We start from the raw sequence: 215,538 nt of genomic DNA on the forward strand, positions 1-215,538 counted from the left end.
ATGGAGGCCTCGCTGGTACCCCTAATCAATTCCTACAGTTTTGCCTGAGACAGAATTTCAAGATATAACATTTGGTTATGTCTCATAAAGAAAGATCGTTTTAATCCCTGTGCACAGGCAGGTAGATTTGTACAAACGAATTAGAGGCATGGAATACAAAAAACTAACAAATTATCTAAAAGCGCTCAGTTGGATCATTGTCGCATTGGTTATCACCTGTACAACGCTGTGTGTATTTCCCCTTAAGCATACAAATAATAACAGCGTCACGGATTCACTTGCTCTCGCTACTGATTCATTGATCACACATGTGTCACAGTTCAAAGCGGTACCATTCAAAAACAATCCCGAAGGGGAAATGGCAAGTTATGGCGAAAAGCTGATCAAAAATACCTACGATTATTTTTACGATGGTGACATAAAAATCGGGAATAAATTGGCCTGTAGCAGTTGCCATCTCAACGGCGGAACAAAAGCTTTTGCAGCTCCATACGTTGGGCTCACGCACGTATTCCCCACATACATCGGCCGGGAAAACAAAGTTGAATCTTTAGAGGAACGTATTAATGGTTGCTTCGAAAGAAGTATGAACGGCCGAGCGATCCCTGAAAACAGCAAAGAAATGCGGGCGATAGTCACCTATATAAAAAATATCAGTATCAATACGGTCAGCAAAGGGCGACTAAGCGGCCAAGGCTTTGTCAAAATGGACATTCCAAATCGTGCTGCAGATCTGAAACATGGTCAATTGGTATTCGAAGGCAAATGTACAAGCTGTCATGGAAAAGATGGACAAGGGATGGCACAGCCTACTGGCAAGGGCTATTTATATCCGCCACTTTGGGGAAAAGACAGCTATAACGATGGAGCCGGCATGGCGCGGCTGCTTACCGCAGCGCGTTTTATAAAAGCAAACATGCCTTTAGGCGCAAGTTATGATGCTCCGCAGCTCAGCGATGAGGAAGCCTATGACGTCGCCGCCTATATTAATTCTTTCGATCGCCCCAAAAAAGCAAATAAAGAACTTGATTACCCGAATTTAGCAAAGAAACCAAAAGATAGCCCTTATCCGCCATATGCAGATAACATTAGTTTGGCACAACATAAACACGGACCTTATAATTTTTAAAATGATGAAAAAACAATTGACGATTGCTTGCATCCTCTTCGCGATGACAACAGTACAAGCTAAAGCACAAAACAATAAGTTATTACAGGACAACCATCAATATACAGGGGCCGTTGCCAAGAAAAAGCTGTATAAGGCCATCTATCAATTGGATAGTAATGATCCAAAAACAATTGAGAAAGCCATTCGGAATATCAATAACGTTTTAAAAGACCCAAGGCTCAAAGGACACCTACAAATTGAACTGGTTGCTTTTTCAGGCGGCACAGAAGCATATTTAAAAAAGAACAACCAATATGAAAAACCCTTGCAGGACCTTGTTGAAAAAGGTGTTATTGTCGCCCAATGTTTGAATACATTGGAAGAAAAACATATTGCAAAAGAAGAGCTGTTTGATTTCATTGGTTATGTCCCTAGCGGGAACGGTGAATTGATCTTAAGAGCAAATGAAGGCTGGGTCATTGTTAAACCATAGTATAAATGAAAAAGCTAGTCCCATTCACCCTCGCTATGGCCTTGTTCGTATCGATAAAAACTAAGGCCCAAGAGCATCGTTTTGATCCACCATGGAACAACCCGCCCGAATCAGCTCTGAATTTTACAGTTCCGGGAATAGACAATATCCCAGATCTATACGGCGATATTGAAAATCCACAGTTAACCGTTTTCTTTGCGGGCAATCAGTTTATGGTCGTTGACGATCTATTAACATCTTTCAAACAGGAATATCCCCAATACAAACGGATTTTTGTAGAGACATTGCCTCCGGGAATTCTGGCCAAACAGATCAAAGGCGGTTCTATTACCATCGGTAATCTACGCATCACGCATAAACCCGATATCTATACGGCAAGCAAACGTGCAATTAACGAGATGGCAGATTATTTCAGTCATACCCAAACCTATTGTTACAACAATATTTGCCTGATGGTCCCCCAGGGCAACCCTGCAAATATCAAAACATTGAACGATCTGGGCAATTCGAATGTGCGCATTAGCATGCCCAACCCGCAATGGGAAGGTATAGGTGAACAAATCAAAGCATCGTATAAAAAAGCTGGTGGCGAACAACTGGTCAGGAAGATTATGGAAGAAAAAGTAAAGGACGGAAGCACGTATTTGACAAAAATACATCATCGTGAAAGCCCGATGCGTATCCTTTATGCCCAAGCTGATGTGGCTCCGGTCTGGACATCTGAAGTTGTCTATCAAAAATTGATCGGTCATCCAGTAGAAGGCATTACAATTCCTGACAGTCAAAATACCACAGCAACTTATGTAGCCGCAAAGCTAAAAAATGCACCGCATGCTCAGGCAGCGGATGATTTCCTGAAATTTATGGATTCTCCTACAGCCAAGCAGATCTACAAGAAGTATGGCTTTACAATAGACTAAAAAAAGAAAATGGATAATTAATTATCCATTTTCTTTTTTTACTTTAGGTCAAAATTAGCTGAATTGTATGGTTCTATTCCTTAAAAAACTTCATCGCTATTGGTATTTTATCAGTGTTCTACTTGTTTTCCTCGTTTTATTCCCCTATATCTATTTTTTAGCTCAGCAGCCAGAAAGGAATTATGCTCGGATTGCACGGATGAGACGCTGGGTTTCGATCGGTGGATCGGCCTTAGCGGGTGTATTTTTTAAAGTAAGTTACGAATCAAAAATGGACTGGAACAGGCCAATGGTGCTATGTCCCAATCATACCTCAGTGCTCGACATCACAGCACTTACGTACTTATGTCCGATCCCGTTTTCGTTTATCGGCAAAGCTTCTCTTCTTAAAAATCCCGTTACCCGTATATTCTTCAAAACCATAGATATTCCTGTCACAAGGAGGAGCAAAGTTTCTTCTTTTAAAGCATTTCAACGGGCCAACGAACTTGTCCAAAGTGGCCGAAGTGTCGTTATTTTTCCGGAAGGAAAGATAGATGATGGATTTCCACCTCAAATACATGCTTTTAAGTCGGGGGCTTTTCGTATTGCGGTACAAAATGATGTGCCTGTAGTACCAATCATCATTGAGAATGCATGGGATATTTTCTTTGATGACGGCGCTAAACGAGGATCGCATCCGGGAATTGTTAAAGTGCATGTTTTCTCGCCTATCGAAACAAAAGATTTTGACGACAACAATGCAACTGAGCTGGAGAAAATTGTTTATGACAAAATGCATTCCTATTGGATTATGAAGAATAAATCGTATTTTCATCAACCAGAGAACGTCCAAAAAATATGTCAGGAAAGATACTAATCGAAATCAAAGATATTGCGCGTGAATACCAAATTGGCTCGGAAACAATTCATGCGCTCAGTTCGGTTACACTCAATATCCATAAAGGAGAATTTGTAGCACTTATGGGTCCCTCGGGGTCTGGAAAATCTACGTTAATGAATATTCTAGGTTGCTTAGATACGCCAAGTAGAGGTGAATATATCCTCAATGGAATTAATGTAAGTGACATGTCAGAGGATGAACTCGCTGAAGTAAGAAACAAGGAAATAGGTTTCGTTTTTCAAACATTCAATCTACTCCCTAAGAGTACCGCACTGGAAAATGTGGCACTCCCATTGATCTATGCGGGATACAATAAGACCAAGCGTGAAGAAAAAGCCAGCAGCGCTTTGGAAAGTGTTGGATTGGGACATCGTATGGATCACAGGCCCAATGAGCTCTCGGGCGGACAACGTCAGCGGGTGGCAGTAGCCAGAGCCCTGATCAATGACCCCTCCATCATATTAGCTGACGAACCTACAGGGAATCTTGACACAAAGACATCTATTGAAATCATGGGTCTACTCGAAGAGATCCATTCCAAAGGGAACACCATTATCCTCGTCACACACGAAGAGGATATTGCTTTGCATGCACACCGTATTGTACGCATGCGTGATGGCTTAATAGAAAACGATTATCCCAATCCCGATATCAAATCCGTATCGCCACGATTAAATGCGCTCAATGAAAAAGGGAGCGACTTTGAGAACATCTAGAAAATATTATTTCATTATAAATCAAACACTTATATTATTTACACAAAAATAACAGTTGATTTACTTGTTTAAGTTAAATTAAATGATAGTTTTGCGAAAATAGAGAACTTAAATTGTTTTTATATGTATTGGACATTAGAATTAGCTTCGCATCTAGAAGATGCACCATGGCCAGCAACAAAAGATGAATTAATCGATTACGCTATTCGTTCGGGTGCACCAGTTGAGGTGATTGAAAACTTACAATCTCTTGAGGATGACGGTGAGCCATATGAAAATATTGAAGAAATTTGGCCCGACTATCCAACAAAAGATGATTTCTTCTTCAATGAAGATGAATACTAGAAAATAAAAAACGCCTTTGATGAAAGGCGTTTTTTATTTCAGGGAATTAATCCATTGCCGTACAATTCAGTCTTAAACGTATGAAAATAAAAGTAAAGGTATTGTTGTTAACGTTTGTAAGCTGTATACTTTGTATATCCCTAAGTGCACAGGAAAAACCACTTAATTCCGAAAATATTGCCGTATTAAAGAAGTTTGTATATCGTCTAAACGATACTAACCTTGCAACGGATATCATTTTAAGCCAGGATTTATTAACGACAAAAAATCTAGATGAAGATCAACAGGAATATCTGCTAGCTAGCATAGACGAAATACGAATCAACGTGCAGAGCAAGGATATCAGTAAATTAGAATTCATCAATTTTTTACAGGCTGGCCGGAAAGAAACATACGATATAGACCTTGAAGGAATAGATCCAAAGCAAGTCTATTTTGTTAGATATCTCAATCGTTTTGTTTTTGCTGCTGTTATTCGTGACAAAAAAATAGCCTCTTTTACCCTGGTTTCCAAAGGAAACAATAAAGCACATTTTGTATTCTATTAATCCATAATTGCCCTTATTAATCGGTTACTTAGCAGATTGAACCGCTCTGATTATCTCAATATGTATGACAGAACAGTCTTCTGTTTCCCGGCATTAAGTAAGCCCAAGGCATTCAGCTTATTTCCGGTCTTCAAAACAGCTCGTTTGAAAGCAATTTTAACCGCAGGGATCTTTCTTAAAAATTTTTCAATAAAAACACTTGCATTTTAAAATTCTATCAACCATATTTGTATTAACAAAAAAAGAAATGATAATAACTGTATTAAATAAAGCTTGGTGGTGGCACGACGAATAACGTTGTGGCAAACACCTATTGCATTATTTGATATATACATCAAGATATGATGGGCTTGCCTGAATAAGGTAAGCCCTTTTTATTTAAAAATATTATGAAAGAAATTTTAGCCCATTTATTCGAATACAAGACTTTCTCGCGACAAGAAGCTTATGAGATCTTGACCAATATTGCCAAAGGTAAATACGACAGTCATCAAATCGCCGCGTTTATGACAGCTTATGGCATGCGCAGCATTCGGGTGGAGGAACTTGGTGGATTTCGGGATGCCATGTATGACCTCTGTCTCAAACTGGATTTTGAAGGATACAATTTGATCGACCTATGCGGTACGGGTGGTGATGGCAAAAATACATTCAATATTTCTACGATTGCTTCTTTCGTGACAGCCGGAGCGGGCTATCAGGTAGCAAAACATGGTAATATAGGTGTATCATCGAGCTGTGGTTCTTCGAATGTAATGGAGTATTTAGGTTATCAATTTACGAATGACAAAGCTGAGCTGCGGCGTCAGCTCGATGAAGCCAATATCTGTTTCTTGCATGCGCCTTTGTTTCACCCAGCAATGAAAACAGTTGCTCCGATACGTCGCGCCCTAGGAGTAAAAACGTTCTTCAACATGTTGGGACCATTGACAAATCCGGCCAACCCGAAATTTCAATCGGTTGGTGTATTCAGCTTGGAGCTTGCTCGTTTATATGGTTATTTATACCAAAATACAAACAAACAATATTCCATTATCCACGCGTTGGATGGCTATGATGAAATATCGATGACCGGAGATTTTAAGGTCATCAACAATCAGGGTGAAAATTATTATAATATGGAGGATCTGGGCTTTAGCCCTGTTCTTCCACAGGAACTTGCAGGTGGGGACAGCATCGCAGAGGCCGCACAGACATTTTTAGCTATCTTGAATAATGCAGGCACGGATGTACAGAATAATGTAGTTTTGACAAATGCGGCATTTGCCATAAAAACATTTCATCCGGAAAAATCTTTTGGTGACTGTTTCTATGAAGCTGAAGAGTCACTCATGACAGGAAAAGCACTCAAAAGTTTCAAAAAAATAACAAAACAATAAAATGGCAGTAAAGATAAAAGTTTGTGGCATGAAGCATCCTGACAATATCGCCGCTGTAACTGCCCTTGATATCCATTACATCGGGTTTATATTTTATGAAAAATCCAAACGATTTGTTGGCAATACCAGTCGGGAATATATAAAAGGGGTTAAAGGAGTCACCAAAGTTGGTGTCTTTGTAAACGCAAGCTTACCGGAAATTTGTCATAAAATAGACGAATTCAATTTAAATGCGGTTCAATTACATGGAGATGAAAGCCCTCAATTTTGTGAGGAACTTAAACAACATACTGCTGTAACCGTGATCAAAGCTTTCGGTATAGACCAAAATTTTGATTGGTCAGTATTGGACGCTTACGTGGGAGCTGTAGACTTTTTTTTATTCGACACCAAAAGCAGTTCTTACGGCGGCACCGGTATGCGATTTGACTGGTCCTTATTGCATCAATACAAACTCGAGCGCCCTTATTTCCTTAGTGGTGGATTAGATGTGGACAGTGTCGAAGATGCTTTACAAGCAAATGATCCCAGGTTATATGCCTTGGATCTTAATTCAAAATTTGAAGTAGAACCAGGATTAAAAGATATCGATCTTTTGGCCCGTAGCATAAATAGTATTAAAAAATGAGTATATATCAAGTCAATGAAAAAGGATATTATGGTCCATTTGGTGGTGCCTATATCCCCGAGATGCTCTATCCCAATGTGAAAGAGCTCCGTGAGGAATATCTCAAGATAATCGAAGAGAAAAGTTTTCAGGAGGAATTCAATCAGCTACTCCGTGATTACGTAGGACGCCCCTCCCCTTTGTACCATGCGAAGCGACTGTCTGAAAAGTATGGTACGACGATCTATCTTAAACGTGAAGATCTCAATCATACTGGAGCCCATAAAATCAACAATACCATCGGGCAGATCCTCTTGGCCGAGCGTCTTGGAAAAAAAAGGATCATTGCGGAAACAGGTGCCGGACAGCATGGTGTTGCTACGGCTACAGTCTGTGCATTAAAAGGAATACAATGTGCTGTCTATATGGGAGAAATTGATATCCAAAGACAGGCTCCCAATGTGGCACGAATGAAAATGATGGGCGCAGAAGTCATTGCTGCTACCTCAGGTTCAAAGACACTTAAAGATGCCACAAATGAAGCGCTGCGTGACTGGATCAATAATCCTGTGGATACACATTACATCATTGGTTCTGTCGTGGGCCCACATCCTTACCCTGATATGGTTGCCCGGTTCCAATCCATTATCTCCGAAGAGACGAAAAAGCAGTTGTTAACAAAAACCGGAAAAGAGAATCCAGACATCGTATTAGCCTGTGTCGGTGGCGGCTCCAATGCTGCGGGGATGTTCTATCATTTTTTGGATGATGAATCTGTACAGCTATACGCTGTGGAAGCTGCTGGACATGGTGTAGACTCGGGTGAATCAGCTGCTACGACAGCTTTGGGGAAAGAAGGTGTATTGCACGGGAGCCGATCCATATTGATGCAAACGGAAGACGGTCAGGTCATCGAGCCTTACTCCATCTCTGCAGGACTTGATTACCCCGGTATCGGACCGCAACATGCTTGGCTATTTAAATCCGGAAGAGGAAAATATGTTAGTATTACAGATGATGAAGCGATGCGTGCTGGACTGGAGCTCACTCGGCTGGAAGGTATTATCCCCGCAATAGAAAGTTCACATGCACTAGCCTATTTATCGAAAATTCCTTTTAAGGGTGATGAAACCGTTGTGGTTTGTTTATCAGGGCGCGGCGATAAGGATCTTGATAACTATATGAAATACTTTGATTTTTAAAGCATGAATACGATTGAAAAAAAAGAAGGAAATCCCCTTCTCTCGATATATTTTACAGCAGGATATCCTGCACTGGACAGTACAATTCAGATCGCCAAGAAACTGGAAGAAGCAGGTGCAGACTTTTTAGAAATAGGTTTTCCCTATTCTGATCCTGTTGCGGACGGACCTGTTATCCAACACAGTTCAGAAGTTGCTCTGGCCAATGGAATGACTGTCAAAAAATTATTCGAACAGTTACGTGAACTACGCCAACATGTAAATATCCCGGTCTTCCTCATGGGTTACGTCAATCCAGTGATCCAATTCGGCGTAGAGAAATTCTGTGAAGAGTGCAAAAATGTAGGTGTAGACGGGGTTATTATTCCTGATCTTCCAATGTATGAATACGAGGATCTCTACAAAGAAACTTTTGAAAAAAACGGTATCGCGAACATCTTTATCGTAACGCCACAGACTTCAACGGAGCGCATCCGAAAAATAGACAGCCTATCCAATAGTTTTATCTACTTATTGTCCTCCAATGCCACAACGGGAAAAACACTGGATGTGGGCGAAGATACTAATGCTTATTTCAAGCGGATACATGATCTTCAGCTGAAAAACCCTTTGATCGTGGGATTTGGGATTTCAAACAAAGAAGCCTTCAAAAAAGCAAGTCAATATACCGCAGGAGCAATTATCGGCAGTGCATTTGTAAAAAAACTTGGAGAAAAGGACTATATGGATCAAATCCCTGATTTTATAAAATCGATAAAGGAGTAAAATCTATTTGATTTTGATGATTTAAAAGAGCGTTCAGTCGAAGGTAACAATTCCTTCACTGAACGCTTTGTATTTTATAATTACCTCATAAAAACCAATATTTGAAAAAGCATCCGTTTTTGATGTATGACGAACCGAATAAACTAACATATGGACACACGAAGAGATTTTTTAAAAAAGGCGGCCATGCTTGCCGGAGGAGCCTCACTTTCACAGGTTATTCCTTCCGCTATTGCAAAAGCAATGGCCATCAACCCAGCTTTGGGGAGCACCTTTTATGATGCCGAACATGTGGTTCTACTGATGCAGGAAAATAGATCTTTTGATCACGCTTTTGGCACATTACGAGGCGTGAGGGGCTTCAATGATCCGAGGGCAATCCGTCAGCCAAACAGACACAAAGTATGGTTACAGACGCAAAAAACAGGCGAAACATATGCCCCTTTCAGATTGGACATTAAGGATTCAAAGATTACCTGGATGGGCTGTCTGCCCCATAACTGGACCGATCAAACCGATGCCCGAAACAATGGAAAGATGAACAAATGGCTAGACGTCAAGCATTCGGGATTTAAAGAATTCGCAGAACTTCCATTAACGATGGGACATTATATCCGGGAGGATATTCCATTCTATTATTCACTGGCGGATTCTTTTACAATCTGTGATCAACATTTCTGTTCGAGTATTACAGGTACAAACCCCAATAGACTCTATTTTTGGACAGCTAATATTCGCGAAAATCTAAACGGAAAGGCATTGGTATGGAACGGTGATTCAGAATTCAGTGGTAAAGCAAACTGGAAAACCTTCCCGGAACGTCTTTCGGAACTTGGCGTAGACTGGAAAATATACCAAAATGAGATTTCTTCAAGCAGTGCCGGATACAGTGGCGAAGCCAATGGTTGGTTAGCGAATTTTGGATGCAATCCCATGGAATACTTCCCACAATATCAGGTCAAATATAGCCCTCGTTATAGAGAACTACTTGCACGGAAAAAAGAAGAACTGGAACAGCAAATAGCCGCAACGACAAGCAAAGATAAGCTTGATAAGCTGCATAAGGAACATCAACATGTGCTAGAAGAGCAGCAACAATACAGCGCAGAAAACTTCGAAAAACTTGATGAACGAACAAAAGATATCCATCGTCGTGCATTTGTGAATAATAGTGCGCAACCTGATTACATGGAGCTCGAGACGATGCAATATCAGGAGGGTGACCAGCAACGGGAGCTACAAATCCCGAAAGGCGATGTCTTATATCAATTTAGAAAAGATGTTGAGGAGGGGAAACTCCCTACTGTCTCCTGGCTTGCACCGCCGCAGCTTTTCTCAGACCATCCTGATTCGCCTTGGTTTGGGGCTTGGTATGTGAGTGAAATCATGGATATCCTCACACAAAATCCAGAAGTCTGGAAAAAGACAATCTTTATTCTTACCTATGATGAGAATGACGGTTATTTTGATCACTTCGCTCCATTTACGGCCCCTAATCCCTACGAAGCCGATAGCGGTAAGGTATCTACCGACATAGACCCCAAATTGGAATTTGTCCGCCGTGATGAACAGTATTATCCAGAAAGTGGCAGAGAAAGTAATATAGGTCTCGGATATCGCGTCCCGCTGATCATTGCTTCCCCATGGACAAGAGGTGGCTGGGTAAACTCACAGGTTTTTGACCATACCTCAAGTTTACAGTTTTTAGAGAAATTCATCAGCCACAAAGTCAATAAAGAAGTCAAAGAAACCAATGTCAGCAGCTGGCGACGTACCGTTTGTGGAGATCTCACCTCTGTTTTTAGACCTTATCATGGAGAGGTAATCAAAAAGCCATTGGTACTGCAACGTCAACCGTTTATCAAAGAAATCCATCAGGCAAAATTTAAAGGTCTTCCGATGGGATTCAAGGCATTAACTGCCGATGAGATCGAACAGATCGAGAAAGATCCCATCGGCTCGCCCTATTTTCCAAAACAGGAAGAAGGGCTTCGCGACTCCTGTGCATTACCCTATGAGCTTTATACGCATGGGGAATATCTATCCGATGGAAAGTATCAATTGACATTTGAAGCATCTAATAAAATGTTTGGTAAACGCACTGCAGGTGCTCCTTTTACGGTATATCATAGCATGCCCTATAAGGGAGAGATTGGAACTTCCCGTAACTACGCTGTATCAGCAGGCGACAGCCTATCAGACAATTGGTCTATCAATGCATTTGATAACGGATTATTCCAGCTCGATATACACGGACCAAATGGGTTTTACCGTATGTTTAAAGGCGAGGCCAAACATCCAAATATTAAAATCCGTTGTACTTATGAAAAAAGCAAAGACGAAAACTCCTTTACGGGCCGTCTTTTGTTTACCTGCATTAATCAAGACAGTAGAACTCATCGTCTCCTAATCGAAGATCTCAGCTATGGGAAGGACAAAAAAGAAGTCCAACTCAAAAGTGGTGAGTCAACAACAATTTCGTTCGATCTTTCCAAACAGAGTTTTTGGTATGATTTCCGCATTAGCTGCAAAGATTACAGTGCATTCCAAGAGCAATATGCTGGTCGTATAGAAGCTGGGAAAATCGGAAAAAGTGATCCTTTATTAAGCAGATAGCAACAATATAAAGTCGAGGTTATTCATAAAAAGAATAGCCTCGATTATCTGTGATTCTCAAATCAAAAATCATTAAGGCTGAAATTTTTTATTTTCATAAATTATCCACGACAATAGCGTGAATTTTCGATATTATTCTTGTATACGACGAATAAGGTGGTAAAATCCTTTGTACAGTAAAACTGCACCAACAATCAAAAAAACAGCTAATAAATATAAACTGATAGAGTTAATAAATAATAGACACATCATAACGGTAATTTTTGGTTTTTCATTTCTTATGTACAAGTTATAACATTTATCCAAAATATTACAAAAAAAAAATACAAATTTTCTCTACTTTTGTCAGGATGAGGAAAATCGCATTGTTTATCGGCTTATTTTTTTATTTGCTTACAGCAAGCGGTGCAACCCTACATTTGCATTTCTGTCAAGGAGAAGCACAAAGTGTATCATTAAGCCAAGATCAAACGGTCCATTGTCCGCTGTGTGCCAAGTCAGAAAAAAAACAGCAGAACCACTGTCATCAGGAAGGTAGTTGCAAGGACGTAACCATCGCTGCCCAAAAGGTAGATGATTTCAACAGATTATCTCAGACACTCAATTTCAATCATTTTTCTCCGGCGATTATTACACTTCACTGGATATATGATTATTACCAATTTTCTGCAGATGAGGATAGTTCATCCAAATTAAGCACAAATCAGAACACCTTCCTACGTAGATACAGTCCTGCTGTATTTATTCTCAACCAGAGTTTCAGAATTTGATTTCCTAATTTTTTGATTTTTAATCAAAATACACGTCGAAGAAATTACCTTCGACCTTACATGCTATGCACGTTTTTTTTAGCCCGTACATTATCAAAAAACTATGAATCAATTTTTTAAAAAAATATATACAACAACCCTCTTATTGTTATTCTCCTTCGCAATTGTGCAAGCACAAAGCGATAGCACCCGAACGCTTACTGTAGCGGGAAATTGTGCGATGTGTAAAAAAAGGATAGAAACCGCTGCAAAATTACAAGGTGTTGAAAGCGCAGTCTGGAATGCGAGCGATAATTTGCTACATCTGAAATACAATGCACAAAAAATTGAACTGGAAACAATCAAAAAGAATATTGCCCAAGTCGGACACGATGTAGACAATCTGGTTGCAAGTGACGAATCCTATGCAAAGCTTCATGAATGTTGTATGTACCCCAGATTGGAAAACGGACAAGTTCCCGAAAAAAAGGCAGTACCTACCGAAGCTGGACATCATGATCATCCACATACCGTGACAGGTGTTGTTGTCGAAGAGAATGAAAAAGGGGATCTAAAACCTATCGTTGGCGCAAATTTACATTGGGCGAATCTGCCGAGCAGAAACACCCAAAGTAATGAAAATGGCGTATTTAAATTAGAACACAAAGAAGGTTTTGACAAACTGGTCGTTAGTTACGTCGGTATGAAATCTGATACAATTACGATTAAGGACCTACATGAGGTTGTTATGATTACAGCCAAAGGGAATGTCTTGATGGAAGTTGAAGTCAAAGGAACACGTCGGTCCAATTATATTGATCGTATGACACCTGCAAGGCTGGAAGTTCTGACAGGAAAAGAGCTATTTAAAGCCGCATGCTGCGATTTAAGTGAAAGCTTTGAGACCAACGCCTCTGTGGATGTGATCAGTGCCGATGCGGTCACTGGTAGTAAACAAATTCAGATGCTGGGCCTAAGCGGTATATACACCCAATTGACGGTGGAGAACTTACCGGGACCACGCGGTCTTGCGTCGCCACTCGGATTGAATTCTATCGCTGGTACCTGGATTGAGTCTATTCAAATTGCCAAAGGAGTAGGTTCTGTAGCCAATGGTTACGAAAGTATGGCCGGTCAGATCAATGTTGAACTGAAAAAACCACAAAATTCCGAGAGGCTGTTTTTTAACGCTTATGCCAATAACATGGGACGTACTGATGTGAATTTAAACCTTTCACAAAAAATAGGTGCACATTGGTCGACTTCAGTGTTATTGCATGACAACTTTATGTACAATAAATCCATGAACTTTAGCCACAATGGGTTTAGGGATGTGCCCGTTGGTAATCTTTTCTCGGGCGTGAACCGTTGGCTGTATGAGAATGGTAAAGGTCTGATGGTTCAGTTTGGTGTCAAGTATTTAAACGATGATCGTACCGGAGGGCAAATAGACTTTGACAAAAAAACGGATAAGGGAACAACAAATCGTTATGGTCTTGGTTTTGACATCGAACGTATTGAAGGTTTTGCTAAAATCGGTTATGTCTTCCCGGAAAACAAACACCGCAGCATCGGCCTACAATTGGCAGGTTCCAACTACAATCAAAAAAGTTATTTTGGACTAAAAAACTACAATTCTGAGCAACAGAATGGTTATGCAAACCTATTGTTCCAGGATATTATAGGAACTGTAGCCCATAAATATCGTATTGGAGCCTCCATCAACTACGATAACTACGATGAATGGTATTTGACAGATCAAAATTTCAAACGTAAAGAGGTTGTTTCAGGTGCATTTGCAGAATATACCTTCAGTCCATCCGAAAAATTTGATGCAGTAGTAGGCCTACGTCAGGATTACAATTCATTGTATGGATGGTTTACCACTCCACGGTTGAACTTACGCTACGCCCCTATTGCCGGAACCACATTCCGTGCAAGCTCCGGTAGAGGCCAGCGTACAGCAAATATCTTTGCGGAAAACACTGCCGTTTTGGCCAGTAGCAGAAAACTGATCATTCAGTCCCAGGATATATATAATAAAGCTTACGGTCTGCAGCCGGAAGTATCCTGGAACACAGGAATAGCGGTAGATCAAAACATGCGCATCTTTGGAAGAGAAGCTTCCGCCTCTGTCGAATTTTTTCACAACAGCTTTTCCAATCAGGTTGTGGTCGATTATGAAAATCCAAGAGAAATCAGTTTTTACAACTTAACGGGAAAATCATTTTCAAACAGCTTGCAGACCGAATTCCGGTTTATGCCTGCCCCACATTTCGAAACCAGATGGGCCTACCGCTTACTGGATGTTCAGACCGACTTTCAGAGTGGAAGGAAAACCAAACCTTTGTTAGCTAAACACCGTGGTTTTGTTAATTTAGCGTATAATCATCACTCGGGATGGAGCTTGGATTATACTTTAAATGTTGTTGGGTCAAAACGTATACCGTCGACAATGGATAACCCTGTTGAGTATCAGATGCCAAGCGAATCTAAAACCTATGCTACGATGAACGCGCAGATCAGCAAAACATTTGGAAAGGATAAAAACTTCACTGTTTATTTAGGTGGCGAAAATCTTTCAAACTATTTCCAGAAAACCCCTATCCTTGCGGCAGATCAGCCTTTTGGAAATTACTTCGATACCTCGATGTTATGGGGACCTTTAACAGGTCGGATGTTTTATACCGGGGTACGTTATTTCATAAAATAGTACTGATTTAACATAAAAAAAGCGGCTAAGCCGCTTTTTTTATGTTAACTTCTTCAACTCCTGATAGAGCCGCGCTGTTGGTAATCCCACAACATTATTATACTCACCTTCAATCTTCTCAATACCGATTAAACCGATCCATTCCTGGATACCATAAGATCCAGCTTTATCAAGTGGTGAAAAATGCGTGACATAATAATCTATCTCATCCTGATCTAAGTGATGAAAATAGACTGATGTCGTTTCAACAAAGGAATGTACCACGGCTCGCCACTGTAAAGCAACTGCAGTGATGACCAAATGTTTCTGTCCGGATAAGTTCCTTAAGGTCTGCTTAGCTTCGGCCTCGGTCCTGGGTTTTCCCAAAATTTCTCCTGCTGCCGATACGACCACGGTATCTGCACAAATAACCAGACAATCTGATTTGTCTGTAAAAGCTTTCACTTTCTGCAATGCAATCTGACGGACAGCTTCAGGAGCAGAGAGACTAGGATCAACATATTCATCTGTTTCCCGTACCTCCACTTCAAACTCAATGCCTAATCCTGATAATAATTGTTTCCGCCTGGGCGACTGGGAACCAAGGATAATCGTTTTATTTTTCAAATTTTCTAACATCATTAAATGCTTTTTATCGTTTCATCCTCATACCAATTCCCTTGCACTTTAAGTACTTTTTCGATCAGTTCCCTTACAACCCCTTTTCCGCCTTTAACCCCAGAAACGTAATGTGATATCTTCTTAATTTCTTCCGTAGCATCAGCTGGGGAAACAGCCAGCCCCACAGATCGCATGCAGCTAAAATCAGGGATATCATCCCCAATATACATCAACTCACTGAGCATTAAACTATAATTCTCTGCTACTTGTTTCAATTTTGAAAGTTTGTCCACCACACCGGAGTGAATCTCTTTAAGCCCCAAGCCCTGTAGACGTCGTTCAACTCCTCTCGAAGCTCCACCGGTAATGACAAAGATGGGGTAACCTTTTTTGATCGCCAATTGCATTGCATATCCGTCTTTGATATTAAACGTCCGCAGTTGTTCTCCCGCTTCGTTCACTTGTACCGTTCCATCCGTCAACACCCCATCCACATCCAGTACAAATCCTTTTATCGTTCTAAATTCAGTCAGTACCATTAAAATATATTTTTGTAAAAATAAGGCATTTCCATTAAATATACGATTACACTTTTATATGCTTATCAGTGAAATTTCAGTCAGCAATTTATTCAAATAAGACAAAGTATCATTTATTTGTCACAACATAGTTGTATTAGCAACTTATTATAAAAAACATTTGGATGGAACCTGATATTTACCGTATCTTTGTAGAAGATAATTAAAGGTTATCTCGCTATGAAAACACTAACAGCACTATTGAAACAGATAAATCTGTTAGTAGTTGCAGAAGATTAAAAAAACAATCAACTTAGTTTTTCAGAGCAAAAAACACGGCAACTAATTTAGTTTGGCCGCCCTTAAAAAGTCTTTTCATAATTTAGGTTTATAATTGGTTAGTAACAAACCCTGGTGCCCATCATCAGGGTTTTGTTTTTTTATTAAGATATTTGCTTCGTTTCGCCACATAATTTTAATTATCGATAGTTGGGGGCTATTTTAAGAATAGCAAGTTTTTTTGTTATTTTACATATATCTTTTTTCCCAGGTAATGTCAGGAAAACTACCTATAGAAAAATGAACAATAGTTGGGCGACCAAAATTCATTAAACTCATTCTCGCATGGATCAAAAGAACTATAGACTGCAAATTACCATAGGAGTGATAATTTCTTTTTTGCTTATTTTTATTTCCGCCCTATACTTTTTTATCTCTTTGCATCATATCTTGGATAACGAGCGTAATATTGTTCGAATAGCCGAAAATAGGTTTAATATAATCAATGAGGTTAGAGCCAATATTGATGAAGTCAACGATGTTAAACTTCACTTTTTCACAAAACAAGATCCTGCATTATTTATTCCCTACCACCTCGAACGAAAACAGACGGATGGATTATTGAGAGCCATTAATAAGTCTGATGAATTCTACGTAGTTTCGCCACATGCAATCGAGACGCTCCGCAAGGAAATTGCACTATTCTATGATTTTGAAAAAGATATCGCATACGCCAAAACGAACAATGCCACTTTAGCTCCCTACATCCACGAGCAGAAAACAGCTATTTTAAACCAAATTGATTTATTGTCCAGAGACCTTCTTGATCAAAGAGCGGATCGACTGGAGAAGTCCGGAAACGATTTACAGCTAGCGCAAAATATTACTTACTTATTTATTGCGATCGGTTTAAGCGGCTTTTTTTATATCCTAGCCAAAATTTTTTCAATTTCGAAAGTATTAAGCGCAACGGTTAAAAGTCAACAAGAATCAAATAGTCAACTGCAACGCTTACAAGATCAGACCAATAATGATAACTGGATTTTAAATGCCATAAATCATATTGACGAACAGCTGCGAGGCGATTACAGTGATAAAAAAATAGCAGAAATCAGCCTAAATGCCATTACCGAAATGACAAAAGCATTGGGTGGTACGATGTATATATTTGATGATACTTATCTGGAATATCAATTATGTCATAAAATAGGCATTCCTGCTACGCAACAGTTAAAAAAGAGCTTTAAGGAAAACGAGGGTATCCTAGGTGATGTCGCAAACAAGAATGCAGTCATAAAAATCAAAGATATTGATCACGCTCATCTGGTCTTAGAAACTTCATTATCCAATAGGATCGAAACTGACATCTACATTATCCCATTTACATATGAAAATCATTGTGTTGCATTGATGGAAATCTGCTGCCCACTTGTAAATGAAAGGGAGGAACAGTTGCGGGTCAATTTCCTAAATAAAGTAAAAGGCAATATCGCTGTCATTCTTAAAGTCGCGCAAACGCATGGTAAGCTCGCCGATCTTTATGAAGAACTTCAACAGCAAACCGAGGAACTAGAGGCACAACAGGAAGAATTAAGGACGACTAACGAAGAATTAATCCATAAAACCCATTTGCTGGAAGCTTCAGAAGAAGAGTTACGCGTACAACAGGAAGAACTTATTCAGACAAACAATGAATTGGATGAAAAGGCAAAACTGCTCTTCGCTCAAAATGAAGATCTGGAGAAAGCAAGAAAAGCCATCGCTCAGAAAATAGAAGAAGTTGAATTATCAAGCAAGTACAAATCTGAGTTCATGGCCAATATGAGCCACGAACTAAGAACGCCACTGAACAGCATTCTCATACTTGCTAAATTGTTGCAGGACAACAAAAAGAAAAATCTGAATGACGACCAGATTAAATATGCTTCGGTCATCCATAGCGCAGGTTCGGACCTCCTGCACTTGATCAACGAGTTGTTAGATTTGGCGAAAATAGAATCTGGAAAAGTCGAAGTTCAAAAAGAGCGTATCAACACGAATTATCTAGCTAAGTATATCAAAGATTTTTTCCATGATACCGCTGAATCAAAGGCTATCCAATTCAATGTTGAAATTGATGGGGATACGCCGCAAGAATTTATCGGTGACGAGCATCGTATACAGCAGGTGCTAAAAAATTTGTTGTCGAATGCTTTTAAATTTACAAACGAACATGGTACCGTATCGCTCAAGATCAATGTCGAGGGAGAGCAGATTCATTTTAGAGTCCAGGATAATGGAATAGGAATTGCTCCAGAGAAACAAGAACTTATCTTTGATGCATTTAAACAGGAAGACGGTTCAACAAGCCGCAAATATGGGGGCACAGGACTCGGCCTATCTATATGCCGTGAGATCGCTAACCTATTAAAGGGAAAAATCACACTAAACAGTAAAGTCAGCGAAGGAAGTACATTTATTTTCAGTTTGCCATTGGAAGCAGAATCTCAGGAAGATAAAATCACAGCACTACCTATCACTGAAAAAAATACACCAAATTCATATTTTCCAGTAGAAGATCTAAAAATTGGAAAGGATCAGGCGGTTGACAATGGCAGTGGCAACAATAAACTCTTAATTATCGAAGATGATTTCATCTTTGCAGACATCCTAAAAGATTATGCAATCCAAAATGGCTACGATGTTTACATCAGTTACGATGGACAGGACGGGCTCAACAAAGCACGAAACCTAAAACCGGCAGCAATCATATTAGATATAATGTTACCCAAAATGGATGGTTGGGAAGTACTGCGTAACCTCAAAAAAGCGAGCCTAACCAAAGATATACCTGTGCATATGATGTCTGCAGGAACATTTCTCCATGACGAACCTATATCTGCAGGGGCTATTGGATTTATGTCCAAGCCTGTCTCTGAAGAATCTCTGGCAGAGACTTTTCTGAAAATTAAAGCCTCAACAAGTTACCCTATTCAGAAAATCTTACTGGTGGAAGATCAGGAAATTCAAAGTGATTTTATCAAGCAATCTCTTGAAGAACAAAATATTCAAATATTTCAGGCATTCAATGCACAGCAGGCACTCGATCTATTGCAGCAGGAAAAAATCTTCGACTGTATTATTATGGATCTAAACCTACCGGATAAATCAGGCATCGAACTGCTCAATGAGATCAAGGCCAACAGTGAATTTAAAGATCTGCCGATTATTATTAATACCGCCATGGAGTTAAGTCCTGAACAAACATCCGAAATTTTACACCACAGTCAGGCGATGGTATTAAAATCAGCCAAATCCAATAATAGGCTGATTGACGAAGTCAATTTGTTCTTAAATAAAATCCGAACCAGTAAAACGGAATACCATTCATTTAACAACAATTCATCCATACTTGCGCAGAACAATCTGGCAACGAAGACCGTATTGTTGGCCGATGATGATATGCGGAATATATTCGCTTTAAGTACTGCGTTTGAGAGTTATGATATGAAAATAGAGATTGCAAATAATGGGCAGGAGGCCCTGGATATATTGGCGCGTAATGAGCATATTGATCTTGTTTTAATGGATATTATGATGCCTGTTATGGACGGCTATGAAGCTATTGAGAAAATAAGGGCAAACAAAAAGTTTTCGAACCTCCCAATTATCGCTGTTACGGCGAAAGCGATGAAAGGTGACCGCGAGAAGACGATTGCTGTGGGAGCAAACGATTATATTAGTAAACCGGTTGATGTGGATAAATTGATATCCCTAATGCGCGTATGGTTGAGTTAGGCAATAAAATAGCAGCAATGATTACTTTTGAAGAGTTAGAGGAAGTTATTGACCTTGTCAAAAATCTCCACGGTTATGATGTGTCCGGATATACGAGGTCATCCTTAAAGCGGCGTGTCACCCGAGTTATGGAACTCAATAAGCTAGATCTGGTCGAATTAAAATCCAAATTAATTAATCAGCCAGGTTTCAGTACCTATCTCCTACAGGAAATTACAGTGAATGTGACTGAAATGTTTAGAGATCCGGAGTTTTACAAAGCGCTAAAAAATGAGGTCTTTCCTTACCTGGCTACCTATCCTCATATTAAATTTTGGAGTGCGGGTTGTTCTACAGGGGAAGAAGTGTACTCCCTGGCCATATTGTTAAAAGAAGCTGGCCTTTATCACCGCTCGTTTATCTACGGAACAGATATCAACACAAAAGTATTGGAAAAAGCCAAAAGGGGCATTTATTCCTTGGCAAAAGTGAAAGAGTATTCTGAGAATTTCATAAAAACAGAGCCCAAAAGTTCTTTATCCGAATATTATACAGCAATGTACAATGCTGCCACCATAAATAATAGCCTTAAGAAGAATGTTCTCTTTTCCCATCATAGCTTGGTTTCCGATCGCGTATTCAATGAGTTTCAATTGATCACATGCCGTAATGTATTGATTTATTTTGATACAAATCTTCAGGAAAAAGTCCTCGACCTGTTTTACCATTCACTCTGTCATCTCGGTTTTTTATGTTTGGGTGCAAAGGAGTCTCTGATTAACTACAAGAATGCTGCAAAATTTAAGGTTATAAACAAAAAGCACAATATTTATCAAAAAATAGGCTAGATCGAAATGGAACGGAAAATTCTTTTATTAGCGGGATCTGCAGGCGGGTTTAGTGTTATTCTAAATATCCTAAAGGCATTAGAACGCCCGATCCAAATACCGGTCATCGTGATCGTGCACAGAAATCCTAAATATGCATCGAGTATTGAAGATACATTATCGAAAGCATTATTGCAGAAGATAAAAACTGCAGATGATAAGGAAACTATTATGGATGGAACGATTTATTTTGCTCCCGCAGGTTATCATTTACTCATTGAGCCCGATTATAGCTTTTCCTTAGATATCTCCGAACCGGTTCAATATTCGAGACCTTCTATTGATGTAACCTTCGAATCTGCAGCCGAAGTCTACAAACAAAACTGTACTGCCATCTTGTTTTCTGGAGCCAACCAAGATGGAGCGCAAGGATTGTTAATGATAAAAAAATACGGCGGAAAAACCTATGTGCAGGATCCTCTTGATGCTGAAGTGCCGATTATGCCTCAGGCAGCAATAGAATTAAATGCGCAAGATAGGATTTTAACAATAAGCGAAATAAAAGATTACATCATGCAATTGACCTAAGGTTGTATTTAGATTTGATATAATGAAGAAGATTAATATATTGATCGTCGATGATAAAATTGAAAATGTTATCAGCCTCACAGCATTGCTGGAGGATATCGAATTTGTAAATATAATTAGTAGCACGGATCCGAACGAAGCCTTAAAAATCTGCTGGAAAGAAGATATCGATCTTGCTCTGGTCGATGTACAGATGCCCGAAATCAATGGATTTGAATTTGTTACTTTTTTGAAGAAAAATCCAAAAACGAATCACATTATTCCAATCATGGTAACGGCGATCTCGAAAGAGGATAAATACCTTATTCAAGGACTTAACAGTGGGGCTGTGGATTACCTGTATAAACCTCTTAATCCGGAAGCTACCATAGCGAAAGTCAAATCTTTTGTCCAGCAACTGTTGATACAACAGGAAATTAAAGAGAAAAACATTGCTTTGGAAGAATCCAAACAAGCAATTCTTAAAGCAAAAGAGGAAGCTGAATTAGCGCGCAAATCCAAGGAGACTTTCCTGGCCAACATGAGTCATGAAATCCGTACCCCGATCAATGGCATCATGGGAATTACCCAAATGCTAAAAAATTCACAGCTTACCGTTGAACAGGAAAATTGGATCAATAAACTGGATTCGGCGTCTCAAAACCTATTAACCATCATCAATGATATATTAGACTTATCCAAGGTGGACTCCGGCATGATGAAGCTTAATATGGAATCAACTTCAGTACATGATATTACGGATGACCTGAATAATCTATTCATCGATAAGGCAAACTATAAGGGTTTAGATTTCAATATAGATGTGGACGATCGAATAAACAGTTATTTTTTGACTGATCCGCTTCGTTTAAAACAAATTCTGACCAATTTTATTTCCAATAGTTTTAAATTTACGGCGCTGGGATCGGTAATATTAAAAATCCGGCTTCTAACAGAAACCGATCATCAGATTTGTCTGCAGTTTCAAGTCATCGATACAGGTATCGGTATAGCCGAAGAAGCATTGGAAAAAATATTCATTGCTTTTGAGCAGGGAGAAGACAGCATCACCAAAAAATTTGGTGGCACGGGCCTGGGGTTGGCAATTGTAAAACGCATCGCTGCCCTTCTCAATGGAAAAGTATTCGCATCAAGTGAATATGGTAAAGGAAGCATATTTTCTTTTGAATGCAACTTTGATAAAATACAAGATAAACCTCAAGAAAAAGAAACACCAGTGCTTTATACCGAGTTACCGAAGTTCAATTCGCCAATGATCCTTATTGCCGAAGACAATGAGTTAAATAGTTTTATGTTGGCCAATATCCTCAAGAGTTGGAATTGTGAGATTGCGCTGGCAACAAATGGACAGCTTGCATTGGAAGAAATCAATAAAAAAAAGATAGATCTGGTATTTATGGATGCACATATGCCCCTAATGAGTGGTTTTGAAGCAATTAAAGAAATACGTCGTCATACTAACCCAAGAATCTCCAATATGCCTATCATTTCCATCTCTGCCTCGGTATTAAAAGCGGAACAACAGGAAGCGATGGATGCTGGCGCAAATGAAGTTGTTGGAAAACCATTTGATCCTATCAAATTATATAAAACAATTGATGCTTTATTGTCAAAATTGAAATGATTGTTTCGATTTATCAATGAAATCATTAATTTTAAAGAATTAACAAAACATAATAATGAAAAAACTTTTTATGATACCAGCAGTTGCAGTTGCTTTATCAATTGCATCTTGTGGCGGAAACAGTGAGAAGTCGGGCAAATCAGCTAGCACAGAAACGACAACTTCAACAGAAAACCAAGCGACAGAAACAGTCCCTGGCATTGAAAACGTAGCTATTTCCAACAGCTTATCTTTGGAAGGTAATGATCAGATGAAATTTGACAAGGATCTATTCCGTGTCAAAGCTGGTGAGCCTGTTGAATTATCGTTCAAAAATGCGGGTACCATGCCAAAAGAGTCTATGGGGCATAACGTTGTTATCCTTAAACCGGGTGTTGATCTTCCAACTTTCGGAGCAGAAGCAGCGGCAGCGGTAGCCGATGAGTATATTCCAAAGTCAGCATTATCTTCCATCGTGTCCCATACGAAATTGTTAGGTCCTGGTGAAACAGATAAAATTACATTTACGCTTGAAAAAGGAGTTTATCCTTTCATCTGTAGTTTCCCTGGCCATTACGGTGTAATGCAAGGAAAAATTGTTGCAGAATAATAACATTAAGCAAAAAGGATATTCAGTTATGGGTATCCTTTTTTGTTCTATTTTACCATAGAACAAAAAAGAAAACGCAGAGCCCATTTAATATCCATTGAGGATGGGTGTCCATGTGCTTTAAGACCTCATCCATTCGATATTGAATCAAACAATAGCTATTCGCTTTTGAACTTTATATCCTGATCTATATTTTGCTCCCGCAAATGATTGAAATTAGATTATTTTACCCAGGGTAAGCAGTCTCCCTTTTATCAAAAAAATGTAAAGTAAGTCTATTCGGTTACAAATCGCAAGTTTTGATTTCCTATCCCATTAATAATCATTAAATTTGTACTACTAAAAATTAAAACGTAATCAATGCAATACGACGTAATTGTAATCGGAAGTGGTCCAGGCGGATATGTAGGAGCTATCCGTTGTGCCCAATTAGGATTAAAAACAGCTGTTATTGAAAAATATAGCACATTTGGTGGTACTTGTCTTAACGTTGGATGTATTCCTTCAAAAGCGCTTTTAGATTCATCGGAGCATTACCACAATGCTGCCCATAATTTTGATGCATTTGGCATCAGTTTAAAGGACCTAAAAGTAGATATGGCAAAGATGATTGCCCGTAAGGACGATGTTATTGCTCAAAATACTGCTGGTATCACTTTCTTATTTAAGAAAAACAAAATTGACAGTTTCCAAGGGGTAGGTTCATTTGTGGACAAAAACACCATTAAAATAACAAAAGCAGATGGTTCTACAGAGCAGATTACTGCCAAAAATGTCATTATTGCTACGGGTTCAAAACCAACTTCTTTACCATTCTTGCCTGTTGACAAAAAAAGAATCATCACTTCTACGGAAGCCCTTAATCTAAAGGAGGTTCCAAAACATCTTATCGTTATCGGTGGTGGTGTCATTGGCTTGGAATTAGGTTCAGTATATGCTCGTTTAGGTTCAAAAGTTTCAGTTGTTGAATTTGCAAAATCGATCATCGGTACAATGGATGGTGGCTTAGGAAAAGAACTACAACGGGTTTTGAAAAAATCTTTGGGCATGGAGTTCTATTTAGGTCACAAAGTAACTGGAGCTTCGGCAAAAGGTAAAGTTGTAAAAGTAACCGCAGAGGATCCAAAAGGACAAGAGGTAACCCTAGAAGGTGATTATTGTATCGTAGCTGTTGGACGTACAGCATACTCTGAAGGCTTAGGCTTAGAAAATATTGGCATCACTGTCGAAGAAAGAGGCAAGAAAATCCCGGTAAATGCTCACTTAGAAACCGCTGTACAAGGTGTATTTGCGATCGGTGATGTGATCACTGGAGCAATGCTGGCGCACAAAGCAGAAGATGAAGGTGTATATGTTGCCGAATATATTGCTGGACAAAAACCACATATAGACTACAATCTAATCCCGGGCGTTGTGTACACATGGCCTGAAGTGGCATCAGTTGGAAAAACAGAAGAACAATTGAAGGAAGCCGGCGTGAAATATAAAGCTGGATCTTTCTCTTTCAAAGCTTCTGGTCGTGCAAAAGCTTCTGGCGATACAGATGGTTTTGTCAAGGTATTAGCCGATGCTACCACAGACGAGGTATTAGGCGTACATATGATCGGGCCACGTGCAGCGGACATGATCGGTGAGGCTACAGTAGCCATGGAATACCGCGCGTCTGCAGAAGACATTGCACGTATTTGCCATGCTCACCCAACCTATACAGAAGCCCTCAAAGAGGCTGCATTAGCTGCAACAGCAAATAGAGCAATACACGCTTAAGCGTTAAATAGCATAAATTTAAGGGGAAAAGGAAACTTTTCCCCTTTCTTATAAATACCTATATCAGATGAATTTTTATACAAGAAAATGGGTCAAACCCGAAGATCTCAACCCCAACGGAACATTATTCGGTGGAACACTATTACGTTGGATCGATGAAGAAGCTGTCATTTACGCCATTGTGCAATTGGGAAATCCAAAAGTAGTGACAAAGTTTATTTCTGAAATCAATTTTGTGAATTCTGCAAAACAGGGAGATATTTTAGAGTTAGGTATCGAGGCCACCAACTTTGGAACGACATCATTGACGATGCGTTGTGAGGTCAGAAACAAAATCTCAAAGAAAACAATCCTATCCATTGATAAACTAGTGTTCGTAAACCTCGATGAAGATGGAAACCCTGTTCCCCATGGAAAAAATAGCATCACTTATGCCTATATGGGTATCGAGAAAACAGGACGAGATGATTAAACATCTCTCCTGTTCTATTAGTTTATTGATGCATCATAATAAGGACGCATACTCTTTAATAAATTTTTACGTGAAAATTGCACGATCATAAATTATTTAAAGTGCCATAGTATGTGCTGGGTCTCGGAAACTCATGGCTTATGTACTAGGACCGGGAGGAGATTAGCATAGTATTGCTAATATTTCTGTCTTTTGCCTTCGATTTCTTTCTTTAAATCCAATTCGACCCAAAAACCGAAAATCGGCACCAAAGAAGCTAAAAAGTACTTTACTGCTTTTAAAATAGGCCATTTATATTCAACAGTAGACATAATAAGCATCACAACGAATATAACGACAAAAAAGCCATGGATGGATCCTGCGATCTTAACTGCCTCTGGTATCCCAGCAAAATATTTCAGTGGCATAGCAATAAAAAACAAGCAAATCGTGGAAATAGCCTCCCACAATGCGATCTGTCTAAATATTCTTAACATAATGATAAACTGTGTATTGTGAATTCCAAAAATAAGACTATAAATACGGTTACCCCATTATTTTTTGTCCTTTTACCAAGTGGTGACATTATCGCTCATAGGATGACATTGTTTTATCAAAAACCGCCAATTTTACAATAAATAGTTCATATTCATCAGAAAAAATACGTACTTTTGAATGAATATATGGTTCAATACCTTGGTATTTGAAGCTATAACACTCAACTACAGAATATTTATTTATATGAATTACGACATCATTGTAATCGGTAGTGGTCCAGGCGGGTATGTTGCTGCCATTAGAGCCGCTCAGTTAGGGTTCAAAACAGCGATTATTGAACGCGAATCATTAGGCGGAATCTGTCTAAACTGGGGCTGTATCCCTACAAAAGCATTATTGAAAAGTGCTCAAGTATTTGAATATTTAAACCATGCCGCAGATTACGGCATCAATGTTCAAGGTGGTGAGGCTGATTTCGAAGCTATCGTCAAAAGAAGCCGCGGCGTAGCTGAAGGAATGAGTAAAGGTATTCAGTTCTTGATGAAGAAAAATAAAATTGATGTCATCAATGGAACTGCAAAAATTAAAAAAGGTGGTAAGATCGATGTGAAAGGTGCAGACGGTTCTACCAAAGAATATGCGGCAAAACACACTATCCTAGCTACAGGCGCACGTTCACGTGAATTGCCTAACTTACCGCAGGACGGTAAAAAAATCATTGGATATCGTCAGGCAATGACATTACCTAAGCAACCAAAATCTTTAGTTGTTGTTGGCTCCGGTGCTATCGGTGTTGAATTTGCCTACTTCTATAATGCAATTGGAACAAAAGTGACTATCGTTGAGTTTATGGATAGAATCGTTCCGGTTGAAGATGAAGAAATCTCAAAACAACTAGAAAAAAGCTTAAAAAAACAAGGTATCAATATCCTGACTAAATCAGAAGTCCAATCCGTTGATACATCTGGCGAATTGAGCAAAGTGTCCATCAAAACTGAAAAAGGTATTGAAGTAATCGAGGCAGAGGTTGTATTATCTGCAGTAGGGATTGCTCCTAACATCGAAAACATCGGTTTGGAAGAGGTTGGTGTTAAAACTGACCGTGGCCGCGTTGTCGTAGATGATTTCTACAAAACAAATATTGAAGGTGTATACGCTATTGGTGACATCGTTAAAGGTCAAGCCTTAGCTCACGTTGCATCTGCCGAAGGCATTACTTGCGTTGAAAAAATCAAAGGTCTTCATGTGGAACCTATCGATTATAACAATATCCCTGGATGTACTTACTGTTCTCCTGAGATTGCTTCTGTCGGTTATACCGAAAAAGCAGCGAAAGAAGCTGGATATGAAATTAAAGTTGGTAAATTCCCATTCTCTGCTTCTGGAAAAGCTTCTGCAGCTGGAGCAAAAGATGGTTTTGTTAAGGTTATCTTTGATGCAAAATACGGTGAATTCCTAGGTGCCCACTTAATCGGAGCGAATGTTACCGAAATGATTGCTGAAGTTGTTGTTGCCCGTAAATTGGAAACAACAGGACATGAGATGATCAAAACAATCCACCCACACCCAACCATGAGTGAAGCAATCATGGAAGCATGTGCTGATGCATACGGTGAAGTGATCCACTTATAGTCGCGCATAACATAAAAAAGAGGGGAAAATCGAATGATTTTCCCCTCTTTTTTATGTTATCCGTTGTGCAGAAACAACTACATCACCAATCTAGATTTAAAAACAATTTGTTGGTCTGCTATATCTGAATTCTCGATCCGCTCAAATAAAATCTCAGCTGCCTTACGCGCCTGCATGCCCGGAAACTGTTCGATACGCCCCATTGGTGGGTTTTCCATATATTGCCAAAGTGGGTAATTCGCATAACTGATGAAGAAAATATCCTGGTTTAAGACCAGTCCTTTATGACGTGCCGCCTTCATCAGATCCAATGTAACGAAGTCATTAAAAGAAATAATTGCTGAAGGTCTTTCGGACATCGCAAAGATGCTATCCATTGCTTTTTCATTTCCTTCTGTACTCAGATCAGTTTCAATAATATTTTTTTCCAGGATATCCATTCCATTACGTTTCATGGCGGATAAGTAGGCTACTTTTCTATCCTCACTCGCCGGCAATGTACTAGGTCCATTGACCAACGCAATCACTTTATGACCACGGGCAACAAAAGCATCAACAGCTTCATTCATGCCAGTAGATAGATCACTTTGAACTTTATTGATATTCGGTAGACTAGGAACACAATCAAAAAAGACAACCGGAATTCCAGAAGACTCCAGTTTTTCAATAAACTCCAAATTCGTTGTCTTCTTACCGATAGACATCAATATGCCATCTACGCGGTGATTTTTAAATGTCTTTAGAATCTGTTCTTCCCGATCCGGATCATCCAATGACTGTCCCATTAAAACAGTATACCGATGTGCCGATGCAACGTTTTCTATTTCACTGATCGCAAAAGAAAAAAATGGTTCTGATAGGCTCGGCAAAATCACTGCAATGGTAAATGTTTTGCGCTGTTTAAAAAAAATAGCAGTCTGATTGGGCTCGTAGTTCAATTCTTCGGCCATTTTTTTAACACGCATTGTTGTTACCAATCCAATACTTGGATGATCATTCAACGCTCTTGAAACCGTGGAAGGACTGATTTTCAGCTTCTTGGCAATTTCCTTAATCGTGGCAGGCTTGTTCACTTTATTCATAAATCCAAGGGCTTTATATAAAAATAGGGCTTTTATGTCCCTAATCATAATCTTTTTTCAACAATGCTTACTTTTTATATTTTTAATAGTCAAGACATCGTTGGTAGACGATACAAAGATAATCAATGCAACCTTAGTCCACAAATTGAATCGCAGCGGTATCCACAGCAAATTCCTCTGCTAAAAATTGAGTAGGATTTATTTGTCGGAAGGCAAGTTCATCGCGGAAATAAATTTTTACCCGATTGCTAAACTCACCCCAATCCACAAATTTCACTTTGTTCAATTGTTCCAAAGGATTTCCCTTTGTCAACACACATATCCCCTTGCCTTCTGCGCTCAACTGCGAAAAGAGTGTAACAATATGATCAAAAAGATTCAGCTTAAGCGGCAATACAGCATTTACATGCAACCTTTCAAAATGCTCTTTATATTTCATATCAAACCCAAATGTACTTTGAGCATGTTCAAATAGCGATTCCTCACCTTGGTTTTCCAAATGGTTTTTCATAAAATTAACCAGATCAGCCTGCGGTGGGAATGTCTCCGTGAATTCGATAAAATTTGCAAAGAGGTAGTAAACTTGGAGTAAATAGTCTTTTTTTGGAAAAAGAACATCGTCTAACTCAAAGACATACACTTTCTTTTCTTCTGGAAATATCATCACAAATAGACTTTAAATTAAAAACGTTGGACATATAAGACCCAACAAACAATAAGCAGCGCATTGATTATATTACTTCGACACACAGACCAAAGCGAATTCTTCAGCAGAATCTGACCTAACCAAAAGTCCATCCAAGGAATTTTCATAATGCCCTTCACCCAATAGATCAGTGCCTTTTGAGAGCAAAACATAGGGGAGATCTGCTGGAGGGTTTTCAATTATAGGAAATGTCCCAAGGATATCCTTATCCGGTACAAGAACCGAAATCTGATATTCGTCAAATAAAACTTTCGCCTCAGCCAGTGGCTCCAGTTCAAAACCGCCCAAAGGTAACACGTAGTCCACCTGTTGATCCAAACTCAATTTTAGCACTTCATGTGCAAAAGTTGGCAGCAAACCTTTTGGTATAACTGCGTAATTCCCAGATTTCAAGAGCAATGCGGGGATCTCTTCCGAACTCGCATATAAAACTTCAAAACTACCTGAAAGCTTTTTAGCGATACGCATTGCCAACGGCCTAGTTCCGAAAGTTATCAATATTTTCTTCATCAAAATAATTTGTTTTTCATCGGCAATGAAGCTATCAAAGCTATGGCCAATCAATTTAGTTCTAGTCTCTAGGAGTTTATTCCTGATCTAAAAGCATAATGGTTCCTCTAAAAGAATTAGGCTAAACAACCAATCCGTCACGCATATGGATAGTTCGGTCCGATATACGGGCTAGCTCTTCATTATGGGTTACGATGATAAATGTTTGTTGAAATTTGTTTCTAAGATCAAAAAACAACTGATGTAGTGCCGCCGCATTTTCAGAGTCCAAATTTCCGGAGGGTTCATCCGCCAAAATAACAGAAGGATCATTTATCAAGGCCCGTGCAACAGACACCCGCTGCTGTTCCCCCCCCGACATCTCGGCAGGTTTATGATCAATACGATGCGAAACCCCAAGTAGCTCTAATAGTTCTTTTGCTTTCTTCTCAGCTTCAGCACGTCCCTGTCCATGGATAAATGCCGGAATACACACATTTTCCAAGGCCGTAAATTCGGGCAACAAGTGATGGAATTGAAAAACGAAACCAATGTGTTCATTGCGAAATGCACTCAACTTTTTAGCATTCAGCTTATGGATATCAACACCATTAATAAATATCGACCCCTGATCTGGTTTGTCCAATGTACCGATAATATGTAAAAGTGTACTTTTACCTGCTCCTGAGGCCCCGACAATACTCACGATTTCACCTTTTTCCACGGTTATGTCAACGCCTTTTAAGATGGGCAATGCCCCATAAGCTTTGTGAATTCCTTTGGCTTGTAACATCATAGGGCAAAGATAAATAAATTTACGATATCACACCTTTGAATAAATAAGCTGTTATTTCTCTATTTCAGCCATTTTATTTATCACAAATGTCAAAAAATAGATAAAAGAGCAATTTATCCCTTGTCTTATCCCTCAAAAAAACATATTTTTACGCCAAATATTTTTGCAAATGAACATTCACGAATATCAAGGAAAACAAATACTAAAGAGCTTTGGTGTGCGCGTACAGGAAGGTATCGTAGCAGATACTCCAGAGCAAGCTGTGGAAGCGGCTAAAAAAATGAAAGAAGACTACAATTCCGACTGGGTTGTTGTCAAAGCTCAAATTCACGCTGGTGGCCGTGGTAAAGGTGGTGGTGTCAAGTTAGCTAAGAACTTAGATGAAGTCAAACAAAGAGCTACTGACATCATTGGTATGCAATTAGTAACGCCTCAAACTGGACCTGAAGGTAAAAAAGTAAACAAAGTTTTGATCGCTCAAGACGTTTACTATCCAGGGGAAAGCGAAACAAAAGAATTCTATATGTCTGTCCTATTGGACCGTGCTAAAGGTCGTAACATCGTTATGTACTCAACAGAAGGTGGTATGGACATTGAAGAAGTTGCAGAAAAAACACCGCACTTGATCTTCAAAGAAGAAATCGATCCAAAAGTAGGCTTACAAGGATTCCAAGCACGTAAAATTGCCTTCAATCTAGGTCTTTCTGGTGCTGCTCACAAAGAAATGGTAAAATTTGTTGCTGCGCTTTACAAAGCATACGATTCTACTGATTCTTCGATGTTCGAGATCAATCCGGTATTAAAAACTTCTGACGACAAGATCCTAGCGGTCGATGCTAAAGTAAATCTTGACGAGAACGCATTATACCGTCATCCTGATTACGCAGCTATGCGCGACGTAACAGAAGAAGATCCAACGGAAGTTGAAGCTGGTGAATCAAACTTGAACTATGTTAAACTAGATGGTAACGTAGGTTGTATGGTGAACGGAGCTGGTCTTGCAATGGCAACAATGGACATCATCAAATTGGCTGGTGGAGAACCTGCAAACTTCTTAGATGTTGGCGGTACTGCAAATGCTGAAACTGTAAAAGCTGGATTCAATATCATTTTGAAAGACCCTAATGTAAAAGCAATCTTGATCAACATCTTCGGTGGTATCGTTCGTTGTGACCGTGTAGCACAAGGTGTAATAGATGCTTACAGCGAAATTGGCAATATTCCTGTTCCTATCATCGTACGTCTTCAAGGTACAAATGCCGAAGAAGCTAAAAAATTAATTGATGAGTCAGGTCTACAAGTTTATTCTGCAATCTTATTGAAAGAAGCTGCTGAATTAGTAACCAAAGTATTGAAAGGATAATTCCTTCAATCATCATAAAGCTTAAAAGCGGATCGACTCAGTTGATCCGCTTTTTTTTTGCGTGAAACACCCTTGCCCTTGTTTGGCATTAATCCAAATATCGGTGCTCAAAAAATAAGTTTAATGGTGTGTTGATCCTTCATTCAGCGAATTAAATCAACATTTATACCCAATAAACCAACAGAATAGCTTATTTTTGTATTGCTTTTTTAACAAAGCATCTTTTACAAGTCATTCTCCAAAAATTAAGATGGAACACACAAGAATAAAGGAACTATTGAATGCCACAGAATTCGGCAAAGAGGTCGTTGTTAAAGGTTGGGTAAGAACTTTCCGTAACAATCAATTTATAGCAATTAATGACGGTTCGTCAATCAATAATATTCAAGCAGTAGTCGATTTTGAAAATACACCTGAAGATATCCTAAAGCGTATTACTACCGGAGCTGCAGTTCGTGTAAAAGGTCAATTGATAGAATCGCTAGGTAAAGGACAAAAAGTAGAAGTTAAAGCAACAGAGGTAAGTATTATAGGTGATTCAGATCCTGAAAAATATCCTTTACAACCGAAGAAGCACAGTTTGGAATTTTTACGTGAAATTGCACATTTACGTTTCCGTACAGGTACATTCAATGCGGTATTTAAAGTACGTAACGCACTAGCGTTTGCCGTACATAAATTTTTCCAGGAAAATGATTTTGTGTACATGCACACACCGATTATCACAGGTTCTGATGCCGAAGGTGCGGGTGAAATGTTTCAGGTAACGACATTGGATCTAAACAACCCACCACGTAAAGAAAATGGAGAAATTGATTTCAAAGAGGATTTCTTTGGAAAATCTACTAATCTTACGGTCTCCGGCCAATTAGAAGGCGAGCTTGGCGCAATGGCATTTGGAAACATCTATACTTTCGGTCCGACCTTTAGGGCAGAAAACTCAAATACGACACGTCACTTGGCTGAATTCTGGATGATCGAACCAGAAATGGCTTTCTATGAATTAGAAGACAACATGGATTTGGCCGAAGCCTTACTAAAATACGTGATCAAATACGCTTTGGAAACTTGTCCTGAGGAAATTGAGTTTTTGAAAAACCGCCTGTTGGAAGAAGAGAAATCGAAGCCTGCAGCGGAACGTTCTGAATTAAATTTGGTAGAAAAGTTAAACTTTGTCTTAACAAACGATTTCGAGCGTGTAACATATACTGATGCTATTGAAATATTAAAACGTAGCAAGCCAAATCAAAAGAAACAATTCAAGTATTTAATTGACGATTGGGGAGCAGATCTACAATCTGAGCACGAACGTTACTTGGTAGAGAAGCACTTTAAGAAACCTGTTATCCTGACGGATTACCCAAGGGAGATTAAATCGTTTTACATGAAACAAAACGAACCTGATGCTCAGGGACGCAATACTGTCCGCGCCATGGATATTCTTTTCCCAGGCATTGGCGAAATGGTCGGCGGTTCGCAACGTGAGGAAAATCTTGACCGTCTATTAGCACGTATGGCAGAAGTAGGCATACCAGCAGAAGAGATGGAATGGTTCTTGGATACACGCCGCTTTGGTTCAGTACCACATTCAGGATTTGGTGTAGGCTTTGAGCGATTGGTATTATTCACAACCGGAATGACAAACATCCGGGACGTGATACCATTCCCACGCACCCCAAAAAACGCAGAATTTTAAGATAAAGAACAGCAGCCAAAACAAAATATTTTGGCTGTTGTTCTTTTAGATAGATACGCATTTGGATAATTGTTCGAAAACTCAGGTATGACATCTGTCTCGTTCGACGGATCCCTGATAAAAAATACGATTTCCATATTACTTGATAAATAAGACGACAGTAGACATGCTCATTAAAATATACAACGACAATCCCAATCCAAAAGCCATAGCACAGGCTGTAGATATTCTCAAACGTGGCGGCGTGATCATTTATCCTACAGATACCGTATATGGTATCGGCTGTGATATTACCCAACAAAAGGCTATTGAACGCGTATGTGAGATCAGAGGGTTAAAACCGGATAAAGCTAACCTCTCCTTTATCTGCTATGACCTGACCGATATTTCACAATACACCAAATCTTTTGACACCGCAGTCTTTCGTGTTCTCAAAAAGGCATTACCGGGACCTTTTACATTTATCTTTAACGCAACAACCAAAGTACCCAAACTATTAAGTTCAAAGAAGAAAACTGTGGGTATACGTGTACCTGACAATAATATTGTTCGGGAAATCGTAAAGCAATTGGGGAATCCAATTGTAACTACTTCCATTCACGATGAAGATGAGATTATTGAATATTCCACTGATCCGGAACTCATCTACGAGAAATATCAAGACCTTGTGGATGCCGTAATTGATGGAGGGTACGGAGACAATGTCGCTTCGACCGTAGTAGACCTAACAGAGGGAACCTTTGAAATTGTTCGTGAGGGAAAAGGTGATCTAGAACAATACCTATAGTACTTGTCATTCCCAAAATATCACCCCACTATTTAATATCCCAACAAGCAGCTTACAAACTAATGGAGATCCGCCCAGATTGGGCTGTTAGTATTTTGTGTATAAGAACTCCTTATTGCATCTCAATTTTAACTTATCAACAAAAACAACCACTTATTAACATGCAAAATGTTAATAAGTGGAATATACTGAGCATTACACGGACCAAAAATGTGAATAACCCTACTTTTACTAACATACAATTGTGAATAACATAGAAAGTGTAATCATCAAAATAGCCTAAAATGTGCATAACTACAGGGTTATACACACAAAAATGTTTATAACAACCCACACTGCGTTTATATACGAAAATTCGATGTGCAAAAATACACCGTATCCACATCCCAATGTTGAAAGTCAATCCTTTTGTTCCACATATTGCTTTATCGCCTTATTGAAGAGTTCAAAACCATGATTCGTTGTTAACAGCAACTTTTTGCAGAATGGGATCAATAAACCTGAAAACAACTCCCCTTGAATAAGTCTAACTTCCCCCTCCCCGACTTGCTCTAATATAAAATAATGTTCGCCGTCAAAGATTCCTGGAATAAGCAATTCTCCTTTCCAGCGTAGCTCGCGATTGGGATCAATGCACAAGAAGCGGGGGTTCATCTTTATTTTAAAGCCATCAGGATTTTCCAATATGACCGCACAACGCTTTCCCTCGACCGGTTGCCGTTCAAAACGCTTAATGGTCGGACTCCATAATGGATAAGCCTTGAAATCCGTCAATACTTGCCATACTTGCTCGGCGCTTGCCTCAATCGTAATACTTGTCTCAATTTTTTTCATTCTTTTAATAATTTATACCTCTGTATAATGGAACCAGCACGCTTCCCCAAATTTCTGGCGTCGGTTGCTTACACCATAATGGATTCATTGGGTGGGCGATTACTCCAGAAAACAATCGTGTACAAAATGTTTCAGATTGGACGGATTGTTACTCAAGTTCTAGCCCAATACAAAGCATATGCCCCACTCGTTAATGGAGATAAAACAAAACTAGGATACTAAATGGAGACAGTTCTTGACTTTTATCAAGAACTCATTTTTGCACGGATACGACTGAGAGTTTCGGGACTCATACCCAAGACGGAGGCAATGTATTGAAGTGGTATTTGATAAAACAGAGACTTATATTGTTCAAAATATTGTTGATAACGTTCTTCTGCAGTCAAACAAATAAAATCAGAAATTCGTTGTTCCATCGCTCCGAAACATTTTGCCAAAAATGCCTTCTCAAATTTATTCCATTCGACAACCTCGGATTCCATCTTTTGGTAATCTGATTTTGACAAACAATACATACGACAGTCACTGATACATTGAAAATTCCATTTGGAAGGAACATCAAAAATAAAAGATGCGAGATCGGTTACGAAATGATTGGCGGTACCAATCCACTGCGTAAATTCACCTTTTTTACTCCAGCCATATTGACGGATCAAACCAGATTCAATAACAAATAAATTGGAAGAGTAATCTCCTTCTTTGATGACATAGTCACCCCGCTTGAATTCAACTTGTTCAAAATGAGCAAACAACTTTGACCGCGCAGCTTCAGGAAGAGGAAATAGGTTTTCAAACAATTGATTAAACATATCTACATGAGCAGATTATAAAATCACGACTTCTTCGATGATGACATGCCCGACATACTCGTTTACCCTTCCGAGGATTTGCCGGCGCATTAATGCCAGTTCGTTTTTAATGACAGCCGACTCCACACGCACAAATAACTTTTTGTCACGTACATAAAGCTGCTGGGTACGATTGGCAATTGCTTTTCCGATCAATTGAGGCCATACCGAAGCAATGGAGGTCTCATCAAATTTTCGACGCAGCTTGTAAGCTTCGAGCAGACGCTCTACCCCCTGCTTAATGGTCATATCATCGCTTGAGCGAATAAATTCTAGGCTCTTTTTCGTTGGTTGCTTCTTATACATTCACTTGTCCTCCTTCGATACCAAATATACGAACAGGGCGATTGATTTCGTCAAAGATTCGTTGAATTCTTTTTGAGTCCGTATCTGTTAGAAAAATTTGTCCAAAATCATCATCAGAAACCATCTGCATCAATTTATGCGTGCGACGATCGTCCAGTTTATCAAAAATATCATCGAGGAGAAGTAAGGGTTTAAATCCTTTTTTCTGTTGCAAATAGGAATATTGGGCAAGTTTCAAAGCAATGAGAAATGATTTTTGTTGGCCTTGGGAACCAAACTTTTTCAGTGGCATTCCACCATGAATGGTAAATATCAGATCATCTTTATGAATTCCCTGACTGGTACGTTCCAGAATACGATCACGCTCGAGGTTCTTTTCCAGAATATTCAAGAAAGAATCTAACATTAGCGGGGATTCATAGTGTAGCTGTACAGATTCGGCATCTTCGGTCAGAAATTGATAATGGCGATCAAATTCGGGCTGAAACTCCGCCATAAATGATCTTCTCTTCTCAAAGATCATATTGCCAACTTCCTCCAGTTGAAAGTTAAGAATTTCAATTACTCCCAAATCCAGGACATTCGTCTGGCGGGCCTGCTTCAACAGCGTATTTCGTTGTGTCAGGAACTTGTTATAGATAATTAAGGTATCAAGGTATTTATTGTCCGTTTGTGAAATCACATTGTCCACAAATTTCCGGCGTTCCTCACTACCATCTGTAACGATAACACTATCATTTGGCGATATCATGACCAAAGGGAAAAGGCCAATATGGTCAGCCAATCTAGGGTAATCTTTTTTATTCTTTTTAAACTGCTTTTTTTGGTTCTTTTTTAAACTGCAGGAAATAACATCACTATTGGAGTCTTTATCAAATTCTCCCTGCACCATAAACCAATCATAACCAGATTTGATATGTTGTGAATCAATGGGGTTAAAATAGCTTTTACAAAGCGACAAGTAGTGGATCGCATCCAATAAATTGGTTTTCCCAACACCATTATTTCCTGTAAAAGCATTTACTTCAGGTAGGAATTCCAAAGAAGATTCCGAGTAATTCTTGAAATTTAGAACAGAAAGTTGCTTCAGCCACATAGCTACAAAGATACGCTATTTGGACGGCTAAAAATTATTTTATTTCCTCAAAATCGACAAACTCACCCGCTGTTTCTGTTCCCTTACGCTCAGGTGTTTCCTTCGGTGGAATATAATCAACTTTGATTTTACCTTCAGGTTGTGATCTTTTACTCTCTTGCTGCCCTTGACCGGTAAATTCGTAATAAAAAGTACCACCCTGTCCTTGGCTACTATATGCTCCGCCCTGTTCCTGCGCTTTCTTCATCAGCTTTTCAGCTGCTTTACGCATTGCAAACGGTAAAAATAATTTGAATAAGAATCTTACTACAAAGTAAACAGCGAATGTAATAAGTATAAATTTTAAAAATGCCATAGTTAATTCGTTGTTATTTTCTCAAATTTAACCAATAAGTCGATAAACTGTTGTCTGTAAATTGTCAGATAAGAAATATTAACAAATTTTAAGACTTTCCCAATTTCCCTTTTGCCTCCATGATCGTGCGGTACAACTCTTCTTGTCTTTGGGTGCCCAGCACATAAGTCAATCCATCTTTATCGGTTAGGTATACCGCGTTTTTTCCTCCCGCAAAAAACTTAATCTTTCCTTTTGTATGTAGGTTATAAACAGGGTTGTTAAAAAAGAATGTACTATAAGGAGCCTTTTCAACATTGGAAATGGAACCTAGATCTATTTTCACAACACGTGTAGACCAAAGACCACTGATCAGGACATGATCCTGAAATACCTCAATACGAAACAGGACCATATACATCATGATAATAGATGTAATAATAATCCCAACTCCGACGATAAAAAACAATTGACTTGAGATCAAGTGATCAAGGTTGAGATAAAATGCCGTAAAGCAGAATAATACAAGTACCAAACGCACACTTATCCAAACACGGTCACGTCCTAAATATTGATTTTCCGAATAGAGTACACCTTCTTTCATTTTTTTTAGTATTGAGATAGTAGACTTACGCCTTAATCGCTTTTACAGACTAAAGTAAGGACTTTTTTTGTATTGGCGGTAATCTTATACCGATTATCCATACGATAATTGGCTAACCATAATATATCGCCATTTCCATTGACTACAATAGGAATATTTTCCTTTTCGAATAAACTGATTTTTTTATTGATGAAAAAATCACTTAACTTTTTTCTACCTTCCATGCCTAATGGATAAAAGCTATCCCCGATTTTCCAGGAGCGAATCGTTAATGGAAACACAAGAAGGTCGTAATCTAGCCTCGCTATCTCTTTGTTGTTCGTAATAACAAGCTCAGTAGATGCACCGATATGGAAACAATACTGCTTCCATTCCACAGTTGATGTTTCTGAAGTGATAATCGCTTCATCCGAAGATATAAATTCCTTTTCTTTGATAAAAAGTTCATCTCTATCCAAAAGCATATGATAACAATCCGATTGAAAAATACGACCAGATTCCCTGCTCCAGGCCTGTTGTAAATCACTTAACACTGCTTTTGAAAAATTAAAACTGGAGAACAATTCGTATAACAAGGGTAAATTATTCAGATATTCCTCCAGATCCTCCTTACGCACAACCCAACCATCACCGGTTGTCTGAAAAAGCCTGTTCCGAATTGGCTCGACAAATTGTTGTAACAAGTGATAGGATTCCTTAAAGTGTGTAATATTCTGTTCAAAAATTTGTTCAAAATCAGGTTGTAGTTTTTTGAAATGAGGAATAATATCTATCCTGATCTTATTACGGGCATACTTTGTTGAAAAGTTGGATTGATCATCCCGATAGGCAATAGCATATTCCCTGACGTAATATTCTATTTCACTAGCTTTGAGAAATAAAAGCGGTCGAATAATACGATCGCGTATAGGCAAGATGCCCTGGAGCCCCTGTAAACCAGTTCCACGTGAAAGATTAAGCAAAACCGTTTCAATATGATCATTGAGGTGTTGGGCTACCGCTATTCGGTCAAACTGAAGTTCCGCCCGGAGTTCTTCAAACCAAGTATAACGGAGTTCGCGTGCTGCCATCTGAATGGACATTTGGTTTTCCTTGGCATAAGTTAGCGTATCGAACTGATTGACAAAAATTGGAATTCCATTATCTGTTGCAAACTTTCTTACCAAAGCCTCATCCAGTTCCGAATCCTTGCCACGCAATTGAAAATTACTGTGTGCAATAGCGATATGATACCCCGCTTTTGCAAATAAATGTGCCATCAACATCGAATCTTTCCCACCACTTACTGTAAGCAATATTTTATCATGAGGCATCATTAAATGCTCCTTTTCAATATATCCCTTTAATCTTTCCAGCACATTCATATAACAAAGTTACGGTATATTTTTGCTGAATGATAAATTCACATCTTAAAATTTGTGAAATCCAATAAAGTAGCAATTAAAATCCATATTTTTGCCTTTGTGAGACAATACATTTTTACCCTGATTGTATTAATTTTAACTGGCTTGACGGTCCAAGCGCAGAAACAGGACGAATTAAAGTTACTTTCTTCGTCGCATATTATTACCGGAAAGAATGGTAACGTGGTTTTTTATCGTCCAGTTTATGAACACGTTGGTTCGACACTATCGTCTGACAGTGGGTATCTACATAATGACAAATTGGGCAGACAATTCTTCGAAGCCTATGGAAATGTGATCATCACCCAACCCGATGGTACACAGATATTTTCCAATAAACTACATTATGAAGCGGCGATGCAGTTGGCCACATTGACTGGAGCTGTTCGTATGGTCAGTACTAGCGGATCAATATTGACTACCGATCACCTGGTTTATAACATGCGCAGTAAAATTGGAAATTACTACAGTGGCGGACGTATTCTCTCTGGAAGTGACACGATTACCAGCCAACGGGCTACCTATTTCGAAAACACCGGCGAATCTTATTTTAACCAAAAGGTAGTTGTCCGCTCAACCAACGTAAAGGTCTACACCGACTCCATGAAATACAATGCCAACACCCGTATAACAGACTTCTATGGTCCTACAAATATGAAGGGGAACAAAGGCGAAAATCTATATACCGAGAAAGGCCGGTATCATATGGCGACTGGTCAGGCCTACTTTTCGAAAAAAAATCTATACACAGAAGGCACTAAATTCCTCAAGGGGGATAGTCTTTTCTATGATAGACAAGTTGGAATCGGTAAAGCCGTGAAAAATGTTGTCTTTGTAGACACACTGGACAAATTCTACGCTTATGGTGGATATGGACTCTATAACGGAAGAAATGAATCCATCACCATGACCGATAAACCTCTGGTTGTCTCTGTCGTTAAGAAAGATTCGACAAAAAAAGATTCTGTCTCCTCATTCTCCCCTGTGCAGAAAAAATCTGAAAAGGAGCTAAAAAAAGAAGCGAAGGAATTAAAGAAAGCTGAGAAAGAGGAACAGAAAGACAACGGGAAAAGCAGCAAAACAGAGGTTGTTACTGATAATAAACAGAAAAAAGACATAACAGAAAATAAAAATATCCTCAGCAAGGATGAGAAATTGAAGGAAAATTCCGAAATGGATTCTGTGTTTATGACAGCTGATACCCTATTCTCACAGATGATCTTCCGACGCGATTATATTGCACGAGATTTTAAATTAAACCGTGAAGGAGGAGCCATCGAAGAAGACAATGAGGTTGATTATGGCGATAAAGATTCCATATCTTCAGATCTTGACTCAACCAATACCCTACAACAAGCAGCAGATAGTCTACAAAAAGGCATAGATAGCCTGCATAAAAATGAAATCAAGAAACCGATCGTTGGCAAAGAGGTCAAAAAAATAACCGATTCAGTTACGAGCAACAAGCAAAATACGCCGAAAAAACAACCGGTAATCGTTGGCGATCAAAATCGCATAGAAATTGAGAAAAACCTGAAAGCGGATAGCGTATTACGTAAAAAAGCGATTATCCCGAAGGGCGGGGAATCGGATAAGATTATGGGGGCTGCATTGAAAAATGCACAAGAAGGGAAGCGAGATTCCCTGTCTCAAGACACGGCTAAAACGAGGATCCTAAAAGCCTACTATAATGCACGATTATTTAAGTCTGATTTACAGGCTGTTGCCGATTCGATGTATTATGGCATGCAGGATTCGATGTTTAGGTTGATGGGAAAACCTATGATGTGGGCCGAGAATTCGCAGATATCAGGCGACACCATATTCTTACAAGTGAAAAATCAGAAACTGGATAACTCCTTGTTGGTCGGAAATGCATTTATGGTCAATGCCACAAGCGACTCATTAAAGTTCAATCAGATTAAGGGACGAAAGATCACCAGTTTCTTTAGCAATAACCGCATGGAACGCCTCTTTGTCGATGGAAATGCTGAAAACATTTTCTATAATATAGATGAGAAAACAAATATAGCAACGGAGCTCGTTCATGACCGGAGTAGCCGGTTTAAAATTCTGATGGAAGACAATAAGCTCAAAGAATACGTTTCCATCAGAAAAGTCGATGGAAAGGTCTATCCTATTGCAGAGGTTACGGCAGACAAAGAATTTTTACCCAACTTTACCTGGCGCCCTGAAGACCGTCCTAAATCAAAAGCGGATTTATTAAATAGAAAACGTGATCTTTCAAAGTCATCTTTCACCGCTCCGGCTGAGAAGGAGACCGAAGAAAATGGAAAAATGAAATCCAAACCTAAAAATGAAAAACAGGTTCAGGAAAAGAAAGTAGAAGACACAAAAACTATTAAACAGGATTCAACGAATATAAAAACCTCGACAGCATCATCAAAAGATAGTACCCAAACGTCCAAAAAGAAATAAAATAATCTTTATACAGGATAAAGCCTTCATGTTCTTATGAGCACCAACAGCTATGATAATCACGTGAAGGTTCTTTCTGACCATTAGAAAACAGACATTTCTAGAAAAAAACAAGCGGGGCAAAATGAATTTTTGCCCCGCTTGTTTCTATTGCCAACAAAAAGTTTATTGATTAAAATACATCTTAATATTATTTTGTTTTTAAATAAGCAGCCAGTTTGCCAACGGCAATCGCCCGATGGCTGATTGCATTTTTTTCTTCGGCACTCATCTCCGCGAAAGTTTTGTCATGACCATCCGGAATAAAGATGGGATCGTAACCAAATCCATCTATTCCTCTACGTTCTGTAATGATCCGCCCTTCAATACTCCCCTCAAAAAAGTGTTGCTGTTCATTCAGGTATAACGAAATGACTGTTTTAAATCGCGCGGTTCGGTTAGAGCTGTCTCTCATTCTTTCCAAGACAAGATCAATATTTTTTTCCATATCCCTTGAACCCGAGTAACGCGCCGAATAAACTCCTGGTTCGCCATTTAGTGCGTCTATTTCCAGCCCCGAATCATCACCAAAACAATAAAGACCATATTTGTTTACCAAATAGTCTGTTTTTTGCTTGGCATTTTCTTCAAAGGTCACCCCGGTTTCTGGAATATCATCCTGACAATCGATATCGTTCAAACTTTTAATAACAAAAGCCTCTCCCACTATTGCCTGGACTTCCTCCAATTTATGGGCATTATTCGTTGCGAATACAAGTTCTAGCATCTTCTTTAATTTAAAATTTCATCTGTTGTTTCTTACCAGTTATCAAAAGGACCTGATCAATTGGATAAAGGTTTTAGCCAATTGGGGCCATCAAGCATTAATCTATTTATTATTATGGTGGCGTCACCTTATTGCTCGTTTGCCGAATCGCAGTCTCTTAAATTCCGAATGTATAACATGAGATCCCAGGAATTTAGGAAACAATAAACGTTTTAAACTCGTTCCAGAACAGCTTCTTTTTATTGACATCGGCAAACATTTCTTCAAAGCTGAAAGTGTTGAACACTGTAGCTATACGCCCCTTCATATAAGAATTATGTTCGATCGGCGGGAGTTTTAACGATGCAGGTTCCACACCTAATAAAATAATCTTTGTTGGTTGGAAAAACTGCATAATCCGCTTAAAATCATTTGGATTGTGCGCATTTGCTAAATTAACCACAGCAACAGTTTCCTTCCTCAATTTTAAAGCTCCAATTGTTTTTTCGAATGCATCAAGTGCGGCGGGAGAAAAATAAGGATATTTTTCATAGCGCAAGATAAAGAGTATACCCTGATCTTTATTGCCTTGATAGATAAATTCTCCTCCTAATACTTCCAGCTCATTTTTACCTTGTTCATGACCAATATAACCTGATCTTATGGTCCCATCTGGAACAGATTGAGTAAGATAATCAGTAGAAGGGATTCCAACAGCGATATATTCTGTATCCTTTGCTTTAGATACAGCTCCCTGAGTTGTTTGAAAATCAAAACCATTGGTAAAAATGGTTTCATCCATCAAGGCTTGAAGTGCGACCGGATTATCTGTTGTTAAATTGCTCATCATTTGAAAAGAAAATAGTAGAAAGTAAAGATAAACAAGAAAAGAGTAAAAGAAAAAGGAGTAAAGAATAAAGAACCTGCCAAGGCAAAATTCTTTGCTCCCTACTCCTTTTTTATCAATCGAAAAGATTAATGTCCTAAGATATAAGAGAAAATCAAAGGTGCTACGATTGTAGCATCAGATTCTACGATAAATTTAGGTGTATCGATATCCAATTTACCCCAAGTGATTTTTTCATTTGGAACTGCTCCAGAGTAAGAACCATAAGAAGTAGTCGAATCAGAAATTTGACAGAAATAAGCCCAGAAAGGTACTTCTTCCCATTCTAAATCCTGGTACATCATCGGAACCACACAGATCGGGAAATCACCGGAAATACCACCAGCAATCTGGAAGAAACCGACACCTTTACCAGCAGAATTGTTACGGTACCATTCCGTCAGGTAAATCATATATTCAATACCCGATTTCACGGTACTCGCCTTCAATTTACCTTTGATCACATTTGACGCGAAGATATTACCTGTAGTTGAGTCTTCCCATCCCGGACATACAATCGGCAAATTTTTCTCAGCAGCAGCAACAATCCAAGAGTCTTTTGGATCAATTTCATAATATTGCTCCAATACACCAGAATTAACAACTTGATACAGGAATTCATGTGGTAAGTAACGCTCACCTTTCGCCTCTGCAGCATGCCATACGTCTTCAAGATGTTTCTGCAGACGGCGGAAAGCTTCTTCTTCCGGAATACAAGTATCTGTTACACGGTTGTAGTGATTATCCAATAATTCTCTTTCCTGTTCCGCTGTCAAATCCCTATAATTCGGGATTCTCTTGTAATGTGAGTGCGCAACGAGGTTCATCACATCTTCTTCCAAATTAGCACCAGTACAAGAAATAAAGTGCACTTTATCTTGACGGATCATTTCTGCCAAAGAAACACCCAATTCAGCAGTAGACATTGCACCTCCAAGGGAGATCAACATTTTTCCACCATCCAAAAGATGCTCCTCGTAACCTTTTGCAGCATCTACTAATGCTGCTGCGTTAAAGTGACGGTAATTATGCTCAATAAATTGAGAAATAGGTCCTTTTTGAGTACTCATGATATTTTCTAACTTTTATAAAAAAACAAGTTCCGCAAAGGTACTGAATATTATCTATTTTAATTTCTATGTCCTGTCAAAACAGCTATTAACGGCTTATTTTTTAACAAATGTAAAAAAACAGACAATTTCTACTTCTTGAGCAGTCTTGAAAAGAAGAAATATGCAGCCACTAAGAAAATGACAATAACAATAAGGACGGCAATCTCTTGGCCACCTATCCCCCAGTTCATGCTATTCATACGCTGTGTATAAAAGTTAAATTACCCATTTCTCGCAGCGATCTAAAAATGCTTGGTCTATATCCGCACCGATACCCGGTTCATCCGAAATATGGATTTTGTAACCTTCATATTGGATCCCTCCGATAACCGGATCCTCTAGGTGACCAACCATACAGGTATCTAAATCAAAAAATTTGACATTTGGTGCAGCATAGGCAAAATGCACTTTGGCGGCTAGGGCCAAGCGTGATTCGAGCATCCCCCCTATCATACAGTTGATACCATACTCCGCGGCGACATGATTGATTTTCAAGGCTTCCTGAATTCCTCCTGACTTCGAAAATTTGATATTGATATAGTCGCAGGCATCCGCTTTGCAGAGCCGCTCGGCATCATGGTGAGAATAAACCGACTCATCCGCCATAATGGGAACAATCGTTTCGGTACGCAGCTGAGGTAATAACTCATCGTTCCATGTGCGCATGGGCTGTTCGCAAAATTGAATTTTAAAGGGTTCCAGTCCCTGCAGAGCAACGACAGCCCCTTCATACGACCAACCTTGGTTGGCATCGATGCGAATAGGCATCTCAAACCCAACAGCTTTTCGTATTTCACGGATGCGGGCTACATCTGTTTTAGGATCTTTGCCCAATTTCACCTTCAATACCACGGCTCCCCCGTCCTGTAGACCTTTAGCTTTCAATGCCATCTCCTCAGGAGAGGCTATCCCCAGCGTCATATCGGTCGTTATCTCTCTTTTTGTTCCATTTAAAAACTGATAGAGTGGAATACCGGCATGTTTAGCCGCCAAATCATGTAATGCGATATCAAAAGCAGATTTGATGGTTCTATTACCGGCAATGTACAAATCTAGTTCGGCCAAACGTTCGGCAATAATCAATGGATCTTTTCCTTTCCAGATTTTAGCAAAATCACGTGCCAAAACTAGACAGGTATCCTGTGTTTCGCCCACGATCATGGGGAATGCAGAACATTCACCTACCCCGTAAATCCCCGTATCAGTGTGTATGCGGATAAACGTGTTTTGCGCATAATCCATGGTTCCGGTCGCGATAACAAATGGTTCCATCGGAATACTTAATCTGTAGATCTCTATTTCAGTTATTTTCATATTTTCTGTCTATAAAATAAGGCCTATCATTACGGCACAAACAATGTGCAATACTTTGCCTAATTTATACATATTCTTGCAATCACATGCTATTTTTTCCATTTCCAGTAAAAATTATCGCCAAATGATGCATTATTAGGGATTGAAAAATTCAATTAACCCAAAAAAACATTAAATACAATATCCATAATAAAAACAATAAAATGAAACAATAAAATCAAAACAAACACATTTTTATTAGAATATTTATAATATTATCCATTTTTATTCCTATATTAGCAATGTATAATATTTGAAAAGGAAAGATGATTCAACAAAGACCGAAAACGGAGGGCCTTTACGACCCTAATTTTGAGCATGACGCCTGTGGAGTAGGCTTTGTCGCCCATATTAAAGGGAATAAATCACACGCACAAGTGAAAGACGCGCTGACCATGTTGGAGAACATGGAGCATCGTGGCGCCTGTGGTTGTGACCCCGAAAGTGGTGACGGAGCCGGTATCATGATTCAGCTGCCACACGAATTTTTATGGGAAGAATGTATCAGCTTAGGGATACAGCTAGAGGAACCGGGTTATTATGGGACAGGAATGGTTTTTCTGCCTAAAGAAGAAACCATGAACAAAATATGTAGGGATTTGATTGAGGAAGCGACAGCAGAAAGGGGCATGAAATTCCTTGGCTATCGTCCAGTACCAGTCAATCGTGAAGGTATTGGACCAACAGCCCTCAGTGCCGAACCTGAAATCGTTCAGTTTTTTGTTAGCAGACCGGACGGAGTTTCAAACACTGAAGAATTTGAACGCAAACTTTTTGTTCTACGTCGCCTGATCATCCAAAAAGTTAAACAACAACAAGAATACCCTCTCCCACTTTACTTTGCATCGCTTTCTTGCAAAACTATCATTTACAAAGGTCAATTAACAACATACCAAGTCGGCACTTATTATCTTGATTTGCGTGATCCTCGTGTGGTATCCGCCTTTGGATTGGTACACTCTCGCTTCTCGACCAACACTTTTCCTTCTTGGTCGTTAGCGCAACCATTCCGTATGCTGGCACACAACGGTGAGATCAACACCTTGACGGGTAACCTCAATTGGTTTTATGCAGGCATGCGCGCCCTTTCGTCTCCATATTTCACTGAGGAAGAAATGGAAATCCTGCTTCCTGTTGTTGATCGGGGTCAATCAGACTCCGCCTGTCTAGACAATGTTGCCGAGCTCCTTTTACATAGTGGTCGTAGCCTGACGCACGTTATGCTGATGTTGGTGCCGGAAGCTTGGGATGATAATGCACAAATGGATCCGCTGAAACGCGCATTCTATGAATATCATGCTACGCTGATGGAACCCTGGGATGGTCCTGCAGCCTTATGTTTTACAGATGGTAAACATATCGGAGCAACACTGGACCGTAACGGTTTACGTCCATTACGTTATGCCGTAACCTCTGATGATCGTGTCGTAGTTGCTTCCGAAGCTGGCGCACTGCCGATCGAGGAATCAACCATTATTAAAAAAGGCCGCCAACAGGCAGGCAAGATATTTCTTGTCGATATGGAACAAGGCCGTATCCTGACCGACGAGGAGGTAAAAGACCAATTGATCAATCAGCAACCCTATAGTGAGTGGCTGGACAATTATAAAATCAAGTTGGAAGAACTGGAAGAACCCCGTGTCACCTATACCTATCTTTCCAAAGAATCCGTTTTCAAATATCAAAAAACATTTGGTTTCTCAAGAGAAGACCTTGAAACAATTCTGACACCGATGGCATTGACCGGATATGAACCAACTGGTTCAATGGGCTCCGATGTTCCTTTGGCTATTCTCTCCGATCAACCACAGCATATCTCAAGTTACTTTAAACAATTCTTTGCACAGGTAACCAATCCACCGATCGATCCAATCCGTGAACGCCTGGTGATGAGTCTGGCCACTTTTATCGGTAATGCCGGAAATATCCTAATCGAGGACAAAAAGTTCTGTCACTGTGTGACTTTGCCACATCCGATTCTTACCTCCAAAGAACTCGAAAAATTGCGTTCTATTGATACCGGATTATTCCAGGCAAAAACCATCCAGTCATATTTCCGTTCCGACGGGAAACCTGGCTCACTGGAAGCAGGTTTAGAGCGTCTATGCCGATATGCCGATGATGCAGTACGTGATGGTTTCCAAGTATTGATCCTTTCTGACCGTGCTATAGATTCCAAACACGCTGCCATCCCTTCGCTACTTGCGGTGTCAGCGGTCCATCACCACCTGATCAAAACCGGCAACCGTGGCGCCGTAGGCCTAGTCGTCGAAGCTGGTGATGCCTGGGAAGTACACCACTTTGCCTGCCTATTGGCTTTTGGCGCTACTGCGATCAACCCATATATGGCACTGGCAAGTATTCGTACCATGAAAGAACAAAACACCTTGGATACCGAACTTACCTGGCCAGAGCTATCTAAAAACTACGTGAAAGCAGTCAATAATGGTTTGTTGAAAATATTCTCCAAAATGGGGATTTCAACCTTGCAGTCCTATCATGGTGCACAGATCTTTGAGGTACTTGGTATTGATAAATCTGTTGTTGACAAATTCTTCTGCGGCGCAGTATCCCGTATCGGTGGTATGACATTGGATGATTTGGCAAAAGAGGCTCTATCTAAACACTGGCGTGGATTTGAAAAAAGCCGTACACCACAGAACCTATTGCCTGAGGGTGGTATCTATCAATGGAAACGCCGTGGCGAAGGTCACTTGTGGAATCCTGATACCATTCACTTATTACAGCAAGCATGCCGTACCGGAGATTATGCTACATATAAAAAGTATGCGAGCAAGATAAACGAACAGAAAGAGCATATGTTTACCCTTCGCGGGCTGTTGGATTTTGCTAAGCACCGCAATTCCATCCCATTGGAGCAAGTTGAGCCTGCAAGTGAAATCTTAAAACGTTTTGCAACTGGCGCGATGTCCTTTGGCTCTATCTCTCACGAAGCACATAGTACCCTTGCGATTGCGATGAACCGCATCGGTGCAAAATCGAATACCGGTGAAGGGGGGGAAGATGAATTACGCTATCAACCGTTGCCCAATGGTGATTCCATGCGTTCGGCTATCAAACAAGTCGCTTCCGCACGTTTTGGTGTAACTTCCAATTACTTAACACAAGCAGACGAGTTACAGATCAAAATGGCACAAGGAGCTAAACCGGGCGAAGGTGGTCAATTACCGGGTCCTAAAGTAGATGCCTGGATTGCAAAAACCAGACACTCTACTCCAGGTGTAGGTCTGATTTCACCACCACCGCATCATGACATTTATTCCATCGAAGATTTGGCACAGTTGATCTTTGACTTAAAGAATGCAAACCGTCAAGCAAGGATCAACGTGAAGCTCGTATCTAAGGCTGGTGTTGGAACGATTGCCGCTGGTGTTGCCAAAGCACATGCCGACGTCATCCTGATCGCTGGTTTCGACGGCGGAACCGGAGCTTCGCCAATCAGTTCGATCAAACATGCCGGACTACCTTGGGAACTAGGGCTTGCAGAAGCACATCAGACCCTTGTAAAAAACAAACTGCGTAGCCGTGTTGTCCTACAAGCTGATGGACAGGTAAAAACAGGTCGGGACATTGTCATCGCTACACTATTAGGTGCTGAAGAATGGGGCGTATCCACAGCAGCATTGGTTGCAGGAGGCTGTATTATGATGCGCAAATGTCATCTGAATACTTGTCCTGTTGGGGTAGCTACACAAGATCCTGAACTGCGTAAGCTATTCTCCGGAAAACCCGAAGATATCGTCAACCTATTCACCTTCCTTGCCGAAGAAGTACGTGAAACGATGGCATACCTGGGTTTCCGCACCATCAACGAAATGGTCGGCCGAGCACAATTCCTCAAAAAACGTGAAAATATCGACCATTGGAAAGCTAAGAAGATCGACTTTACCGATATCCTTCATGTGGAACGCAATGAGCCGGGGCAATCATTGTATAATACCGAAGAACAAGATCACGGCATGGCCATGATTTTGGACTGGGGATTATTGAAACAATCGAAATTAGCTTTGGAAAGCAAAACTCCGGTATTTGGAACTTTCAAAGTAAAAAATACCGACCGTACTATCGGAACAATGCTATCCAATGAGATCTCCAAATTATATGGATCTGAAGGATTACCTGATAACACCATCAACTTCAAATTTGAGGGTTCCGCAGGTCAGAGCTTTGGCGCATTTTCAACAAAAGGACTTTCCTTTGAATTACAGGGAGAAGCCAATGACTATGTCGGTAAAGGCCTATCAGGCGCACAACTGGCAATCTATCCAGTAACAGAAAGTGCTCTTGTACCTGAAGATAACATCATCATTGGAAATGTGGCCTTATTCGGAGCTACATCAGGACACCTATTCGTCAATGGACAGGCGGGTGAACGCTTTGCCGTTCGTAATTCAGGTGCTACTGCTGTCGTGGAGGGTGTAGGTGATCACGGTTGTGAATATATGACTGGTGGACGTGCGCTGATTCTTGGTGCAACAGGGCGCAACTTTGCAGCCGGGATGAGCGGTGGTATCGCTTGGATCTACGATATCAACGCTGATTTCCGCGAAAACTGTAACCTGGAGATGGTCGACTTGGATCCATTGGAAAGTGAAGATGAAACAGCGATCATAGCTTTATTAAAACGCCATGTGCTATTGACCAACAGCCGTAGAGCAGATTTCATCTTACAGAATTGGGCCCGGGAAAAAAATAAATTCATAAAGGTATTCCCTAGAGAATACAAAAATGTTATTCGTCAAAAATTAGTTGAAGCATAAAATAGGAAGCACAGATCATGGGAAAAATTACAGGTTTTAAAGAATTTGAGCGCGTGCTTCCAACAAAAGAAGCTGTTGAAGGCCGTGTACAGCACTTCAAAGAATTTAATAAAGGATATTCTGAGAATGAGCTAAATAAGCAAGCTGCGCGTTGTATGGATTGCGGTATTCCGTTTTGTCATTCAGGCTGTCCACTGGGCAATGTTATTCCTGAATTCAACGATGCGGTATATGACGGAAAATGGGAAGAGGCCTACCAAATCCTGACCTCCACCAATAACTTTCCAGAATTTACAGGAAGAATATGTCCGGCACCCTGCGAATCTGCTTGCGTGCTAGGCATCCATAGCACACCGATCACAATCGAAGAAATTGAAAAGCATATCATTGAGATTGCATTCAAAAAAGGCTACGTTAAAGCCCACAAAAGCTATTTAAAAACAGGCAAACGTGTTGCCATTGTAGGTTCAGGCCCAGCCGGACTTGCCGCTGCAGCGCAATTGAATAAAGCCGGTCACGATGTCACAGTTTTCGAACGTGACGATCAGGTCGGGGGTTTGCTCCGTTACGGTATTCCAGATTTCAAACTGGAGAAATCCGTTATTGACCGCCGGATTAATTTAATGAAAGAATCAGGAATTGAGTTCAGAGTGGATACCGAGGTAGGTAAAGACATTAGTTTTTACGAACTCAAGGCTTATGATGCTGTCGTTTTGGCGACGGGTTCAACCGTACCTTGGCATATGCAGTTACCGGGACACGAAGCCAAAGGGATACACTTCGCTATGGACTTTTTGAAACAGCAGAACAAAGAAGTGAGTGGCATCAGTATTGATCAGGAACGCATTTTAGCGACAGATAAACATGTTGTTGTAATTGGTGACGGCGATACGGGTTCAGACTGTATAGGAACCTCCAACCGTCATCGGGCCAAGAGTATTACCCAAATCGCCCGTAAACCAATTCCATCAAAAGAGCGTTTAAAAAACAATCCCTGGCCAATGGACAAAGTGACCTTTGGAACCTCCTCTTCGCAAGAAGAAGGCTGTGAACGTCTCTGGGCAACGGAAACACAAGAGTTCATTCACGACGAAAATGGCCACGTCAAAGCCGTAAAAGTCAAAGAGGTTCAATATGAAGTTGACGAATTTGGGCGCCGTACAAGATTGGGCGAATCCGAAGTTCGTGAAATCCCCGCAGATCTCGTTTTATTGGCTATTGGCTACAAACATACAGAGCAAAGGCTATTGGAACAGCTCGGTGTTCGCGTGGACGAAAAAGGAAATATTCTGGCTAATGATAAAGATTACCAAACCTCCGTAGAAAATATCTTCACGGCAGGCGATTGCCGTAAGGGACAATCGTTGGTGGTCTGGGCTATTTCCGAAGGTCGGGAGTGTGCAAGAAAAGTAGACGAATACCTTATGGGATATTCTGAGCTTGAAAGCAAAGATTTCCTCGCTGCACAAAATGCCTAAATGATTGCTGATCCATATACCCTTCAGCATAAAGAGAAAGTCGGCCAATAGGCTTGCCTTCGATGCTTTAGAATATTTAATCAAATACAAAAAACGCCTGCTGAAGTGAATATCAGCAGGCGTTTTTGTTATCAAATATTTACTTTAACGGAGTCTTTAACTTGATGAAATAAATACCATTCTTATCAACGGTATTTATAGCAGGTAATATCTTCGTTTTATAAATCCCCTCTCCCGTAACCCCGAAATCATCATCATTACATATTGCAATTAAAGAAGAATTAATAACAGCCAACCCTTCTGCTTTATCGTGCGGATATAATTCTTTGATGTCTGTCATTAAATCAGCCACCAATGTTTTTTTTACAGGTATTATATTATTCGCAGTCAGGGTAGCAGCGTCTTTTAGCTCTTCGACACTCTTCCCATCAAGCAGCTTTCCCTTCTCCCCATTTTTATCATCAGAAATATCCGTCGCCCCCGAAAGGTCTATATGATAGATTTTTTTGAATACCTTGTCCCGTGTTGCCGCCGTCGCATATTCACCGTCACGTTCCAGTACAATAAACGTAGAGTTAGACACCGCAGCAATTTCACTCACGGCTTGCAGGTCCGGCTGTTCCATCATATAGACATACTGTTTTGTATTTCCTGTCGCAATATCCATAGTGACTATACGGATAACCAAAGAATTCTTCACCGCATCCTTAGAAGGATTATAGAGGGGAAATTGCATGATACCAACCAGTGTCTTTCCATCCGGCGTAATAGTCAAGCCCTCCATTCCGCGATTTGGACGACGCTTAGCAAATACCAATGGTAATTTCTTCCCTGTTGTCCAAGGATTAATCCGCTCAATCTCCTTTCCAGAAGCATCAAAGTGAACAATATGTGGCCCATATTCGTCACTTACCCACCAAGAGCCATCGGCAGCTCTCGCCAATCCTTCCGAGTCGATACCGTCTTCGCTTTTTCCCAAATCATTTCCATTCGTATCCAAAGCTTTCTCTCCCGACCCACCTTTACCCTCAGGGTTCGGCAAGCCGTTCAATTTTACGCCGTTTTTATTCTTTAATTCAATTGCTGATTCAAAAACCAGCACATTTTCTTTTAATCGAAATTTACCGATCTGCGGTGTAAACATTGGATTAGCAAAAACTTTGCTGTTTTTCTCTGTTCCATCAATATTTGGCCCGCGATCCGTTAATAGATAAAAGACGGTTTTATCATTCGGATCCTGAACCATAGAAGACCCATACCCACCATTATATACCTTGACTTCACCAACCGTTCCCAATACTTTTGGATCTGTGGCTACTGCCTTATCCGGATAAGTTAAATTAACAATTGGATCAATAATCTTTGACACATCGTCCTTACTGCAGGAGGCACACAAAAGAGCAATCCCCAAGGCACTGTATAATTTTCTCATAATTTGTTCTATTATCCTGCAAACATAAACCTCGCATATTAGGCAATCATTAACAAATCTTTAAATAACTTACATCCACCACCACATCATAATGACAAATAAAAATAGCTTGCCTTTATGGAATTTGACTTTTCATTGCATCCAAGGAAAAATAAGCAAAGGAGTTTGAGCGCGTTCCGACTCCGATAAAAACAAACCAACAAATTTATACGGATGAAAAAGACTATATTAGCCCTCCTCACCCTATTGGTATTTTCCAATGTGGATACAAAGTCTCAAGTAAGACCTGCCCGTGAGGTACCCAGCTTAAAAATAAAAAACGAGCAAAGTATCGATGCAGCAAAACTCGTCGACCTAAAAGTAGCGGTCAGTATTTTTGGAAATATGGCAAAAACATCCATGACCATGACTTTCGAAAACACCACAGATCGGGATCTTGAAGGGGAACTTACTTTCCCGATGCCTGAAGGTGTTTCCGTTAGCGGTTATGCACTGGATATCAACGGAAAACTACGTCAGGCGGTACCAGTCGACAAACATAAAGGCACCGAAGTTTTTGAAAGTATAGAAACACGACGGGTAGACCCCGGATTGCTCGAAAAAGTAGAAGGAAACAATTTCCGAAGCCGAATCTATCCCCTACCTTCGAAAGGACGACGTACGATCCAGATCAGTTATTCCGAGAACTTAATACCAGAATCCGATCAGGCATTATATTATTATCTGCCTTTGAACTATAATTCCATTATTGAAAACGTCGAGCTGAACATCAATGTCCACCAAGGCAATAAGAAGCCAAGCTTTACAGAGCTGCCTGATGGTTCCTTGGCATTTACTGAACAAAACCATAACTACGCTGCTACATTACATAAGCAACAGTTTAAATCCTCAAAAAATCTCGCGATTAAACTCCCTTTAAGCGAAAACATCGTCTCAGGATTAAAACAATTCAACCAGGATAGCACTTTTTACTTTCTTGCCAATGCGAAATTGGAAATACCCAAGCAGACGCAAAAAAAATGGGGCAACAGTATCGCCATTATCTGGGATCGTTCATTAAGTTCAAAAAATAGAGATCTCGAAAAAGAGTTGAGCCTCCTAGATCAGTTTTTCAGTGACAATCAGAATATATCCGTGGATCTAGGTTATTTAGACATACGTTTCAGCAAAGCACGGACATTTCAGATCAGTCAGGGAAACTGGGAAGAGTTGAGAAATTATCTAAAACAGACCGTCTATGATGGTGGAACTGACTATAGCCAAGTAAAGAGCGGTGTACTGCATGGCGCAAATTACCTATTTTTCAGCGACGGACTTTCAACATTTGGCAAGGGTAAAATTGAACTTGATCAGCCTACTTACTGTATCACCTCCTCAAGCAGTTCAGACTATGCCAATCTAAAACAAATTGCTCAGGCCCATTATGGAAAAATGATTAATTTGACAAATACGACCGTAACTCAAGCCTACAGTACGTTAAATTTGCTCGACCTGCTCTTTTTCGGAGTAAAAGAACAAGATGCTTTTACAGAAATCTATCCTGAGAAAGGCTCACCTATTCAATCTTATTTTTCTGTCTCGGGACTTGGCAAAGACAGCAGGGCAAAAGAAATCACAGTTTTAGTCGGTGATGGCACACAGATCATTAAAGAAATCAAAGTGCCATTAAAACCCGACAATGGAGAGATCGATCTGCAACAGATCTGGGCGCAGAAAAAAATAGAGGCCTTGGACGTCCAATACGAAGATCATCGTGAAGAAATCGAGGCAATCGGAAAACAGTTTGGCATAGTGACACGAAATACCAGTCTAATTGTTCTGGAAGATGTGGAAGATTATGTACGCTATGCAATCATGCCGCCAGCAGAGTTACTTCCCGAATACAACAGACTCCTAAAAGAAGAACGTATAGAAAAGGAAGAACGCGTAGCAGATTTATTGACCCAGGCCCACAATATCACCGAGCAACTCCAAACCTGGTGGAATACCGACTTCCAGCAAAAAACGAAATATCCACAACGGGGCCGGTCTACTGATACAACTATTGCCCAAGAGGCTCCAATTGCCAGCACTACCATCCCGCATCTCCCCACTCCTCATTCGGCAAGCTCTGTGGCCACACCACCGGTCGTGGAATCCAGATCATCAGCGGGGACTAGTGACCGCAAGAGCATGTTTGCAGTCGCCAATTCAAGAACTACTACCGAAGCGGCCAGCGAAGTAACGCTCGAGGAAATCTCATCGAAGGATGTACTTAACGAATCCGTCACGATAGTCGCTGATCAAGCTGAAGATGTACCCGTAGCTGGAGTAGGGGCGACCAATACCCTCGGCAACGCAACCGGAAAAATCAGTATTCCCGAAATTAAGGAAGACAATGCTTACCTAAAGGAGCTCAATCAATCCAAAGATCCTTACAAAAGCTATCTTCAGCTACGGGAGCAGTATATGGGAACACCGACCTTCTATTTCGATGTTGCCAACTTTTTTTTCAAAAAGGGAGATAGGCAAAAGGCTTTACTCGTCCTAAGTTCGTTGGCCGACCTGCAAATCGAAAATGCAGATCTTTACAAGACCATTTCCTACAAGCTTAGGGAATGGGGAGATGTTGACAATGCATTGTATATAACTGCTAAAGTACTGAAATGGCGCCCAATGGATCCGCAAAGTCATCGTGATTATGCCCTGGTATTACAGGATAAGGGTCGGTACAAAGAAGCGCTGGAACAACTTTATGGCATTTTGACACAAAGTTATTCACCCGAGGCCGCCAATCGGGATGATGGCATTGAAGAAATCCTTGTGATGGAGATCAATAACCTTATCAAACTCCAGAAAAGTGCAACGGCTAAAGTTGCTGTGGAAAAGAAACTTGTCGCTGACCTACCTGTTGACATGCGGGTAGTCATCAATTGGAATTCCCAAAATACCGATATTGATCTCTGGGTCACAGACCCCAATGGAGAAAAATGCTTTTACAGCAACCCCGCAACAGCCATTGGAGGTCGGCTAAGTAATGATTTTACAGGAGGCTATGGTCCAGAACAGTTCTTATTAAAAAAAGCATTGAAAGGGAAATATAAAATAGAAGTTGATTTCTATAACGATAGCTCCTTGACCCTGGCTGGCCCTGCGGCTGTCTTAGCTGAAATCTTCACCTCATATAGTACTGGAAGACAAGAGCGCAAACTCACAACGATCTACCTTGACCGCGACAAAGAAAGAAATATGTTAGTGGGCGAATTTATATTTTAGTTCGCCTGAAAGATAGGATGAGGGTGGGGTTCAAAAGAAGCAAATCCGCTGCATTTGAAGAGTGAAATAGATCTGCAAGCGAGTAAGAGTAGAGTGAAAGAATAGGAGCGAAGGGAAAGAAAAAAGGTGTCCAACTTTGCTGGACACCTCAGTAATCTTTAGTGCAATTTGCGGATGATTAGCTCCTTTTGTCGTTTCTCCAACTTCGTTTTCACATAAGGATAGGTAAATACAGCACCGAGAACGATACATGCTCCGAGATAAAACCCACCGCTCATGGTTTCCTTCTGTCCAAAAATCAACATCGCCAAAAGTATACCATATACCGGCTCGAGGTTAGTCGTCAATGCAACAGTAAAAGCCGATAGTTCCTTCATCACCGCTACTCCCATCACATAGGCTACTGCCGTACAGACTACCCCCAACAACAGCAGATAGATCAAATCCTGTTGTCCCAATTTCATCTCAGCGTTAAAATCTCCTGTGAACAGCATTAATATACTGATCCAAAAACAGGCTCCTAGCATTTCATAAAATGTAATCAGCGTTGGGCTGGATTTCTTGACCATCCTAGCATTGGCAATAGAAAATATACTTGCACAGAAAGCGCAACCGAGGCCAGCCAATAGACCAAGCAGATAATGTGTCTCAAACGAAAATATAGTGTAAATCCCCAAAATGATTACCAGACCAACGACAATATCCAATAACGCGATACGTCTTTTGTTAACAATAGGTTCCAATATGGCTGTAAACAATGTCACCGAAGATAATGTGACCAACGTTACCGAGACGGTAGATACCTTAATGGAATAGAAAAACAAAACCCAGTGTAAACCGACAACCGCCCCCACCATAAAAAACTGGAAAAACTGTTTTCTAGAAACCAATATCGATTGTTTGGTCAACAGAAAATAGGCCAGTAGTGAAACAGACGCTATCGCTACACGATACCAAACCAGGTGAATGGCAGAAACAGAAATGAGACTACCCAAAATCCCTGTAAACCCCCAAATAAGAATTGTTAAATGCAGAATTAGAATATTCCGATTTAGCTGAATTTTAGACATATTCAATTGAATATAAATTATTTTGTAATAGCGATGAAACGATTAGCAGCAGCGCTTATTTTTCCCTTTGTTATATTAACTGCTTAAGCCAATGTGATATGAATTGGAGCTATTTTGGTGCTTTTATCGCAAGATAAACTGCGACCAATAAAAAAGTCACATTTGGAATCAATACCGCTATCAATGGCGGCAATCCCCCTTTCAGTGAAAACATGGTAGCAAACTGGATAAAAACAATATACGTAAAACTTAAGCCGATTCCGATACCCAAACTTAAACCGATCCCCCCCCTAACTTTCTTGGAAGAAAGCGCAACTCCCATAAGAGTCAAAACAAAAGCCGAAAATGGATAAACATAACGTTTATATTTTTCAAGCAACAGATCATTCATGACTCCTGTCCCCCTAGTTTTCTCTTTATGGATACGGACATTAAGTTCCCGCGTGTCCATTGCAGTAAACATATTATCCCTTAATTCAAAATCCGAGGGTTTCATATCCAAGGTCGTATCTTTGACTGTCCCTTTGTCCATTCGCTCATGTAGCCCATTGATAATCCGGTTTGTGTAGCCCTCTATTTTCCATTTCGTCGCTACGGAGTCCCATGTGATACGGTCCGCCATCATCTTCTCTCTTAAGGTATCACCTTTGAAAATCTCCAGCACGAAACCATAGCCCGTCTTGGTGGTGTTATCGAAATTATCAATATAAACGTAGCTGTTTTTATCCAACTGCATATGTGTGGATACCCGGGAGTTATCCTTCAAAGGTTTTACATAAATATTCTCAAAATCCACTTTCATTTTATTCGTATGTGGAATAATGAATATATTAAATATGAAAGAAACAGCAAAGATTATTGTTGCGGCAATCATATATGGTCGCAACAAACGGTTGAAACTGTAACCCGCACTTAATATAGGAACAATCTCCGTCTGATCCGCCATTTTCGACGTGAAAAAGATAACTGCAATGAAGTTAATTAATGGACAGAGAAAATTAAGATAGAATGGAATAAATCCCGCATAATACTCAAAGACAATCTTATCTAAAGGTGCCTTATATTTCAGAAAGTCATCCAATCTTTCGGATACATCAAAGACGACCATCACCACGGTGAATATGGCCATCGTAAACACGAATGTTGTCAGATACTTTTTGATGATGTAACGATCGATTAACGAAAGCATATTGTTAGATTTGAGTATTAAGATATGAGATTTGAAACTCTACTACTGCAAGCCTAGGACTTACATACTTTATCTATATTTTATTTTTTATTTGACGCTATTACAAACGCTGATCCAAAATTTTCACCATTTTATTTTTCCAGTCATAGAATGTTCCGTCGATGATTTTCTCACGGGCTTGATTGACCAACCAAAGATAAAAATGTAAATTGTGTAATGAAGCGATTTGCGCGCCCAAAATTTCCTGAGATTTTATCAGATGCCGTAAATAAGCCTTTGAATAGAATTGATCGGCATGTAAATCACTTTCCGCTTCAATAGGCGAGAAATCATCCTTCCATTTTTCATTCTTGATATTGATGATCCCGTTTTGTGTAAAGAGCATACCATTCCGCGCATTACGCGTTGGCATCACACAGTCAAACATATCAACTCCCAAAGCGATATTTTCCAGGATATTCACAGGCGTGCCTACCCCCATTAGATAACGCGGTTTTTCTTTAGGTAAAATATCACAGACCACTTCGGTCATTGCATACATTTCCTCTGCCGGTTCACCCACGGATAATCCACCAATTGCATTTCCATCGCGATTAAAGGATGCTATTGTCTCTGCGGATTTTATCCTTAAATCTTTATAAACTGATCCCTGCACAATAGGAAATAATGTCTGATCATATCCATAAAGGGGATCCGTACTATCAAAACGATCGACACAACGTTTCAACCAACGATGAGTCATATCCAATGAACGACGTGCATAACCATAATCACATGGGTAAGGCGTGCATTCATCAAATGCCATAATGATATCCGCACCGATAACACGCTGCGTATCCATTACATTTTCAGGCGTAAAAAGATGTTTTGAACCATCAATATGCGAACGGAAAGTTACTCCCTCTTCTTTAATCTTACGCACTTCTGTCAAGGAATAGACTTGATAACCTCCGGAATCTGTCAAAATCGGACGGTCCCAACCATTAAACTTATGCAATCCGCCAGCCTTGTTCAATACATTCAATCCCGGACGAAGATAAAGATGATAGGTATTCCCTAGAATAATCTGTGCTTCAATATCATTTTTCAACTCATGCTGATGAATGGCCTTCACCGTACCAGCGGTGCCAACAGGCATAAAGATTGGAGTTTGAATGGGACCGTGTGCAGTTTCGACAACACCCGCACGTGCTTTTGATAGTGTATCTTGTGCTTGTAGCGTAAATTTCATTAATATTTTCCTCTGAGACTAAGTTCATTTTAGTAGACTGACCTCCGTATATATTTTTCCATTAATACCGCGAGACTGTTTTCAACGACGGGAATATGGTTCCGCTAGCGTGTATATTGACATCCGTCTTTTCCTAAAATATGTTGCAAAAATACTATAAAAAGATTTGCAAACAGGATGTTTCGGGAATAAATTATCATTTTCCTTTATAAAAAGATTATGATTGCGCTTATCTTTGTGGGCTATGCTTGACCTACATGTATTTTTGGCCAATCTTCCATATATTGTATTTGGAATATTAGGTCTTTTCCTATTGGCACAATTATATTACATCTTATTTGTTTACAGCAAATTGAGCAGGTACCAAATTGAATCTAACCAAACGGAATCTGATCTTCCGCCCCTATCTGTCATTATCTGTGCGCACAATGAACAGGATAATCTTCGGGAATTCCTCCCCAGTATCCTAAATCAAGATTATCCGAATTTCGAAGTTATTGTCGTCAACGATTTCTCGACAGATGAAACCCCTTGGGTATTGCAGGAGTTTGATGAACAATATGCCCATTTAAAGGTTGTTGAGATCAAGGAACATATCCGATTGAAACATGGCAAAAAATTCGCAGTAAGTATGGGGATCAAGGCTTCAAAATATGAGACCTTGGTATTTACAGATGCAGATTGCGCTCCCCAATCTGATCAATGGCTGAAAGAGGTTGCTTCTGCCTTTAGACCCGAGACCGAAATCGTATTGGGCTATTCACCTTATTTTAAGAAAAGAGGGCTACTCAATCTCTTAATCCGGTTCGAAACGAGCCACACAGCCATGAGTTACCTCGCCTATGCACTCAAAGGAGATGCTTATATGGGCGTGGGCCGCAACATGGCCTACAAGAAAGAGCTCTTCTTTCGCAACAAAGGATTTGCAGCTCACATGCATATTAAATCAGGTGACGATGATCTTTTTGTCAATCAAAATGCAACAGCGATAAATGTCAATATCGCCCTTTCACCGGCCGCTATTGTTTACTCCGTACCCAAAACAACTTGGAAAAGCTACTATAAACAAAAAGCAAGACATTCAGGTGCCTCTACTATTTATAGAAAACGTCACCAACGCATGCTGGGCACACAACTGGTATCTGCTGTATTGTTCTACCTAACCCTAATTGCGGTGGCTATTGCGTTCCCTTCTTTTTGGTATGTCCCCCTTACGGCTTACCTATTGAGACTATTCGCCCAATGGGCCGTTTTTACAACTATTTACAAGAAACTCGAAGTGAAAGAGCTGATTTGGTGGCTTCCCTTGGTAGACTTCATCTACTATTTCTATATTTGCATCAATGGTTTGTTCAGCCGAAAGAAGAAAAAAATAAGCTGGAAATAATTCACCCTTAAAACATCACATTTTGAATCCTACAGTCGATATCATATACAGCTATTTCCCGAAATTAACGGATACACAGAAAGAGCAGTTTGCCAAACTTGCAGACCTCTATACTTTATGGAATAGTCAGATCAATGTAATTTCACGTAAGGACATCGATAGTCTATACCTTCACCATGTCTTACATTCATTGGGCATTGCCAAATTTGTACAGGAGCTAGCTCCAGGAACACAGGTTTTAGATGTCGGAACCGGCGGCGGTTTTCCGGGTATTCCCATGGCGATCCTGTTTCCAGAAGTTAAGTTTCATTTAGTGGATTCTATCGGAAAAAAAATCAAGGTAGTTCGAGAAGTGGCTGCAGCGCTTGGCCTTAAGAATGTTGAAGCTGACCACATTCGCGCAGAACAATTGGACGATAAATATGATTTTGTCATCTCTCGGGCAGTAACCAGACTTGGAGAGTTCACCCCCTGGATCCGAAATAAATTTGTAAAGAAAGATAAAAATGGAATCCCGAACGGAATTCTATATCTGAAAGGTGGCGACCTCAGTGAAGAAATCAGAGAATCCAAATTAAAAGCCGAATTGCACCCGCTCTCGAGCTACTTTAAGGAAGATTTTTTCGATACGAAATACTTGGTATACGTACCGATGTAGTTAAAGTTTTGCATTACCCATAGGAAACTGAAGTCGCCTATGGATAATGTCTACAGAATCTAGATAATATATTAGGCACTTATGTATATAAGCGATCTTCTCATACCGATCGTGCTCACGGAACCACTTTATAGTGAGTTCATTTTTACGCTTCACCTGGACTGTATCTAACCGAAGCGTATCTTTTCCATTCTTCTTTTTTACGGTATCCTGCAAAACGAATTCTACAGGCTGAGCGAAAACCGGCCGATCACAAGCAAAATAAACGCAAAAAGCGACTAAAAACAGGAAACCAATACGTGCCATATCTATAATTGATTACCCTAAGATAATCAACAGGAAATAAGGCCGAAATGACTTTAACGATCTTTAACTTATACGACTTATTGCCCCAGTTCTTTTTTGATCTCCTCACCGATCAGGTTAATCTCTTCGTCCATGCCGAACATTGGCAACTCAGTTTCAGGATTCAGTTTCAACCAAGTCGTATCCGTATCCTTAATAATTTTCACATATTCCATTCCATCTTTAAAGACTACATAGGTATCTTCCTCTTCCGGAAAAACAGAATAAATCACGTCACCTAACTCGATATCAAAAGGTTCTTTCATTTCCATGCTAAAAATATTGTTAATCAAGCAAAGCTACCAAATCCAGCACATTCTTTCCAAACAGGGCCTCAATTTCTTCCCCATAAAAGAAAGTTCGCAAATTGCACCACTAACACAATTAAATATTCCCGTTTCAAATATACCTTACATTATTCAACAGCTCATCCCTTTTATGAAATCCAAAGAATGTGTCATAGTCTCACTACCTCCCCATCGTCTTCCTATCAAAGACAATACATGTTAATAAGAATAACCTTCAAAATGATTTTCATTCTAACGAAAAGTCATACAAGAAGTTATAAATTTTCACTATATTTAAAACACCGATTATGAAACTAATTTATCCCATAGCTTTGACTAAGATCAAGGGCATTGGCCCTAGAACAGCCCGTAGCATCATGGCCCATAGTGAAAGCTTAGCGGATTTATTTTCCTATTCAAAAAAAGATCTGATGCAAATCCCCGGCGTACGGGAATCAATTGCAGACGCAATCTGCAACAAAACATACCTAGAAGCCTGCGAAAAAGAACTCGCTTTTATTGATAAACATCGCATCAAAGCCTTATGGATCGAGGATAAGGACTACCCCGATCGACTCAAACAATGTGATGATGCTCCACTCATGTTATATTATAAGGGACATGCCGCACTAAACTCAACCAAAGTGATCAGTATCGTCGGGACGAGACACGCAACTCATTATGGGCAGCAACTATGCGAAGACTTTATGCAGGGCTTAAATGAAAATCAAGATCTACTGATTGTCAGTGGGCTTGCGTATGGTATTGATGCATTGGCACATCGTAATGCCCTAAAGAACAATATACCAACGGTTGCAGTACTCGGCCATGGACTGGACCGCATATATCCTGCGTCCCACCGTGAGCTTGCATCAAAGATGCTCGAACAGGGAGGATTATTGACCGAATTTACATCTGAAACCATACCTGAGCGGGTTAATTTCCCGATGCGTAACCGCATTATTGCAGGAATGGCCGATGTTACAATTGTGGTGGAAGCTGCGATCAAAGGCGGAGCGCTGATTACAGCCGAAATAGCAAATAGCTATAATAGAGATGTATGCGCATTTCCTGGATCCCTTTACGAAAAGAGTAGCGAGGGAACCAACTATCTGATCAAAACAAATCGGGCACATATGATCAGGCATGTACAGGATCTCGAATACCTGATGAATTGGGAAATCCGTAAAAACAATGATGCCAACCAACAATTAGCACTTCCCTTTAAGTTAGACAAAGACCAGGAACGTGTTTTTAACCTCATTCATGCAACGGGACAACTGGAGCTGAATCAAATGATTGAGCAACTCCAATGGCCTCAGAGTAAATTGGCGCTGGTCTTGTTGGAATTGGAAATGCAATCATTGATCCATTCACTGCCCGGAAAAGTCTACAAATCAATTGGGCAAGCACTCGTAGCAACAAAATAGGTTTTCAACGCATTATCCTAACAAGATATTAAATAAGACAATTAGATTTCTGAAGTAAGTAAGTAAGTAAGTAAGTAAGTAAGTAAGTAAGCATAACACTAAACCAATTATTAATGAACGACAACAGTACAAAGAGCATCTGGAAGGTCATCGGAGCCTCATCGATGGGGACACTTATCGAATGGTATGATTTTTTTATTTTCGGAAGCCTCTCCATCGTAATTTCCACCAAGTTTTTTCCTGCCGACAATCCGACAGCGGCTTTTCTATCTACCTTAGCCACTTTTGCTGCTGGATTTGTCGTACGTCCCTTCGGCGCGTTGTTTTTTGGTCGATTAGGCGATATCATAGGACGCAAATACACCTTTATGGTCACACTGATGCTCATGGGTGGTGCAACATTTTTGATCGGCTGTATCCCAAGTTATGCAAGCATCGGTTTCTGGGCACCATTAATTGTTCTGATTCTACGGCTCTTACAAGGCCTTGCTTTGGGAGGTGAATATGGTGGCGCTGCCACTTATGTTGCAGAACATGCGCCGGTGGGGCAACGTGGTTATTGGACATCCTGGATACAGACGACCGCCACATTTGGCCTATTTATATCGCTGGTGGTAATTCTTTTAACCAAGAGCTTTCTGAGTGAAACCCAGTTCGACAGTTGGGGCTGGCGTGTCCCTTTTTTACTCTCATTGGTTATGGTATATGTATCCTACCTCATCCGTAAGAAGATGAAGGAATCACCCGAGTTTAGCAAAGCTAAAGCTGAAGGAAAAACAAGTACAAATCCGCTAAAGGAAAGTTTCGGAAATCGCTATAACCTAAAATTTGTGTTATTAGCCCTATTTGGTGCCGCGATGGGACAAGGTGTGGTTTGGTACACTGGTCAATTCTATTCCATGAGTTTCATGAAAACAGTCATGCATCTCCAATCCGATCAGGCGGATACCATCTTAGGTATCGCACTGCTGCTTGGCACACCTTTCTTTGTCGTCTTTGGATGGCTTAGTGATAAAGTCGGCCGCAAATGGATCATGTTGGGCGGGATGCTCCTTGCCGTGCTGACCTACCGTCCAATCTACGAATCCATGTATCAACTAGCGAATGTTCAACAGAAAACAAAATTAAACGAAACAACAACAGCAGCCACCGAACAAAATTCCGCCATCGTTACCGTCACCAAAAGTCAATATGACGATGGAACAGAAATGACAAGTTCAAAAATACTACATCAGACAGGTGAGCTTAAAGGCAAAGAAACGATTAAAACAACCACCCATTTGGCCGGTAAAAATTATATCCTGCTCGTCGCCCTTATCTTTATTCAAGTGATCTATATTACGATGGTATATGGACCGATTGCGGCATTTTTGGTCGAACTATTTCCCGTAAAAATCAGATATACATCTATGTCTTTGCCCTACCACGTCGGTAATGGTATATTCGGAGGGCTCCTACCCGCAGTTTCCACTTACCTCACCACAAATGCGGAGGCTTCAAATACCCCACAATTTTATTTAGCGGGATTAGGATACCCCATCATTATAGCCGCTGTCTGCTTTATCATTGGTAGTCTATATATCAACAACACATCAACACCTCCAAATCATGAATAATCTAAAAAAGCTTCTTGGTATTGTATGGATCATCTTGGCCATATACACCGCATACTTCTCCATTTTTGAACTGGCATTACCTAAGATTTCAACAGGACACCAAGAAGATCTGGTCTTTGGTATCATTATACTTTGTATATTAACGCCGATCATTTCCCTCGGTTTAGGACTATTTGGTTACTATTCTTTGTTGGGTGAGTACGATAAAAGGAAGATGTGAGGCATAATAAATACCACTTGGCCATTTTAAGGGATTATTTAAACCTGCAAGATGGCCATCCAAACAATTTATTCTCATGAAAATCAGCATCCTAGAATAAAAAGGCATTTTTTCTTTCCTAAAACTATTTTTTTTTCTACTTTTGTGGCGGGTAAGTCTTCTACGACCAGCTCCCATTGACTCCCCCAGGTTGGGAACAAAGCAAGGGTATTTGGTTGAGCGGTGCGATAGAAGTAGCTTACCCTTTTTTTGTGCCCAAATTTTTGATTCAATCCTCCTATTTCACCTGACTTCAACTCTTTTTTTAACAAAACAATTTGCGTTCTAATCTGGTCTATTATCATGCATCAGAATAACAACAAGTAAGCTTTACAGACAAATCTATTGATTTACTGCCACTTACATTCAACACAATTATAATTGTATATAAAAGCATTTTTATCTAAGTTTGTAATCGAATAAGAACTATCGTATGAGTTGGTTTAAAAGAGAAAAAGCTGGTATTAGCACAGCTACCGCTAATAAAAAAGAAGCACCAGATGGCATGTGGAACAAGTGTCCCACGTGTAAAAAGCCATTGTTGCATCTTGAACAAGTAGAAAACGACTATGTTTGTCAATATTGTGACCATCATCTAAGAATTGGCTCCAAAGAATATTTTTCAATTTTATTTGACAATAACGAATTTACCGAACTATTCCCTAATCTAAATTCTGGTGATCCACTGGAATTCTTTGATTCTAAACCATACCCTGAACGTTTAAAAGAAAGTCAGGCAAAAACAGGACTGAAAGATGCAATACGCTCAGGTCACGGAAAAATGAATGGCAAAGACATCGTGATTGCCTGTATGGACTTTAGCTTCATTGGTGGATCAATGGGATCTGTTGTAGGAGAAAAAATAGCACGTTCGATTGATTATTGTCTTGAACATAAAATTCCATTTATGTTGATTTCAAAATCAGGTGGTGCGCGTATGATGGAAGCTGCATTCTCTTTGATGCAAATGGCAAAAACTTCAGCTAAATTAGCGTTATTGGCACAGGCAGGCCTTCCTTATGTCTGTCTATTGACAGATCCAACAACAGGTGGCGTTACTGCATCCTATGCGATGCTAGGTGATGTCAATATCGCTGAGCCAGGCGCATTAATCGGATTTGCTGGCCCACGTGTTATTAAAGAAACAATTAAAAAAGATCTTCCTAAAGGATTCCAGACATCCGAGTTTGTACTTGAACATGGATTTTTGGACTTCATTGTTGACCGTAGACAATTAAAAGACAAAGTGGCTACTTATCTCAAATTGGTCGGATAAAACGAACAAAAGGAATTTAAATATAAAAAGCTCTTAAAATATTTTAGGAGCTTTTTTTATCATTTAATTATCGATTCATACCTATAAATAGCACCAAAATGCCCAGGTCTTCCTTTTTGACAAGTAATCAGAATCTTCTTCATGGCAATAAGCTTCCCGTTCAAAAGAAATATGAAGATAGGCCTTGTCAAAATCTCGTAGCTGAACAAAACGGATGACAAATTCAAGCAGATACCATAAGTAAAAAAATACGATCCCCAACTCCAGCGCCTGACGCAAATGAATGCGTTCATGACGGATTAATGCTTTGTTATTTTTAAAATAACCATATTTTAAAAAAATAACAGGAAAGATAGTAATCGCATTAGCTTTACCAAAAGAGAATAAATTTGTCCAAAATTTGCTAACTATAATCATGCGATCGATCAACATTAAGTTTCAAACCCAGCCAAACTTAACTAATTTAGCCTTCATTTACAATGCAAACCATCCTATACAAATAACAACAGCATAAACCCAAGATCTACCGTCACTACAAGAATGCACCAAGCAGACATTCACCACCTTTAAAAATCTGCCGGAATAAAAAACACCATTTCTTATTATCGACTCAAATTCATGGCTTTATTTCCCCCTGAATTAAAATAAGAGATTGCAAAATTTCTTTTTGAATTGGAATTTTTATTAAGTTTGCTATAGATTAATTGCGAAGATATGCCGTACAAAGAGCGTGAAATAAATAAATTGTATTATACAATGGGAGAAGTGACAGAGATGTTTGATGTAAATGCATCCCAGATACGTTTTTATGAGCGTGAATTTGATATCCTTCAACCCAAGAAAAATAAAAAGGGCAATCGTCTCTTTACACAGGAGGATATTGCGAACCTCAAAATTATATTCAATCTTGTCAAAGAAAAGGGTTACACCTTGCAGGGAGCAAGAGACTATCTCCGTGACAATAAATCAGAAGCAAAAGAAAATCAACGCGTAGTGGACTCTTTAGAGCGGTTAAAAAGCTTTCTTTTGGAAGTACGTGATTCCTTATAAGCCATCAAAGATAGGCTGTCCTACGACTACAGTATCCCGAAGATGGACTACCATCAAGAAAGAACAGGAAATAAAATCTGATCTATAGAAGCCTGCAAACAGATCTTTAATTAGCTATCTGTCCTTTAGCTCAATAACTTCGAGATTTTCAATCTTATCTTTATTGATCTCAAAGCGCATGAGTGTTCTTACTTTATGCCAGCCATGTTTTCCTGCAGCGCCGGGGTTGAGATGAAGACAATTGATTTTGGGATCAAACACGACTTTGAGAATATGGGAATGTCCCGTGATAAACAATTTGGGTGGATTGGCCATTAACTCCGCCTTTATCCTTACTGCATACTTTCCCGGATAACCGCCAATATGGGTCATAAAAACCTCCACTTCCTCACAGGTAAATCGCAGATCTTCGGGAAAACGTAACCGCAGATCCCTTCCATCTATATTTCCGTACACCCCGCGCAAAGGTTTAAAAGCTTCCAATTGGTCTGCTACATCAGCCTCGCCAAAATCCCCTGCATGCCAGATTTCATCACAATCAGCAAAGTACTTGAATACAGATTCATCTAAATAAGAATGGGTATCCGAAAGAAGTCCAATTTTTGTCATAGTTTAGAAAGCTAAAAAATAAGGCGCCAAGGCATTCTTGTAAGATTCCGAGTAAACACCTTTAGATTGATAAATCACAAATTCACGCTGTTTAAGCACTGTCGACGGTATACGTCCGAGGGTCACAATCTTCCGAATAATAGGCTCCCCATCGAATGATCTTATCTGAATTTCGGCCGTACAATGCAATCCATGATCGATTGCCAATGCGGTTAGGGTTTCTGCAAGCTGGGTAGGGAGAATCAAAACCAATCTTCCCACTGGAGTTAAATGCGACGATGCAAATTGTAGCAGTTCCTGAAAAAAATCCAGATCCGTATGCCGGGCCAATTTCTTCCGTGCATCGGGATTATGCAACGAATCTGTATAAAAGGGAGGGTTCGATACAATCAGATCATAGGGCTTATCTATCTGCAATTGTTGAAATGACTTGGCATGTAATACCAGGCGGCTACCAAAAATCGAATTACTAAAGTTGCTACTCGCCATCTCTGCGGCCAACGCATCTATCTCCACAGCCTCTATCCAGCTATTTACCAAGCGTTGTGCCAACATAAGGGCAATCACCCCCGTACCTGTCCCTACATCCAAAACACGCTTCGCATTGTCTGTATCAACCAATGATGCCAGTAATACCCCATCCGTATTGATCTTCATCGCACAATTGGATTGATCAACTTCAAACTGTTTAAATCGAAAAATTGACGCCATGAGCCAAAGATAAAACTTTTGGAATGTTTGTACACTGAAAAATGTATTCTGATTCCAAAAGGAATAATAGGAATAGATAAGATAAAGCGTTCGTGCTGTCACGAGACCAACAGCATTGTAAATTGACTGAAAGTTCTTTCTGGCCAATAAACAGCATAGCGAGAGTATTGTTATCTTATGACAGATACGACTCAATAAAAAACAGACAATTCAAAAAAAAAACACCATTCATTTTGCATAAAACGTTGTTACTGCTAAATGAATGGTATTTCCTCAAGCGGCTATATCGCTCGTTAATTCTTTAGTAAACGCTGGATTTCATCCAGCTTCATCAAGGCTTCCACAGGAGTCAACGAGTTAACATCAAGGTTATTCAACATATCGCGAATTTTATTTAAAACAGGATCATCAATAGAGAACATCTGCAATTGGTAGGCCTGTTTCTGAATCTTACGCATACTATCTTTGATCTGCTCCCCACCAGTACGCTCCTGTTCCAATCGTTTTAAAATCTGATTGGCACGGTTCAATAATTTTGGTGGCATCCCCGCTAGCTTGGCAACATGGATACCAAAACTATGCTCGGATCCCCCCGGTACCAGTTTACGCAAAAAGATCACTTTATTATTGACTTCCTTTACGGTTACATTATAATTTTTGATACGGTCAAGGGAAGTTGACAGCTCATTCAATTCATGGTAGTGTGTCGCAAAGAGGGTCTTTGCTTTAGCAGCAGGATGATTATGCAAATATTCTGCTATCGCCCAAGCGATTGAAATTCCATCATAAGTACTTGTTCCACGTCCAATTTCGTCCAAAAGGATCAAACTCCGATCAGAAAGATTGTTCATGATACTGGCCGTTTCGTTCATCTCCACCATAAATGTAGACTCTCCGGAAGACAAATTATCTGAAGCTCCTACACGGGTGAATATCTTGTCCACCAAGCCTATTTTAGCTTCCTTGGCTGGGACAAAACAACCGATCTGCGCCATCAATACGATCAGGCCAGTCTGACGAAGCAGGGCCGATTTACCCGCCATATTGGGGCCGGTAATAATAATGATCTGTTGCGCTTTCGGATCAAGATAAGTATCGTTGGTGATATAGTCCTCCCCTATGGGCAGATTCTTTTCGATCACAGGGTGCCGTCCGCCCTTGATATCCAAAATCTTACTATCGCTCACTTCAGGTTTGACGTAATAGTTTTTTTCGGCGACGATGGCAAAGTTGAGTAAAACATCCAACTTGGCAATAAGCTGTGCATTCAGCTGAATGGGTTTGATATATGCTGCAATCGCAACCAATAGCTCAGCATACAATCTATTTTCCAATGCCTGGATCTTTTCCTCCGCCCCAAGGATCTGCTCTTCATATTCTTTGAGTTCCTCTGTGATATATCGTTCGGCATTCACCAAAGTTTGCTTACGTATCCACGTTGTTGGAACCTTATCTTTATGTGTATTGGTCACCTCAAGATAATAACCAAAGACATTGTTGAATGCGATTTTTAAAGATGGGATACCCGTCAGTTCAGCTTCCCTTTTTTGAATTTCCAGCAAATAGTCCTTACCCCCGAAAGAAATCTTACGAAGGCGATCCAGTTCAGCATCAACTCCCGCAGCGATTACATTACCTTTATTGATTGCAACTGGAGGTTCAGCCTGTATTTGTTGTTCTATTTGTTCCCTGATAGCAGCACAAGCATCCAATTGATCAGATATCACAGCCAGAGATTGCGCGTCCTTTCGGTCAGTCAATTCCTTCAGTTTTTCAATGGCATACAAGGCGCGTTTTAATTGCACGATCTCTCTTGGATTGGCCTTCTGGAGCCCAATTTTTGATATCAGTCGTTCTAGATCACCGACTTGCTTAATCTGACCAATCAAGTCGTCCCGCAGTTCACGGTTATTAAAAAAGAAATCCACAACGTTCAAACGTTCCTGAATACCCTTTTTATCTTTCAACGGCATGACGATCCAACGCTTGAGTAGCCGTGCACCCATTGGACTTGCTGTTTGATCGAGGACATCTGATAGCGTAACGGCATTCTCATTCATCGAACCGATCAGTTCCAGATTACGGATCGTAAATCGATCGAGCCACATAAACCGGTCCTCTTCGATCCGCGAAAGTGTCGATATATGCTGTAGGTTACGATGCTCTGTCTCATTGAGGTAATGCAGTGCAACCCCAGCAGCAACGATTCCTGCAGTCATCCGGTCTACGCCAAAGCCTTTCAAGGAGGCAACTTCAAAATGCTTCAATAAAGCTTCGGTCGCATAGTCACCCGTATAAGGCCACTCATCCAAAAAATAAGTGTAATAATGTGCTCCGAATTGCTCGATAAAATCCTTGCTCTGTTTCTTTGGCAAAATGATCTCAGTCGGTTTGAAGCCCTGAAGTAATTTGTCAATATAAGATGTGCTTCCCTGGGCAACCAGAAATTCACCCGTCGAAATATCCAAAAAAGCAATACCGATCTTATCCTTATCCGTAAAAATAGAAGCGAGATAGTTATTCGATTTCTGTTGAACAATATTATCATTGTAAGAGACACCCGGAGTAACCAATTCGGTAACACCACGTTTAACGATCGTCTTGGTTGTTTTGGGATCCTCCAGCTGATCACAGATTGCTACCCGTTGACCTGCACGCACCAATTTAGGGAGATAAGTCTCCAAAGAGTGATGCGGGAACCCCGCTAAAGCTGTTTCAGATTCCGAACCATTCCCCCGTTTGGTCAAAACGATACCCAAAATCTGAGCCGCTTTGATTGCATCCTCACCAAATGTCTCGTAAAAATCGCCAACACGGAACAACAATAACGCTCCAGGATACTTGATCTTGATCGCATTATACTGCTGCATTAACGGAGTTACTTTCTTTTCTTTTGCCAACTTCTAAAATCAAATTTGTGAAGCGTAAAAATAGGATAATATCGTCGCTTTGACAAACAATACCCACAACTTCTCTATAAAATCATTTCCATTAAACAAGAATATACACTAAGTTTGTATCCGAAAAAATTCAGTCATGGCCATCAAGAGATCTGGTAAGCAAAATACAGCCAGCAAACAAAAAAATACCTTTAAGAAAGTTTCCTTCAATCCATTGAAGTCTATCAAATCACCCATTCTCCGCATCATAAGCAGAGTAGTTCTTTATTTTATCGGTATAAGTCTTTTTTGGGTAATCAGCTTGCGCTTTATTAATCCGCCTATTACCTGGTTAATGATTCAACGTGGTTTTGAACTTAAGGAACAGGGCAAGGGATTTAAATTGGAAAAAAACTGGCTGAGCTACGACGAGCTTTCGGACAATTTAAAACTGGCGGCCATTGCGGGGGAAGACGCCCACTTTATGACCCACTGGGGTTTTGACCTCAAAGGCATTCAAAATGCCATCAAGAAAAATGCACAGGGTAAAAAACTCCGTGGCGGAAGCACAATCAGCCAACAGGTCGCTAAGAACGTCTTTCTATGGCCAGGGCGTTCCTGGTTAAGAAAAGGATTTGAGACTTACTTTACCGTTTTAATTGAAACATTCTGGAGCAAAAAACGTATTCTGGAAGTTTATCTCAATGTCATCGAAATGGGACAGGGAGTTTATGGCGCAGATGCAGCTGCAGCATACTACTTTAGCAAAAATGGAACTAACCTTTCCAAAAAACAGGCTGCACTGATTATTGCTATCTTACCGAACCCTCGTGCATGGGATGCCCGTAATCCTTCGTCTTATGTCAATAGAAGAGCAAATGCTATTGCAAAATATATGCATCATTATACCATTCCAGAATAGGGACACAAGTATTTGATCGTTAAGATCAATCATGGAACTTTTAGGAGCTATTACGAGCAATAGAATCTGGACTATTAACAGCTGTGGATACGGATTGTGATAGCTCGCTACAGTATAAAAAAAACGCCATTGACGAAAAGGCGTTTTTTTTATACATGTTATTTGGGTTATGCAAATAATCTTTTGTGCCAGCTCTCCTTAAAAGGAACCACCCAAGCGCTATCCAATTGATGCTCGTAAGTAATAGTATTATCAAACACAAGTGTGTTGTCATCGATTTCGCCCGCGGCCAGTAATTTCTCAAACCCCGAACGGTTGACGACTGCGACGCCGCTCGTCGATTTATAGGCAAATTGCATGCGATCGAAGAGTTGTACCCCGTACTTTTCTTCTATACCCTTCAGAAACCGAACAGAGCTATCTACAGAACAACCTGAAGCGGCAGCAACATCCTCGTCAACCTTTAGGATAATAAAAAGATGATCACGAAGCTCAGCTGAAGCAGACAAAGGTTTTCCATGGACTTTCCATTGTTCAGCAAAAGCCGCTAATTCAGTCGAAATATGCTGGCTTTCCTGCGCAGTCAAAATACGATCAGCTTGATAAATCCAAATACGTTTCATAAGTACACTCCTTTCCTTTTTAAATTAACCGATATAATAAGGTGAAATCATCAAATAGACGATAACGCCTGTCACAGCCACATAAAGCCACATCGGGTAAGTGATCCGTGCCAACTTTTTGTGTCGCGCATAAGATCCCGAGATACCTCTTACAAAAGTAAAAAGTACAAAAGGAATAATGATAATTGAAAGTAAGATATGTGTGATCAATATAAAGAAATAGATTGGCCGCAAAATCCCCTCACCCCCATATTTTGTTTCGATCGAAGTCATGTGATAAGCGACATACATCGCCAAGAAAGCCAGGGAACAGGCAATGCAACATTTAATCAAACGCTCATGCAATGTTTTGTTCCCTTTTTTTATTGCGGCTACTGCGCAGAACAACAAAATTGCAGTGAGACCATTGATTGTTGCATAAATAGGTGGTAAAAAAGTCAATGGCTTCACATCGTAACCTAATTTTTGCAGGTTAACGGTAAACAATACGGCCACCACGACTGGTATCACGATTGACAATATCCAAATCCACGTACTATATTTTTTTTCTTTGATTAGGCTATCTTCCATGTTTTTAACTATCTCTTTTGTTCTATCTTAGCCGGATGATTTCGAATCTCCTCCACCAACAATAATTTAATTTCATCTTCCAAACGATCAATATCCGTTTTGACATTGATATCATAGATACCCCTGATCCGTCCCTTGGTATCAAGTAAAAGATAATTGGATCCAATGATAAAAGGTTTCGCTTTGTCGTTATTTGCGATGGCATCCTGCAATAAACTCTCTTTGGCAAATTTAAAGATATCAACGGAAGGATCTGTCACAAAAAACCAAGATTTGGTCCAAGGTTTGTAAACTTTGGCATATTTTGCTAAGACCTCCGGCGTATCGTATGTCGTATCAACTGTAATGGAATACAACTTGACCTTTTTATTCTGAATAAAACGATTGGCAATCTGATCTAATCGTTTAATCATGGTTCGCGACAAGGACGCGTCCCGCGAATACATCAGATGAACGACCGAAAGTGTCGTATCATTATCCAATAGCTTCACCGGCTTCTCATCATAATTAACGAAATCGACCGAAGGAACAGTATGATAGATGGTATCAGGAATATCTCGTCCCCATTTGCGATGTGTTGTCCCCGGAACTTCCTTCTTGCCAAAAATAGGTAGGGAAACGTAGCTATTGGAACCACTTTTATTTAGTATAAAATATAAAAATCCTGGCAGTAAAAGAATTACTGCCAGGATCAATATAGTTTTAATACCTTTCTTTTGTCCAGTATTATTATCCATTATTCACTTTATCTATTTGTTTGGAAACAATTGATGCTCCTGAAAAGCACCTGCCAAGAAACCACCCTCAACCAACATCAGGACGATAAAATAAATAATAAAAATAAAGACGATTGATACGGTAACAATGAAACTCGATTTTTCGAATTTCAAGTGCATAAAGAATGCAACGATATAATATGCTTTAACTAAAGTTAAAACAATATAAATAGTATTTACCAATGCACCTTTGGCCAAAATCTGCCAGTGGTGAACAAAACCCAACGCAATTAAGAACTCTAGACAAGTAAGCGCCAAAAGTACGCCAAATACTCTCCAGATGGCTTTCTTATCCATCCCACCTTCGTGAGCATGCTCTCCGTGAGCGATATTATCTTGATATTGTGACATAGCGATCTAAAATTATTAATTCAGTGATTAGATTAAGTAGAAGAATGTAAATACGAATACCCACACCAAATCCACAAAGTGCCAATATAAACCTACTTTTTCAATCATTAAGTAAGAACCACGATTTTCGAACGTATTGTTTAACGTCATGAAAAGAACAATGATATTCAAAATAATACCAACTGTAACGTGGAAACCGTGGAAACCTGTAATCGTAAAGAACAAGTTTGCAAATTGCAACGCCGAAGTATAGGAAATATCATGTGTAAAGTAAGGTAACAGTGCCGTCTTAATTGCATCACCTTCTAAACCTGTCGCTGGGTTTTTACCAAACCAGAATCCCATGTGGTGTAAGTGAGTCCACTCTATAGCCTGACAGCCAACGAAACAGATACCACCCAAAATCGTCCACAACATCCACTTTACAACCTCATTTTTTTGATTGCGGTGTCCAGCTTCTACAGCCAATACCATTGTCACTGAAGACATAATCAAAATAAAGGTCATCAAACCTACGAATACCAAAGGTTGACCATGCTCCGCAATACCCGGGATAGATTGGAAAATCTTATCAGGATCAGGCCATGTTGGGTGAGAAAAGCGTTGTGCGCCGTAATAAACCAAAAATGCAGAAAATGTGAAGGCATCCCCTACCAAGAAAAACCACATCATGATTTTTCCATACTCTAAGTTCCAAGGTGATTTTCCACCATTCCATGGACCAGTTTTTACCTTATCCAATTGCGATACTGTTGTACTCATTGTTTACTATTATTGATTCAAAAGTAAGAAAACATATATATAAATCCATAAAAGATCGAGAAAATGCCAAAAAATACTGGCAAGATCCATGCGGAAAAGATTGCCGTCCTTAGAAAGCTTATTCGCTCCTATAATCGCGCCAATCAAAACGATCAAACCCGCAATAATATGCGCCAAGTGCATTCCTGTAAAAATGTAGATAAAAGATTGAGACGCATTGTTATTCACAAAATAAACACCTCGTTCTGTTAACACATTCCAGGCATGTACCTGTAATGCAAAAAACACGATACCCAAAACGAAAGTTACCACTAATAATAACTTCTGTTTGGATGAATCACCATTTTTAGCCGCTTTATGCGCTAAAAACATCGCAAGACTGCTCACCACGATCACGATTGTGCTATACACAAACGTATCTGGCAACAAGGTCTTGATTCCCTTGTCCACACCACTTGCCGTATATACAATGAAACCACTGGATAAGGCAGCAAACATCATGAACATCCCCAACATACCCAACCAAAGGTTGAATTTCTGGGCTTTTCTCTGTACTAACTTCTCGTCAGTTTGTGCTTTTATATCTAACATTATTTCAAAGGAATAAAGTTAAGCAATAATACGAGTTGTGTAACCGGCAGATAGATGAATGACGTAAACATCACTTTCTTTGCCGAAGGAATATCACAATTCTTAAACAGCAAATAGCCATAATACCCAAACATCAGTCCACCTATGACGGACACTATCGTAAACCAAATTCCACCAAAGCCAAAGTAATAAGGTATAAATCCTGCAGGGATCATTAACAATCCTGTAATGAATACCATAAAGGCCGATATCTTATCCCGTTTTGTAGTCGGCAACAACCTAAAACCAGCCAATTTATAGTCATCATCCACAACCCAGGCGATTGCCCAGAAATGCGGAAACTGCCATAAAAACTGAATCGCGAACAAAACAAAGGGAATAATAATAATTGCGGCTTCGTTGTGTCCACTGTAATAGGCCAGATCATCCTGTGAAAAGGCCGCATAATAACCAATCAATGGTGGAAATGCGCCCGGGAATGCTCCTACAAACACGGCTATTGGTGATTTTCTTTTTAAAGGGGTATAGATAAATGCATAAAGAAGGATACAAAAAACCGACAGTAAGCCAGCGACAAAATTTAAGCGAACCAATACCAAAGTACCTAAGATGCCCATAAAGACACTTAATACCAAAGCTTGACCTGTTGTCATCCGACCCGAAGGTAGCGGTCTATCTTCTGTACGTTTCATCAATTTATCCAGATCTTTTTCGATAATTTCGTTAAAACCATTGGCAGAACCTGTTACCAGAAAACCACCCACAGTCAACAATAACCAATTGACCCAGAAAATTTCACCCTGTTGTTTTGATCCTATCAGAAAAGCAATTGAGGCGGAAAATACCACCGTCAACGTAAGTCTTAACTTAACCAGCTTTTTAAAATCTGAAATAAATTCTTTCATAATTAAAAGAGACCTCCTACTACCAGTGTATTCAAACACATAGTTTTTAACATAAACATCTCGAATTTCAAAATTAATGCCTTTGCTTATTCAACAGTAACAACAGGTAAAATTGAGCACCAAATAAAAGTGTCCCAACCACCAGATGCGTAGTCTGCGCAAATGCAGGTATTGCAAATCGAGCTAAGATAATTCCTGATAGCATTTGGATACCCACGAGGATCAATGTGATTAAAGCAAATTTAAATTGCTTAGACCCCGTATTGAAACTTGTGCGGACCAAAAAGAATAATACAATAACTAAAATCAAAGAACAATATGCCAACCATCGATGTACTTCGAATTGTTGGCCAATAGCTGTTATAAATTCGGCGCGGGCAACGTTGGAACCAGTCAATAGATCAACTTCCTCCCGAACGCCAGTACCGACGATCACCTGCGTTAGCATCAACAAAATGGAGATCAACGCAAGACCTTTTAATATACTTAAAGAACGATTAACCAATATGGTCTTGTCACGCAACGTAACCGCTTTAAAGTAGGTATATATACTGATACAAACAATCACAAGCGCCAAGAGCATATGTACAGTGATAATCCAGGGCATCAGATTGGTCGATACAACGATCGACCCCAACCAGGCCTGAACGACCACAACAAAAAGATTAACCACTGACCAAACAACGATCGAACTTTTTGATTTTATATATGTGAAAGAATAAACTGCAGTAAACAATAAACAGAATCCAGAAATAACACCTACCAATCGATTGATATACTCCGTCCAGGTTTTTGCGACATTAAATTCCTCATGCTGTAAAATACTTTTGTCTGTCCGGAGCTTGTAAGCCATTTCCTTATCACCAAAAAATTCTACAATCTTGGCGAAACGTTCATTCTTCTTTGCTCTCCCTTCAATATAATGTTGTTCGTATCCCTGTGGTAATTGGGAAATATCAGTGGGTGGAATAATACGGTTAAAACATTTCGGCCAGTCTGGACAGCCCATCCCTGAACCTGTACTCCGCACAACACCCCCAGCAATAATGACCATAAACAATACGATAATCGTAATAAAATTGGTCTTTATAAATCGCTTTTCAGCCGCTGGAAACATAATACAACCCCTACCTCTTAAAATACAAACTTGTATAAAATAGAGTAGGTACCGGCCCTACTCTATTCTATTAAATCTTTTTAGTCTTTTCTACCATTTTGCGCATTCCATTCTGCCTGGATACGCTCAGCTTCCTCATCTCCTTCAAAATCGTGAGGCAAATTCGAGCTCATCGTTTCAGAGAAAGGAACATCTTGAGGAATGAAGTCCTCACCATGACCTGGCTTACTGTAATCGTAAGGCCAACGGTGTACTGTTGGAATTTCTCCCGGCCAGTTACCATGAATATGTTCTACCGGAGTAGTCCATTCCAAGGTATTTGATTGCCAAGGATTTTGTGGTGCTTTCTTACCGAAGAAGATCGAGTAAAAGAAATTCCATAAAAATGCAACCTGTCCTAAAGCAGCGATAATCGCAGCCCAAGTAACCAATTGATTCACAGATACCCATTTTGCCATGAAAGCAAACTCAGTAAATGCATAGTAACGACGAGGTACACCATCAATACCCATAAAGTGCATTGGGAAGAATACCAGGTAAGCACCGATAAAAGTCAACCAAAAGTGCAAATAACCTAGTTTCGTGTTCATCATACGACCAAACATTTTCGGATACCAGTGGTAAACACCACAAAGCATACCGAAGATGGAAGCAGATCCCATTACCAAGTGGAAGTGAGCTACAACGAAATACGTATCGTGCAAGTTGATATCCAATGCTGCGTTACCCAAGAACAATCCTGTTAAACCACCGGAGATAAAGAAAGATACCAAACCGATAGCAAACATCATTGCTGGCGTAAAGCGGATATTACCTTTCCATAACGTAGCTAAGTAGTTAAATGCCTTAACAGCGGAAGGAACAGCGATAATCAACGTTGTGATCATAAACACACCACCCAAGAACGGGTTCATACCTGTCACAAACATATGGTGACCCCATACGATAAATGACAATACGGTAATACCGATCAAGGAGTAAACCATGGCGTGGTAACCGAAGATTGGTTTACGTGAGTTTGTTGCGATAACCTCAGAAGTCAAACCTAAAGCTGGCATCACAACGATATATACCTCAGGGTGACCCAAGAACCAGAATAAGTGCTGGAACAAGATTGGGGAACCACCTTCATTAGGTAAAATCTGTCCTTGTACAACCAAGTCAGACAAATAGAATGATGTACCAGCGGCACGGTCAAAAATCAAAAGAACAACTGCAGATACCAATACCGGGAATGACAACATACCCACGATCGCAGTTAAGAAAAATGCCCAGATTGTCAAAGGCATTTTCCATAGATCCATACCTTTTGTACGCATGTTCAAAATCGTACTTACGTAGTTGATACCACCGATCAACTGAGAAGCTACGAATAGAACCATACTAACCAACCACAAGGTCATACCTGTCGCAGATCCGGCGATCGCAGTTGGTACAGCCGATAATGGCGGATAGATTGTCCAACCAGCAGAAGCAGGACCGCTCTCTACAAAGAAAGAAGCAACCATGATTACTGATGCAACAAAGAACAACCAGTAAGATAACATATTCATAAAAGGCGACGCCATATCGCGCGCACCGATTTGATATGGAATTAATAAGTTACTGAATGTACCCGATAAACCTGCTGTCAACACAAAGAATACCATGACAGTACCGTGGATAGTCACCAAGGAAAGGAAAAACTCTGGCTTAATACGGCCACCTTCAGCCCATTTACCCAAGAATACTTCTAATATAGGGAATTCTTTATCCGGCCATGCTAATTGGATACGGAATAATACTGATAAAAGCATCGCAAAAACTGCCATGATGATACCAGTGATCAAGAATTGCTTGGCAATCATCTTGTGGTCACCCGAAAAGATATACTTTCTGATGAATGATTCCTCGTGATGATGTCCGTGCGAATCGTGATGTTCAGCGCTATGCGATATTACTGTACTTGACATATTCGATTTTATATTCAAAAATTCTTAATTAGTTCAAAGAAGCTGTAACCTGTACGCTATCCTTTTTTACGTTAGCTGTTTTACCGCTGAATTCCTTTTGCAGATCCTCAGTAAAATATTTGTTTTGCTTAGCTAACCACTCTTTATATTTTTCTTCTGTTACAACAACCACTTTCTTTTGCATGTTCCAGTGAGCAGATCCACAGATTTTGTTACACAACATCACGAAATCGTAGTTGTAATCGCCCAAACGATCACGCATTTCTTCTGTCGTTACAGTAGGTGTGAATTGGAAATAGTTGGTCATTCCCGGAACAGCGTTGATCTGAACACGGAAATCCGGAATAAAGAAAGAGTGAATAATATCTTTTGAAACGATATGGAAACGAACTGGTTTATTTACAGGTAACCAGATTTCAGAACCTTGAATATCATCCCACGAATTTTTATCATTAAAATCGATACCGTAAGGATTTGTCGGTGTCGTCATTTTGTAATTACGTTTACCAATAACACCGTCTGTTCCTGGGTAACGCACATTCCATTGGAACTGCTCGCCCAACACTTCAATTTGCAATGCAGATTTTTGAAGATCCTCAGGAACATTCGTAATTGATCTCCATGTAAAGAAACCAAACAATACCAATACGGTCAAAACGACTGCCGGAACGATCGTCCAAAGTTTCTCGATAGCATTGTTATGTGGGTAGTAGTAGGCCTGACGTTTTGCACGCATGCGGTACAAGAATGTAAAAGTCATCAACAAGATATGCGTAATAACCAATACAAACGTAGTGATCGCAGTGGTGATGATAAACATGGTATCAATACGCTCGCCGTGCTCAGTTACCGCGGACCGCCAATATGCTGCGCCCCAATGTACGTATGACCAGTAAACACCATAAAGAAATACAACCAAGAAGATAAACAACAATGCCGATTGGAATGTGTTATTTGCAAATGGATTGTATCTACCGTTCATTTTACGTGTCAATTCGTAGATCGAAAGTACCTTGCCGATCACAGCAATGACTGTACAAATAACTAAGAATAATAACACATAATATGTGAAGTTTTTATAAACCTGAGGGTCTATTTGCTTCACTTCTTCTACAGCAGGAGCAGCCGCGCCAGCTTCCGTCGTAGAGCTAGCAGATGCAACAGCAGCAGTACCTGCTGCCGCTGTTGTATCTTTTGCAACCGAATCCGTTGCCGCAGGGGCAGCTACCGCTGTAGTCGCCACTTTAGCAGAATCAGATGCTACTGTATCTTGTTGACTTGCAAGAATAGGATTTGCAAAAAGCAGCCCTAGTGCAAGCACAAAACCCGAGATGGATTTGAATCTATTATTTAATTTAAAGCTCATTTCTTTTATAACGTTTTTACGTAACCTTCCTTTAAAAGTGAAACTATATCTGGTGATGTAAACTCTCATCCAAGAAAGGATGATTTTTAGGCACCAATGCTTGTTTGCTCAATTTACTCATCACTAAAAAGATGAACAAACCTAAGAAACCAAGTGCAGTTCCGATTTCAATGATACCAAATCCTCTATGTTCAGCGACAGTACCAGGCATAACCATGATGTAATAATCAAGCCAGTGACCAGCCAACAATAGAATCGCTACGAACAACATCACATTTTGTTTACGTTTAGCATCGCGATCTACCAATATAAGCAATGGAGACACAAAGTTAATGATAATACTCAACCAAAACCAAGGTTTGTATTCTGGTTCCCAACGTTTGTAGAAATAAACTGTTTCTTCCGGGATGTTTGAGTACCAAATCAACATGAATTGTGCAAACCAAACATAGGTCCAGAAGATGGAGAAACCGAACATCAGTTTACCCAAATCGTGTAAATGATTTTCGTTTACCCAGTTCATATAACCCGCTTTCTTCAATACAACAACGATGATCGTGATACAACAGATACCACTCACCCACATTGCTGCGAAGTTGTACCATCCGAACATGGTAGAAAACCAGTGTGCTTCTAAGGACATGATCGTATCGAAAGCCCAAATTGGCGTTGTGAAACCGAAAATAACCAAGAAGATAGCAGACAATTTAAATGACTTTTTATAAGAAGTCAAACCGCCTTCCAAATCCTCTTTGTATGAAAGCTTCGCAAGGATAACAGCAAAAATACTATATATTCCTAAGAAGATAACTTGACGAGATAAAAAGAAAGGTACATTCAAGTATGCAGACTTTCCTTCAATAATAGGGTCATAGTTTGGACTATTGTGATCCAACAAACCTTCACCATGCCAATGGTGGTAAAGATTATGGGTAGATAAACCCAATCCAACAATAACCACTAACAAGAGTGCCGCAATAGGCAGGGTGCTTGCCATAGCTTGAGGTATACGTACCAGACCTGCAGACCATGCAGATTGTGTTACATATTGCAAGGCAACGAAGAAAGCTCCAGCTGCGCACACACATGTAAAGTAATAACCCATCAATAACAAGTTGGCGTATGTACGCTCTACAGTAACGTGATCGCCCGAAAGCAACCCGAAAGCTACAGCAGCTACGCCTAGTACAACAGCGATAATACTGAACATTTTAGCTTTGCCAGCAAACTCGTATCGCTCGTTGAAATTATAATCGTGATGATGACTGTGAGTTCCCATTTATATATCTGATGTTAGATTATTTCTTTTGTAATTCGTGAACATACATAACAACTTTCCATCTCTCTTCTGGAGACAATTGAGACGCATGCGATCCCATGGAGTTGTGTCCGTAATAAATCGTATGGTAAATTTTACCATCTGTCAAGTCAGCCATCAAACCACCTCTGGAAGAGTTTGCCGCATCTGTTCTATGATAAGATGGTGGCGGCGGAAAGTTCTCTAACTGACGAGTGCCTCTAGAATCTGTTACACTACGATCTTTCGTCAGCGGTCCATCCCCTTTACCTTCTACTCCGTGACATACTGAACAGTAAGTAGTGAACAAAGCCTTACCTTTTTCAAGATTTTCAGCGTTAACAACTAAAGGATTTTTCACCTCAGCACCAGCACGTACATAGTCCTCTAATGTATTGGCATACTCAAAACGGGTGAAACCAATTGGATCAGTACCTTTAGGAGGTGCTTGCGCTGTTTTTCCATCAGCAAAATTCGCATTGGGTTGATCCGGATTAAAAGCAAGCGGATCGTACATGTTACGGGAAAATTCCAAACCTGTACTACGAGTCGTTTTGTCACCACAAGAAGAAACAAGTGCTGTCAATGCCACAGCTGCGCATACAGTTCCAAGTAAATTCTTCTTATTCATAGCTAACATATTTTCTATCATTGTACTTAACTTCAACAGCACCTGCTTCTTTCAATAAGCTATCGATCAAAGCGTGGTCTGTATTTTCTTTGGCATCTACTGCAAGGATGAAACGGTCATCTGTTGCTCTTAGGTCCATCACGCGAGGTGTACGTCCCGGGAACAAGTGGTTGCGGAAGAAAAATGTAGCAACCATACCCAAAGCACACAACAAGATCGTAACCTCAAATGTTACCGGAACAAAGTTTGGCATTGCAAATGATGGTTTACCACCGATGTTCATCGGCCAATCGTATACCATGGTATAATACAACAAACTAAAACCTAATGTTGTTCCTAATGCTCCAAAGCAAAATGCTGCGATAGGCAAGCGGGAAGGTCTTACACCTAACTTCGCTTCGATCCCGTGGATAGGCATCGGTGTAAAGCAGTCATAAATACTTATATTGTTTGCTTGCAATTTGTCGATCCCATGCATCATGTCATCCGGATCCGCAAAACTACCTAATATATATTTTGTATTGCTCATTGCTGATTATTTTCTAACTGATAATTCTTTAATCTCTTCTTCTGTCACTGAATCGTATTTTTCCAATGATTCCTGGAAGTACTCAACTTGCTCTGCAGGGAATGCACCTTCTTGAGCCAATTTAGTCTTGTGTTGTAATGACGATGATTTCAACAACAATTTAACTTCGGCGATTGCGATACCCGGCAAGAAACGTAAGAACAACAAGAATAACGTAAAGAATAATCCAATTGAACCTACAAAGATACCTACGTCTGTCCAAGTTGGGTAGAACATTGCCCAAGATGAAGGCAAGTAATCACGGTGCAATGAAGTCACGATAATTACGAAACGCTCAAACCACATACCGATATTTACCACAATGGATAGAATCCAAGAGATCGGAATACTTGTACGGATTTTTTTGAACCAGAATAACTGTGGAGAAATTACGTTACAAGTCATCATCGACCAGTATGCCCATGCATATGGACCCAACATACGGTTCTCGAAAGCATACATTTCGTATTCTGAACGAGAGTACATCGCGATAAATAACTCGGTTAAGTAAGCCACACCTACGATAGAACCGGTCGTCATGATGATGATATTCATCGATTCAATATGGAACATTGTGATGTAGTTCTCAAAGTTCATTACTTTACGTAAGATCAACAATAAAGTCTGTACCATCGCGAAGCCTGAGAAGATCGCACCAGCCACGAAATATGGCGGGAAGATCGTCGTGTGCCATCCAGGGATAACCGAAGTTGCAAAGTCCATGGATACGATGGTGTGTACAGAAAGTACCAGTGGTGTTGAAATACCTGCCAAGATCAATGACACGATTTCGAAACGTTGCCAAGTCTTCACAGAACCATTCCAACCGAATGATAATACAGAATAAATCTTTTGTTTTAATCCAGTAGCACGGTCACGGATAGTCGCGATATCCGGCAACAAACCACAGTACCAGAATACCAAGGATACTGTAAAGTATGTTGAGATCGCGAATGCATCCCATACCAATGGCGAGTTGAAGTTAACCCAAAGTGATCCAAATTGATTTGGAAGCGGGAAAATCCAATATGCCAACCAAGGACGACCCATGTGAGCTACAACGTAGGTAGCCGCACAGATTACCGCAAAGATCGTCATCGCCTCTGCGGAACGGTTGATGGAATTACGCCAGTTCTGACGGAAAATTAATAATACGGCCGAAATCAACGTACCAGCGTGACCGATACCAACCCACCATACGAAGTCGGTGATATCCCAAGCCCAGCCTACAGTTTTATTCAGACCCCAAGCGCCGATACCTGTCCAAAAGGTATAACTAACGCTAACTACCCATAATAAAGCACCCAATACAGCAACGGTAAAACCGATCCACCATGCTTTATTTGGTTTATTTTCAACCGGTAGTAAGATATCATCCGTAATTTTTGCATACGTGATGTCTTTACCGGTCATTAATGGTTCTCTTAATATTGATTCGTTATGCGATGACATAGTATTTTTATTTCAAATATTGTACAAGATTACGCCTCAAAAGTGTTTCTAACTTTTGTCATATAACCGATACCCGGTTGAACATTGATTTCCTCAAGTACGTAATAAACACGCTCATTGCGCAATGCTTTGGAAACTTCTGATTCTGGATCGTTAGCGTCACCGAAGATGATTGCATTTGCCGAACATGCTTGTTGACAAGCCATTTGGATATCGCCATCTTTCACTTTGCGGTTTTCAATCTTAGCCTGTAATTTACCTGATTGGATACGTTGGATACACATTGAACATTTCTCCATGACCCCACGTGAACGAGTGACTACATCTGGATTCAATACCAATTGTGTGAACTCATTGTTCAAGTAGTTGTCAAAACGTGAATCATTCCAGTATGCAAACCAGTTGAAACGACGTACTTTGAACGGACAGTTGTTCGCACAGTAACGTGTACCGAAACAACGGTTGTATGCCATGTGGTTCAGACCTTCTGAAGAGTGTACTGTTGCCAATACCGGACAAACCGTTTCACAAGGGGCGTGGCCACAGTGCTGACACAACATCGGTTGGTGAACAACAGTGATATCTTCGAAATCCAATTCAGCCGAAGCTTTCGCAATTTCTTTCTCTTTTGTAAGATCTTTCTCTTTGCCTTCGATTGTATAGTAACGGTCAATACGCAACCAGTGCATTTCACGACGACGACGAACCTCATCACGACCTACAACAGGAATGTTATTCTCTACGTTACAAGCTACGATACAAGCACCACAACCTGTACAAGCGTTCAGGTCGATCGCCATCACCCATTTGTGGCCCGGTTGCTCATATTTATTCCACAAATCGTACGTTTTGTGATTATCTGTAAAACGTCCTGCCTCAGAGTTAGGATCTTTCAGATATTTCGCAAATGTAGTCTCACGGATCACGTTACGACCTTCGATGGTGTGGTGTGTTTGTGTTTGTGCCAATTGGTATGTCCCAGCCGCTTTCGCTACAGTTGCTTTTGCAACACCTTGAACAGTACCATTGATGATAGAGGCAAATGGGAATGCGTTTTTACCAACTTCATTACCTGCTTTACCAACTTTCGTACGCCCGTAACCTACAGCAACAGAAACAGTACCTTGTGCTTGACCAGGTTGTTGTACAACCGGCAATTCAAGTTCAACACCATTTGCTTTTACAGTTACTTTACCATCTTCACCCAAGCCTAGTTTTTCAGCATCTTTAGGGTTTAGGGCAGCATAGTTGTCCCAAGTTACTTTAGATACTGGATCAGGCAATTCTTGCAAGTAAGCATTGTTTGCGTAACGACCATCGCGAAGCGCAGAAGGTTCGTAAAGTTTCAATTCAAACTCACCAGTAATTGCTTTGCTGGATGCTTCAATAGCTGAAGCGGCAGCAGCTGCGTTTCCTGTAAATGCAGGAGCAGTTGCCACTTTGGCACCTTTATATTCAAAACCAGTTTGCAATACAGCATCCCAGTTTTTCGTAGAACCAGCTAAGATTTGTGTAGACCACAAGTTCTTAACGAAGTTGTACATATCTGTTGTGTTTCCTGCCCAAGTCAACAAGCTTTGCTCAGCTTGACGTGTTTGGAAAACAGGATTGATTGTAGGCTGAACAATAGAGTACAAACCCTCTTTCGGGTTAGCATCACCCCAAGACTCCAAGAAAGTACTTGCAGGAGCAATCGCTGTCAATTCCGACGCAGTCTCATCAGCACGTTGTGAGAATGATAAAGTGAAAGGAATCTGTTTCAAAGCCGCTTTTACATCCTCTGCTTTGAAGTAGTCATATACAGGATTGCTGTTCAAGAAGAACGCTACACCTACCTGGCCAGCTTTTGCAGCAGCTAAGAAAGCCTGGAAAGAAGAATCCGAACCTTGGTATTGTTTCGAATAGTTATCTAAATCAATGATTGTACCGTAAGCGCCCAATGCAACGTTGATTGCATTGACCAATACCTGAACATTCACATCGTTAGAACCAGCAACAACTACGGCAGCACCTTTGCTGTTGACCAATTCTTTCGCCGCTAGGGCTACACCTTTTTGCGCTTTTTTGTTTGCAGTTGCTCCAGCCAATGATTGACCAGTGATTGCATTATATAAAGCAATCAAGGTAGCACCTTCTTCCGAAGGTTTGATCGCAATACGCGCATCGGCATTTGTACCAGTCATTGAAAGACCAGACTCAAATTGTACGTGACGTGACATTTTTCCATTTTTCAATGATTTGTAGTCACGGTTTTTAGCGTATTGTTGTGTATGTTCTTCACCTGCCAACCAAGTTCCTAAGAAATCAGCAGCAACTGAAACGATTACATTTGCTTTATCAAAATTGTATGAAGGAACTACAGCCTTACCGAATGAAGCTTTATTTGCTTCGATAATACCGCTGTAAGAAACAGCGTCGTATTGTACGTGGTTAACTGTAGAGAATTTCGTTGCGAAAGCAGCGATAGCAGCCAACGTTGAAGGACTGTTTACGGTATTCGAAACGATCGTAATTTGTTTACCAGAAGATGCAGCAGCAGTCAATGCTTTAACAACTTCCCCATCCAATTTAGACCACTCCACATCTTGACCTTTCCATTGTGCTTGCTTCAATTTAGACTCATCATATAAATCCAATACCGAAGCAGCAGTTGTTGAATCCAAACCTTGGTTCAAACCAATTGCATTTGGGTTAGGCTCAACATTGATCGGACGACCTTCACGCGTTTTAACCAAAATACTTTGACCATTGAATGTCGACGTATAGTAGTTAGGGATACCTGGAGTTACCTCTTCAGGTTTAATCAAATAAGGAACTGCCTTATGCACAGGAGTACGGTTACAAGCCGCTAAAGAAACAGCACCCAAACCAAAACCTAATGCTTTCAAGAAGTCACGGCGAGGAGTTTTCGTACTCAAGCCCGCTTCATTTAATACATCTTCTACAGGAATAGATTCGGCAAACTCACCCTTGCTTCCCTCAACGAAAGCAGGAGTTTGATTTAACTCTTCCAAACCTTTCCAATATTTTTTATTGCTATCCATTTAAGCTGTATATAAGATTGCGTATTTCAAATAATTATTAATAGTGACATTTACCACACTCAAGACCACCGATCATGGCTGCAGTCATTTTTTCACCTTTCTTAATTCTTTCGTGTGCCTTGATCAAATCTTCATAATATTTATTATCCGATTTGATATCTGTCTTTTTGTGACAGTCCACACACCATTTCATTGTCAATGGAGAGTATTGATATACTTCTTCCATATTTTGGATCGGTCCGTGACAAGTCTGACACTCTACTCCTGCTACCACAACGTGTTGTGAGTGATTGAAGTAAGCGAAATCAGGCAAGTTATGGATACGAACCCATTGAATTGGCTTCGGATTGTTACCATAAGTACGTGTCTCAGGATTCCAATCTAACGCACGGTAGATTTTAGCAATTTCTGGTGAGATTTCACCATCATAATGCTCTGATGCAGTGATTGTATTGTGACAGTTCATACATACATTGGCCGATGGAATAGACGCATTTTTAGATTTAAATGCACCACCGTGACAGTATTGACACTCAATTTTATTTACACCAGCGTGGATTTGGTGTGAGAACTTGATCGGTTGAACAGGCTTGTAACCTTCGTGAACACCTACGTTCCACATTGTTTTCCAACCACCAACTGCCAAAAGAGCAACAAGCATCAACACCGTAAATCCAACTAATTTTTTGTTTTTAACGAATGCTTTCGCAAACTTCACAAAACGTTGATTGTCCTCAGGCTCTTGTTGCGCAGCAATAGCTTCCTGATTCTTAGCAATTACATTTTCTAAGGTACGGATCACACGGTTCAACACCACGATCACGACAACCGCCAAAACAACAACCGCGATCAAGCCCAAGATCATGAACATAGACGCATTGTCATCTTTTGCAGCAGCACCAGCAGCACCAGCTTCTTTCGGCTTCTCTACTGAGGCATCTTTGATAAACGCAATGACAGATTTAATCTGATCGTCAGATAAATCCGTAAAAGAAGTCATCACAGATTTGTTGTACTCTTCGAAGATTTTAACAGCCTCAGCATCACCTGTAGCGATTAAAGCTTGAGAGTTACGGATCCATTTGATCAACCATTCTTCAGATTTTGTATCTGGAACTCCTTTCAAAGCAGGACCAACTACTTTTCTGTCAATGGCGTGACAGGATGTACACTTAGATTTGAAGATTTTTTCACCTTCCTTGACATCTTGCGCATGCAACGTCGTAACGGCAAATAATAGCATCAAACTCGTTGACACCACCCTCGCAAGGCTTCCCAAAACGGATGAGATAGTTCTCATATTTAGCACTTTATACTATTTATTTGTGAATGTAAAAAATTAACTCCCATGGTTAAAGGAGCCACTACCCCCCTAACAATGCCACAAAAGTATGATTTATTAACAAATCGCTGACAATTTTGTGACCTTTAATATCAATTTATAATCATTCTAAACAATTGCGTTTAAACCACGTTAAATCCCTATTATGCGAACGAAGTATATCAATTGCCTTAACTTTTCATCAGGGTACGCCTATCAAATATAAGACATTACTATGACAATTTAAAATACTTGAATATCAAGATAGTTCCGGGCTAAAAAAACATTTTTGATATTAATTCCGTAACTTTATGGGTATGAAAATGCTATTATATAGCTACGGTATATGCTTGTTCCTCATAGGTTCTTCCTGTCAGGGGCAAGAGAATATTAAACAGAAAACAAAAATGGAAACGAATAAAAAATATAACCCGTTAAGCAAAGAAGAGGAATATGTCATTGTACACAAAGGGACGGAGCGTCCTTTTACGGGAGAGCTTTTGGACAACAAATCAAAAGGAACCTATATTTGCCGGCGTTGCGATAGCCCGCTCTATCGTTCGGAATCAAAATTTGAATCTGGCTGTGGCTGGCCGAGCTTTGATGATGAGATCCCCAATGCAATCACCCGGATCACGGATGCAGACGGGCGCCGTACGGAAATTCTCTGCACAAACTGTGGCGCACACCTCGGGCATGTTTTTCTTGGGGAAGGCTTCACAGCGAAAAACACACGCCATTGCGTCAATTCCATTTCAATGAAATTCGTAGCGGATACTACAAAGTAACCTTTGCTTTTGTCGATTCGCGAATTTTCAGTTCACAAGGCAACACGAGCTTACGTGTTGCTTTTATTTTGCCCTGGAGACGGAGCAAAAGTATATTGATCAGGTTATCGGCAATCTCCTTGATCGGTTGTGAAACAACGGTGATGGAAGGTTCCAATAGTTTAAAAACTGTATGGTCATCGAAGGCAATCATCGCTGGCATAACAAAATTATATTTCTTCGAAGCCTTCAATCCGGAAATCGCGAGATAATTGGTCGAAAATAAAAGAGCATCCAGACGGTTTTCACAAATAAAGTCTTTTAGGGACTCCATTGCCTCGTCATCCGAAGCATCCATCTGCACCTTCTGAATGAAACTTTGCTGTTTATGATTATCCATTGCTTTGAGATAGCCATCTGAGCGTTCCTTCATCTGGGTCTGATCCGAATATAACGATACAAAACCTATGCGCTTATACGCCTGTTGGCAGAGATGACTTGTCGCATCGAAAGCTCCCTGAAAATTATCCGCTCCGACATAGTCAGTCTCCAGGTTCGGAAAGTAACGGTCGAAAAGTACAACAGGAATATTACTTTGCTGCAATTGCTTGACAGTATCCTCCAAACCATCTGAAGGTGTAATGATAAAACCGTCCACCTGACGGTCGTAAAACATCTGGATCAGCTCCTTCGCCTTTTCTACATCGTTGTTGGTACTACAGTAAATAATACGGTACCCCTGCTCGTACACTTTGCTTTCGATCAGACGCGCAATATTGCCAAAAAACGGATTCGAGATGTCTTCGATAATCAAACCCAAAATCTTTGTCTTTCCGGTACGCAAGCTTTTCGCCAGTTCATTTGGCTTATACCCTACTTTCTTGACATAATCCAATACGCGCTTGGTCAACGCCTCGCTGATACGCTTCTCTTTTGCCTTGTCATTCAAAATAAAGGAGACTGTAGTTACAGAAATTCCCAACGCCTTTGCGATATCACTGATCAGAATACGTTTCTTCATGTAGAGTAGGTTTGTTAAGTTTTTATTTCGAAGATTACTAAAGTAAAAAATTTAACGACAATTTACTAAAATAATAATAAAATTGCGCTAAAAGGTTTTATTTACTAATTTTAAGCAGTTTCAAATACCCGAACACAAAACCTATGACAGGAAATAAACTCATCACAACAGTGTTGGGCACGCTAATTTTACCATTTTGCGTTCAAGCTCAGCAAAATTTAACACAATATGTCAACCCATTTATTGGGTCAGCAGATCACGGCCACGTATTTGTCGGAGCCAATGTACCCTTAGGTGCAGTACAGCTTGGGCCAACGCAGATCCCACAGATCTGGGACAAATTCAATGGCTGGGATTGGTGCAGCGGCTACAATTACAAAAGCCAGGAAATTCTGGGCTTTACCCATACCCATCTGAGCGGAACCGGTATTGGTGACCTCAATGATCTGATGATCGTTCCTGCGAATGGCAAGCTGCAATTGACAGCAGCAGAATTCAACAAGATGAATACCGGCTACGGTTCATCTTTCAAAAAAGAAAATGAAGTTGCTAAACCTGGATTCTACAGCGCCTATCTGGATGACTATAAAGTACAGGCTAATCTCACCGCGACGGAAAGAGTGGGCTACCACCAGTACGTTTACGAAAAAACAGACAACGCCCATATTTTGGTTGACCTGGGTTACCACATCAATTGGGATAAAGCAACGGATACCTATATCAAACAGGTCAATGATTCCACCTTCGTTGGTTACCGCTTTTCGACAGGCTGGGCCAGTGACCAAAAATTATACTTTGCCATAAAAACTTCGCAGCCTATTCAAAAGGTTAGATTCTTTGATGGTAAAGACGAAAAATTCGGTCAGACGACCTTCAAAGGACAAGCGATCAAAGCAGCGCTTTTCTTCGACGCGGCTAAAAACAAGAACATTGAACTGAAAGTCGGTATTTCTCCGGTCAGCTCCACCAATGCCTTAAATAATATCAATGCGGAGATTCCAGGCTGGAATTTTGAAAAGATAAAACAAGAAGCCGATCAACGTTGGAATAAAACCCTAAATAAAATCCAGTTTGAAGCGGACAAGGACACCAAGACCATTTTCTATACCGCGCTATACCACACTTACTTCGCACCAACAATTTTCAACGATGCAAACGGTGACTATTTAGGTACGGATAAACAGGTTTACGAAAAACAAGATTTTGTCAATCATACCGTATTCTCCCTTTGGGATACCTACCGTGGGTTACATCCATTGATGACTATCCTGGAGGATCGCAAGATCAATCAGGATTTTATCAAAACCATGCTTGCCATCTATCAGCAGCAGGGAAAATTACCGATGTGGCATTTGCAGGGCAATGAAACCAATACCATGGTCGGTTTGCCAGCCATTCCCGTTATTGCAGATGCTTTCTTAAAAGGAATCATCGACGAGAAGGACTATCCTTTGGTTTGGGAAGCTGTCAAAACAACTGCCATGGGCAATGACCATGGATTGAAATTTGCACGCGACCTTACATATATTCCTATCGACAGTATGCCGAACGAATCCGTTGCCTGGGCATTGGAATATGCTATCGCTGATTTCGGCGCTTACAAAATTGCAGAGAAATTAGGAAAGACCGAAGATGCCGCTTATTTCAAAAAACGCTATAAACTATACGAACAATATTTCGATAAAGAAGTTGGTCACTTTGTGGGCAGAAAAGCCAATGGTGACTTCCGCAGGCCTTTTGATCCCTTAATGGCCAAGCACCGTGAAAATGATTACTGTGAAGGAAATGCATGGCAATATACGTGGTTGGTACCACAAGACGTGACAGGCTTGATCAATCTCTTTGGCGGCGAACAGCAATTTTTAAAGAAACTGGATTACTTTACCACAATGTCTTCGGATCTCGGTGGAGAAGCTTCGCCGGATATCTCAGGACTGATCGGCCAATATGCACAAGGGAATGAGCCCAATCACCATATCCCCTACTTATATGCTTACGCGGGACAACCCTGGAAAGGTGCTGCATTGGCACGTAAAGCGATGACCGAATTTTACACCAATACACCGGCAGGACTTTGCGGTAACGATGACGTCGGTCAGATGAGCGCATGGTACGTATTCTCGGCGATGGGATTCTATCCATTGAATGCCATGAGCGGTGTGTATGTATTTGGTTCACCGATGATGGAACATGCCAACATCAATTTACCAAACGGCAAAACTTTAGCGATCACGGTTAAAAACCAAGGTAAAGCAAACCAATACATCAAATCGATCAAATTGGATGGAAAGCCTTACAGCAAGACTTTCATCACACATGCGCAATTGCTACAGGGTGGTCAGATGGAAATTGAGATGAGCGCTACACCGAACAAGAACTTCGGAAAGAACAAAGCAGACAGACCGACAAGCGTTGACAATAATTAACTGAAAAATTGTCAGCAAAACATTCATGGATTAATATTTGTTAATACCTTAATATTAAAATTAAGGAGAACAAAAAAATGGCAGATTACAAAAACATCAATATACAAGATATCCCTGATGGGGGCGAAAATCCAAAAGACTTCTATGAAAGTTTCAAAGAGAAGTTAGAAGACTTGGAGACCTTCCCAAAAGACTATACCTACAAGTTTATCTTACCAAAGGATCAGGATCAATTCAACCAGATCCAACAAGTATTTGATGATACTGATGCAAGCTTTGATTTCAAAGACTCCAAGACAGGAAAATACACCTCGATCACGGTTAATGTAAATGTAAAAGATGCCGATCAGGTCATTTACTTCTTCAAAGAAGTAGCCAAGATAAAAGGCGTTATTATGCTATAAAACAAAGCAGGCTGTCGAAATGACAGCCTGCTTTGTTTTATAGCTATATTAATAGCCTAGTCACCCTATTTCAACAGCACAACATCAAGCCGATAATCGCCACTAAATCTTTTACTATCATAGTGCAGCTTGAGTAGCTTGAGGGCAGTCTCATCCTGTAGGGAATTTAAGATCCGTTTGACATCTTTTCGTTCAACAAACTGTTTCCAATTGCTTTTCCGATCATAGAAAAAGGACATTTGTCCCTTCATGCTATTCCCGGTCGCGCCCAGCGCATATAACTTCATTTCACTGAACAGTATATTAAAATAGTCGTTATATACCAAGCAATCGAGCATAATCTCTTTATTTTTATTAGCCATCCAGTCAAATCGATACGAACAGTACATCGGCTTCCCATAGTAAATACCAGGTTTATGGGGAATCTTGATCTCCGCAAAAAATTGCTTGAGCAATTCCACCACCGCAGGCTCGCCATCGTACGCTAAGGGCAAAGAGCTAAGCTCACAATCCATATATAAGGTAAAAGAAGACAGATTGAGGCCCCAGCGTCCTTGACGATCCAACAAAAACTTGGACAAACGCTCCAAAAGTGGTGACATGCCGCCCCTGAATTCGCCCGGCACGGAAAGAGCAACAAAGTGTCTTGCCTCATTAAATTTATAACGTTTTTCATACATATCTATCACAAAGCGGTTATATTCCTGATCAAAATTAACATAAAGCTCGTCTATCATGGAATCTCTGATAGCTTTATCCTTTAGAATTAACCTATTAAAAGGCCAAAATGAATCCTGTCTATAGGGCCACAAAATGGCATGCCCCAGCTTATAAAACTCATAGCGTCCCTTGGGCAAGATCAATTTATTCTGAATTGCATAATCTTGTATAGCAATGGAAAGATTCCGAAATTTATCGCCATAAGACAATTGACCGTAAACGGACAGATGCAATAGCATAAGCGCGAGCATCAGATTCGATTTAAACACTACCGTGCGAAATATACCTTTCATAGGATAACGATGTAAGCAAGTCCTATTTTCCATAAAAAAAGCCCGCTATTTAGCGGGCTTTTTTATAGTAAATTCAATATAAGTTTATTCCTGACCGGCACCAGCTACGGGAGCTTCGCCGTTCGGCTTATCTTGTTTTGGTTTATCTTCTTTTGGAGGACGAGGCAATAAAGCTTTACGTGAAAGTTTCATTTTACCTTGTTTGTCAATATCCAATAATTTAACCGTTACTTTATCACCTTCCTTGAAGATTCCGTCCATTGTTTCAAGACGTTTCCAGTCAATTTCAGAGATGTGCAACAAACCATCTTTACCCGGCATAATCTCAACAAATGCACCAAACGGCATAATTGATTTTACTTTACCTTCGTAAGTTTCACCGATCTCAGGTTTAGATGCAATCGCTTTGATACGTCCTACCGCATCATCAATTGCTGCTTTATTATCCGCAAACACCTGTACGACACCCTTGTTATCAACCTCCTCGATAGAGATTGTTGCACCAGTCTCACGTTGCATTTCTTGGATGATCTTACCACCTGGGCCGATCACAGCACCGATAAATTCTTTATCGATCAATAACTGAACAATACGAGGTGCATGTGGTTTGTAGTCTTCACGTGGAGCAGAAATAGTTTTCTTCATTTCACCTAAGATGTGTAAACGAGCTTCTTTTGCTTGATCCAAAGCCTGGGTCAACACTTCCCATTTCAAACCATTGATTTTTAAGTCCATCTGACAAGCAACAATACCTTTTTCAGTACCTGTCACTTTAAAGTCCATGTCACCTAAGTGATCTTCATCACCTAAGATATCCGATAAAATTGCATATTTACCGGTTTTCTCATCGGAGATCAATCCCATTGCGATACCAGATACAGGAGCTTTCAATTTCACACCAGCATCCAAAAGAGCCAATGTACCGGCACATACCGTCGCCATGGACGAAGAACCATTGGATTCCAAAATATCAGAAACCACACGGATTGTATACGGGTTTTCATTATCTGCAGGTAATACTTGTTTCAATGAACGCATGGCCAAGTTACCATGACCAACTTCACGACGGCCTGGACCTCTGTTTGGTCTGACTTCACCTGTAGAGAATGCAGGGAAGTTGTAGTGAAGGATAAATTTGTTATAACCGTTGATAAAAGCACCATCGATCATTTGTTCATCGTCTTTAGCACCTAAAGTAACTGAAGTCAATGACTGTGTTTCACCACGTGTAAATACAGCTGAGCCGTGTGCAGCAGGTAAGTAATCTACTTCTGACCAGATTGGACGCACTGTACGAACGTCACGGCCATCCAAACGAATTCCTTCGTCCAGGACAAGGTTACGGACAGCATCGTACTGAACATCGTGGAAATATTTTTTAAACAAGAATGCTGTATCATCATCCAATTCCTCAGGCATTGTTGCTCTATATTCTTCTGCAATCTTCGCAAAATTTTCAGAACGCTCATGTTTCGCTGAAGCAGATTTTGCGATAGCGTAAACTTTATCATACGTAGCTGCAAAAATTGAATCTCTCAATTCAAGGTTTTCAGGCTCGTGGTTATATTCGCGTTTTACAGTTTTACCGACTAGATTCGCCAATTCAACCTGTGCTGCGATTTGTTTTTTGATCGCTTCATGAGCAAAAGCAATTGCTTCCACCATCTCAGCTTCAGAAATTTCTTTTGCTTCACCTTCAACCATACCGATATCTTGTGCAGAGCCGGCAACGATAAATTCTAAAGAGGCGTTTTCCAGTTCAGATAATTTTGGATTGATCACCAGTTGACCGTCAATCTTCGCTACACGAACCTCTGAGATAGGACCATTGAAAGGAATATCAGATACTGCGATTGCTGCAGAAGCTGCCAAACCCGCTAAAGCATCAGGCATAATATCTTTATCTGCAGAAATCAAGCTAATCTGAACTTGTGTATCTGCGTGATAGTTTTCAGGGAATAAAGGACGTAATGCACGATCTACCAAACGGGAAATCAATACCTCATAGTCTGATAATCTAGCCTCACGGCGTAAGAAACCACCTGGAATGCGGCCTGTTGCTGCATATTTTTCTTGATAATCTACTGAAAGTGGTAAAAAATCAACACCAGATTTAGCTTCTTTGGCAGAAACGACAGTTGCTAGCAACATCGTATCACCTTGTTTTAACACTACAGCTCCATCAGCCTGTTTTGCCAATTTCCCTGTAGACAATTCGATCTGGGTGCCATTACCCATATCGATGGTTGTTTTAATTTCGTTGTAATTCATTTAATCTTGTTTTTGACACGCTTTTCATCTTGTTGGCAGCGTGCCGATATTTTAAATACGTTAGATTTCAGCACAAAGGTAAATTAAAATATTAAGATTAATGCAAATAACAGCAGGCTAAATATGCAAAGCCAATACGCAGGCCACAGGGAGCTAAAGAATCCGATGTCATTCTTTGGAAATCTGCTCCTAAAAATGCACCTCCAGATGCTCTATTAGATGTAATTGTTTTGAACATTTTCCCAATAACAACGGCCAGTCCAGAAAAGATTGAACCTTAGACACTTTTACTCTATTTAGGTCATTTGGAGCATTATTTTTGTTACACAAGCACAACCCCTTCCCTTTTTCTTCTTTTAATTTTTAAGGACAGCCTCTTATAATCAAATAGTGATCAAACTCTACCTTTTAACAGTACTTGTTCAGTGTTTGTTCAGTGCTTGCTCAGTGATTACTCAGTGAGGATTGAATAATCAATGAGTGATTACTGTCTAAAAATTGATTGAAATTTGTGATTAGGGATAAGTTGGCATTAGGATGTTTCCGTTTTAATGTTTATCTTAATTATCTATTTTCTAATCAGACCGTTATGGCAATAATCAAAAATGGCGTTAATGGAACTGTTTCCGGGAAAGCGGGTTCCGTTGTGTTTGTGTTGACGAAAACAGGAAATTATGTACGCGCTCTCCCACGCATTAAAAAGCGGGAGCCCAGTCCTGAACAGCTGCTCAGTAGAACCCGCTTCAAAATTGTGAGATCGCATATTAGCCTATTAAATCCGATCATCAAGATAGGTTTTAAGGCATATAGCTACCCAAAGCGGGCATATGATGGTGCGATGTCTTATAATCTGAACGAAGCACTTATTCAGAAAGAAGACGGTTTTGAAGTTAACTGGCTGAAATTTATGATTGCCAAAGGAAGCCCCAACCCCATCACTTCCTACACGATGGATTTCGATCAAGAAAACCGAGTGCTTCGGGTTACTTGGGAATATGATGCCTATCTGGAGAAGAAGTTTGACACCAGGTTTTATGATTCCTTCTTAGTCCTGTATAATGCAGCGTGTAATGGGGTTGAATATCCACTTTTGACGAACGATTCAAAAAACAGCTTAATAACTGGAAAACAAGACATTATTATTTCAAAACATGGAAAGGAAGCGACTTATGAAGTGTATATATTTTTTGTAGAGAGCTATGGTGGGGGAAACACAGACAGTCTGCACCTGGGCAGCGTAAAGGTTTGACCGCAGCTTTTGCCAGCAGAACCATACAGCTGTACTATAATAAAACGAAAAAAGCCATCCAGAATCTGGATGGCTTTCTTAAAAAACCTTTGTACAAAAGCTTATTTGATGATATCACGTAAACCTAGCGCTTTGATGATCGCACGGTAACGGTTAATATCAGTTTTGTAAAGATAAGCCAATAATGAACGACGTTTACCTACCAACATTTGTAGGGCACGTTGTGTACCGAAATCTTTTCTGTTCTTTTTCAAATGCTCTGTTAAGTGAGCAATTCTCTTAGTGAATAAAGCAACCTGACCTTCTGTAGATCCAGTGTTTGTCGCTGATCCAGCAAATTCTGCGAAGATTTCAGCTTTGTACTCTTTACTTAAATACATCTCTTGAATAATATTAAAGCGTTAAAAAATTTATTAATTGTGTGCAAAGTTAGCATTTTTTTTTGGATCAGCAAATGTTCCCACTAAGGTCTTTGCTATCTCTATACTTTTACATAGATTTTTTTCTTGTCCAACCAGTAACAGATGACCCACATGAGCGCCAAAAAACACAGGGAATAAACAAAAGAACCCAGTTCGGGAATTCCGGGAACTTTGGCACAGACATATTTATAAAACCAGCCAAAAGCGTCAATATATTTTTGTTTCCCATCTTCTGCCAGTCCGTCGGGAATCCGGAATAAACCCAAAAAGCGCGGTAAAATTCCACTCAGTACAAATATAAATAAAGGGTTTTTGCCGAACACATCAAAAAATTGAGTCAATTTATTTTTAACCCCTTGCACCTCAATAAACCAAATCATACCAGCGATTGTCATTGTCGCAAGTCCGGTTGTGTAAAGCACGTAGGAACTTGTCCAGATTTTCTTATTGATCGGAAAGCCCAGCGCCCAGATCCATGCCAAAACAAGAAGGATAAAACCAGTTACAAACATACCCGATAATAGCTTAAAATGAGGCTCGTTTGAAGCCGGTACCTTGGACCATAACCAGTCCACCTGCCCTTGTTTCTTGATAAATACCCCTACCAGATAACCAAATACAACCTGTACCACCGCTGGTAAGGTACTCATTAGCCCCTCGGGGTCAAATGGAACTCCTTCGCCCTTATAGATATGTGGCACGCCCAAAAGAGCGATATCATATTTTGTTCCAAACCATCCTTCTAAGCTATATGGATCTGTTCCTCCGGCCAGGGCACAGACAGCCCAATACAGTAATAATATGATGGTAGAAATCCAGATAATTGCCTTCTCTTTAAAGTAATAAGCTAATATGGAGGCAAAACAATAAGCAATCGCGATACGTTGTAGGACTCCGAGGATACGGATACCCCGACTTGGATCATTTGGGTCTACCCATTGTTTAAAAACCAGTTCTGCTCCCTCCCATTTAATAAATGGCCACCAGTTGATAAAGAGGCCTATTGCAAAAATCAGGATAGTACGTTTAAGTACTTTTTTCCAGAAAACTGCCGGACCTGCCTCCTGCAATCGCGGGATGACAAAGGACATCGCGTTTCCAACAGCAAATAGAAAAAATGGGAAAACCAAGTCCGTTGGAGAGCATCCATGCCAGGCTGCATGTTTTAGCGGGGCAAACATATGCGCCCATGTGCCCGGATTATTGACCATAATCATCAGAGCAACAGTAGCCCCACGAAATACATCCAAGGAATAATAACGTTGTTTTATCATAAATTAAGTGATTAGCTAGTAAATATAGGGATTTTGACTTCATTTTTATGCCAAATCAAATCAATCACTGCACAAACAGGAAGCTTTTAGCAATATAACTGTATAAAAATAAGAGCTAACAAAATTCCTTTTTAAAATTATTTAAAAAGTCGTCAAAACTTACCTAAAATACTTATCTTTAGCTAACAATTATGACCAATTCCTTTTATTAGGTAATTAAACAATGAAAGCTGACATTTTACGATTATTATATTATAATAAGACACAATCCATTGCGGATCTCTCTAAATCTCTTTCAAAAAGTACGCCCATAGTCACAAAGACAATTAATGAACTTGTGAAACAAGAACTTATTCTTGATCATGGCCTGGGGGAATCAACAGGCGGTCGGCGTGCCGCCCAATATGGACTCAATAGTAACCTTTCATACTATATCGTCAGTGTCGCTATAGATCAATATTATAGCTCCTTTACCATTTCCAATTTAGCGCACACTATTATTGCACAACAGAAGGATATCACCATCAACTTAAAAGAGCAGGATGCCGGGGAACGGATCCTCCATGCACTGGAAACGATTCTTCAGGAAAGTCAGATTGACAAACAACATATTATTGGTGTGGGAATCAGTATGCCCGGATTTGTTAATCCGGAAGAGAAAATAAATGACTCTTATCCCCAAAATTCTTCCCTCCACCATCTCTATAAACAAATTGAAGAAAAATTACAGTTAGCCACAGTTATTGACAATGATTCCCGATGTGTTGCTTGGGCGGAAAAGGAATTTGGCCATGGGGTGGATATCGCGCATACCCTTGTCATCAATTTAAACTGGGGTGTTGGACTTGGAATTATCATAAACGGTGAAATCTTTAAAGGTGCAACAGGTTTTGCAGGTGAGTTTAGCCACATTCCCTTGTCCGATAAAACCACCTTGTGCTCATGTGGCAAGAGAGGCTGTTTGGAGGTCGAAGCATCCTTAAATGCCGCCATACAAAATACCGAATCAGATATCCAAAAAGGTGAATATTCGATTTACTCCACCTTTGCTAAAATAAATACAAATAAAGCGGATACATTAATTGAAGCAGCGAAGTTGGGTGATCAAATTGCGATTAATAACCTTGGAAAAATTGGCTACATGCTCGGAAAAGGTATTTCAACCCTACTGCATATCCTCAATCCGAACAAAATAATCATTAGCGGACGTGGAGCGGAAGTGGGTGATATTATCGCCCCACAGATCCAGGTCGCAATCAACGAGTTTAGCATTCCCAAAATCGCAAAAATGACCAAAATAGAAATTTCTGAACTTCACAGAGACGCACAGCAAATGGGGACCGCCGCCTTAGTGGCGGAACATCTGATCGATAATATTATCCATTAGTTAGGTAAAACTGCTATTCACATATACAGCTACACTGATTATCAGATTAATATCAATCCAGCTACAACTCACCCTGTAGCTTGCTATCTCGATCGAGCATCGTCTGATAAAAGATTGTACGAGGATGTTTAGATTTAAAATCAAATCATCCAGCGCCAAAAGTACCATCAACAAAATAAGGGTCTATACAGGTTCCTAAAAAACGCTCCAATTATGAGAGCGTTTTTTATTTACAGGTCAACAAAATAAAATATAACCAGTTTTAAAGGCTACTTTTTAAAAAAAAATAAAAAGGTATTTCCACTTAACACAAATATAACATATCTTTAGCGATCACTAAATGGGAAAACACTAACGCATCCCCACATAACAGCATGGAATTGAAGGAGAAAATCCTTGTATATCTTTACTATTTAAAGGAGCTGTCTATTGCTGGACTTTCTAAAAGCCTGGCAAAAAGCACGCCTATTGTTACAAAAGCAATTAATGAGCTATTAGAACAGCATGTTATTGTAGACAAAGGTTTGGCCGCCTCCACCGGAGGCAGAAGGGCAGCGTTATATGCTTTAAATGATCATGCTGACCAACTCATTATTAGTGTGTCCGTAGACCAGTTCTATACATCCATTCATCTGAGCAACCTGAAACAGGAAGTTTTAGCTGAAACAGTGGATATCAGGCTCGACCTAAGAGACGAATCTGCTGGAAATGATATTGTTGAGCACATCAGAAAGTTTATTAATACTCACAAATTAAAAAGCAGCAAAATTATAGGAATAGGAATCAGCATGCCGGGCTTTGTCAATGCCAACCTTGGGGTCAATGATTCATTTGCCGATAACAATCCACTTCATCATCTTAAGCACAACATTGAAAAGAAGCTGAATATACCCACAATAATTGATAATGATTCCCACTGTGTTGCCTGGGCTGAAAAAGAATTCGGAAGTGGCGTAGATAGCACACATACGCTGGTCATTAATCTGAATTGGGGAGTAGGCTTGGGAATTATCATTAATGGTGAAATTTTTACCGGCGCTACGGGTTTTGCTGGCGAGTTTAGTCACATTCCGCTCTCTAACACCAACAGTTTATGTTCCTGTGGAAAAAGGGGCTGTCTTGAAGTGGAGGCATCTTTAAAATCCGCAATAGAGCAAACAGAATTGGCAATCCAACAGGGAGAGTATTCCATCTATAGCACGCTTATAAAAACCATGAGCAACAAAAATAATGCCCTCATCGAGGCCGCAAAAATAGGAGACCAATTGGTTATCTATAATATTGGGAAGATCGGTTTTATGATCGGGAAAGGGATATCGACCTTACTGCACATCCTCAATCCAAACAAAGTTATTATCAGTGGTCGAGGAGCCGAGATTGGACATATTTTAGGCCCACAAATCCAAAACGCTATCAATGAATTCAGTATTCCCAGAATAGCCAAAATGACTGAAATAGAAATTTCAGGGCTACATAAAACTGCACAACAAAAAGGGACAGCTGCATTAGTTGTCGAACATTATATCAATCGCATTTTAACGAATTAAACTCTTTACTTAATTACCTAAAAAATGAGTCTATTTTACAAAAAAGCAGCGGGGTTAGCATTGGGCACAATATTTAGTGCTTCAGCCCTCTATGCGCAACAAACAATTACAGGTAAGGTATCCGATGACAAAGGGCCTATTTCAGGAGCCACTGTAGCAGTCAAAGGAACTACAAAAGCGACACAGACAAACGCCAGTGGATCATTTAGCATTGATGCAGCTCCAGGTGAAACCATCCGTGTATCAATCGTCGGATACAAAGCCCAAGAAATCGTGGTTGGCTCGACTAAAACGATTAATGTTACATTAATCTCAGATGCCTCAACATTAGGAGAGGTCGTCGTGACAGCCATGGGTATAAAAAGGGAGAAGAAAACATTGGGTTATTCTTTTCAGGAAGTTAAATCCGAACAATTGACAGATGCCAAAGAAACTAATGTTGCGAATGCATTGGTCGGTAAAGTTTCCGGACTTCAGGTAATAAAAGGTTCGGCAGGCCCAGCATCTTCGACGAAGATCACACTTCGTGGTAACAACTCACTTACAGGAGATAATCAACCATTAATCATTGTTGACGGTGTGCCGATGAACAATTTCCTTGGTGGTATGAAAGGAAATGGTGATAAAAATAACGATATGTGGAACCCCGCTACGGATATGGGTGGTGGTTTAGGTGACATCAACCCAGACGATATTGAAAGCATGTCCGTACTTAAAGGCGGTGCAGCATCCGCATTATACGGATCAAGAGCTGGTAATGGTGCCATCGTGATCACGACCAAATCGGGTAAAGCTCAAAAAGGCGCAGGTATCACCTACTCTTCAACAATCGGTCTTGAAACGATCTTCATGACACCGAATCTGCAAAATAGCTATGGACAAGGAAAAGACGGTGTTTATAATCCAATAAGTACAACGAGCTGGGGCGATAAAGTAAGCAAGGTATATGACAATATTGGCGCATACTTCAATACGGGGGTTAATCATACGCAAAACCTTGCTTTTCAACAACAGCTGGGCGAGACCAATATCTATTCTTCCGCAACTTATTTAAATGACCAAAGCAAGATTCCTGGATCTTCCTTAGAAAGAATCAATTTGATGACTAAGGTTACCTCATCATTTGGCCCTGATAAACGCTGGACCACTGATGTCAAGGTGCAGTACATGAATATGAACGCCAAAAACAGACCTATCTCTGGACAAAATAATTCGAATGTGTATAGCACATTGTTTACCATGCCTCGTTCCATGAATATCCTTGATTTCAAAAATCCATTGAATGCAGTCGGTGATATGGCTTGGTATGGAACAAGTGAGAATAAAACGATGAACCCTTATTGGTTGGAAAAATACCGTCTGAACAATGATATTCGTGATCGTTTTATCATGAATGGTAATATCAAATACAAATTCAATGACTGGTTAGATGCGGAAGCAAGATTTGGCCGTGATCAGTATACAACCAATTATGAAAACAAAACGTATGGTGGTAGCCCATTGATTACAGGTGGTAGTTATGGCGTGGGTAAAAACACATTCTTTGAAAACAACTTCACTGTTGCGTTAAATGCCCGTAAAGATAATTTGATCGGAAAATGGGGTGGATCTGCTTCCGTATTCGGACAAATTATGAAGACAAGATCAACTGGGATAGATGCAAGTACAGGCGAACTACAAGTACCAAATCTGTTTTACATCAATAACAGTAAGTCATTCCCAACAATTGAACAAAGTTTGTTACAAAAACAAATCAACTCACTGTATGCCACAGCTGAGATCAATTACGATAATTATTTATTCTTTAACGTGACCGGAAGAAATGACTGGTCATCTGCTTTAGGACTAGATAATAGATCATTCTTCTACCCTTCAGTAAGTGGGTCGTGGGTAATTTCGGATATGATTAACAAAACGGGAGGTTCATTACCGAGCTGGTTATCATTTGCGAAATTAAGAGGGTCTTATGCTGAAGTTGGTAATGATCTTCCATCCTTCCAATTGTACAATGTTTATAACATCGGAAAAGATCCAAATGGGAACACGACTGCTGGAATGGGAAATACCAAATATAGCCCGAGCATTCTGAGCGAACTTATCAAAACCATCGAGTTTGGTTTCGACACCCGTTTATTCAACAGCCGATTAGGTTTGGATTTTGCCTGGTATAAAACCAATGCGACCAACCAGCTGATCGATCTTCCAATGAACCCTTACAGTGGTTATGAATATGAAAAAATTAATGCCGGAAATATCCAAAACTCGGGTTTTGAAATCGTATTGGACGGAAGAATATTGACAAATAAAGATCAGTTAACATGGAATTCCAGCCTGAATTTTTCAAGAAACAGAAATAAGATCATCAGTCTTGCCGAAGGGGTAGATATGTATCCGTTGGGCTCTTATGACAATGTTTCGATCCGCGCCCTTGAAGGTGGATTGTATGGCGATATTTATGGTACCAAATTCTTAAGAGTTGAGGATCCGAACAGCGAATTTAACGGTCAATTGATCTTAAACGGCAGCGGATTACCACAGGCGGCAAGCGGTCTTCACAAACTTGGAAACCAAGCACCTAAAGCATTGGTAGGCTGGAACAATAATTTTGCTTACAAAAACTTTGGTTTAAGCTTCCAGGTAGACGGAAGATTTGGCGGTGAATTTTTCTCTGGAACAAATCTCAATCTACAGGCAAATGGTAGTGCTGCAGTCACAGCTCCAAATGGCGAACGCAATCCATTTGTAGTAGATGGCGTGATTGCCTCCAATGGATCTTACACAAAAAATACCGTGCAAACCACGCAACAATTATATTGGACGCAAGTGACTTCCACGTCAGGAAACTATGGTATTACGGAACAAAACGTATATGATGCCACCAATATCCGTTTGAGAAATGTGACATTAAGTTATAATTTTCCAAAAAGCATTCTTGGAAACAGCATCGTACAGCGTGCCAAAGTCAGCTTGACAGGAAATAATCTTTGGATGATTAAAAGCTATGCCAATGGTGTAGATCCAGAATCTGTATTTGCGATCAACTCCAATGCGACAGGCTTTGAGAACTTCTCTACACCAACATCCAGATCTTTCTTCCTTAATGTCACTTTAGGCTTCTAATCAACAAAAACGATAAATCATGAAAAATATCATATCAAAAATAGGTTTCGCAGTTCTTTTGGGAGGAGTAATCAGCTCATGCTCTAAATTCGATGAGATGAACGTCAATCCCTATAAAGCTAACGACGAACAAGTCAAAATCGAATTCTTTTTTAACAACTCACTTACTGGCGCACAACAAGATCCCAATATCGCTGAGCGTATCTTTGTGCTCGACTGGAAAACAACCGGAAGACAGCATATGACCAATGGTCTTGCAACGGGGACAGTAAATGATGATTGGTCTAAAGAATATTATAGATATTCAGCTGAATGGATCAAAAATGCGACTAAAGGAATTGAGATTGCCACCAATGAAATCAATGCCGGTACAGCGAAAGAATATACCAATAATTTACTACAGATTTCACGTATCTGGAGAGCATACCTGATCAGTGAGGTAACCGATAATTTTGGCCCTACTCCTATAGCTTTCGCAGAAGGCGTTAACCCAAAATACAGTTCAGTCAAAGATGTTTACTACTATCTTTTCGAGGAACTTAAAGATGCGACTTCCAAAATAAAACCCGGCATAAAGGTTCCTGACGATGTTGTCAAGTTTGACCGTGCGTATGGTTTTAATGACGAGAAGTGGATCAAATATGCCAACTCAATGCGGATGCGTCTGGCGATGCGCCTATCTGAGGTTGATGCAAACAAAGCAAAATCTGAATTCGAGGCTGCTGTTGCTACTAATAAGTACATCAGCAATACGGCGGACAATTTCACAGTTGCAGAGAAAGACGGTTGGGATCCATTGACTGGCGTTATGAGCCGCAGCTGGAATTATCAGGCACTTTCAGCTACATTAAACAACCTTTATCTTGGGTTGGGGGGTATTCAAACAGAAAAGCAGGTTGCTGATGAGTTGAAATCTTCGATCAAAGCCGAAAACTACATTGGTAAGCGCTACAGTAACCATTTTACCAGTATGACCAATGATCCTTCCGCAGGTTATTGGCTGGATGGTCTGCCAAATAAAATTGACCCTCGTGCGTTGAAGGCCTTCTTTATTCCGGGAGATTTTAACAACCGCAACTTCTTCGACAATGGTGACGACTCTAAAAAAACTGTAGACACCTTAGTAAATGGCAGTACGAAAATTGCTGTCAATACCAAATATACCTGGAATGCGTTTTCATTAGGTGACTGGGCAGCAAAAGGAACAAACAACCGATTGAGAAGCACATTGGTAGGTAAAGTTCCGGCGCTTGCAGTTCAGTTCAGAAGAAGTACAAATAGCCGTATTTTCTTTGCCAACTGGGAGACCTATTTCCTATTAGCCGAAGCATCGCTAAAAGGATGGATGACAAGGACATCTGCGCAGGAAGCCTATGAGAATGGTGTCAGAGCCAATTTCGATTACTGGGGCGTAGGTCAGTTTGCTTCCGAATACCTAAGCTCGACTGATTATAACAGAGTAGGTACTTCGGTTAGTTTCACACATATAGCAGAACCAGGTGATGCACATACCATGGATTACATTGATGGCTATACCAATGCTGCCGGTACAGTAAGCATTAAATATCCTGTCAATTCACTTTACAAAAATGGTACAGTACGCAATGATTTATTGACGAAGATCATTACTCAAAAATTCATTGCCAATTTACCTTGGTTACCATTGGAATCCTGGAATGATCAAAGAAGATTGGGTTTACCTTTCTATGAAAATCCTGCAATTGAAAATGCTTTACCAAACTTGCCTGATCTTACATCAGCAAACTTTATGACAAGCAGCATCAGATTCTTTCCACAACGATTAGCATTCCCATCGTCATTTAGGGATACTGATCCTGCTGAATACCAAAATGCGGTATCATTATTAGGTGGTGTGGATAAAGTATTGACTCCACTGTGGTGGGCAAAACAGAAATAAGTTTTTTCACCCAATGAATTATAATTAAGCCGGCTTATAGCCGGCTTTTTGTTTATCAAGCAACGAAAACCTTTTCGTATAGTTTTTGTTACAATTCTTCTATTTAAAGCCTCCTCAAAACAATAAAGAACAGGGTTTTTAGCTATAAAAACCGTTAAGTTCAAAATTCTTTTTAAAAATTTTAAAAAGAATTTTGAACTTAACATAAATAGTATATATCTTTAACATATCAAGCTTATAGAAAACCGAGGGATTCGGTATTTTTTTAAGCATATACTATGAAAAACCAGATTGACTTAAATTGATTAGAATTAAGTCATTTTTAAACTTAAGAGAACACAATACTACGAACACAATTTAACCAAATATGATCGTCGAGATTTTAAGAATGTTGTATTACAAGCCAATGCAACCGATTGCAGATATTGCAAATTCTTTGCGCCGAAGCATTCCATCTGTTACCAAACAGATGAATGACCTCATGACTAAAAATGTCATCGTAGAGAAAGGTTATGCCGCATCTACGGGTGGAAGAAAGGCTATACAATATATGCTCAATGAAGAGTTGAAGCACAGTATCATCAGCATTGCCATCGATCAATTTTACACGTCCATATCTTTAACTAACCTGAAAGCCGAAATAATTTCTTCCAAAAACAATATTCCAATTGATCTTAGTGACAGAAAAGCGACCGATGCCATATTAGAAGCTCTAAACATTTTCATTAACAGTAACCAGATCGATCTAAAACAGGTGATTGGTATTGGCGTCAGCATGCCCGGTTTCGTCGATACGGATACAGGTCTCAACGAATCTTATAACGAAGATTCCTCCTTATACAATATTAGAGAGTTGATAGAAAAGAAATTTCATCTTCCAACGATTATCGACAATGATTCACGTTGTGTTGCCTGGGCGGAGAAAAAATTTGGCAGTGCTCAGGATTCGTCTCATTCATTGGTGATCAATCTAAATTGGGGTGTAGGGTTAGGAATTTTAATAAACGATGATATATTCAAAGGCACATCAGGCTATGCTGGCGAATTTAGCCATATTCCACTTTCAGAAACGCTGACTTTATGTTCCTGTGGTAAAAGAGGCTGTTTAGAAGTCGAAGCATCCATTAGTGCTGCGGTCCGGAATATCGAACGGGATATAAAAAATGGGGAGTATTCAATTTATGAAAAACTTGCTGGGGAATATGTCAACAAAATCGAGGCATTAATAGAAGCTGTGCAAATCGGCGACCAGGTAGCAATTAATAATATCGGAAAAATAGGGTATCTACTCGGTAAAGGAATATCAACATTAATTCACATTCTAAATCCGAGCAAAATTATCATCAGTGGTAGAGGCGCCGAAATCGGGCATATTTTAGCTCCTCACATCCAAGTAGCAATAAACGAATACAGCATTCCCAAAATAGCCAAAAAGACAACATTAAGTATTTCCAGTCTACACAAAAAGGCACAACAGATTGGAACAACGGCCTTAGTCATAGAAAAATACATTACCAACATAATTAACTAACGTTTTTACACAAACACCTAAAACATGAGTCTATTTTACAAAAAAACTGCAGGATTGGCGTTATGTACACTTTTCAGTGCTACATCACTCTTCGCGCAGCAAAGCATTTCTGGAATAGTTTCAGATGCTAATGGACCTATCTCTGGTGCTACCGTTTCTGTAAAGGGAACAACTAGAGGTACGCAAACAGGCGCCAATGGGTCATTTACAATCCAAGCCGCACAAGGCGAAACCCTACGCATATCCATGGTCGGATATAAGTCTCAAGAGATTGTAGTTGGATCAACAAAAACAATTAACATTAAACTGACTGAAGATGCCTCCAATCTAGAGGAGGTAGTGGTAACAGCCATGGGGATTAAAAGAGCTCCCAAAGAGCTGGGTTATGCCATGAGCACCGTTGACTCGAAAGAGCTAACAAAAACTGGTTCTCCAAACTTTGCGGGGGCATTGTATGGTAAAGCACCAGGTGTTCGTATCTCGGCTGCACCGGGCGGTGCTACGTCAGGGATCAACATTAATATCCGGGGTACAAACTCGATTACAGGTACTTCTCAACCTCTTGTTATCATTGACGGGGTACCGATGCGCCAAAGTAGTTTTAATAATAGTGATTATTGGGGTGACCAACGTGCACGCGGTAACGGATTAGAAGATTTAAACCCAGAAGATATCGAGAGCATCTCGGTGCTAAAAGGAGCTTCCGCCGCTGCATTATATGGCTCTGAAGCGCTAAATGGTGTCGTTATGGTTACAACGAAATCTGGAAAAGGAGGAAAAGGATTTTCTATTGATTTCAATGCGACTTATACCCATGATCAAATAGCTTATCTACCAAGATTCCAGGATGTTCGTGGTCCGGGTTTTAGCCGGGAATATTCAAACCAAGGACAAGCGGAGGATAAATTTTTCTATTATGGGGCAGACAGAACGATTGACGGTGTAAATAGAGGAGTGTTAGCAGCAACGGTAAATTTTGGACCTAAATTCGATGGTCAACCCATTATTTCCTGGGACGGTAAGGTACGTCCATATGTCGCACAAAAATCGTACAATAAGTTATTCAATAACCCGAATAACACCATATTTAACTTTGCATTAGGACATGCTACCGAAAACTCAAATATTCGTTTTTCGTTAACACGTCAAGACAATCAAATGACTTCTTTGGACTCTTATAATAAAAAGAATGTCGCAAACTTAGCTGCAAATTTTAAACTTTGGCAGAAACTATCTACAGACGTTACTGTCAATTTCGTTAATCAGCATACGCATAATCGACCATTCCTTACTGATCGTCTAATCAACAACTTCACGGGAATGATCTCGACATTCGATAACCCAGAATGGTATCTTGATAAGTATCAAACGAGTTTAGGCTACAAATATGTAGTGGACGGCCCAAATGCACAGAGTCTAACTCCAGGAGAAAATCTAAAATACAATGGCTACAAAACGGATGTTTTAGACTATATGTGGAATGTAAAGGCGAAACAATATGATGAATATTCTAATCGTCTCATCGGATCCTTTACAAACACGTATCAAATTACCGATGACCTATCGGTACGCGCGCGCTTCTCGGCAGATGTTACTGGCGGTAGAATCGAAGATAAACAACCTAACGAACGTCCACTCGCATTTGAAAATACGGGATACTACTCCTTAAAAAATCAAAACGCTAATATTTATTATGCAGATTTCTTAGCATCGTATAGCAAACAAGTGACCAACGACATTAAACTTGGGGCAATGGTGGGTTATACTGCCACAAAAACATTGAGTACGGATGTAGAAGCTGCAACAAGTGGCGGCCTAAGCGTAAGAAACTGGTTTGATGTTAGCTCCTCTCTCAATCTAAGCAGAGGCTATAGTGTTAAACGGAACAGATTACAGGATGCAGTTTTTGGATCGTTAAATTTTAATTTAAAGAACTATTGGTTTGTTGAGGGTACATTGCGAAGAGAAGTTGTGTCAACGATGCACCCAGATCGTAATACATTATATTACCCTTCCGTCAATTCAAGTTTAATTTTGTCCGAGGCATTCAAGCTTCCCGAAGCTTTTAACTACGCAAAATTGAGAGGTTCATTCGGTATCGTGGGTAAATATCCGGAAATATACCGAAGCGCGTTAAGCTATAGTCAAAGTTCCTTAGGAAGCCAAGGTGGGACATTACCGGTACTTTATACAAATATTCCTACATCAAGCTTCGGAAACGAATTGATTAAACCCGAAAACAAACATGAATTTGAGTTCGGTCTAGAAACCAAAATGTTTAAAAATAGATTTGGTGTTGATCTTACGTATTATAATGGAAAGATCGTAGACCAGATCCTAGATTTTACACTTCCAATTTCATCAGGGTCATCATCGATTTTAGCGAATGTAGGGACACTTAGAAACAAAGGCTGGGAATTTGCAATTACCGGCGTACCAGTTCAAAATGAAAACTTTAAATGGAATTCGGTCTTAAACTTCGCATCCAATAAAAACGTTGTTGAAAAACTTCCAGGAGATGATTCTTTTTTACGACTTAGAGATTATGACGGTAGTGCAGCACAACTGATAGCTGTTGTAGGTCAATCCATGGGTGACATTATGGTACATCCTTATTCTACAGATGACAAAGGAAATAGAATTGTTTCAGACAATGGTTTATACAAATTAGATGCTGATAAATGGATTAAAGCAGGTAATGCCATGCCAAAAATCACCGGTGGATTCATCAATACATTTACGTACAAAAACTTCACTTTAGATGCCTTAATTGACTTCCGCTGGGGTGGTCAAGTTATGCCAACAGGTATCAATTGGATGGTTAGCCGTGGTTTATTAGAAGAAAGCTTAAATGCGATGGATACCGAACACGGAGGACTTAGTTACTATTTGGCTAACGGTAAAGGTGTAGCTACCAATGGAACTGCTGGGCCCAATGGAGAAAAGGTATTCCACGATGGTATGTTAATGGAGGGTGTATTGAGCAATGGCTCTGCAAACAACAATATTATTTCGCAAGCATATTACTATAACCAAACGTACAACTGGGGAGGACCTCAATATTCCAACGCAAATTATGGTTTGTACGTGAAGGATAATAATTACATCAAAATGCGCGAACTCTCCTTCGGATATAGACTTCCTGCATCTGTTGCATCCAAATTAAAAGCAAAAAACATTCAAATTTCAGCTTTCGGACGTAATTTATTCTTTATCTACCGAAGCATTAAAGATCTAGACCCTGAGCAAATGACAGGTGGATCCTATTGGGTAAATCAGGTAACCAATGCTGGTACAAGCCCTGCGACAAGAACATATGGTTTAATGTTAAGAGCAAGTTTCTAACTATGAAAATTAATAAATACTTTGTGATAGCGGGACTATGCACTGCTTCACTTTCGACAACAATATCTTGCAAAAAGACTTCTTTTGATGAGTTATACAGGGATCCATCGAAAGTAACGGAAACTACAATCGATAAACAATTCACTGGAATACTATTTACTTATCGTGAGCTAGTCATTCCCACATACCGCAACTATTTTGTAACACTTGCTCCAACTATCCATCGTCATATTCAGACAGTGGGTTGGCAGAATGCAGATGAGCAATTAACCCCCGGTGCTGCGGCAATAGATGACCGTTGGGAAAGATATTATCAGGGACTGGCTCAATTTAGAGAGTTTGAAAAAATATATAATGCTGCTCCGGAATCGGAAAAAAATGATAAAAAAATATTTTATCTGGCGGCAAAAATTTTCTTCTACGACATGACTCAACAACAAGTTGATCTGCATGGGGATATTCCTTGGAGCGAGGCTGGTAAATTGAGTACAAATGGAGGTGATTATACAATTTCGTATCCTAAATACGATAAAGCCACTGACATTTATACAACCATGTTAGATGATCTAAAAGCTATAAACAGTGAACTTACAAATATTAAAGTAGCACCCGGTATTTTAACGGGATTCCAAAATCAGGATTTGGTTAATTCGGGATCGATAGATTTATGGAAAAAGTATTGCAATTCATTGCGTCTCCGCATGTTAACCAGGGTTGGGCAAACGCAAGCTTTTTCTGCAAGAGCTAACCAAGAAATTGCGGACATCATAGCAAATGCTCCATTGGTACTTGATAACAAAGATAATATCCAAGTGGACATCTTTGACGTCGCTACGGATATTAATTCAAAAGGATTTAGGGATGCTATTGAGAGTTGGAATAACAATATTGCTGGTAAGGTTATGATTGACGATATGGTAGCTAAAGCAGACCCTAGATTACCTTATATGTTCGAGCCCGGTCCCGGTGCCGGTGGCAAATACATGGGATTAGATCCTGCCTTGGCTTCCGCGGCACAAGCCGAATTACTGATTAACACAACACAAAATCCTAGTAAAGTAACGACCTATAATCGTTCAACGTATTCTAGAAATCAATTTTTTCCTGGAGTGCTTATTACAGCTTCAGAAGTTAAATTTTTAATTGCAGAATTTAAATTGCGTTCGGGCAGTGATGCAGCCGCAAAAACCGCCTTTGAAGAGGGTATTAAAGCTTCAATTGGAATGCAACAAAATATACGCAAAGTAAGTAACAATAATGAAGTTGCTGCGCCTACCGCCCCTACCGGAGAACAAATAAGTAAATACATTTCAAATGTGGGTTGGGAAGGCAATAAGCTACAGCTTATTGCAATGCAAAAATGGTTACATTTTAACATCATTCAATCTGTGGAGAACTGGTCTGAAGTAAGACGGTTGAATTATCCAATATTCGCATTCCGTGTTGCTCCATCCGACAGACAAAAAACTGTACCGCTAAGATGGACAATAGGGACATCAGAATTATCTAATAATAGTACAAATTACGAGGCTGTCAAGGCTCAGGATAATGTCAATACCAAAATTTTCTGGGACGTTAACTAAACCAGATTCTACATCTACCAAACAGAAAGCCACTCTCGGGTGGCTTTCTTATTATCATTTTTATTATATTTATACATGCAAAAACTGACAACCATTATAGCAACCGCACTGCTGGCAACAACCTCTACATTGGTCTTTGGACAGGCACATAATGTATCGGGCGGCTATCAAAAACCTACCGATCCGCAGGTGATCGAAAACCTCGAACAATGGCAGGACATGAAATTCGGTCTCTTCATGCACTGGGGTACTTACAGTCAATGGGGGATTGTGGAAAGCTGGAGTATCTGTCCCGAAGATGAAGGCTGGACACAACGCAAACCCGAGCATGGTAAAACCTATTTTGAATACCTTAAGAATTACGAGAATTTACAGACAACATTCAACCCCACTGATTTTAATCCTCAAAAATGGGCGGATGCAGCCAAAGCAGCCGGAATGAAATATGTGGTCTTTACAACCAAACACCACGATGGCTTTGCAATGTTCGATACCAAGGAATCGGATTATAAGATTACCTCTACCAAAACACCCTTCTCCTCCAATCCAAAGGCAAACGTAACCAAAGAAATCTTCAATACATTTCGAAATGACGGTTTCAAGATCGGAGCTTATTTCTCCAAACCGGATTGGCACTCCGAATATTATTGGTGGCCTTACTTTCCACCAAAGGACAGAAATGTAAATTATGACCCCAAAAAATACCCTGAGCGTTGGCAGAAATTTAAAGATTTCACCTACAACCAGATCAATGAACTGACTTCGGAGTACGGAAAGGTGGATATTCTATGGTTGGATGGTGGACAGGTACGTCCTTTAGAAACTGTAGACAAATCTGTAGATTGGCAACGGACAATCAAAATGGACCAAAATATCGATATGGACCGTATTGGTGGGATGGCCAGAAAAAATCAACCGGGTATCATTGTTGTTGACCGCACTGTTCCAGGCAACTGGGAAAATTACGTCACTCCGGAACAGGCTATCCCCGAACATCCCTTGGATATCCCATGGGAAAGCTGTATCACGATGGGAGACTCCTTTAGCTATGTGCCCAATGACAACTACAAACCCACAAAGAAAATCGTCGAAACTCTCGTCAAGATTATTTCCCGTGGTGGCAACTATTTGCTTAATATAGCTCCTGGCCCTAAAGGTGATTATGACCAAGCCGCTTATGACCGGTTAAACGAACTATCTGCTTGGATGAAAATCAATCAGAATGCGGTCTATGCCACTCGTACCATCGCCCCATACCATCAGGGTGATTACTATTACACCAGAAGTAAAGACAGCAAGATCGTCAATGTATTCCACCTTTCGAATGGAGACGCTTATCAACAGCCAAATGAATACGTCTTTCAGGTACCCGACAATTTTAAGGTGAAAAAAATTACCATTCTCGGCCACAAAGGCCGCTTGGACTGGTCACAACACGACAACCAGATTACCTTGAGAAGTCCGGCTACAAGATTCAATTATGCAACCGCAATTCAATTGCTAAGCAAATAATAAAAAAAGCAGCTGACATAGGGTCAGCTGCTTTTTTCTGATTGCTGAAGCAGTGACCTATCCAGTAATTTGCCCGTATTTTTATTAATAACAGCTGCATTAAAAATACAAAACAGCCAGGATTCCAGCCTAAAAAAATATCCATTCAATTTCCGTCCGTTAGTTAGCGGCAATCAAAGCCTAATGAAACAAATAATCTTATTTTTAACAGTATTACTCTTTACATGTTATTCATGCAAAACCTATAAACCGCAAATAGTCTCATCCCAACAGATTTTTCAGGAAGGGCATGTAGATTTTAAGCAATGCCATGCTTCCACCATCCAATCCCTCGGTAAAGATAGTCTCCTAGCTTGCTGGTTCGGTGGTACACACGAATCCAATCCTGACGTGGTGATTTGGAGCTCCCGTTACGCAAACGGAAGATGGGATGCACCGGTTCAAGTTGCAGATGGCGTGTTGGAACATAAACGCTATCCGACCTGGAATCCCGTGCTCTACCAGTATCCGAATAGCGATTCTCTGTGTCTATTCTATAAAATTGGTCCTAATCCGCGCGAATGGAAAGGTTATGTCAAATACTCACTCGATAAAGGTCGTCATTGGTCTGCATCGCAGGCATTACCAGATGCTATTTTGGGACCGATCAAAAACAAACCATTGACATTGCCTAATGGTACTATACTGTCTCCTTCCAGCACCGAATCAAAAGAAGAAATCTGGAAAGCACATATAGAAATCAGTCGCGATCAGGGTAAAACCTGGGCTATTTCTAAAGTTCGACCAGATACAACGGTTCAAGTCATTCAGCCAAGTATACTACAACACCGGGACGGCCGCCTTCAGGTGCTCTGTCGCAGTAAAGAAAATAAAGTAATGAGTGCTTTTTCCGCTGACCAAGGTAAAAGCTGGGGGGAATGGCAAGCGACAAACCTGCTCAATCCCAATTCTGCAACCGACGCCATCCATTTAAATAACGGTCTATTTATGATCGTATACAATCCGGCCATCGCTGGCAACGACTGGTGGGAAGGACGCACAAAACTGCATGTCGCCATATCAAAGGATGGCTTACAGTGGAAAGATGTCCTCACCCTTGAAGATGGGATAAAGAACGATGAGTATTCTTATCCGACAATTATTCAGGACACAAACGGTCTTATCCATATCACCTATACCTGGAATAGAAAGAATATTAAACACATTGTCCTTAAATAATAAAAGGGGAGCTAGTAAAACTAGCTCCCCTTTTATTATCAAGTCATTTTAATAATCCCTCTTTAGCTCCATCTCCCCTTTCAACCGGATATCGTCGGAAGATGTCCCCACCAGCAACTTAAATTTCCCCTTCTCTGTTTTCCACGCATGATCCACATTCCATAATCTAAGGTCTTCTTTGCTCAGCTGAAACGTGTACCGCTCTTTCTTTCCTGCAGCGATCGCTTTACGTTCGAACTGTTTTAACTGCATTACCGGCGTTACTACCGAACTCACCTCATCGACAACATATAATTGTGCCACTTCATCACCGGCCAGACTTCCTTTATTTTCTACATCAAAAGATACCGTACAGACAAAATCATCTGCACCTTCAGTCAGCCCCACCTGTAGATTGCTGTAATCAAATTTACTATAGCTTAATCCATAACCAAAAGCATATAGCGGTTTAGCGGACATCTCCACATAATCATGATGCTTCGGCTTTGTATGATTATAGTGTACCGGAAGCTGACCAACCGAACGTGGTACCGAAATCGGCAGCCTACCGGCTGGATTATAATCGCCAAACAGCACATCTGCGATTGCCAATCCTCCTTCCTGCCCCGGATACCAGGCATTCACGATAGCCGGGATATGTTCTGCTGCCCAATTCAGATTGAGCGGTCTGCCCATTATCGTCACCAGCACGACTGGTTTTCCGGTTGCCTGGATCGCTTTCATCAGTTTTAATTGATCGCCCATCATATCCAATGAAACGCGATCAAATCCTTCCCCGCTTTCCATGTCACTGACGGTATTGGGGTCAACATTGGCAGCTCCTGTTGCTTGGTAGGAAGTTTTGAAATCCCGCGCACTAGAGCCTCCAAGGATCAACACCACGACATCGGCTTGCTGTGCAGCAGCCACCGCAGCCGGAATATCGGATTGCGTCGTATCACGGATCGCACAACCTTTCACATAATCAACTTGGGTGCCTTTACTCACAGCTGCCTGAATTCCGGTCAATACGGTCTGTACTTTGCCATCGGCCTGTGGCGCGGTATAATCACCCAATTGATTATAACCGTTGTCGGCATTCGGTCCAATAACCGCGATCCGTTTCAATGATTTGCTTAAGGGTAATATATTTTGCTCGTTTTTCAGCAAGATAATAGATTCCTTCGCAACCGCTCTCGCCACAGCCTTATTTTCAGCTGTCGCAACTTTTTGGGCAACCTGTTTCTCGTCCACGTAGGGCTGGTCGAATAGTCCAAGATTAAACTTCATCCGTAATACACGGGCTACCGCGGTATCCAATACTGCGGGTTCCACTAAACCTTGCTGTACAGCTTTCAAAAGATTCGGGCCATACCCCGATCCGCTCAAGTCAACATCCAATCCCGCATGTATACTTTGCGAAGCGGCTTCCTCCGCTGTGGCAGCTGTCGCATGCCCCCCATTGAGTCCAGAGATACTTAATAAATCGGATACCACAAATCCCTTAAAACCCCAATCTTTACGAAGGATATCCTTTAGCAACCAGGGATTGGACGAGCAGGGAACTCCATCAATACTATTATATGCCGTCATCACCGAGCCCGCACCGGATTTTACAGCTTTTTCGAAAGGTGGTAAAAAATACTGTCTGAGACTCCTTTCACCAAATGATACCGATTCACCATTGTGCCCTCCATCTGGCGCCGCATAAGCGACAAAATGTTTTAACGTACCAATAATTTTATCCCGTTGCCCAAGTTTCTCACCCTGAAAACCACGGATCATTGCAGCTCCCATCTGCCCCGTTAGGTAAGGATCCTCGCCATACGTTTCCTCTGTTCGCGACCATCGAGGGTCTCGCGCAAGATCCAGAACTGGGCCATAGCCATTTTTTCCACCTACAGCATATGTTTCCTGTGCGATTGTTGAGGCCATACGCTGAATCAAAACAGGATTCCAGGTACTCGCCTGACCTATAGCCGTCGGGAATACCGTCGCACCAATCGCCATATGTCCATGTGGTGCTTCCTCGGATAGCAGCAATGGGATTCCCAAGCGGGTACTATCCAACATGTACCGTTGAATGGCGTTAGTTGCACGTGCAGCTTCTACAGGACTAAGCCCGTTCAGCAGTGTTTTTTGCGTCCAGGGATCGGCGCGTAGCGTTGCCCATAGCAATCCAATATGCTGCTCTTTTGCGGCTTTCCTTAATTTGTCACTCACTCCTACCTGTTTACCTTTCTTCGCGTACATATCCCACCCAAGCAATTTGCTCAGCTGCCCCACCTTTTCTTCTACAGTCATCCGACCCAAAAGATCTTGCACCCGTCGTTCTGTTCCAAGCTTACTATCCTTATAAGGGAATTTTTGTGCTTGGAGCTGAGGATAAAGTAAAGTGGACATCGCCGTCAAAAGTAGTATTCGGAGTTTCATAAGTTTAAAATTACCGGAGTTATGCAACCGGTTTCCAAAGGACTAAAATAAGGATTTACAGCTAATAATCAAGATAATTTTTCTGTTATAGAAATTTCAGTAATAGAATCAGAGAACTAATCAAAATTAAATTCATGCAGTAATTAACGATGATTTTTAATATGAATCTTTAACAATATAGTGAATATGGTTAAGAAAGTAGTAGCACACATGCATAATTACGAGGCCACTGATGATGTTAGAAATTGAGCAATGAATTAAAAAGATTACTAACTGTTCATAAAGATGTACAATTCATTGCATGTAAAAAGAGATCATCTATCATTAAATAAAAAAGAGACGGCAAGCCGTCTCTCCATTCATGTGTTATAGGAATGCTACTTTATTTATTTTCTTTACTTTTTCCCTTAAAATAATATGCCTTGGGAATAACGAGAGCAACAGGGTTATTATTTCGATAGGTTAAGACCAAATAATCTCCGTCCACAAGGACACCATAGCTTTCGTACTGATCGCTATCAGCAAATTTAATGCTTTTTTTCTCCTTGTCATAAGTAAAAGACCGCTCCAACTTTCCATCTAAAATAGACTGCTCAAAGGTTGGTTTATTGGATTCACAAAGCTCATTTCCACGCTCCAGCTTTAATTTTTGAAAATCACTGCCAAAAGAAAACGAATAAATGTTGTCCCTTTCACAATCTTCCGGTTTATAATGGTATAGCTCGTCTTTCGCATCACCATTCGCGAATGTAGGAACCCAATCATAGACCTCTAATTGTTTTTTCACATCGTCCGGTGCTATTTTTTCCGGACTAATGGTATCCTTACTGCAGCCGCAAAACAAAATCAACACTAAAATTCCGCTAAATAATTTATTCATATTGGTTCTTATTTAGTTTTAATTTTATAACGTTTGAATATAGTTGGCTGCTACAGTGCATAGATACTTTTTAACCAAAGAGATAAAAAACTATTGTTTTCCCCAATAACTCCTACCGCAAACAATCCGCAGACAGCGCGTACAACTAAATGGAGTATTATAGATCCTTAAGAAATACGCAATAACTACTGGTCTTTATCAAAAAAAATGTCTCGTTAATACATAATAAAAAAAATGTTAACAACCATGTTAATTAACTGACTATCAAAATACATTTTGTTGATAACATTTTACCACTGATGTTTCTGAAAAACCAACACTCTTCAAAAAAAAGAGTCACTTCAAAAAAAATCATGCTGTTCGCCAAGGGTAAAATAAAAGTTAGCTGTCATAGAGATAAAGCTTAATCAATATGAAACTAACATCCATCGTAATAATTGCACTGGCCGCCCCAACCACACAGTCATTTGCGCAGGTACAAGATTCGACGAAGACAAATCGACAGGTGGTGACCGAGACCGTCAAAGGCACTGTCCTGGACAAAAATACAAGGCTACCGCTGATCGGTGCCACCATCATACTTTCTTCCAATGGCGGAACAAAAACTGTTAGCACGGATCAACAGGGCGTATTTAAGCTTCAACAAGTTCCAGTAGGACGCCAGGTCCTACAGGTGCGGATGGCGGGATATAGGCAGGAAGAATTATCGGAGCTGCTCATTACCTCTGGGCGTGAGAATATACTTAACATTGAAATGGAGCCGCAGGCGAATACGCTGAACGAAGCGGTGGTCTATGCCAATACAGGAAAGCAGCCCTTAAATCAAATGGCGATGACCAGTGGCCGCTCCTTTTCACCTGAGGAGACCAACCGTTATGCCGGCGCTTTCTTTGACCCGGCAAGAATGGCACAGAGCTTTCCCGGCGCCGTGGCAGGTGGTGACGATAATGAGATAATTGTACGTGGAAATTCTCCAAAAAGCTTACAATGGCGATTGGAAGGCATTGAAATTGTCAATCCCAATCACTTCGGGGCCGAAGGTGCCGCTGGTGGCGGGATCAGCATGCTCAATACGATGGTTTTGGGAAAATCTGATTTCTATACGGGTGGATTGGCCGCTGAATACAACAATGCGATATCGGGGGTATTTGACCTTAGATTTAGAAGGGGAAATACCGATAAACGCGAATACACATTCAATGTCGGGGTGCTGGGGGTAGGTGCAACCTTAGAAGGCCCTTTCAAAAAGGGAAGTGATGCATCCTATTTGATCAGCTACCGATACTCCTCATTGAGCCTATTGGAAAAAATCGGTGTAAAAGTCTCAGATACCGGTATCCCGAAATATCAGGATCTCTCCTTCAATTTTGTATTTCCAACCAAAAAAGCCGGAACATTTTCGCTATTTGGGATCGGCGGTCTGGGGACAGTCAAAGAAACTGCCAAACGCGATTTCCAAAAATGGGAAGAGCGAACAGATGCGCAGGACATGAACCTGGGATTTAACGCCGGTAGTGCCGGACTAAAACATCAATATATCGCCAACGATCGATTGTATTTCACCAATATTATCTCTGCCTCGATCAGCCGCAATTCCAATAAAACTGATACCCTGACACAGGATTACGTAGCCAGTCTATATCACAAGGATAAATTTACAAATACGGCAATCCGCTATGCCGGTAGTCTCAATTACAGAGCAAGCAGCAGCAATACCATCCGCGCAGGTATCAACGCCAGCTTACTGCGCTATGATCTCTATGCCCTGACCTATGACACTGAACTTGCGGCATTAAAAGAACGGATCAATGAAAACGGCAGCACCAGTACCTACGATGCTTTTGCACAGCTCAAAACTGAATTATCCGATCGCCTGACCCTAAACACGGGTATACACGCCAACTATTTTGCCTTAAGCAAAAGTTGGACTGCAGAACCGCGTCTAGGCTTGAACTGGAAAATCGCGTCGGACCAAACCATATCTTTTGGTACCGGGCTGTACAATCGTCTAGAACCACTCAGCTATTATTTTGCAAAGAGTGGAAACGGTCAAAACACAACAGCTCCTACTGCGCTATCACCCACCAAATCTGCTCAGGCTGTCATTGGCTATGAAAAAAATCTAAACCGTACGCTGAGATTCAAAACCGAAGCCTATTATCAACATTTATATAATGTTCCGGTTTCCTCAGATCCAGAAATGAATTTCTCCCTGCTCAACGTATCGGATATTTCGGCTATCGGCACATCCACTTATCGCCAACTGATCAATAAAGGAACAGGCAAAAACTATGGGATCGAGTTAACGCTTGAAAAATCACTTAGCAAAGGTTATTATTTTATGGCCACCACTTCGGTATTTGATTCTAAATTCAAAGCACTTAATGGCAAGGAATATAATACCACATTTAACACCCGCTATGTTGCCAATCTGTTATTAGGAAAGGAATGGACGGTCGGGAAAAATAAAAATAACCTATTTGGTATGAATGCCAAACTGATCTATGCCGGCGGCAGAAAATACTCGCCAGTGCTGGAAGAAGAATCTTTGCGACTGGATGAGGAAATCATCGATCAGAGCCGGATCAATACCTTAACTGCTGATCCCTATATCCGATTGGATTTTTCATCCAGTTATCGGATCAATCGTAAAAAAGTGAGTCATCTCATTATCCTGGATATTCAAAACCTCCTCAACAGGGAGAATACAGTCGGGATGCATTACAATTTCAGCAAACGTATTATCGAACCGCAAAAATGGACCGGTATTATCCCAACCATCAATTATCGGATTGAGTTCTAAACGAAGGCTAGAAAGCCCTGTGATATAAATAGCTTGTTTCCTAAAATCAATTTAGGAAACAAGCTATTCATTTACCAGCTTAGCTGTTAACACTGTTTTTAAAACCTGTACCCCACAGATACTCCAAAAGAACGATTTCTTAGTGATCCCTCAGGTTTATAATCGCCCCATTTTGATTCCAGGTTAGCAATCCCTTTTTGAAACTCCATGCCAAAAAGATAATGTCGCCTGAATAGATAGTTTACCTTGGCCCGAACACCGTAGTCAAATGATTTTCCAAGGATATAATCCCCGTAATCAGCTATGCTCGCATCATTTTGAAACTTAATATCACCTTTCTGACCAATACCAATATCATCCATATAGACCTCTTCCGAGGTTTTCCATTTTCCCCCTAATCCATAGCCGATATAGGGCCCAAGTCCAAATTGCAATTGATCGTTACCGACTGTTGAATTAAAAACAAAATCAACAGGCAGCTCCAGATAGGAAGTATTAGCTTTAAAATTCTCGCCCCAGCCTATGGTTTCACCTTCATTTCGTTCAAAGCCACGTCTGGCAAATACGAATGCTGGCTCAATAGCGAAATGCTCGCTCATTCTTATCGTCGGACCTATTCCCAAATACAGACCTCCGACCGATTCAGTATTGGCTTTATTCCCATCTTTATTTTTTGCATCAACATTCGAGAAATTCAGGCCTGCTTTCACATTCCATTTTGTCTGTGCATGGACGAGAAAGCTCCCCACCGACAGGCATAATAACAACGACAGTTTTTTGATAGTTATCATAAAAGAAATAGGTTTATATAATCCTTATTATTAACGATAAACAGATGTAAACCGCTACTGTTGATTATCAATTTAAGGAATAAATACGATTTTACCACAAATCTGATTTATTTTCAGCTATTATATCGGTTCAAAACAAGGCCATTTCTTTACGAAAACGATTGCGAAGAAAGCGTAAAATCAATGGCAGCGAATGCCGTAAATTCACTGTACAGAAAATTCGTTTTTTCATCCAATTAAATCTAACAAAGCCTATGATTAAGATCCAAAACGCATCCTTTGCGAAAAATCGCTGGGTGCACGCGGCAATTCCATTATCCTGCCTGTTGGTCGTATCCAATCTGGCAGCATCCCAGGCCGCCCCTTCGGCGTCTAAATTTATGCCGAGTAAACTTTCACTAGCTATACAACAAAATTCCATTCAAGGTAAAGTTGTGGACAACGAAGGCAAGGGGATCGCAAATGTAACGATCCAGATTAAAGGAACCAATCAAGCCACATCAACCAATGCAACCGGTTCCTTCGAACTCAATAGCCAACAGAAAGAGGTCACCTTGGTCGTGAGAAGTATTGGCTATAAAGCCATTGAAACGACAGCCCGTGCAGGTTCACCTTTAACCATCACATTGGATAAAGAATCCAAAGGGCTCGAAGAAGTTGTCGTCGTTGGTTTCGGTACCCAGAAAAAAGAAAATGTAACCGGTTCGGTATCCTCTGTTCAAATGTCTGAAGTCCTGGAAAGCAGACCTGTCACCTCCCTATCAGCAGGTTTAGCAGGTCAGGCACCCGGTCTATATGTCAATCAGGGCTCGGGTAGACCCGGGAGCGACGGTGGTACCCTTCGGGTACGCGGCCAGGGAACATTGAATAACGCCAATCCGCTTGTCGTGATCGATGGTGTGATCGGCGATATGAACCTCATCAATCCGCAGGACGTCGAAAGTATTTCGGTATTAAAAGATGCCGCATCGGCTTCTATTTACGGCTCCCGCGCGGCTAACGGAGTAATCCTCATCACGACGAAAAAGGGGAAGACCGAGCAGTTTAAGGTGACCTATAATAATTATTTCTCTAGCCAGAAACCTTCCAATACCATCCATATGGTTTCTAACTATGCTAATTATATGGAGCTGATCAATGAAGGCTACAAAAATGGGGATCCAAATGCCAAACCTACATTTTCGCAGGAGAAAATAGACCTCTGGCGACAAAATGCTGGTCAGGATCCATTGAAGTATCCCAATACAGATTGGGTTTCTGATCTCTTCCAAAACAAGATCAGCCAAAACCACAATTTGTCCTTTACTGGCGGAAGTGAAAAAATCAAGTTCTTTGGCTCCTACGGTCTATTGAACAATCCTGGAATTATCGAGCAGGCAACCTATAAACGTCATACTGGACGTATCAATCTGGAAGCCGATGTAAAACCCTGGCTGACCTTGGGCGCGAATATCAACGGTGTTGTATCAAAGACCGATATCGGTACCAATATCATTGATGATGTATTCACCTTTGCGGGGGCTAGTACCCCAGGGATGGTGCTAAGAGCGCCAGATGGCCGATTTGGCTCACCCAACAACCCAGAGGACGACCCACAATCCAACAATGTGCTTCATCGCTTATACGGACAAAAAGGCAATATCAATAAGAATCGCTTTGTATCACGTTTTTATGGAAAGTTAAAACCGATCGAAGGTCTTTCCATCGAAGGTTCATACACGTATACTTATGATGATGATTTTATCTATTCACAGCCTGTTTTTAATGACCGTTGGAATTTCCTGACAAATACTGTCGCCACTGCAGGTACTGGTCGTTCCTCCGTGACCAATGAGTCTGTTAAATCATATCGTTATTATATGGATGGGATTGCCAAATACAAGAATACTTTGTTTGAGAAATTAAACTATGAAGTGATGGTGGGGGCCAGTCAGGAATATTTTAAAGATGGTTGGTTTGCGGCATCCAAACTTGATCTCGTCGATCCCTCACTGACGGTATTAAACGCGGCGACCATGGATGCTTCCGCCTCAGGAAACATTACGGATTGGGCCATGCGTTCCTTCTTCGGTCGGCTTAACCTCTCCTGGGACGATAAATACCTCCTGGAGGCCAATCTCCGTACGGACGGCTCCTCTCGCTTTATGACGGGAAAAAGCAGATGGGGGACCTTCCCTTCGGCATCTTTTGGCTGGAAGATCTCTTCCGAGGATTTCTATGATGTCAAATGGATGCCAAGTCTTAAGTTCCGTGCCTCCTATGGTGCACTGGGTAACAATGGCACTTCAGATGCATCCTTCCGCAGGGACGCAAATATTAACAATTACGAATATTTGACATTGTACAATCCAGCCAACTACATCCTAAACAATCAACTCTATGTTGGGTTTGCACAGACAGTGTTGAGCAACCCCCTCTTGACCTGGGAAAACACCTATATCCTGAATGCGGGACTGGATTTTGACCTCTTCAATTACAAACTGAATGGTTCCATTGACGTCTTCAATAAAGTAACCAACAATATCCTGATCAACCTCCCAGCACCTTTGGTTGCCGGAAATGCCACCATACCACGTACCAATGCTGCGAAAGTACGTAATAATGGTATTGAACTTAACCTTAATTACCGCGATAAGATCGGTGACGACTTCAAGTTCAACATTGGTGGTAACTTTACCTTCATCGACAATAAAGTAGTCAAGTTTAAGGGTAACGACAAATCTATTTCGGGATCCAATTTAATTCAGGAGGGTTATGCCATCAACACGCAGTATATACTATTGACCGATAGGATCTTGCAGACCGATGCGGATATGCAGCTTGTACAACAAATGATCGATAATGCACCTACTGATCCGAATACAAATCAAAAAGTAAACCCTTTTGCATCCTATGGAACGCCAAAAAAAGGCGATTTACTGTATCGGGATACCAATGGTGATGGCGTCATTAATGACAATGACCGTGTACCTGTCGGACATGGTACCGCACCACGGATCACTTATGGCTTTAATATGGGATTCGATTACAAAGGCTTCGACTTTTCCGTTTTCCTACAGGGTAATGCCGGCAATAAAGCGGTATGGATAGATAATTATTACACACCTACTGTACGTTGGGGTTACCAGATCAATCAGGAGATCGCGGATGGCCGATGGACCGAAGGAGCTACTGATGCTAAGTTCCCGCGGTTATTACCATACACCGATACAAGAAATATCAAAAACAGTGATTTCTGGTTACAGAACAAGGCCTTTATCCGTGTAAAAAATATTCAGCTCGGCTACACGATTCCGAATGAGATTACCAAACGGATCCAGGTTCAGAATCTACGTGTTTTTGGCTCACTTGAAAACTTTTGGACGATTACCAAATATAAGGGCTTCGATCCCGAGGTGAGTGGTACCAATTACCCTACAATGAAACAGGCTGTTTTCGGTCTTAGTTTAACATTTTAAGTTGTCAACTATCATGAAAAAGATTTCACTACTCATAGCTGGATGCATTGCATTATCATCTTGTTATAAACTCGATACAACACCCTACAGTCAGGTCAGTGCCGATACATTCTGGCAAAATGAAGACCAGGCACTCGCTGGAATACTCGGTTGCTACAATGATCTCAAAAAGGAAGCGACCTTCGGTTTACAATTTTCCTATGACGGACTCAGTGATATTGGACTTGGCTATGATCCTCCGGGCCTTGGCGAGGTGATCAGCGGTACATTTACAGATCGCTCATCCATTATCGTGGATAGGTGGCAGGCAGGGTATGACCTGATCCAACGCTGTAACCATGCTATCGCCCATATTCAGCCCATGACCATAGACAAAGCGAAACAGGAAGGTTTTATTGCCGAAGCTAGATTTCTTCGGGCGCTGATGTATTTTCAATTGACAAACCTCTATGGGGCTTTGCCTATATATGATGAGACCGTCGATCTGAACAAAGATTTCAGTTCACTCAAAAATAGCCGTTCTTCGGTTGAAGATGTCAGGAAATTTATCCTCGCCGACCTCAACTACGCTGTCGATAAGCTACCCGTAACGTATGATGCCAAACATTATGGCCGAATCACAAAGGGTGCAGCTTATGCATTAAGAGGTAAAGTAACCCTATACAACAAAGATTGGACCTCGGCAATCCGGGATTTCGAAGAGGTTGTCTACAATAAAACGAACAACTACGGTTATAACCTGCATGCAAACTATGCGACTTTATTTACGCCAGAGGGGGACCAATCCACTGAAATGATCTTTGCGATACAGAACATGGGCGGAACCGGGTTTCCTTATGGGATGCCTATGGCCTGGTATATGGGAACAAGATCAACTTTTGGCAGTGACTGGAACAACTGCTTGCCAAGCACCCGGCTTGCAGACCGCTATGAAAATCGGGACGGTAGCCCTTTCAACTGGAATGACCATTTCCCCAATTATAATGCCGACAACGCTGTCAAAAAACAGGCGATGGAATCCACGCAATCCGGTGGGGTATTGACAAAGGTACCGGACACGGCCAAGATACGTCAGATCTATGCCAACCGCGATCCACGGATGAATCAGACGCTTATTGTCCCTTATTCACATTATTTGGGCTGGAATGCCAACAAAGAACGTGACATGCAATTTATTCTCGCAACAGGGGTAAATGAAAATTTCGGACAGATTCGTAATAACCGCGGCTGGTATACCTACTTATGGCGCAAATTTGTCCCTGAAGGTAACCTTAAAGGCGCTATTACCGACCGCGCACATACACCGATCAACTTCCCGATCCTTCGTTTGGCAGACGTATTGTTGATGCTCTCCGAAGCCTACAACGAAACCAATCAGCTTGACAAAGCAATCACCGAACTGAATAAAGTCCGTACACGTGCAAAAATGCCGGCCTTAAACAGTGGCAGTTCGTTTTTAGTCGTGAATAATAAAACGGAGATGAGTAAGCGTATTCAGCACGAACGTGCAGTCGAACTTGCAGGAGAAGGCTGGCGTTATTTTGACCTCAAACGTTGGAACCTATTGGAAGATCTGTCGAAGGGCATTATCGAAAAGGGCATTACCGGTGATAATCTCGTTACCAGGGGATATCAAACCCGACATAAACTCTGGCCAGTGCCGGGACAAGAAATAGAGATGAATGCCGCTCTTCTACCCCAAAATCAAGATTGGTAAACATGAGAAGATATCTAATCCTATTCTTTTACCTCAGTAGTCTCTCTTTTCAGGGACTACTGGGAAAAGAATTAAAGCTACTCACAGACACTTTTAAACAGGAAGATCTCAAGCTCAGCCTGAGCCGCGACAAGTCTTGGATTCCCTACCCAGACTATTCCGATCGCAAAGCATGGGATCAGCTGATAGCCCCCTTTCGGGAAGAGGTTATCGCGAAAGGAGACAAAGCCTTAAACTATCAATGGCAGGTCGTTAAAGCAACCGATTATCTGGAATATGAACGTTCGGGCAATCGCAATATGATGGAAAAGCCGATGAATGAAAACTGCTCTGCCCTCACCAATCTATTGTTAGCCGAGTTGGCAGAAGGGAAAGGACGTTACATCGATCAGATCCTAAACGGTACCTGGCATATGACCGAGATGTCAACCTGGTCATTATCGGCCCACCTACCCGCTTTCCAATCCAGCAAAAGATCGCTTCCACAGGAACGCACACACGTGATCGACCTGATGGCTGGCGATGTAGGATCCTTACTCTCATGGATACATTATTTCTTTCGGGATACCTTCAATACCATCAATCCCGAAATTAGTGTTCGCTTAAAACAGCACATCCAACAACGCATTATACAGCCCTATCTCGACCGCAACGATATGTGGTGGCAGGGCTTTGAACTCAAGGGAAATCAACTGGTCAACAACTGGAACCCCTGGTGCAATTTTAATGTACTTACCTGCCTATTGCTGGTGGAAGACAATCCGGATGTTCAACTGAGCGGGATCTATAAAACAATGACCTCGGTCGATCGCTTTACCGACTATATCAAAAAAGACGGAGCCTGCGAGGAAGGACCGTCCTATTGGGGGCATGCGGCCGGTAAGCTATACGATTACCTGAAGATCCTTGCCCTGGCAACACAAAACAAGATCAGTATCTTTGACAAGCCACTTATCCGCGATATGGGTGAATACATCGCCCAATCGTATATCGGCGGTGACAGATGGGTGGTCAATTTTGCGGATGCCTCCGCCAAAGGTGGTGGGGATCCGCTACTCATCTATCGTTATGGGCAAGATGTACATAGTACCGAAATGATGCAATTTGCGCGATATATGAAAGACCTTGGCGGTAAAGGTGCCGGCTTCAAACCAACACGGGATATCTTCCGTGCATTTGAAGACCTACGCTGTTTTCCACAGCTTCAGCACACACAGGCAGCACTTCCTCAAAATGCCTTTAAGTGGTATCCGGAAACGCAGTTTCTCTATCTGAAAAAGGCAGGTTTTTTCCTCGCCGCCAAGGGTGGTTTTAACAATGAGAGCCACAACCATAACGATGTCGGAAGTTTTATTCTATACCAGGACCAGCAGCCCCTTTTTATTGATGCCGGTGTCGGAACCTACACGAAAAAAACATTTAGCGACGACCGCTATAGTATCTGGACCATGCAGGGGGCCTACCACAACCTCCCACTGATCAATGGCGCTGATCAGGCCTTTGGTAAGGAATATAAAGCCGAAAATGTGGTATTCCTACCTGAACAGAATAAATTCCAGCTTGATATCGGGAAAGCCTATCCAAAGACAGCCAATATTGAACATTGGATCAGAAGTTACAGCCTGACAGCCGAAGGTCTGACCATTGCGGACGAGTTTAAGATCAAAAATCCGACTCAGTCCAATATTGTTCATTTTTTAGTTTCAAGAGAACCTCAGATCAACAAGGGCGTGATTGTGTTGGGCGACGATCTGGCCGCATTGCATTTTAATCCCGCACAGTTCACTGCTTCCTACGAGGCTATTCCGCAGGATGATCCTCGTCTGGGTCAGGTATGGGGCAAGCAGCTTTACCGCATCAGCCTCAAGGCCAAAAGTATCAAATCGACAGGAAAATATAGTTTTATCATTAAAAAACCCAAATGAAAAGAAGAAATTGGATTCAAGCCGTAACATTAACGACCGCAGGAGCGTTAATGAACAGCCGCTTACTTGGTCAAAGCAAATCCGGCGGTTCAGCAACGCAACCTTCTACTGACGATCGTGCGTATTGGGTGTCTATTTTAACAAAAATGGCCACTCCTATTCTCGATCGAATCAGCAAAGAGCGCTTTCGCGCGGAAATGCCAATTGTCAAAAGTGAAACTTATGACTATATAGATCCCAGTGTGGGATATTTGGAAGCCTTTGGCCGATTATTGGCCGGTATGGCTCCATGGCTGGCTCTTCCAGACGATAAAACCGCAGAAGGGAAGTTGCGTGCTCAATTTAAACAACAAGCCTTGCTGGGCATACAACATGGCGTAAATCCTGCTTCGGCTGATTATTTCTCCTGGCGTAGCAAGTCCAAGCAACCACTGGTGGATGCGGCACATTTGGCGCAGGCATTTATGCGTGCCCCAAAAGCATTATGGGACCCGTTGCCGCAGACAACAAAGCAACAGGTTATTACTGAATTAAAACACTTGCGTTGGGTTAAACCTAACGAAAGCAACTGGCTATTATTTGCCGCAATGACCGAAACTTTTCTCTACAGTATCGGTGAAGATTGTGCCCGTGAGAAAATAGACTATGCGGTGAACAAATTTGATCAGGAATGGTACGTCGGCGACGGCTGGTATAGCGACGGAGCACGATTTAGTTTTGATCATTACAATGGCTATGTCATCCATTGTATGCAAGTAGAGACCTTAAAAAATAACCTTAGCGCCGATGCAAAGTACCAACCCATGTATGACCGTGCTTATAAACGTATGCAACGTTATGCGCATCATCTGGAGCGCATGATTTCACCCGAAGGCACCTACCCTGTTGTCGGGCGGAGTGCAACATACAGAAATGCAGCCTTCCAACCCCTGGCTGCGGTCGCACTCGATGGGAAACTCCCTCCAGATCTTTCCAATGGACAGGTGCGCGCAGCATTGACAGCAGTCCTCAAGCACATCTACGCCGATCGCATTTTTCATGAGGATGGCTGGATGGCACTGGGATTTCTCAATGCCGATCAGGGAAAGATAGCAGACAGCTATACGAACTCCGGTTCGCTCTATACTGCCTCCCTCTCATTTTTACCGCTAGGGCTGCCGCCGACGCATGCTTTTTGGTCTGATGCTGCTGCACAATGGAGCTCGCAAAAAGCTTTTGCAGGTTTACCTTTTCCAAAAGATTATTATGTAACTTACTAATAAATAATACGATCAAGGTAGCATACCTGTCAGTTCATTTATATCCGCGAGACTATATATACTACCAAGGCAGCATGATTACCTTAAAAAATAACTGATGAACAAATAATGATACAGATGAAAAAAAGAAAAACCAGTTTAAAAACAATCCTTCTTATCGCTTCGGGGCTTTTTGCACTCAGCTTTATCGACCAAAAGCCAAACTTTATTGACACTAGTTTCAAAGCTGCAGAGAAACAATATCAATTTTTGGCCAAGGAAGCTGACAAAGACCATAAGTTCCCGCGTACATTGACTCCCAGCGGACAATTGCGAGGAACTGATGAATGGGATTGGACAGGAGGTTTTTTCCCGGGTTCATTATGGTATATCTACAACCACACGCACAATAAAGAAACCGAAAAAGCGGCCATAAAATGGACCGAAGCACTCGAGAAAGCAAAGGACCTAGATCAACACCACGATATCGGTTTCGTCATGTATTGCTCCTACGGAACCGCAATTAAGTATCTCAAGGACCAGAAGAAAATTGCCGATTATAAAGCCATCCTTGTCCATTCGGCCAATACCGCATTAAAGCGATTCAATCCACAGGTCGGTGTCATCAAATCCTGGAATGAGAAAAAATCATGGGATGGCAAAACAGTTTGGAAATATCCTGTTATCATCGACAATATGATGAATCTGGAAATGCTCTGTTACGTCTCCGACCTGACAGGAAATCCCAAATACCGGGAGGTAGCTATCAGTCATGCCACGCAAACCATGAAAAATCATTTCCGTAAGGACTTTAGCACCTATCATGTTGTCGATTATGACGCCAATGGGCAAGCGATCCATCAACAGACCAACCAGGGGTATTCAGACAATTCAACCTGGGCACGCGGACAGGCATGGGCGATCTATGGGTTTACAATGATGTATCGGGAGACGAAAAAACCGGAGTTTCTCAAAACAGCACAGGCAGCAGCTAAATTTTACATGACCCACAAAAATCTTCCAAAAGATAAAATCCCTTACTGGGATTTCAATGCCGGACAACAGGGCTACAAATCAGATGCGGATTTTTCAACGTTAAAGCTCAATTACGTCCCTCGTGATGCATCTGCAGCAGCTATTGTCGCTTCGGCACTCGTTGAACTATCCACCTTAACTTCAGGAGCAGAAAGCAAGTCCTATTTGGCTTTTGCCAAGGAAAGTCTACAGACACTTTCAGGATCAGGTTATTTTGCCAAATACGGAAGCAACGGCGGTTTCTTGCTCAAACATAGTGTTGGCAGCCTGCCGCATCATTCCGAAATTGATGTGCCATTGACCTATGCGGATTATTATTATCTCGAAGGATTGACACGGTTGGAGCAACTCAAAAAATAATCAGCAGAGGTTGTTTCGAAAGCTAAACTTTCGCAGACAGGATCAAATAATCTTTGGAAACCTCAGTTTAAAAATTGAATAAGGTCCAATTTCTTTACAGGATCAGTCTATATCCTGTAAAGAAACTGGACCTTACTTTTTAATTTTCATGGCGATTACCAAAGAACTAAAATCTTCTTAATTACTGGCCATGATTGTCTCTGATATGGTACTACCCGCGTACTCCGCCTGCGGTAGCTTTATCTCGACAGTCTGATTTACTTTTGCACTTATATTGATAAGATGAATGCGTACGGCCTTTTCCTGTTGCAGTGGGTCTGCCACATCCAGTTTGAAGGCTCGATCTCCCTTTGTGATTTGCAGAATGACGGGCTTATCCACCTCAATAGACCAGGCTCCGATCTGATAGGTACCTGACTGATGGAACACGGCCTGAATGGTAGCCATACCCTGATGTTCGACGGCTTGAAGAGCAGGCGTATTGTGCCAGATTTTTAGCTGCTGCATTGCCTTCTTATCGATCTTTGTCACCCCGGGAACAACGATATAAGCATAAGTTCCGTTTACGGGCCTGCTTGCATGCTCGATCCATAACTTAAATACCTTTCCATGGACAGGATCTTTTGACCGGGAACGATTGATGCGGTACCAGGAGCCCGATTGTTCTTTTGCTGTCAGCGCGACTTTCATGGCTTCCGGAAAATAATAGCCGACCTGATTGTGTAAGACATATTCGCCTTGTTTTACATTTCGTACCAGTGAATCGGTTGAAATCTTTTCTTTTCCATTCCACAGAACAGGGCCGTTCAACCAAGTTTGATTCAATGTTGTGACGACCGGTTCAGCAGCACTACAGTTAATTCCACTGCCCAGGCAAACAATCTCCTTATCAAAAAAGAACCATGCTTTTTGTGCAGCCAAACCATCGTATTGGACAGACATCGCCGATGCGCCAATTGTACCATTACTGACCCCACCAGAGAAACTGTTGGCAGCCAGTACACCCCATTGTTCTTTCAGTTCCTGGTCATCTTGATAATCCCGGGTTGTTGTCCCCGGAATTTTGTCCCATTCCCATACGGGCATGATATTATAATATTCCGGACCAAATACCTGAATATTGGTTACACCATCGCTCATATTTTTGCCGAGCATATTCTCGCCGTTTCCAGATTCCGATTTGTTGGTACGCTTGCTTGCCAGACGCAGGTTGAAATGATATTGTTTTCTGAGCTGTGTTGTATAGTCTCCCTTCCAATAATGCCGGTGCAGAGATTGTTCTTCGGCATCAAAGGCCTGTGTACTGTCTAATTTTGCCAATCCTTTTTTCCAGACCTCATTTTTAGCCGGATCAATCAATTGCATCTGCTGCAATATGTCCACTTCTTGGTCCTTGCGTAATATATTTGGTCGCGAGACTCCACGTCCATGCACATTAAAATCAATATAACGTGAACGAATAATCGGGAGATAGGTTTCCAGAAGAAATTTTTCGAAGAGATCCAATTTCTCTTTGTTGACAGCATAAGGCGTCTCGCGGACATAAGCCATTACCTTAGAAATTCCCTTTAAAAACTCTTCGCCATAGCCCGCAATATACAATTGGGGGCCATGCTGTAAGTAAGAGAAATCATATTGCAAGCCCTCCTTGCCATCCACCAACTGGATGGGGAAAAGCAGTTGTTCCATAGCGGCAGCCAGTAGACCGGCATCTTCCAGGATCAGTGCACGATAGAAATAGTGCATCGCGATGTCGCTCTTGTTCGCACCAGTTTTTTTATAAGGATCTCCCCGTTCCATCAGTTTTACAAGCTGTGATTCCACAGTAGCCGGAATTTTCTCCCGGCCAAACTTCATCATTATCAAACATATGCCGATCGCTTTTGGTGATGCAATTTCATTGTGCCACCAGTTCGTTGATTCAAATCGGTTATTTGCCCAATACTGCGCCGCCAGTAGAATCTTGTCATAAATCGACTTTTGCTGATAAGATTTACTATTGGGAGATACATAGGCCACAATCAGCGATTTTAAACGATCCAGGTGTTCCCCAGGAGGCCAGAGCGATATTGATTTACTCTTGTAATCGATATCGGGCCAAGTACCGGCCGCTGTCAATTGATTGCCCCAGGATGTCGCTTGGTCAGGATGCGTCGCCGAACTGCGTAATTCATCCTCATATACGTGCTTTTTGATACGGTCAAATGTCTGCTTGTCCTGCGCTTTAGCCATGACAAGCCCAAAGGATAATAAAAATATAAGTATGATTTTCATTCGCTTTATAATTGCTAACCGATTAAGGATATTGTTTTTCTGCCGATCTTCCTATGACCTCCATTCGATGTTTCATCATTTGGTTCTGATCATTATCCAAGACTCCACTCAACCATTTGGGAGCAGCCATCTTTTTTTCCCATTCAGCCAATTTATCCAACATATCGTTCACCCGATCGGGATATTCTTCTGCAAGATTATGCTGCTCCTTCAGATCATTTTTAAGGTTAAATAATAATATAGGATCATCCTTGACAACAATGAGTTTCCATTCGGCATGACGAACCGCCTTAGCGACACCCCGTCGCCAAAATAGGTAATCATGCCCCTTCTTCACCGTTTTATAGGATGACAATAGACTTAATCCATCGACCTGCTGTCCGGGGATGCTTTTCCCCTGTATGGCATCTAGGCTCGTTGGTAAAATATCCATACCTGATACCATCGCATTGGCTACTTTTCCTTTTGGAAGTTGCGCTGGCCACTGCATGATCATGGGCACACGTATGCCGCCCTCCCATTTCGAACCTTTCAAACCACGCAATTGACCATTATCGGCCCCGTTATTTGTTGCTGCCCCGTTATCATTCATAAAGATAATCAGCGTATTTTCATAAAGTCCATCGTTTTTTAATTGTTGTATCAATCGCCCGATATTGCTATCCATGTTTTCCAGCATCGCCAAATAAGCGCGCCGCAAAGGATCTGTGACATGAGCATATTTATTTCCCTGCGTCAGCGGAGGTTCTACCGGTGTATGCACCGCATTAAACGCGAGGTACATAAAAAAAGGCTGCTGGCGATAACGATGCACATAAGAGATAGCTTTGTCTGTCAATGTCTCTGTCAGATATCGGATAGCATCCTCGGGCACTACTTGATCATCATCCATCAGCATTTGTGTGGGTTTAACTTTTCCGTGGATCGGAAAATAAGAGCGATCACCACCGATGAAACCATAAAAGTGATCAAAGCCACGCTTAAGCGGATGAAATTGTGGGCTATCTCCCTGATGCCACTTACCAATGGCAACTGTCTTATACCCATTGTATCGCATAAAATCGGCTACTGTCGCTACGCTGGTATCCATCCCGATATTTTCCAATGCTGTTCCTGTGGTCGGACGTTTGGAAATATTGTGTTCAAATCCAAAGCGCTGTTGATACCGGCCCGTCAGCAAGCCCGCACGTGAGGGTGCACAAACCGAAGCGGAGGCGTAAGCACACTGAAAACGGATCCCCTGTTTAGCCAGTTCGTCAATATGCGGTGTATGTACCTCCTTGCCGCCATAGCAGCCAAAATCATCATAACCGCCGTCATCGCTTAAGATCACAATCACATTCGGTCGCTGCTGGGCAAAAACAGAAATCTTAACCAAAGAAAGTACACTCAGCAAAATAAGTATACGAAAAAACGTTATTCGGTAGATCATCGCTTTAGATTTATCCTTAAATGTAAACTTAAATGTATTGGATTTTTATAAAAAAACCGAAAACGATTTCGTTAAGTCAATTTTTTTTAGTCCTTTTAAAAAGGTGAATTTAATCCGAAGCAGATGAAAAAAAATGAACGGGATCAACTTAAAGTTATTGCTAATTTTCTAGTCGGAAATGTTCAGGAACAGGCGCTACGGGAGTCCTTGCTGGACCTATGCGAAAGCAGGCAAGACGACATCCCGGCGGATCTTTTTCTGTTTGCGGACAAATGGTCAAAAGCAGCATTTCCAATACAATTACCACAACTATGGTTGGATTTTACTAAGGTCCTTTGTACTTACCCCGAAATGGGCTTTGTTGTTATCGAGGGTGCCCGTATCGCAGATATTCGCAGTTTTTATACAGAAATCAATCGGGTTTATATGGCCGATGAGAATTGGAAAATTGGGAGCCTCGATGGCTTCGATGATCTACTGCATGGTGGATTTGGCAAATTGCAACATGCAAAAAAGCATACGATCATTTGGCGGGATGTCGCCCATAGCCGGGCGGCATTGGGACTGAGCACCACACTCGCCTATTATCAGGAAAAACTGGCCGCAAACACGAAGTTCAACCAGGCTTATTTCCAGCAAAAACTAAGCGATTTACAAGCTGGAAAGGGACAGACCTATTTTGATATCGTAGCGGAAATAATACAATCACACCCAAAGATAGAATGGATTCATTAAGCTAATGAATAGTTTCAAAATGTTATCTTTAGTGTACCTAAACAGTGTACAATGAAACATATTATAAAGACATTCTTCTTCCTGACGATGCTATTTCAGCATGCTGTCTATGGAAATAGCCCGCTTAAGGTAGCCGTTGCGGGCCTCAATCATGACCATGTTTATCTCCTTCTAAATTTATACAAGGCGAAGAAGGTAGAGATTATTGGAATAGCAGAGGCTAATAGCATTCTTGCCGACAAGATTCAAGCCCAATACAATCTTCCGAAGTCCGTTTTTTACCCTGACCTTGGTTCGTTGCTCAAAAAGGTCAAACCCCAAGTTGTCCTTGCCTATAATCCCACGAATGAACATATCCAGGTAGCAGAGATCTGCCTTCCGCTCAAAATACCGGTCATGGTCGAAAAACCCCTGGCAACCACAGCTGCAGATGCCAAACGTATAGCTACGCTGTCGCAGAAAAACAAAACCCCTTTTCTGGTCAATTACGAAACGACCTGGTATAAAAGCAACCAACAGCTCAAGCAATTGCTAGATCAGCACGCCGTCGGCAGAGTGACACGTATGATTGTAAAAGACGGGCATGAGGGGCCTAAAGAGATTGGTTGTAGCAGCTATTTTCTGGACTGGCTAACAGATCCAGAAAAAAATGGCGGGGGAGCATTGATGGATTTTGGCTGTTATGGAGCCAATCTGATGACCTGGATCAAGAATGGCGAACGACCTATATCTGTCACCGCTTTTACTCAACAGCTCAAACCCGAAGTCTATCCAAAGGTAGAGGACGATGCCACGATTATCTTAAACTACCGCGATGGCAGCACAGGTATTATCCAGGCATCTTGGGCATGGCCTTACAGCGTAAAGGATCTACAGGTATTTGGAACGAAAGCCCAGCTTTATGCGCAGAATGACAAAAAGCTGCTGAAATATGCTCAACATAACGAGAAACCTACAGTTATTCCAACAGATCAGCCCTATTTTGAACATCATATCCAGTATCTGGAGCATGTACTAAGTGGAAATCAGCTAGCGGACAACGATCTAGGTTCACTCAGCAACAATGTAACTGTAGTTGAGATCCTGGAAGCAGCCAAGCGTTCCGCAAAGGAAGGAAAGACAATTGCATTAAATTGATCTTTCACAGAAAAAGGTATGTAGAAATGATTATCCACATACCTTTTTCAATAGGTACCAGGACCGTTAACAGGCCTGAGACATACACAGACTGTGTTAAAGCGAAATCCTTTTGCAACAAATAGGTCGCGTAATAATTCTTTCAGCTTACCCAGTCCTGCAGACTGACAGGATTGGGTAGGCGAACCTGTCATATCCGATACTATTAATAACCTGGGTTTTGATACATACGTTGCGGATCCAATTTATATTCATCGAAAGGGATTGGATAGTACCGATCTTTTGTGGATATATTGGAGATTTTAGCATTGCCATAATCCGCCTGATTTTTAGTTTTAAAGTACGTCACCAATTCCTGTGGATTATAGTTCCGGATTAAGTCAAACCAACGTTGATTTTCGAAAGCCAGTTCCACACGGCGCTCGTGCAGGATTGCCTCCTTTAATGTCGGATACTTTGTACGATATTCATTATTTAGGATTGACGCAGCGTATGAAGGCAGCCCAGCCCGTTCGCGTACCTGATCCAATAGCGCAATTGCTTCTGCGTCTTTACCTAAACGATATTTCGCCTCGGCCAATAATAACATGACATCCGCGTAACGGATCAAGATCCAGTCGTTTCCACCCCAGCCATTGGTACCCGCAGCGTCACTATTATCCCTAAATTTGGTCACAAACCAATCATTAACCTGTGTGTTTGTCGCAAATTTCACAGAGAAGTCTTTTCGGATATCGCTTTTTTCGTAATCTTTGACCAGGTCCAATTTAGCGACTTCGCCAGCACCTGTCGAGTTGTAGCGTGAATTGATGGTTTCTCCTCGCGCCTGGTAATTACGGGCGATACTCGAGCTATAGTTTTGGTCTCCCTGTTTATACTGAATCTGAAAAACAAGTTCTTTACAGCTACTTTTCTTGGTCACATCGAAAACATCCGCATAGGGAATTTCGTTTAGCTTGCCGAAAGTTCGCATTTGGTAGGCCGCATTGAGGTACTGTTCAGCCTTCATGAAATTCTCTGTCCGCCCCGAAGTCTGTGTTGCGCCCAACGTCAAGTATACTTGACCCAAAATTGCATTAATGGCCGCTTTAGATGCTCTGCCGATGACATAATCTTTTTGGGTATTGGGAAGATTGCTGGACAAAGCCTCCGTTAAATCCTTAATGATCTGTTCATACACAATTGATTCTTTCTGACGGAAAGCCAATTCATTTGCTTGTTCTTTGCTGGTTACCTGTACGGTCGACAAGGGAATATCGCCAAATTTGCGTACCATATGAAAATACAATAATGCACGTACAAATTTGGCTTCGGCAATATAGCGACCTTTTAGCTCTGCACTGTTAAAGGTCACATCATCGACATGTGAAAGAACCACATTACAACGGCTGATGGCAGCATACATGGCAGACCAATGTGTCTTGAGATAGGTGTTACTAGGCAGCAAGGAGAAGTCATTGAACTGGAATGGCTCCCCGGCATTGGACTGGTTGTCATTACGTCCTGAGTTGTCCGAACGTTCTTCATTGTATAAAGTGCTCGATTCACCGAGTGTACTTCCTGAGCGAAGGGACTGATAGAGCCCGTTGACAGCCAGCAGTACATCGTTTTCTGATTTGAAATAATCATCGATCGTGACGGCATTGGGATTTTTCTGATTTAAAAAATCTTTGGTACATGAAGACAATGCCAACAAAACAAAGGGTAATATATATCTTTTTTTCATCCTGTTATTTTTTATTTTTTCCTGCCAACCTCATTTCAAAGAGAGGGTTCGCAAGGTTATTATCTATAAAGACGAAGCTATTGAAAGGGATTTTTCCTTAATATGCCTATATGCACAATAGCTCCTGGATCCTACTATTAGAACGTTACCTTCACACCAAGGTTATACGATCTCACCAATGGATAAAGTCCATAATCCACACCTGGAGTCAGGTTGCCGCGTTGATTATAATCCGGTTCCGGATTGTAGCCTTTATATTTAGAAATCGTAAATGGATTGTCCACTGTAGCGTAGACCCTTAGGCCAGAAAGTGTTAACTTTTCTACGAGGCTTTTGGGAAGATTGTAACCCAAAGCAATATTTGTCATACGCAAGAATGAACCGTCCTGCAGATAAAAATCCGAGAGACGTGTACTGTTACTTTGCGTACCGCCACGCGATGCACGGTAAACCTTTCCATTTCCCGGATTTTGAGCCGAACGGTAGCGTTGTGCCACATCGGCATATTGATTGCCGGAGCCTTCCATATTGTAGAGGTAATAATCATAGCCATCCAGCACTTTATTCCCTTGGGAGCCATTAAATGATGCGCGTAGATCAAATGCCTTATAGCGTGCGTTGACGGCAAAGCCATAGGTGAAGTTAGGGTGTGGATTGCCGATCACCCGTTTATCGGCATCATTGACAATACCATTGCCGTCCACATCTTCAAAATATAGATCTCCAGGCTGTAGTGGCGTTGTTGAAGCCGCTGAAGGTGCGACAGTTTTATAGTTTTCCTCCGTTGCAACACCGAGAACTTTAAAACCATAGAACATACCGATCGGACTTCCTTCTTGTGTGATATGCGTTAGATAAGAGCGTTCAGCGCCATTCGTCAAGATGGTAGAAGCACCTCCTAGATCAAGCACCTTATTTCTGTTGACATTAATGTTTCCGCTGAATCCCAATTCAAATTCATTTTTTCGAATCAGTGTTGCATCAATCTGCACATCAAAACCTTTATTCTGCACCTTTGAATTTGGCAGATTGGTCAAGATCGTAGTTGATCCAGAGACTGCGGAGAGTGGCTGATTGAATAATAAATTAAAGGAACGGCTCAGGTAGAAGTTGGTCATAATGTTGAGTCGGCCTTTTAACAAACCGAGGTCTAGACCGGCGTTGTATTGCGAAGTTGTTTCCCAGCCCAATTTTGGATCGAGTAGATCACCTGCGGTATAAGAAGTTTCCACTTTATCGCCAAGAATAACTCCCGCCGGCGAATTAATAATGGATATCGCGCGATAATCACCAATATTATTATTTCCACTACGTCCCCAGCTCGCTCTTAGTTTGACCGTCGATTGTTGTCCTAACCAATCCGTATAAAACTCCTCTTTGGAGAGCGTCCATCCAGCTGAAACTGATGGGAAGGTTCCCCATTTGTTATTTGGCCCGAAGCGCGAGGAACCATCTGTACGAATGGATGCCGAAAGGAAATATTTCGAATCAAAACTGTAGTTTACGCGGCTAAAATAAGACTGAAGTGTTGTCGTACGTTTGAACGTATCGTCTTTTAACAATTGGAAATTAGAAGGATCGGATCCCTTATCGGTAATTTCGCCAATCGCATTGTTATTAAAGCCGTTGGCCCGCACACCTTGATAATCGTAATCCGTTCGTTGAGCCGAATAACCCAATAGAGCGGATACCTGATGTTTCTCACCGAAAGTCTTGTTATAGTTTAATGTTGTTTCCAGCAATTTATCCAGTTCATTTTTTGTCTTGGCATCTGCGTAAGCTGCAGAAATTGCCTGTGGTGAAAACGGTTTGTTGTTCCCATCGGATATACTTGTCGGACGGAAATAATCATACTTCTCGTCATAAGTAGACAGGCCACCGTTTACTTTAAGATTTAGGCCATCAATAATGGAAAAATCGGCAAAGACATTGTATATCCCCCTCTTTCCACGGCGGTTGTTTTTAATCTCAGTAACATAGGCCAGTGGGTTTTCTGGATTCTGGATACCAAAGTTATTTGCCGACAGATCAGCCATCAGGTATTTGGCATAGGTTCCATCTTCGTTATAAACAGGGAGGGTTGGCAAATAAATTAATGCGGCCATTGATGGGCTTCTGTCGTAACGCCCTGTCGTCACCTCGTTGTTGTCATTATATGTAAAGGAAACATTCGCGCCGACGGTCAATCTCTTGCTTACCTTGCTATCAATATTGGCGCGAAAATTAAAGACTTTTTGATCAGTCCCAAGCATGATCCCTTGCTGATTCTGATACGAGCCGCTCAGGAAGTAGCGATTTTTTTCGTTACCGCCATAGGTAGAGAGATTATGACGTTGGAAAGGTGCATTACGGTATAAAGCATCCTGCCAATCCGTATCGTATTTCGCTTTTTTTGCTGTACCGGTGGCAAAGTCATAATAGTCTTCAGGAATACTCACCGAGCCGGCATTTCCGACATTGGCGATACGCGTTTTATTATCATCAAAGCGCCTACTGTCATTCCAAGCGATCCCTTTTGCGGCCAAAAGGTCTTTATAGGAATTATTACGCCCATCAATTAGGAGATCAATAAACTGTTCTGAATTTAAGACGTCTATTTTCTTGGAAAGCTGACCAAAGCCTCCCAATACTTCGTAATCCACCTGACTTTTACCTTCCTTGCCACGTTTGGTTGTAATCAATACAACACCTCCAGCACCACGGGATCCATAGATCGCGGCAGAAGCAGCGTCCTTTAAAACATCGAAAGATTCAATATCATTGGGATTAATATTTAAATTATTTCCAGATGGGTAACCATCAATGACGTACAAGGGATCCGAACCGGCGTTGATCGATCCCATACCGCGGACACGCATTTTGGTTCCATCGTACGGAGCCCCGCTTGTTTGCATCACTTGCACACCTGCTACTTTACCAACTAAAGCCTGAGATAGTTTTGGTGCACTGAGGTTTAGCTCTTCTGCTTTTACACTTGCGATCGCACCGGTAACATCGGACTTCCGTATTTTCTGATAGCCGATGGAAACCGTCACTTCTTCAAGCGTATTTTCATTGGTCTGTAGGACGAAGATCTGCCCATTGGATTGGGCTATAGGTTGGACAAGATTGCTAAAGCCGACATAGGAGATGCTGAGTCTATCACCGACCTCCGCATCAATATGGAAGTTTCCTTTTTCATCGGATTGAACGGACTTTTTACTTTTTAAATTTTGAATTGTTGCTCCTGACACTGCATGGCCCTGTGCATCGACCACACGGCCGCTAACGGGATGCTGTACCTGTAAGAAATGTGGTTTGGTTAGCGATAGAGGTTTAGCTTGAACAGCCGATGAGCTCGCTGCAATGGCACATAACAACCAAAAGACATTGTTGGCTTTAATTTTCATAAGTAGTGCATTTGATTTATGGGTACAAGGTTACAAATGCAATATGAAGGCAGTATCAATAAAAGGTTAATAGTTTTTAACTAAACCGCGTTAGCATATAAAACAGGCTTAACAAAAGGATAACAATAAAAGCACTTAGCTACCCTTCTTAGCAAGCATACGGAGCAACAGCCGCAATAGCATATAGACAGCCATTGCGAAAAGGATATTACCCGTCAGTTTGAATGGTTTAAAATTTTCGAAACTGGCATATTCATCACGTTCAAGATTATAGCCCGTCCCTTCTGAATAGAACTCCCATGGAAATCCCATCACCAGTTTGCCATCTACAGGCAGTTGATTCTGATACGAGAGCGCTGTCAAAACAGCAAAAACAGCTATCGTACCAGCTATTCCTTTTAGAAGGGCTGGTACGATGGCTGTTTTATGTTCGGGAATCATTTTATTCATTGGGATAAATATAATGATAGTTTTTTTACTCAACGCCAGCCATTTAATAAATACTGTTTGCGACTAGCTTGCTGAGAATCCGTTAAGAAAAAAGAAAAGCTATTTTCTATATTTCTGACAACGAGTTTGTTTTGTTGGATAAGGCCATATAGGACATTTTTAAGGTGACGGGGAAAAATCTGCAAATGAACAAGACCAGTATGTTCGACCTTACGAAACATTTGCAGTGCTGTAGCACCATGTTCAAAGTAATTACTGTCCAATAATACGTCCAATTTCTGTCGAACATGGAGCATGGCGTCCGATTCGAGTTGTAGATCCTTTTCTGCTTTCCATTCCTCAAATTGTAATTCGGGTAGAGCGAGCTTCTTTTTCCCGGTTAAAAAGATCCAGGGAACCTCTATGGAATAATTCCACTTCAGCTCATCTTCTTCGATCCTAAAACGTACCAAACGCTCCTGGGAAACTTCAAATTCTTGGCGATGAAATTCCATGGCTTCTATGCGCGAACTCGCATATATCCGATCCAGTAAAATAGATTCCTGTGTTAAAAACTTTTCGACTTGAAACATCCGCTCAAAATCGATATAGGCATGATCGGGCTTGCCCAGTAAGAACGAAAGTTCTTCAGGCCGCCACTTCTTTTCTATCCTCCGCTTGAAATACGTATACCATAACTGAAAATCTTGTGAATACATCATTCCGGCGTAGGAAGCTGTGGTTGTTAATTCGGTTCTCATAAGTTAGGTTTATAATTGGTTACTCGAATAATTTAAGTAATTCTTCTTTACTAATAGACTTCATGAGATTCGCTTCATCTAAAATTAATCCTTCGGCCATTCTCTTTTTAATGGCCTGAAGTTCCAATATTCGTTCTTCGACAGAATCTCGGCATACGATCTTGTAGGCCATGACATGTTTGTCTTGGCCAATACGATAACAACGATCTATTGCCTGAGCTTCAGCAGCGGGATTCCACCACGGATCCAAAATGTAAACATAGTCTGCCGCAGTCAAGTTCAGACCTGTTCCACCAGCTTTTAAGCTAATCAAAAAAACACGACAGGTATCTTCAATTTGAAATCTCTCAACTGCAGACTGTCTTTGTTCCTGATTCATCTTACCATCGAGATAGGTATACCCTAAATTGTACTTCTCGATCCGTTGGGCCACAAGCTTAAGCATAGACGTGTAAGATGAAAAAAGAAGAATCTTATGATTTGGAGCTACTTCTTCCATGATTTCGTCAATAAAATCCAATTTTATGGAGTTATTAGCGAAATCACCATCTGTCATTAGTACAGGAGAATTACACAACTTCCGTAGTTTCTGTAGGGCCTCTATAGCTAAGAACTTGGATTTTGTAGACTCCTCACTGTTTAAATTTTCTTCAATCTCCTCTCGATATTTTTTTCGATAGCTATCATAGATTTTCCGTTGCCCCTCTTGCATATCCAAATACAAAATCGTCTCTGTTTTATCAGGTAAATCTATTGCGACTTGCTTTTTGGTCCTTCTCAGAATAAATGGTGCAATCATCTTTTGCAAATTCATGAGTGACACATCCATTCCCTCCCCCTCTCCCATAGACTTAAACATCTTGTTAAAATTTCTGTAATTCCCAAAAAAACCAGGGTTGACCATTGTCATTTGTGCATAAATATCTTGAATGCCATTTTCAATTGGGGTACCGGTCATTGCAATCCGAAATGATGCTTTAATAGAAAATAAATACTCGAATCTTTTAGAATTTCGATTCTTTACCATTTGAGACTCATCCAAAACCATATAACTAAATGACTGGGATTGAAGAAAGGAAAAGTCTGTCATCGCTGTCCCATAGGTTGTCAGCACAATTGATGCTTTTGCTAACGTCTCTTGGTCCTTTCTTTTTATGCCATGATAGATATGATAACGCCGCTGCGGAACAAATTTTTTAATTTCGTTTTGCCAATTGAATAGTAATGAATTAGGAACAACAACAATGGAAGGGTCCGCATCCGGATTATTTTGGTAGTAATATTCCAATAAAGTAATTACTTGTAATGTTTTTCCAAGTCCCATATCATCCGCCAGAATACCACCCCATTGAAATTCTTGTAGAAATCCCAGCCAACTAAAACCAACCAATTGATAGGGACGCAACGTTGCTTTGACCGTATCCGGAACATCTAATAAAGGAATTTCGGTCATATTGGCTAATTTATCCCGCCGTTCTCTTGTACTATCGTTAATAATCTTCGGATCTATTTTTTCCAATTGCGTTTGAAATGAGATCAATTGTGCCGAAGTCAAAATAACGTATGGATCTTCTACGCGTGCCTGAGCAAATAAGGGGATAAAAAGAGTTTTCAGAGAATCGCTGATATAAACATGATCTTCGCCATTTACCTTGAACCAATTTTTCTTTTCAAATAGATAATCTTCAAATAGACTAGGTTCCAATATTAGTTTACCCAGCCTAAATTTTATATTGATATATAACAAATTTGATTGAGATTTCACTTCGACCACTTCCCATTTCAAAGAGAACGGATAGTAATAAGATCCTTGAACGAGTCCTATCAGTTTAAGCTTTATCTGATGATCTTGACATGCTTTGCGAAGGTTTTTTATCCAATTTGTTCGAGCAATTAGAGACGTTCTCAAATCCCAAGTATGAGGGGAAGCCTGTTTTTCAAAAGATTCATGTTGACTTTTAACAAAATTGCTAAAGGCCAGTTCATCGTCAGTGTCTCGCTCTTGAACGCGAATTTCATAATCAACATAGGTTAAAACAGTTGTACTAGGCATCTCCACAATGGGCAGGGTAACTGTCCCAAAATCTATGGATGCTTTCAATAGCAGTAGATCATCCTGAAGTGATACCTCCAATATTTTTGTCGCCTCAATTGTCTCTTTAGTTGCGGCGTGATCTTTGACCATTTCATTTTCATACACTATCGGGAAGTATTGCGCTATTGGACGCAATATATCTTCGTAAAATTTAGGGATGTCTTGTCGCAACACAAAAATTTTGAATTCGGAATGCCTAAATTGATTTAGAAGTTTTCCGATTTGCATATCGTCAATAAAAAGTACATACTTGGAATTTAATTCAACAAAGAAACTATGTACATCGCTCAAAAACTTGATTTTCTTTAACAGATTACCCTTGTAATACGGCAACACTTCCATCAATAACCCTTTTTGATTTTCTACTACTTGAATCTTAAGCTTAAAATCACCATTGGCAATTTTCAATTTATACATTTGATTGGAAGCAGCGCTATATCGGAATTGGCAATGTCTTAGGCCAAAATTATTCGTATGGGAATAGAAAAAGATCACTTCATCACGACCCCATTGGTTCGAAATGAGATCTCTCCATAAATCCATTATTCGATACGCCCGCTCACTTTGTTCAAGTAATGAAGGTTCCTTTGATCTGACCATATTAAATGCGAAAGATCCTAACTGCAACATCTTCTTTGCTATGGCATCAAGCATCATCTCCTGGCAGGTAAGATGTTCCGGATGTGGTAGGTCATCCTTTAAGAGATAGCTTTCTTTGAAGACAACTTTTTTCTTTTCTCCACTTAAAAATGGAAGTAAAAAAGGTAGTTGATCAATCGTATTATTTATCGGAATTGCCACAATAAACTTACCTTCCGACCTACAAACCGTAGGTTCTAAGAAAGAAATTCTATTACTGGCAGCATAGCATAATTCGGATGCTCCATGAAAGCCATAAATGCTCCCATAATCTGCTTTTGCGTTGATCTCAATTTTTGTTATTCTCCGATGTTCATCTTTAAGAGATAAACCAAATAGTTCACGTTGATCAGGCTGGGGTAAAAACCATTTCGGATCGTATAAATGAGAAAAATAATATTTATTCCCACTTAGTTTTTCACGCAATAAACCATAGACATGTTCGCATAATGTCGTGTTCATGCTCCCACATGAACAGTTCGCTTTCAAATGATCGGCCGTCAATGTAATCTGGACTCGAATATTTTCCTTATACAAACTTTCGAACACATACCTATTATTAAAAACGCTCTCTTCGAGTATTATTTTAAAATCCCAAGATAGTCTTGCAGACTTTTCGTTAAAAAATCTTTTCAGATAAACGATAGATAGGGATTTTTCATGCTTATTTTGCCATGGTATCGTTATATCTAATTCATTTTTCATTGATTTATGTTTAGTTATGATGGCTTATTTTTATAAATCTAGCCTGCGTAGATGAGCATCTAGTCTTTTATGGTAAGCTTCAATTTATTTTAATCCCCGATTTCCTTTCCATATACCTTAAACTCTGTTCGCATAGATCAGCAAAAAAGGTCGTTATCCGATTGGCACTGGATTTAAAGAAGTCCATCTCCAGTTCCTCCAGTTCTGGAGACAATTCATATACCCTACCTTTCATGTCTTTTAATATTTCCTGGTACAAGATGTCCTCAAAAGGTTCATTTGATACAAAAAATTCACTTACTTTTTTATCACAGGTACAGGTCCATTCAATCAGCTCAGCTATTGTTGCCTTCATTGGCGCATAACCGATCCGCAGGTAGAGATAACTATGTAATCCAATCAAGACCAACTGGTTTAATAACAGCACCGCCAATTGTTTGCTGGAAAAACAGGTATCAGAAAGTACAGCCTGTAGATCCTGCATAAGCTTTGAATTGCGGATCCAGGCATTTGTTGTCTTAACCAGTGCGTCTGACCAATTTACCGGAGTTAGCGAATGCGTGGGCTTATAGCCTGGGTTGCGATAAAGGACAACAGATTCATTCCAGATCGTTTGGGAGAAGCGACTCCCTTTATTCAATTTCGCGGCGATAAAGCTGCTGCTTAAAAAGGAAATAACTGCTGTCGCCCGACCGAAAGAAACTTGACGGAAATAAGCCGCTCCAATCCGTTTTTTAATGACTGTTAGGTATAGTGTTGCACCGCCGATGACTTTTGGTGGATAATCGAATAATCCGGTTCCAGGGACATTGCTCACATAATAGTTGAGCAACATGATCTGTTCGGGCTGATGTTCCTGACAGATCTGATGGAGGAGCTGCTGGATATCGGACTGATCATGTGACGGCCAGGGAAATGCCTGAAAAGTAGGCACTGCTATTAGCGCTTTCGATTGTGTAATTCTGACTTTTTCTTCTTTGGCCAATTTAGCCTGGGCGAGCTCCGCCTGAATGGCAGCTTCAGCCGCCATATTTTTTTCATATTCGCTCTGCAATGCTGACGTAAAGTAACGGAAGAGTTTCTCTATTGCAGTTTGCATCGCGATACAATGCTCATATAACCAGGAGGCATCAAGAGCCAAAATAGCCAGATCTTTATTTTGATTGACTGCGTTAAAGGAACTATCCAATAGGCGGAAGCGCTCTTGCTCTGCCTCGTCTTCCCCCATAAATACCTTTTTGAACATCGAGAAGTGTGTATCGAGACTCCTTATCCTGCTGTCTAGGCGATGTACATTATTTCCTTTCCCCTCCACGGCGATTTGCAGCAATTTCAAATGGCTTTCCAAGCTTTGATGTACCATAAACAATGCCCGGAGATAGTTTGCAGTATCCGCAAATGTCTGTGCTCCTTCTAAAAATTCTCCAGATGTAATCAGCACTTTTTGATAGTGCTTTTCGGATAGATCCAGTATCCCCCTTAACTCTTTCTGTTTGGCGGTCACCGTAGTATTACCGCAGGAATTAAAAATCTCGTGCGCAGGTAAAACTGCATAACAATAGAATAAGCTACCGATCTTGATCTTGTTCTTCAGCTCGGGCGTAAAAATCAATTCAAATGAAATAGGTTCCTGGTCGATTAGACATAATTCCACAATAGGCTTTAATACCTTATGCGAAAGCCCACTCACGGGCTTTAGTGCTAAAATTAAGTGTTGATATTCTTGATCCAAAAATGCATACTTAACGAGATAAACCCGATCGAGATCCATACGTTTAGATAAGCGATCAATAATCAACTGACTATTAATTTCCATAATAAATGATTTAATGGTTGTAAAATCTCACAACAAATAGTCTTTCAGAACAATAAACAGTTAAAGACTATTCTTGCAAATAACAAACAGTATTTTGTAAAAAAGATAGAAATTACAACCAAGGTGATTAAATAGGAAAATCAACAGGTAAGATACATATACATTTGCACCTTGGTTTATTTTAAGACTGGTCGGCAATCGACCTAAAACATTGCATCGAAATCTCACTTGATTGTGAAGAATAATGACCTGTCTGCCGGCAAAGTAACAGATAAATATTGGTATTACAGATTATTCCAAAACACCATTACGATACAAAAATATAGTTTATATATACAAATATATAAATTAAAAATATTAATCACAATTATTATTTAAAAAAAATAGTGTCATTTCGAATCACATGCGTCTAAGCAACCGTAGGCATACCTCAAGTCTCCGTCACGCTATTCACATGGATACGGCAAGGCTTTCGTATGGTAGGTATCTGCCTTAAGCTAAATGATCAATACTTTATCCATACTTAATCAATACTACAACTATACTGTAACTATACAGCAAACACGTTTTATTCGGCCGGAGAGATCTTCGAGCCAAGCTATTTAAATCGCAAAAATATTCACTAACTTATGGTTGGATTAAGCATGGGTTGTGCAGGAGATAATTAAAGAGCGGAAAGTTTACAGTCTATATCGTCAACGGATCATAAATAGCGATAAGCGAATCGTAAACCTTTATTCCATGTGATACAAACCCATCGTATTTTTAAGGTAAATTAAGTGGGAGTAAGTATACAAAAGCGAAAATACCTCGGATAGTACGTCGTCATGGAGCAAATGATAACAAGGAAGTATGAAACATATTTTTAAGATGGGAATGATCAGTGCCTGCATCGGTTTATTCTTTTCCTGCAAAAAGCAAATGAGTCCGTTGTCCGAAGATTACTATAAAAAAGGAGAAACGGTTTACTTTATTCCGGGCGGCAATGATTTTGAGCGTGGTTCAAGAAAGATGGACGTCGATATCAGCAGTTTTTCTGTCATTAAAACTGTCTATGCACGCGACAAAAATACGATCTATTTTATGGGTTGCCCGCAACAGCTCGTAGACGCAAAGACCTTTAAGCTCAAGGAAAACATACCGGTGGATCAACATCACGTCTTTCATTTCACGGGCTTTCCATCAGCGACAGGCGCATGCAGCAAGCAACAGCTTACCATCGTGAAGGGCGCGGATCCCGAAACATACAACACGCTCTATGATCAACTTCAGTCCCTCTCCAAAGACAAAACACACTATTTCTACCAGTCCTCACCGATAGACGTCGATTATGAGACATTCGAAATTTTGAATGAAAATTTTGTAAAAGATAAAAACCGGCTCTACGTAGTCACACAGAAAGGCATCAATCCACTCCAGTATACAACAGATCAAGTTAAAGTTGTCAACAGTGAATATCTTATTTTGGATGGCAAAAAGCTGCTGTATTACGAACCTTATCAAGGCATAGGTGTACTCGAAACGGCTTTGCCCACGGCCAATAACATCAGATTGTTGGACAGAAAATCAATTATTATCGATCAATTGGTTATCATAGGGGGAAAGCGTTTTCCCTTCGCAGATGTGGATGCCGAAAGCTTCAAAATATTGGAAGGAATTGGCGGGAACTCCTTCTGGTCCGGCGACAAAAATCATATTTATTATAACGAACAGCTTCTGTCCGAAGCCGACCCAAAAACCTTTGAAGTGCTCAAGCGTGCCGTTGCTAAAGATGCCAAGCATATTTTCGTCGGCGATAAAATCTTCAGAGATGCCGATGTCAAAAGTTTCAGGGTGGTTGATAAATCTGAAACAAGTCATGATTTTGAAGATGATCTGGGACATAAGTATTGGTACCGCCCCAAAGCGGGTGGAGCGGAGCTTATTCCGGTGGAGAAGAAATAATGGTATTGCTTGAATCTATTAGTTTAATATCGGTCGTCTAACTAAGTATAAGTTCATAATGTACAGATCTCCCAAGCCCAATTTGTTCAACTATACCTTGCTCTTGCAGGTATTGCAGATCCCTTGTTGCAGTAGCTTTTGAGGTTTTCGCAATGGACATATACTTTTTTGCTGTCATGCCACCGACAAATCCTTCAATCCCCTGTTCTAGCATGCGATTAATAACTTTCATCTGTCGCTCGTTCAATAAGTCCCGGTTTCGATCAAAAAACTTTGCTTTTATTACTGTAAACTCAATCAGTTCTTTTGCTTCTTTTTGAGATTCTAAAATAACTTGGGTAAAGTAGCCTATCCAACCTGTGATATCCAAGCTAGCCTGAGCAATTTTTAGATTTTCATAATAAGCCTGCTTATTTTTTTCAATAGTCTTTGATATCGACAACAAGACAGGGGTCTGTAGCGTATTGGATAAAGTGTATTCTGCCAGCGCTCTTCCGATCCGTCCATTTCCATCTTCGAAGGGATGAATAGATTCAAAATACAAATGGACAATAGCTGTCTTGATCAGGGCGCCGATAATATACTCCGACTCTTTAATTTCATAGGATTTAAACCAATGAATCAGTTGCTCCATCTCTTTTGGTACAACAACTGATGGAGGAGCTTCATAGTGGACAACTTCTTTACCATATGAGCCGGAAATTATCTGCATAGGTTCATCACCGGTACGCCATACTCCTGTATTAATTTTCGGAAATCCTGCCATAAGTATGGCATGCCAATGCTGGATCAAATCGACGCTTAATTCTTTTACCGCACTCTCCCGTACGGTTGTCATCAATTTCGCAACACCAGTAACTCTTTGGTCATGAACGACTACGTCGTCTTTAATACCGAGATTTCTTTTGATGGAGGACATTACGTCCGCTCTGCTCATATATTCGCCCTCGATCTCTGAAGTTTTCATTGCCTCAGCGATCAAAATCTCCATAAACGCTTCCTTTTTTAGTTCCGCATTTAATCCTGTTAACAAACCTTTTAGCTCTCCCATTTCTTTAGCAAATGCAACAGCTATAGGTAGAATCTCTTCGATACTATAGCTGAAATGGGGCCATTCTTTATATTGCCAATTATACATTTGAGCCGATTTTAAACCCTAATCGGCTCAAATATAAGCAAATTTTGAGCCGATTAACCAATTTAATCGGCTCATCGAAAAAATAATACAGGAACAAACGGACTTTATATGGCTGTCCAGTAACTGACCAATCCGATTCATAATCACGGAATTCGGCTATTTTTTCAACGCCAATTTTCGCCTACTTTAGCCAAGGGATTACAATAGGTAGCACAAATCCTTCGAAAGCGCTTTATTGGCAGGGTAAAAAATAGCTAGGTTTCCGCAGCCCATTTGACGATAACCGATTTCAATAAAAAAGAAAAAAATGATCAGATCAACACTAATAGGTTTAATAAGCGTGCTTTGTATGACAGCCTGTGCACAAAAGTCCACCATAAATCCAGCCTTGAAACCCATCCATTGGATTCCAATGCAGACTCAAGACAAACAATTCGTTTATTCGGACAGTGCGCTCCGTCAGCAATTGCCGCAAAAATTCGCCCATGCCGATTTTTTTACCCCCACAGGTTACGCCATCGTTTCAAATACAAAAAATCAGCAGGCTTTAATTAATTCAAAGGGCGAGTTTATCGAAAATTATTCGGATACCGATCTCGGGCTACAAACACTAGGCCAGGTGACGTTGCTTATGAAACGTCAGGAACATGAAAAAAACCTTCCTTTCTGGAATTGGGATTGGAATATCCTAGGTGGTGGAATAAAAAAAACAGCTACCTACATCAAAGTAGAAATCCGGGTATTGGAAACCGGCCAGGTGTTATTGGATAAAGATGTTCCTTACGACGAGAACGAGTACAGTTTGGCCCTATACCATTTGGACGACCAACATGTTGTCTTAAATGGAAACCTCTATCGACTGAAAGATCAGCATTTAAAAAAGCTCAGCACCAAAGTTGATCTGATCCTGGAAGATGGCCGTTATATTCCTGTAGCTGAAAATCGTTTTGAAATTTACGATATCCAACATGAGCGGCCTATTTCATCCAATCTGATCGCTGTGGATAAGATAGACCTGCATTGGAAGGGGCAACTCCTGCAATTGGATTCCATTAATCAGGAACGCTTTGCACCAACAGTTCCAAAATTATTAAAAGACGATAGTTCCGGAAAGATCTACGCGTTCCCACAATATGACAAAGCGCTTCCAACACAGATCAAACAGGCTACTGCCGCACAGATTGCTTTTCTGAAAGAAGCCTCACTCCTGTATTCTGTCAACAACTCGCCTTACTTTATTCTGGGAAGGTTTAATTATGACCATGAGGTCTGGGCTTATGACTGGCTGTATCTTGACAAGGATGGCAATTTATTGGATAAAATCAACGTCAAGGATTTCTTTATATTGGATCAAGTGGGTGATCTGGTCTGGCCGGATAAGCATATGTTGTTTACCAAGAACACCCTTGAAAAAGGCTGGAAAACGGGGAAAATTAAGTACGTTTATCAAACCGAAGCACTTTACCTGATCAACATCAAAAAAGGGGAACAGGATCCAACGATGGGGCTTTGGAATGCGGGCGCCAAAACATGGGATCTACTGCCAGATTTCCGACATATCGAGATCCTCGACGGCAAACAACAGATATTTGCCTTACAGACACAGCAAGATGGCCCCTACACCTTGTACGATAATAAAACAAAAAAGCAGATCGGAAGCAAAAGTTATAACACGATCAGCTCAAATGGCCTGGTACGGGAAAAAGATACGGAAAATAAAGATAATTACTATTATATAGATATTTATACCGGAAAAGCGTACCGCGAGTAAGAGCTGGTACCTGAACAACATCCGGTGATCGCCAGAAAAAACGCCCCGTTGTGTTGTAACACACAAACGGGGCGAAAAGTGTAAAGGAAATTATTTTTTTATTTCACAGCTTCCAATAGTTTATGGAAAATAGCTGTATTATCATATACACCACGGAATAAAAACGAGCGCGCTCCATACGCAAATACAGGAACGAATGCATTGGTGTGATCGTTGCTGCTGAAATTAACCATCACACGTCCTGATTTCCGGTCTGAATCGAGCAATGTAATTCCCCCGGTTTCATGATCAGCCGTTACTACAACCAGCATCTCCGGATCCTGATCGGCTAGCTTGAGGGCTTCTTCTACAGTTTTATCAAAATCCAATGTTTCCATGACCGAATATTTGAGGTCATTTGCATGGCCAGCATAGTCAATCTGCGCAGATTCAGCCATCAGAAAAAATGGTTTGTTGTCGCGGGACAGAAACTTTATGCCATCCAGCATAGACTGTTTTAAAATCGCCGGCCGACCATCTTTGACGGGCTTTACAAGTTCGTCCGACAGGAAAACAATTTGTTTTCCGCCAGATGGATTGAGCTGATCTTTTACGATCGAAACACCGGTATATCCTTTCCAGTCATTTTTCTTCTCCAGCCATCCCGGCTTTCCGCCCAGGATAAAATCCATGGTGGAATGTTGGAATTGCCCCAAAATGGATTCACTCTCATTCCGTTCCCGCTGATGGGCATAGAAAACTGCCGGCGTAGCGTCGGTCACATCACCGATACTGATCACGCCGGTTTTCCAGCCCTGATCAGCAAGTACCGCAGCGACACTAGGTAAGGGTTTTCCAGTGGTATCGACGGCGATAGCACGATTATTTACTTTCTGCCCCACCGCAATGGCTGAACCTCCGGCGGCGGAGTCCGTATTATCCGAATTCAATGCCTCGGTCTGTGAAAGTCCAACTGTCTTGATCTGTGTCATGGTGAGTGCACCGCCATTGGCCAGCGTTGCCGCTTTAACGGCTGCCAGCCCCATACCGTCTCCAATAAGCAGCAGAATCCGCTTCACCTTACGGTCCTGACCATCATATTGATAACTGGGTGTATAGACTGTCTGCGGTTTTGCCGATTGAAAAGATGAACGTTCGCGCTGATCGAGAAATAATTCCAAGGTCTTTGGATGGTCAGTATTGATCCAGTACACGCCGAGATTGATAAGCTGCTGCCAGGCATTGGGACTGTCGTGTGTTCCGTAAAAACGAAAACGGAGTCCCAGTGAATCTGCTTTGGCGATTGCCTTTTTGATTGCCGGAACATTTTCGGGTAATCCCTTACCATTCCAATCCGTATAATCCTTCAGATCCGCACTGATCAATCCGGTCTGTGCCAGGCTCGCTGCATCATAAGTCCAGTTAACCTCCCCATCAAAAAACAACCATTTGGGATAATCCTTGAATCCCGCTGGCTTGGGACGCCCACCGGTCACGATGACCTTAACGGCATTGGGATTTTTAAGCGGATTGAACAGATCGCCATATTGTTCAAGTGCTTTGACAAGAATGGCCAATACCTGTTTATAATTTTCTTTCACATCAATCAGAAGCTGAAGCTGTTTTGATTTATCTGCAAAGGCAGTTCCGCCATTTTTGCGGTATAGCTTAGCAACAGGATCCAGGTAAAGCGCGTTAAGCGTATTCTCCGTTTTGATTTCCTTTGCATCATGCGCAACCATCAATTGACCATTGCGCAGAAAAATATCCGCTTCAATAGATTGCATACCCGCATAATAGGCCGTATAGAAAGGCTGACTCTGCCAATAATCGTTATGACTATGGCCAGCATAAGGAGTAGCTCCCGCCTTTTCTTTCTCCCGGCTGAACATCAGTTGCTCAAATTTTTCATTGAGTGTTTGTGCGGAAGACCCCAGAGGTCCTCCGCACAAGCTCGCGATGATCAATAAGCCACCCAATTTAGTTTGGAAGACTTTTGGAACGTTTACCATCCTTGATTTTGTTTAATCAAACCTGCACTATTATCCACTTCCCTGCGCGGTACGGCCCACACATGGTGAATTTTCGGATCAAATTTACGACCTGCAAACTCGACAGGCATGCCTGAACCATTCTTCATCGCATAGGTATGAAGTGGCTTGGCGTAGGTATCCTGTGCATCACCCCAGCGTACCAGATCGCGGTGACGGTCTGCAAATTCGCCGGCCAGTTCATTACGGCGTTCGCGTTTCAGATCAGCCAAAGTCATGCCCGTCTTTTCAATCAGTTTGGCACGTTTACGGATCATATTCAATTCTTTATCTCCCGCTCCGGTACCATTGAGCATAATCGAAGCTTCGGCCTTGATTAATAAGATCTCTGCAAAACGGATCAAAGGCACATTCAGATCCGTGGCCATGTGATTTCCATTTGGACTCACATGTTTACCCACTGGATTTACATGCGAGAAAGGTTCCATGTACTTGTTGAACTGCATATCACAGGTCGCGGAACTTGCCGGAGTGAATATCCGCTCGCTACCGAAGAACGTAAATTTATCCCCTGGCTTCAAGATTGTCGCCTCTCTGCGTGCATCACCAGCTTCATACGAATCATACAACTCTTTCGTTGGCATATAGTATCCCCAACCATTGTATAAGCCCCAGGCACCATTGGTCAGCATTACACCCGGTAAAATAGATCCCCAGCCGTCTGTCCCTGCTGCTGTACTCGTGACAGACCAGATATATTCAGGGCCCCAGTTATTCGTAGCTTTGAAGACATCTGTAAAAGTAGGTTCAAGTCCACGTTTACCTTGGTTGATGATCATATCAGCATAGATAATGGCATTTTTGTAATCTTTTTTATACAGGTACATTTTGGAAAGCACCGCCCATGCTGCCACTTTATGCGCCCGGCCATAATCCGCTTCTCCCAGTTCACTGAAAAAAGGCAGTTGATCAGCAGCCTCTTTCAGCAGTTTTTCTATATGACGATAATTTTCTTCGATATTGGCCGCTCTCGGTGTAGCCTTTTCGTTATCCATATTTTCAACAGTAACGATAGGAACGCCAGCTCGTTCATCTGCATAATTCGCAGCCAGCTGGAAGTACATATAACCGGCATTAAAATTGGCTTCGCCCAGGATACGTTTCTTTAACGCTTCATCCATGGAGATCGAAGGAACATAGCGCAAGATATCATTGGCCTGTTTAATAATCGCATAGCGCATTTGCCATTGTGATTCGGTGTAGCCACCACCGATGTAATTGCTGTTAAAGGTGCGGATATTCTCCGCCTGCGCATTATTTCTTCCGGTGACCATATCGTCGCTGGCATTCAAAAACCAGGCAAATCCACGGCCATAGAAATCCTCTTCATCATAGAGGTAATAGAGCCCATTGGCCCCTTTTATTGCATCTTCTTTCGTTTTCCAATAACTTGCTTTTGACGGAGGCCCCTCTGGCAGGATATCCAATTTGTTGGTACAAGATTGAAAAGACATTCCCATACTTCCTAAAAGCAGGGCAAAACATATATTTCGAGTTATTTTTTTCATTGGAGTATTTTTTTAATATTCACAGGACAATCAGGTTTAATCATTCGATTCACTGACCTGAAAAGCTGTATCATCCTTTATTTTATCCAAATTTGAGATTAAAAAGTGACAGCTGCTCCCAACATAAATGTACGTGACTGCGGATAACGGCCCGCATCCACACCAAAATTGTTCATTCCGACCTCAGGATCCATTCCCGTATATTTCGTCACGGTAAACAGATTGGTCGCCGAAGCAAAGAACCGTAATCTCTGCACTTTATATCTTTGTGTTAGTTCTTGTGGCAATGTATATCCCAGGGAAAAATTCTTTAAACGTAGATACGATCCATTTTCCACATAAAAATCCGACACATTGGAGAAGTTGCCATTCGGATCTTTTACCGATACACGTGGTATATTTGAATTTGGATTGCTCTCTGAGTACGCATTCTTGATCTCTTCAAACATATTGTAAGGTTGTCCGGACGCCGCATTTAAACCTGTATATTTCAAGGCATTGAACAATTTATTCCCTTGTACACCCTGGAAAAAGATATTGACATCAAAGTTCTTGTAACTACCATTGAAGGTCAATCCGTAATTAAAATCCGGATAGGCACTTCCTAAAAACACGCGGTCTTTATCATCAATTACGCCATCTCCGTTTTGATCCACAAATTTCATGTCCCCGGCCTGGGCGTTAGGTTGTATTTTGGTCCCAGTACTGCCTTTATACTGCTCAGCCTCCTGATTGGACCTAAATAGACCTGCAGTTTCCAAGCCATAGTACGAATACAGTGGCTGTCCTGGTTCGGTCAATATAGGTTTCAGGATGCCGCGATAGTCAACCTGCGAGGTTATTTTTGGAAATTCGTCAATTAAATAATCCACATTATTGGTGATTTTATTGACTGAAGCTGAAATATCATATTGGAAAGCAGCGTCTGATTTGCTGCTATAGCTTACAGCAAGTTCAATTCCTTTGTCCGTAACACGTCCACCATTGACAGTTTTGGTCTCCAAACCAGTTGTCCCTGCCAATGCGATATCCATCAACATCCGATCTGTCCGCTTAACGAAATAATCCGCATTCAGGGTCAAACGATTATTTAATACACCGATATCTAAACCAATATTTGTCTGATTCGATTGCGCCCAGGTCAAGATAGGATTGCCCATGATTTTTTCAACATATCCAGGCATTAACGCTGGTATTTTACCAACCCAATTGTCTACACGCTGTAATAATGGACTTACAGCCGTAGAGCTCAACGTTCCTAAATTACCTAAAATACCATAACTTCCTCTTAATTTCAACGTATTGATTACTTCGGAATCCGAAAGAAATGCCTCGCGGTGGATTGCCCAGGCACCGGATACAGAACCGTAATTCTGGAACCTGTTATCTTTTGCCACCAATGAAGTACCATCCCGACGGCCGATCAAGGTCAACATATAACGGTTATCGTAATTGTAATTTACCCGCAAAAGGTATGATATCAATGCCTGCTCAAGCTTCCCATCAACGACTGGCTGAATACGTCCAGCATTGACTAAGTAACGGTAGTTTTTAGCCTCATCATCAAAGTTTTCGCCGATAACATTATGGTAGCTGTTTGTTGTTTTTTGATACATATATCCTGCTAGGGCGTCGAAATGGTGCAGACCAAAATTCTTTTCGTAGGTCAGTGTCTGCTCAGCCAAGATATCTGTCAGACGATTGGTATTAACGGCGAGCGAATTGGACATATTGGGTTTTCCAATTTCCGGAATACGTGCCGTAAATTCCTTGAAATCGGTGAATTGCTTTGTATAGGCAAAGTTTGATCTAAATTTCAAGCCCGGAAGCAATTTAAGCTCAATATAGGGATTGATCAATAGGTTATGTACGGGATTATTGACATCCAATCGGCTTAAGTAAGCTACCGGATTGATTACATCACCATAAGTGCCTGGCCCATACTCCACGGGGAGTCCTGAGAACTTACCTGCGGCATCATATACAGATACATTTCTTGGATAGTGAATGGCGGATAATACAGCCCCAGTATAGCCTGAACTTGTATTGGCACCTTGTCCATTGGTAAAGGAGTAGGATATATTTTCACCCAACTTCAACCAAGGAGTCACTTGGGTCTGTGAATTTACACGGAAATTATATCGTTTAGAATACGTATTGATCAATATACCTTCGGCATTTCGGTAGTTGAAGCCGGTGTAGAAAGAAGACTTTTCATTACCTGCACTCGCCGACAGATTATAATCCTGTACACGTGCCGTACGGAAAATTTCGTCCACCCAATCGGTACGGGTGATCTGTCCATCCGGATATTTGCTTGCATCAAAAGCCGGGTTGCGTGCTACGCCCGCATTGTCGGCCGCCTGATTGGAGATCATGGCACGATCTGCTGCGTTCAGCGCTTTGATCAGGTTGTGCGCCTTTTGTACGCCATATTTGGCTTCAAAATCAATTTTCAAATCCCCATTCTTACCACCTTTTGTTGTGATCAGGATAACACCACCGGACGCACGTGCTCCATAGACGGCAGCTGCCGCATCCTTCAGCACACTAATATCCTGAATATCGTTGGGGTTGAGCTCCGGAGCCCGTGCCTGAAGTACCCCATCAACGACGTATAGAGGCTGTTCACCATTGATACCGCCCATTCCACGGATATTGATACTCGGTTTAGACGTTGGGTCACCCCCCTCAGCAGTTACCGTAACACCGGGCGTCTTTCCTTGAAGCACTTCCCCTATTCCCGCCATTGAGCGGCTGTTTACACCTTTCAGATCTGTTGTAGCAACAGCACCCGAGACTGTACTCTTGCGTTGCGTACCATAACCAACCACCACGACTTCTTCCAATTGACTGGCATCTTCTGTCAGGGTTACTGACAGGCTATTACCTGTCACCTGTTGATCCAGTGACTTGTACCCTACAAAACTAAAACGCAGCGTCTCGCCCTGTTTGGCGGACAACTGAAACTGTCCATTTGCATCGGTTACTGCTGTTTTTCCTGATTGAACGTTTTTAACTGTTACTCCTGCAACAGGCACGCCATTGTTCGCGACAACTGTTCCTTTAATCTGATCCTGAAAGACACTGCTTCCAACGATGGCAGAAAAAGGCTTTTTTACGGGGAATGCTTGTCCCTGATAGGCAATCCCAAGCGCGAGTGGTAGAATTAGAAATTTATTCATATGATTGATAATGTGTGGCGAAAGTAGAAATTAAGGGTTATCAAAATTTTAATATCATATTAACAAAATGTAAACCCGCCTTCAGTTCGTTTAATTGGTATATTTTTTTTGGTTTTCATAAAAATATAATTTTTTTTTATGTCATCAAATGTATGTACATAATAAAAATTCGATTTAGCATCCTTTTTTATGAACCTTTTGTATTCGAACAGAATCGGATATAGTAATTTTTTTTACTTATCTTGTCATCCAAAAAATAACAACCTTTATGATACCAAGACTCAAACGAATCGCACTCATATCTTTACTACTACTCAGCGCCGCAACAAGGCTCTTTGCTCAAGACAAGGGGAAGGCAGACTGGTTTAAAGATGCCCGTTTTGGCATGTTTATCCACTGGGGGCTATACAGCGCCGCCGAGGGCATGTGGAAAGGAGAGCCTTTAAGGTATATGAACAACTATGCGGAATGGTTGCGCTACCGCAACCGCGTATCGAAAGAAGAATATGGTAGTCTAGCCAAACGCTTTGACTGGGACAAGATCGATCCGGAAAAGTGGGTACTCCTGGCAAAGGAGGCCGGGATGAAATACATGATCATCACGACCAAACATCACGATGGCGTAGCGCTATGGGATACGAAAGTCGGCACCTATAGTTTGCCCAAATTGAGCGGCTCTTACCGCGATGTGATCAAGGAAATTGCAGCTGCCTGTAAAAAACATGATATGAAACTTGGCTTTTACTACTCACATTGGATCGACTGGGAGCATCCCTATGGCTGGAATCATCAGCAAGAATTGTCCGGACATGTCACGGATGCACAATATAATCAATACTGGCAGGAAAAGGTAATCCCCCAGCTGCGTGAACTCATGAGCAACTACGGCGATATTTCACTGATATGGTTTGACATGTGGATCCCCTACCAAAAATCCATTATCAAAAAAGAACAGTTGCTTCAGGTCGTAAAATTGATCCGCGAGTTGCAACCAAACTGCCTGATCAATTCACGTCTAGGTCTTCCGACAGATGCCGAAAATGTAGATTTCGAAACCCTTGGCGACAATCAGTTTGGCAGCAAGTATATCGCTCATCCTTGGGAGACGCCGGGCACGATCGCACACTCCTGGGGCTACAACGGACAGGAAAACGAATGGAAATCCACCAGTCAGATCTTTCAGTCATTGATTTCAAACGTTAGTCTCAACGGCGGATTCACGTTAAATATTGGTCCTCGCGCCGATGGTACTGTCCCTTACGAAAGTGTCAGCCGTCTGCACGATGTCGGCTCCTGGCTGAATACCTACGGCCAAGGCATCTATGGTGGCACTGGCCTTGCGCTAAAAAACAACCATTTTGACTGGGGTTACCTGACCACAAAGACAGAACAAAACAAAACCGTTGTCTATGCGCATGTGTTCAACTGGCCTCTAGACCACAAACTTCGTATTACAGGTATAAAATCCAAACCGTCCAATATCGCGCTGATGAAGGGAAACAATTTAACGACCCTGAACTACGAACAGAAATTAAGCGCAATACATATTGACTTACCAGGAGACCAGCCTGACCATTATGTCTCGGAAGTAAAATTGACCTTCGATGGCCCCTTGGAACTGGACAAAAATACCGTCCCGGAATCGACTTTTGGTGGCTTTTCCCTAAAATCAACCAATAGTCTGAACAATGAACTGAAAATAGTACGCTACAATGGGAAAAATCCAACCCACGCCATCCTCACCGGAAATACGAAGATCGACTGGGAAGTAACGGTTACAGAGGCCGGAACTTATGCGATAGATTTCTCTGCGCACAATCCCAATAAAGAAAATATTCCCTTCGAAATTAGCGTCGCCAGCCAACAATTGAACGGAAGTTTTGAACCAACTAACAAAATGGTTGTCGAACCAAATGAAAACAACTACACCGAAGAATTTGTGGAAAAACGTATCGGAACATTAAAATTTGACAAACCAGGTAAATATATTCTAACGTACAAAAGTCAACAGCAGCTTCCACTATGGTTTAATTGGTTATGGCTGGAAAAAACAAAAAATTAACCGATTTAGTATAAACGTCCCTCATAAGAATCATCAAAAACCTTTGACCTAAAGTCAGAGGTTTTTGACTTTTCAACCTATTCAATCTAATAAATTGCTTCACAGCCTATTAAACAAAAGTTACCTATTTTAATATTTTTTTTATTATTTTGGATTAAAAGTTACCAATTTTGTAAATCGAGACAGGATCAGTCTCTTCACTTATAAATGAGTAAATTAATCCTAAAAATTGTCGGACAATGCATCTGCAACGGGACTCTTTATCTACACCTTCCGCTCAAACAGAATGTTCGGGGTTAGAAGGATTGATTACAATTTTGGAAGATGGAAGCATTCTACATCTCAACGCACGCGCATGTGAGCTTTTAGGTTTAGGCAAGACGGAGACTAAAGGCAAAAAACTACATGAATTAATCACATTCTATTCATCGGATGATACTTCTGCCCCCGTAGCAGAGCTGACTCCCTTCCAGATCCGTCCTGACGACAATCGGATCCATGAAGAAAAAATTCTGGGTATCGCAATTGAAGACAAATTTAAATGGTTTGTATTTCATATCAACCCGTTCAGGGAAGAGGATAAGACTGCCCTGCAACTGTCTTTCTTCGATGTCTCCAAATTGGTCAATCAGAACCAGAACTTAAAAGACAAACAACATCAGCTGCAATTACTCGTTGCCTCGCTCAACGATCTTGTATTTGAAGTCACCGACACGGGGGTGTTTAAAAATTATTGGACCAACGACACAAAACAGCTATTTTACCCACCCGAAGAATTCCTGAATAAAAGCCTGACAGAACTTTTTCCGGCGGACCTGGCCATACCAACGATCCAACTGATCCAGAACTCCCTCAAGCTTGACCGTGAGTTTAAAATGGAGTTTCAGTCTCCTTCCGAACAACATAAAGGCAAATGGTATAGTCTACAGATAAAACCTATCCACCGGACACAAAATCGGGTTGCTTTGGTCATCTCGGATATTACAAAACAGATCGAATCAACGGAAAAAATACGTTTTAACGAGCATAAATTCAATCAGGCTTTTCATTTCTCAGGGCTGGGTATTGCCTTGACGGACCTTGATGGCTACTGTATTGAATCAAACCAAACGCTGACGAAAATCCTCGGCTATTCACAGGAAGAAATGTCAACAACGAGGTTCTCCACCAATACACACCCGGACGACGTCGAACGCGAGATTGAACTCCGTAAAAAACTTATCCGGGGTGAAATTGAAAGCTTTACCATACAAAAACGCTATCGACACAAACTGGGTCATTATGTATGGTGCTCTGTCACCATCGCCGCAGTTTTTGACAATGCCGACATGCCCTTATTTCTGATTGTTCAGGTGCAGGATATTTCAGAGTCAAAGAAAAATATCGAAATATTAAAACGGCAAAAATTAGAATCTGATCTGGTTAAAATGGACCTTGAAACCAAAGTCAGACAACTGGAAGAATTTGCGCATATCCTTGCCCATAACCTAAAGGGCCCCTTGAGCAATATGCCGATGCTCATCGATGAACTGCAAGTAACGAAAGATGAAGAGGTAAAGACTGAATTCCTGAATCTTCTGAAAATCAGCACGGGGCAACTTACCGAAACCCTGCAGGAACTGGGGGATATCCTCGAATTACGTTCAAATAAATCCCTTGTATTTGAAAACTGTGATTTTCTCCAGGTATATCATAAAGTAAAACAACAATATATAGAGGAAATACAGCAAAAGAATGCAACGATTTCCGTCGAATTTAATGTGGCAAATATCCATTACCCCAAAATCTACCTCGAAAGCATTCTCAGTAACCTCATCAGCAATTCCCTTCGGTTTACAGCCAAGGATAAAGCACCTTACATCGAGATCAGGACTACGCTGGAGGAAGACGGTACCTTATTGACTGTCAGGGACAATGGACTAGGTATTAATTTACCCAAATATAAATCCCAGCTCTTCATGTTCAAGAAGGTTTTCCATCGTGGCTTTGAGAGTAAAGGAGTCGGATTATTTCTCACACGCTATCAGGTGGAGTCACTGGGCGGCAAAATAGATGTGCAAAGTGAACCCAACGAAGGCAGTGTCTTTTCCGTCAAATTTTTAGAACGAAAGCAATGAATCAGGAAAATAAAAGAAAAGTCATCCTCATAGACGACAATGCGATCTTACGTACCATTTTTGGCTACATGCTTCAGGGATTTGCGGATTACCCCATTGAATTCTTTCCCTTCAAAAATGCACTGGATGCTTTGGATTTTCTGGAGTCGCATGATATCAGCACATCGTCTGAGCCGGCCATATTGTTTGTCGATATCAGTATGCCTTTTATGACAGGTTGGGAGCTGATGGACATCCTAGAGGATAGAACCGATTTTATCGAGCAGACCCAGATCTTTATTATCAGCTCCTCCACGAGCCAAAGCGACCAGGAACAATTGGCAAATTATCCTTTTATCAGCGGTTTTATTTTAAAACCTTTCGGCAAGGAACAACTGTATGAAATTTTAAGGGTACGCATTTAAAAAACTCCTTTCTACAGGGGGATTGCAACGCCGACTATCGACCTACATCCGCATACTGCCGGAATGCTGGTTTGACCTACCCATCTTGGCCGGATAAAAGAAGAAAGCGTTGAATAGCTGAAATGATGCTTTAAGGAGCTGGCTGTAAATCGCAAAAAAAGGGGCTATCCAACCTTTTGGATAGACCCTTCATTTACGTTAAATGGCCTTACATTTTTCAGCAAGCCAATTCTTTTCTTCACTTGAAAGATGCGTTGACAGTTGATCAAACACCCATTGGTTATAATTATTCAACCAGGAAACATGTCTTTCTTCCAACAGGGATTTCTCTACGAGCGCTGTATCGATATAACATATTGTCAGGGTCTCAAAATCCAGAAATTCGCCAAATTCAGAGGAACCGGCCTTACGGGTCAGGACCAAATTCTCGATACGGATACCATGTTTACCGACCCGGTAGAGCCCAGGTTCAATGGAGGTAATCATACCCGGTTCAACCGCAACGTCTATCGCCGCGGCATTAAATACCTGCGGTCCTTCGTGTACATTCAGGAAAAACCCGACACCATGTCCTGTACCATGACCATAGTTACGCAATGTCTCCCACAGTGGACGGCGGGTAATGGCATCAATCTGATAACCCCGGGTACCTACAGGGAAAATAGCCTGCGAGCCCTCAATTGTGCCTTTCAGCACCAAGGTATAGTCCTCTTTTTCCTCTTGGGTAAGTCCCCCTAGCGAAACGACCCTTGTAATATCCGTAGTACCTGTTTTGTATTGGCCACCGGAGTCTACCAACAGTAATCCTTTCGGACGCAACGTATAATTGGATTTTTCGTTTGCCGAATAGTGTGGCAATGCGCCGTGATCCAGATAACCTGCAATTGTCGTAAAAGAAACATCCACAAATCCATCTTGCTCCTCCCGGAATCCACGTAACTTCGCTGCGATCGACAGCTCCGAAAGTTCTTCACTGGCCACATTTTCTTCCAACCATTTAAAAAACTTCGTAAGTGCGACACCGTCTTTTACAAAAGTATGCCTGTTATTTTCAATTTCTACTTTATTCTTAATCGCTTTTAAAGTCGTCGAAGGATTTATTTTTTCGACGATTTTAACACTTTCTGGAACGCTATCAAACATCGCAAAGCAGGTGCGTTTTGGGTCAATTAAGATCGCCTTTGCCTGCAATGTCTCTATCGACTGATAGATATTGTCGTATGCAGCGATTTCAACGCCATAGCTTCCTAATTCAGCAACGGTTTCGGCGCTCAATTTCGAGGGTTCGATGTAAAGTGTCGCCGAATCAGCAGTGATCAATACGAACCCCAAAACAACTGGGTTGCAAGGTACATCCTGACCACGGATATTCAATAGCCAAGCAAGATCATCTAAAGATGATATTAAATGTGCATCGGTCCGATTTTTCTTCATTTCAGCCCTTACAGCTTCAATCTTCGCCACGGTAGATTGTCCTGTTGTACTTTCCGGCAACAAGTAGGCCCGCGCTTTTGGCAGCTCTGGTCTACCGGCCCATAAATCAGCTAGTAAATCAACATGCCCATCCACCTTAATATCCAAGGGTTCCAAAACTCCTTTGACAGATTGAGCAACCAAGAGTGACGCCAGATTCCCGTCAAAAGCAACTTTCGCTCCTGCATTCAATTTCTCTCCTAACCAATCCGCATACTCCGCCGCTGCCTGGACTTTCAGTTTAACCAATTCAAAACCGGTTCCTTCCAATTGCTCTGCTGCCTGGACGAAATAACGGGAATCTGTCCAGAGGCCTGCAAAATCCTGTGTAATTGCCAGCGTACCTGCAGATCCGGTAAAACCTGATGCCCAAGCAATACATTTGTAACGTTCTGGTAAATATTCACTGATATGAGGATCTGATGATGGGATAATATATCCATCGATTCCTTGAATCTTCATCGCCTCACGAATAGCAGCTAATTTTTCGATATGCTTCATGTCGTCTATACAATTTTATGCAAGTTAGGATTTTTTAGGGTCGAATGCCTAACTTTAAGCCAAATAAAACAAACTGAGTCTACGCGTATGCACATAGTGAAGTAATACGCCCATCACAGCAGAAGTAAAATATCAATTACCCGGACCGAATAAAGTCCGACGAAATAACATGTTAATGAAAAAATTTGCGCTCTATTCCATTGCACTATCGACCTATGCATTTACTGGCCTCACAGGTTCGTTATTTGCACAGGATCTACGAACCAAAATCCAGTCTGCATTCAATCAGTTTCAAAGTCAGGAAAACGTAACAAACGCGATCAGTTCGCTGACCGTGTTTGATGGAAAGACCGGACAGACTATCTATGCGGCCAATGAAAATATCGGGCTAGCCACAGCTTCCACCATGAAAGTGATTACTGCAGCTACGGCATTGGATTTTCTGGGCAAGAATTATCAATTTAAAACCACCCTATACTATACAGGTACCATAGATGAAACCGGCGTGCTGAATGGCAACATCATTGTAACAGGAACTGGAGACCCTACCTTGGGCAGTAGCCGTTACCCAGAGACCAAAGCGGATGTCGTGCTGAACAAATGGATCGCAGCTATTCAAAACGCTGGGATACGAAGCATCAACGGAGCAGTTATTGCCGATGACCGTCTATATAATGGCAACCAACTACCGGGCGGTTGGATCTGGACAGACATGGGCAATTACTATGGCGCAGGCATTTCATCGCTCAACTGGCGCGAAAATGCTTTTGGTATAAATTTCAGCCCGAGCAATAAAGTGGGGGCAAAAGCCGAAATTGTCCAAGACACGACCCGGGCTCCTTACCTGAACATTATCAACGAAACCACCACTGGTAAAGCTGGCACTGGGGACAATGTGTATGCCTATGCTGCACCTTATTCGACCAAAATATTTGTCCGCGGAACCTATGGTCAGGATTTAAAGAAGACCATCGAACTCGCCTCCCCCGACCCCGCCTATGACCTTGCTTTCCAACTAAACGAAGGCCTCAGCAAACAGGGGATTATTGCAACCCACCCACCTGAAACCGGCGCTAAAATGGATTCTGTAGATGTCTCGCAGAAAAAGACGCTAGATGTGCACCTATCCCCTACCATGGATAAAATTGTCTATTGGTTTAACCAAAAAAGCATCAACCTCTATGGCGAAGCTTTATTGAAGGCAATCGCCTATACCACGGCCGGAAAGACCGGTACGGATGATGGGGCCAATTACATCCAGAAATATTGGCAAGCTAAATTAGGTATTAAGCCCAGTGAACTCAACAGTATGGACGGTTCGGGACTTTCACCACAAAATAGGGTCACCACGCTTGCTATGAACAAAATCATGCAGTATGCCCAAAAGCAAAATTGGTATCCTGTATTCTATGAAAGTCTGCCCACCTACAATGACATGAAGATGAAAAGCGGAACAATCGGTGGCGTACTGGGCTATACCGGTGTACACGCCAATAAAAATGGACAATCCTTTACCTATACACTATTGGTCAATAATTATTCCGGATCAGGGTCCAATATGCGTAGGCAAATGTTTAAATTACTGGATGTTTTGAAATAACATATTATTGTCTATTTATAATAAGATATTGGCAAATATTTCCAAATATCAAAAAGAATGATAGATTTGTAGCCTTAAATTAATAAAATCGTAATGAGTAACACTAATCGTAAACAGGCAGCGTTAACTTACCACTCAATGGGTAGACCTGGAAAAATAGCTGTTGTTCCGACAAAACCAACAAATTCGCAAAGAGACTTATCATTAGCATATTCTCCTGGCGTAGCGGAGCCATGTTTGGCTATTGCCGAGAATAAGGAAGATGCTTATAAATATACCGCAAAAGGGAACCTTGTTGCTGTTATCAGTAACGGGACAGCTGTCTTGGGCCTAGGTGATATCGGCGCTCAAGCAGGTAAACCTGTCATGGAAGGAAAAGGTTTATTGTTCAAAATTTTCGCCGACATCGATGTATTTGACATTGAAGTGGACACCAAAAATGTCGACGAGTTCGTTAAAATCGTAAAAGCATTGGAACCAACTTTCGGTGGTATCAACCTGGAAGACATCAAAGCTCCTGAATGTTTTGAAATTGAGCGTCGCCTGAAAGAGGAAATGAATATTCCGGTCATGCACGATGACCAACATGGTACAGCAATCATTTCCGGTGCGGCCCTGATCAATGCCTGTGAAATTCTCGGAAAAGATATTTCTAAAGTTAAAATCGTCGTGAATGGTGCCGGTGCGGCAGCGATGTCCTGTACAGCAATGTATATTTCTGTAGGCGCAAGCAAAGAAAACATCGTAATGCTGGACAGTAAAGGTGTTATCCGTACGGATAGAGAAAATCTGGATAGCATGAAAGCACAATATGCTACAGATCGCGATATCCATACCCTAGCAGATGCCGTAAAAGACTCCGATGTATTTATCGGATTATCAGCTGCGGATGTCATGTCAGCAGAGATGTTGCTATCAATGGCTCCTAATCCTATTGTTCTGGCAATGGCTAATCCAAACCCGGAGATTGCTTACGATTTAGCGATGGCTACCCGTAATGATATTATCATGGGTACCGGTCGTTCGGATTATCCAAATCAGGTAAACAATGTATTGGGCTTCCCTTACATCTTCCGCGGTGCGTTGGATGTGCGTGCGACAGCAATTAATGAGGAAATGAAAATTGCCGCTGTACGTGCTATTGCTGATCTGGCAAAACAACCAGTTCCAGAAGAGGTCAATCAGGCTTATAATACCAGCAATTTAAAATTCTCGGAAGAATATATCATTCCTAAACCTACCGATCCACGTTTGATCACGGAGGTTTCTATGGCTGTGGCAAAAGCAGCGATCGAATCCGGCGTAGCGAAAACAGCAATCGAAGACTGGGATAAATACCGCGATGCATTACGTAAACGCCTAGGTAAAGATGATGCGATCATGCGCAACTTAACGATGGCTGCTAAAAGAGATCCAAAACGTGTTGTTTTTGCTGAGGCAGATAATTACAAAACCTTACGTGCTGCTCAGATCGTAAAAGAGGAAGGTATCGCAATTCCGATTCTTTTAGGTAAAAAAGAGAAAATCGAACGTTTGATCCATGAATACGCTTTTGAACTGGACGGTGTAGAGATTATTGACCCTGTTGCAGAGGTTGATGGTGAAACAGAGCGTTCAAAAAAATTCATCGAACACCTTTATAACAAAAGACAACGTCGCGGAATCTCCCGCTACGACGCACGCAAACTGATGTTTGACCGTAACTATTTCGGGGCTTCATTAGTGGAGTTTGGCGAGGCAGATACCTTGATTTCCGGGATGACCAAAAATTATGCAAACACCATCCGCCCAGCATTGCACGTTATAGGTGCTAAACCCGGCAGCCGTGTAGCAGGTATGTATATGATGTTAACAAAAAAAGGTCCTATTTTCATGGGTGATACAACCGTGAATGAGGATCCTACGGCGCAAGAGCTTGTGGATATCACCTTGCTTTTGGACAAAGCTGTTAAACGCATGAATATCCAACCGCGTATTGCCTTATTGTCTTACTCTAATTTTGGTTCTAGCGAAGGAAAAACACCAACCAAAGTAAGAGCGGCAGCTCAGATCTTACACGATCAACATCCGGATATTATTGCTGACGGTGACCTGCAGGCTAACTTTGCTTTAAACAGTGATATGTTGACTGACAACTTCCCATTCAGCTGTTTAAACGGACAGTCAGCAAATACACTTGTTTTCCCTAATCTGGAATCAGGCAATATCGCCTATAAATTATTGCAGGAAGTCGGTGAAGCGGAAGCTGTAGGTCCAATTCTTTTGGGTATGAACAAACCGATCCATGTACTGCAATTGGATAGCTCAGTCCGTGAAATCGTCAACATGGTGACTATTGCCGTGGTTGATGTTCAGGCTCATCTCAAAAATTTATAGAATAGCTTAAAATCTTCCTATATTCGTAGTACTATGTACGAATATTTCAATGGAAAATTAGCATATAAAGCCCCCACTCATGTTATTATCGACGTGAGTGGGATTGGCTATTATGTCCACATCTCTCTTTATACCTTTTCCCAAATCAAGGATCAGGAAAACTGCAAATTATTTATTTCACTGCAAGTCCGGGAGGATTCTCATACGCTTTATGGCTTTGCTACCGAAGGTGAGAAAAAACTGTTCGAGAATCTGATCTCGGTTTCAGGTATCGGTCCCAATACGGGGCGGATGATCCTGTCGTCCAATACCCCGGATGAAATCCAATCGGCCATTGCCAATGGTCAGGTTGCTTTAATTCAAAAAATTAAAGGGATCGGCCCGAAAACAGCACAACGTCTGATCCTGGAGCTTCAGGATAAATTGAAAAAACAGGGTGTGGAAGCGCTTTCACCAACCATTCAGTCGCAATCCGTACCGGACGAAGCTTTGTCTGCACTGGTTATGTTGGGCTTTAATAAAGTAGCGGCAGAAAAGGTATTGAATACCATTCTAAAGACAGAAAGCAATCTTTCTGTAGAGGATATGATCAAACTTGCCCTAAAGAGACTATAGTATATGCCAACTGATCTATTGATTTGGCCACGAACATGTAGCTGAGCAACAGATCCGTTGAATAGCGCCAACATCAAATAGCTAGCTTATACTACGAAATAGAAAAGGAACTTCGGTTCCTTTTTCTATTTTCCCACCGGCAGTCTTCATTCGAATCCCGCATAGCGATATGCGATCTCAAACAGCGAATATCTAGGTAACAATTTAAGAATTGAAAGTAGACTAACAGGGACTTTATGCGGACCTTATACGGACCTCATTCGGACTTCATTCGGATAAACACGTATGAAGTCCGTCTTATTCCCGGCTATGATTAGTGCTAAAAACCTAGAAAATATGAAGAAGATTCCCACTTGTCCCCTCCCTGCCACAGATTTATTTGCCTCAATAACCGAGGGATCTGCCTGGTCGGTGTGTAACCGCGGGATGATAGCAGTTGAAATGAGTTATCGAATGACAAGTACGGCTGTGGATCTACATGAATCACCGTATGTCTTCAAGAAATAACACAAACGATTGCCCTAACAAAAACAAACACATAATCAATCACTTACAAAAACACACAAGCCCTTCCTTCACGTCGCTAAAGCCTATTTGTTACAATCTAGCGTTGCTAAAACGTATTTATTCCCTTATTTTTAGCGTTTGTATTTCAGTTATAATCTCACACATGAAAAAATTATTTTCACTTGCGCTCGCTTTCAGTTTAGGAGTAGCAGTATTTGCGCAGGAAAAGAAAGACATCACGTTGAACATTGTGCCTCTACCGCAACATGTTCAGATCAAAAACGGATCATTTAAAGTCAACGCAAACACTAAAATTGCATTTGACAGTGATGAGGATAAAAAAATTGCCACCTTATTCCAGGATTTTCTAAAAAGCAATTACAACCTCAATCTAGCATTGGTTAAGTCACCGGGGAAGAATAGTATCTATTTTTCGTCCAAAAATGCAAAATCCGCAAACACGGAAGCATACGAACTAAACATCGCTTCGGATCAAATCACGGTCAGTGGAAAAGCATCAGGTCTATTTTATGGTATGCAGTCGCTGATCCAGTTACTACCTGTCGATAAAAAAGCAGACATCGAAATTCCGCAGGCGTCCATTCAGGATGAACCTCGTTTTGCTTACCGTGGACTGCATCTTGATGTTGGCCGTCATTTCTTCCCTGTAGAATTTGTTAAGAAGTACATTGACATTTTGGCCTCTTACAAATTGAATACCTTTCACTGGCATCTGACCGATGATCAGGGATGGCGCATCGAAATTAAGTCACATCCTAAATTAACGCAGATCGGCGGTTACCGCAAGCAAACATTGCTGGGCAACTATAAAACCGACGGAGACTATGACCATACGCCTTATGGCGGTTTCTACACCCAGGAACAGATCAAAGAAGTCGTGGCTTACGCCAAATCTAAGTATGTTACCGTCATCCCTGAAATCGAGATGCCCGGTCATGCTTTGGCAGCACTTTCTGCTTACCCAGAGCTCGGTTGTGGCGATAAACCGGGACCGTATACTGCAGCACAGACCTGGGGGGTATTTGATGATGTATTCTGTGCCGGAAAAGAAGAAACATTTAAGCTATTGGAGGATGTGATCGACGAGGTGATCCCCTTATTCCCTAGCGAATATATTCATATCGGTGGCGATGAATGTCCTAAAACAAGATGGAAGACCTGTCCACATTGCCAAAAAAGAATCAAGGATAATAATCTCAAAGATGAACACGAGCTGCAGAGTTATTTTATCCAACGTATGGAAAAGTACATCAATGGCAAAGGTAAACGTATCATTGGATGGGATGAGATCTTAGAGGGCGGTTTAGCACCAAACGCGACTGTTATGAGCTGGAGAGGTGACCAAGGAGCTATCGATGCCGCAAACCAGGGTCATGATGTTATCATCACTGCAAATAGCTACGGTCTTTATTTTGACCACAAACAAGGAGCGGATCAAAATAGAGAGCCTTTGAGTATCGGCGGTCTTTCGACATTGGCTAAGGTATACTCTTCTGATCCTATGCCTAGCAAAATCTCTGAAAACAACAAGAAACATGTCTTGGGTGTTCAGGCGAATATCTGGACGGAATATATCGGTTCTTCCAACAAAGTAGAGTTTACCATCTTACCACGTGTATTGGCCCTATCTGAGATTGCCTGGACCCAGCCTGAAAAGAAAAACTGGAAGAATTTTTCCGAACAACGGGCTGCACGCCAATTGGCAAAGCTAGATCAGACAAATACATTCTATCGCGTACCTGAGGTATATGGTATCTCTGACACAACAATATATGCCTCAGAATATACCATCCGCGGATTGAAACCATCTGTGGAAGGTGCAAAAATCTATTATACCTTGGACAACTACGATCCTTCGGAATTAGATCTAGAGTATACAGGTCCGGTTAAAGTGACTGTCCCAGATAGTAAAGAACGTGTATTCAAAGCAGTCGTTGTTACTCCTTCCGGAAAAAGAAGCAATTACATCCGGGTAAACATTATCAATACAAAGAAATAAAATAATATACCCCATGCGAAAGCGCTAATATTCTGTTAACTTTGAACAGGTATTAGCGCTTTTTTTCTGAATTACCTTTTTTTGGGATGTTAGAAAATAACCTGCTATCGATTTCCATCGTCGTTGCAGGCTGTAAAAGCGTGAAGGGTTTATGGAAAATGTGTATTTCTACAAGGATTTAAAAAAGAAATTTTATGGCTGAGGATCTGCTAATTGCCAAGGGCAGCAAAGAGGAACAATATCAAAACTTACTTCCGCAGATAGCAGGATTATTACAGGGAGAAAATAACCAGATTGCAAATCTTGCGAATATCGCGGCAGCGCTAAAAGAACAATTTAATTTTTTCTGGGTAGGATTTTATTTGGTAGACAGCGCGGAAGAGCTTGTGCTCGGTCCATTCCAAGGTCCTGTGGCCTGTACCCGTATAAAAAAAGGACGGGGTGTATGTGGCGGATCTTGGGCGCAGGAGAAAACACTTATTGTACCGGACGTAGAGCTGTTTCCCGGACATATTGCCTGTAGTTCGCTGTCACGCTCCGAAATCGTGTTGCCTATATATAGTCAGGGACAAATTATAGGCGTTCTCGATGTGGACAGCAGCGAATTGGACAGCTTCGATGAAATCGACGAAAAGTACCTGACGCAGATCTTACAGCTGTTGGATAATTAGTGCCCGGATATCGGAAGAATTATGTCTATCGTTCAGACATATAAATCAAAGGTCAGCGCTAGTCCCTGTTAAAAAAACAATGCGACAAAGTCCTAACGTCTCAGAATTGGACACTATATCCTCATGTTTTATGGGAGCTTCAGTAGATTATTCTTCGAATATTTTACTGCTGAAATTCCCATATCTTGACTAATTTATCATCACTGACGCTAAAGAAATACTGACCATTTTCAGACCATACGCCGGCATTGACAGATAAATGATGGCCATCTTGCATTTTTTCCCTGCTCATGTTCTTCAGCAGAGCGAAGTCTGCATTTGACCAGAATTTCAAGGATTTATCCCGACTTACCGTGGCGAATAATGGTTCAACTGGATGTGGATAGATCCCATAAACAGTAAAAAGATGCGGGATAAATGAAAAATTATTACTCAGTTGCCCGACTTCCGAAATCATGAGCTTCGCATCACGGCCACCGCTTAATAATTTATTTTCGAGAAAAGCCAACGAGGTTGTGGGTAGACTATGCAACTGCATACGCTCAATGACATGGAAATCCGTGCTGTCCAACAAGTATACCCAACCTTCTTTATCGCCCAATGCGATCCTGTTTGTATTTTCGTCGACGGCAATACTCCGCACTGTCGTTTGGGAGAGCTGTAGCTCATAGATACTCTTATAGGTCGCTAGGTCTATCACGTACAACATGCCCGCCTCGCCTACAGCCAAAAGCTCATTTTTTTGCTTAACATACGCCAGGGCAAAGATGGCTTTTTTACCCAATTGTAAACTCGCAACAAGTTTTTGTTCCTGTACATCCACAAAAAGTAGCTTACCCTCGCGTAAGGCAATGGCTAGGATAGCCGTCCCCGGAATCAGCTTTAACGCATAGACTGAGGAAGTCACGGCACAGAGGATCCGTTTAAAACCATTTTTTTGGATATCCCACTCGACCACGCCCTTATCATTTCCTCCGGTAAAGAATGTATTTGGATCATATCCTTTTTCTACGCAAAAAATGGGATTTTGATGTCCCGGTAATGTCGCTCTTAATTTAATATTCATAGTTATATTGTCAAGTTCTCCAGATGATATGCGGAGAGACTATTCTTGTCCTATCTTTTTTGGCTTATTGACCGGCTGTCATTTAAAACGGACCACGCAAAAAAAGAAGTGCAGTATATCCACAAATATACTGCACTTTCAAGACTATTTTGTCATATTACCTTAAAGCCTCGTCCGATCCGTCGGTTCAATGAAATTTACCTGGGCAAATGTTCAATAGACAACTTGGCTTAGCAAAAACAAGCATTATTGATGTCTGCTTTCAAGATTTTTAGCGATTGTCTCCAACGAAAACCCTTTTTCACGTAGCAATACGATCAAATGGAACAATAGATCAGAAGTCTCATTGATAAAGTCAGTCTCGGTCTCCGTTAATGCGGCGATCACTGTTTCTACGGCTTCTTCACCTACTTTTTGAGCGATCTTATTAATTCCCCTTGAGCGCAGACGGTTTACATAGGATTCGTCAGAAGGATGTTCGTAGCGATGATTTACGATACGTTCCAGCTCCAATATGAAATTTTGATTGAATTCCGTGTTGAAACAGCTCCGACTTCCGGTATGGCAGGTCGGTCCAATAGGATCCGCTTTAATTAATACGGTATCTTTATCACAATCAATATGGATACTCTTTACATTTAAAAAGTTACCACTCTCCTCTCCTTTAGTCCAGAGACGATTTTTGCTACGGGAGAAAAAAGTCACGCGCTTTTCCGTCTGTGTCTTTTGCCAAGCTTCCTCGTTCATATACCCCAGCATCAGCACTTCTAACGTTTGGGCGTCCTGCACGATCACTGGAACAAGTCCGTCACTTTTAGCGAAATCTAACATTGTTTTAGTATCTAGTATTTAGTATCTAGTATTGAGACTCTGATAGTGCAAGCCCAAGGCTAACATACTATCTATTTTCTCCTCTTTTAATTCTTTATCCTTTGATCCATATTTCTGGATCTCTATCCCCATTATCTTACGACAACACCATGTTGGCGCAAGGTCTCTTTAAGATCCGGAATCAATATTTCTCCATAATGGAATACTGAAGCCGCTAAGGCGGCATCCACATTGGCCTGTTGAAATACATCAACAAAATGCTGCTGATTTCCAGCACCACCGGATGCTATTAAAGGGATATGAATGCGATCGTTTACCGCTTTTAAAAATCCGTTATCAAAGCCATTTTTCGTACCGTCATGATCCATGGATGTCAGCAGAATTTCTCCTGCGCCACGCTCCTGGGCTTCCAATATCCAATCCAGGGTATTGATCTCGGTCTTGATACGTCCGCCGCTCAGGTGAACAAAATCCTGCCCTTCAATAGATCTGGTATCTACGGCAACCACAACAAACTGCGCTCCAAAAGCTGCAGCCATTTGATTGATCAGGTCGGGATTACGTACAGCTGCAGAGTTGATCGATATCTTATCCGCTCCCGCATTTAATAGAATGTCGGCATCTTTAATTTCGTTGATACCACCGCCGATTGTAAAAGGGATATTTACCTGACGTGCTACCGCTTTGACAAGATCTATTGTTGTCTTGCGCCCTTCATGAGTAGCTGTGATATCTAAGAAAACGAGTTCGTCCGCCCCTTGTTGGGAGTATTCGTAGGCTAATTCCACCGGATCCCCGGCATCACGAAGGTCTACAAAATTCACTCCTTTTACTGTCCGTCCATCTTTAACATCCAAGCAAGGAATTATCCGTTTTGCCAGCATCTTAAAATCTGATTAATGATTTAAGATTCCAGTCTTTGACTTCATCGATGGAAATTCTATTCTCATAGATTGCTTTTCCTACGACAACTGATTCTACTCCCCCCAGTTCCTGAAGTTTTTGAATATCATCCATAGAACTGATACCTCCGGAAGCAATCAATTTGATGATTGGTGAATGGCTCAATAGCTTTTTGTATAATTCTACACCTGCTCCGCCGAGTTTACCATCCTTGCTAATGTCGGTACATAGAAATCTAAAGAAGCCCAAAACCAAACATTTATCAATATATTCAATCAATTTAATTGGTGAGCTCTCCAACCAGCCGGAGTATTTGATCACTTCATCCAAGACATCAATTGCAATGACAATATGGTCTGCATACTTCACTTTCCCTTCATTTAAAGTTGCTAATTCCTCTAAAAAAGAAGGATTCGTAATCGCTTGCGTACCCACGATAACACGGTATACCCCAGCATCTACCAATTCCTTTACTTTTTCAATGCTCCTTACCCCGCCGCCATATTGTATTTTCATATCTGTCTTCTGGATAATGTCGAACAGATAGGATTGGTTACTAAAATCACCTTTGGCACCATTCAGGTCTATGATATGGACCAGTTCAGTACCATTTGCACGATAGTTTTCTATCTGTGCTTCCAAACTAATATCATAAGTCGTAACGTCGTTGTAGTTACCCTCTCTTAAACGGACAACTTTTTTGTCCAAAACGTCAATTGCTGGAATGATATACATAATCGAATATTTTTAGTCTATTTGAATAGTTGAAAAATTGAGCAGTAACTGCTCACCTGCTTTTCCCGATTTCTCCGGGTGAAATTGTACACCAAAGAAATTATCCTTGGAAATGGCTGCTGAAAATGGTAATCCATAGTCGCATTTTGCGGCTGTAAACGTCGTATCATATTCAATATAATACGAATGCACAAAATAAAAATAAGTCTGATCTTCAATATTCGCAAATAAAGGATTATTTGCTTGTACCGAAACGCTATTCCAGCCCATATGAGGCACTTTGCCCGCTAGGCTGGCGTCAAAATGTAACGTTTTCAATGGGAATAATGCTAACATCTCCGCATCACCCTCCTCGGAATGTTCGGTCAAAAGCTGCATACCGACACAGATCCCCAAAACAGGTTTGCGCAGTTGTTTAATATAAGGCACTAATCCCGACTCACGCAATTTGTTCATGGCGGCTCCGGCATGGCCCACGCCCGGAATAATAATACGATCATAAAGATCGATCTCCGCCGCAGTATTGATCATACCATAGGTCAGCCCTACCCGATCTAGCGCAGCAGTCAGCGAGAAGATATTCCCGGCGCCATAGTTAATAATTCCTATCATTTTATTAGTATTGAGATTTGAGATTTGAGTATCGAGACTTTGGTTAGGCTAGCCGCTGGCTTACCTACTTCATCTTTTACTCTTTAGCCCAAACTTTTTTATCTCCTCACCCTACAAGGGCAATATCTTAGTTTTAGCGTTTATAGCCTAGTCACAAAGACAGGTATAATGTAAAACTACAAAACACCTTTTGTACTTGGCAGCTGCATATGATCCGCATCCCGTCGTACTGCTTTCTTGATCGATTTCGCAAAAGCTTTAAAAATTGCTTCGATCTTATGGTGCTCGTTATCCCCTTCGGCCTTGATATTTAGATTTGATTTGGAGGCGTCAGAAAATGATTTAAAGAAGTGGAAGAACATCTCTGTCGGCATATCGCCTATTTTCTCCCGTTTAAATTCAGCATCCCAGACAATCCAATTGCGGCCACCAAAATCCAGCGCAACCTGCGCCAGGCAATCATCCATTGGTAAGGTATAAGAGTAGCGTTCAATACCGCGCTTGTCACCCAAGACCTTTAAGAACACTTCGCCCAAAGCAATCCCTGTATCTTCGATGGTATGATGCTCATCGATATGAAGATCACCTTTGGCTTTGATCGTTAAGTCCAATGCACCATGTCGGGCTAGCTGATCTAGCATATGGTCAAAGAAGGGCAATCCTGTTTCAATTTCCGATTTACCGGAACCATCCAGGTTCAGTTGAATAAAAATATCGGTTTCATTCGTTTTACGATGATGTTCGGCCGTACGTGCACCCAGTTTGAGGAATTCGTATACGGTCTTCCAGTCTGTGGTCTCCAAAGCCACCGCATTCGGGTCAATGTCGACGTTTTCCAATGCCCCCAATTGATCGTTTGCACGTAGCCATATGGCTTTAGCACCAAGATTTTGCGCAAGCTTGACATCATTTACACGGTCACCGATCACGAATGATTCACTCAGATTATATTTTGCTCCATCGAAATATTCCCCCAGCATACCAATACCCGGCTTACGTGTATCTGCATTTTCGTGTGGGAAAGTTTTGTCGATATGTTCTTTCGCAAATACTACACCTTCTGCCGCAAACGTATCAATCACAAAATGATGGACAGGCCAAAAGTTTTCTTCCGGATGGGAAGATGTTCCTAAACCATCTTGGTTAGAAACCAAGATCAATTCAAAATCCAGCTCCTTAGCGATACGTGGCAGGTACTGCAAAGCACCGGGATAGAATTTTAATTTTGCAAAAGAATCAATCTGCTCATCTTCTGGTTCCAAAATTAATGTTCCGTCACGGTCTATAAACAGGACACGTTTTAAGTTATCAGGCATAGTATTATTTATTGATTTGATTAAGTTTTTCTAATAATGTCCGGTTCTCCGCAGGCGTCCCAACAGTGATCCGCAAACAGCCTTCACAAAGTTCGACCTTGGAGCGATCTCTGACAATGATCCCATACTGAACCAAATAGTCGTAGATCTCCCGGGGGTTTTCCATCTTGACCAGAATAAAATTGGCATCGGAAGGTGTGATGTGATGCACATAGTCCAACTCAAGGAGCTCGCGTACCAGTTTTTCACGTTCTGCAACAGTCTCCTTGATCCAGTCGTTGACTTGATCCACATTATTCAGCGCCTCCAGCACGATATCCTGTGTCGCTTGATTAATATTATAAGGCGGTTTAATTTTATTATAAACAGCTATAATCTCTTTGCTTGCAAAGGCCATGCCTAAGCGAAGTGCTGCAAGTCCCCAGGCTTTAGATAAGGTCTGCAAAACCACCAGGTTTGGATATTCGGCCAGTTCCTGCGTAAATGATTTCACAGCAGAAAAATTGATATAAGCTTCATCGACAACGACAAGTCCCTGAAAATTATTCAATACCGTTTCAATGTCCTGGCGACGGATCGAATTCCCTGTTGGATTATTAGGTGAACAGATAAAGATCAGCTTGGTATGTGCATCTATGGCATTGGCGATACCGTCCAGATCCAATTGATAGTCTGCCGTAAGATTTACTTTCTTAAAGGCGACATCATTGATATTTGCAGACACCTCGTACATCCCATAGGTCGGCGGAACTAAAATAACATTGTCTACACCGGGTGTACAAAATGCACGGTATAAAATATCAATAGCCTCATCGCTTCCATTACCCAAAAATATGTTTTCTGGAGGTACACCTTTTATGTTTGAAAGTTTTGCTTTGACTTGATGTTGGAGTGGGTCTGGGTATCGGTTGTAATCATGGTTTAGTGGGGATCCAAAAGGATTTTCATTGGCATCAATCAATATGGATGCCACCCCTTTAAATTCATCTCTAGCGGACGAATAGGGTACGAGCTTTTTGATATTTTCCCGTAGTAGATTGTTTAAGTTGAATGGATTATCCATTATAAAAAAATTAGAGCCGTAAACTTAGATAAATTGTTTATCAAAAGCAATATAAAAAGTATTTGGCAGTGGAAATATGGTTAAAATTCACAAAAAGCTAAACTGAAAACCATTTACCTTCAATCGAAAGTTCAGTATTTGGGAATACCGTACGGGCTTCATCCAATAAAGGATTTAGATCCCGGTAACGGGCGGAGTAGTGTCCCAGCAACAATTTCTTTGCATGGGTTTCTTTGGCGATCTCCCCGGCTTCCAGTGCGGTCGTATGGAAAGTCTCCTTTGCACGGTCTACCATATCATGCAGAAAAGTAGATTCATGATACATCAGATCGGCATGCTGGACATAAGGCAGATAGTTCGCAGTACGCACTGTATCCGAACAGTACACGTAACTTCTGGATCTAGGAGCCGGTAGACTCAATTGATCCGCTGGGTAAACATTTCCCTTTTCGTCCACATAATCCATCCCCTTCTTTATGGCGGGATAATAGACCGTAGGAATATTTAATGCCTGAACCACATCACCAAGCAAGGTACGGGCCCTGGGACCTTCGTCAAAACGAAAGCCTGTACAGGCAATGCGATGTGTTAAAGGGAATGTACTCACTTTCATTGTTCGATTTTCAAAAATAACCCCGGGCTCGTCGGGTGAAATCGGATGAAAAATAAGATTATAGCGTAAAGCTGTCTCAGAATGCAGAAATTGTATATCCAAAATCTCCTTCAAGGCAGCAGGGCCATATAAATGAAGATCACTTTTGCGGCCGACCAGGTGCATCGAAGACAGCAGCCCGACCAGACCTAAATAGTGATCTCCATGTAAATGGCTAATAAATATATGTCCTAAGCGATTGCTTTTAATTCCATAGCGGCTGAGCTGCATTTGCGTACCCTCACCACAGTCTATTAAAAACAATTGTTCATTAAAGTTCAACACTTGGCTAGTCGGATGGCGATCAAACATCGGTGTCGCGGAACTATTTCCTAATATCAGAACTTCAAACTTCATATTAATCTTCGATTGTCCCCCGATATTCAGATTCTAATTCGTGCGCAAAGATCATATCTTCAGCAACCTTTAGTGATGGAGCAATCTTGATCGATTTATCCAGGTGCGACACACGAACCATATCCATTAATTTAGGACATAGATTGACCAAAATAAATATACCGCCAACGGACTGGCACAAACGGTGAGCCAGTATCCCCAAACGAATACCTACTTCATCCGTCTTTTGGACATGAATCATATCCAGAACAATATTGCGTTGGCCAATCGTATTTCGCAACAGGAACTCCCCCTTCAGTTTAGCTGCATTATCCGCATCTATCACTTCCACATGGGGTTCTATCACAATATAACGATCATGCTTATCAATAGTGTACTTCATAAGTCTATTTCATTAGTTTGAAGATACAATGTACTAATAATTTAGCTCTTTTAAGGCTTTTGAAACATTTCTTTCCACACGTTCCAGTACATCTTCCTGATCAGGGTAGACAAATTTTTCACCAACGATATGCTCGTACAGCTCGATATAGCGTTCGGAAATGGAAGCAATAATTTCATCGGTCATCTCCGGAACTGCCTGCCCATCTTTACCCTGAAAGCCATTTTCGATCAACCATTTGCGCACAAACTCTTTTGACAATTGCTTTTGAGCTTCACCTTTCTCCTGGCGTTCCTGGTATCCATCTGCATAGAAGTAACGGGATGAATCTGGGGTATGGATCTCATCGATCAAAACGATCTTGCCATCTTTTTTACCAAATTCATATTTGGTATCCACCAGGATCAGTCCTCTTTGCGCTGCAATTTCAGTTCCGCGTTGAAACAAGGCTTTGGTATAGTTCTCCAATTGCACATAATCAGCCTCGCTGACGATACCTTTTTTCAAAATATCAGCACGGGAAATATCCTCATCGTGACCTACAGCCGCTTTGGTCGTCGGTGTAATGATCGGCTCCGGCAATTTATCATTCTCTTTCAGTCCTTCTGGAAGAGGCTCACCGCAGACCTCACGTTTACCAGCCGCATATTCGCGCCAAGCATGTCCCGACAAATAACCACGGATAACCATTTCTACTTTAAACGGTTCACACATCTGACCGATGGTCACACTCGGATCCGGTACAGATACAACCCAATTGGGGATAATATCAGCTGTCGCTTTTAAAAATTTAGCTGCAATCTGATTTAACACCTGTCCTTTGTAAGGAATCGGTCGGGGTAGTACCACATCAAATGCTGAAATACGATCGGAAGCTACCATCGCCAGGTAGGTATCGGCAATCGTATACACATCACGTACCTTACCTCTGTAAAAAGCAGTCTGATTTTCGAAATTGAAATTTGTTTCTTTTATAGCGTTCATGTTCAAAGTAAATTCAAATAATTAGTTTTTGCAAACAAGCCATTAAATATCGCCGTATGCTTCTAAAATGCGCCGCACCAATTTATGGCGGACCACATCCCCACCGCTAAGGTGGATAATATCAATCCCTTCAATATTGTCCAACAAACGGATGGATGTTGAAAGGCCGGATTGATTCTTTTTGGGGAGATCGACCTGCGTCATATCACCCGTAACAATAAATTTTGCAGTGGGCCCCATACGTGTCAAAAACATTTTCAACTGCATATCCGTTGCATTTTGCGCTTCGTCCAAAATCACAAAACAGTTGTCAAGCGTACGCCCCCGCATAAATGCGAGTGGTGCAACCTCAATCGTACGGTTTTCTAAATATCCTTTTAATTTTTCAGCCGGGATCATGTCATCAAGCGCATCATAAAGTGGTCTCAGATAGGGATCGACCTTTTCTTTCAGATCTCCGGGGAGAAAACCCAGGTTTTCTCCGGCTTCCACCGCTGGTCGGGTCAGAATAATCCGTTTGATTTCCTTGTTGCGAAGTGCTCTGACTGCCAGTGCAACAGCTGTATAGGTCTTTCCTGTTCCCGCAGGACCAATGGCAAATAAGATGTCGTTTTTTGAAATACTATCCACCATCCTTCGCTGGTTGGCCGTCCGTGCGCGGACAATCAACCCATTAGGCCCATAAACGATGGGTTCGGAACCAAAGGCTGCCTGCTTAGCCGCAATCTCCTTTTCCTGCTGCGCAGCTGAGCCTGCACTCGCGCCCAGCAGATTCTCAAAATCCAACAGGGTAATGTTGTTGAATTTTTCCAGATGTGCCATGACTTCCTTAAAGGATTGCTCAAATAGTTCCAATTCCTTCGCATCTCCTAGCACCTTCATTTCACTTCCACGAGCTACAATCCGCAGTTTTGGGAATTGTTTCTTCAAATAATCAAAGTGCTCATTGTCTGCTCCCCATAATATGGGTAAATTCAGACCATCTAATGCAATTAGTAACTCGTTCAAATTTTATCCTAGTTTAGAAATAATCAGATGTCCCTATTACGCTATAGCTCCAATACGTAATACTATTCAAAATTAACGTATTCTAATGAGAAAATACGCCATCCCGAAGAGATTTTTGTAAAAAGAAAAACCAAATTATTTTTTTCAGGTTTCCGCTATAAGTTTGGCTTTTAAAGCTGAACTTAGACCGTACAAATCTATTCTTTACAGGATAAACAGAAGCTATGTTTGTGTATATCAACCGAAAAAAGATATATTCAAAATAAGTTCTTCAATTAGCTTTACAAATCAGCTGATAAATAGTAATTTTGTCCTCTATTTGAATAGATTTTCAGGAACAGAATATGTAAACGGCAGGAGATCTATTTATATTCATGCAATAAAGGGAATTTGACAAATTCGGTCTACTTTAGATTATAATGGCAGTAATTACGTTAACGACAGATCTAGGACATAAAGATTTTTATCAAGCTGCGCTAAAAGGAAGCCTTTTAACGCAGTTGTCTGATGTTCATATTGTCGATATCACGCATGAAATCCCTGCATTCAACATTCCCCGTGCAGCCTTTGTACTTGGTAACGCCTATCATTATTTCCCCAAAGGAACAGTGCATATCATCGGCATCAACACCCTTTTCCATGAAGAATCCAAGTATATCGGCATGAAATATAGGGATCATTATTTCGTGGGAGCGGACAATGGTATCTTCAGCCTACTGTTGAATGGAAATGAACCCCAGGAACTGTATGAGCTCAACCTGATGCAGGACCTAAGATACCTTCATTTCCCACTGGCGGATATTCTTTCAAAATCTGCCTGCCATATTGCCAAAGGCGGTAAACTGAAAGATGTTGGTACCCCCATGAATCACCTGATTGAAAAAGTTACTTTACAGCCGATCTTTGACAAAGATATGATCCGCGGCAATGTCATTTATGTTGATGCTTTCGGCAACGCCATTACCAATATCTCCAAAGACCTGTTCAACAAAGTCCAAAAGGGACGGAATTTTGTCCTGTATTTCAAACGCAATGAAACAATAACCAACCTTTCATGGCATTACAACGAAGTCGGTGAAGGCGAAAAACTATGTCTTTTTGGAATCAGTAATTACCTGGAAATTGCGATCAATAAAGGCAATGCAAGCCAGCTCTTGGGGCTTCACGACGACGATTCCAATGTCATTCGCATCGAATTTAAAGATTAATTTCATAAATTCATTTCTGCAAATAGTTTATCACTTGAATCTGACCCAAAATACGCTTGGGATTTATGATCGTTAAACACCTGATTTAGCAGACATTGTCAGCCTTTGTACCGTTGAAACATTGATGCGATTTCAGCAAAATTAATTTCAGATTGATTGTTCAAATTTAGATATGAAGCCTTCAACACACACATTACTATCACTCCTCCTACTATTGATCTTCGGGCATCTTCATGCACAGGAAAATGCAGACTCCAGTGCCTTTGAGGTGCAACGTAAGCGTGTCAACAGTCTACTCGAGGCACGACAGCAGAAATTTGGTGCTTATGATACCAGTCTGACCCAGAAAACAGGTCTTTTTGGACTATTCAAATCCAAAGGCGATATGCAAAAAAGCATCGATATCCTAAAGGATGTCGTAATCACAGACAACAACATATTTTTAGAAACCCAGCAGCTGCTAAAAATAAAAGATTTCGAAAAGGACAAATTTCGGCAGATGGCCACTGAATATGACAAGCAGATTTCCGCTTATATGGGTACGATTAATAAACTTCAAAATGAGAACGAACGATTGCGGGCACAATTGGAAAAAACCGAAGGGCGGGGCCTGGCTGGCAATCTGTGGCTCTATTTAGCCCTGCTTGTCATTATTATCCTCGCTACGTTATTGTACCGTAACCGTACGCAGAAACCGGTGTTGAGCAATAAAAACCTGGATTAATTCTTTTTGGATTACCTTTCCAATCGTTGGAATGTACCGAAAAGCAGGTCAAAATACAACTTTAACTGAGTAAAATCGTCTAAAAGGCAAAAAATTGACCAAAGTATGATAGCAAAATATTTTTAATCTCTTTACATTTGTCCTCGCAACAAAACATTGAAGTAGCGGATTATGGCAAGAGGTTTCAATAGTGGTAATAAACAAGAAGAAGATCTACCAAAACCAAAGTTAAATAAGGAGCTTTTATTACGGGCTTCGAAAATAATGACCTATTTACGGCCTTATCGGGTTAAGTTTGGAATCGGGATGTTATTTTTGGTATTATCCAGTCTTGCCATGCTATCCTTTCCGGCACTCCTGGGTGCCATGATTGATGCAGCTCAAGGCAAGCAAACCTATCCTTGGCTGACTCCTGAAGTGTATTACATTGGTGGCATCGCTTTCATTATGCTATCGTTCACCTCGGTTGTTTCATTTTTCCGTATCCGTATTTTTGTTGAGATCGCGGAGCGTGCCTTGGCAAAGATCCGCAAAGACAGCTATCACAAGCTCATCTCCCTACCCATTGAATTTTTTGCGAACCGACGTGTTGGCGAATTAAACAGCAGATTGTCGGCCGACCTATCACAGATCCAAGATACATTGACGACTACGTTAGCGGAGATTTTGAGGCAATTGATTAGCCTCTGCTTTGGGGTATTTTTACTGGTTTGGGTATCGCCCAAACTTGCCCTTATGAACCTTTGTATTTTACCGATTATTGTTGTGGCTGCCATTATTTTTGGCAAATTCATTCGTGAACTGTCCCGACAGGCACAGGATAAAATGGCAGAGTCAAACAGCATCGTTCAGGAGACCTTATTGGGAATCAGTAATGTGAAAGCTTTTGTGAATGAATACTTTGAATTCAACCGCTACAGCAATCAGATGGATTCTGTTGTCAAATTAGCGGTCAAGGGAGCTACCTTTCGCGGTGCTTTCGCATCATTTATCATATTCTGTATCTTCGGAGCTGTTATAGCTGTCATATGGTATGGTGCAGCATTGGTATCGATCCATGAGATGTCTGTCGGTGATCTGACCACCTATATTCTGTATTCGATGTTTGTCGCAGGGTCCATGGGCAGCTTCCCGGAATTATACGCAAACGTTCAACGTTCCCTAGGCGCGAGCGAAAGGATTCTGGACATCCTTGACGAACAACAGGAAGATATTAGGATTGAACCGGGCTGCAAAGATATTCGCAAAAAGATGAGCGGCGATCTCAGCTTCAATCATGTGGCATTTGCTTACCCCAGCCGACCTGATATTGAAATTCTCAAAGACATTAACTTTAGGGCCAATGCCGGGGATAAAATCGCTATCGTGGGTCCCAGTGGCACAGGAAAATCAACCATTGCATCTTTAATATTGCAATTTTACACAAGCAGTAAAGGCGAGGTACTGTATGACGGCAAGCCCGCATCAGACTTTGACCTCTGCGATATACGTAACCAGGTTGCCATCGTACCGCAGGATGTACTGCTATTTGGCGGAACGATCCGCGAGAATATCGCTTATGGTAAATTAGATGCTACCGAAACTGAAATTACCGAAGCCGCCCAACGTGCCAATGCACATCAATTTATATTAAATTTTCCCGAAGGTTACGATACCATTGTTGGAGAACGCGGCGTGAAGCTCTCTGGCGGACAACGTCAGCGCATCGCCATTGCCCGGGCTTTACTCAAAGACCCTGCGATTTTAATTCTGGACGAAGCAACGTCTTCGTTGGATTCAGAGTCAGAGCGTCAGGTCCAAGATGCCCTAGAGGAATTGATGCGTGGCCGTACCTCTGTGATCATTGCCCACAGGCTTTCTACGATCGTCGATGCGGACAAAATCATCGTAGTGGAAAACGGGATTGTTTCAGAAAGTGGCACACATTTCGACTTATTACAGAAAGAAACCGGCCTCTATCGCCACCTGTATACCCTGCAATCCAAACAGCAAAAGGTAGATATGTAAAATTTTGTTAATTATTGATTCTTTTTAAACAAATTGTTCCGGTGATTGTTCATTTGGTATCATACTTGATTATCATTTGAATACACAATAAAATAGAAGAATTATGAAAAATAGCAAAAATGGATTAGTGGCATTTGCTTTGGTAGGATTAGCTGCGGGAGCTGCTGCATGGTATCTTTTAGGAACTGATGACGGGAAAAAACAATTAGATCGTGCAAATGATGGCATAAAAAGCTTAACTAAGTCATTGAAGGATCTTTCAAAAAAAGAAGCTAGAAAAGCACAAAAGCTGGCCAATAGAGCTTCAGCCGAACTGGACAACTTAAAATCCAAAGCACAGGCTGCTTTCAGTAAAGCTTCAGATGATGCCGATGCATTGAAAAACAAAGCAAAAGAAGCTGGTAGAGAAGCTTTGGACCACGCAAACAATGCAGCACAAAATTTAGCAAACAAAATCGACAACACTACCGATGCTGCTAAATCAAAAATTTCTAATGCATAAGTAAAAAAAACGTTTTTTTAAGAATTGATGGTTTAGCCACCTTCCGTGGTTAAAATACATTCGTATCTTTGCGGTATATGACTTTACTGCAACAGGTAAAAACTTTGATTCTTAAAGACATTATTCTGGAATGGCGATCAAAATACGCCATCAACGGAATCCTATTATATGTCGTATCTACTGTATTTGTTTGTTATCAGGCATTCAAGTCAGTAGATACTACAGTTTGGAATGCATTGTTTTGGATCATCATGTTATTTGCTTCCATCAATGCCATCAATAAGAGTTTTGTTCAGGAAAATCCCAACCGACAGCTTTATTACTATTCGCTGGTAGACCCACGGGCTATTATCCTCGCCAAGGTCATTTACAACATGCTATTGATGAGCATACTGGCCACTATCGCTTATTTCGTCTATTCAATCATATTTAAAAATCCGCTCGGAGATCCTACGCTATATTTCATTTCAGTCATTCTGGGGAGTATCAGTTTTGCCAGCGTATTTACGATGATTTCCGGCATTAGCTCAAAGGCAGGCAACAATAGTACACTCATGGCCATTTTGAGTTTTCCGGCCATTATCCCCTTATTGATCGTCTTGATCAAGCTTTCCCGTAATGCCGTAGAAGGCCTGGAAAGGGCAGCAAGTGTAAAAGAAATAATTGTATTACTCGCAATTAATGTAATCACGATCACTATTTCTTTATTGTTATTTCCGTACCTTTGGCGAGATTAAATTTTAGGATTGAAACACATTAAATTCAATTTACCATGAGAAAAAAATGGTGGAAAATATTAGCTGTCCTGATTATCTGTGCAGTGATTATCAATGGCCTTCTGGGCCCTGTTCCCCGCCTATTTATCCTTCACGAGAGTATCCGAAACGTCTATTTCCATGTCCCCATGTGGTCTGCGATGATTGTGATGTACCTGATTTCTGTCATTTATAGTATCAAATACCTCAATACGGGTAAACAGGAGTATGATTTAATGGCCATAGAAGCGGTCAATACAGGTATTACTTTTTGTTTTTTTGGCTTGGCAACAGGAATGTTGTGGGCAAATATCACCTGGGGAGAGCCTTGGCCAAATGACCCCAAATTAAATGGTTCAGCGATAGCAACGCTGATGTATCTGGCTTACCTTGTACTCCGCAATGCACTGGAAGAAGAGCAAAAAAGAGCCAAAATATCTGCCGTTTACAATATTTTTGCATTCCCGATCATTATAGTATTACTCTATATTCTGCCAAAAATGACTGATTCCCTTCATCCTGGCAGTGGCGGTAACGCGACCTTTGGGCAGCTACAAATGAGCAACGAACTCCGGCCGACCTTTTATGCTGCAATGATCGGATGGCCGATGATCGCTTTTTGGATCTGCTCGCTCCGTTATAGAGTCCGTCTGCTGGAAAGAAAAGAACAGGAAATCTAGCCATCAGTGGAGATAACTGAAAATTACGATAAAAAAGAATTCTGATGAAACCGCAATCTAACCGGTGCCTCATCAGGCATAAAAAACAAACGGAGTGAACCGAACGATTGAGCTCGCGAATACCTTAAAGTACTAACTTAATGAGTTAACGAGCTCATTTATACCAATGGTATTAACACTTATAAATAATTTATACGGATGAAAAAAATAACATTATCAATTGCATTATTAATCTTATCAACTTTAAGCACATTTGCGCAGGATGACGTTGATATGGCAACCGGCTTACGTAGCGAGGGAAAAATCTATGTGGTTGTACTCGTGATGTTGGTCATTTTTCTCGGTCTGGCTTTCTTTCTTTTTTTGCTTGACCGCCGCATAACGAAGTTGGAAAAAAAGAATAAATAGTCAACTGTATATCGCATATCATGATTATAAGTCAGTTCAGAAATTATACGCCAATAAACATCTTATTTTTATCCCTTGTGGGGTTTGTATTATGCCTTGGCATATTCTTACACCTACCGGATAAACTTGATTCGGTAATTTTTGAACCTGCACTTGGCAATCTACTCGGAGAAAACAATTTAATCAACCTCTCTCCAGCAACAAACGTCTTTATCACACTGATTCTGACTATTTTTCAGGCAACCATACTCAATCGGATCACAAGCCATTTCAACCTACTGGGAAAACCTAGTTTTTTGGTTGCGTTGATGTATATGACACTGGCCAGTTTATTTTTACCTTTTTTGGTCCTGTCCCCCACCCTGATCTGTAACTTTATTTCGATCTGGATGCTGAGCAAATTGCTGTCTCTTTATCGTCAGACCGATGTAAAAGCGGAAATGTTCGACCTGGGGATGATTGTAGGTATCGGAAGTCTGATCTACTTTCCATTTTTGAGTATGTTCTTCCTCTTGTGGATAAGCCTACTGATTTTCAGACCGTTCAATTGGCGTGAATGGGTCACCCCACTACTTGGATTGGCTACGGTCTATTTCATACTAGGAGTAATCTATTTATGGGTGGGAAAAATGGAATTATTTTATACCATCTGGCTACCGTTCACCTATAAGTTCCCAACAGCTATCCGTATTCAGTTATTTGATTACCTGGTATTGATTCCGGTCCTATTTACGCTCATACTATTCCTGTTGATCCTCAAAGACAACTTCTTCAAGAGCATCGTGCATATCCGAAAATCTTTCCAGCTATTATTTTTCATGTTATGCCTAGCTGTAGCCTCATTTTACTGGAATAAAAAATTAACGGAGGCGCACTTTCTGCTTTGCGCGCCCCCAATTGCAATTTATATGGCGTATTACTTTACCTACGCCAAAAAGAAATGGTTTTTTGAAGTCGTATATGCCATAATCGTATTAACCATAATCTACTTTCAATTTTTCTAACAAATTGTACAACAGGTGTTTAACCTTTTTTAACAAAATCAGCTTAACAAGCTCATAAAAATTGAATAGTTTTGTATGCGAATAAAAGCAAAGAACATTTAATTACAAGAGTCAAAAAACTCAAAGATTTCACAAAAACTAAATAAACATTAGTTTCTCAATTTTATAGATTGACCATGCAGAAACGCTTTATAAGCTCTCTAAGAAATAAATCACTCCAACTGTTGTTAGCAGGTGGAATTTTAGCTAGTTCTACTACCGCATTTGCCCAAAAAACGACGTCCGCTTCACCTTATTCTCAATTAGGGATAGGTCAGATGCGTGAAGATTTATTACCTCAATATAGAGCTATGGGGGGGATCAATACGGCTATCCGTACATTAGATGGCATCTATTACAATACGAACCCAGGTAATCCGGCATCTTATTCCGCTGCGCGGTATACTGTCTTTGATGCAGGGCTATATGGTAATTACACACAATTAAAATCAACTACCCAGTCTGCAAATACGGCTGATTTTGCTTTTAGTCATATCACAATGACTTTTCCAATGAAAAAGTTCGGCGGTATCAGTATGGGGATATTGCCCTTTTCGGATGTGGGCTATCGCAGTAATTCACAGGAAAGCATCAATTCAGTAACCTTTAATAAGGTTTTCACCGGCGAAGGCGGCTTGACAAAAGCGTATGCAGGTTGGGGCGTACGTGTTTATAAAGGTTTGAGTATCGGTGCCAATATGTCGTACCTCTTTGGTACATTAAATGACTATAGTCGTGCTGAATTCCCTTTTTCCAGCGGAATTTTGAATACACAACGTCAAAACAAACGCGAAATCCAAGGTATTATCTTTGACTACGGATTACAATATGAACAGGCTATAGGTAAAGAGTATGCTTTGACCTTTGGTTATTCAGGATCCTTGAATAACGATATAAAAGAGCGCACAACAATATTTGATACAAGAACGCAACCCTCAACCGATCCGGACAATCAAAATATTCCACTAGATACAACCTATATGTCTGCACGGAGCAGCAGACACCTGACGCTACCATTAAAACATAATGTGGGTGTTACTTTTGCCCGCAATGGCCGATGGTTGGTTGGAGCAGATTTTAAATATGCAGACTGGTCAAGATTTCAGGTGAGAAATGGTGAAGGTCAGCTACGCAAAAATTATGGTGTAGCAGTTGGTGGACAATTGACTCCTGATCGATCGTCGCTCAACTATCTGAACCACGTCGATTATCGTCTTGGTTTTAGATACAACAAAACACAGTATTTTCTAGCTGGTCAGGATATTAATGATATGGCTGTAACAGTTGGGGTAGGCTTGCCTTTAGCCCGAACGCAATATTCAAGTGCTTTCTCCAAGATCAATTTCTCAGCAGAGTTTGGCCAAATGGGCAAAGTCGCCAATGGACTGTTACGTGAACGTTATATCAACTTCAATATTGGCTTTACGCTAAATGACCGTTGGTTTAGAAGAAATCAATTTGACTAAGACAATGGTACGCAAGGTATCTGCACGATCCATATTACAAAATATATCGCCCCTGGTAATTCAATTTTTGCTAGGGGCGCTCTTATTGACTTCATGTGAGCCAGATCTAAAGGAAGTCGACCGGATCGCCAACCTGAAAAAAGAAGAGGCGGTGGACATATCACGCCATGTCGATGTGATCTATAGTGATTCTACCCGGGTTAAAGCAAACCTTACCGCACCCGAAATGCGGATCAAACACGATAGCACAGAAGTCTATGAGTTTCCTAAAACCATAAAGATCATCTTCTATGATGAGAAACTAAAGGAAACACAGCGCATAACCTCGGACTATGCCATCAGAAAAGAGAAGGAGAAAATAACAGTCTTCACAAAAAATGTTGTTGTCACCATGGCCGATGGCTCCATTCTAAAAACGGAAGAAATCGTTTATGATGAAGGCGCGAAAGATCCCAATAAGACTTTTTACAACAACGTGCCTGTTCAGGCTTTCTTTAAAGATCAAAGGGGAAACCTTCAAGGCTCGTCTTTTACATCGGACAAGGACTTGCAACATGCCAATATACAGAATGCTACGGGGGTAGTTATCATCAAGGACAACAGCCTATTCCCTTCCATAGGCCGATAGAAAAATCCTATTTTTATTAGGCCTTATACTATGGCTCGTTCATACCGCTCTATAATGTATGGCGGGAGGCCAACAACGCAACTCGCTATCGCACAAATAACTTACAGAAAATTATCATTGCTGGATCAATACCATGAGTTATAAAAAACAGCGCAATACAAATGGTTTTCAAATTTGTTTTATTACATTCAGTAAAATATTCCGTTTTTTTTTATAAAAATTGTATCTTGCACCGCATTTTGCTATGCTATGCATAAATTAACGAAATACAAGTATTTACACAATATAAACACAATAAGCAGACTATGGGATTAATGGGCTTTTTGCGTAACAAAGCTGGTGTCATCTTGACGGCAGCCATGGCTATCGCAATTTTAGCATTTTTACTAGGCGATGTTGTTCGGGGGGGCGCTCCTTTCTGGGCTAGACATCAAAATCGTGTAGGGGAAGTCAACGGAACTGAAATTGAATATCCTGCGTTCAGCCAACAGGTAGAACAGGCGGAAGAAATGTTCAAACAACAAATGGGTGGCGCTGTTACTCCTCAAATGAGAACGTACGCCGTACAACAGGTTTGGAATCAATTCTTATCCAGAGAAATCTTGAGAAAAGAGATTGAAAAAATCGGTTTGACAGTAGGTAGCAAGGAATTGAATGATCTAGTACAAGGTCCTAATCCTTCCGCTCAGATCGTTCAGGCATTTACCGACCCACAAACTGGACAATTTAACCGTGGTCAATTGTCAACTTTTATAAGCCAAATCAACACAGCTGGCAACCAAGCCATGGCTGATCAGTGGGAAACTCTACTTGAAGGTGTGAAAGAAGAACGTTTAAGTAGCAAATATGGTGAATTACTTTCAAACAGTGTATACGTCACTTCATTGGAGGCAAACGAAGAATACCAAGAACGTAATAAATTGGCGAACTTCAAATATATCCTTTTAGATTATGCTTCTGTAAAAGATGCTGAGGCTAAAGTGACTGATGCCGATTTCCAAGAGTACTATAATGAGCATAAAAATATGTTCAGAACACAAGAGGAAACACGCGCGATCCAATACGTTACTGTAGACGCAAAACCGCTGGCTAAAGATTCATTGGCCGTAAAAGAAACGATCAACAAGTTAAAGCAAGATCTTATCGTGGCGAAGGATGATTCCTTATTTGCATCCATTAATTCGGACAACAAATATCCATTTACCTACATGAAAAAAGGTCAATTGAGTCCTTCTTTGGATTCAGTAGTCTTCAATGTAGCTGCGGGTACTACAGTAGGCCCATTCCTAAGCAATGGCGCCTATGAAATTGCGAAAGTAGTTTCGACAGTAGTTGGTCCGGATTCAGTAAAGGCCTCTCATATCCTATTGGATGCTACAGCAGAAGGTGGTGTTGACAAAGCATTTGCAAAAGCTGATTCCATTAAAGGATTGATCCAAAAAGGTGACAACTTCGCTGCTTTGGCAGTGCAGTTCAGCAATGACCCAGGAAGTAAAGCAAATGGTGGTGAGCTAGGTACTTTTACAAGAGGCCGCATGCTTCCAGAATTTGAAAAAGCAGTATTCGAAGGTAAAACTGGAGACATTAAAGTTGTCAAGACGCAATATGGTGTCCATATCATTAAAATTGAGAAGCAGATCGGTACGGCAAAATATGCAAAAGTTGCTATCATCGACAAGGTAATCAACAGTGGTAAAGAAACCCTAAACAATGCGCATAGCAAAGCGACAGCATTCCTATCGGCTGCTACTGCACAAAACTTTGCACAAGAGGCTAAGAAATTAGGCTTAGAGGCGCGTACAGCATCACGTGTTACGGCAATGGACAATGTGCTTGATGGCACAGAAGCTCCACGTGACTTGATCAAATGGGCTTTCGAAGCTAAAAAAGGTGACATCTCAGACAAAGTATTTGAAACTGAAACTTCTTATATCTTAGCGAGCTTAGTGGATGTACAGCCCAAAGGGGTACTTTCGCTAGACGCAGTGAAAAAAGACATTGAGCCTGCAGTTAAAAACAAGGTTAAAGCGAAAGTCTTAAAAGAAAGATTTGCAAAAGCTTTGGCTGGAGCTTCTTCCATTGACCAAGTGGCTCAAAAAGTGGGCAAATCTGCGATCCATGTGGAGAATGTGGTATTTGCCAATCCTGTTATCCCAGGTGTAGCCTTGGAAAATGCAGTAGTAGGTACAGTATTTGGACTTCAACCAAACAAACCTTCTAAAGCAATTGAAGGAAACACAGGTGTATATGTCGTACAGGTAAATGGTTTCACAAATCCATCAGCAATCTCTGACATCAACGCACAAAAGAAACAAATGCTTGCAGCTAAAGCGCAACGTGCTTGGGGATCTATTTTCCGTGCATTACAGGACAAAGCTGAAATCATTGACAATAGAGTGAAATTCTTTTAGAAGATTTTTAAGTAAATTTGTAGCCGGACGAATTATCGTCCGGCTTTTTTTTGATAGGATAGTTATGGAAATTCAAACAAATATTGTCAATAAAGTTGCACAAAGTGGATTAATGACTGTTGATCTAGCTGATTATCATCCGACAACTGATAATGTCCTGTATGATATCAAGGATAATCTGTTCCATGGTCTGATGTTACGGGAAAAAGATTTCCGCGAGTTCATCAAAACTCATGACTGGTCACAATATACCGATAAGCATGTGGCCATCACCTGTACGGCGGATGCTATCGTTCCGACCTGGGCCTATATGCTATTGGCCAACAAGCTGGAGCCATATGCTGCAAATGTTATCTTCGGCGATTTAGAGGAGTTATTGCGCATACAATATGCTGCTGCTGTTGACCAAATCGATATGGAACAATTTCGGGATCAGAGAGTCGTAGTGAAGGGCTGTGGCGAAACGTTTATCCCAGAATCGACATTTGTCCAGTTTACGGTAAAACTGAGCAAAGTAGCAAAGAGTATTATGTACGGGGAACCCTGTTCTACGGTTCCGGTTTTTAAAAGAAGTCCTCAGGCGCCAAAAGCTACTGACAAACAAGCGTAAACGCCTGTGCGTGATGATTTCATCACTTTAAAAAGACAATTTATTCTGATGAAATTAACATTTCTTTTCAAACAATTTTCGTAAACTTACGTACATGAAACTTATATCGACATTGCTCCTATACTTATCAGTTTTTGTAAGTACAGTTTTCGCTCAGGGTCTACCCCATTTAAAGGAATCGGCATTTAAGGGTGGAGAGAAATTAAAGTATAAACTCCGCTATGGTATTATTTCCGCTGCAACGGGAACGTTGACTGTTGCCGATACGAAAGATGGATTTGGGAATCCCTCCTTTCATCTATATGCAGCAGGTAAAACAGCGGGAGCATTTGCCATCTATACCGTAAGAAACGAATACAATTCATATATCAATAGCAAGACATTCCTGCCTTACTATTATACAGAAAACATCCGTGAAGGGGGGTACAGAAGGAATGACAAAGTACGTTTCAATCAGGACACACGTACCGTGAACGGCAATAAAGGAACATTCACATCCAAGGTGGATCAGACCTTTGATTTGCTATCATCCTACTATTTCGCCCGCAATCTGGACCTAAGTTCGGTCAAGCCTGGTGAATCCTTTAAGTTGACCTATTTCCTGAATGATGAAATAGCCACCTTGGGCATACAGTATATTGGAATCGAAAAAATAAAAACCGAACTGGGCACCCTAGAGTGCCTCAAATTCAGTCCTGAAATAAAACCGGGGCGTATCTTTAAAAAAAATAGCAAGCTTTACCTTTGGGTAACCAATGACGGTAACCGTATTCCGGTGAAAGCCAACGTCGATATATTAATTGGCTCTGTGACCTTAGAATTGCTGGAAGCAAGCGGACTGAAATATAAATTGGGCCAAAAAGCAAGCTACTCAAAATAATTAGAATGATTGAAGTAGGAAATGTGTTAGTACACGAAGATCTAATCAATAATGACTTCGTGTGCAATCTATCAAAATGTAAAGGAATCTGTTGTATCGAGGGGGACTCGGGCGCACCTTTACTGGAAAGTGAAAAAGCTATTCTGGAGGAGATCTATCCAAAGGTAAAACCCTACATGACCGAGAAAGGCATTGAGGCCATCGAAGAACAGGGCAAATATGTTGTCGATGTCGATGGTGACCTAACCACAACATGCGTTGATGGGAACAAAGAATGTGCGTATGTAACCTGGGAAAATGGCATTACCAAATGTGCAATTGAGAAGGCTTATGAATTAGGTGAAGTCCACTGGCGGAAACCTGTTTCCTGTCACCTCTATCCGATCCGCACAACGCATTATCCGGAATTTGACGTACTTCATTATGACCGCTGGCATATCTGTAAAGATGCCTGTACTTTTGGGAAGGAATTACAGGTACCGGTATACAAATTTCTGAAGGATCCCCTGATCCGCACTTATGGCGAAGAATGGTACAAAAATCTTGAGCGTGCAGTCGATGAGTTGTAACAAAATTACTATCTTTAAGCTTTAACTTTTTTGGTATTTCATTCCAATTCATGTCAAAATTAACAGAGATCCAACGTCCTATTATCCACGAACTTGAAGCTTTTGAAAAGAAATTCAAAGCATCGATGAAAAGCTCCGTTCCTTTGTTGGATCGTATCACGCAATACCTGATCAAACGCAAAGGCAAACAAATGCGGCCGATGTTTGTCTTTTTCTCGGCAGGCATCTGCAATGGGATCAATGAATCGACTTATCGGGGTGCTGCTTTGGTTGAACTATTGCATACAGCGTCACTGGTACATGATGATGTTGTTGATAATTCCTATGAACGTAGGGGGTTCTTTTCCATCAACGCACTCTGGAAAAATAAGATTGCGGTACTGGTTGGTGATTTTTTGCTTTCAAGAGGATTACTGCTTTCGGTCAAACATCAGGATTATCACCTGTTAAAGATTGTTTCAGAAGCAGTGGATCAAATGAGTGAGGGGGAATTGCTCCAAATCGAAAAAGCGCGTAAACTGGATATAGAAGAGTCCATCTATTTTGAGGTCATCCGGAAAAAAACAGCATCGTTAATTGCTTCCTGTTGTGCCTGTGGTTCTGCTTCATCCAATGCTGACGAAGAGACAGTAGCAAAACTGCACCAGTTCGGAGAGAAAATTGGCATCGCATTTCAGATTAAGGATGACCTGTTTGATTTTGGATTGGATGATGTGGGCAAGCCACTTGGAAATGATATCAAAGAGAAAAAAATGACCTTGCCCTTGATCCACGCCCTAAATCAGACGAGCTCCAGTGAAAAGCGGCGAATCATCAATTTGGTTCGAAACCATAATGAAGACCCCAAAAAAGTTACTGAGGTCATCGATTTTGTACGCAACAGTGGTGGGTTAGCTTATGCAACAAACAAAATGCTGGAATACCAGCAAGATGCCTTCCGCATCCTAGATGATTTTCCGGATAGCGAATACAAACAAGGATTACTACAATTGGTAAGATATACAACAGAAAGAAAAAAATAATGAGTCACGAATTAATGTTTTTTGGAGGTTTCTTAATCTTCATTGCGCTGATGCTAGCCATCGACCTCGGCCTATTTTCCAAGGGCGATAAACCCGTTAGCTTAAAGACGGCAGCAATTATGAGTGCTGTATGGGTATTATTCTCCCTAGGCTTCTATTGGTTGCTCCGACAGTATGGATTTGAATTACATAATATCCATGATCTCAACCATCTGCAAGAGGTCATCACCAAACATCACCATGATATTAAAATTATTCCCGGCGACCTGGCCGCTAGTCTAGCCGTCTATAATAACAACCTCGGCTTGGAGTATCTGACAGGCTATGTGGTTGAATATGCACTTTCGGTGGATAATATTTTTGTGATGGTATTACTGTTTACCTCATTTGGAATTCCTGAACGTTATTATCATAAAGTCCTGGTTTGGGGGATTCTGGGAGCCATCGTAATGCGATTCCTGTTTATCTTCCTTGGTGCAACCCTGATCGCTAAATTTGGCTGGATTCTATACGTCTTTGGAGCCTTCTTGGTCTTTACAGGTGTCAAGATGTTTATCAACCGCAACCAGGAAGAAGAAGTAGATCCGCAAAACCATCCTGTGGTTAAATTTGCATCCAAATATTTCAAAGTAACTCCCAAATTGGACGCGGGTCATTTTTTCCATATAGAGAATGGCGTAAAATACATGACACCCTTATTTTTGGTCTTGTTGGTGATTGAATTTACGGATCTGATTTTCGCGGTGGACTCTATTCCAGCAATCTTCTCGGTAACCAAAGATCCTTATATCGTGTTCTTTTCGAATATTTTCGCTATCCTAGGGCTACGTTCCATGTTCTTCCTATTGGTCAATATTATCCATAAATTCCAATATTTAAAGGTTGGATTGGCTTTTCTATTGGTCTTTATTGGTTTGAAGATGTTATTGCATCACTGGTTAGCAGAGGTTGGATTTACAACTACCCACTCCTTGATTGTGATTATCAGCATACTTGCCTTAAGTATTATCGCTTCGCTGCTCTTTCCGAAACAGAAGGAAATTGCCGAATAACATAGCAGCAAAGGGTCGTTAAATTGCAATGCCCCTTTTTTAAGAACAATTATTTTACAGAGGAATTTACCTTACTAAATTTAATTTATTTAATTTAGCATCACTTTAAATTAACAAAATACTAACAAATGAATTGGAATAAATCGATTGTACTAGCTGCGTCTCTTTTTGCAGCTTCATTCCAAGTACAAGCACAGGACAATTTGATCAATGCCTTAAAAGCAAATCAAAATGACAATAGCAAATCTGGGTTTACATTTACAGAAGTTATCAATTTAGGTAACACCTCGATCAAGGATCAAGGTTCTTCAGGTACATGTTGGTCTTATTCAGGAAACTCTTTTCTGGAGTCCGAGATGATCCGTATGGGTAAAAAACCGGTGGAGATCTCCCAGATTTATACAGCGCGTAATACGTACTTAGATAAAGCACGTACCTATGTACGTCTTCACGGCGGCTTGTCATTGGGTGAGGGTGGTCAATTCCACGACGTGTTGAATTCATTCCGCAAATATGGTGCTATGCCACAGTCGGCTTATACGGGGCTGCACTATGGTAGCACACGCAATAATTTTGGTGAAATGACATCCATGCTTGATGCGATGTTAGGTTCCATTGTAAAAGGTAAATCCCTGACACCAAACTGGGAAAAGGCTTATACTGCAGCCATGGACTCTTACTTAGGTGAAGTGCCTGAAAAATTCGATTACAACGGTAAATCCTATACCCCACGTACATTCGCAGATCAGGTCATTGGTATCAACCCGGATGATTATGTTGGTATTGCTTCGGTTACCGACCATCCTTATTATAGCCAGTTCGTACTGTTAATTCCGGACAACTGGTCATTCGACCGTTTTTATAATGTACAAACCAATGATTTAACAGATATCATTGATAATGCCTTGCAAAAAGGATACACTGTTGCCTGGGCGACTGACGTATCAGAAAAAGGATTCTCCTGGAAAAATGGTATCGCTTATGTTCCTGAAAAACCATTCGAACAAATGAGCGAGCAAGAGAAAGCAAGTATGTTCGTTGGTCCAAAACCAGAAATGAAAATTACACCTGAAGAGCGTCAAAAAGCATTCGACAATTGGCAAACTACCGACGATCATGGTATGCATATCGTCGGTCTGGTGAAAGATCAAAACGGTAAAGAGTACTATATCGTCAAAAACTCATGGGGAACATCCAATGACTACAAAGGATATTTATACGCGACAAAGGAATTTGTACGCTATAAAACAACCTCTTTACTGTTACATAAAGATGGTCTCACAAAAGATTTAAAATCCAAGATAAATATCAAATAAGCAATTTATCCACCGTTGAAAACACCTCTGAAATTAATCTTTCAGAGGTGTTTTTGTTTTCAGATTAATTTGATAACTTAAACCTAATTATAAATCTAGTTGTTCAGTGAGTATGAGAAGTATAATCGCATTATGCCTTGCAATTTTAGTTGGGAATCTAGCATATTCCCAGACCAAAGGGGTTAAATTTGTAGAAGGATTAAGTTGGAAAGAGGTCAAAGAAAAAGCGAAGGCAGAAAATAAGTTTATCTTCGTTGAACTTTTTGCGACCTGGTGTGGCCCCTGCCAATACATGAGTAATGAAATTTTCCCCTTGGAGCAGGTGGGTACCCCTATAAACCAGAATTTTATCAGTATCCGTGTACAAATGGACTCCACAGAATCAGACAATGCCACTGTCAAAAAATGGTATGCTGATGCCCGTGCCATTTCCAGCGAGTACAACATCCAGTCTTTTCCAACCTTCTTGATTTTTAGTCCAGACGGAGAAGCGGTACACCGAATTGTTGGCGCAAGTGATGCACCAGAATTTGTTGACCATGTCACAGATGGATTGGCTCCCGAAACCCAGTATTATACACTGTTGAAAAAATTCGAGAAAAGACCGCAGGATATCTATACAGCCAAACAGATGTTAAAAGCAGCCAATATCGCTTATGACGAAAGCACTGCACGTAAAGCCGAAAACACCTTGGCCAATTCTTTAGGCACTGACGAGCTTTTTAAGAAGGAAAATGTACATATACTCCTAGCTGCCGCCAAGTTCACAAATTCAAAGGCTTTTAACCTGATCCGTAACAATAAGGAAAAAATAGATATCCTTTTAGAATCACCCGGGATTGCCAATCGTACATTAGCTAATGTGGTCGTCAATGAACTCTTCCAAATTAAGATAGATGCCAAGCACGAACCTAACTGGGATATTTATCAAAGTGAATTGGCTGCTAAATATCCGGACATAGATTTTGTCCCGATGTTCAAAAAGATCAAAGCACACTATTATCTTCAGGTCAAGAATTATGTGGCCATGAAAAACACCATCAACGATTACCTATCATCAGAGGATTTTACAGCACATCAATTGAACACTTTTGCCTGGACGATCTTTAATAACAGTAATGATCCTGAATGTATTGATGCAGCGATCAGTTGGAGCAAGAAGTCGATTATCGAAGACCCCAGTTCTGCTTTTCTGGATACCTACGCCAACCTGCTTTATAAAAAAGGGGAAACCGAAAAAGCGATCAAGTGGCAAAATAAAGCCATCGAAATGGCCAGCGAAGATGACCGTCCTATCTATCAGGAAACACTCGACAAAATGACCAAAGGGATAAAGACCTGGGACAATTAGACGTTGTCAAGCAAAAGGGTTCTTTCGATTTCTGTACAGGTTTATTCTTATGGAATAAATCTTAACGATATTTTACCATTTGTGTAGTCTGGTTTTTAGAACTTCTCACGGAGCTTTAAAGCATATATGAGTATGGAGCATAGTCCGTCAGCAGATCGGCTATTAACATCCGGGCGTTAGCCCTATTTATTGATTTGGATTTCACCTTGAATAATTACAAATGATTTATTCAAAATAGTAAACCACCTGATTAATTTTTTTTATAATTTTTTCTTGATCGTCATTTTATTCAGTAAATTAACAACTAAATATCAACGGATTATGAAAAAATTAATTTTAATGCTATTCTTGGTTCCCACCCTGTTATTCGCTCAGGGCGAAGGTGTAAAATTTGAGCATGGCCTCAATTGGAATCAAATCAAGGAAAAAGCGGCCAAGGAAAACAAATTTATCTTTGTCGATTGTTTCACTACCTGGTGTGGACCTTGTAAGTATATGGCAAACACAATCTTCCCTCAGGCGAAGGTAGGTGATTTCTTCAATGCCAAATTTATCAATGCCAAAATCCAGATGGATAAAACCAAAGAGGATAATGAAGAAGTAAAATCCTGGTACAGCGAAGCAGACCGTTTTGCCAAAGAATACAAAGTTGTGGCCTACCCAACTTTCTTGATCTTTGATTCAAAAGGAAATCTTGTACACCGTATTGTGGGTGGCGGGGATGCAGATGGTTTTATTGCCAAAGCACAAAAAGCATTGGATCCGAACACCCAATATGAAACCTTATTGGCAAAATTCAATGCGGATCCCCAAAATCCTACAATTGCAAAAGCCATGGCTGCGGCAGCAAAAGATGCCTATGACAAGGAAACACAGGCAAAAGCAGAAGGTATCGTGCTATCCACGCTATCCACAGATCAAATCTTTACTAAAGACAATGTAGAGTTATTGCTTTCTTCGGCAAGCATTAAGGATTCAAAGGCATTTAACTTAATTAAAGATAACCCAGCCAAATTTGATGCGATCAGTGAGAAAGTGAAAGCAAACGATTTCTTGGCTAAATTATTAATCGGCGAAGCAGTCAATACTAAGATAAAGGCTAAAGAAGCTGTAGATTTTGCTGCCCTCGAAAAAGAGCTGGCTCAAAAATACCCAACTATCAATACTGAAAAAGCGAGTTTGGAAATGCAGCCCCGTTATTTTTCTTATACCAAAAACTATCCCGGTTTGAGAGACAGTTTTAACAAGTATATTTCAAAATACGGTTCGACAATCACTGCCATGGAACTCAACAACATGGCTTGGTCCATCTTTGAAAACTGTGATGATCCCGCTTGTTTAAAAGCAGCTTCGGAATGGAGCAAATTATCGCTTGAAAAGGAAAAAGATACACCAATGTATTTAGATACCTTTGCCAACCTGCTCTATCGTCTAGGGAACAAAGATGAAGCCATCAAAACCCAGGAGAAAGCAATCTCACTGTTGACTGCAAACGATAAAAAAGAGGATTATGTAGCAACGCTACAAAAGATGAAAAAAGGCGAAAAAACCTGGGAATAATCCCACTACTGACATAGGAAACAAAAGGCCCAGATCAAGCAGTTGATCTGGGCCTTTTTATTGTATTCGGATAAGTTAGCTACAAAAAACAGGCTGTAGCTAGATCCTTCCCTACTATTTTTATTTCAACGCTTTGATCCCCATGTTCCAGAGTGCAAAAGCATACTTGTCAACTGTACTATTGATCAAGACTTCCGTAGAGCGGCCAGCGCCATGTCCCGCCTTAGTTTCAATACGGATCAAAACCGGATTATCACAAGCCTGCTTAGCCTGCAGTTCGGAGGCAAACTTATAGGAGTGTGCCGGAACAACACGGTCGTCATGATCACCTGTCAATACCATGGTTGCAGGATAGCAGACCCCTTCTTTTACATTGTGCACTGGTGAATAAGCTTTCAAATAATCAAACATCTCCTTGCTGTCAGCGACAGTACCATAATCATATGACCAGCCTGCACCAGCCGTAAAAGTATGGTAACGCAACATATCCAATACACCGACCTCTGGCAATGCTACCTTAGCCACTTTAGGGTCAATAGTCATTGTCGCACCCACAAGCAAACCACCATTCGAACCACCCGACAACGCGGTGTACTCAGGCGAGGTATAACCGTTCTCCTGCAGATAATGAGCCGCAGCGATAAAATCGCTGAATACATTCAACTTATTGAACTGTCGGCCCCCATCATGCCATTTTCTGCCATATTCACCGCCACCCCGTAGATTGGGAACAGCATATACGCCCCCATTGGCCAACCATACTGCAGTTGAAGTACTGAAAGCCGGGGTCAGGCTAATATTAAAACCACCATAACCGTATACAATCGTCGGGTTTTTGCCGTTCAAAGTTATGCCTTTCTTATAGGTAATGATCATAGGCACCTTTGTTCCATCTTTAGAGGTATAAAATACCTGTTTTGATTCGTATTGATCGCTATCAAACTTGACATTCGGTTTGATATAAAGCGTGGATTTTCCCGAGTTGACATCAAACTTATAGCTCGATGAAGGTGTGATGTAATTCGAGAAACCAAAATAGATTTCCTTTTCTTTTTTCTTGCCCGAAAAACCACTTGCGGTCCCTACCCCAGGCAATTCAATCTGTCTGATTTTTTTACCTGTATAATCGTATTGAATTACCACGGAAACAGCATCTTTCAAATAGTTCGCAAATAGGTAACCTCCACCGGTACTGATCGAAAGTACATTTTCGGTTTCCGGAATGATATCCTTCCAATTTTCTTTGGCTGGATTTTTCAAGTCAACTTTTACCAAACGGTTATTGGCCGCCTTATAATTTGTCTCCAATAAGAACGTATCTCCGATATTATCGACCACGCCTGTATTTGCATCAAAATGGTCTTGCAGACAAATGATCTTACTATTTGGCTTGCTCAGATCCTGGTAATAAAGCTCATTTCCTGTAGTTGTATTAGCCGCAGAGATAATCAGATAGCGTTGGTCATCTGTCAACGAAGCGCCTACATAACGTCTCGGAGTTGCCGAACCGCCAAAAATCAGTTGATCTGTAGATTGTGTGGTATTGAGCTTGTGGTAATATAATTTATGCTGATCTGTTTTCTCGGATAATTCTGATCCTTTTGGTTTATCATAACTTGAATAATAAAATCCATCATTTCCTTTCCAGGCGATGCCCGAGAACTTTACGTCCACAAGTGTCTCCCCTACTGGCGCTTTATCCTTTGCATTCAATACAATCACTTTTCTCCAATCTGAGCCACCTTCGGAGATCGAATACGCAACCAGACTTCCGTCTTTTGAAAAAGAAACGTCGGCCAAAGAAGTCGATCCATCTTTCGAAAAGGTATTCGGATCAAGGAAAACCTCTTCAGCACCATTCTCGCCCTGTTTGCGGTAAAGTACAGAATGTTGCTGAAGCCCATTGTTTTTAAAGAAATAGGTATATGCTCCCTCTTTGAAAGGTGTTCCTATCTTTTCGTAATTCCAAATTTCGGTCAGTTGTTCTTTCAATTTTGTCCGGAAAGGAATGGTATTTAGATAATCAAAAGTGACTTTATTTTCAGCCTGAACCCAGCTTTTCGTCTCTGCCGAGCGGTCATCCTCCAGCCAACGGTAAGGATCGGATACTTTCTGCCCCCAGAATTCGTCTACGACTGTGCCTTTATTTGTCGTTGGATATTTCAGCTGCTGTCCACAAACAGTGCTCGCTGTACCTGCCATACCGATCATCATCAGGATAAGGCCAATTTTTTTGTTTATCATAAAAAACTTTATACTTGTTTCATCCAAAAATAACAAATATAATTTCAGAATTCATCCTACTAATCGAAGTAAATGTCATTCTTTTCCATTCAGAAACAATAATTCAAGCATTCCAGTGAACAGACCAAATAGCGCCTCATGGATTGACAGGGGCGGGCTGATCGGTCAATTGTGGAAGCGAATTTTGTATTCGCTTCCATTTTCTTTAGATTTGGGCACATGTCAACAAGAAATAAAATCTATTTTGCCTCAGACTTCCACCTGGGATCCTATCCACTGGAACATTCACGCGAAAGAGAGCGGGCTATTATTCAGTGGCTCGACGAAATCAAAGTCGATGCCGCACACCTATATCTTGTTGGCGACGTTTTTGATTTTTGGTTTGAATATGCAACCGTAGTCCCCAAAGGGTACATCCGCTTTTTGGGTAAGCTCGCAGAGCTTGCCGACTTGGGCATTCCGATCACGTTATTTAAGGGCAACCATGATATGTGGATGTTTGATTACCTCAAAAAGGAATTAAATGTACAGATCATCGACAATGAACTGGAACTGAAACTTGACAATAAACTTTTCTACATTCATCATGGTGATGGCCTCGGTAATGGCGATTATAAGTACAAATTGCTCAAGAAAGTATTTCGGAGCCGTTTCTGCCAATGGCTTTTTGCCCGATTGCATCCTAATTTGGGAATAGGAATTGCTACCCGCTGGTCCAAGCATAGCCGACTCGCCAACAATGAAGATGAAAAATTCCTGGGTGAAGACAATGAATGGCTGATTGGTTATGCGAAGGAAATCGAACGTCAACAACATCATGACTTCTATCTGTTTGGCCATAGACATCTACCGTATGACATCAGGCTTAATGCAGATAGCCGTATTGTCAACCTGGGCGAATGGATCAATTACTATACCTATGCGGTATGGGACGGAGACACTTTACGTTTGGAAAAATGGGAGAAAAAATCGTAATTTCTTTGGCAGATTGCCTGTTGGGTTATCATTTTTTACAGGCAGAAAGCATCCATAAACTGGAACAAATCAGTGAAAAACTTACTTGCAAACGCAATAACTTACTGATCAAACAAGATAAGATACAAAAAGACATTTATTTTTTGGCTTCTGGATTGGCCCGAGTTTATTACGAAACCAAAGATCGGCAGATCACCTTGGACTTTGTCTCTCCCGGCGGTACTTTAATCTCGATGAACAGCTATGTACATGACACACCGGGCTACGAAAACATCGACCTGCTCGAAGACAGCATCGTTTACAAAATTGACCAAAAACAGCTGTTCGCCCTCTACGAGACGGATATTGCGATTGCCAATTGGGGTAGAAAAATGGCTGAACTGGAATTTATTAAAGCGGAGCAGCGCACCATGTCCAAACTCTTTAATACGGCTCAGGATCGCTATGCCGAACTGTTGCAGAAATATCCACAATATATACAACGGATCAAACTTGGTTACATAGCCTCCTACCTTGGAGTTAGCCAAGTGACCCTCAGCCGCATCCGCGCAAATATCCTTTCAAATTTTTAACATTTGTTAAAATTATTCTGCTGGAAAACGTAGACCTTTGTCCCTGAAACAAAAAACAGAGATATGAACTGGGTATTTTTAATTCTTGGCGGGTTATGTGAAATTGGTTTTACAACATGTCTTGGAAAAGCCAAGGATGCAGAAGGTAGTGAGCAATGGCTTTGGTATGGCGCCTTTGTTGTCTTCCTATTCGCAAGTATGGGCTTGTTGATCAAGGCAACACAGACGCTTCCACTCGGCACAGCCTATGCCGTATGGACCGGTATCGGTGCTGTCGGGACAGTTTTAATGGGTATTATCTTCTTTAAGGAACCTGCAGATTTCTGGCGCATATTCTTTATTTTCACGTTGATTGCTTCCATTGTTGGGCTAAAAGCAGTTTCCTCTCATTAATAGCTGGCTAGGTAGTTCAAAAGCAACAAAATTTCCTTACTTTTGTACTCTCAATAGTAATCTAGGTCATAAATTCCTAGAAGAAGCATTTTTGATATATGTTAGATAAATTACAAGCGATCAAAGAAAGATGGGAAGAAGTGGAAGCCGAATTGAGCAACCCCGACACCATGCAAGATATGAAGCGTTTTGCCAAATTGAATAAAGAATACAAAGATTTGGGCAAAATCGTGGATCAATACCATATTTATAGAAATATGGTCAGTAATATTGACACCAATAAAGACATCATCATGAACGAGAAGGATCAGGAACTTCGTGAGATGGCCAAGGAAGAACTTGATATTTTATTGGTCGAAAAAGAGGAAAAAGAAGAAGAAATCCGTTTGATGCTGATCCCTAAAGATCCCGAAGATGCCAAAAATGCCATTATCGAGATCCGTGGTGGAACTGGAGGTGACGAAGCGGCTTTATTTGCAGGAGATCTATACCGTATGTACACTCGTTATTTTGAAACGAAGGGCTGGCGCAATGAGGTGATGGACGTTACCGAAGGTACTTCAGGCGGTTATAAAGAGGTTATCCTTAAAGTAATCGGTGAAGATGCTTATGGTCAATTGAAATATGAGTCTGGTGTACACCGGGTACAACGTGTTCCTGATACGGAGACACAAGGACGTGTGCATACATCGGCTGCTTCGGTTGCTGTATTGCCAGAAGCGGAAGATGTCGACGTGGAAATCAATCCGGGTGATATCGAATTGCAGACATCCCGTTCGGGTGGTGCCGGTGGCCAGAACGTCAATAAAGTAGAAACAAAAGTACAGTTGACCCATAAGCCAACTGGTATCGTTGTTATCTGTCAGGTAGAACGTTCGCAATTAGCCAACCGTGAGCTAGCGATGGAGATGCTTCGTAACAAACTTTATGAGCTTGAACTGAACAAAAAGAACGGCGATATTGCTGCAAAGAGAAAAACTTTGGTATCTACCGGAGACCGTTCGGCAAAAATCCGTACTTATAACTATCCGCAAGGTCGCGTAACTGAACATCGTATCGGTATGACGATGTACAACCTACCAGCAATTATGGACGGTGATATTCAAGGAATTATCGATGCATTGCAGTTTGCAGAGAATGCGGAGAAGATGAAAGAGGGTCAAGTAGACTAGATTTTTTTCAAAAAATCTTTGCAGATACGTAAACAAACGCTATATTTGCACACCTTCTGAGGAGAAGGGTTGAGGTCTGGTAGTTCAGCTGGTTAGAATACATGCCTGTCACGCATGGGGTCGCGGGTTCGAGTCCCGTCCAGACCGC

General features: G+C 41.0%; 168 protein-coding genes, 1 tRNA gene and 1 other RNA gene (1 of these 170 cut by a window edge). 94 read left to right on the forward strand and 76 right to left on the reverse strand.

Annotation, left to right across the window (positions count from 1 at the left end; translation table 11 throughout):
• The 15 genes from ACK8HY_RS17735 to ACK8HY_RS17805 form a co-directional block, all read left to right on the forward strand.
• Positions 1-68, forward strand: partial view of a LysR substrate-binding domain-containing protein gene (locus tag ACK8HY_RS17735; protein ID WP_416134364.1) — the 3' portion only. It extends 835 nt beyond the left edge of the window; only the last 68 of its 903 coding nucleotides appear in the window; its start codon lies beyond the left edge, outside the window; the stop codon is at positions 66-68.
• Positions 69-148: 80 nt separating this feature from the next.
• Positions 149-1,129, forward strand: coding sequence for a c-type cytochrome (locus tag ACK8HY_RS17740; RefSeq protein WP_416134365.1), 981 nt, complete (start codon positions 149-151; stop codon positions 1,127-1,129).
• A 1-nt stretch (position 1,130) separates the two neighbouring features.
• Complete coding sequence (locus ACK8HY_RS17745; protein WP_416134366.1) at positions 1,131-1,604, forward strand: hypothetical protein; 474 nt, start codon at positions 1,131-1,133, stop codon at positions 1,602-1,604.
• Between the two features lie 5 nt (positions 1,605-1,609).
• Positions 1,610-2,524, forward strand: coding sequence for a substrate-binding domain-containing protein (locus ACK8HY_RS17750; RefSeq protein WP_416134367.1), 915 nt, complete (start codon positions 1,610-1,612; stop codon positions 2,522-2,524).
• Between the two features lie 199 nt (positions 2,525-2,723).
• A complete protein-coding gene (locus ACK8HY_RS17755; RefSeq protein WP_416134368.1) occupies positions 2,724-3,383 on the forward strand; it encodes a lysophospholipid acyltransferase family protein in 660 nt (219 codons plus the stop codon).
• Positions 3,365-4,123: an ABC transporter ATP-binding protein gene (locus tag ACK8HY_RS17760; protein WP_077437853.1), complete on the forward strand. Its 759-nt coding sequence runs from the start codon at positions 3,365-3,367 to the stop codon at positions 4,121-4,123. The genes ACK8HY_RS17755 and ACK8HY_RS17760 overlap by 19 nt, the downstream gene beginning before the upstream one ends.
• Positions 4,124-4,246: 123 nt before the next feature.
• Positions 4,247-4,468: a DUF2795 domain-containing protein gene (locus tag ACK8HY_RS17765; protein WP_028072584.1), complete on the forward strand. Its 222-nt coding sequence runs from the start codon at positions 4,247-4,249 to the stop codon at positions 4,466-4,468.
• Between the two features lie 80 nt (positions 4,469-4,548).
• Positions 4,549-5,016 carry a hypothetical protein gene (locus ACK8HY_RS17770; RefSeq protein ID WP_077437854.1) on the forward strand — a complete coding sequence of 156 codons (468 nt, stop codon included), beginning with the start codon at positions 4,549-4,551 and terminating at the stop codon, positions 5,014-5,016.
• Between the two features lie 389 nt (positions 5,017-5,405).
• Positions 5,406-6,395 (forward strand): anthranilate phosphoribosyltransferase, encoded by a 990-nt coding sequence (gene trpD / locus ACK8HY_RS17775; RefSeq protein WP_077437855.1) that lies wholly within the window; start codon positions 5,406-5,408, stop codon positions 6,393-6,395.
• A 1-nt stretch (position 6,396) separates the two neighbouring features.
• Entirely contained in the window at positions 6,397-7,023 is a 627-nt protein-coding gene (locus ACK8HY_RS17780; protein WP_077437856.1) for a phosphoribosylanthranilate isomerase, read from the forward strand.
• A complete protein-coding gene (trpB, locus tag ACK8HY_RS17785; RefSeq protein WP_416134369.1) occupies positions 7,020-8,204 on the forward strand; it encodes a tryptophan synthase subunit beta in 1,185 nt (394 codons plus the stop codon). The genes ACK8HY_RS17780 and trpB overlap by 4 nt, the downstream gene beginning before the upstream one ends.
• Before the next feature lie 3 nt (positions 8,205-8,207).
• Positions 8,208-8,969 carry a tryptophan synthase subunit alpha gene (trpA, locus tag ACK8HY_RS17790; protein WP_416134370.1) on the forward strand — a complete coding sequence of 254 codons (762 nt, stop codon included), beginning with the start codon at positions 8,208-8,210 and terminating at the stop codon, positions 8,967-8,969.
• Positions 8,970-9,119: 150 nt separating this feature from the next.
• Positions 9,120-11,585 (forward strand): phosphocholine-specific phospholipase C, encoded by a 2,466-nt coding sequence (locus tag ACK8HY_RS17795; RefSeq protein ID WP_416134371.1) that lies wholly within the window; start codon positions 9,120-9,122, stop codon positions 11,583-11,585.
• A gap of 350 nt (positions 11,586-11,935) precedes the next feature.
• Entirely contained in the window at positions 11,936-12,355 is a 420-nt protein-coding gene (locus ACK8HY_RS17800; RefSeq protein ID WP_416134372.1) for an HYC_CC_PP family protein, read from the forward strand.
• A gap of 103 nt (positions 12,356-12,458) precedes the next feature.
• Positions 12,459-15,047: a TonB-dependent receptor domain-containing protein gene (locus ACK8HY_RS17805; RefSeq protein ID WP_416134373.1), complete on the forward strand. Its 2,589-nt coding sequence runs from the start codon at positions 12,459-12,461 to the stop codon at positions 15,045-15,047.
• A gap of 39 nt (positions 15,048-15,086) precedes the next feature.
• Here the strand turns inward: ACK8HY_RS17805 and ACK8HY_RS17810 are convergent, their stop codons facing one another.
• Entirely contained in the window at positions 15,087-15,668 is a 582-nt protein-coding gene (locus ACK8HY_RS17810; RefSeq protein ID WP_254846272.1) for a Maf family protein, read from the reverse strand.
• A complete protein-coding gene (locus tag ACK8HY_RS17815; RefSeq protein ID WP_077437863.1) occupies positions 15,668-16,186 on the reverse strand; it encodes a KdsC family phosphatase in 519 nt (172 codons plus the stop codon). Before ACK8HY_RS17815 ends, ACK8HY_RS17810 begins: the two co-directional genes overlap by 1 nt.
• A gap of 603 nt (positions 16,187-16,789) precedes the next feature.
• Here ACK8HY_RS17815 and ACK8HY_RS17820 point away from each other — a divergent pair.
• The 7 genes from ACK8HY_RS17820 (at position 16,790) to ACK8HY_RS17850 (ending at position 26,067) form a co-directional block, all read left to right on the forward strand.
• Positions 16,790-20,221, forward strand: a complete 3,432-nt coding sequence (locus ACK8HY_RS17820) for a response regulator (RefSeq protein WP_416134374.1) — start codon at positions 16,790-16,792, stop codon at positions 20,219-20,221.
• Positions 20,222-20,238: 17 nt separating this feature from the next.
• A complete protein-coding gene (locus ACK8HY_RS17825) occupies positions 20,239-21,048 on the forward strand; it encodes a CheR family methyltransferase (RefSeq protein WP_077438036.1) in 810 nt (269 codons plus the stop codon).
• A 6-nt stretch (positions 21,049-21,054) separates the two neighbouring features.
• Positions 21,055-21,615 (forward strand): chemotaxis protein CheB, encoded by a 561-nt coding sequence (locus tag ACK8HY_RS17830; protein WP_077437865.1) that lies wholly within the window; start codon positions 21,055-21,057, stop codon positions 21,613-21,615.
• Positions 21,616-21,637: 22 nt separating this feature from the next.
• A complete protein-coding gene (locus tag ACK8HY_RS17835) occupies positions 21,638-23,239 on the forward strand; it encodes a response regulator (RefSeq protein WP_416134375.1) in 1,602 nt (533 codons plus the stop codon).
• 70 nt (positions 23,240-23,309) lie between these two features.
• Entirely contained in the window at positions 23,310-23,828 is a 519-nt protein-coding gene (locus ACK8HY_RS17840; RefSeq protein ID WP_416134376.1) for a plastocyanin/azurin family copper-binding protein, read from the forward strand.
• 360 nt (positions 23,829-24,188) lie between these two features.
• Positions 24,189-25,595 carry a dihydrolipoyl dehydrogenase gene (gene lpdA / locus ACK8HY_RS17845; protein ID WP_343563515.1) on the forward strand — a complete coding sequence of 469 codons (1,407 nt, stop codon included), beginning with the start codon at positions 24,189-24,191 and terminating at the stop codon, positions 25,593-25,595.
• Between the two features lie 67 nt (positions 25,596-25,662).
• The gene (locus ACK8HY_RS17850) at positions 25,663-26,067 is read left to right on the forward strand and encodes an acyl-CoA thioesterase (protein ID WP_077437869.1); all 405 of its coding nucleotides are present in this window, start codon (positions 25,663-25,665) and stop codon (positions 26,065-26,067) included.
• 176 nt (positions 26,068-26,243) lie between these two features.
• On the opposite strand, the gene ACK8HY_RS17855 is transcribed toward ACK8HY_RS17850, so the two are convergent.
• On the reverse strand, positions 26,244-26,543 hold the full coding sequence (locus ACK8HY_RS17855) for a DUF3817 domain-containing protein (protein WP_416134377.1): 300 nt from the start codon (positions 26,541-26,543) through the stop codon (positions 26,244-26,246).
• 244 nt (positions 26,544-26,787) lie between these two features.
• On the opposite strand from ACK8HY_RS17855, the gene lpdA (ACK8HY_RS17860) reads away from it, so the two are divergent.
• A complete protein-coding gene (gene lpdA, locus ACK8HY_RS17860) occupies positions 26,788-28,176 on the forward strand; it encodes a dihydrolipoyl dehydrogenase (RefSeq protein WP_077438037.1) in 1,389 nt (462 codons plus the stop codon).
• 77 nt (positions 28,177-28,253) lie between these two features.
• On the opposite strand, the gene ACK8HY_RS17865 is transcribed toward lpdA (ACK8HY_RS17860), so the two are convergent.
• The 4 genes from ACK8HY_RS17865 to ACK8HY_RS17880 all read right to left on the reverse strand — a co-directional run bounded on the left by ACK8HY_RS17865 (position 28,254) and on the right by ACK8HY_RS17880 (position 31,246).
• Positions 28,254-29,258, reverse strand: coding sequence for a LacI family DNA-binding transcriptional regulator (locus ACK8HY_RS17865; RefSeq protein ID WP_077438038.1), 1,005 nt, complete (start codon positions 29,256-29,258; stop codon positions 28,254-28,256).
• A gap of 133 nt (positions 29,259-29,391) precedes the next feature.
• A complete protein-coding gene (locus ACK8HY_RS17870; protein ID WP_077437871.1) occupies positions 29,392-29,922 on the reverse strand; it encodes a hypothetical protein in 531 nt (176 codons plus the stop codon).
• Positions 29,923-29,994: 72 nt separating this feature from the next.
• Positions 29,995-30,474 carry a hypothetical protein gene (locus ACK8HY_RS17875; RefSeq protein WP_416134378.1) on the reverse strand — a complete coding sequence of 160 codons (480 nt, stop codon included), beginning with the start codon at positions 30,472-30,474 and terminating at the stop codon, positions 29,995-29,997.
• A 121-nt stretch (positions 30,475-30,595) separates the two neighbouring features.
• On the reverse strand, positions 30,596-31,246 hold the full coding sequence (locus ACK8HY_RS17880) for an ABC transporter ATP-binding protein (protein ID WP_175992097.1): 651 nt from the start codon (positions 31,244-31,246) through the stop codon (positions 30,596-30,598).
• 172 nt (positions 31,247-31,418) lie between these two features.
• Between ACK8HY_RS17880 and sucC the strand changes: the two genes are divergently transcribed.
• The 3 genes from sucC (at position 31,419) to ACK8HY_RS17895 (ending at position 35,095) form a co-directional block, all read left to right on the forward strand.
• Positions 31,419-32,612, forward strand: coding sequence for an ADP-forming succinate--CoA ligase subunit beta (gene sucC, locus ACK8HY_RS17885; protein WP_077437873.1), 1,194 nt, complete (start codon positions 31,419-31,421; stop codon positions 32,610-32,612).
• 250 nt (positions 32,613-32,862) lie between these two features.
• Positions 32,863-34,308, forward strand: coding sequence for an asparagine--tRNA ligase (asnS, locus tag ACK8HY_RS17890; protein ID WP_077437874.1), 1,446 nt, complete (start codon positions 32,863-32,865; stop codon positions 34,306-34,308).
• A gap of 166 nt (positions 34,309-34,474) precedes the next feature.
• Entirely contained in the window at positions 34,475-35,095 is a 621-nt protein-coding gene (locus ACK8HY_RS17895; RefSeq protein WP_416134379.1) for an L-threonylcarbamoyladenylate synthase, read from the forward strand.
• Positions 35,096-35,494: 399 nt separating this feature from the next.
• On the opposite strand, the gene ACK8HY_RS17900 is transcribed toward ACK8HY_RS17895, so the two are convergent.
• The 7 genes from ACK8HY_RS17900 to tilS form a co-directional block, all read right to left on the reverse strand.
• Positions 35,495-35,929, reverse strand: a complete 435-nt coding sequence (locus ACK8HY_RS17900) for an SRPBCC family protein (RefSeq protein ID WP_416134380.1) — start codon at positions 35,927-35,929, stop codon at positions 35,495-35,497.
• 245 nt (positions 35,930-36,174) lie between these two features.
• Positions 36,175-36,738 carry a Crp/Fnr family transcriptional regulator gene (locus ACK8HY_RS17905; protein WP_077437877.1) on the reverse strand — a complete coding sequence of 188 codons (564 nt, stop codon included), beginning with the start codon at positions 36,736-36,738 and terminating at the stop codon, positions 36,175-36,177.
• 15 nt (positions 36,739-36,753) lie between these two features.
• Complete coding sequence (locus ACK8HY_RS17910; protein ID WP_077437878.1) at positions 36,754-37,083, reverse strand: DUF721 domain-containing protein; 330 nt, start codon at positions 37,081-37,083, stop codon at positions 36,754-36,756.
• On the reverse strand, positions 37,076-38,179 hold the full coding sequence (gene recF, locus ACK8HY_RS17915) for a DNA replication/repair protein RecF (protein ID WP_077437879.1): 1,104 nt from the start codon (positions 38,177-38,179) through the stop codon (positions 37,076-37,078). The genes ACK8HY_RS17910 and recF overlap by 8 nt, the downstream gene beginning before the upstream one ends.
• A gap of 34 nt (positions 38,180-38,213) precedes the next feature.
• On the reverse strand, positions 38,214-38,534 hold the full coding sequence (locus ACK8HY_RS17920) for a DUF4834 family protein (RefSeq protein WP_077437880.1): 321 nt from the start codon (positions 38,532-38,534) through the stop codon (positions 38,214-38,216).
• 88 nt (positions 38,535-38,622) lie between these two features.
• Positions 38,623-39,117: a hypothetical protein gene (locus ACK8HY_RS17925; protein ID WP_416134381.1), complete on the reverse strand. Its 495-nt coding sequence runs from the start codon at positions 39,115-39,117 to the stop codon at positions 38,623-38,625.
• Positions 39,118-39,149: 32 nt separating this feature from the next.
• On the reverse strand, positions 39,150-40,481 hold the full coding sequence (tilS, locus tag ACK8HY_RS17930) for a tRNA lysidine(34) synthetase TilS (RefSeq protein ID WP_416134382.1): 1,332 nt from the start codon (positions 40,479-40,481) through the stop codon (positions 39,150-39,152).
• Between the two features lie 99 nt (positions 40,482-40,580).
• On the opposite strand from tilS, the gene ACK8HY_RS17935 reads away from it, so the two are divergent.
• Positions 40,581-42,959: an OstA-like protein gene (locus tag ACK8HY_RS17935; RefSeq protein WP_416134383.1), complete on the forward strand. Its 2,379-nt coding sequence runs from the start codon at positions 40,581-40,583 to the stop codon at positions 42,957-42,959.
• Between the two features lie 190 nt (positions 42,960-43,149).
• Here ACK8HY_RS17935 and ACK8HY_RS17940 read toward each other — a convergent pair whose 3' ends face one another.
• The 4 genes from ACK8HY_RS17940 to ACK8HY_RS17955 form a co-directional block, all read right to left on the reverse strand.
• On the reverse strand, positions 43,150-43,725 hold the full coding sequence (locus tag ACK8HY_RS17940; protein ID WP_416134384.1) for a non-canonical purine NTP diphosphatase: 576 nt from the start codon (positions 43,723-43,725) through the stop codon (positions 43,150-43,152).
• Between the two features lie 193 nt (positions 43,726-43,918).
• Positions 43,919-44,554 (reverse strand): hypothetical protein, encoded by a 636-nt coding sequence (locus ACK8HY_RS17945; protein ID WP_416134385.1) that lies wholly within the window; start codon positions 44,552-44,554, stop codon positions 43,919-43,921.
• A 125-nt stretch (positions 44,555-44,679) separates the two neighbouring features.
• A complete protein-coding gene (locus ACK8HY_RS17950) occupies positions 44,680-45,660 on the reverse strand; it encodes a deoxyhypusine synthase family protein (RefSeq protein ID WP_046674101.1) in 981 nt (326 codons plus the stop codon).
• A gap of 258 nt (positions 45,661-45,918) precedes the next feature.
• Positions 45,919-47,016, reverse strand: coding sequence for a mandelate racemase/muconate lactonizing enzyme family protein (locus ACK8HY_RS17955; RefSeq protein ID WP_416134386.1), 1,098 nt, complete (start codon positions 47,014-47,016; stop codon positions 45,919-45,921).
• Positions 47,017-47,321: 305 nt separating this feature from the next.
• Between ACK8HY_RS17955 and gltB the strand changes: the two genes are divergently transcribed.
• Positions 47,322-51,836, forward strand: coding sequence for a glutamate synthase large subunit (gene gltB / locus ACK8HY_RS17960; RefSeq protein ID WP_077437887.1), 4,515 nt, complete (start codon positions 47,322-47,324; stop codon positions 51,834-51,836).
• Positions 51,837-51,853: 17 nt separating this feature from the next.
• Positions 51,854-53,314: a glutamate synthase subunit beta gene (locus ACK8HY_RS17965; RefSeq protein WP_416134387.1), complete on the forward strand. Its 1,461-nt coding sequence runs from the start codon at positions 51,854-51,856 to the stop codon at positions 53,312-53,314.
• Positions 53,315-53,453: 139 nt separating this feature from the next.
• Here ACK8HY_RS17965 and ACK8HY_RS17970 read toward each other — a convergent pair whose 3' ends face one another.
• A complete protein-coding gene (locus ACK8HY_RS17970) occupies positions 53,454-54,746 on the reverse strand; it encodes an esterase-like activity of phytase family protein (RefSeq protein ID WP_416134388.1) in 1,293 nt (430 codons plus the stop codon).
• 213 nt (positions 54,747-54,959) lie between these two features.
• On the opposite strand from ACK8HY_RS17970, the gene ACK8HY_RS17975 reads away from it, so the two are divergent.
• On the forward strand, positions 54,960-58,001 hold the full coding sequence (locus ACK8HY_RS17975; RefSeq protein WP_416134389.1) for a VIT domain-containing protein: 3,042 nt from the start codon (positions 54,960-54,962) through the stop codon (positions 57,999-58,001).
• A gap of 158 nt (positions 58,002-58,159) precedes the next feature.
• On the opposite strand, the gene ACK8HY_RS17980 is transcribed toward ACK8HY_RS17975, so the two are convergent.
• The 3 genes from ACK8HY_RS17980 to tgt all read right to left on the reverse strand — a co-directional run bounded on the left by ACK8HY_RS17980 (position 58,160) and on the right by tgt (position 61,491).
• Complete coding sequence (locus ACK8HY_RS17980; RefSeq protein WP_416134390.1) at positions 58,160-59,071, reverse strand: DMT family transporter; 912 nt, start codon at positions 59,069-59,071, stop codon at positions 58,160-58,162.
• 109 nt (positions 59,072-59,180) lie between these two features.
• A complete protein-coding gene (locus tag ACK8HY_RS17985; protein WP_077437892.1) occupies positions 59,181-60,260 on the reverse strand; it encodes an LptF/LptG family permease in 1,080 nt (359 codons plus the stop codon).
• Positions 60,261-60,360: 100 nt separating this feature from the next.
• The gene (gene tgt / locus ACK8HY_RS17990; RefSeq protein ID WP_416134391.1) at positions 60,361-61,491 is read right to left on the reverse strand and encodes a tRNA guanosine(34) transglycosylase Tgt; all 1,131 of its coding nucleotides are present in this window, start codon (positions 61,489-61,491) and stop codon (positions 60,361-60,363) included.
• Positions 61,492-61,735: 244 nt separating this feature from the next.
• Here tgt and ACK8HY_RS17995 point away from each other — a divergent pair, with 244 nt between their 5' ends.
• Together ACK8HY_RS17995 and rsmG are read left to right on the forward strand one after the other, a co-directional pair.
• Complete coding sequence (locus ACK8HY_RS17995; protein ID WP_416134392.1) at positions 61,736-62,878, forward strand: glycosyltransferase; 1,143 nt, start codon at positions 61,736-61,738, stop codon at positions 62,876-62,878.
• A gap of 22 nt (positions 62,879-62,900) precedes the next feature.
• Positions 62,901-63,536 carry a 16S rRNA (guanine(527)-N(7))-methyltransferase RsmG gene (gene rsmG, locus ACK8HY_RS18000; protein ID WP_416134393.1) on the forward strand — a complete coding sequence of 212 codons (636 nt, stop codon included), beginning with the start codon at positions 62,901-62,903 and terminating at the stop codon, positions 63,534-63,536.
• A gap of 383 nt (positions 63,537-63,919) precedes the next feature.
• Here rsmG and ACK8HY_RS18005 read toward each other — a convergent pair whose 3' ends face one another.
• A complete protein-coding gene (locus ACK8HY_RS18005) occupies positions 63,920-64,153 on the reverse strand; it encodes a hypothetical protein (RefSeq protein WP_077437897.1) in 234 nt (77 codons plus the stop codon).
• A gap of 323 nt (positions 64,154-64,476) precedes the next feature.
• On the opposite strand from ACK8HY_RS18005, the gene dprA reads away from it, so the two are divergent.
• The 5 genes from dprA to accD all read left to right on the forward strand — a co-directional run bounded on the left by dprA (position 64,477) and on the right by accD (position 68,749).
• Positions 64,477-65,598 carry a DNA-processing protein DprA gene (dprA, locus tag ACK8HY_RS18010; protein ID WP_416134394.1) on the forward strand — a complete coding sequence of 374 codons (1,122 nt, stop codon included), beginning with the start codon at positions 64,477-64,479 and terminating at the stop codon, positions 65,596-65,598.
• 113 nt (positions 65,599-65,711) lie between these two features.
• Positions 65,712-67,214, forward strand: a complete 1,503-nt coding sequence (locus ACK8HY_RS18015) for an MFS transporter (protein ID WP_416134395.1) — start codon at positions 65,712-65,714, stop codon at positions 67,212-67,214.
• Positions 67,207-67,434 (forward strand): DUF6814 family protein, encoded by a 228-nt coding sequence (locus tag ACK8HY_RS18020; protein ID WP_077437901.1) that lies wholly within the window; start codon positions 67,207-67,209, stop codon positions 67,432-67,434. Before ACK8HY_RS18015 ends, ACK8HY_RS18020 begins: the two co-directional genes overlap by 8 nt.
• 149 nt (positions 67,435-67,583) lie before the next feature.
• An RNA gene (ffs, locus tag ACK8HY_RS18025) (signal recognition particle sRNA small type) lies at positions 67,584-67,681 on the forward strand.
• A gap of 225 nt (positions 67,682-67,906) precedes the next feature.
• Complete coding sequence (accD, locus tag ACK8HY_RS18030; protein WP_077437902.1) at positions 67,907-68,749, forward strand: acetyl-CoA carboxylase, carboxyltransferase subunit beta; 843 nt, start codon at positions 67,907-67,909, stop codon at positions 68,747-68,749.
• Between the two features lie 81 nt (positions 68,750-68,830).
• Here accD and ACK8HY_RS18035 read toward each other — a convergent pair whose 3' ends face one another.
• Complete coding sequence (locus tag ACK8HY_RS18035) at positions 68,831-69,166, reverse strand: hypothetical protein (protein WP_077438040.1); 336 nt, start codon at positions 69,164-69,166, stop codon at positions 68,831-68,833.
• 297 nt (positions 69,167-69,463) lie between these two features.
• On the opposite strand from ACK8HY_RS18035, the gene ACK8HY_RS18040 reads away from it, so the two are divergent.
• On the forward strand, positions 69,464-69,799 hold the full coding sequence (locus ACK8HY_RS18040; protein ID WP_077437903.1) for a MerR family transcriptional regulator: 336 nt from the start codon (positions 69,464-69,466) through the stop codon (positions 69,797-69,799).
• 114 nt (positions 69,800-69,913) lie between these two features.
• Here the strand turns inward: ACK8HY_RS18040 and ACK8HY_RS18045 are convergent, their stop codons facing one another.
• The 3 genes from ACK8HY_RS18045 to mutS form a co-directional block, all read right to left on the reverse strand.
• A complete protein-coding gene (locus tag ACK8HY_RS18045; protein WP_077437904.1) occupies positions 69,914-70,408 on the reverse strand; it encodes a metallophosphoesterase family protein in 495 nt (164 codons plus the stop codon).
• A gap of 3 nt (positions 70,409-70,411) precedes the next feature.
• Positions 70,412-71,119, reverse strand: a complete 708-nt coding sequence (locus ACK8HY_RS18050; protein ID WP_139351210.1) for a tRNA1(Val) (adenine(37)-N6)-methyltransferase — start codon at positions 71,117-71,119, stop codon at positions 70,412-70,414.
• Positions 71,120-71,412: 293 nt separating this feature from the next.
• Entirely contained in the window at positions 71,413-74,019 is a 2,607-nt protein-coding gene (gene mutS / locus ACK8HY_RS18055) for a DNA mismatch repair protein MutS (RefSeq protein WP_416134396.1), read from the reverse strand.
• 136 nt (positions 74,020-74,155) lie between these two features.
• Here mutS and mtgA point away from each other — a divergent pair, with 136 nt between their 5' ends.
• Positions 74,156-74,920 carry a monofunctional biosynthetic peptidoglycan transglycosylase gene (gene mtgA / locus ACK8HY_RS18060; RefSeq protein WP_077437907.1) on the forward strand — a complete coding sequence of 255 codons (765 nt, stop codon included), beginning with the start codon at positions 74,156-74,158 and terminating at the stop codon, positions 74,918-74,920.
• Positions 74,921-75,087: 167 nt separating this feature from the next.
• Here the strand turns inward: mtgA and ACK8HY_RS18065 are convergent, their stop codons facing one another.
• The 16 genes from ACK8HY_RS18065 to ACK8HY_RS18140 all read right to left on the reverse strand — a co-directional run bounded on the left by ACK8HY_RS18065 (position 75,088) and on the right by ACK8HY_RS18140 (position 92,225).
• Positions 75,088-75,543: an ABC transporter ATPase gene (locus tag ACK8HY_RS18065; protein WP_077437908.1), complete on the reverse strand. Its 456-nt coding sequence runs from the start codon at positions 75,541-75,543 to the stop codon at positions 75,088-75,090.
• A 24-nt stretch (positions 75,544-75,567) separates the two neighbouring features.
• Positions 75,568-76,113 (reverse strand): DUF420 domain-containing protein, encoded by a 546-nt coding sequence (locus ACK8HY_RS18070; protein WP_077437909.1) that lies wholly within the window; start codon positions 76,111-76,113, stop codon positions 75,568-75,570.
• An 8-nt stretch (positions 76,114-76,121) separates the two neighbouring features.
• Entirely contained in the window at positions 76,122-76,850 is a 729-nt protein-coding gene (locus tag ACK8HY_RS18075) for an SCO family protein (protein WP_077437910.1), read from the reverse strand.
• Positions 76,851-76,862: 12 nt separating this feature from the next.
• Positions 76,863-77,240, reverse strand: a complete 378-nt coding sequence (locus ACK8HY_RS18080) for a cytochrome C oxidase subunit IV family protein (protein WP_077437911.1) — start codon at positions 77,238-77,240, stop codon at positions 76,863-76,865.
• A gap of 27 nt (positions 77,241-77,267) precedes the next feature.
• Positions 77,268-78,002, reverse strand: a complete 735-nt coding sequence (locus tag ACK8HY_RS18085) for a cytochrome c oxidase subunit 3 (RefSeq protein WP_077437912.1) — start codon at positions 78,000-78,002, stop codon at positions 77,268-77,270.
• 9 nt (positions 78,003-78,011) lie between these two features.
• Positions 78,012-78,593 (reverse strand): cytochrome c oxidase subunit 3, encoded by a 582-nt coding sequence (locus tag ACK8HY_RS18090; RefSeq protein ID WP_077437913.1) that lies wholly within the window; start codon positions 78,591-78,593, stop codon positions 78,012-78,014.
• Positions 78,593-79,498, reverse strand: coding sequence for a heme o synthase (gene cyoE / locus ACK8HY_RS18095; protein ID WP_077437914.1), 906 nt, complete (start codon positions 79,496-79,498; stop codon positions 78,593-78,595). The genes ACK8HY_RS18090 and cyoE overlap by 1 nt, the downstream gene beginning before the upstream one ends.
• A 73-nt stretch (positions 79,499-79,571) precedes the next feature.
• A complete protein-coding gene (locus ACK8HY_RS18100) occupies positions 79,572-80,615 on the reverse strand; it encodes a COX15/CtaA family protein (protein ID WP_077437915.1) in 1,044 nt (347 codons plus the stop codon).
• Positions 80,616-80,695: 80 nt separating this feature from the next.
• On the reverse strand, positions 80,696-82,567 hold the full coding sequence (locus ACK8HY_RS18105; protein ID WP_343563417.1) for a cytochrome c oxidase subunit I: 1,872 nt from the start codon (positions 82,565-82,567) through the stop codon (positions 80,696-80,698).
• 28 nt (positions 82,568-82,595) lie between these two features.
• Positions 82,596-83,933 carry a cytochrome c oxidase subunit II gene (locus ACK8HY_RS18110; RefSeq protein WP_077437916.1) on the reverse strand — a complete coding sequence of 446 codons (1,338 nt, stop codon included), beginning with the start codon at positions 83,931-83,933 and terminating at the stop codon, positions 82,596-82,598.
• A gap of 43 nt (positions 83,934-83,976) precedes the next feature.
• The gene (locus ACK8HY_RS18115) at positions 83,977-85,212 is read right to left on the reverse strand and encodes a quinol:cytochrome C oxidoreductase (RefSeq protein ID WP_077437917.1); all 1,236 of its coding nucleotides are present in this window, start codon (positions 85,210-85,212) and stop codon (positions 83,977-83,979) included.
• 19 nt (positions 85,213-85,231) lie between these two features.
• Complete coding sequence (locus ACK8HY_RS18120) at positions 85,232-85,870, reverse strand: c-type cytochrome (protein ID WP_410528293.1); 639 nt, start codon at positions 85,868-85,870, stop codon at positions 85,232-85,234.
• A complete protein-coding gene (locus ACK8HY_RS18125) occupies positions 85,854-86,390 on the reverse strand; it encodes a DUF3341 domain-containing protein (protein WP_077437919.1) in 537 nt (178 codons plus the stop codon). The genes ACK8HY_RS18120 and ACK8HY_RS18125 overlap by 17 nt, the downstream gene beginning before the upstream one ends.
• A 6-nt stretch (positions 86,391-86,396) precedes the next feature.
• Complete coding sequence (gene nrfD / locus ACK8HY_RS18130) at positions 86,397-87,881, reverse strand: NrfD/PsrC family molybdoenzyme membrane anchor subunit (protein WP_077437920.1); 1,485 nt, start codon at positions 87,879-87,881, stop codon at positions 86,397-86,399.
• Between the two features lie 29 nt (positions 87,882-87,910).
• Entirely contained in the window at positions 87,911-90,925 is a 3,015-nt protein-coding gene (locus tag ACK8HY_RS18135; RefSeq protein WP_416134397.1) for a TAT-variant-translocated molybdopterin oxidoreductase, read from the reverse strand.
• Positions 90,926-90,962: 37 nt separating this feature from the next.
• Positions 90,963-92,225: a cytochrome c3 family protein gene (locus ACK8HY_RS18140; protein WP_077437922.1), complete on the reverse strand. Its 1,263-nt coding sequence runs from the start codon at positions 92,223-92,225 to the stop codon at positions 90,963-90,965.
• Between the two features lie 338 nt (positions 92,226-92,563).
• Between ACK8HY_RS18140 and ACK8HY_RS18145 the strand changes: the two genes are divergently transcribed.
• The gene (locus tag ACK8HY_RS18145; RefSeq protein ID WP_416134398.1) at positions 92,564-93,034 is read left to right on the forward strand and encodes a methionine-R-sulfoxide reductase; all 471 of its coding nucleotides are present in this window, start codon (positions 92,564-92,566) and stop codon (positions 93,032-93,034) included.
• Here the strand turns inward: ACK8HY_RS18145 and ACK8HY_RS18150 are convergent.
• The gene (locus ACK8HY_RS18150; RefSeq protein WP_416134399.1) at positions 93,024-94,034 is read right to left on the reverse strand and encodes a LacI family DNA-binding transcriptional regulator; all 1,011 of its coding nucleotides are present in this window, start codon (positions 94,032-94,034) and stop codon (positions 93,024-93,026) included. The two genes, ACK8HY_RS18145 and ACK8HY_RS18150, sit on opposite strands and share 11 nt — an antisense overlap.
• Before the next feature lie 143 nt (positions 94,035-94,177).
• Between ACK8HY_RS18150 and ACK8HY_RS18155 the strand changes: the two genes are divergently transcribed.
• Positions 94,178-96,460 carry a GH92 family glycosyl hydrolase gene (locus tag ACK8HY_RS18155; RefSeq protein ID WP_416134400.1) on the forward strand — a complete coding sequence of 761 codons (2,283 nt, stop codon included), beginning with the start codon at positions 94,178-94,180 and terminating at the stop codon, positions 96,458-96,460.
• A 77-nt stretch (positions 96,461-96,537) separates the two neighbouring features.
• Complete coding sequence (locus ACK8HY_RS18160; RefSeq protein WP_416134401.1) at positions 96,538-96,864, forward strand: DUF493 domain-containing protein; 327 nt, start codon at positions 96,538-96,540, stop codon at positions 96,862-96,864.
• 65 nt (positions 96,865-96,929) lie between these two features.
• On the opposite strand, the gene ACK8HY_RS18165 is transcribed toward ACK8HY_RS18160, so the two are convergent.
• Positions 96,930-97,877 carry a hypothetical protein gene (locus ACK8HY_RS18165; RefSeq protein WP_416134402.1) on the reverse strand — a complete coding sequence of 316 codons (948 nt, stop codon included), beginning with the start codon at positions 97,875-97,877 and terminating at the stop codon, positions 96,930-96,932.
• A gap of 84 nt (positions 97,878-97,961) precedes the next feature.
• Entirely contained in the window at positions 97,962-100,148 is a 2,187-nt protein-coding gene (pnp, locus tag ACK8HY_RS18170; protein WP_077437928.1) for a polyribonucleotide nucleotidyltransferase, read from the reverse strand.
• Positions 100,149-100,737: 589 nt separating this feature from the next.
• On the opposite strand from pnp, the gene ACK8HY_RS18175 reads away from it, so the two are divergent.
• On the forward strand, positions 100,738-101,397 hold the full coding sequence (locus ACK8HY_RS18175) for a DUF6266 family protein (protein WP_416134403.1): 660 nt from the start codon (positions 100,738-100,740) through the stop codon (positions 101,395-101,397).
• Positions 101,398-101,498: 101 nt separating this feature from the next.
• Here ACK8HY_RS18175 and rpsO read toward each other — a convergent pair whose 3' ends face one another.
• Together rpsO and ACK8HY_RS18185 are read right to left on the reverse strand one after the other, a co-directional pair.
• Positions 101,499-101,777, reverse strand: a complete 279-nt coding sequence (gene rpsO, locus ACK8HY_RS18180; protein ID WP_077437930.1) for a 30S ribosomal protein S15 — start codon at positions 101,775-101,777, stop codon at positions 101,499-101,501.
• A 101-nt stretch (positions 101,778-101,878) separates the two neighbouring features.
• A complete protein-coding gene (locus ACK8HY_RS18185; RefSeq protein ID WP_416134404.1) occupies positions 101,879-103,093 on the reverse strand; it encodes an acyltransferase family protein in 1,215 nt (404 codons plus the stop codon).
• A gap of 223 nt (positions 103,094-103,316) precedes the next feature.
• Between ACK8HY_RS18185 and ACK8HY_RS18190 the strand changes: the two genes are divergently transcribed.
• The 9 genes from ACK8HY_RS18190 (at position 103,317) to ACK8HY_RS18230 (ending at position 120,254) form a co-directional block, all read left to right on the forward strand.
• Positions 103,317-104,480, forward strand: coding sequence for an ROK family transcriptional regulator (locus ACK8HY_RS18190; RefSeq protein WP_416134405.1), 1,164 nt, complete (start codon positions 103,317-103,319; stop codon positions 104,478-104,480).
• 374 nt (positions 104,481-104,854) lie between these two features.
• Positions 104,855-106,027 carry an ROK family protein gene (locus ACK8HY_RS18195; RefSeq protein WP_416134406.1) on the forward strand — a complete coding sequence of 391 codons (1,173 nt, stop codon included), beginning with the start codon at positions 104,855-104,857 and terminating at the stop codon, positions 106,025-106,027.
• Between the two features lie 24 nt (positions 106,028-106,051).
• The gene (locus tag ACK8HY_RS18200) at positions 106,052-109,147 is read left to right on the forward strand and encodes a SusC/RagA family TonB-linked outer membrane protein (RefSeq protein WP_077437934.1); all 3,096 of its coding nucleotides are present in this window, start codon (positions 106,052-106,054) and stop codon (positions 109,145-109,147) included.
• Between the two features lie 19 nt (positions 109,148-109,166).
• Positions 109,167-111,065, forward strand: coding sequence for a SusD/RagB family nutrient-binding outer membrane lipoprotein (locus tag ACK8HY_RS18205; protein WP_139351211.1), 1,899 nt, complete (start codon positions 109,167-109,169; stop codon positions 111,063-111,065).
• Between the two features lie 367 nt (positions 111,066-111,432).
• A complete protein-coding gene (locus ACK8HY_RS18210) occupies positions 111,433-112,596 on the forward strand; it encodes an ROK family protein (protein WP_077437936.1) in 1,164 nt (387 codons plus the stop codon).
• Between the two features lie 24 nt (positions 112,597-112,620).
• On the forward strand, positions 112,621-115,941 hold the full coding sequence (locus tag ACK8HY_RS18215) for a SusC/RagA family TonB-linked outer membrane protein (protein WP_416134407.1): 3,321 nt from the start codon (positions 112,621-112,623) through the stop codon (positions 115,939-115,941).
• 2 nt (positions 115,942-115,943) lie between these two features.
• Entirely contained in the window at positions 115,944-117,524 is a 1,581-nt protein-coding gene (locus ACK8HY_RS18220) for a SusD/RagB family nutrient-binding outer membrane lipoprotein (RefSeq protein ID WP_416134408.1), read from the forward strand.
• A 75-nt stretch (positions 117,525-117,599) separates the two neighbouring features.
• On the forward strand, positions 117,600-119,036 hold the full coding sequence (locus tag ACK8HY_RS18225) for an alpha-L-fucosidase (protein WP_416134409.1): 1,437 nt from the start codon (positions 117,600-117,602) through the stop codon (positions 119,034-119,036).
• A gap of 183 nt (positions 119,037-119,219) precedes the next feature.
• Positions 119,220-120,254 (forward strand): sialidase family protein, encoded by a 1,035-nt coding sequence (locus tag ACK8HY_RS18230; protein WP_416134410.1) that lies wholly within the window; start codon positions 119,220-119,222, stop codon positions 120,252-120,254.
• A gap of 48 nt (positions 120,255-120,302) precedes the next feature.
• Here ACK8HY_RS18230 and ACK8HY_RS18235 read toward each other — a convergent pair whose 3' ends face one another.
• Positions 120,303-122,666, reverse strand: coding sequence for a glycoside hydrolase family 3 N-terminal domain-containing protein (locus tag ACK8HY_RS18235; RefSeq protein WP_416134411.1), 2,364 nt, complete (start codon positions 122,664-122,666; stop codon positions 120,303-120,305).
• 382 nt (positions 122,667-123,048) lie between these two features.
• Positions 123,049-123,546: a hypothetical protein gene (locus ACK8HY_RS18240; RefSeq protein WP_416134412.1), complete on the reverse strand. Its 498-nt coding sequence runs from the start codon at positions 123,544-123,546 to the stop codon at positions 123,049-123,051.
• A gap of 412 nt (positions 123,547-123,958) precedes the next feature.
• Here ACK8HY_RS18240 and ACK8HY_RS18245 point away from each other — a divergent pair, with 412 nt between their 5' ends.
• The gene (locus ACK8HY_RS18245) at positions 123,959-126,349 is read left to right on the forward strand and encodes a TonB-dependent receptor (RefSeq protein WP_416134413.1); all 2,391 of its coding nucleotides are present in this window, start codon (positions 123,959-123,961) and stop codon (positions 126,347-126,349) included.
• A 98-nt stretch (positions 126,350-126,447) separates the two neighbouring features.
• Here ACK8HY_RS18245 and ACK8HY_RS18250 read toward each other — a convergent pair whose 3' ends face one another.
• Positions 126,448-127,140, reverse strand: a complete 693-nt coding sequence (locus ACK8HY_RS18250) for an outer membrane beta-barrel protein (RefSeq protein WP_416134414.1) — start codon at positions 127,138-127,140, stop codon at positions 126,448-126,450.
• Positions 127,141-127,394: 254 nt separating this feature from the next.
• On the opposite strand from ACK8HY_RS18250, the gene ACK8HY_RS18255 reads away from it, so the two are divergent.
• From ACK8HY_RS18255 to ACK8HY_RS18275, 5 genes are all read left to right on the forward strand, one after another.
• The gene (locus ACK8HY_RS18255; RefSeq protein ID WP_416134415.1) at positions 127,395-130,598 is read left to right on the forward strand and encodes a SusC/RagA family TonB-linked outer membrane protein; all 3,204 of its coding nucleotides are present in this window, start codon (positions 127,395-127,397) and stop codon (positions 130,596-130,598) included.
• A 13-nt stretch (positions 130,599-130,611) separates the two neighbouring features.
• Positions 130,612-132,315, forward strand: a complete 1,704-nt coding sequence (locus ACK8HY_RS18260) for a RagB/SusD family nutrient uptake outer membrane protein (protein WP_416134416.1) — start codon at positions 130,612-130,614, stop codon at positions 132,313-132,315.
• A gap of 2 nt (positions 132,316-132,317) precedes the next feature.
• The gene (locus ACK8HY_RS18265; RefSeq protein ID WP_416134417.1) at positions 132,318-134,240 is read left to right on the forward strand and encodes a heparinase II/III family protein; all 1,923 of its coding nucleotides are present in this window, start codon (positions 132,318-132,320) and stop codon (positions 134,238-134,240) included.
• Entirely contained in the window at positions 134,237-135,499 is a 1,263-nt protein-coding gene (locus ACK8HY_RS18270; RefSeq protein ID WP_416134418.1) for a DUF2264 domain-containing protein, read from the forward strand. The genes ACK8HY_RS18265 and ACK8HY_RS18270 overlap by 4 nt, the downstream gene beginning before the upstream one ends.
• Positions 135,500-135,616: 117 nt before the next feature.
• On the forward strand, positions 135,617-136,873 hold the full coding sequence (locus tag ACK8HY_RS18275; protein ID WP_416134419.1) for a glycoside hydrolase family 88 protein: 1,257 nt from the start codon (positions 135,617-135,619) through the stop codon (positions 136,871-136,873).
• 177 nt (positions 136,874-137,050) lie between these two features.
• On the opposite strand, the gene ACK8HY_RS18280 is transcribed toward ACK8HY_RS18275, so the two are convergent.
• On the reverse strand, positions 137,051-139,147 hold the full coding sequence (locus ACK8HY_RS18280; protein WP_416134420.1) for a polysaccharide lyase 8 family protein: 2,097 nt from the start codon (positions 139,145-139,147) through the stop codon (positions 137,051-137,053).
• A gap of 22 nt (positions 139,148-139,169) precedes the next feature.
• Positions 139,170-140,579, reverse strand: a complete 1,410-nt coding sequence (locus ACK8HY_RS18285) for a sulfatase-like hydrolase/transferase (protein ID WP_416134421.1) — start codon at positions 140,577-140,579, stop codon at positions 139,170-139,172.
• A 123-nt stretch (positions 140,580-140,702) separates the two neighbouring features.
• Here ACK8HY_RS18285 and ACK8HY_RS18290 point away from each other — a divergent pair, with 123 nt between their 5' ends.
• Entirely contained in the window at positions 140,703-141,314 is a 612-nt protein-coding gene (locus ACK8HY_RS18290) for a hypothetical protein (protein WP_416134422.1), read from the forward strand.
• A 51-nt stretch (positions 141,315-141,365) separates the two neighbouring features.
• On the forward strand, positions 141,366-142,451 hold the full coding sequence (locus tag ACK8HY_RS18295) for a Gfo/Idh/MocA family protein (RefSeq protein WP_416134423.1): 1,086 nt from the start codon (positions 141,366-141,368) through the stop codon (positions 142,449-142,451).
• A gap of 205 nt (positions 142,452-142,656) precedes the next feature.
• Here ACK8HY_RS18295 and ACK8HY_RS18300 read toward each other — a convergent pair whose 3' ends face one another.
• From ACK8HY_RS18300 to ACK8HY_RS18325, 6 genes are all read right to left on the reverse strand, one after another.
• Positions 142,657-144,177, reverse strand: a complete 1,521-nt coding sequence (locus ACK8HY_RS18300) for a RagB/SusD family nutrient uptake outer membrane protein (RefSeq protein ID WP_416134424.1) — start codon at positions 144,175-144,177, stop codon at positions 142,657-142,659.
• 137 nt (positions 144,178-144,314) lie between these two features.
• Positions 144,315-147,566 (reverse strand): SusC/RagA family TonB-linked outer membrane protein, encoded by a 3,252-nt coding sequence (locus ACK8HY_RS18305; protein WP_416134425.1) that lies wholly within the window; start codon positions 147,564-147,566, stop codon positions 144,315-144,317.
• Positions 147,567-147,701: 135 nt separating this feature from the next.
• Complete coding sequence (locus ACK8HY_RS18310; RefSeq protein ID WP_077437953.1) at positions 147,702-148,016, reverse strand: hypothetical protein; 315 nt, start codon at positions 148,014-148,016, stop codon at positions 147,702-147,704.
• A gap of 29 nt (positions 148,017-148,045) precedes the next feature.
• Positions 148,046-148,756 (reverse strand): hypothetical protein, encoded by a 711-nt coding sequence (locus ACK8HY_RS18315; RefSeq protein ID WP_077437954.1) that lies wholly within the window; start codon positions 148,754-148,756, stop codon positions 148,046-148,048.
• 19 nt (positions 148,757-148,775) lie between these two features.
• A complete protein-coding gene (locus ACK8HY_RS18320) occupies positions 148,776-152,195 on the reverse strand; it encodes a DEAD/DEAH box helicase (protein ID WP_416134426.1) in 3,420 nt (1,139 codons plus the stop codon).
• A 79-nt stretch (positions 152,196-152,274) separates the two neighbouring features.
• Positions 152,275-154,011: a hypothetical protein gene (locus tag ACK8HY_RS18325; RefSeq protein WP_077437956.1), complete on the reverse strand. Its 1,737-nt coding sequence runs from the start codon at positions 154,009-154,011 to the stop codon at positions 152,275-152,277.
• Between the two features lie 852 nt (positions 154,012-154,863).
• Between ACK8HY_RS18325 and ACK8HY_RS18330 the strand changes: the two genes are divergently transcribed.
• A complete protein-coding gene (locus tag ACK8HY_RS18330; protein ID WP_077437957.1) occupies positions 154,864-155,955 on the forward strand; it encodes a DKNYY domain-containing protein in 1,092 nt (363 codons plus the stop codon).
• Between the two features lie 37 nt (positions 155,956-155,992).
• Here the strand turns inward: ACK8HY_RS18330 and ACK8HY_RS18335 are convergent, their stop codons facing one another.
• Positions 155,993-157,093: a Fic family protein gene (locus tag ACK8HY_RS18335; protein WP_416134427.1), complete on the reverse strand. Its 1,101-nt coding sequence runs from the start codon at positions 157,091-157,093 to the stop codon at positions 155,993-155,995.
• Between the two features lie 307 nt (positions 157,094-157,400).
• Here ACK8HY_RS18335 and ACK8HY_RS18340 point away from each other — a divergent pair, with 307 nt between their 5' ends.
• Positions 157,401-158,864, forward strand: a complete 1,464-nt coding sequence (locus ACK8HY_RS18340) for a hypothetical protein (protein ID WP_139351214.1) — start codon at positions 157,401-157,403, stop codon at positions 158,862-158,864.
• 98 nt (positions 158,865-158,962) lie between these two features.
• Here ACK8HY_RS18340 and ACK8HY_RS18345 read toward each other — a convergent pair whose 3' ends face one another.
• From ACK8HY_RS18345 to ACK8HY_RS18355, 3 genes are all read right to left on the reverse strand, one after another.
• Positions 158,963-160,855, reverse strand: coding sequence for an alkaline phosphatase (locus ACK8HY_RS18345; RefSeq protein WP_077437961.1), 1,893 nt, complete (start codon positions 160,853-160,855; stop codon positions 158,963-158,965).
• Complete coding sequence (locus ACK8HY_RS18350) at positions 160,849-162,402, reverse strand: RagB/SusD family nutrient uptake outer membrane protein (protein ID WP_077437962.1); 1,554 nt, start codon at positions 162,400-162,402, stop codon at positions 160,849-160,851. The genes ACK8HY_RS18345 and ACK8HY_RS18350 overlap by 7 nt, the downstream gene beginning before the upstream one ends.
• A gap of 98 nt (positions 162,403-162,500) precedes the next feature.
• Positions 162,501-165,587 carry a SusC/RagA family TonB-linked outer membrane protein gene (locus ACK8HY_RS18355; protein WP_416134428.1) on the reverse strand — a complete coding sequence of 1,029 codons (3,087 nt, stop codon included), beginning with the start codon at positions 165,585-165,587 and terminating at the stop codon, positions 162,501-162,503.
• 268 nt (positions 165,588-165,855) lie between these two features.
• Here ACK8HY_RS18355 and ACK8HY_RS18360 point away from each other — a divergent pair, with 268 nt between their 5' ends.
• The 3 genes from ACK8HY_RS18360 to ACK8HY_RS18370 all read left to right on the forward strand — a co-directional run bounded on the left by ACK8HY_RS18360 (position 165,856) and on the right by ACK8HY_RS18370 (position 170,170).
• Entirely contained in the window at positions 165,856-167,649 is a 1,794-nt protein-coding gene (locus ACK8HY_RS18360) for an alpha-L-fucosidase (RefSeq protein ID WP_416134429.1), read from the forward strand.
• 239 nt (positions 167,650-167,888) lie between these two features.
• Complete coding sequence (locus tag ACK8HY_RS18365) at positions 167,889-169,766, forward strand: PAS domain S-box protein (RefSeq protein WP_416134430.1); 1,878 nt, start codon at positions 167,889-167,891, stop codon at positions 169,764-169,766.
• Positions 169,763-170,170 carry a response regulator gene (locus tag ACK8HY_RS18370; RefSeq protein WP_077437966.1) on the forward strand — a complete coding sequence of 136 codons (408 nt, stop codon included), beginning with the start codon at positions 169,763-169,765 and terminating at the stop codon, positions 170,168-170,170. The genes ACK8HY_RS18365 and ACK8HY_RS18370 overlap by 4 nt, the downstream gene beginning before the upstream one ends.
• Positions 170,171-170,368: 198 nt before the next feature.
• Here ACK8HY_RS18370 and ACK8HY_RS18375 read toward each other — a convergent pair whose 3' ends face one another.
• Complete coding sequence (locus tag ACK8HY_RS18375; RefSeq protein ID WP_416134431.1) at positions 170,369-172,144, reverse strand: aminopeptidase P family protein; 1,776 nt, start codon at positions 172,142-172,144, stop codon at positions 170,369-170,371.
• Positions 172,145-172,319: 175 nt separating this feature from the next.
• Between ACK8HY_RS18375 and dacB the strand changes: the two genes are divergently transcribed.
• From dacB to ACK8HY_RS18400, 5 genes are all read left to right on the forward strand, one after another.
• On the forward strand, positions 172,320-173,744 hold the full coding sequence (gene dacB, locus ACK8HY_RS18380; RefSeq protein WP_416134432.1) for a D-alanyl-D-alanine carboxypeptidase/D-alanyl-D-alanine-endopeptidase: 1,425 nt from the start codon (positions 172,320-172,322) through the stop codon (positions 173,742-173,744).
• 93 nt (positions 173,745-173,837) lie between these two features.
• Complete coding sequence (locus tag ACK8HY_RS18385) at positions 173,838-176,120, forward strand: NADP-dependent malic enzyme (protein ID WP_077437969.1); 2,283 nt, start codon at positions 173,838-173,840, stop codon at positions 176,118-176,120.
• Between the two features lie 33 nt (positions 176,121-176,153).
• Entirely contained in the window at positions 176,154-176,735 is a 582-nt protein-coding gene (gene ruvA / locus ACK8HY_RS18390; RefSeq protein WP_077437970.1) for a Holliday junction branch migration protein RuvA, read from the forward strand.
• 670 nt (positions 176,736-177,405) lie between these two features.
• Positions 177,406-179,262, forward strand: a complete 1,857-nt coding sequence (locus tag ACK8HY_RS18395) for a beta-N-acetylhexosaminidase (protein ID WP_416134433.1) — start codon at positions 177,406-177,408, stop codon at positions 179,260-179,262.
• Positions 179,263-179,456: 194 nt separating this feature from the next.
• A complete protein-coding gene (locus ACK8HY_RS18400) occupies positions 179,457-179,933 on the forward strand; it encodes a GAF domain-containing protein (protein ID WP_077437972.1) in 477 nt (158 codons plus the stop codon).
• A 163-nt stretch (positions 179,934-180,096) separates the two neighbouring features.
• Here the strand turns inward: ACK8HY_RS18400 and ACK8HY_RS18405 are convergent, their stop codons facing one another.
• The 11 genes from ACK8HY_RS18405 to ACK8HY_RS18455 all read right to left on the reverse strand — a co-directional run bounded on the left by ACK8HY_RS18405 (position 180,097) and on the right by ACK8HY_RS18455 (position 189,842).
• Positions 180,097-180,999, reverse strand: a complete 903-nt coding sequence (locus ACK8HY_RS18405) for a WD40 repeat domain-containing protein (RefSeq protein WP_077437973.1) — start codon at positions 180,997-180,999, stop codon at positions 180,097-180,099.
• Between the two features lie 246 nt (positions 181,000-181,245).
• Positions 181,246-181,830: a bifunctional phosphoribosyl-AMP cyclohydrolase/phosphoribosyl-ATP diphosphatase HisIE gene (gene hisIE / locus ACK8HY_RS18410; RefSeq protein ID WP_077437974.1), complete on the reverse strand. Its 585-nt coding sequence runs from the start codon at positions 181,828-181,830 to the stop codon at positions 181,246-181,248.
• Between the two features lie 131 nt (positions 181,831-181,961).
• Positions 181,962-182,714: an imidazole glycerol phosphate synthase subunit HisF gene (gene hisF / locus ACK8HY_RS18415; protein WP_416134434.1), complete on the reverse strand. Its 753-nt coding sequence runs from the start codon at positions 182,712-182,714 to the stop codon at positions 181,962-181,964.
• A 1-nt stretch (position 182,715) separates the two neighbouring features.
• On the reverse strand, positions 182,716-183,468 hold the full coding sequence (locus tag ACK8HY_RS18420; protein WP_077437976.1) for a HisA/HisF-related TIM barrel protein: 753 nt from the start codon (positions 183,466-183,468) through the stop codon (positions 182,716-182,718).
• A 12-nt stretch (positions 183,469-183,480) separates the two neighbouring features.
• A complete protein-coding gene (gene hisH / locus ACK8HY_RS18425; RefSeq protein ID WP_416134435.1) occupies positions 183,481-184,080 on the reverse strand; it encodes an imidazole glycerol phosphate synthase subunit HisH in 600 nt (199 codons plus the stop codon).
• Positions 184,081-184,256: 176 nt separating this feature from the next.
• Positions 184,257-185,396 carry a bifunctional histidinol-phosphatase/imidazoleglycerol-phosphate dehydratase HisB gene (gene hisB / locus ACK8HY_RS18430; protein WP_416134436.1) on the reverse strand — a complete coding sequence of 380 codons (1,140 nt, stop codon included), beginning with the start codon at positions 185,394-185,396 and terminating at the stop codon, positions 184,257-184,259.
• 4 nt (positions 185,397-185,400) lie between these two features.
• A complete protein-coding gene (gene hisC / locus ACK8HY_RS18435; RefSeq protein WP_416134437.1) occupies positions 185,401-186,459 on the reverse strand; it encodes a histidinol-phosphate transaminase in 1,059 nt (352 codons plus the stop codon).
• Between the two features lie 97 nt (positions 186,460-186,556).
• Complete coding sequence (locus ACK8HY_RS18440; protein ID WP_077437980.1) at positions 186,557-187,468, reverse strand: ribonuclease Z; 912 nt, start codon at positions 187,466-187,468, stop codon at positions 186,557-186,559.
• Position 187,469: 1 nt separating this feature from the next.
• Positions 187,470-187,850 carry an STAS domain-containing protein gene (locus tag ACK8HY_RS18445; RefSeq protein ID WP_077437981.1) on the reverse strand — a complete coding sequence of 127 codons (381 nt, stop codon included), beginning with the start codon at positions 187,848-187,850 and terminating at the stop codon, positions 187,470-187,472.
• A 33-nt stretch (positions 187,851-187,883) separates the two neighbouring features.
• Entirely contained in the window at positions 187,884-188,834 is a 951-nt protein-coding gene (locus ACK8HY_RS18450; RefSeq protein ID WP_416134438.1) for a phosphoribosylaminoimidazolesuccinocarboxamide synthase, read from the reverse strand.
• Between the two features lie 42 nt (positions 188,835-188,876).
• Entirely contained in the window at positions 188,877-189,842 is a 966-nt protein-coding gene (locus ACK8HY_RS18455) for a PhoH family protein (RefSeq protein WP_077437983.1), read from the reverse strand.
• Between the two features lie 419 nt (positions 189,843-190,261).
• Between ACK8HY_RS18455 and ACK8HY_RS18460 the strand changes: the two genes are divergently transcribed.
• The 19 genes from ACK8HY_RS18460 (at position 190,262) to ACK8HY_RS18550 (ending at position 210,034) form a co-directional block, all read left to right on the forward strand.
• A complete protein-coding gene (locus ACK8HY_RS18460) occupies positions 190,262-191,050 on the forward strand; it encodes an SAM hydrolase/SAM-dependent halogenase family protein (RefSeq protein ID WP_077437984.1) in 789 nt (262 codons plus the stop codon).
• Between the two features lie 172 nt (positions 191,051-191,222).
• The gene (locus tag ACK8HY_RS18465) at positions 191,223-191,774 is read left to right on the forward strand and encodes a hypothetical protein (RefSeq protein ID WP_416134439.1); all 552 of its coding nucleotides are present in this window, start codon (positions 191,223-191,225) and stop codon (positions 191,772-191,774) included.
• Between the two features lie 171 nt (positions 191,775-191,945).
• Positions 191,946-193,781: an ABC transporter ATP-binding protein gene (locus ACK8HY_RS18470; RefSeq protein ID WP_416134440.1), complete on the forward strand. Its 1,836-nt coding sequence runs from the start codon at positions 191,946-191,948 to the stop codon at positions 193,779-193,781.
• 103 nt (positions 193,782-193,884) lie between these two features.
• On the forward strand, positions 193,885-194,283 hold the full coding sequence (locus tag ACK8HY_RS18475; RefSeq protein WP_077437987.1) for a hypothetical protein: 399 nt from the start codon (positions 193,885-193,887) through the stop codon (positions 194,281-194,283).
• 77 nt (positions 194,284-194,360) lie between these two features.
• Positions 194,361-195,020, forward strand: coding sequence for a heme exporter protein CcmB (locus ACK8HY_RS18480; protein ID WP_077437988.1), 660 nt, complete (start codon positions 194,361-194,363; stop codon positions 195,018-195,020).
• 35 nt (positions 195,021-195,055) lie between these two features.
• On the forward strand, positions 195,056-195,718 hold the full coding sequence (gene ccsA / locus ACK8HY_RS18485; protein WP_077437989.1) for a cytochrome c biogenesis protein: 663 nt from the start codon (positions 195,056-195,058) through the stop codon (positions 195,716-195,718).
• A 198-nt stretch (positions 195,719-195,916) separates the two neighbouring features.
• A complete protein-coding gene (locus tag ACK8HY_RS18490) occupies positions 195,917-196,126 on the forward strand; it encodes a CcmD family protein (protein ID WP_077437990.1) in 210 nt (69 codons plus the stop codon).
• Between the two features lie 20 nt (positions 196,127-196,146).
• The gene (locus ACK8HY_RS18495; protein WP_416134441.1) at positions 196,147-197,130 is read left to right on the forward strand and encodes a DUF6427 family protein; all 984 of its coding nucleotides are present in this window, start codon (positions 196,147-196,149) and stop codon (positions 197,128-197,130) included.
• A 176-nt stretch (positions 197,131-197,306) separates the two neighbouring features.
• Positions 197,307-198,635, forward strand: coding sequence for a hypothetical protein (locus ACK8HY_RS18500; protein ID WP_416134442.1), 1,329 nt, complete (start codon positions 197,307-197,309; stop codon positions 198,633-198,635).
• A 4-nt stretch (positions 198,636-198,639) separates the two neighbouring features.
• A complete protein-coding gene (gene lptC, locus ACK8HY_RS18505) occupies positions 198,640-199,263 on the forward strand; it encodes an LPS export ABC transporter periplasmic protein LptC (protein ID WP_077437993.1) in 624 nt (207 codons plus the stop codon).
• A gap of 305 nt (positions 199,264-199,568) precedes the next feature.
• Positions 199,569-201,674 carry a SurA N-terminal domain-containing protein gene (locus ACK8HY_RS18510; protein ID WP_416134443.1) on the forward strand — a complete coding sequence of 702 codons (2,106 nt, stop codon included), beginning with the start codon at positions 199,569-199,571 and terminating at the stop codon, positions 201,672-201,674.
• 64 nt (positions 201,675-201,738) lie between these two features.
• Entirely contained in the window at positions 201,739-202,284 is a 546-nt protein-coding gene (locus ACK8HY_RS18515) for a DUF2480 family protein (protein WP_175992094.1), read from the forward strand.
• A gap of 94 nt (positions 202,285-202,378) precedes the next feature.
• A complete protein-coding gene (locus ACK8HY_RS18520; protein WP_077437996.1) occupies positions 202,379-203,164 on the forward strand; it encodes a DUF3108 domain-containing protein in 786 nt (261 codons plus the stop codon).
• Positions 203,165-203,169: 5 nt separating this feature from the next.
• On the forward strand, positions 203,170-203,733 hold the full coding sequence (locus tag ACK8HY_RS18525; protein WP_077437997.1) for a DUF3109 family protein: 564 nt from the start codon (positions 203,170-203,172) through the stop codon (positions 203,731-203,733).
• A gap of 50 nt (positions 203,734-203,783) precedes the next feature.
• Entirely contained in the window at positions 203,784-204,755 is a 972-nt protein-coding gene (locus ACK8HY_RS18530; RefSeq protein ID WP_077437998.1) for a polyprenyl synthetase family protein, read from the forward strand.
• Positions 204,755-205,807 carry a TerC/Alx family metal homeostasis membrane protein gene (locus ACK8HY_RS18535; RefSeq protein WP_077437999.1) on the forward strand — a complete coding sequence of 351 codons (1,053 nt, stop codon included), beginning with the start codon at positions 204,755-204,757 and terminating at the stop codon, positions 205,805-205,807. The genes ACK8HY_RS18530 and ACK8HY_RS18535 overlap by 1 nt, the downstream gene beginning before the upstream one ends.
• A 128-nt stretch (positions 205,808-205,935) precedes the next feature.
• Positions 205,936-207,123, forward strand: a complete 1,188-nt coding sequence (locus tag ACK8HY_RS18540; protein ID WP_343563268.1) for an aminopeptidase C — start codon at positions 205,936-205,938, stop codon at positions 207,121-207,123.
• Between the two features lie 112 nt (positions 207,124-207,235).
• Positions 207,236-208,474, forward strand: a complete 1,239-nt coding sequence (locus tag ACK8HY_RS18545) for a thioredoxin fold domain-containing protein (protein ID WP_416134444.1) — start codon at positions 207,236-207,238, stop codon at positions 208,472-208,474.
• A 321-nt stretch (positions 208,475-208,795) separates the two neighbouring features.
• Complete coding sequence (locus tag ACK8HY_RS18550) at positions 208,796-210,034, forward strand: thioredoxin family protein (protein WP_077438002.1); 1,239 nt, start codon at positions 208,796-208,798, stop codon at positions 210,032-210,034.
• Between the two features lie 120 nt (positions 210,035-210,154).
• Here the strand turns inward: ACK8HY_RS18550 and ACK8HY_RS18555 are convergent, their stop codons facing one another.
• On the reverse strand, positions 210,155-212,278 hold the full coding sequence (locus ACK8HY_RS18555) for a prolyl oligopeptidase family serine peptidase (RefSeq protein WP_416134445.1): 2,124 nt from the start codon (positions 212,276-212,278) through the stop codon (positions 210,155-210,157).
• Between the two features lie 219 nt (positions 212,279-212,497).
• Between ACK8HY_RS18555 and ACK8HY_RS18560 the strand changes: the two genes are divergently transcribed.
• The 5 genes from ACK8HY_RS18560 to ACK8HY_RS18580 all read left to right on the forward strand — a co-directional run bounded on the left by ACK8HY_RS18560 (position 212,498) and on the right by ACK8HY_RS18580 (position 215,537).
• The gene (locus ACK8HY_RS18560; RefSeq protein WP_077438004.1) at positions 212,498-213,253 is read left to right on the forward strand and encodes a UDP-2,3-diacylglucosamine diphosphatase; all 756 of its coding nucleotides are present in this window, start codon (positions 212,498-212,500) and stop codon (positions 213,251-213,253) included.
• Positions 213,235-213,825: a Crp/Fnr family transcriptional regulator gene (locus ACK8HY_RS18565; RefSeq protein ID WP_175992095.1), complete on the forward strand. Its 591-nt coding sequence runs from the start codon at positions 213,235-213,237 to the stop codon at positions 213,823-213,825. The genes ACK8HY_RS18560 and ACK8HY_RS18565 overlap by 19 nt, the downstream gene beginning before the upstream one ends.
• Positions 213,826-213,888: 63 nt before the next feature.
• Positions 213,889-214,218, forward strand: coding sequence for a DMT family transporter (locus ACK8HY_RS18570; protein ID WP_077438006.1), 330 nt, complete (start codon positions 213,889-213,891; stop codon positions 214,216-214,218).
• A 98-nt stretch (positions 214,219-214,316) separates the two neighbouring features.
• A complete protein-coding gene (prfA, locus tag ACK8HY_RS18575) occupies positions 214,317-215,390 on the forward strand; it encodes a peptide chain release factor 1 (RefSeq protein WP_077438007.1) in 1,074 nt (357 codons plus the stop codon).
• 73 nt (positions 215,391-215,463) lie between these two features.
• Positions 215,464-215,537 (forward strand) — tRNA-Asp (locus ACK8HY_RS18580).
• Position 215,538 lies beyond the last annotated feature (1 nt).

Source organism: Sphingobacterium sp. NGMCC 1.201703, assembly GCF_047784615.1.
Taxonomy (GTDB): domain Bacteria; phylum Bacteroidota; class Bacteroidia; order Sphingobacteriales; family Sphingobacteriaceae; genus Sphingobacterium.

Excerpts from the sequence above, each read along its gene's own strand:
- ACK8HY_RS17740 (WP_416134365.1), top strand. The coding sequence starts at position 149 with ATGGAATACAAAAAACTAACAAATTATCTAAAAGCGCTCAGTTGGATC.
- ACK8HY_RS17745 (WP_416134366.1), top strand. The coding sequence starts at position 1,131 with ATGATGAAAAAACAATTGACGATTGCTTGCATCCTCTTCGCGATGACA.
- ACK8HY_RS17750 (WP_416134367.1), top strand. The coding sequence starts at position 1,610 with ATGAAAAAGCTAGTCCCATTCACCCTCGCTATGGCCTTGTTCGTATCG.
- ACK8HY_RS17755 (WP_416134368.1), top strand. The coding sequence starts at position 2,724 with ATGAGACGCTGGGTTTCGATCGGTGGATCGGCCTTAGCGGGTGTATTT.
- ACK8HY_RS17760 (WP_077437853.1), top strand. The coding sequence starts at position 3,365 with ATGTCAGGAAAGATACTAATCGAAATCAAAGATATTGCGCGTGAATAC.
- ACK8HY_RS17765 (WP_028072584.1), top strand. The coding sequence starts at position 4,247 with ATGTATTGGACATTAGAATTAGCTTCGCATCTAGAAGATGCACCATGG.
- ACK8HY_RS17770 (WP_077437854.1), top strand. The coding sequence starts at position 4,549 with ATGAAAATAAAAGTAAAGGTATTGTTGTTAACGTTTGTAAGCTGTATA.
- trpD (WP_077437855.1), top strand. The coding sequence starts at position 5,406 with ATGAAAGAAATTTTAGCCCATTTATTCGAATACAAGACTTTCTCGCGA.
- ACK8HY_RS17780 (WP_077437856.1), top strand. The coding sequence starts at position 6,397 with ATGGCAGTAAAGATAAAAGTTTGTGGCATGAAGCATCCTGACAATATC.
- trpB (WP_416134369.1), top strand. The coding sequence starts at position 7,020 with ATGAGTATATATCAAGTCAATGAAAAAGGATATTATGGTCCATTTGGT.
- trpA (WP_416134370.1), top strand. The coding sequence starts at position 8,208 with ATGAATACGATTGAAAAAAAAGAAGGAAATCCCCTTCTCTCGATATAT.
- ACK8HY_RS17795 (WP_416134371.1), top strand. The coding sequence starts at position 9,120 with ATGGACACACGAAGAGATTTTTTAAAAAAGGCGGCCATGCTTGCCGGA.
- ACK8HY_RS17800 (WP_416134372.1), top strand. The coding sequence starts at position 11,936 with ATGAGGAAAATCGCATTGTTTATCGGCTTATTTTTTTATTTGCTTACA.
- ACK8HY_RS17805 (WP_416134373.1), top strand. The coding sequence starts at position 12,459 with ATGAATCAATTTTTTAAAAAAATATATACAACAACCCTCTTATTGTTA.
- ACK8HY_RS17810 (WP_254846272.1), bottom strand. The coding sequence starts at position 15,668 with ATGATGTTAGAAAATTTGAAAAATAAAACGATTATCCTTGGTTCCCAG.
- ACK8HY_RS17815 (WP_077437863.1), bottom strand. The coding sequence starts at position 16,186 with ATGGTACTGACTGAATTTAGAACGATAAAAGGATTTGTACTGGATGTG.
- ACK8HY_RS17820 (WP_416134374.1), top strand. The coding sequence starts at position 16,790 with ATGGATCAAAAGAACTATAGACTGCAAATTACCATAGGAGTGATAATT.
- ACK8HY_RS17825 (WP_077438036.1), top strand. The coding sequence starts at position 20,239 with ATGATTACTTTTGAAGAGTTAGAGGAAGTTATTGACCTTGTCAAAAAT.
- ACK8HY_RS17830 (WP_077437865.1), top strand. The coding sequence starts at position 21,055 with ATGGAACGGAAAATTCTTTTATTAGCGGGATCTGCAGGCGGGTTTAGT.
- ACK8HY_RS17835 (WP_416134375.1), top strand. The coding sequence starts at position 21,638 with ATGAAGAAGATTAATATATTGATCGTCGATGATAAAATTGAAAATGTT.
- ACK8HY_RS17840 (WP_416134376.1), top strand. The coding sequence starts at position 23,310 with ATGATACCAGCAGTTGCAGTTGCTTTATCAATTGCATCTTGTGGCGGA.
- lpdA (WP_343563515.1), top strand. The coding sequence starts at position 24,189 with ATGCAATACGACGTAATTGTAATCGGAAGTGGTCCAGGCGGATATGTA.
- ACK8HY_RS17850 (WP_077437869.1), top strand. The coding sequence starts at position 25,663 with ATGAATTTTTATACAAGAAAATGGGTCAAACCCGAAGATCTCAACCCC.
- ACK8HY_RS17855 (WP_416134377.1), bottom strand. The coding sequence starts at position 26,543 with ATGTTAAGAATATTTAGACAGATCGCATTGTGGGAGGCTATTTCCACG.
- lpdA (WP_077438037.1), top strand. The coding sequence starts at position 26,788 with ATGAATTACGACATCATTGTAATCGGTAGTGGTCCAGGCGGGTATGTT.
- ACK8HY_RS17865 (WP_077438038.1), bottom strand. The coding sequence starts at position 29,258 with ATGAATAAAGTGAACAAGCCTGCCACGATTAAGGAAATTGCCAAGAAG.
- ACK8HY_RS17870 (WP_077437871.1), bottom strand. The coding sequence starts at position 29,922 with ATGATATTTCCAGAAGAAAAGAAAGTGTATGTCTTTGAGTTAGACGAT.
- ACK8HY_RS17875 (WP_416134378.1), bottom strand. The coding sequence starts at position 30,474 with ATGAAGAAAATATTGATAACTTTCGGAACTAGGCCGTTGGCAATGCGT.
- ACK8HY_RS17880 (WP_175992097.1), bottom strand. The coding sequence starts at position 31,246 with ATGTTACAAGCCAAAGGAATTCACAAAGCTTATGGGGCATTGCCCATC.
- sucC (WP_077437873.1), top strand. The coding sequence starts at position 31,419 with ATGAACATTCACGAATATCAAGGAAAACAAATACTAAAGAGCTTTGGT.
- asnS (WP_077437874.1), top strand. The coding sequence starts at position 32,863 with ATGGAACACACAAGAATAAAGGAACTATTGAATGCCACAGAATTCGGC.
- ACK8HY_RS17895 (WP_416134379.1), top strand. The coding sequence starts at position 34,475 with ATGCTCATTAAAATATACAACGACAATCCCAATCCAAAAGCCATAGCA.
- ACK8HY_RS17900 (WP_416134380.1), bottom strand. The coding sequence starts at position 35,929 with ATGAAAAAAATTGAGACAAGTATTACGATTGAGGCAAGCGCCGAGCAA.
- ACK8HY_RS17905 (WP_077437877.1), bottom strand. The coding sequence starts at position 36,738 with ATGTTTAATCAATTGTTTGAAAACCTATTTCCTCTTCCTGAAGCTGCG.
- ACK8HY_RS17910 (WP_077437878.1), bottom strand. The coding sequence starts at position 37,083 with ATGTATAAGAAGCAACCAACGAAAAAGAGCCTAGAATTTATTCGCTCA.
- recF (WP_077437879.1), bottom strand. The coding sequence starts at position 38,179 with ATGTGGCTGAAGCAACTTTCTGTTCTAAATTTCAAGAATTACTCGGAA.
- ACK8HY_RS17920 (WP_077437880.1), bottom strand. The coding sequence starts at position 38,534 with ATGGCATTTTTAAAATTTATACTTATTACATTCGCTGTTTACTTTGTA.
- ACK8HY_RS17925 (WP_416134381.1), bottom strand. The coding sequence starts at position 39,117 with ATGAAAGAAGGTGTACTCTATTCGGAAAATCAATATTTAGGACGTGAC.
- tilS (WP_416134382.1), bottom strand. The coding sequence starts at position 40,481 with ATGAATGTGCTGGAAAGATTAAAGGGATATATTGAAAAGGAGCATTTA.
- ACK8HY_RS17940 (WP_416134384.1), bottom strand. The coding sequence starts at position 43,725 with ATGCTAGAACTTGTATTCGCAACGAATAATGCCCATAAATTGGAGGAA.
- ACK8HY_RS17945 (WP_416134385.1), bottom strand. The coding sequence starts at position 44,554 with ATGATGAGCAATTTAACAACAGATAATCCGGTCGCACTTCAAGCCTTG.
- ACK8HY_RS17950 (WP_046674101.1), bottom strand. The coding sequence starts at position 45,660 with ATGAGTACTCAAAAAGGACCTATTTCTCAATTTATTGAGCATAATTAC.
- ACK8HY_RS17955 (WP_416134386.1), bottom strand. The coding sequence starts at position 47,016 with ATGAAAATAACTGAAATAGAGATCTACAGATTAAGTATTCCGATGGAA.
- gltB (WP_077437887.1), top strand. The coding sequence starts at position 47,322 with ATGATTCAACAAAGACCGAAAACGGAGGGCCTTTACGACCCTAATTTT.
- ACK8HY_RS17965 (WP_416134387.1), top strand. The coding sequence starts at position 51,854 with ATGGGAAAAATTACAGGTTTTAAAGAATTTGAGCGCGTGCTTCCAACA.
- ACK8HY_RS17970 (WP_416134388.1), bottom strand. The coding sequence starts at position 54,746 with ATGAGAAAATTATACAGTGCCTTGGGGATTGCTCTTTTGTGTGCCTCC.
- ACK8HY_RS17975 (WP_416134389.1), top strand. The coding sequence starts at position 54,960 with ATGAAAAAGACTATATTAGCCCTCCTCACCCTATTGGTATTTTCCAAT.
- ACK8HY_RS17980 (WP_416134390.1), bottom strand. The coding sequence starts at position 59,071 with ATGTCTAAAATTCAGCTAAATCGGAATATTCTAATTCTGCATTTAACA.
- ACK8HY_RS17985 (WP_077437892.1), bottom strand. The coding sequence starts at position 60,260 with ATGCTTTCGTTAATCGATCGTTACATCATCAAAAAGTATCTGACAACA.
- tgt (WP_416134391.1), bottom strand. The coding sequence starts at position 61,491 with ATGAAATTTACGCTACAAGCACAAGATACACTATCAAAAGCACGTGCG.
- ACK8HY_RS17995 (WP_416134392.1), top strand. The coding sequence starts at position 61,736 with ATGCTTGACCTACATGTATTTTTGGCCAATCTTCCATATATTGTATTT.
- ACK8HY_RS18005 (WP_077437897.1), bottom strand. The coding sequence starts at position 64,153 with ATGGAAATGAAAGAACCTTTTGATATCGAGTTAGGTGACGTGATTTAT.
- dprA (WP_416134394.1), top strand. The coding sequence starts at position 64,477 with ATGAAACTAATTTATCCCATAGCTTTGACTAAGATCAAGGGCATTGGC.
- ACK8HY_RS18015 (WP_416134395.1), top strand. The coding sequence starts at position 65,712 with ATGAACGACAACAGTACAAAGAGCATCTGGAAGGTCATCGGAGCCTCA.
- ACK8HY_RS18020 (WP_077437901.1), top strand. The coding sequence starts at position 67,207 with ATGAATAATCTAAAAAAGCTTCTTGGTATTGTATGGATCATCTTGGCC.
- accD (WP_077437902.1), top strand. The coding sequence starts at position 67,907 with ATGAGTTGGTTTAAAAGAGAAAAAGCTGGTATTAGCACAGCTACCGCT.
- ACK8HY_RS18035 (WP_077438040.1), bottom strand. The coding sequence starts at position 69,166 with ATGATTATAGTTAGCAAATTTTGGACAAATTTATTCTCTTTTGGTAAA.
- ACK8HY_RS18040 (WP_077437903.1), top strand. The coding sequence starts at position 69,464 with ATGCCGTACAAAGAGCGTGAAATAAATAAATTGTATTATACAATGGGA.
- ACK8HY_RS18045 (WP_077437904.1), bottom strand. The coding sequence starts at position 70,408 with ATGACAAAAATTGGACTTCTTTCGGATACCCATTCTTATTTAGATGAA.
- ACK8HY_RS18050 (WP_139351210.1), bottom strand. The coding sequence starts at position 71,119 with ATGGCGTCAATTTTTCGATTTAAACAGTTTGAAGTTGATCAATCCAAT.
- mtgA (WP_077437907.1), top strand. The coding sequence starts at position 74,156 with ATGGCCATCAAGAGATCTGGTAAGCAAAATACAGCCAGCAAACAAAAA.
- ACK8HY_RS18065 (WP_077437908.1), bottom strand. The coding sequence starts at position 75,543 with ATGAAACGTATTTGGATTTATCAAGCTGATCGTATTTTGACTGCGCAG.
- ACK8HY_RS18070 (WP_077437909.1), bottom strand. The coding sequence starts at position 76,113 with ATGGAAGATAGCCTAATCAAAGAAAAAAAATATAGTACGTGGATTTGG.
- ACK8HY_RS18075 (WP_077437910.1), bottom strand. The coding sequence starts at position 76,850 with ATGGATAATAATACTGGACAAAAGAAAGGTATTAAAACTATATTGATC.
- ACK8HY_RS18080 (WP_077437911.1), bottom strand. The coding sequence starts at position 77,240 with ATGTCACAATATCAAGATAATATCGCTCACGGAGAGCATGCTCACGAA.
- ACK8HY_RS18085 (WP_077437912.1), bottom strand. The coding sequence starts at position 78,002 with ATGAGTACAACAGTATCGCAATTGGATAAGGTAAAAACTGGTCCATGG.
- ACK8HY_RS18090 (WP_077437913.1), bottom strand. The coding sequence starts at position 78,593 with ATGTTAGATATAAAAGCACAAACTGACGAGAAGTTAGTACAGAGAAAA.
- cyoE (WP_077437914.1), bottom strand. The coding sequence starts at position 79,498 with ATGAAAGAATTTATTTCAGATTTTAAAAAGCTGGTTAAGTTAAGACTT.
- ACK8HY_RS18100 (WP_077437915.1), bottom strand. The coding sequence starts at position 80,615 with ATGTTTCCAGCGGCTGAAAAGCGATTTATAAAGACCAATTTTATTACG.
- ACK8HY_RS18105 (WP_343563417.1), bottom strand. The coding sequence starts at position 82,567 with ATGTCAAGTACAGTAATATCGCATAGCGCTGAACATCACGATTCGCAC.
- ACK8HY_RS18110 (WP_077437916.1), bottom strand. The coding sequence starts at position 83,933 with ATGAGCTTTAAATTAAATAATAGATTCAAATCCATCTCGGGTTTTGTG.
- ACK8HY_RS18115 (WP_077437917.1), bottom strand. The coding sequence starts at position 85,212 with ATGGGAACTCACAGTCATCATCACGATTATAATTTCAACGAGCGATAC.
- ACK8HY_RS18120 (WP_410528293.1), bottom strand. The coding sequence starts at position 85,870 with ATGTTAGCTATGAATAAGAAGAATTTACTTGGAACTGTATGCGCAGCT.
- ACK8HY_RS18125 (WP_077437919.1), bottom strand. The coding sequence starts at position 86,390 with ATGAGCAATACAAAATATATATTAGGTAGTTTTGCGGATCCGGATGAC.
- nrfD (WP_077437920.1), bottom strand. The coding sequence starts at position 87,881 with ATGTCATCGCATAACGAATCAATATTAAGAGAACCATTAATGACCGGT.
- ACK8HY_RS18135 (WP_416134397.1), bottom strand. The coding sequence starts at position 90,925 with ATGGATAGCAATAAAAAATATTGGAAAGGTTTGGAAGAGTTAAATCAA.
- ACK8HY_RS18140 (WP_077437922.1), bottom strand. The coding sequence starts at position 92,225 with ATGAGAACTATCTCATCCGTTTTGGGAAGCCTTGCGAGGGTGGTGTCA.
- ACK8HY_RS18145 (WP_416134398.1), top strand. The coding sequence starts at position 92,564 with ATGAAAATGCTATTATATAGCTACGGTATATGCTTGTTCCTCATAGGT.
- ACK8HY_RS18150 (WP_416134399.1), bottom strand. The coding sequence starts at position 94,034 with ATGAAGAAACGTATTCTGATCAGTGATATCGCAAAGGCGTTGGGAATT.
- ACK8HY_RS18155 (WP_416134400.1), top strand. The coding sequence starts at position 94,178 with ATGACAGGAAATAAACTCATCACAACAGTGTTGGGCACGCTAATTTTA.
- ACK8HY_RS18160 (WP_416134401.1), top strand. The coding sequence starts at position 96,538 with ATGGCAGATTACAAAAACATCAATATACAAGATATCCCTGATGGGGGC.
- ACK8HY_RS18165 (WP_416134402.1), bottom strand. The coding sequence starts at position 97,877 with ATGAAAGGTATATTTCGCACGGTAGTGTTTAAATCGAATCTGATGCTC.
- pnp (WP_077437928.1), bottom strand. The coding sequence starts at position 100,148 with ATGAATTACAACGAAATTAAAACAACCATCGATATGGGTAATGGCACC.
- ACK8HY_RS18175 (WP_416134403.1), top strand. The coding sequence starts at position 100,738 with ATGGCAATAATCAAAAATGGCGTTAATGGAACTGTTTCCGGGAAAGCG.
- rpsO (WP_077437930.1), bottom strand. The coding sequence starts at position 101,777 with ATGTATTTAAGTAAAGAGTACAAAGCTGAAATCTTCGCAGAATTTGCT.
- ACK8HY_RS18185 (WP_416134404.1), bottom strand. The coding sequence starts at position 103,093 with ATGATAAAACAACGTTATTATTCCTTGGATGTATTTCGTGGGGCTACT.
- ACK8HY_RS18190 (WP_416134405.1), top strand. The coding sequence starts at position 103,317 with ATGAAAGCTGACATTTTACGATTATTATATTATAATAAGACACAATCC.
- ACK8HY_RS18195 (WP_416134406.1), top strand. The coding sequence starts at position 104,855 with ATGGAATTGAAGGAGAAAATCCTTGTATATCTTTACTATTTAAAGGAG.
- ACK8HY_RS18200 (WP_077437934.1), top strand. The coding sequence starts at position 106,052 with ATGAGTCTATTTTACAAAAAAGCAGCGGGGTTAGCATTGGGCACAATA.
- ACK8HY_RS18205 (WP_139351211.1), top strand. The coding sequence starts at position 109,167 with ATGAAAAATATCATATCAAAAATAGGTTTCGCAGTTCTTTTGGGAGGA.
- ACK8HY_RS18210 (WP_077437936.1), top strand. The coding sequence starts at position 111,433 with ATGATCGTCGAGATTTTAAGAATGTTGTATTACAAGCCAATGCAACCG.
- ACK8HY_RS18215 (WP_416134407.1), top strand. The coding sequence starts at position 112,621 with ATGAGTCTATTTTACAAAAAAACTGCAGGATTGGCGTTATGTACACTT.
- ACK8HY_RS18220 (WP_416134408.1), top strand. The coding sequence starts at position 115,944 with ATGAAAATTAATAAATACTTTGTGATAGCGGGACTATGCACTGCTTCA.
- ACK8HY_RS18225 (WP_416134409.1), top strand. The coding sequence starts at position 117,600 with ATGCAAAAACTGACAACCATTATAGCAACCGCACTGCTGGCAACAACC.
- ACK8HY_RS18230 (WP_416134410.1), top strand. The coding sequence starts at position 119,220 with ATGAAACAAATAATCTTATTTTTAACAGTATTACTCTTTACATGTTAT.
- ACK8HY_RS18235 (WP_416134411.1), bottom strand. The coding sequence starts at position 122,666 with ATGAAACTCCGAATACTACTTTTGACGGCGATGTCCACTTTACTTTAT.
- ACK8HY_RS18240 (WP_416134412.1), bottom strand. The coding sequence starts at position 123,546 with ATGAATAAATTATTTAGCGGAATTTTAGTGTTGATTTTGTTTTGCGGC.
- ACK8HY_RS18245 (WP_416134413.1), top strand. The coding sequence starts at position 123,959 with ATGAAACTAACATCCATCGTAATAATTGCACTGGCCGCCCCAACCACA.
- ACK8HY_RS18250 (WP_416134414.1), bottom strand. The coding sequence starts at position 127,140 with ATGATAACTATCAAAAAACTGTCGTTGTTATTATGCCTGTCGGTGGGG.
- ACK8HY_RS18255 (WP_416134415.1), top strand. The coding sequence starts at position 127,395 with ATGATTAAGATCCAAAACGCATCCTTTGCGAAAAATCGCTGGGTGCAC.
- ACK8HY_RS18260 (WP_416134416.1), top strand. The coding sequence starts at position 130,612 with ATGAAAAAGATTTCACTACTCATAGCTGGATGCATTGCATTATCATCT.
- ACK8HY_RS18265 (WP_416134417.1), top strand. The coding sequence starts at position 132,318 with ATGAGAAGATATCTAATCCTATTCTTTTACCTCAGTAGTCTCTCTTTT.
- ACK8HY_RS18270 (WP_416134418.1), top strand. The coding sequence starts at position 134,237 with ATGAAAAGAAGAAATTGGATTCAAGCCGTAACATTAACGACCGCAGGA.
- ACK8HY_RS18275 (WP_416134419.1), top strand. The coding sequence starts at position 135,617 with ATGAAAAAAAGAAAAACCAGTTTAAAAACAATCCTTCTTATCGCTTCG.
- ACK8HY_RS18280 (WP_416134420.1), bottom strand. The coding sequence starts at position 139,147 with ATGAAAATCATACTTATATTTTTATTATCCTTTGGGCTTGTCATGGCT.
- ACK8HY_RS18285 (WP_416134421.1), bottom strand. The coding sequence starts at position 140,579 with ATGATCTACCGAATAACGTTTTTTCGTATACTTATTTTGCTGAGTGTA.
- ACK8HY_RS18290 (WP_416134422.1), top strand. The coding sequence starts at position 140,703 with ATGAAAAAAAATGAACGGGATCAACTTAAAGTTATTGCTAATTTTCTA.
- ACK8HY_RS18295 (WP_416134423.1), top strand. The coding sequence starts at position 141,366 with ATGAAACATATTATAAAGACATTCTTCTTCCTGACGATGCTATTTCAG.
- ACK8HY_RS18300 (WP_416134424.1), bottom strand. The coding sequence starts at position 144,177 with ATGAAAAAAAGATATATATTACCCTTTGTTTTGTTGGCATTGTCTTCA.
- ACK8HY_RS18305 (WP_416134425.1), bottom strand. The coding sequence starts at position 147,566 with ATGAAAATTAAAGCCAACAATGTCTTTTGGTTGTTATGTGCCATTGCA.
- ACK8HY_RS18310 (WP_077437953.1), bottom strand. The coding sequence starts at position 148,016 with ATGAATAAAATGATTCCCGAACATAAAACAGCCATCGTACCAGCCCTT.
- ACK8HY_RS18315 (WP_077437954.1), bottom strand. The coding sequence starts at position 148,756 with ATGAGAACCGAATTAACAACCACAGCTTCCTACGCCGGAATGATGTAT.
- ACK8HY_RS18320 (WP_416134426.1), bottom strand. The coding sequence starts at position 152,195 with ATGAAAAATGAATTAGATATAACGATACCATGGCAAAATAAGCATGAA.
- ACK8HY_RS18325 (WP_077437956.1), bottom strand. The coding sequence starts at position 154,011 with ATGGAAATTAATAGTCAGTTGATTATTGATCGCTTATCTAAACGTATG.
- ACK8HY_RS18330 (WP_077437957.1), top strand. The coding sequence starts at position 154,864 with ATGAAACATATTTTTAAGATGGGAATGATCAGTGCCTGCATCGGTTTA.
- ACK8HY_RS18335 (WP_416134427.1), bottom strand. The coding sequence starts at position 157,093 with ATGTATAATTGGCAATATAAAGAATGGCCCCATTTCAGCTATAGTATC.
- ACK8HY_RS18340 (WP_139351214.1), top strand. The coding sequence starts at position 157,401 with ATGATCAGATCAACACTAATAGGTTTAATAAGCGTGCTTTGTATGACA.
- ACK8HY_RS18345 (WP_077437961.1), bottom strand. The coding sequence starts at position 160,855 with ATGGTAAACGTTCCAAAAGTCTTCCAAACTAAATTGGGTGGCTTATTG.
- ACK8HY_RS18350 (WP_077437962.1), bottom strand. The coding sequence starts at position 162,402 with ATGAAAAAAATAACTCGAAATATATGTTTTGCCCTGCTTTTAGGAAGT.
- ACK8HY_RS18355 (WP_416134428.1), bottom strand. The coding sequence starts at position 165,587 with ATGAATAAATTTCTAATTCTACCACTCGCGCTTGGGATTGCCTATCAG.
- ACK8HY_RS18360 (WP_416134429.1), top strand. The coding sequence starts at position 165,856 with ATGATACCAAGACTCAAACGAATCGCACTCATATCTTTACTACTACTC.
- ACK8HY_RS18365 (WP_416134430.1), top strand. The coding sequence starts at position 167,889 with ATGCATCTGCAACGGGACTCTTTATCTACACCTTCCGCTCAAACAGAA.
- ACK8HY_RS18370 (WP_077437966.1), top strand. The coding sequence starts at position 169,763 with ATGAATCAGGAAAATAAAAGAAAAGTCATCCTCATAGACGACAATGCG.
- ACK8HY_RS18375 (WP_416134431.1), bottom strand. The coding sequence starts at position 172,144 with ATGAAGCATATCGAAAAATTAGCTGCTATTCGTGAGGCGATGAAGATT.
- dacB (WP_416134432.1), top strand. The coding sequence starts at position 172,320 with ATGAAAAAATTTGCGCTCTATTCCATTGCACTATCGACCTATGCATTT.
- ACK8HY_RS18385 (WP_077437969.1), top strand. The coding sequence starts at position 173,838 with ATGAGTAACACTAATCGTAAACAGGCAGCGTTAACTTACCACTCAATG.
- ruvA (WP_077437970.1), top strand. The coding sequence starts at position 176,154 with ATGTACGAATATTTCAATGGAAAATTAGCATATAAAGCCCCCACTCAT.
- ACK8HY_RS18395 (WP_416134433.1), top strand. The coding sequence starts at position 177,406 with ATGAAAAAATTATTTTCACTTGCGCTCGCTTTCAGTTTAGGAGTAGCA.
- ACK8HY_RS18400 (WP_077437972.1), top strand. The coding sequence starts at position 179,457 with ATGGCTGAGGATCTGCTAATTGCCAAGGGCAGCAAAGAGGAACAATAT.
- ACK8HY_RS18405 (WP_077437973.1), bottom strand. The coding sequence starts at position 180,999 with ATGAATATTAAATTAAGAGCGACATTACCGGGACATCAAAATCCCATT.
- hisIE (WP_077437974.1), bottom strand. The coding sequence starts at position 181,830 with ATGTTAGATTTCGCTAAAAGTGACGGACTTGTTCCAGTGATCGTGCAG.
- hisF (WP_416134434.1), bottom strand. The coding sequence starts at position 182,714 with ATGCTGGCAAAACGGATAATTCCTTGCTTGGATGTTAAAGATGGACGG.
- ACK8HY_RS18420 (WP_077437976.1), bottom strand. The coding sequence starts at position 183,468 with ATGTATATCATTCCAGCAATTGACGTTTTGGACAAAAAAGTTGTCCGT.
- hisH (WP_416134435.1), bottom strand. The coding sequence starts at position 184,080 with ATGATAGGAATTATTAACTATGGCGCCGGGAATATCTTCTCGCTGACT.
- hisB (WP_416134436.1), bottom strand. The coding sequence starts at position 185,396 with ATGCCTGATAACTTAAAACGTGTCCTGTTTATAGACCGTGACGGAACA.
- hisC (WP_416134437.1), bottom strand. The coding sequence starts at position 186,459 with ATGGATAATCCATTCAACTTAAACAATCTACTACGGGAAAATATCAAA.
- ACK8HY_RS18440 (WP_077437980.1), bottom strand. The coding sequence starts at position 187,468 with ATGAAGTTTGAAGTTCTGATATTAGGAAATAGTTCCGCGACACCGATG.
- ACK8HY_RS18445 (WP_077437981.1), bottom strand. The coding sequence starts at position 187,850 with ATGAAGTACACTATTGATAAGCATGATCGTTATATTGTGATAGAACCC.
- ACK8HY_RS18450 (WP_416134438.1), bottom strand. The coding sequence starts at position 188,834 with ATGAACGCTATAAAAGAAACAAATTTCAATTTCGAAAATCAGACTGCT.
- ACK8HY_RS18460 (WP_077437984.1), top strand. The coding sequence starts at position 190,262 with ATGGCAGTAATTACGTTAACGACAGATCTAGGACATAAAGATTTTTAT.
- ACK8HY_RS18465 (WP_416134439.1), top strand. The coding sequence starts at position 191,223 with ATGAAGCCTTCAACACACACATTACTATCACTCCTCCTACTATTGATC.
- ACK8HY_RS18470 (WP_416134440.1), top strand. The coding sequence starts at position 191,946 with ATGGCAAGAGGTTTCAATAGTGGTAATAAACAAGAAGAAGATCTACCA.
- ACK8HY_RS18475 (WP_077437987.1), top strand. The coding sequence starts at position 193,885 with ATGAAAAATAGCAAAAATGGATTAGTGGCATTTGCTTTGGTAGGATTA.
- ACK8HY_RS18480 (WP_077437988.1), top strand. The coding sequence starts at position 194,361 with ATGACTTTACTGCAACAGGTAAAAACTTTGATTCTTAAAGACATTATT.
- ccsA (WP_077437989.1), top strand. The coding sequence starts at position 195,056 with ATGAGAAAAAAATGGTGGAAAATATTAGCTGTCCTGATTATCTGTGCA.
- ACK8HY_RS18490 (WP_077437990.1), top strand. The coding sequence starts at position 195,917 with ATGAAAAAAATAACATTATCAATTGCATTATTAATCTTATCAACTTTA.
- ACK8HY_RS18495 (WP_416134441.1), top strand. The coding sequence starts at position 196,147 with ATGATTATAAGTCAGTTCAGAAATTATACGCCAATAAACATCTTATTT.
- ACK8HY_RS18500 (WP_416134442.1), top strand. The coding sequence starts at position 197,307 with ATGCAGAAACGCTTTATAAGCTCTCTAAGAAATAAATCACTCCAACTG.
- lptC (WP_077437993.1), top strand. The coding sequence starts at position 198,640 with ATGGTACGCAAGGTATCTGCACGATCCATATTACAAAATATATCGCCC.
- ACK8HY_RS18510 (WP_416134443.1), top strand. The coding sequence starts at position 199,569 with ATGGGATTAATGGGCTTTTTGCGTAACAAAGCTGGTGTCATCTTGACG.
- ACK8HY_RS18515 (WP_175992094.1), top strand. The coding sequence starts at position 201,739 with ATGGAAATTCAAACAAATATTGTCAATAAAGTTGCACAAAGTGGATTA.
- ACK8HY_RS18520 (WP_077437996.1), top strand. The coding sequence starts at position 202,379 with ATGAAACTTATATCGACATTGCTCCTATACTTATCAGTTTTTGTAAGT.
- ACK8HY_RS18525 (WP_077437997.1), top strand. The coding sequence starts at position 203,170 with ATGATTGAAGTAGGAAATGTGTTAGTACACGAAGATCTAATCAATAAT.
- ACK8HY_RS18530 (WP_077437998.1), top strand. The coding sequence starts at position 203,784 with ATGTCAAAATTAACAGAGATCCAACGTCCTATTATCCACGAACTTGAA.
- ACK8HY_RS18535 (WP_077437999.1), top strand. The coding sequence starts at position 204,755 with ATGAGTCACGAATTAATGTTTTTTGGAGGTTTCTTAATCTTCATTGCG.
- ACK8HY_RS18540 (WP_343563268.1), top strand. The coding sequence starts at position 205,936 with ATGAATTGGAATAAATCGATTGTACTAGCTGCGTCTCTTTTTGCAGCT.
- ACK8HY_RS18545 (WP_416134444.1), top strand. The coding sequence starts at position 207,236 with ATGAGAAGTATAATCGCATTATGCCTTGCAATTTTAGTTGGGAATCTA.
- ACK8HY_RS18550 (WP_077438002.1), top strand. The coding sequence starts at position 208,796 with ATGAAAAAATTAATTTTAATGCTATTCTTGGTTCCCACCCTGTTATTC.
- ACK8HY_RS18555 (WP_416134445.1), bottom strand. The coding sequence starts at position 212,278 with ATGATAAACAAAAAAATTGGCCTTATCCTGATGATGATCGGTATGGCA.
- ACK8HY_RS18560 (WP_077438004.1), top strand. The coding sequence starts at position 212,498 with ATGTCAACAAGAAATAAAATCTATTTTGCCTCAGACTTCCACCTGGGA.
- ACK8HY_RS18565 (WP_175992095.1), top strand. The coding sequence starts at position 213,235 with ATGGGAGAAAAAATCGTAATTTCTTTGGCAGATTGCCTGTTGGGTTAT.
- ACK8HY_RS18570 (WP_077438006.1), top strand. The coding sequence starts at position 213,889 with ATGAACTGGGTATTTTTAATTCTTGGCGGGTTATGTGAAATTGGTTTT.
- prfA (WP_077438007.1), top strand. The coding sequence starts at position 214,317 with ATGTTAGATAAATTACAAGCGATCAAAGAAAGATGGGAAGAAGTGGAA.